Source organism: Bacillus sp. 3103sda1 (assembly GCF_024159135.1).
Classification (GTDB): Bacteria; Bacillota; Bacilli; order Bacillales; family Bacillaceae_G; genus Bacillus_A; species Bacillus_A rhizoplanae.
In genome coordinates this window covers 3,107,200-3,337,885 of record NZ_JAMYWS010000001.1, presented here as the reverse complement: position 1 = coordinate 3,337,885, position 230,686 = coordinate 3,107,200, and the positions used below count along the sequence as shown (strand labels likewise).

Sequence of the window (230,686 nt, the reverse complement as noted above, 5' to 3'; positions counted from 1 at the left end):
ACGTGATTTATTAAAAGTAATTGAGAAAGAATTAAAAAAACGAAAATGGGGCGCAGCGGTTCGTTTAGAGGTAGGAACAGATAACTTGGATGAAAGAGTATTATCTCTATTATATGAAGCGTTAGAAGTAAAAGATGAAGATGTATATATGATTGATGGCCCACTTGATTTAACATGTTTATTTGCGCTTTATAAGAAGTTAGCATCCACATATGATAATTTAATCTATCCAGCACTTATTCCACAGCCACCTCAAGATTTAGGTGATGAAGAAGATGTGTTTGAAAAAACTCTAGAACAAGATATCCTATTGCATCATCCATTTGAATCATTTCAACCTGTCATTGATTTTGTAGCAGACGCAGCAGAAGATCCTGATGTGTTAGCAATTAAACAAACATTATACCGTGTAAGTGGAGATTCACCTGTTATTAAGGCTTTAAAAACAGCAGCAGAAAATGGGAAGCAAGTGACAGTACTTGTGGAATTAAAGGCTCGTTTTGATGAAGAAAATAACGTTCACTGGGCAAAAGAATTAGAAAAAGCAGGTTGTCATGTGATTTATGGTGTTAGCCATTTGAAAACACATAGTAAAATTACGCTTGTTGTAAGACGAAAATATGGGAAGATTGAACGCTTTGTCCATTTAGGTACAGGTAATTATAATGATGCAACAGCGAAATTATATACTGATTTTGGATACATTACATCACGTAAAGATTTTGGTATTGATGCGACAAACTTTTTTAATTATTTAAGTGGGTATACAATGAAACCTCATTTTCATCAATTGTCCGTTGCCCCATTTGATATTCGTCAGCAATTTATTGAACTCATTGATGAAGAGATTCGTTATCATAAACAATATGGAAATGGTTATATTATTGCGAAAATGAATTCGTTAACAGATAAGCCGCTTATTCAAAAGCTATATGAAGCATCACAAGCTGGTGTGAAAGTTGATCTCATTGTAAGGGGAACTTGTTGTTTACGTCCAAAAATTTTAGGTGTAAGTGAAAATATTCGTGTCATTAGTGTGGTAGGCCGTTATTTAGAGCATAGTCGCATTTATTATTTTCACCATAATGGAGAAGAAAAGTTATTTTTATCGTCAGCCGACTGGATGACGCGCAATATGGAAAAACGTGTAGAAATTTCATTTCCAATTCTAGAGTTCGATATGAAAACACGAATTAAAGATATATTGCAATTGATTTTAGATGATAATGTAAAAGCACGTGAACAAAATGAGTGTGGAGAATATTACTATGTAGCAAGTGATGATGCGCAAGAAATTGAAAGTCAAATGAAACTCTTTCAAATGGCATATACAAGCACAGAGGAAGAATAAAGTGAAACTCCTATCAGTGGATGTTTCATTTTCTATCGATGGAGAGTTCTCACCAATTGGGCACATATCAGTAATTAACGCTTACCTATCTTCTTGGATTTCTTAAAATCTCGATATGGGAGTTTTACTGTCTGAACATAGCGGGATAAGAAATAGGTATACTCATTTTCTGATGTTTTACAGTTATTTATATAATATAGAGAAAAGGCCTCGATATGAGGCCTTTTTCCATAGTTGTTTCTATTTACATTAGTAAAAATAAGGTGTTGGACAAGGATAGCCGCCAAAGCCGCCAAAGCCGCCAAAGCCGCCATAGCCGTAGCAAGGATAATATGGTCTAGGGCCAAATGCCAATGCTCCGCCGATTAAACCTCCTGCAAGACCAGCTAAAAAAGGGAATCCGAAAAATGGTATAAATCGTGAGTTTCCGACTGGACCAACTAGTGCTGAGCGGAACGGAATCGGCTGGTATTGTGGATACATGTTAAAACCTCCTTCATTGAACTCATTGTTATCATATGGAAAAGATAACGTGGATGAGCGAGTACAAGAGAGAATGGTGCGGAAAATAGGCGAAATAAGTTCGTTTATTATGTCGATTGTAATGTGAAGAGTGTAATTTCTGGTTTTGCTAAAAATCGCAATGGTACACGGGTTGTTCCAAGACCTCGATTAACATACAATAATAAGTCATAGTTTTGCTTAATATGATAAAAACCTTCAATATAATGTTTTGCAAATGTAGGGGTAATAATGGCGCCAAAGAAAGGGAGTTGTACTTGTCCACCATGACTATGTCCAGAGAGTAGTAAATTGACAGGGAAATTTGCAATATGTGGTGCAATATCAGGTTCATGCACGAGAGCAATCGTATACAGATTATTTTGTGCTTGTTGCAAGGTTCCGTGTATGTCAGGTTTTCCAAGCATGATATCGTCAATACCGAAAATGGAAATTTCACTTCCATCTAATAGGCGAATGCGTTTTTCGATATTTTGTAATATCTCAAAGCCAGATTGTGTCATGATGTGACTATAGTATTCCGTCCCGTATCCACCATGATCATGATTGCCGAAAATTGCAAATTTACCAAGTGGAGCAATGATATTTTGTAAAATTGATGCAACAAGTGGAGTATCTGCGTATGTTTGATAATTATCAATTAAATCTCCAGTAAAAATCACGATGTCAGGTTTTTTTTCATTTATTTTTGTTACTACTTTAGAAAGTTGTTGAAGCGAGTAATAATATCCTAAATGTAAATCACTAAATTGAACCATTTTAACACCGTTAAATCCACGTGGGATGAGTGGAGAATGAATCGTATGATACGTAAAAGAGAGAAGGCGTGGTTCTATATATTTAGCATAATAGTAACCCGCTCCGGTCGTTATACAAGTATACAATAGTGTATGAATACCTTTTTTGATAAAGTTTCTTCTTGTTATATGATTCATATTTATATGAGCGAGATGATAGGAAATAATCATAGTAGAAGGGTGTGATTTGTTGGGATGAGTCGCTACTTATCTTCTCTCCTTTCCTTTCATTGTTAGCGATAGAATATAGTATATTTTATTAAAAGATATCAGAAAAATTAAAATTTATAAAGAATTCTGACGGATAAAGTGATAAAATGAATATGTATTCATTTTTGGGAGGGGATATTGTGAAAGAAAAAGTAGTTGTAATTACAGGTGGTTCAAGTGGAATGGGAAAAGGAATGGCAACTCGTTTTGCGAAAGAAGGAGCGCGTGTTGTTATTACAGGACGTACAATAGAACGATTAGAAGAGGCAAAGAAAGAAATTGAGCAATTTGAAGGTCAAGTATTACCTGTACAAATGGATGTGCGTAATACTGAGGATATAAAAAGAATGATTGAAAAAATCGATGAAGAATTTGGACGCATCGATGTACTTGTAAATAATGCAGCGGGAAACTTTCTTTGTCCGGCTGAAGATTTATCGCCAAATGGTTGGAATGCTGTTATTAATATTGTGTTAAATGGTACATTTTATTGTAGTCAAGCAATTGGGAAATATTGGATCGAAAAAGGAATAAAAGGAACAATTATTAATATGGTTGCAACTTACGCATGGGATGCAGGTCCTGGTGTTATTCATTCTGCATCAGCTAAAGCAGGTGTATTAGCAATGACAAGAACGCTTGCTGTTGAGTGGGGACGCAAATATGGAATTCGTGTTAATGCAATTGCTCCAGGGCCAATTGAGCGTACAGGTGGGGCTGATAAGCTGTGGATATCTGAAGAAGCAGCAAAGCGAACACTACAAAGTGTGCCGCTTGGAAGACTTGGAACACCAGAAGAAATTGCTGGTCTAGCTTTTTATTTATGCTCTGAAGAAGCTGCGTACATAAATGGAGCTTGCATCACAATGGATGGTGGCCAACATTTACATCAATATCCGTTTTAAGGGATGGGATTTTTGTGACAAATTTGTGACAGATAGAAAGAGGGCCTTTACAAGGAACTTGTTTATGGGGTATATTTAAGACCTCTTTTTTCTTCATAGTAGAATTGCTAATTCCCCTTAGCATTTTACCCCTCTAATCCCTTCAGGAAAACTGAAGGGATTTTTTTATTATTTTTTTTACATAACGTGTTATAATTTTTGAAAAGTAAAAGGAGGGAGTACTATGGTAGATGCATTAGACGTGATGAGTAATTTGGATCAAGTCCTTCCTTATTATCAAGCTATTTTTAGTGCAGATGAACATACTGTAATTGGATATGAAGTAGTAGGACGCATACAAACAGAAGAAGGAATTCACAGTCTTGCCTCATTCTTTCATGACGATTCGATTCCAGATGAGTTTCAACTTGAAGTAGATAATATCATTTTAGGAAAAGCATTGGATCGGTATTTAGAAACAGATCAATCATTTTTATTATTTTTGCATCGTAATGCAAATATACTGATGAGCGATGAAAGTGAAAGCTTACTACATTTATTATTAACGTATGAAAAGAAAGGATTACGTTTAAATCGTATCGTATTAGAAATAACAGAACATGACTTTAAAGAAGATATTGAACAATTTAATCATTTACTTATGTATTATCGTACATATGGCATTCAGGTTGCAATTAATAAAGTAGGAACAGGAACAAGTAACCTTGAAAGAATTAGTGTGCTAGCTCCGGATATTTTAAAAGTGGATTTAACAAATTTACGTCAAACGGCACTGTTACAATCGTATCAGGATATTTTATATTCATTATCACTCTTAGCGAGACGTATTGGTGCAACGTTATTGTATGAAGATATTGATGCATTCTATCAGTTGCAATACGCTTGGAAAAATGGAGGGAGATACTATCAAGGTGATCATTTGAAAGAATTTTCAGAAGATTTTTTCGATAAAGACATTTTGAAAGAACGTCTTGGTAATGAGTGTCATCAGTTTATTCAGCATGAAAAACGAAAATTACAAAAAGTGTATAAACTGACTGAAACGCTTCGAGAATATGTTGGAAATGTATTAGCAAAACAGAGAAAAATAGAAGATTTTAATAAATGGCTAGTGAATTTTAGTCAACAAGTAACATATTGTAGCTTCCGTATTTATATTTGTAACGAAGATGGCTTTCAAAAGTCAGGAAACGTCATGAAAAAAGACGGAGAATGGGTGTTAATGCCAGAATATTATATGAAGAATTGGAGCTGGCGTCCATACTTTTTAGAAAACATTATGAAGCTGCGCGTTGAACAAAAAGGAAGATTGTCTGATTTATATGGGGATCTTGAAACGGGTGAGTTGGTTCGGACATTCTCGTTTCCTATTGATGATGAGCATTATTTATTTATTGATTTGTCTTATGAATTTTTATATGAAGAAGATGTTTTATTATAATGCACGAAATATTTCGTGCATTTTTTTGTTTGTTTTTATCATAAATTGGTAATAGTGACAGCTATGATAAGAATGATGTCTATCGTTGTAAAGATTTTACGAACGAAAGGCACTCTTTCATTGTACAATCATTGCTACAATGAATATTAGAAGGACAAGCTCTTTTTACAAGGAGGGTGCGAGAATGAGAAAGTATGGGATTTGGATTGTGCTATTTCTTTTTGCTGCATTTGTAATTGGACAAAGTGTAACAACTGTTTTTGGAAAAGAAGAAACAAAAATTGATCAAAATGAAATATTTGAAACGATTCGAAAGGGATATGAAGCACAATTTTCTATTCGTGGTAAGCGACTTTCAATGGATAAAATGATTGATACATTATCCCCTTATTTCACAGATAATTTCCTTCAAGTTTTTACGGATGAAAATGGTCAGGATGTAAAACGAAGTGCTCAATATTTATTGCCTACAAATGAAGCGCCATTTACTTTTTCATCAAAAACGAAAATTGTATACAATCAAGAGCATGATTTGTTATATGTGTATGAACATGATATAACAAATGATCAATATCAAATTATCACACTGCAAAGAGATGGTAATAAGTGGAAATTGGCGGGGTATCACGAAAATAAACAGCTTTTATCTGAGATTAGACAATCCGAAAAAGAATAAAGTGAAACTCCCATTAATGCGAGCTTACTGTCCGCGAGTAACGTGGGAAAAGGCGACTCATGCAGTCGCCTTTTTATTGTTCTAGTTCTAAAAGTTGTTGTAATTTTTCAATTTGAAAGCCTGCTACAACTTCTCCATCAACGACAACAGTAGGGGTAGAATAGGAATCATAATCATATAGAAGACGATTACGAGCGGCAGCATCTTTTTTGACGTCATATTCTGTAAATGTAATATGATTATGTTTTAAAAATTCTTTTATAATTTGACATGGTGGACAATCTGGCTGTGTATATACATCTACTTTCTTCATGTAAATCCTCCTCTTTAACTCATCTCAATTATAGTCTTGTATGTAAAAAACTTCAATGAAGTGAAGTTTTCATTAACACGGATGCACTTTCTATTGAAGGCTAGAAATTCTCCTTTGTTTATCTTATCTGCTTTTGAAGAACATGAAGATAACGTTTTTTACACTGTTAAGTGCGGAAGAAGGGGCGTAGAGGTATTTATTTCGGCTTTTTATATGTTTTTTCGACAAATTTTAGTTGAGTTTCTTGCTCATAACCATTATCCTAAGGTGTGTGACATTTTTTCAGTTATGACGGATAGAATGAGTACTGCTGCAAAACCTATTCGTAGGAAGATTAGAGAAAGGGGAGATTTCATGTCTCTGCTCCAAGGAATTTTAACTCGTCTTGTTAGTCTAAAAGAACAAGCTGAAAGCGGCGAAGTAGCACAACGCTATTTTGAAGTGAACGGTGAACGCAAATGTAGCGTGAAATATTTTGATAAAAGCGATATGTACGAGCTAGAAGTGTATCAACAAGGAGAAAAACCACAAGTATATCAATTCGATAATATTGATATGGTTGCAATCGAGATTTACGATATTCTTTCTTGATACATAAAAAGAAGGTGCCTAAGAAGAAAAAGGCACCTTCTTTTTTTATGCTAAGATGAATAACATTCGTTCCTTGTCCCTACACTGATAACATATTCTATAAAGTGAAACTCCCATCAATTATTTCCCACCTATCTTCTTCAGATTCTTTACTTATGATTAGTTGAAGCAACTGGAATCTTACGGGGAGTTATTTTCCGAATATATAATCTTGAGATGGGAATTTTACTGCCCACAAATAGTGGATAAAGAGGTGAGAAAATTGGAAAGAATGCCTGTTGTTGTATGTCCAAAATGTCATAGACAATCAGAAATTACACATGTGTTAACAGCGCAATCTAATCAAAATGTTATTTTCAAATGTCCATTTTGTACATATTCGATCCGGAATATCGAAACGAGTAAAGGATAAGTAAGACATATTTTGTTATTCTGTCCCATACAATGAGAATACGAAAGTCTGTCTATGAGAAGGGACGTGACTGTATGGACGGAAAATATCAATTTTACAATTTATCAGAGCGACATATGAGCTTTGAAACTGTATTCTCACGAATTTGTTACTTTATTCAAAGTGCACCGCGTAATATGTATCGATTGTCAATTGGAACAGATTCACAAGTGCATCAAAATAATACTCGTTTTATTACAGCAATTCATCTGCATCGTGTTGGAAAGGGAGCATGGGGTTGTTTATATCATCAGACAATAAGGGGAAAGCCACCGAGTTTGCGAGAAAAAATCTACTTAGAAACACAGTTTAGCCAAGAGATTGCCTGTTTATTTACGCCTGAGCGAATACAACAGTTGTGGGGGCTTCTTTATCCGTACCGCGAAGAAGGTGCTGAATTCGTTATGGAAATTCATTTGGATATCGGGAAATACGGTTTGACGAGAGAGTTTATTTTAGATATGACAAATAAAATTACAGCGATGGGGTTAACGCCTAAAATTAAGCCAGATGCCTATGCGGCGTTTAGCTATGCAAATCGGTACACGAAATAATTGTTGTATTGAATTTTCAATCTATTAAATAGGGGAAATCTTTTATATAATAAAGAATAAGGACAGTTGAATAAGGAGAGGAGAAAATGAGTAGAGAAATTGATTTAACAAAAGAGGAACAAAACTTATTGCTAGATGTTTTGTTTCGGCAAAATTATGCGAGTGAAATACTTGCCGTTGAACTTTCTGATATCGAAACTGGGCGAAAGAAAACAGACATATCTCATTATAAACAAATCACAAACTTATTTGCTCGTCTGAAAAACGAAGGATATTAAGGCTGCCGAACGGTAGTCTTTTCTTTTGTTTCTATGGTAAAATGAACTGTGGTTATTTATTTTGTATGAGAAACAAAAGGACGAATAATAATATGTAACCGTTGTCATAAACTAAAAATAGAAGTGAGAAAATAAAGAACTACTTGAATGAATTAGTTTTTACAATTAGTTTACAATTGCTACTTGTTAGAATGGGTTAAAGTGGGGGATAACAATATGATTAGTATTCCGAAAGAAGAATTTCAGCAAGTTTTTGTAAAAGACTTAATGATTTCATCTGAAAAAGTAGCACATGTTCAAATGGGAAATAGTTTGGAGCATGCTTTACTTGTTTTGGTGAAATCTGGTTATTCTGCTATTCCAGTACTAGATCCGATGTACAAACTGCATGGATTAGTAAGTACGGCAATGATTTTGGATGGTATTTTAGGACTAGAGCGTATTGAGTTTGAAAAATTAGAGGATATGAAAGTAGAAAGTGTGATGAAAGGTGATGTTCCACGCCTGAAGTTACAAGATTCATTTGCAAAAGCATTAGAGATGACGATTGATCATCCGTTTGTATGTGTTGAAAACGAGGAAGGGTATTTTGAAGGAATTTTAACGCGTCGTGCAATCTTAAAATTACTAAATAAAACGGTAAGACGGTTTAATCGATAATGTTGAAAAAGGCGACTTCAAGTGAAAGAAGAAGTCGCTTTTATCGTTCAGTTGTAACGAAGGAAGGAGAAAACATTGCAAATTGATGATTTTCAAATGATGGTGATCTTAGCACAAGAGTTAAATATGCGAAAAGCTTCTGAGCGCTTATTTGTGTCACAACCAGCGCTTAGTCAAAGACTTCAATCGATGGAAAAACAATGGGGGATGAAATTTTTTATTCGCTCGCAAAAAGGATTAACGATTACACCAGAAGGCGAGAAAGTAGCAAATTATGCTAAAGATATGTTACAGAGAGAAGAAGCAATTAAGAGCGAATTAGCAACATTTCAGACGGAAACATATGGTACTTTAAAGATTGCTGTGGCCTCTGTTATTGGCCAATACTGGTTACCGCCAGTTTTAAAGATATTTGTACAAAGGTATCCATTTGTGAAAATTTCTCTTTTTACAGGCTGGAGTAGTGAGGTACAAAATCATTTTTACGAAGGTGATGTTCACGTTGCAATTTTGCGAGGGACGCAAGAATATAAAGGGTATAAAAAGCAATTATTTGAAGATGAGCTGTATTTAGTTGATACGGAGATTAAGGATATTTCCATGTTAAAAGACACTAATAGACCATTTATTCAATTTAAAAGTGATTCGACATATTATGGACAAATACAGAACTGGTGGTATGGTTTATTTTCTAATCCGCCTAAACGTACAATTGTTGTCGATCAAATTGAAACGTGTAAGCAGCTTGTTTTAAACGGTATTGGTTATGCACTTTTACCATCTACTGTTTTAAAAGAAGTAAAGGAAAAAACATATAAAACTCCAGTGCAACTGACGAGAGAAACATGGCTATTAACAAGTGAATCGGCTAGACAGTTAAAACAAGTGCAGGCATTTTTAGAAATTATTGAAGAAATTCAAGAGGAAAAATAAGATTATTATCTTGCGAGGAGCCTTTTCGTTTGGTAGAGTAACATTATAAATGGATTTAGGAGGCAATAAGCATGAAAATGATGGATGCAAACGAGATTATTTCGTTTATTCAAAAAAGCGAGAAGAAAACTCCTGTAAAGGTATACATAAAAGGGGATTTAAAAGAAATTACATTCCCAGAAACAGTACAAGCATTTGTAAATAAAAAATCAGGTGTATTATTTGGAGAATGGTCTGACATTAAGGCAATTCTTGATGAAAATAAAAAGCGTGTTGAAGATTATGTTGTAGAAAATGATCGTCGTAACTCTGCAATTCCAATGCTTGACTTAAAAGGTATTAAAGCACGTATTGAACCAGGTGCAATTATTCGCGATCATGTTGAAATTGGTGATAATGCAGTTATTATGATGAATGCAACAATCAACATTGGTGCTGTAATTGGTGAAGGTTCAATGATTGATATGAATGCAGTGCTTGGTGGACGTGCAACGGTAGGTAAAAACTGTCACGTTGGAGCTGGAGCAGTACTTGCAGGCGTTATCGAGCCACCTTCTGCAAAACCGGTTATTGTTGAAGACGATGTTGTAATTGGTGCAAATGTAGTTGTTTTAGAAGGCGTTACAGTAGGTAAAGGTGCAGTTGTTGCGGCGGGTGCAGTTGTAACAGAAGATGTACCGCCATACACAGTTGTTGCTGGAACACCAGCACGCGTTATTAAAGAAATTGACGAGAAAACAAAAGCGAAAACAGAAATTAAACAAGAGCTTCGTCAACTTAATCCAGAAAACTAAAAAAGAAAGCGTAAGGGCTTGCAAGCTCTTACGCTTTTTATCAATGGTGGTGAAAAAATGATGATAAATAAATTTATACAGATGCGCAGAGATTTGCATCAAATTCCAGAGCTTGGTTTTCAAGAATGGAAAACACAGCAATATATTTTAAATTATATAAGCACTCTTCCAAGTGAATATATAGAAGTAAAAACGTGGAAAACGGGTGTCATTGTAAAAGTGCATGGTCGAAATCCTGAAAAAACAATTGGCTACCGTGCTGATATTGACGGGCTTCCGATTACGGAGGAGACAGGTTATGATTTTGCTTCATTACATGAAGGTATGATGCACGCATGCGGACACGATATTCATACAACAATCGGTCTTGGATTATTAACAGCTTTTGTTACAGAGCGAATTGACGATCATCTTGTTTTTATTTTCCAACCAGCTGAGGAAGGACCGGGGGGTGCCCTTCCGTTATTACAAAGTGAAGAATTTCAAGCATGGAAACCGGATATGATTCTTGGGCTTCATATTGCACCTGAATATCCAGTCGGGTCGATTGCAACAAAAGAGGGATTGCTTTTTGCAAATACATCGGAGTTATACATTGATTTGAAAGGGAAGGGTGGGCATGCAGCATATCCACATACAGCTAACGATATGATTGTTGCGGCAAGCCACCTTGTCACACAGCTGCAATCTGTTATTAGTCGAAATGTAAATCCGTTAGATAGCGCAGTTATTACAATTGGAAAAATTACTGGTGGAACAGTACAAAATATTATTGCAGAAAAAGCTCGTTTAGAAGGGACGATTCGTACATTATCTGTTGAATCTATGAAACGAGTAAAGGAACGTATTGAAGCAATCGTTGCAGGAATTGAAGCGTCTTTTCAATGTACAGCTCATATTGATTATGGAGCGATGTATCACCAAGTATATAATCATGAAACGTTAACACAGGAATTTATGAAATTTACGGCCGAACATACAGATATGAATGTTATCACCTGCACAGAAGCAATGACAGGAGAAGATTTTGGGTACATGCTTCGCGATATTCCAGGTTTTATGTTTTGGCTCGGTGTAGAATCTGAATATGGTCTACATCATGCAAAATTACAGCCGAATGAATCGGTAATTGAAAAAGCGATTACTTTTTTAACAACATACGTAAAATGGAAAGGGAACAGAGCTTGAGGCTTGTTCCCTTTTTACATAAGAAAAATTTTATAGTCTATCGTGCATTTTTTTTGTAATTCTAGCACAATACTTTATAATGGTAGGTAGAGGAAAAAGTTATTAGTTAGTTATTTTGTAATAATTATTAAATAATATTGACTAAAAACTATTTCTTCTTATATAATACAAGAGTAGATAACATATAATTAAAAATTTAACGGAGGTTGATACATATGGCAGAACGTATGGTAGCAAAACAGGCTCCACGCTTTGAGATGGACGCTGTTATGCCAAACAAAGAATTTGGTAAAGTAAGTCTTGAAGAGGTTATGAAACAAGATAAATGGACAGTGCTTTTCTTCTATCCAATGGACTTCACTTTCGTATGTCCAACAGAAATCATCGCACTTTCTGAGCGCTATGATGAGTTTGAAGACTTAGATGCAGAAGTAATTGGTGTGTCAACTGACACAATTCATACTCATTTAGCATGGATTAACACTGATCGTACGAAAAACGGTTTAGGTGAATTGAAATACCCATTAGCTGCTGATACAAATCATGTAGTATCTCGTGACTATGGCGTATTACTTGAAGAAGAAGGTATCGCACTTCGCGGTCTATTCATCATTAGCCCAGAAGGCGAATTAATGTATCAAGTTGTACATCATAATAACATTGGACGTGAAGTTGACGAAGTAATCCGTGTTCTTCAAGCTCTTCAAACTGGTGGACTTTGCCCAGCAAACTGGAAACCAGGTCAAGCAACTTTAAACGTTTAATTTTTTGACTGAGTGAAAAAAGGTCTAACAAATCGTTGTTAGGCCTTTCTCTACATATATAAGGAGGAAATGTTATGAAGTTACGTGAACCAATGCCTTCCTTAGAAGGAGCAACAGCTGTACTAAATGGAGAAGTAGTAAGGGAAGCGCTAATTGGCGATAAACCAACATTGATTCATTTCTGGTCTGTTAGTTGTCATTTATGCAAAGAAGCGATGCCGAGCATTAACGAATTCCGCGATGACTATAAAAATAAATTAAATGTAATTGCTGTGCATATGCCGCGTTCAGAAGAAGATTTAGATCTTGAAAAAGTGAAAGAAGTGGCAGAGGAGCACGGTATTGTACAGCCGATTTTAGTAGACAATAAGCATACGATTACAGATTCCTTTGAAAATCAATATGTGCCAGCATATTATGTGTTTGATAAAAACGGTGTGCTACGTCATTTCCAAGCTGGTGGTAGTGGCATGCAAATGCTAACAAAACGAGTAAATCGTGTTCTTGATGAAGCTGAAAAAGCAGCTGAATAATGGAAAACCTCCCTCGTGATAGGGAGGTTTTTAGTTTACATTTCACATAAGAAATGTGTAAAATCAATGTGTTACATAGAGAAAAAAGGTAGGGGATAGCGTGCAAATCGGAAGTACTATACTATGTTTCTTTTTATATACATATGTAATCGTAGCTGCAATATATTTTGGTGTTAGTTTCTATACATATTGTTTAGCAAAAAAAGAAAGCTATGCGAACACATATGAGTGGGTGAGAGTGTATGTATCACCCGTTGCAGAAATTATGAATGCGTTTGTACTATTCTTATTTGTTGGGTTAATTGCTTTTTCCACGAGCTTAGTTGGAAATAAAACGACTTTATTTATCCTTGGTGCCATTATTTTTATGTTATTAGGAATTCGAATTTGTAATATGGTATTTTGGAATAACGGTCTAGTTGAGGGATATACTAGCATCGGCATTCCGGGTTTGATAGCTGCAATTGTTACAAATATAGAAAATGAGTATAATCAGCTTCATTTTTGGTTAATTATTGTTCTAACAATTGTATCGCTTTTATATATAAGTGCGACTTTTTTAACGTATTGCGCATATAAACGAGAAGACAGGCAAGCGGTATTACTTTTTCGAAAGTGGGCTTTATTTTGGAGTGTTCCGACGATGTTTGTCATAGGGGCAATTGCTATTATTGTGAACGGATATGAACTAGTAGGATGGCAAAAGATGTTTGAAATATGGTGGGTATTTATTGTTTCTTTTGTTGGTTTTTTAGGAGCTACTCATTATTTATTTCATCAGCAGCACTATCAATTTGCATTATTATTTGCTTTTATACAGTTACTATTTGCTTTTTTTGGACAAGAAACTTTAGTGTTTGTATTTCAGACGTTCAGTTCATTTGGAAACATATTTATCTTCGGTATGTTAATATGTATGCTTGCGTTCTATTTACAACAATTTTTCTATATTCAAAAACAGAAATAAGAGTGAGGAGGAATTTATTGTAATATTTATCCCGCATTAACGTGCAGTAAGCCCCCCACCTCAAGATTCAGAGAGAGGCGAGAAAGATAGGTGAGGATAACTGCTGGCATGTGCCCGATTGGTTCAACTAATCATCAGTGAGGAGTGAAAAAAACTGACTGATGGAAGTTTCAATTTACAAAATATGCTACAATGATAGTTGATCCTAATCAAAAGGCAGTAAAGCCTTTACATCCAGTTTTTGAAGAGACAAAGAATTGATAAGAGAATAACTGCTCATAAGAGCTTGATTCGTTCAACTAACCATCACTGGAGGGATGAAAAACCACTGATGGAAGTTTCGCTTTATACGATTCAATATTATTGGAGGAATTTGTGTGAGTACGAAGGAAAAAGAGTTTGCTGTTATTGGTCTCGGCCGATTTGGCGGCAGCATTTGCCGGGAATTAGCGCAGCTAGGAATGGAAGTTATGGCAATTGATATGGATGAAGATCGTGTAAATGAATTTGCAAATATTGCATCCCATGCTGTAATTGCCGATTCAACAGATGAAATGGTATTAAAAAGTCTAGGAATCCGTAATTTTGATCATGTTGTGGTAGCGATTGGGGATAATCTTAATGCAAGTATTTTAACGACTCTTATTTTAAAAGAATTAGGCGTGAAAAATATTACTGTGAAAGCGCAAAACGATTACCATGAAAAAGTTTTAACTAAAATCGGCGCTGACCATATTGTTCATCCTGAGCGTGATATGGGGAAACGAATTGCGAATAATATTGCTTCAAGTAGTGTCTTAGACTATTTAGAACTCTCAGATGAACATAGCATCGTTGAGATTATTGCGAATGAAAAGGTTGACGGCCATTCGTTAATTGAATTAGATATTCGTGCGAAGTTTGGATTAAACATTGTGGCAATTAAACGTGGAAAGGAAGTTCTCGTTTCACCACGTGCGACAGAAAATATTCAAATTGGAGATATTTTGATAGTCATTGGTCATGATAATGATGTGGATCGATTCGAAATATTTTTAGCGAAATAATAAAAAGGACAATGCCAATATAGCTGCATTGTCCTTTTTATTTAAATTTCCATAATGATTGGTAAAATCATTGGACGGCGTTTCGTTTTTTCGTATAAGAATGGAGCCAATGTATCTGTAATTTCATTCTTGATCTCAGACCATTGTGTCGTTTTGCGTTCCATTACTTTTTCTAAATGATTTGTAATTAATGTCTGTGCATCGTTGATTAAATCGCTGCTTTCGCGCATATAAACGAACCCACGAGAAATGATATCTGGTCCGGCTGCCACTTTGAATTCCTTCATATCGATGCTAACAACAACGATAACAAGTCCTTCTTCCGAAAGAATACGGCGGTCGCGAAGTACAATATTACCGATATCACCAATGCCGTTTCCATCAATATAAACAGAACCAGAAGGAATCTTTCCTGCGATTGTTGCTTCATCTTCACGAAGCGCAAGTACATCGCCGTTATCAATTATGAAGCAATTTTCTTCTGGAATGCCACAATCATTTGCTAATTTTGCATGCATACGTTGCATACGGTATTCACCGTGAATTGGCATGAAATATTTTGGTTTAATGAGACGCAGCATTAGCTTCTGTTCTTCTTGTCCACCGTGTCCGCTTGTATGAATGTCAGTCAATGGTCCGTGAATTACATCAGCACCTGCTCGATATAACATGTTAATTGTACGGCTTACACTTACTGTGTTCCCAGGTATTGGAGAAGACGAGAATACAACAGTATCACCAGGAATAATTTGAATTTGACGGTGTGTACCGTTAGCGATGCGAGATAATGCAGCCATTGGTTCACCTTGACTTCCAGTACATAAAATCACAACTCGATTTGCTGGTATGCGATTTAGTTGTGATGGTTCAATAATTGTATCTTTTGGACAGCGAATATAGCCAAGATTTTGTCCGATTTCCATTGCTGCTTCCATGCTTCGACCAAAAACAGCAATCTTTCGATTGTTTGCTACTGCAGCTTCTACAACTTGTTGCAGTCGATGAATATTAGAAGCAAATGTTGCGAATATAATGCGTCCTTCTACTTTACGGAAAATATCCTGGATGCTGTCACCTACGCGTCGTTCAGACATCGTAAAGTGAGGGACTTCGCTATTCGTGCTATCAGATAGTAAGCAAAGGACACCTTCTTTTCCGATTTCAGCCATCTTTGTTAAATTTGCCGGCTCACCAACCGGTGTGAAATCAAATTTGAAATCTCCCGTATGAACAACCTGTCCTTGTGGTGTTTTTACAACAATACCGTATGAATCAGGAATGCTGTGCGTTGTGCGGAAGAAGGAAACGGATGTTTTTTTGAATTTAATCACATCGTCTTCTTTAATTTCATACAATTGTGCTTTTCGCAGTAATCCGTGCTCTTCTAATTTGTTTTTAATTAGTCCGAGCGCTAGTTTTCCACCGTAAATTGGAATATTTACTTGGCGCAATAAATAAGGGATTCCACCGATATGATCTTCGTGACCATGCGTAATAAAGAGTCCTTTAATTTTTTCTTCGTTACGTACGAGATACGTGTAGTCAGGGATGACATAATCAATCCCAAGAAGTTCGTCTTCTGGGAATTTAATCCCAGCGTCAATAATAATAATTTCATCTTGAAATTGAACAGCATATGTATTTTTGCCGATTTCACCGAGTCCGCCAAGCGCGAAAACAGCAGTTTGATCATTTTTTAAGAATTTCATAAATTAAACGTTCTCCGCTAATTTGAAATTTGCATATTGCTTTTCATATTCAAGATGAGCACCAGTAACAGACTGGATAAACTCAATATTATATGCGAACTTGTGTAATTTTGTGCGAACTTCTCTTTCAGACTCAGCTTCTAGATATAGCACCTTAGTATTTTCACGTACAGGTACTTCTAGCATTTTTTCTTGATAAAACACTTTAAAAATCATTAAAACAATCTCTCCTTGTCTATGTTTTAGGCTATCTTTTACCTATTATAAAGCAAACGGTTATGATTTTCATGTTTTTTCGAATAAGAATGAAGAAAAAAGCCCGAAAGGGGCACGATTTAAGCAATTGTTTTTTTACGAAGCAAATCGTTCCAATATACTTTTAACTTTTTCTTCAGTTTCTTTAGCACGATTGTCCCTTCCTTTCCTAGCTCAAAACATGCAAATAATCTTATTGGGATGTGCAATAAGAATTAAGTTTCAAAAAATGAACTACTTATAAGAAAATATTTCGTTCAACTTATAGTATGAGATAGAATAGAAAAGAAAATTCATGTGTTGAACCGTAGTACTGTTTTTATTTCAGTATATGCCTAGTTAGGCAGGAAGGTTAGATGAGAAGCGCTTTATTCATCAATATGTTATACTTTTTTAGTATTTAAAAAGATATTCAGATCATAAAGCGATACGTTTGAATCGATGAAGTAGAAAGGGTTATGGAAATGAACGATAAAATTGTCTTTTTTGATATTGACGGAACATTGTTAGATCATAACAAGGAAATACCACAATCTACAAAAGAAGCTGTACGTCGCCTTCAAGAAAATGGGGTACATGTAGCAATTGCGACAGGACGTGCACCATTTATGTTTGAAGATATTCGTCAAGAGCTAAATATTCATAATTACGTAAGTTTCAATGGGCAGTATGTTGTATTTGAAGATGAAGTTATATATAAAAATCCTTTACATCCAGAGGCATTACATGCCTTCACAAAGTTTTCAGAAGAGGCAAGCTATCCTCTTGTTTATTTAGATCATAAAGATATGAAAGCAACGGTGGCATCACATCATTATGTAACAGAAAGCTTTGCTAGTCTTCGCATGAGCCATCCTGTGTTTGAACCTAGTTTTTATGAAAAGCGTGACATTTATCAAACGCTTTTATTTTGCAGGGCAGGAGAAGAAGAAAAGTTTATCAGCGACTATCCGCAATTTCATTTTATTCGCTGGCATGCGTATTCCATGGATATTATTCCAATGGGAGGATCGAAAGCGAACGGAATTGAAAAATTTATTGAAAAGCTTGGATTCACTCGAGAACAAGTTTATGCATTTGGGGACGGGTTAAATGATTTAGAAATGATTGAAACCGTAGGGACAGGAATTGCTATGGGAAATGGACATGAAGATTTGAAGAAACTTGCGAATTATGTAACGAAAGATGTTGCAGAAGATGGTATTCTGCATGGATTGCAGTGGGCAGGATTATTATAAAGGACTGGTATGAAAACTATTCCATTTAAAAATTAGTCTGTTTTCATTAACTTCAGTGAAAACAGACTAATTTTTTATCCCGCTATTAGCGGGCAGTAAAGGTCCTCACTGATAGAAGTTTCACTTTATCTTTCTAAAGGTGTTGCATTTTCTGGAATGATAAATGGATTGTCTTTATTAATATGGTCATAAAACATAACGCCGTTTAAGTGATCAATTTCATGCTGGAAAACAATTGCTGGTAAACCTTTTAAACGTAGTTTCACGTCTTCACCGTCTATTGTTGTTCCTTTTACAGTAATGCGAGTATAACGAGGCACATAACCAGGAATTTCGCGATCCACTGACAGACAACCTTCGCCACCTGGTAAGTATGTACGTTCTACAGAATGACTGATAATTTTCGGGTTAAACAAAGCGTAGCTATATAATGTCCCATCTCTATCCGTTACATGAACAGCAATCATTCTTTTAGAAACACCGATTTGAGGCGCTGCTAAACCAATTCCAGGACGTAAATTATATTTTTCAACCATTTCGGGGTTTTGACTGTTAATAACAAATTCAATCATCTTTCGTAATATATGTGCATCTTCTTTGTTTGCTGGCAAAGCTATCTCTTCAGCAACTGTTCGTAGAATAGGATCTCCTTCACGAATCACATCATTCATTGTAAGCATATGCAATCTCTCCTTTCATATTTAGTCTACCAAAGGTTATGAAAAAAGTCATGATAAAGAACAAGGCCAAACAGCCTTGTTCTTTTATGGTTGTTTCATTTTACATTAACGGATGCAAGCAGCACCGACGATAATTAAAAGAATAAACAATACAACGATTAAAGCAAAGCCGCTTCCAAATCCGCCGCAACCACCATATCCCCCATATCCATACGTAGGATATGGGCAAGCTGTTGGGTAATAACATTGAGTGTATCCGTACATGGTTTGACCTCCTTTATACATGGTTTGACCTCCTTTACCATTTCCGCGAATGCTGCGGTTAGTATAATGTATGGAAGAAAGAAGAAAAATGTTATAGTCATTTGCCTAAAAGGAGGTAGATGCTGCATATTTTTACTAGCATAGGACAAAAAATAAGAGTGAAGTAAATCGTTTACATATTATTCTATGATCAAAATATGTGTGAAAAGGGAATAATATAACAGGAGGTTTTTGTTCACTAATACAGATAGTATTTTGGAAACTTGTATTTGTTAAGAAAATCCCGTTAATTTTCGAAAAAAATTTCGAAATCAAAGTGATTGACATGGTGATTAGAATAGTTGTAAACTAAAAAACGTGATCAAGATTGTATTAATTTGTTTAAATGAAAACATTAGTACAGATTGTTAGGTGCACAAATTATTCAATAACTGATGAATGATGCGTCAGTTTTCGCGCTTATGCTTTCATTTTAGCGAAGTGCTAGTGAAAGCGTTTAAGAATATGGTTCAAGAGAGGAAGAGGTGAACGGAATGGGTACTAAAACAAAAAAGGCCCTATTTAATGTTGATGAGCAAATGAAAGCTATCGCAGCTCAATTTGAAACATTACAAATTTTAAATGAAAAAGGCGAAGTTGTGAATGAAGCAGCTATGCCAGAATTAACTGATGATCGATTAAAAGAATTAATGCGTCGTATGGTGTATACTCGCGTATTAGATCAACGTTCTATTTCTTTAAACCGTCAAGGTCGCTTAGGTTTCTATGCGCCAACAGCTGGACAAGAGGCTTCTCAATTAGCAAGTCATTTTGCTCTTGAAAAAGAAGATTTCATCTTACCGGGGTATCGTGATGTTCCACAATTAGTATGGCACGGTCTACCATTATACCAAGCATTCTTATTCTCTCGCGGACATTTCATGGGTAACCAAATGCCTGCAGATGTAAATGCACTTGCTCCACAAATTATTATCGGTGCGCAAATCATTCAAACTGCTGGTGTTGCGTTAGGTATGAAATTACGTGGTAAAAAGTCTGTTGCAATTACTTACACTGGTGACGGCGGAGCGTCTCAAGGTGACTTCTACGAAGGTATGAACTTTGCGGGTGCATTTAAAGCTCCAGCAATCTTCGTTGTTCAAAACAACCGTTATGCAATCTCTACTCCAGTAGAAAAACAATCTGCAGCAAAAACTGTAGCACAAAAAGCAGTTGCAGCAGGTATTTACGGAATTCAAGTAGACGGTATGGACCCATTAGCTGTATACGCAGCAACTGCTTTTGCTCGTGAGCGTGCAGTAAACGGTGAAGGCCCTACTTTAATCGAGACTTTAACATTCCGTTACGGTCCACATACAATGGCTGGTGATGACCCAACTCGTTACCGTACAAAAGATATCGAAAACGAATGGGAACAAAAAGATCCAATCGTACGTTTCCGTGCGTTCTTAGAAAACAAAGGCATCTGGTCTCAAGAAGAAGAAGAAAAAGTAATCGAACAGGCTAAAGAAGATATTAAAGAAGCGATTGCTAAAGCAGACCAAGCTCCAAAACAAAAAGTTACTGATTTAATGGAAATCATGTACGAAACAATGCCTTACAACTTAGCTGAACAATATGAAATTTACAAAGAAAAGGAGTCGAAGTAAGCCATGGCTCAAATGACAATGATTCAAGCAATCACTGATGCTTTACGCGTTGAAATGAAAAATGACCCTAACGTACTTGTGTTTGGTGAAGACGTTGGTGTAAACGGCGGTGTATTCCGTGCTACTGAAGGTTTGCAAGCTGAATTCGGTGAAGACCGTGTAATGGATACTCCGCTTGCAGAGTCTGGTATCGGCGGACTTGCAGTTGGTTTAGCACTTGAAGGCTTCCGTCCAGTTCCTGAAATTCAATTCTTCGGTTTCGTTTTCGAAGTAATGGATTCTATTTCTGGTCAAATGGCTCGTATGCGTTACCGTTCTGGTGGACGTTGGACTGCTCCAATTACAGTTCGTTCTCCATTCGGTGGCGGTGTTCATACGCCAGAATTACACGCTGATAGCTTAGAGGGATTAGTGGCACAACAACCAGGTTTAAAAGTTGTAATTCCATCTACTCCATACGATGCGAAAGGTCTTTTAATCTCTGCAATTCGTGATAACGATCCAGTTATTTACTTAGAGCACATGAAATTATACCGTTCTTTCCGTCAAGAAGTACCAGAAGGTGAATACACAATTGACCTTGGTAAAGCTGATGTAAAACGTGAAGGTACAGATGTATCTGTTATCGCATACGGTGCAATGGTACATGCTGCATTAAAGGCTGCTGAAGAACTAGAAAAAGAAGGTATCTCTTTAGAGGTTGTTGACTTACGTACAGTTCAACCATTAGATATCGAAACAATTATTGCTTCTGTTGAAAAAACAGGTCGCGTTGTTGTAGTTCAAGAAGCTCAAAAACAAGCTGGTATTGCAGCTAACGTTGTAGCGGAAATCAATGACCGTGCAATCTTAAACTTAGAAGCTCCAGTTGTACGTGTTGCAGCTGCTGATACAGTATTCCCATTCTCTCAAGCAGAGAGCGTATGGTTACCAAACCATAAAGATATTGTTGAAGCTGTTAATAAAGTAATGAACTTCTAATTTTAATTTTACTTTTATGTGCAAAAGAAGTCAGCACATGCTGATTTCTTTTGCGATACTTAACAATAATGATATGAATCAGGGGGCTGAATTCCGTGGCATTTGAATTTAAATTACCAGATATTGGTGAAGGTATCCACGAAGGTGAAATCGTAAAATGGTTTATTAAACCAGGCGATGAAGTAAACGAAGATGATGTACTTCTTGAAGTACAAAATGATAAAGCAGTTGTAGAAATTCCTTCTCCAGTTAAAGGTAAAGTACTTGACATTCTTGTAGAAGAAGGTACAGTAGCAGTAGTAGGAGATGTTCTTGTTAAATTTGACGCTCCTGGTTATGAAAACCTTAAGTTTAAAGGTGACGATCATGACGAAGCTCCAAAAGCTGAAGAAGTAAAAGAAGAAGCTCCAGCAGCGGCAGCTACTCCAGCAGCAACTGCAGAAGTAGTTAACGAGCGCGTAATTGCTATGCCATCTGTTCGTAAATATGCACGCGAAAAAGGTGTAGACATTCGTCTAGTAGCTGGTACTGGTAAAAACGGCCGTATTGTAACAGCTGACATCGATGCATTTGCAAACGGTGGACAAGTAGCAGCAACTGAAGCTCCAGTAGCGGCAGAAGCCCCAGCAGCAGCTGCGAAAGAAGAAGCTCCAAAAGCACAACCAATTCCAGCTGGTGAATATCCAGAAACTCGTGAGAAAATGAGCGGTATCCGTAAAGCAATTGCAAAAGCAATGGTTAACTCTAAACATACAGCTCCTCACGTAACATTAATGGACGAAGTAGATGTAACAGAGCTTGTTGCTCACCGTAAGAAGTTCAAAGCTGTTGCAGCTGAAAAAGGTATTAAATTAACTTACCTTCCATACGTTGTAAAAGCATTAACATCTGCATTACGTGAATACCCAATGATGAACACTTCTTTAGATGATGCATCTTCAGAAATCGTTCATAAACATTACTTCAACATCGGTATCGCAGCTGATACAGACAAAGGTCTATTAGTACCAGTTGTTAAAGATACAGATCGCAAATCTATCTTCACAATCTCTAACGAGATCAATGAACTTGCTGGTAAAGCCCGTGATGGTCGCTTAGCTCCAGCTGAAATGAAAGGTGCTTCTTGTACAATTACAAACATTGGTTCTGCAGGTGGACAATGGTTCACTCCAGTTATCAATCACCCAGAAGTAGCAATCCTTGGTATTGGCCGTATTGCTGAGAAACCAGTTGTGAAAAACGGTGAAATCGTTGCAGCTCCAGTATTAGCATTATCTTTAAGCTTTGACCATCGCTTAATCGACGGTGCAACTGCTCAGAAAGCATTAAACCAAATTAAACGTCTATTAAACGACCCACAATTATTAGTAATGGAGGCGTAATAAACAATGGTAGTAGGAGATTTCCCAATTGAATTAGATACAGTCGTTGTTGGTGCAGGTCCTGGTGGATATGTTGCAGCAATTCGTGCAGCACAATTAGGACAAAAAGTAGCTATTATTGAAAAAGCTAACCTTGGTGGTGTATGCTTAAACGTTGGATGTATTCCTTCTAAAGCATTAATCAATGCAGGTCATCGTTATGAGAATGCAAAACATTCTGATGACATGGGTATTACTGCAGAAAACGTAACAGTTGACTTCACAAAAGTTCAAGAATGGAAAAACGGCGTAGTTAAGAAATTAACTGGCGGTGTAGAAGGCCTTCTAAAAGGTAACAAAGTTGAAATCATTCGCGGTGAAGCTTACTTCGTAGATGCAAACACATTACGCGTAATGACTGAAGATGCAGCTCAAACGTATACGTTTAAAAATGCTGTTCTTGCAACTGGTTCTACACCAATCGAAATTCCTGGATTCAAATATTCTAAACGTGTTATCAACTCTACAGGTGCATTAAGCTTACCTGAAATTCCTAAGAAACTTGTTGTAATCGGCGGCGGTTACATCGGTATGGAATTAGGAACTGCATATGCTAACTTCGGTACAGAAGTTACTGTAGTAGAAGCTGGCGACGAAATTTTAGCTGGTTTCGAAAAAGCAATGAGCACAGTTGTAAAACGTGCGCTTCAGAAAAAAGGCAACGTAACAATCCATACAAAAGCTATGGCTAAAGGCGTTGAAGAAACTGAAAACGGCGTAACAGTTAGCTTCGAAGTAAAAGGCGAAGTACAAACAGTTGAAGCTGATTATGTATTGGTAACTGTAGGTCGTCGTCCAAATACTCAAGAAATTGGTCTTGAGCAAGTTGGAATTAAAATGACTGATCGCGGTCTAATCGAAATTGATGAGCAATGCCGTACAAGCGTATCAAATATCTATGCAATTGGTGATATCGTTCCTGGACCACCATTAGCTCACAAAGCTTCTTACGAAGGTAAAGTAGCTGTTGAAGCAATTAGCGGTCACGCAGCGGCAATCGATTACATCGGAATTCCAGCAGTATGCTTCACTGATCCAGAATTAGCATCTGTTGGTTACACTAAGAAACAAGCTGAAGAAGCTGGAATGAGCGTAGCAGTGTCTAAATTCCCATTCGCTGCAAACGGTCGTGCATTATCATTAAACAGCACAGACGGTTTCGTACAACTTGTAACACGTAAAGAAGATGGTCTTCTTGTAGGTGCACAAGTTGCAGGCGCAGGCGCTTCTGATATTATTTCTGAGATTGGTTTAGCTATCGAAGCTGGAATGACAGCTGAAGATATCGCTCAAACAATCCACGCTCACCCAACATTAGGTGAAATCACAATGGAAGCAGCTGAAGTTGCTCTTGGAATGCCAATTCACATTGTAAAATAATATAAGATAAATAAAACAACCGTCTTCTAGTATCTAGGAGGCGGTTGTTTTATTTAGAAAAATGAGTCTAAATCTAATTTCAGATGTAGGTAGTAACACTCTTTTTAATTTCCCTTTTAGCTTTTCAAAAGGGCTTTAATAAGTACTTTGTAATTGTATCATGCCTCTTTTTTGCTCAATAAATTGGATAAGAATGTAGAATTAAAGAAATTTCATTATAAAAATAAGAGGCGATTTAGAGTCCCTCTTATTTCTTATGTGTTTTATCCCGCATTAACGGGCAGTAAGACCCACCTCAAGCTTCAGAGAGAAGTGAGGAAGATAGGTGGGAGATAACTGCCTGTAAAAGCCTGATTGGTTCAACTAACCATGAGCAGAAAACGTACTGATGGAAGTTTTGTTTTATTTCAGTTCTGTATATACTGTTAGTTACATATGATAGTTAGTTTTAAAAAAGTAAACACACCTTACTTATCCTCGTTTTTAGGATAGTTAAAGTGTGTTTCTTTATATTATGTAATGATTTCTTATGACGCCCATATATTGTAATAAAATAGGACGTGCGAAAGGAGGCAATGCCATGAGAATAACATTGGTTTCATTCCTCCATTTCATCATATGGAGCGGATTTTCAATTGTGTTATTATTATCAAACCGTGATAAGCTGCATTACAAAGTGTTGCTCTTTTTTGTATTTTTTTATTTAGCTTATATTATTGCCAATATTATGTTGCACTCCAGAAAAGAGGCGTTTTTTTTCACTGTTGTAAATAGCGTGCTCTTTTTTATGAGTAAGCTATTATTTTTTACTGGTTAACGTTTATAAAAGTACATTGTTCTTCCATTAAAAAGCTGTAATTCCCCTTCTAATTTTTTTGCTAAAAATCTACAAAATTCATTAGCTTTTCCTTTATCCCCAAATGTTGCAGAAGGCGGTAATGTAATTTGCACAAAAGATTGTTCGTTTTCTATCCCTATTCCTACATAAATGGAATGATAGCGTTCATGATTAGACTTTAGATAGAGAGTTGTGTCAGATGTATCAACCATTTCGTATGGAAAGGCAGTACTTGAGTATGTAAAGCCGATTTGTTGGCCTGTTTGAGCTGTAATCGTTTTATAATAATGAAAGAGTTGTTTTACATCTTCTAATGAGATAGATTGCTGCTTTGACTTTGGGACAAGTTTAATGAATGCATCCTGCATAATAAGCCTCCTAATGACATAATATATCACTATTTTAACATTGTTATAAATTTTTTGACAATTAAAAAGGGATATAGCCTTTTTTGTTTAATATATACAATATGGAAAAAACAAGAAGAAAGGAGAGCAAGAGGCGATGTTTGAAAAATTATATGATGAACATGAAAAAGCAAAAGTCCGTTTTCTTGGTTTCATGACAAATGAGACTCGGTATGATTTTGGTGTAGTGTATACGACTATGTTTTTTGGTAAACCGCTTGTCGTTTGTATGCAAACTGGTCGATCAACTCTCCTTGGACAGGATGATATTGAGGATGTGCAACATTTACAAGCTGTCTTTAAATTAAAAACGAGTGAAGAAGCAACAGATCTTGCGCAGTTTTTTAAGTTTCTGCTACCACCTACATCCGTGCATGCTGAATATGAGGAATAATTGTTAAAAAGCAGTCGTAATTATAAAATATACGGCTGCTTTTTAATTATAAATGTTTCATACTAATAAAATTAAAAAATAATCAATGTGTCATACTTAAAAACTATTGACGAAAAAAGTATAACATATTAAAATAAAGACAGAAAGTTAAGCGGTTACAAAAAGGTCTTGGGGATTACAATAATAGGGGGAAATTTAAAATGGGAACTATCGTATGTCAAGTTTGTGAGAATACAATTGCACATTTTGAGGATGAAAAAGTAACGGTATTATACGGAAAATGTAGCTCTAATTGCGATTGTGAGCATAAAGAGCATACTAAAGCCCAATAAATAAGGAAGCGCCTGCATATGCAGGCGTTTTTTAGTGAATTGAAGTTGTATGACCAACTGTTGCAATAATGGCATCATCTCGAATTGGAATAAGTTCAAGTTGTGTTTGTATTTTCTTCTCAGAAGCAAATCGACTCATCATACGGCTATCTATACGTGTTAGAGAGTCTGTTAAGTATGCTGATAAAAAAGCGAAAGGAATACGTCGTTGATTGAGCAAATCTATAATTTGATTTTCTGTTTTTACACCGACTCCATGCCCATAAAAAAAGAAATTTCCTAAGTAAATTGCATTCTCTCCTTGCCATTCAATTGTTGCCGGGTTTACTTGTGGGTTTTTAAAATAAACAAGGTCACCAGGAACGATTTCTCCTCCGGTTTTTGTAATTAGTTTCAAATCCTTATCATAGTCCCATGTATATAAAAGCAAGTTTGCAAATAAGCGATTAAACGTTTCTTCATCGTATAGAGCTAATAGTGACTTATAGAAGATAATAATCATCGCAGTTGCACATTCTGTTCCGTATTTTTTACCATTTACAAAAATATCACGAATTGCGAAAGAGGGTAACATATTAGGGCGAAGTTGAAAGCCTCCTAAATGAGTGCGTTCCCAAAATTCAGGATTACAGTAAGATTGCCCAAATGTACGGAATTGTAATCCGCTCTGAAACAACTCTAAAGCGGAAGTAATAATATGAACACGTATATTTATATCAAAATTTAACTCTTGTAATGATTGAAAATTATATACTTCTTGATTTCCTGTCATGATTTCTAAAATTTGTTGTTTTTCCGAAAAGAAGGGGTCGTTTTCATTCTTTATATATGGATGTACAATGGAACGGCCAATTACAATCATAAGATCCCACCTATATATTTACATTCTTTTTATTTGGAATTAACGGGTAGTGAGATTTTAGCCCAAAAATTAAGAAGAAATAAAGAAGAGTGCTACTGAGACGTGTCTAATCTCTCAAACTACCACTGATGAAAGTTTTGAGAAATTCAAGAGGAAAACCTAAGATCCTGATTGGTTCAACTAATCATCAGTAAAAAACAAACTAATGGAAGTTTCACCTTATATCGTATGAATAGGCGAGTAAAGGGTGCATAAGAAAAATACTGTGAAAATAAAGAGGTGTATAATTGTAAAGAAAAAATCCCACTTCAAAGATATGAAGTGGGAAGGGCGTTATTCGCTAATTGGCTTATATTCTTTAATGACACGCAATGTTTGTAATGTCATATCTTCAGGTCCTTGCACTGGTAATCCTGCTGCTAAATTTTTTTGAATATAGTCTAAGTTTTCTTGTGTAATAATTTCACCAGGTGTAAAAATTGGAATGCCTGGTGGATAGACCATAACGAAATCTGCTATAATGCGGCCGGCCGCTTCTGCAAAAGGAACAACTTCTGTTTCAGAATAAAAGGCATCACGCGGAGATAGCGCAAGTACAGGAATTGCTGGAATTTCGACTTGTACTTGTACGCCTTTTTCTGCCATATGTTTAAATGTAGTTGACAAATCGTGTAGAGCGTGTACCAATAGATTTGTTTCTTCTTCTGTATCTCCAAGTGTAACAAGGCACAAGATATTATATAAATCAGAAAGCTCTACCTCTATATTATACTGCTCTCTTAACCATAGCTCGGCATCGTGTCCTGTAATTCCTAATTCTTTTACAGAAATGATGAGTTTTGTTGGATCATAATTAAAAGTTGCATCTGTTCCTAGTAATTCTTTACCAGGGCAATATAGATGTTCAATATCATTTACTTGTTTTCGAACTGTTTCTGCTAATTGAATTGTTTTCGTAATAATCTCTCGTCCTTCTGTTGCAAGACGTTTTCTTGCGACATCCAGCGAAGCTAGTAAAATGTAAGACGTTGAAGTTGTTGTAAGCATACTAATAATAGATTGAACATGCTTCACATTTACAAGCCCCTCTTTTACATTCAAAATGGAGCTTTGTGTTAATGAGCCGCCTAATTTATGAACACTTGTTGCGGCCATATCGGCACCAGCTTGCATTGCTGACATCGGTAGTTCATCATGAAAATGAATATGAACACCATGAGCTTCGTCCACTAAAACAGGTATATTATAGGAATGAACTAAGTCGACAATTTGTTGCAGGTCTGCTGCAAAACCAAAATATGTTGGATTAATGACAAGTAATCCTTTTGCATCAGGATGTTCTTCAAGTGCTTTTTTTACAGAAGGAATAGTAATTCCATGTGAAATTCCTAATGTTGGATCAATTTCTGGATGAATAAAAATCGGCTTTGCACCTGAAAAAATAATCGCTGACATAACAGATTTATGAACGTTACGTGGTACAAGAATTTTATCCCCAGGACCACAAACACTCATCACCATTGTCATAATTGCTCCACTTGTTCCTTGTACAGAAAAAAATGTATGATCAGCACCGAATGCTTTTGCTGCTAAATCTTGCGCTTGTTTAATCATACCTTTTGGGTGATGTAAATCATCGAGCGGTGCAATATTAATTAAATCAATTGATAATGCATTATGCCCAATAAATTCGCGGAATTCAGGATCCATTCCTTGACCTTTTTTATGGCCTGGGATATGGAATTGGATTGGATTGCGCTTGCTGTGCTCTATTAAAGCAGTAAACAATGGTGTTTCGTATTGGGACAACTTATACACCCCTTCTTCATTATTATTAATATTTATTAGTTTTGTTTTATGTTTATCCTGTTTCACTAAACAATAGTAGAGAGAAGGTCTACGCTACTAATTGAATGATCACTTTATGTTCTACAAACCAAAAGCATTATATCACCTATATTGGAAGATGTATAGAAAAATAATAATGGTAATTATCATTTTTTTTTACGCAGGAAGGTCAATGCGTAAAAAATAAGAAATAGTGTATAATGCAAAGAGTGGGACAAGTAAGATCGAAATGGAATAAATGAGGTGTTATCATGGAATATCAATATCCAATTGATTATGATTGGTCAACGGAAGAAATGGTTGCAGTAATTAAATTTTATGAAGCAATTGAGCAAGCTTATGAGAAAGGGTTGAAGAGAGAAAATCTTATGAGTTTGTATCGCCATTTTAAAGAGATTGTACCAGGGAAAGCAGAAGAAAAGAAAATCGACAAAGAATTTCAAGAAGTGAGTGGTTATTCCATTTATCGAACAATTCAAAAGGCGAAAAATTTAGAAGAAGAAGATATCGTGAAAATGTAAAAAAATTTTGAAAAATAGAACATGAAGTGTTATAATGGGATAACAACAAAAAACGGACAATACATGTATTGTCCGTTTTGCTTTATCGATTACAAATTTTATATAAAGGAAGGAGTGAGTGTAACGTCGCTTCGATTTTTTTGATAAATTGTTCATCAGTAAGATTTGTAAACTCTTCTGGAGACATATGAACTCCTACTAATAACTCTGCTTTTTTTACGGTAGATAGCCGCTCGATCATTTTCTGTAACTCTTCTAATTGAAGGGTATCATGTGATTTTACCTCAGGCTTAGTATGGTCAATGGACCAAACGAAATCATTTGGTATATTTGCTTTTAAATCATTTAAATGTTTTAAAAAGGCATGAGCCGTTTCCATTTTTTGTGGGCACTCATAAATTAAACCAAAGTATATAAAAGCATGTGTACCCCATAATCCAATTTGAAAATGTGGCAACATTTTATATCCGCGTTTATTTGTTGAAAATGCAACCCAAGTATCGTTTGGTGGATTGACTTTACGACGTGCGTGTTTTGCTACATGATAGAAAAAGGATTCACCAGTTTCTTTCGTTAAGAAATGAGCAAATTGTTCGCCGAGAGCCTCTAACTTCGGATGAATATTCATTTTAATTGCAGTCATTCTTTCTTCCAGACCATCCACAGAGAATACTGTAAAATCTTTTTCTTTGAAAATTTTTGATGTCATGGTTGTTCCCCCAACTCCTAGTTTGTTTCTATTCTAGCATAGCCTGTACAATTCATAAAAAAGATGCTTATAAAAAAATTTCAGATAAAAATACAAATTAGTTGCATAGATGATTTATCCCACATAATATAGTATAAAACAAAAAATCAGAAAATTAAGTAAATTTTCCGATTGAGGGCAAACGAATATTGGGAGGAGGCAAACGAATATGAGACAGGTAATTAATGCGTTAAAAAGAACAGATGCGGAGAAGAGAATTCCGGTGTTACGTTTAGAGTTAGATTATGAATTAGCAACTCTATATGATGCGATGATGGAAAATGATGATATGAAAAAAGAAGAATGTATGAAAAAATTAGAAGTGTTAAGACTTGAAATGATTCGGTTAGAAGCGTAATAATAGTGTATGTATAAAAATTTAGTTGGTGCGAACCTTATAAAGGGTTCGTTTTTTCTGTGAACTGTACAGATCGGAGTGTTTAAATATGCAAGAGGTGTGGAAAGAAATTGATGCGTACGCAAAACAATGGATAAAAGAGGCTGGACAGCACCTGGTTTCATCATTGAAGCAATCTCTTATTATCGAAACGAAGTCAAATGCCTCGGATTTAGTAACGAATATGGATCGGGAAATTGAACAGTTTTTTATTGGGAAAATTAAAGATACCTTTCCGGAACATTATATTCTTGGAGAAGAAGGATATGGAGATGAGTTAGCTTCATCAGATGGGATTGTGTGGTTAATTGATCCGATTGATGGTACGATGAATTTTGTTCATCAAAAGCGAAATTTTGCAATTTCAATCGGCATCTATGAGAACGGTATCGGAAAAATTGGTCTCGTATATGATCCAGTTCATGATGAGTTATATCATGCGCAAAAGGGTGCAGGAGCATTTTGTAATGATATAGAAATTCCGTTGTTACAGCCGAGTCAAGTATCCTTAGGAGTTATTGCTGTAAATGCAACGTGGCTTACTGATAATCCTCGTCTTGATATGAGAAAGATGGCACAGCTTGTAAAAGAGGCAAGAGGAACACGTTCGTATGGTTGTGCAGCACTTGAAATGGTATATGTAGCGACAGGAAGATTGGATGCGTATGTGACGCCTCGGTTATCTCCATGGGATTTCGGCGGAGGAATGATTATTGTAGAAGAGGTTGGAGGCAAAGTAACGACCTTTAATGGCGATCCACTTCGAATTATTGAGAAGAGCAGCGTTCTCGTTGCAAGACCAGGTGTATATGAAGAGGTATTGCAATATGTACAATAAGAGTATAAAATCCATAGAAAAAACAAAAAAGTAAGAGGCATAGAAAATCGCTTCTTACTTTTTGTTGTTATCGTAGTTTACGCATTTTTCGTTTTGTTATAAATCCGTATCCGATTGTAAAAATCGTACCGATAATGCAAATAATAACACCGATTGGGCTGTTCTCAGCAATCATAATTCCGATACCAATCATAAAAATAACGCCAATGATAGCTGTGAATAAAAAGCGATATTGAATCTGTTCCATATATTTCACCCTCCAATTTCATTGTACTTTCACAAAAGTGAGAATACAACTATATTTTCATCCTTGATTTTATTTTGTTTGCCATTGTATCCCTTCGCTCTTATAATAGAGAAGGATTAAAAAGACACTAGGAGTTGGACATGTTGAAAAAACGAGAAGATTTACGAAATATAGCAATTATCGCCCACGTTGACCATGGTAAAACAACACTTGTTGACCAATTATTACGTCAAGCGGGGACGTTCCGTGCAAATGAGCACGTTGAAGAACGTGCAATGGATTCAAATGATTTAGAAAGAGAACGCGGTATTACTATTTTAGCGAAAAATACAGCGATTCATTATGAAGATAAAAAAATTAACATTTTAGATACACCTGGACACGCTGACTTCGGTGGTGAAGTAGAACGTATCATGAAAATGGTAGACGGTGTTTTACTTGTTGTTGATGCATATGAAGGTTGTATGCCACAAACACGATTTGTTTTAAAGAAAGCTCTTGAGCAAAATTTAACTCCAATCGTTGTAGTAAACAAAATTGACCGTGACTTTGCTCGTCCTGATGAAGTAGTTGATGAAGTAATCGATTTATTCATTGAACTTGGTGCAAGTGAAGATCAATTAGAGTTCCCTGTTGTATTTGCTTCAGCAATGAACGGAACAGCGAGCTTAGATTCAAATCCAGCAAACCAAGAAGAGAATATGAAATCATTATTTGATACAATTATTGATCATATTCCAGCACCAATCGATAACAGTGAAGAGCCACTTCAATTCCAAGTAGCACTTCTTGATTATAATGATTATGTAGGTCGTATCGGAGTTGGTCGTGTATTCCGCGGTACAATGAAAGTAGGACAACAAGTTGCATTAATGAAGGTTGATGGAAGTGTAAAACAATTCCGTGTAACAAAATTATTTGGTTACATGGGATTAAAACGTCAAGAAATTGAAGAAGCAAAAGCTGGAGACCTAGTAGCTGTTTCTGGTATGGAAGACATTAACGTTGGTGAAACGGTATGTCCAGTTGAACATCAAGAGGCATTGCCGTTATTACGTATTGATGAGCCGACACTACAAATGACATTCCTTGTAAATAACAGCCCATTTGCAGGTCGTGAAGGTAAATATATTACATCTCGTAAAATTGAAGAGCGTCTTCGTTCACAATTAGAAACAGATGTGAGTTTACGTGTAGATAATACAGAATCTCCTGATGCATGGATTGTATCTGGACGTGGAGAGTTACACTTATCTATCTTAATTGAAAACATGCGTCGTGAAGGTTATGAACTTCAAGTATCTAAGCCTGAAGTAATTATTAAAGAGGTTGATGGCGTAAGATGTGAGCCTGTAGAGCGCGTACAAATCGATGTGCCTGAAGAATACACTGGTTCTATTATGGAATCAATGGGTGCACGTAAAGGTGAAATGTTAGACATGGTGAATAACGGAAACGGTCAAGTTCGCCTTACTTTCATGGTTCCAGCACGTGGTTTAATTGGTTACACGACAGAATTCCTAACATTAACTCGTGGTTATGGTATTTTAAACCATACATTCGATTGCTACCAACCAGTACATGCTGGACAAGTTGGTGGACGTCGCCAAGGTGTTCTTGTTTCACTTGAAACAGGAAAAGCATCACAATACGGTATTATGCAAGTTGAAGATCGCGGTGTAATCTTTGTTGAACCAGGTACAGAAGTATATGCTGGTATGATTGTTGGAGAACATACACGTGAGAATGATTTAACAGTTAACGTTGTAAAAATGAAACAACAAACTAACATTCGTTCTGCGACGAAAGATCAAACTTCAACAATGAAAAAACCACGCTTAATGACTTTAGAAGAATCATTAGAGTACTTAAACGATGATGAGTTCTGTGAAGTAACTCCAGAATCAATTCGTCTTCGTAAAAAGATTCTTGATAAGAGTGAGCGCGAAAGAGCTGCTAAGAAAAAGAAATCTGTAGAAGCTTAAGTAATATAGAGCTGCCTTTTGATAAAAGGCAGCTTTTTTATTGTGATTATTTTTTGAAAATTCGATTTTTGTTGTGGACAGTACTTTTTTTGCAGGGTACTCTTATAGTAGGTAAATTGGAAATGAAATAGAATGAGTTGTTATTCATCTGCGTGAGTAAGGGGGAAAGTGTAGTGCTTGAAAAAATGTCATTTTTTGCGAAGTTGTACAATGTAGATGTCAATCCAGAAGTGGGGATGTGGTTGCTTTACGGTACCATTATTATATTTAGCATTATTGTTTATAATTTAGGGTTTGCTAGAAAATTACCTTTATTAAAGAATGTAGTAATTTATACTGTATTAATACTTGGTTGTACTATTTTAACGTTTTTTGCTATCTTTCTACCAATAGGAGAGGGACTTGTTGTAGCGATTATTATACTTGGTATATATAAATTGCGTTTGCGTCAAGCGAAACATCAAAAAGCATGCTAAAGGGGTAATGAAGATGCGTTCTGTGCAAGATGCATTATATAATTGGTTAACGATTAAAATTGTTGCAGAAGCTCGTCCGTATGATGAGGCTGCGCAGGAAACATATATGTTCTTTCATAATATGTTACATGAAGATCATCAGTTGAAACATATTATGGTAGAAAAAAAAGAAGATATGTATTTTGTTACATATGAAAAAGAAGGGGAAAAGAAATCAACTAGGTTTCCGCTTGAACTGATCGATTGTTTTCTAGATCAGATGAACCGTGAGCCAGAAAAATATAAATAAGCTCTTATCGTATTTGATAAGGGCTTATTTGTATGTTGCACATAGTATTGCATCATATAGGAGATGGACGTCGGTCTACTATAGAGTGATGTTTGTTTTATCTCGCTATTTCAGGATAGCAAGGGCCCGGTTGGTGATGGAAGTTTCACTTTATTGCTACCATTGTTCAAGAGGAACAGAGAAAGATGGTAAGGGGAAAATCTATTTTGGAAAACGAATGGCCCTAACGATAGGAATAAAGTCTATAATAAATACCAGTATTACATTATGTGCACAATTGTTTTTAACAAAATTTCCATGGTTATTCCACTTGTAAATTCAGCATATACTTCTTGTAATAGATTACCATTCATCTTCTACTGTTTTATCACGATACAATCTAAAATGCCCTGTTGCTTTTCGTTCTAAAGTACGTTCTGTAATTCGATCTGTACATTGTTTGCACATATATGTATGAATAGGACGGTTACGAAGCCGTTTCGCCACTGGATTTTCGTCATTTAAATCTTCTTTTTTATCGCAAAGAATACATTTGACTCTCATTTCTTCACCTCAGCACAAGTTCTATCGTACTTTAGTATATCATGGGTGCTAGATATTTTTGAACTATAGAAGAAAAAATAAATATTTTCGCAATTCGAAAAATAAGTTATTATATAAAGTGAAACAACTATCAGCGAGGAGCTTGAATTTTGCTGATGGCTAGTTGAACCCTACGGGCAGAGTCTTACCTTCTTGGTTTCTTACATTCTTATAATGAGAGTCTTATTGCCTGTTAGAGCAGAATCAGTATGGATGATTATGGAGGTGGAAACATGGCAAACATAGTAGAACCAACATTAACAGCTATCTTAGTGCAAGCGTTGCGTGAAGAACGTATTGTCACAATTGCAACGACTGATTTTGAAAAAGATGTTCCAAATGTAAATGCAATTTCATGGGTATATGCAATGGATGAAAAATCTATCCGTTTTGCAGTGGATCAACGCTCGCGTATTGTAGAGAATTTACGCCATCGTGCAGGACTTGTTCTTACTGTTATGGCGAATGAATCTGTATATTCTATTAGTGGTGAAGCGATTATAAAATCAGAGCGGATGGAAGGTGTTCCGCTTAAATTAACTTTAATTGAAGTTTCTGTGCAAGAGGTGCGTGACGTAATGTTTTACGGTGCTAAGCTTGCTATTGAACCAAAATATGAAAAAACATACGATCTTCGTGCTGCGGCAAAGTTAGATAACCAAGTTTTATCGGCGATGAAGGATGTGTGAAAAAAAGGATGGGCAGCAAAGAAAGTTGTTCATCCTTTTTCTGTATCCCGTTACTTGCGGGTGATAACCCTCTTGCTTTAAGATTCTGAGAAAACCAAGAAGGTAGGTGAGGGAACTGCTGGCATACATCCGACTTGTTCAATTAACTATAAGTGGAGGATGAAAAAATCAACTTATGGAAGTTTCACTTTATATTTCAAGTGATTTCTATTCTATCTCGTTTATACCGTACATATAATTATAACAATGGTTCGTCCATAATATGGATGAAACCCTTGTTCTACAAATTTCATGGTGGAGTCAGGGGGTAACAGGTTGAATAAAATTTATGTGCTAGATACAAATGTACTTTTGCAGGATCCGTTATCTATTTTTTCTTTTGAAAATAATGATGTAGTCATTCCGGCTGTTGTGCTAGAAGAAGTAGATTCAAAGAAACGTTATATGGATGAAGTTGGAAGGAATGCACGCTACGTATCAAAACTAATAGATAAATTTCGTGAACTTGGAAAACTGCATGAAAGTATTCCTCTTGAGAATGGAGGGACGTTTCGGATTGAGCTAAATCATCGTTCATTTGTTCAATTACAAGATATTTTCGTAGAAAAAACAAATGATAATCGTATTTTAGCTGTTGCCAAAAATTTATCAGTAGAAGAGCAAGAAAAAGAAGATGGAAAATCTGTCATCCTTGTAAGTAAAGATGTACTTGTAAGAGTAAAAGCTGATGCTCTAGATTTACAAGCTGAAGATTATTTGAGTGACCGTGTTACGGAAGTAGAAAACATATATACGGGCTTTTTAGAGTATTACATACAAAAAGAGATTTTAAACCGTTTTTATGAAAAAGGAGAGCTGCCTCTTTCTGAAATTGCAAATCATCCGTTTTATCCAAATCAATTTATTGTGATGAAGGATGCTTTAGGGGGGTCAAGCTCAGCTCTCGGTATTGTTGATCATTCAGGAAAAAAAATAAAAAAGATTATTTTTCCGAATGAGCAAATTTGGGGGATTCGTCCTCGAAATGTACAGCAAATTATGGGGATGGAATTATTACTACGTGAGGATATTCCTCTTGTTACATTAACTGGAAAAGCAGGGACTGGGAAGACATTATTAGCATTAGCTGCAGGGCTTATGCAAACAGAAGATTTGGGAATGTATAAAAAGCTACTTGTAGCAAGACCGATTGTTCCAGTTGGAAAAGATATTGGGTATTTACCAGGAGAGAAAGCAGAGAAGTTAAGGCCTTGGATGCAACCTATTCATGATAATTTAGAATATTTATTCAATACAAAAAAACCTGGAGAATTAGATGCAATTTTAGCGGGAATGGGTTCTATTGAAGTGGAAGCTTTAACGTATATTCGTGGACGGAGTATCCCAGAGCAGTTTATTATTATAGATGAAGCGCAAAATTTAACAAAACATGAAGTGAAGACAATTTTAACGCGTGTTGGAGAGAGAAGTAAAATTGTTTTAATGGGAGATCCGCAACAAATTGACCATCCGTATTTAGATGAATATAATAATGGCTTAACATATGTTGTAGAAAAGTTTAAAGAACAAAAAATTAGTGGGCATGTGAAATTTGTGAAAGGTGAGCGCTCTAATTTAGCACAACTAGCAGCGGATTTATTGTAGGAGAGAGTGGTGAAAAGCCACTCTTATTTGTTTATCCCGCTATTCTCGGAAGAGGTCCTGAGAATAGCGGGATAACGGCCCGTAAAAGTCCAATTGGTGAGGAGGGCCCTACTGATGGAAGTTTCACTTTACACGATGGTAAACTTTCGAATATATCGAATTGGATCATTGATATTAGAGCTATCTCCGAAATAAAGATGAACAGGACCATCTTCTTTTAGTGGCTTTCCGTTTTTAGAAAAGCCGAGAATAGCATCCTTTGCTTTTTGTAATGAAATAGTTGTGATGCCGGTTTCTGTATGAATTTCTACATGAGTTGCATCGCTGGAAATTTCGGAATTTTGTAAAAAGGGAGCGAGCGGTATACCAAATGTCCCTGTAATGATTTTCTCTTTTTCAAATTTTGCAATGCTTTTATTGACAGGCGGGAAAATAGCTCCTTCTCTAATTTCACGATCCCAATGTTTAGATGCTTGTTTCGTATAGTGTTCTAATTCATTTGTTGTTTCTTTTGGATTTGTAAAGTATGTTGTTAAGTCAACTTTTCGATCATCAAAAATCCAGACACTTGGATCAATTGTAATTGGAAAGCGTACATTTCCGTTAATAAATAAAATTTCACTCATTATTGTTCCCCCATTTGTCTTATACTCCCACTTTTCAGTATAATAGGACTAGGGACAATTGTCACAGGAAATGTTTCTATTGCAATTTATGAAAACTATCGCTAATATTAATAGATAGGATAGGAGAGTAGGACGGAAACGGAGGGAACCAATTTGACGTCTGAGACAGTAACAAATCATCAGGAAAAGGCACTTGCCCTTCTACAAGCTGATGCAGAGAAAATTCTAAGACTTATTAAGGTGCAAATGGATAACCTTACGATGCCGCAATGTCCATTATACGAAGAGGTGCTCGACACACAAATGTTTGGCTTATCCCGTGAAGTTGATTTTGCGGTTCGTCTTGGTCTCATTGCGGAAGAGCAAGGTAGGGAAATATTAGGAGAATTAGAACGAGAGCTATCGGCACTGCATGAAGCTTCTACAAACAAACAATAATAGCTGGTTCAAATAAGGAGCTCAAACTGAATCAGTTTGAGCTTTTTTGTGCAAAAAAATGATTTTCCTGAAAAGCAGGAAGAACACAAATACATATGGAATACAACTGTTAAAAAAGAAAAGAGAAAGAGGATTTTGAATGAAAAGAGTCTGGAAGTCCATAGATTATTCTTTAGTGCTTCCTCTTGTTATCGTATGCGTGCTCGGAGTCATTATGGTGTATAGTGCCAGTTCTATCGTTGCGATTACAAAGTATTATCCAAAATATGGATGGACGAGCGATCACTTTTTTCGATCGCAGTTAAAAGCAATGTTAGTTGGGACAATCGGGTTGCTTGTTATCATGTTTATTCCTTTTCAAGTATGGAGGAAGCGCATGGTTACCGTTTTAATTGTTGTTGGTAGCATCGGTATGCTGCTAATAGTATTAAAATGGGGAACGGTTGTAAACAATGCAAAATCATGGGTATTTGGGATGCAGCCTTCAGAGTTTATCAAAGTAGGAATTATCATTGTATTAGCGCGTTTCTATGCAAAAAAGCAAACGACAGATGGACCAATTTGGCACGGTGCTGGTCGAGTAGTTGCTTTTTTAGCAATTACAATTTATTTAATTTTGAAACAGCCTGACTTAGGAACAACATTATTAATTCTTTCAACGATTGGAATCATGACGTTCTGTTCGGGCATACCGTTTCAACTTTGGATGAAACGAATTGCCCTTACATCTATTATATGGATTCCCTTGGGATATTTCATAGGGAAAAATGTTTTAACAGATGTTCAAATCGCACGTTTCACCACATTTTGGAATCCATTTGCGGATCCGCAGGGAAAAGGATTTCAATTAATTAATTCGTTTGTTGCAATCGCTTCTGGTGGTATAAGTGGTAGAGGGTTAGGAAATAGTATCCAAAAGTATGGGTATTTACCAGAGCCGCATACAGACTTTATTATGGCAATTGTATCTGAGGAATTAGGTTTCGTTGGAGTAGCGATTATTTTAATATGTTTACTAGTCATAGTCGTCCGTGCTTTTCGAGTTGCACAAAAATGTCAAGATCCTTTTGGGAGTCTACTTGCAATCGGAATAGGTAGTATGATTGGTGTGCAAGCAATTGTAAACTTAGGCGGAGTTACTGGATTTTTGCCGCTTACTGGTGTGCCTTTACCATTTGTTAGCTATGGTGGTACTTCTTTAGTAGCAAACTTACTAGCTATGGGGATTTTATTAAATGTAGCTAGCTCTGTAAAACAGAGAGAAAAAAGAGAACAACAAGGGCGGGAGCAACAGCAACAGCCTAAACAAGAGAGACACCTCGTTGTTGTAAAATAAAGAAGCTTTGTACAAGTGTACAAAGCTTCTTTTTGTGCATAATTTTAGAAAAAAGGACCTATTTTTCTGTTTTCGATTAAAAAGTATATCACATTTAATTAAATGTGTTTTACAAAAAGCTTGGTTGCGTATTGAAATTTATGCTATACTAATTTTGTGAGACAAATTGGACAGAAAGCTTATCATTTGTCTAAAAATAAGGTATGATGAATAAAAATAAAGTGCAACTTTCGGGTAGTGAATACCACTGCTAGAAGTAAGGTACTTATTCCTGCTAAAGCAGGGCAAATTTATGTTGTTATGAATGATAGAAAAATAGAGGGGGAAAATCATGAAAAAGCTGCAACGTATTCAAAAAGTATTAGTAGCTAACCGCGGTGAAATTGCGATTCGTGTGTTTCGAGCTTGTACAGAATTAGGACTACGCACAGTTGCGATTTACTCGAAAGAAGATAGCGGTTCATATCATCGATATAAAGCAGATGAAGCGTATTTGGTAGGAGAGGGTAAAAAGCCAATCGATGCATATCTTGATATTGAAGGTATTATTGAAATCGCAAAACGCAATCATGTTGATGCAATTCACCCAGGATATGGTTTTTTGTCAGAAAATATTGAATTTGCAAAACGTTGTGAAGAAGAAGGTATTATCTTTATTGGTCCAAAGAGTAAACATTTAGATATGTTTGGGGATAAAGTGAAGGCAAGAACACAAGCACAATTAGCCAATATTCCTGTCATTCCTGGTAGTGATGGTCCGATAAGTATAATTGAAGAAATAGAGAGTTTTGCTAAAACGTATGATTACCCGATTATTATTAAAGCAGCTCTTGGTGGTGGCGGTCGTGGAATGCGTGTCGTACGCAGCGAAGATGAATTAAAAGAAGCATATAACCGTGCGAAATCCGAGGCGAAAGCAGCGTTTGGTAATGATGAAGTATATGTTGAAAAGTTTGTTGAAAATCCAAAGCATATTGAAGTGCAAATATTGGCGGATGAACAAGGTAATGTCGTTCATTTATATGAGAGAGATTGCTCGGTGCAGCGCCGTCATCAAAAAGTTGTAGAAGTAGCACCAAGTGTGTCTCTTTCAGAAGAACTTCGCAATCGTATTTGTGAAGCTGCAGTTCAATTAACGAAAAATGTCAATTATGTGAACGCAGGGACAGTTGAGTTTCTTGTAAAAGAAGACAATTTCTATTTTATTGAAGTAAATCCACGTGTCCAAGTTGAACATACGATTACAGAAATGATTACAGGCATTGATATCGTTCAATCACAAATTTTGATTGCTGATGGCTATGCTTTACATAGCGAAAGAGTAAGTATTCCAAAACAAGAAGATATAATTACACACGGATTTGCGATTCAATCTCGTGTGACAACAGAAGATCCGCTTAATAACTTCATGCCAGATACAGGGAAAATTATGGCATATCGTTCTGGTGGTGGTTTTGGTGTACGTTTAGATACAGGAAACAGCTTCCAAGGTGCAGTTATTACACCGTATTATGACTCATTACTTGTAAAAGTAACAACTTGGGCGTTAACGTTTGAACAAGCAGCAGCTAAAATGGAACGTAATTTAAAGGAATTCCGTATTCGTGGTATTAAAACAAATATTCCGTTTCTAGAAAACGTTGTAAAACATAAGAACTTTTTAACAGGAGAATATGATACATCGTTTATCGATTCTTCACCGGAATTATTTGTATTTCCGAAACGAAAAGACCGCGGTACAAAAATGCTATCATACATTGGCACAGTAACAGTCAACGGATTTCCTGGAGTAGGAAAACAAGAAAAACCGATTTTTGCAGAAGCGCGCGTTCCAAATGTGAAATATACTGAACCGATTCCAACTGGTACGAAGCAAATTTTAGATGAGCGCGGAGCTGATGGATTAGTAAAATGGGTTCAAGAACAAAAACAAGTTTTATTAACGGATACTACATTCCGTGATGCGCATCAGTCATTATTAGCAACACGTATCCGTACACAAGAGTTAGAAAAAATTGCTGAACCAACAGCAAGAATGCTACCGAATTTATTTTCGGCAGAAATGTGGGGCGGAGCAACATTTGATGTCGCGTATCGTTTCTTAAAAGAAGATCCATGGGAACGTTTATTACAATTACGTGAGAGCATGCCAAATGTATTATTCCAAATGCTTCTTCGTGCATCAAATGCAGTAGGATATAAAAACTATCCAGATAACTTAATTCAAAAGTTTGTAGAGTGTTCTGCGCAAGCTGGTATTGATGTATTCCGTATTTTTGATAGTCTAAACTGGGTAGAAGGTATGCGCGTTGCGATTGATGCTGTACGTCAAAACGGTAAAATTGCAGAGGCAACAATGTGTTACACAGGTGATATCCATGATCCAATGCGCAGTAAATATGATTTGAATTACTATAAAAACTTAGCAAAAGAGTTAGAGGCATCAGGTGCTCATATTTTAGGTATTAAAGATATGGCAGGATTATTAAAACCAAATGCAGCATATGATTTAGTTTCCGCATTAAAAGAGACGGTATCGATTCCAGTTCATCTTCATACGCATGATACGAGCGGAAACGGTGTATTAACATATGCGAAAGCAATTGAAGCTGGAGTTGACATTGTAGACGTTGCGGTAAGCTCTATGGCAGGATTAACATCTCAGCCGAGCGCTAATACGTTGTACTATGCATTAGAAGGAAATGAAAGACAACCGAATGTAGATGTGAAATCTTTAGAGAAGCTCTCTCATTATTGGGAAGATGTTCGTAAATATTATTCTTCATTTGAAAGTGGAATGAATGCACCGCATACAGAAGTGTACATGCATGAAATGCCAGGTGGTCAATATAGTAATCTACAGCAACAAGCAAAAGCTGTCGGTTTAGGAGATCGTTTTGATGAAGTGAAAGTGATGTATCGCCGTGTCAACGATATGTTTGGTGATATTGTTAAAGTAACTCCATCGTCAAAAGTAGTGGGTGATATGGCTCTATTTATGGTACAAAATCATTTAACAGAGAAAGATATTTATGAGCGTGGTCACGCATTAGACTTCCCAGGATCAGTTGTAGAAATGTTCTCTGGTGATCTTGGACAACCGTACGGTGGTTTCCCGAAAGAGTTACAAGAAATTATTTTAAAAGGAAAAGAACCTTTAACAGTAAGACCAGGTGAACTGTTAGAACCAATTGATTTTGAAGGGGTAAAAGAAGAGTTATTCCATAAGCTTGGTCGTGAAGTAACGATGTTTGATATTGTAGCGTATGCGTTATATCCGAAAGTATTTATGGACTATCAAAAAGTTGCAGAGCAATATGGAAATATCTCTGTTCTTGATACACCAACATTCTTCTATGGTATGAGGCTTGGTGAGGAGCTTGGTGTGGAAATTGAACGTGGTAAAACATTAATTGTGAAATTAGTTTCGATTGGAGAACCACAATTAGATGGTACACGTGTTGTCTATTTTGAATTTAACGGACAACCTCGTGAAATTGTTGTAAAAGATGAAAGTATCAAAGCAACAGTTTCACAACGAGTGAAAGGGAATCGCGAAAACCCAAATCATATTAATGCAACAATGCCGGGAACTGTAATTAAAGTAGTAGTCAATGAAGGAGATACAGTAAAAAAAGGTGATTCCATGGCAATTACAGAAGCGATGAAAATGGAAACAACTGTACAAGCTCCATTTACTGGCACGGTGAAAAAAGTGTATGTGAAAGATGGAGAGGCAATTCAAACAGGTGATTTGTTGATTGAATTGGAACAATAAAATAAAGTGAAACTTCCGTCAGTGGGGGGTCTTCATCCTCCACTAATGGTTAGTTGAACCAACCGGGCTTTTACTACCCATTAATGCGGGATGAAACTGCTATGTGTACGATTTTTTACATGTTTTACTCATTTGGCAGTTGTAAAAGATAAAAATAAAAAAGAGCTGCTTGATGCAGCTCTTTTTGCTTTTTGAAAATAATAACTTGTCGCAATAGAAAAGTTATTATATTAGTTTCTTTTGCTGTGTAGTATGATTCATTTCTGTTTTTTGTATGTTTGAGTTACTACGTGTTGCTAGCATAACTAAATAGCATAATACAGCAAATAAGCATGATATAAAGAGTGAATGCAGAAGTGACATCGTTAAGCTTGCCCCTGTGAATACAACTAAAATACCAGAGATTGCTTGACACATCACAAGGCTAAATGCTGTGATCCACCCATAATATATAACAGCTTGTTGTTTATATTGCCGGATAGCTATAATCATTGCGTATAAAATCCAAACAAAAATTAATGTAGCGGCAAATCGATGTCCCATTTGTACCCATTCATGAAATTGCGTTGGAAATGGACTGTTTTTGCTGCATAATGGAAAAGTTGGACATGCTAAGCTTGCATGTTCATGACGTACCAATGCCCCTGTATAGACAACAATGTAACTGTAAATTGTTACACCGTAAATATGAAATTTCATCTTCTTATCAATATTAAGTGAGTGGACATCAAACTTTTTATCAATTTCAAAGATGAGGAGTGTCAATAAAATAACAGAAGCAAATGAAATAAGAGAGATACCGAAATGAATTGCTAATACAGCTGGAACTTGTCCCCATACAACTGCAGCTGCTCCCATGAGTGCTTGAGCTACTAAAAATGCGAAAGACAGAATGGCAAGGGTTTTTGTTTCCCGAACATGTCCGTAGTATTTCCAAGCTAAGACACATAGTAGTGTAACAAGAATCCCTGCAGAGCCTGAAGTAAGGCGATGACTCAGCTCAATAATTGTGTGCATTGATAGGTGCGAGGAAAGCAATTCCCCGTTACATAGCGGCCAAGATTTACCACACCCTTGTCCTGAACCAGTCTTAGTAACTAATGCTCCGCCAAGGAGAACACATAATAAATCAAAACTCGTAATGACTGCTAACCATTTTATAAAACGTTGCAATCCTGTTCACCAGCTTTCTATTCTAAAGTTATTGTGCAATATTTTAATGAAATAAATATTATAGAAACAGAAATGCACTACAGTCCTATGATATATAAAATCTTATAAAATAGCAAAGGGGGACAGGAAAGGAGAAGATAAGATGAAATAATACTAAAATCCAGAAAATAAATTGCTTATTTTAACAAAATTAGGGGATTTTATAAATAAATAAACGGAAATACATGCGGAATTTGACAAAATGGTTTATTATAAAAGGTAATTACGTGCTATTATGAAGTGAGTAGGGAAAAACTTTTTTAATCATAGACACAAAAAGTTCATGTTTTCTTCACAATTTTTTCATGAAATATGTTTTAATATATTCGAGTGAGAAGTGTATATTAATAGCAGAACCATAAAACAACATTTCTACTGTAATAATATTGTTATATAGAAGCTAAAGAGTGTTTTATTTCGAATAAAATGCTCATTGCAGAGTAATTATGATGAAAGTTTTAGAGGGGGTTGAAACGATGAGCCATGCAACAAGTCAATTGCATGAGGAATCAACCGTAACGGATGTGCCGGAAACAAGTCGTGTACAAGATTTGTTAGCGCTTGTAAAAATGGGAATTGTAAATTCAAATACATTAACGGTATTTACTGGTTTTTGGTTGGCTCTACATTTTAATGGATTAAACTTTGTGGATCAGCTGGATAAAATGTTTTTCACAATTGCTGGTTCTGCACTTATTATGGCAGGATCATGTAGTTTGAATAACTACATTGATCGTGATATTGATCATTTAATGGAACGAACAAAAAATCGTCCGACAGTAACTGGAAAAATGAAACCAAATTTTGTATTAACATTCGGTATTGTACTATTATTATTAGGTTTCGTATTCTTGCTTCTTACAACACCGATGGCTGCATTTATTGGTTTTATTGGAGCTTTCACATATGTCGTTCTTTATTCATTATGGACAAAGAGAGCATACACACTTAATACAGTAGTAGGTAGTGTATCAGGAGCAGTTCCACCTTTAATTGGTTGGGCAGCTATTGATCCAAGTTTGAATCATCCTATTGCTTGGATGTTATTCTTAATTATGTTTATTTGGCAAATCCCACATTTCCTCGCTCTTGCGATGAAACGTGTTGAAGAATATCGCAATGCAGGTATTCCAATGCTTCCTGTTGTATATGGATTTGATATTACAAAACGTCAAATTATGATTTGGACAGTATGCTTATTGCCACTGCCATTTTATATGAGTGCACTTGGAGTAACATTTATGATAATTGCAACATTGCTTAACATCGGTTGGATCGTGTTAGGGTTTTATGGCTACCGTAAGAAAGACGACATCAAATGGTCCGTGCAAATGTTTGTATACTCCTTGAATTACTTAACAATCTTATTTATTTCAATGATTGTTGTAACATTCTTCTAAGACAACGACATAAGGGGATTTCTTTACATTGAGATTTACTTTACTTACTATAAAGTACAATCTAAATTACAAAGAAAGTGGGGGTTGTTTGCATGAAGAAACAGTGGCGATTGCTTTCGCTCGTTTCACTAGTGGCTTTACTGTTAGGGGGATGCGGTAAAGCCTTTCAATCTACTTTGATTCCACAAGGTGAAGTAGCAAAAATGCAATATGATTTATTGTTATTAGCCAGTGCAATCATGGTTGGTGTCGTTCTTGTTGTTACGATTATTTTCTTATATGTAATTGTGCGTTTCCGTCAAAGAAAGGGACAGGAAAACTATATTCCGAAGCAAGTAGAAGGAAATCACAAGCTAGAAATTATATGGACAGTCATTCCAATTTTACTTTTATTGGTATTGGCTGTCCCTACTGTTACATATACGTTTAAACTTGCTGACGTTAGCGCAATGGAGAAAAAGAATATTGATAAAGATACAATCGTTGTTGATGTAACAGCGAATCTTTATTGGTGGGAATTTTCTTACAATAATGAAAAATTAGTAACTTCGCAAGATTTAGTCATCCCTACAGGTAAAAAAGTGTATTTAAATTTAAAGGGTTCTGATATTAAACATTCATTTTGGGTCCCATCTTTAGCGGGGAAAATGGATACGAATCCGGATAATACGAACAAAATGTGGATTAAAGCAGACAAATCGGGCACATATAACGGTTTTTGTGCAGAATTTTGTGGACCATCTCACGCTTTAATGCAGTTTAAAGTTAAAGCTGTTGATGAAAGCGAGTACAAAAAATGGGTTGCTAGTATGAAGGACTTAGATGGCAAGAAAGCTGTTGCTTCTACGCAAGAGCAGGAAGGTAAACAAATCTTTGAAAAGAGTTGCATCGGTTGTCATGCTGTTGGATCAAATGATAGCAGACCGCCTACTGCACGTATTGCACCGAATTTAGCCAACTTCGCAGATCGTGATATGGTTGCAGGTATTGCTGAAAATAATGAGGAAAATGTGAAGAAGTGGTTAAAAGACCCTGAAAGCATGAAACCAGGAAACAAAATGACTGGAAAATACGGTAATCTTACTGACGATCAAGTAGATGCATTAAACGCATACTTAAAAACATTAAAAGTTGAAAAGTAAAGAGAAACTATTTGCGAAGGGGAGGTTGAAAACGTGAGTTCTGTAGCAAAAAAACAGGGAGTGGGCTCTGTAATTTGGGATTATTTAACGACAGTAGACCATAAAAAAATTGCCATTCTCTATTTAATTGCAGGTGGGTTATTTTTTATCATCGGGGGAATAGAAGCATTATTTATTCGGTTTCAGTTAGCGATTCCAAACAATGCTTTTCTCGTTGGGGATATGTACAACCAAGTGTTAACAATGCACGGAACAACAATGATTTTCTTAGCGGCAATGCCACTTGTATTTGCAATGATGAATGCGGCGGTACCACTTCAAATTGGTGCACGAGACGTTGCGTTTCCATTTATTAATGCTCTTGGATTTTGGCTGTTTTTCTTTGGGGGCGTATTTTTAAACTTAAGTTGGTTTTTAGGTGGGGCGCCTGATGCAGGTTGGACATCGTATGCATCGTTATCACTCGCATCAAAGGGACACGGTATCGACTTCTATGTCCTTGGTTTGCAAATTGCGGGTATTGGAACATTAATAGGAGGAATTAACTTCCTTGTTACCATTATTAATATGCGGGCACCTGGAATGACATATATGCGGATGCCGATGTTTACATGGACAACTTTTGTAACATCTGCACTTATATTATTTGCATTCCCACCACTTACAGTAGGCCTAGCCCTGTTAATGTTAGATCGTTTATTTGGCACAAGTTTCTTTAACCCAGCTTTAGGAGGAAATACGATTATATGGGAGCATTTATTCTGGATCTTCGGTCACCCAGAAGTATACATTCTTATACTCCCTGTTTTCGGAATATTCTCAGAAATCTTCGCGACATTCTCTAAAAAACGTTTATTCGGATATTCATCTATGGTATTTGCAACGGTATTAATTGGATTTTTAGGATTCATGGTATGGGCACATCATATGTTTACAGTAGGTCTTGGTCCAGTAGCAAATGCGATCTTTTCTGTAGCTACAATGGCAATTGCTGTTCCAACAGGTATTAAAATTTTTAACTGGCTCTTTACGATGTGGGGTGGAAGCATTCGCTTTACAACACCAATGATGTGGGCTCTTGGTTTTATTCCATCATTCGTTATGGGTGGGGTGACAGGGGTTATGCTTGCATCAGCTCCTGCTGATTATCAATTTCACGATAATTACTTCGTTGTAGCTCACTTTCATTACGTAATTGTTGGTGGGGTTGTGTTCGGATTATTTGCAGGTGCTCATTATTTTTGGCCGCTTATGTTTAATAAACTCCTAGATGAGACGCTTGGTAAAATTACATTTTGGTTGTTCTTTATTGGCTTTCATTTAACGTTCTTTATTCAGCACTTCCTTGGTTTAATGGGTATGCCGCGTCGCTATTTTACGTATTTGCCAGGACAAGGATTAGAAGTTGGGAACTTAATTAGTACGGTAGGGGCAGTATTTATGGCTCTCGGAACAATCGTACTGTTAGCTAATGTTGTAAAAACATCCTTTTCTAAAAAACAAGCTGGTCGCGATCCTTGGGATGGTCGTACATTAGAATGGTCAATTCCAGCGCCGACACCTGAGTATAATTTTAAGCAATTACCGTTTGTACGTGGATTAGATCCATTCTGGATTGAAAAACGTGAAGGGAAAAACGAAATGACGCCAGCAGAACCGGTTGGGGATATTCACATGCCAAACGGATCTTTCCTACCATTTGTCATTTCCTTAGGTTTATTTACTGCAGCATTTGGAGCGATGTATATGCACGCGGGGAAAGAGAAAATGTGGCTAGTAGTAGCGATTATTGGTCTTATTATTACATTTGGAGCAATGCTCTTACGATCTGTAATTGATGATCATGGATACCATATTCATAAAGAAGATTTAGAAGATAAAGGGGGCAAGGCGTAATGCATGCAGAGGAAAAATTAACAAATGAAACCTTTCCAGCAGAGCCTGAAAAAGCAACCCTCGAAGGAAAGAATAAATTTATTGGATTTTGGTTGTTTCTAGGAGGCGAGACAGTACTATTTGCGTCCTTGTTCGGAACATATTTAGCACTGAAAAATTCAACAAATGGTGGACCGTCATCACAAGAAATGTTTCAAATGCCGCTTGTGTTCATTATGACAATGCTTCTTTTAACGAGTAGTTTAACAAGTGTTTATGCAATATATCATATGAAGAATTTTAACTTTAAGCAAATGCAGCTTTGGCTTATTATCACTGTATTGCTTGGAGTTGGATTTTTAGGCTTTGAGATTTATGAATTTAATCATTACGTTCATGAGTTTAAACATACGATGAGAAGTAGTGCATTCGGTTCTGCATTTTATGCGTTAGTTGGTACGCATGGGTTACACGTACTATTTGGATTACTTTGGATTTTAACTTTAGTAATCCGTAATGCGAAGCGTGGCTTAAATTTATACAATGCTCCAAAGTTTTACGTCGCATCAATTTATTGGCACTTTATCGACGTAGTTTGGGTGTTTATTTTCACTGTAGTATATTTGATGGGAATGGTGGGATAAACAATGGCAATAAAACAAACAAATATAAATAATCCTAAAGTTGATCTTGCATATCGCAGAAAAAAAAGTGCGGAAGAAATGAAGCATCAAGTCATTACTTTTGGATTAATGATTTTTTTGACAGTCATTGCATTTGTAGCAGTCGCATATCCAAAAACATTTAGTCCGCTTTTTTCCGTACCGCTTATTTTATTGTTAGCTGCTGTACAAGTTATTTTTCAATTGTATTATTTTATGCATATGAGTCATAAAGGGCATGAAGCCCCATCGATGTTTTTGTATTCAGGTTTACTAGTGGGGTTAATAACGATTTTAACTTTTACGACACTTATTTGGCTTTAAAAAGAAAGGGGATTGAATGTTTCATCAATCCCCTTTTACTTATGAAAGGGAGGGTGTAAAAAAGTGAGCAACTTATGGATATTTGGTTTTGAAGCACTGTGGAGCCCAATCTTTTTTCTTTTTATGTTAGCTGTTGTGATTGGTTATCTTTTAATTATTGGAAAGTATCGATATCGCTTCCCAAATGGCGAAGAAGTAAGTAAACGGAAAATCTTTTATTTTATAAGTGGTATGTTACTTTTGTATTTTGTTAAAGGAGGGCCAATTGATTTGCTTGGACATATTGTGTTTAGTGCACATATGTTTGAAATGGCAATCATGTATATGGCTGTACCTCCACTGTTATTACTTGGATTACCGAATTGGTTGTTTCAATACATAACATCATTTCGATTCATTCGTATGATGTTACATATATGGGCAAATCCTATTGTAGCTTTACTTGTTTTTAACGGACTATTTTCTATGTATCACTTGCCGGTTGTGTTCGATGCAGTAAAGCAAAGCCAAATTGGACATCCAGTTGTTCTTGCTGTATTATTTTTTGCGGCTATGATGCTGTGGTGGCCCATATTTAATCCATTACCAGAATATCAAACACTAAGTGATATTAAAAAAATCGGTTACATGTTTGCTAATGGTATGTTATTAACGCCAGCCTGTGCACTTATTATTTTTGCAAATGTGCCATTGTTTGCGACCTATACAGATCCAAGTGCATGGATGAAGGCAATGGAACTTTGTGTACCAGCTGGAACGTTATCTAGCTTAAATATTACAGGTCCTGATTTCTTACATTGGCTTCCTGTTCTAGAGGATCAGAAAACAGGAGGCATTATAATGAAGATTGTACAAGAAATTGTGTACGGAACAGTGATTGGGTATGTTTTCTTCTCATGGGCGCGTAAAGAACGAAAAAAGGATGCAGAACAGATTCAAGCATTACCCCCGTATTTGCAGTCAAAATAAAGTAAACTTTCATAAGTGGGGATTCTTCATCCCCACACTTATGGAAAGCTCTCACCAATCGAACGCATGCTAGTAGTTATTCATGACCTGTCTTCTTTGATTTCCTTGAGTCTTGAGGTGGGAGCTTCCTGTCTACGAATAGTGAGATAAATTTACAAAATAAAAAGAAGGTGTATCGTTATGTACATCTTCTTTTTGTTGTAACTGGTAGTAGGCCTTCTTTCAAGGGGGAACCTCGCTGCTTATGAGAGTATCATGGTTTGGGCAAATCATGAGTGGAGAATGCAGATCACCATTCACGGAAGTTTCATTTTATTATTCTATAATCGCTAAATCTTGCAACTCTTTTTCGATGTTTTGAAGTAATTGTTCACTTTTTTGAAGAACATTTTTTGGGAATTTTTCTTCTTCCCCGTACTCTACACCATGTGGATAATAATGTTTACCGAGAAGAGGTGTCAATAATTTAATTTGGGCATGTCGTCCTCCAACATCTCCTTCTATGGCAAAACCTTGTATACGTAAATAATACACATCTTTCAGCATTTCAAATTTATAGTCGTATGTAACTCTCTCGTAATCCCATTGTCCAGCTAGTACAAAATGATGCTTGTCCATTACCTCAGTTAGAAGTGTGAAGTCGACAACTGTACCTTCAAGTTTCGTATTTGTAAATTGCATGAAATAGCCTCCTTATAATAAATGTAAAATCCCCTTGAATTTATAATAGTACGAATAGTTAAAAAATACAATTCGTATGGAGAGAAAAGGTAGAATGTCTACTTTTATGCAAGAAATATGATATAGTGAACATAGTGTGGTACACACAAAATGGAGAAAAAACAGTTTTGTTTGTGTATACCTCAATTTCATGGGTATTCAGGAGGTATATAATTTGAAAATGTTGTTCCGTATTATAGTAATTACTATTCTTATTTTAGCGATTGATTTATACGGGAAATTACTCGTTTCTCAATATATATTACAATCCCCTCATTTAAAATCAGAGCATAAAATTGTGAAAATGAAAAAAGAAAATAAAGGTGTGCCAGAAACAATTTCACAGCTCCTAGGTAGTGACCCTGAAAATTTATTAGCGAATTGGGGCGAACCGGCGCGAATTGAACCATCTGCTTATGGTTATGAATGGTGGGTATATAATCAAGACTTATCGCACTATGTGCAGTTTGGAATTATAGATCATAAAATTGTTACGATTTATGTTGGCGGAGAGAAAGTGAATATTTCACCATTTCATATTGGTGAAAAGTATGAAGATGTTTATAAAAGGAATCCGTTTTCATATGAAATTTCACTTAAAATGGGAAAAAATAGTTATCAATTTGAATTGTCCGATGTTGAAGTAACAGAACAACCACTTGTTTCTATAGAAGGAGGGTGGGCGCAATTATATTTTGACCATTTTACACATAAGCTTGTCGGTGTTCGTTATATGGATGATGAAACATTAATAAAACAAAAGCCATATCAACTTGTTTATTCTGGAGAATTAACGAATCCACAACCATTATCACCAGAGCAAATGAAGCAGGTCGAACAAGGAAATGCACAGCAAATTTTAGATTTGACAAATATAATTCGTAGTCGTTATCACCTTCCATTATTAGTATGGGATCAACAAACGGCGGTAGTAGCATATGAACATAGTAAAGATATGAAAGATAGCAATTATTTTTCGCATGATTCGCCTTCGTTTGGAACATTAGGTGATCGTTTGCAAAAAGGAAATGTATCATTCCAACTAGCAGGAGAAAACATCGCGACGCAGTATAGTGATGGAATTGCGGCAGTGCAAGGGTGGTTAAATAGCGAGGACCATCGAAAGAATTTACTAAACGAACAATTCACTGGTTTAGGAATTGGAGTGTATGATAATTTTTATACACAAAATTTTATTCAAAAGTAAGGTGTATGAATTGCCTAAAAATAGGCGAACCATGCGCCTTTTTTTTCTTACAATATAATAGAAGATACATCTGGTGAGGTGATTGTAATGACAGTGGTAAAAGGAGATTTACATCCTTCTATTCAAAAATTCAAAGAGTTTGTGCGCCAGCATCCAAAGATGGTTCATGATGTTCGAAATGGAAAGAAATCGTGGCAACAATTTTATGAAGAGTGGTATTTACTTGGAGAACAAGATGATGTATGGAATCATTATAAGGTGAATGGAGAGGCAAATTCTTCTTCCGTACAAGAAGATCGCGAAGAAAATTCTGGAGACTTTATGGGACAAATGGTATCGTTTTTTAAAAAGTTAGATGTGGAACAGGTGCAGCAACATTTAGCGAATATGACGACTGCACTTGGAAGCGTGCAGCAAGTTATTCAACAGTTTCAAGGGAACCAGGCAACAAAACAGCAGCGTAATTCTGAAAATAATCCGTTTTTCTTTCAAAAAGATTAGGAGGAAAAGTGATGAGAAAAGAACTCATCGAATTTGTAAGGTCGAATGAAGATTTACAGAAATATATTCGGGAGCAACCGTCTTGGTATCGGAAACTTTCTAGAGATCCAAGCGAAAAAGATGCATTTGAATTGGCGGCCATGCAATATTTTAAAAAGACTATTCCAGACAAGGTAGCTAAGTTTCAAAATCAGTTATCGGTTGCTTCTATAATGATAGATATGTTTCAATATATGAAACAGCAAAACGTTAATTAGTTGGAAGTAAAAATTGTGTCCGTCATGCGAAACTTTTGTTACAATGAAAAAGAATTCTGGAAAAAGGAGTTACAGCATGACGGAAATTTGTTTAGTACGACATGGACAAACTGATTGGAATTTTCAAGAGATTATTCAAGGAAGAGAAGATATTCCTTTGAATGAAATTGGAAAACAACAAGCGGCGCAGAGTGCAGAAGCATTACGAGCTGAAACATGGGATGTAATCATTAGTAGTCCCTTAGTGAGAGCACACGAGACGGCACAAGCAATTGCTGATGCGATTGGGATAAATATAATTCAGCATGATGAACGTTTTATGGAACGAAATTTTGGTGCAGCGTCAGGGAAACCAGTTGATGAAGTAAGGCAGCTCATTGCTGATGGGAATGTCGAGGGGCTGGAAACAGAGGAAGAAATTGTAGAGCGTTGTTTTTCTGCATTAAAAGATGTTGCTTATCAGTATGATGGGAAACGAATTATTATTGTTGCGCACTCTCATGCAATTAAAGCGATTCTTCATGCGATTGTTCCAAAGGAAATTACGTTTACAACGTCTTTAAAAAATGCGTGTATGAGTTATGTAAAACAATCAAAAGGGAAATGGACCGTATTAAGATACAATATTGCAGAACACATCTCTTTATAATTTGTTTTCAAGATGGGAAGCAAAGTTAGTAGTTCCGTTATAAATGTGATATGATTAGTATTCGGAGGTGTCTCTTATGATACTAGCGACGCTTGAGAGCGTAATGATTCTAGATGAAGCCGAACAATTAGCGAAAGCAGTTGTTTGTTCAGATATAGCTGAGCGTTATCGCGAATGCCATCATGCATTGCAGAAAAATCAAGAAGCACAAACATTAATTAAACAGTTTATAGCTCTGAAGGAACGATACGAAGAAGTACAGCGCTTTGGGAAATATCATCCAGATTTCACTTCAGTTTCTGCGCAAATGCGAGAATTGAAACGGGCAGTAGATTTGCATGAAGCGATAGTTGCTTTTAAAAAAGCAGAAAATGAATTGCAAAAGCTATTAGATGAAGTCAGTACAATGATTGGAATGGAAATCTCGACTTCTATTAAAGTTCCAACAGGGAACCCGTTCTTTGACGCAGGTGGATGTGGAGGCGGTTGTGGTTCTGGTGGTAGCTGTGGGTGCAAAAAAACGGGGTGATTTGCCCCGTTTTTTAGAATATAGAAGAAAATGGATACAAAAAACACCCGCTAGTATCTTTTGATGTTTGAAAAACTGATGAATAATTGTATGTAAAGTTATAAATTTCTGTGTGCTTTTTGTAAAATAGAAAGAATGAAATTATATAAAAGGAGAAAATTATGTTTGGGCAACGACAAAGTATGATTGTCTATCTAAATTCCTTAAAACACGCTAAAATTTTAAGGAAATACGGAAACATTCATTACATATCGAAGCGGTTTAAATATGCCGTTGTGTATTGTGATATGGAGCAACTGGAATATATGATGCAAAAATTAAATAAGCTTCCGTTTGTAAAAAAGGTAGAGCCATCTTATCGCCCATTTTTAAAAACGGAGTTCGAAAATTCTAGACCAGATCGTGCAAAAGAATATGATTATAATAAGATTGATTAAAAACCCACCAAAACTTTGGTGGGTTTTTCTTGTATTATTTGCATGTAGAACCAGTAAGATTTCCTAAATGGAAGTTTCACCTTACCTCGCTTTAACAGTCGGTAAGCTAATTTTTTCTAGGATGTTACATCAAACCGACTGTTAAAGTCCGATTGGTTCAACTAACCATCAGTAAGAAAAGCGTTCCCAGAAGGAAGTTTCACTTTATCCCGCATTAACGGGCAGTAAGCCCCCATCTTAAGATTGAACGAGAATCGCTGTCCAGCTCTAGCGGCTAGAATCGCAGGACGTTTTTCTACAGAAGATAGGTGGTGGATAAACTGCCCGTAAAAGCCCGATTGGTTCAACTAACCTTCTGGGAAAAAAACGTTCCCAGAAGGAAGTTTCACTTTATTGCATTGGCGGAATGAAATGGTTCATTCGTAAAATACCAATGAGATGGTTGAAATATAATTCTTTCTCTGGAAACATTGTCGATGGTTTGACTGTGAAAGAAACGACTTGTTTACCAATTTCTGAAGCGGTATTTTCAAACAAGGCAATGCGTTTGCTTTGTTTATCTTCTTCCACAGGAATTCCTTCTAGACATATGTATAATGGCTGGAAATTGCCTACTGCTGTTGGATGTAGAACAACAGCAAGGGAACAAACAGATTTATTATTTTTTAATGTGTGAAATTGTAACATATGAGATACACGGTGTTGGTTTGCCTTTGCGATTTCTAGTAACTCATATAAATCGGAGTAACCTTCACCTAGCTGAATAAAACGTTGAATCACGACTTTCCCCTCCTTCTTCTTCTTTTACTGTATCATTTCATTTTTGAAATGAAAAGAAGGTAAAGAAAAAACCCTGCCGAAGCAGGGCCCCTCTTACACTAGTATGACTAGCAAGAAGGCAAAGGGAGAGGAGAAACCGGAGGAAGAACTTATGGGGAAACGTAAGTCTTCTCCGCGGTTGGCAACAACATCGAAGGTGATGTTGTTATCCTTATTTATGTCCAAACTATATAAAGATATACATTGTAAAATTAAAATTTCTCTTTTGCTTTTTATTTTTCTTTCGGGTGTTTTATGATAGGATAAAAAAGATGAATATACATAAAGTGAAACTTCTATCAGTGGAAGTCTTACTGTCCGTAAGTAGTAAGTAAGATTGAGCTTACACAAGAATGATTTACATGAACATCTGTTAGAAAGAGATAAAGGTAGTGACAAATTATGAGAGTAGTTTCAGGGAAGTGTAAAGGTCATCCTTTAAAAGCTGTACCAGGTAACACAACGCGTCCAACAACAGACAAGGTGAAAGAAGCCATTTTTAATATTATCGGTCCTTATTTTGACGGTGGTTTAGCTCTTGATTTGTTTGGAGGAAGCGGTGGTCTTGGTATTGAGGCTCTTAGTAGAGGGATAGATAAAGCTATTTTTGTTGATCGTGATGGAAAAGCTATAAAGGTTATCCATCAAAATTTAGAAAGCTGCAGGTTAGAAGCGCAAGCTGAAGTATATAGAAATGATGCAGAACGTGCTGTAAAGGCGCTTATGAAACGTGAGATATCATTCGACCTTGTACTATTAGATCCACCGTATAAAGATCAAAAGATTGTTTCTTTAATTAGTATAATGGATCAACACGGTCTATTGAAAGAAAACGGAATCGTTATGTCAGAGCATGGGGTAGATGTAGAATTACCTGAAACAATTGGAAGACTTGTGAAGGTAAGAGCTGAAAACTATGGTATTACAGCGATTTCGATTTATAAGTATGAAGGTGAGGGGACCGAATGGCAAGCATAGCAATTTCTTCGGGAAGTTTTGATCCGATTACGCTTGGACATTTAGACATTATTAAGAGGGGCGCAAAAGTCTTTAACGAAGTATATGTTGTTGTTTTAAACAATTCATCAAAGAAACCGCTTTTTACAGTAGAAGAGCGTTTAGAATTAATTCGCGAGGCGACAAAAGATATTCCGAATGTAAAGGTTGATTCACACAGTGGCTTATTAGTAGAGTATGCGAGGATGCGTAATGCAAATGCGATTTTACGCGGTTTGCGCGCCGTATCTGATTTTGAATATGAAATGCAAATTACATCCATGAATCGTAAATTAGAAGAGAATGTAGAAACATTTTTTATTATGACAAATAATCAATATTCCTTTTTAAGTTCAAGTATTGTAAAAGAAGTAGCGCGTTATGGTGGTAATGTTGCTGGGCTTGTCCCGCCAATTGTAGAACGTGCTTTAAAAGAGAAATTTCAAACCCCGTTATGATGAACGGGGTTTTTTGCTATTGATAAGACGTAAGAATAGTAACATAACATATAAATATAAACAAAACAGTGTAAAGGTCGGACCATATGTAACTAGTGCGGCCCATCCTTTTGCCAACAGGGTAGATTGCTTAGATAAAAAGACTGGAATATCATATTGGGTAGGTGAAAAAGAATGTAATCTTTCATAAAGTGGTCCCCAAAATATATATGTATAGATTGGAGCAAGGATACTTTGAATAATTCGTGCGATAAAATATGGTTTAAAACGAATGTCGGTTTCTGCTAAAATACTGGCAACTTGAGCTTGAATTGAAAGACCGCTAAATGCTAAAACGAAACTTGTCATCATGGCTTGTTGTAAAATAGAAGTATGCTCTGTTTGACTAATCATTTGGCTCCCGAGTGTCATTTCAAAAAGACCGGATAAAATGGGAAAACTAAAGTAAGGCGAAAGTTGAAATGCAACTAATATTTGTTTCATAATAAGGGCAAGGAAAGTTGTAATATGAAAAACAGTTAGCATTTTATTGAAAACAGAGAATAAAATAATAAACCCGCCAATCATAAGTAATGTTTGAATTGAAGAAGTGATAGCGTCACCGATTAATTTGCCAATGGGTCGTTTTTCTTGTAATCGAGTTTTATGAAGAACGGAAAAGGCGTGTCGTAATGGAATGGGCGTTGAATGTTTCTTCGTTTCTGTTTGCGTGTGTCTATCTTGGTAAAAACGCATGAGTAGTCCAACTGTGAAGTTACTGACATAATGGGCAGCTGCTAAAATTAGTCCTAGTTTTGGATTGTCAAAGAAACCAATCGCTACAGCGCCGAAAATAAATAATGGATTAGAAGAGTTTGTGAAAGACACAAGGCGCTCTGCTTCAATTTGTGTAAGTTGATTTTCTTGGCGTAATCGAGCGCTTAATTTTGCACCTGCAGGGAAACCAGAGGCCATCCCCATTGCCCATACAAATCCTCCGATACCAGGTACACGAAAGAGTGGACGCATAAGGGGTTCTAATAACACACCAATGAACTTTACAATCCCAAGTCCAATTAGAAGTTCTGCAATAATAAAAAAAGGTAGCAGCGAAGGAAAGACAACTTCCCACCATATATTTAAGCCTCGAATAGATGATTGCAGTGCCGCTTGGGGGTGGAGTACGAGAGAAACTGTAAAAAAAGTGACCGATATGGTGAGAAAGCCGGTTTTCCATTTTTCGTACATTTTGTATCCCCCTTTGTCCCAAATGTTCATTTCAGTATACGAGGATACATGGTGAAATTAGACCATAAGTATAAAAAGAGAGTGAAAAAATTTTGAGGGTGAAGAAGATGAGAGAGCCAAAAATTGGATTAGCACTTGGGTCAGGCGGTGCGAAAGGGTTTGCACATGTAGGTGTTATTAAAGTGTTAAGAGAGGCGGGGATACCTATTCATATGATTGCTGGGAGCAGTATGGGGGCACTAATAGGTACGTTTTATGCTGCAGGATGTAACGTGGACCGTTTGTATCGTTTAGCAACAGTATTTAAGCGAAAATACTATTTGGACTTCACTGTACCTAAAATGGGGTTTATTGCTGGCAAACGTGTGAAGGATATGATTAAAATGTTTACATATAATAAAAAATTAGAAGAACTGGATATCCCGACAGCGGTTGTAGCAACTGATATTCTAAATGGTGAAAAGGTTGTCTTTACACAAGGCTCTATTGCAGATGCTGTCAGGGCAAGTATTTCTGTACCCGGCATATTTGTTCCAGAGAAAATAAACGGAAGGTTATTGGTTGATGGGGGAGTAATTGATCGTATTCCAGTATCGGTAGTGAAAAAATTAGGAGCTGACATTGTGATTGCCGTTGATGTATCCCCTATTAAGGTTAATGGAGAAGTTACATCTATTTATGATGTCATTATGCAAAGTATTGAGATTATGCAGCATGAACTTGTAGTAAATAGACAAATTGCATCAGATCTTATGATGCATCCAGCTGTAGAACAATTTAGTTCACGGGCCTTTACGAATATAGAAGATATCATTCGTGTTGGAGAAGAAGAGGCGCAGCAGCATATTCAAACGATTTACACCTTGATTGAACAGTGGAAGGAGAAAAAGGATGTTTAAAAAATTTCGGTATTTATACGCATTACTCATTGGAGTTATAGTTGCAATGTTAATCGTGTTTGTTCCTCTGCCATATTATATTACAAAGCCAGGTATGGCAGAGAAATTAGAGCCGTACGTACAAGTTGAGGGAGGGAATAAAGAGAAGGGCGATTTTATGCTCGTTACAGTTTCAATGGGGCGAGCGAATGTTGTTAACTTTCTTTCTGCTAAATTTAATAAGTATGAAGAAATTTTAAAAAAGGAAGAAATTTTACAAAAAGGTGAAAGTGATGAAGAGTATCAATTACGCCAAGTGTATGCAATGAAAGAATCTCAAGATGCGGCTATTTATAATGCCTATAAACGAGCAAACTATCCTGTTAAGTTTGAAAATCAAGGTGTACTCGTAGCAGGAATTGCAGATGGTATGCCGGCTGCTGAAAAATTAAAACTTGGCGATCGTATTGTTGCTGTTGATGGACAACCATTTCAAACAGCAGAGGAGTTTATTGCGTACATGAAAACAAAAAAACAAAATGATGAAGTAACTATTAAGTATGTACACGAAAAGAATGAGAAAGAAGACAAATTTGTACTAAAACCAATTCCGCAAGATAAAAGTCGTGCTGGCATCGGAGTTTCTATTATTACGGATAAGAAACTTACAGTAAGTCCTAACGTGAAAATTGATGCGCATAAAATTGGAGGGCCTTCTGCTGGGCTTATGTTTACGTTAGAGATTTATAATCAGCTTGTGAAAGAAGATATAACAAAAGGTCACGAAATAGCTGGGACTGGAACAATAAACGAAAAAGGAGAAATCGGTCCAATTGGAGGTATTTCTCAAAAAGTAGTTGCAGCTCATAATGCGGGTGCAGAAGTATTCTTTGCTCCAAATGAGAAGGGAGCAAAGAATTCAAATTATAAAGAAGCGGTGAAAACAGCTAAAGATATAAATACAAAAATGAAGATTATACCTGTGGATACGTTAGATGATGCCTTAGCATATTTGGACAAAATGTCAGAAAAAAAGTAGATCCTCTCATTTAAGAGAGGATTTTTTTATCTCGCATTAACGGGCAGTAAGACCTAACTGATGGAAGTTTCGCTTTATCCCGCTATTCGCGGGCAGTAAGACCCCCACCTAAAACAAAAAAGATAGGTGGGGGTCTTACTGCTGGCATGAGCCCGGTTAGTTGAACTTTATAAAAATACATGTTGCGTTTCGTCATATCGAATCGGATGCTGCGTTATATCTCGCTTTATCATTTCACCGCAAAGGGGCTCTTGTAAAATAGAGAAATAAACAGCGCTTGCTTTTCGATCTATATCTAGAAGGGGATGCTGTAACGTTTTTGTATGAGAAAGCAAAGGGAGAGTTATTTGCTTTTTCATACTTGATATATATGCTTGTCCTTTCTGGGACATGCCAAGTAAACGTATATATTGTGCGTGCTGTTCTATGTGAGTTTTTTGCATTTCTTCTTTCGTTGTGTTTGTTAAAATATGCGTGCAAATACGCTGTAGCCGTGTCCATGTGTAACGTTTTGTTTTTAATACTTCCATAAATCTCATGAATGAGGTCGCTTCCCGAATAGAAGATAAAATCCGATTCTCCAATCCTTCCTCTACTTCATATATATGTTGTAATTGAGATGGCGACATTGTCAGGAGTTTATATTTTAGTAAGTGAAAATAATTCTCCCAGTTATGTAATAGGTGATAGGAATGCTTGTACTGCTCCAAAAGTAGCTTTGTTATATTTGGAACAAAGGGAGCAATTGCTGAAAAAGTTTTCTGTTCATGAAATAATTGTTTGCGAATGCTCGTTGCACTGGCAATTCGTTCATCTTGAAATGTTTCATCATGATAATGTGAAGCAAAACGCTTAATTGTACTTGCTTTTATTGAACTTTTCTGCTCAATAATTGCTTCTGTGTAATGCAGTCCTAAAATATTATTTGGCTCTGAGACATCAATAGTAGCCATGTTTTTTTGTAAGGATGCAAATGCCTCAGAAGTGGCTTTTGCATAACTCATTCCGGTTTTGGTATATTGTTGTACAAGATGATTAAATAAATCCTGTTCAGTCTGGCGTATAGTAATTGTATTGTGGAAATGTTCAATATTACCATTTTCGCTTCCAAAGCAAATCTCAGAGACGCGAAGAGCATCTAATATTGAAATAGCACCGTTGGCAAATGTTTCAGCTTTTTGCGTTGCAAAGGCATAGGGAAGTTCGACGACAATATCTATTCCATTTGCTAATGCCATTTGTGTTCGCGCCCATTTTGAAACTAGTGCCGGCTCTCCTCGCTGTAAAAAGGGCCCGCTCATAACAGCGATGATTATATCGGCATTTGTTAACTTTTTGGTTTGTTGCACATGATAAGCATGACCGTTGTGAAACGGATTATATTCAACAATAATGCCGCTAGCTTTTATAATAATCTCTCCTTTCAGTGTAGCATCTTTTCCTAAAACATGATAATCTATATATTATTTCCTATAATGACTCCATTATAGTGTAAAGAAAAAATATTGACAAATATACAACGGCTAGCTATAATTTTGTTTGTTGCCTTGAGGTGATATGATATGAAATGGTCCATCCATCAATTGAACAAATATCGACATAAAGGACTAACGTTGGATGAGATGGTAGATGTAAGTGAGCTGAAAAATGTTGAGAAAGATGTTCGAGACATTACTCCTGTTCATGTGACAGGTAGAGTTGATTTTGGCTCCAATAAATTTACGTTCCATCTACATATAACAGGAAGCATGGTATTACCATGTTCTAGAACGTTAGTAGATGTAACATTACCATTTGACGTTGAAACAACTGAGGTGTTCTTAGTTTCGAAAGAAGATTACGAAACCGAAGCAGATTTTCATTACTTAGAAGGAGAAGTACTTGACTTACTCCCTGTAATTAAGGAAAATATACTATTGGAGATTCCAATGCAAATTTTCAGTGAGGATGTTTCTGAAGGAACACCGATGCAAGGTCGAGACTGGCAAGTGATTTCGGAAAAAAGCGAAGAAAAGCCTGTTGATCCAAGATTAGCAGGGCTTGCGAAGTTTTTTGACAAATAATCAGAAGACCGGTTTAGGCCTTCATATGAAAATAACTCTCTCTTTTAAGGAGGTGGGAAGAATGGCTGTACCTTTTAGAAGAACTTCTAAAACAGTAAAAAGAAAGCGTCGTACGCATTTCAAATTATCAGTACCTGGTATGGTAGAGTGCCCAAGCTGTGGTGAAGCGAAGTTAGCTCACCGTGTATGTAAAGCATGCGGTACTTACAAAGGTAAAGAAGTAATCAGCAAGTAATTGCGGAAATAAACGCAGGAGGGAAACCTTCTGCGTTTATTTTTTTAACTTTTTCTTTACATGTTATTCTTCTATCTTTTCTAGTAACTGCATATGTTTAATAAAAAATGCATAAGGAGGACTAGAGAGATGGCAACAACAAGACAAGATGCATGGACTGATGATGAAGATTTACTTCTGGCAGAAGTAGTGCTCCGGCATATTCGTGAAGGGGGAACGCAACTTTCTGCCTTCAAAGAAGTAGGAAGACATTTATCACGTACACCTGCTGCTTGTGGATTTCGCTGGAATTCTTACGTACGTAAACAATATAAAGAACTTATTGAAGAAGCAAAGCGGATAAGAAAAGCTGAAAATTATGAAGTGCAAGAACAAAAGAAAGAGAAAATAACTTCTCTTTCATTAACGTTAGAAGATGTAATTGTCTTTTTACAAAGATATAAGGAAGAAGAAGAAAAGACGGATTTATATAAAAAAATTGAAGTGTTGCAAAGGGAAAAAGAGGGGCTTTTGCAGCAGTTGTCGTTGTACGAAGAAGAGTATCGCACTTTATTTGATTATATTGACAAAAAAAGAAGTGCGATGGTATTAGAGCCTTCCGAAAAAGAGAGAAAATTGGAAAAAGGAATACTTGAAAAAACATCAAAATAAAAACAGCTGAATTACAGCTGTTTTTATTTTTAAGCAGATTCACTGTTTGTAACCGCATTCAAATTTTCGTTTGGATGCCAAATGTAAAAATCTCCATCATCAATGGTTACTTTTTCGAAGTGTAATTTTTCCCAGAAAACAGCAGATTGTACGCGAGCAATTGTTTTGATAGGAAGGTGCAATTGTTTTGCATAATTGACCAGCATCTTACCAAATCCTTGTTTTTGGAATGTTGGCAACACTTCGAGTTTAAAAAGCTCTACATAAGGGCCAGTAAACAAATTGTTAACAGACTGTTGTTTCGTATACAAACTCATGCGTGCTATAAGAGAACCACCGTAATAAATTCCATAAAAAGGGGATTCACTATCGTTTTCGATGATATTTGCTTGTAAATCTTCTAACATAGATAATTCTTCAGCACCGCAACCTTTAAACTTTTTAAACTCTTCTAATGTTTTATAATTGATGAGCAAGCGCTCAACTTTGGGAAAGTGCATGTAATCACATCCTCTTCTTGGTGTAAAAATAAAGAAAAGTATAAATATTTATAATAGTATTATAACGCATTTTTTTATTTTTATGAAGAAAAGAGATAATTCTTTCAGTATTTTTTTGAAAAGTCTGCTAAACTTATTCTATAAACTATAAAGTGAGACTTTCATGAGCGGGGTTTCTTTCCTACTGATGGAAAGCTTTCGACAATTAGGCTTTTACGGACAGTCGTCCTCAATATGTCGCCTTCGCTTCTCCTGAATCTTAAGATGCGGGGTATACTGTCTGTGAATAGCGGGATAAAAATGGAGGCCTTTGTAGAATGGAGATTGGAATTGTTGGACCGGGAGCAATCGGGCTCCTTTTTGCATTTTATTTAGAAAAAAATCAGCAGGCTGTTACACTATATACACGAACAGTAGAACAAGCGGAACGATTGAACGAGTGCGGGATTACATGCGTACACAACGGTGTGAGAGAAACTGTATATCCGCTTGTAAGTCCTTTAGAGGATATAAAAAACAAAACACATGATTATACATTTGTTGCTGTGAAGCAATATCATTTGGAAGCAATATGTCCTTATTTGCAAGAAAATCGGCTTATTTTCTTGCAAAATGGGATGGGGCATCTTCATATATTGCAACAGATGCAAAATACCAGCGTTGCGGTAGGAATTGTAGAGCATGGGGCGAAAAAAGAAAATATTAGTACCGTCCATCATACTGGAATAGGCAGTACGAAATTTGGGCTCATACATGGAGAAGAGGAACAATTTGAATCTCTATTTACTGCATTCTCTTCCAGTCTATTTCCGATAGTGATTGAAAAAGACTGGAAGCAAACAATGCTGCATAAACTTGTCGTCAATGCGTGTATTAATCCCTTAACTGCATTGTTTGGTGTACAAAATGGTGAGTTATTGACAAATCCATCGTTTTACAAAGTGATGAAGCAAGTATTTTCGGAAGTGATGGAAATTGTAGGTGATTCAAAATGTGGTGAGTATTGGGAACGTGTATGTACAGTATGTAAAAATACGGCTCATAATACTTCATCTATGTTAATGGATGTACAAAATAATAGAAAAACAGAAATTGATGCAATTGTTGGTTATTTAATTCGAGAGGCAGAACAGCAACAAAAATCAGTTCCAACGCTCTCCTTTTTGTATCATTCCATAAAAGGATTAGAAAGATAAGAGATATTCTTTGCTTTTATAACGAACATTGACTACAATTTGGTTGGTGAGAGATCAGGATATGAAAGGAAGAAGTATATGGAGATAAAAGAAATCTCTGTCCCGCTTCAAGGAATTGTTGGGGACTATTTGAAACATAAAAAAGAGATTCAAGAATGCTTTGATTATCCGATAACGGAAGAGGGCTTTGTAAGACGTATACATGATTTGCGAAATAGACAGTATCCAAGGCAAGAGTTAGTATCACATTTATTGCAATATAATCAAGAATTGAATGCGGGAGAAAAAACACTTCAAAATATCCATGCTTTGTTAGAGGAAGATACATATGTTGTTATTGGTGGACAACAAGCAGGGTTGTTAACTGGTCCTCTTTACACAATTCATAAAATCATATCTATTTTACAACTTGCAAAGGAAAAGGAAGCGGCGCTGGGGGTACGGGTTGTTCCTGTTTTTTGGATTGCTGGAGAAGATCATGACATTGATGAAATTAACCATGCGTTCGTTACGAAAAATGGAAAGGTGAAAAAGACAATTTTCCATGAACGGCATCCATATAAAGCGAGTGCTTCTGAAATGGAGATTTCTATTGAGGATTGTAAACGTTGGATAGAAGAAATCTTTAAAACATATCCAGAAACAAAATATACAAAAGACGTATTGGATTTTATAGATGAGTGTTTACAGCAATCGCGGACATATGTTGATTTCTTTGCGCATCTTATTACAAAGTTATTTACACACTCAGGTTTAATTCTTGTAGATTCTCATCATCCAATCCTTCGAAATATGGAAGTGCCTTTTTTCAAAGAAACATTAGCACGATATAAAAATGTGCAAGAAGGGCTTAACGCTCAGCAACGTGTATTACGTGAGCAAGGATATAAACCGATTATTGAAACAAAACAGAATGCTATTCATATTTTTATGAAAATCAATGGAGAGCGTCTTCTGTTAGAAGAAGAAGAAGGACGTTTTATTTGTAAAGAGGGGATGTATTCATTTTCGTATGAGGAGCTCATAGAAAGGATGGAGAGTCACCCTGAACAATTTAGTAACAATGTTGTAACAAGACCGCTTATGCAAGAATTTGTTTTCCCTACGCTCGCATTTATTGGTGGGCCAGGAGAAATTGCATATTGGAGCGAATTACAACAAGTGTTTCATGCAATGGATTTTCAAATGCCACCGGTTGTGCCGCGTTTGACAATCAGTTATTTAGCGCGCGATATTGAAACTGATTTACAAGATTTGCAGCTACAAGAGAGCGAAGTGTTTAATAAAGGTATTACTGCACTCCGAGAAAAATGGCTGTCTATGCAAGTTGAAGAGCCGATAGACAATCAATTTACTCATGCGGCGGAGCAAATCGGGGCGATTCATACATCTTTACAACAATTTGTACAAAAAGTAAATCCAGGTCTGCGAGATTTTGCAAAGAAAAATGAGTTGAAAATTATGCAACAACTTGAATTGTTAGAGCGAACACTTCGAGCGGATTTTGAGAGAAAACATGAAGTGCAGCTTAATAAATTCCGGCGAATTGAAAATTCTTTACAACCTCTATATGCGCCGCAAGAACGAGTATGGAATATTTGCTATTACTTAAATATTCACGGACTTGATTTTGTGGAAAGGGTTATGAAGCAAACTTTTAGTTGGACTGGAAAACAGCATATTATAAAATTATAAAATCTTGCTCTTAAGAGCAGGATTTTATTTTATTTTGTGGAATTAACTGTAAAATAATTTTATTTACTATGTAAATCTTAGCATGTAAAAGCTGAGAGCACTCTTTTTTTGAAGAACAGTACTTTTTTTGACAAAATGAAAGTAGGTTATTATCTTTTTCGACATGTTTTTATGTATTTTCCCGCAAAAGATGATAAAATTTAGTATATAATAAGGTGACATTACTATTAGTAGGGAGCTGTGTTCCCACTAATTGTCATCCATAACAATCAGACTCTTAGGGGCAGTTATCTCAATTCCTCATAATTTTGCGGATTGACTGTTAAAGCGGGATAAAAAGATGCGTCAAGAGGATTATTTTGCAAAAAGTAGGTGCAACAATGTTTAAACATGTAACAGTGCTTTTAAAAGAAACAGTAGATGGTTTAGAAATTAAACCAAATGGTACATATGTGGATTGTACGCTAGGAGGTGGAGGTCATAGTGCTTATTTACTATCTCAACTTTCCGAAGAAGGAAGACTAATTGCATTTGATCAAGATGAGATTGCAATTCAAAATGCAAAAGAAAAATTCTCTTCTTACAACGGCCAATTTATAACTGTAAAAAGTAACTTTCGCTATTTGAAGGAAAGATTATATGAATTAGGAATTACAGAAGTAGACGGTATTTTATTTGATTTAGGTGTTTCTTCCCCGCAATTAGATACACCAGAACGTGGATTTAGTTATCATCACGATGCTCCGCTTGACATGCGCATGGATCAAGATGCCCCATTAACAGCATATGACGTTGTAAATAGTTGGTCATATGAACAACTTGTAAGAATCTTTTTTCAATATGGTGAAGAAAAATTTTCAAAGCAAATTGCAAGGAAAATTGAAGCGTACCGTGAGAAAAAGCCAATTGAAACAACTGGAGAGTTAGTGGAATTAATTAAAGAAGGGATTCCAGCTCCGGCACGTCGAACTGGCGGACATCCTGCGAAGCGAGTATTCCAAGCAATTCGTATTGCAGTTAATGATGAATTGAAAGTGTTTGAGGAAGCGTTGGAAGCGGCGATTGACGTAACGAAAACAGGCGGACGAATTAGCGTTATTACATTCCATTCGTTAGAAGATCGCATTTGTAAAGTGACATTTAAAAAACATAGTACAACACCTCAGCTTCCACCAGGATTACCAATTATTCCTGATGAATACAAACCAAAGTTGAAGCTAATTACAAGAAAGCCAATTTTACCTTCTGATGTGGAATTAGAAGAAAATAACCGAGCGCGTTCTTCAAAGCTACGAATTGCTGAAAAATTATAAAAAGGAGAGAGAGGTATGACAAATTTAGCCGTTAAGTATAAAAAGCAGCAAGTAGAAGTACAATCTCAAGCTCCGCAGCAAGTGATACAGCCAGGTGCGAAAACAAAAATTACAAGAATTGAAAAATTATTGTATGTTGCATTTATTGGCTTTTTATTGTATGCATGTGTAGCATTTATTGGGAATAAAGCGGCGTTATATGAAGCTGATGCAAAAGTAACAAAAATGGAAAGCACACTTACAAAACAAAAAAATACAAATCAAGAATTACAGGCTGAAACTGAAAAGCTAACACGTTATGATCGCATTGCGGAAATTGCAAAAAAACATGGGCTTGAAATCAATGCGAATAATGTAAAAGGCTTAAATTAATCCAATAGGTGTGAAGAAGAGATGAATACACGTAAATTTCATACCAACAAAGGAGCGGGGTTCTTCATCAAGGTTTTTCTCCTGCTCTTTTTTCTGTTGTTAGCCCGCTTTCTTTATATTGAAGCAACAAAAACAGTGCATGGGGTAGATTTAGAGGCACTTGCGCAGCAAAAACATAATAAAAGCGGGGTACTCGAAGCAAATCGAGGAACCATTTATGATCAAAATGGTTATGTGCTTGCTCAAGATGCAAATTCATATAAGATGGTTGCTACTTTAAAAGGACAAAATCATATAGAAGACAAAGAAGATGCTGCAGAGAAACTATCGAAAGTACTTGATGTAAGTAAAGAAGAAATTTTGAAGTACTTAAATAAAGACCTTACACAAGTAGAGTTTGGATCAATTGGAAGAAATTTAACGAAAGAAAAGAAGGACGAAATTGAAAGTTTAGATATAAAAGGAATTTCTTTTGTTACAGAAAAGGCAAGGGTATATCCGAACGGTGATTTTGCTTCGTACGTACTTGGATATGCTAAGCCGAATGATGAAGGAATTGGAGAAGGACAGTTCGGACTTGAAAAAAGTTTAGATAAATATTTGCGTGCTTCTAACGGAAGCGTAACGTATACGGGTGATACGAAAGGTGTCTCGCTAGAAGAGAAAAAAAATGATGTAAAGCCTCCTAAAAATGGAGATAATGTATATTTAACAATTGACCAACGTATTCAAAGCTTTCTAGAAGATGCGATGGAAGAAGCGGAAAAACATTATGATCCATCAATGTTAATCGGAGTCGTAGCAGATCCAAAAACAGGGAAAATTTTGGCGATGTCTAGTAGGCCAAGTTATGACCCAAATAAACGAGACATTGATTATTTTTTAAATGATCCCATTGCTAATGCTTATGAACCAGGTTCGACAATGAAAATCTTTACGTTAGCGGCCGCGATTAATGAAGGTGTATACAATGGCCAAGAGTATTATCAATCTGGTACGTACAAAGTAGGGAATTCGGTAATTAAAGATCATAATAATGGTGCAGGATGGGGCTCTATTACGTTTGATGAAGGTGTTGAGCGCTCATCAAACGTTGCTTTCGCTATTCTAGGAAATGAAAAGTTGGGACCCGATCGTTTCCATCAATACATTCAAAAATTTCACTTAGATCAAAAGACAGGAATTGATTTGCCTGGAGAAGGTGAAAATACAATTTTATTTGATAAGCAAATTCAGCAGGTAACAACGGCATTTGGACAAGGTTCTACAGTAACTCCAATTCAACTTGTGCAAGCGGCTACTGCAATTGCTAACGACGGAAAAATGATGAAGCCGTATGTAGTTGATAAGATTGTAGATCCAGCGGATAATAAAGTTGTCGAGGATCACAAACCGGAAGTAGTAGAAGAACCGGTTACAAAAGAGACTGCAGAACAAGTAAGGCAATTGTTAGAACAAGTTGTAACATCACCTAAAGGAACGGGAACAGCGTATAAACTTGATAACTATTCTGTTGGTGGTAAAACCGGAACAGCACAAATTCCGGATGGAAAAGGCGGTTACATGACAGGACGAGAAAATTATATTTTCTCATTCCTTGGTATGGCACCAATAGATGATCCGCAGCTTGTTATCTATTTAGCAGTTAAGCAGCCTAAATTAAAAGATACTGAATACGGTGCACAACCGTTAGCTGAAATGTTTAAATCTGTAACGGAAAATAGTTTAGAGTATTTAAAGATTAAACCGAATGAAGTAAAAGATGTGAATAAACAAACAAAAGAGCAGCAAGCTGCTGTTCCAGATGTAACAGGCAAAACGATGGGAGAAGCAAAAGAAATATTAGAAAAGGCAAAGTTTCGACCTGTTGTATTAGGAGAGGGAAAAGTTAAACAACAAGTGCCAAAAGCGAATGAAAAAACGTTACCGGGTGATCGAGTATTTTTAGTAGGAGATCAACCGAAAATGCCGAATATTAATGGTTGGGCACTTCGGGATGTCATGAATTTAGCGGAAGTATTAAATCTAGATTTGAAACTTTCAGGTACAGGATATGTAACAGAACAGAGTGTTGCTGAAGGTACGCCGTTAAAAGAACGAACTCCGTTAGAAGTAAAACTTGTTCCGCCTCTTGAACCACAGCAAGAAGCGGAGAAGGAGCCAAGCAAAAAGGAAGGCACTTAACATAGGAAAAGTAGGCGTGTTCTAATTAAATACGTACAAGCATATATTGGAACAAGTGAAGCGTAAAGGAGGCTTGTTCCAATATGCGTGTATCGAATGTAACAGTAAGAAAACGGCTTATTTTTGTGCTTATATCTGGTATACTGATTTTTACAATTATCGATATTCGTCTTGGATATGTGCAGTTTTTTCTTGGGAATATGTTAACAGATCGTGCGAAAGATTCATGGAGCCGTAATATTACATTTGAACCTGAGAGAGGGAAAATTGTAGATCGAAATGGTGTAGAGCTCGCAACAAATAAAAGTGCACCAACTGTCTTTGTGGTACCAAGGCAAATTGAAAAACCAGCAGAGACTGCAGAGAAATTAGCTGCAGTTTTAGGTGTGTCGAAAGAAGAAATCTATCAGCGTCTTACGAAAAAAGAGTCCATAGTGAGATTAGACAAAGGCGGGCGGAAAATTTCTCACGACAAGGCAAAAGAAGTTAGGGCTTTAAGTTTAAAAGGTGTATATATCGCTGAAGATTCCATTAGATATTATCCGTTTGGAAAATATCTATCACATGTGCTTGGATTTGCTGGGAGTGATAACCAAGGACTTATGGGGCTGGAGTCATATTATGACAAAGAATTAAATGGTGACAAAGGATATGTTCGTTTTTTTGCTGATGCGAAAGGACAGCGTATGCCGAACATTGGTGATGATTATAAAGAACCTGGAGATGGCTTGGATTTAAGGCTAACAATTGATTCACGTATTCAGACGATCATGGAGAGAGAATTAAATATTGCGGATTCGACGTATCATCCAGATGGAATGATAGCAATTGCTATGAACCCAAATAATGGTGAGATTTTAGGGATGTCTAGCCGACCAAGTTTTGATCCAGCAGATTTCAGAAGTGTTTCACCGGAAGTATTTAACCGAAATCTACCTGTATGGAGTACATATGAACCAGGATCCACATTTAAAATTATTACACTTGCAGCTGCTTTAAATGAAAATTTAGTAGACTTGGAGAAAGATACGTTTTATGATGATGGAGCGGCAGAAGTTGGCGGTGCAAGATTACGTTGCTGGAAAGCAGGGGGACACGGTAGCCAAACATTTTTAGAGGTTGTTCAAAACTCTTGTAACCCAGGGTTTGTAGAGCTTGGAGAACGTCTAGGAAAAGAAAAGCTGTTTCAATATATTCGTGATTTTGGATTTGGTGAAAAAACGGGCATTGATTTACAAGGAGAAGGTAAAGGGATTTTATTTGATTTAAAAAAAGTAGGGCCTGTTGAGCAAGCGACGACAGCATTTGGGCAGGGGGTGTCTGTTACCCCTATTCAACAAGTTGCAGCAGTAGCTGCTGCTGTAAATGGAGGCATGTTATATAAGCCGTACATTGCGAAAGAGTTTATAGATCCAACTACGAATAAAGTGATTAGTAAAACAACGCCTGTTGCGAAGAGACAAGTTATTTCCAAGGAAACATCTGAAAAAGTGCGCTATGCACTTGAAAATGTTGTGGCAAAAGGTTCAGGTAAAGGTGCTTATATTGATGGTTATCCTGTCGGAGGAAAGACTGGTACAGCCCAAAAAGTAAAAGATGGGAAATATTTAGATAACAACTATATCGTGTCATTCATTGGATTTGCACCAGTAGATGATCCGCAAATTGTTGTGTATGTCGCTGTAGACAATCCAAAAGGGGTTACACAATTTGGCGGGGTTGTAGCTGCACCAATCGTTGGGAATATCCTTCGTGATGTTTTGCCGGTTATGGGAGTAGAGCCTAGAAAAGAGCAAATTGAAAAGAAATTAACTTGGGATGAGACGCCTTTAATAGAAGTTCCTAATGTAGTAGGCATGGATCGAAAGGAATTACAAAATCAACTTGTTGATTTACAATTGGATGCTAGCGGCGAAGGAGACAAAGTGGTCGAACAATCTCCAAAGCCCGGCACGAAAGTAAAAGCAGGATCAAAGGTTCGAATATACTTTAATTAAGTATGAAGTGCTTATTTACGATACAATAACATTCAACTAACTAGCAGTGAGACACTTGTTTCTCACTGCCTGTTAATTAATAAATTATGCTCTTATATATGGAGTTCTTTGAAACTATCCATTTATAAGAGATAAATAAAGAGTAGAGAGGGTTTAAAGAAATGAAGTTGCATACACTTGTATCAAGTTTGCATGATTTTCCGGTTGTTCCAAAAGAAAATCCGGAAATTACATCTATTGAAGCGGATTCGCGTAAAGTGACAAATGGAAGTTTATTTGTATGTATAAAAGGTTTCACGGTTGATAGTCATGAATTTGCCAAGCAAGCAGCCGCGCAAGGTGCGGCTGCTATTGTTGCGGAAAGACCTATTGATGTTGACGTTCCAGTTGTACTTGTTAAAGATACAGTACGTTCTTTAGCGGTGTTAGCAGATTATTTTTATGGGCAGCCAACGCAAAAGTTACATTTAATTGGAATTACAGGTACAAATGGAAAGACAACAACATCGCATATAATGAACGAAATTATGCGTGCGCATGGACATAAAACAGGATTAATTGGAACAATTAATATGAAAATAGGTGACGAAACGTTTGAAGTGAAAAACACAACACCAGATGCATTAACATTACAAAAGACGTTCCATAAAATGATTGAACAAAATGTAAATAGTGCTGTTATGGAAGTATCTTCACATGCATTGCACCTTGGAAGAGTACATGGATGTGACTACGATGTAGCAGTGTTTACGAATTTAACGCAAGATCATTTAGATTATCATAAAACAATGGAAGAGTACAAACATGCAAAGGGCTTATTATTTGCACAGCTTGGTAATAGCTATTCTCATAACCGTGTAAAATATGCTGTATTAAATAATGACGATGCCGCAGCAATAGATTATATGAAAAGTACGGCAGCGACGGTAATTACGTATGGTATTGATACGAAAAGTGATGTAATGGCGAAAAATATTGAGATGACAAATGCTGGTACGGCTTTTACACTGGTAACTCCGAATGAAAGCATCGAGATTACGATGAAGTTAATTGGGAAATTTAATGTCTATAATGTACTAGCTGCAACTGCAGCATGTCTCGTTTCTGGTGTAGCTTTACAAACGATTATTGATGTTGTGAAAGAATTAAAAGGTGTACCTGGGCGTTTTGAAGTTGTTGATAGAGGTCAAGATTTTACAGTCATTGTTGACTATGCGCATACACCGGATAGTTTAGAAAACGTATTGATGACAACAAAACAATTTGCAAAAGGAAATGTGTATTGTATCGTTGGTTGTGGTGGGGATCGAGATCGTACGAAACGACCAATTATGGCGAATGTCGCATCTCAGTACGCAACGCACGCAATTTATACATCAGACAACCCGCGCAGCGAACAGCCCAAAGCAATTCTTGATGATATGATAGAAGGTGTAAAAGGGAATAATTATGAAGTGGTTGTTGATCGAAAAGAAGCGATATCTCGTGCTGTTGCTGAGGCAAAAGCTGGAGATATTATTATAATTGCTGGTAAAGGTCATGAAACATATCAAATTATCGGTACAGAAGTACATCATTTTGACGATCGTGAAGTTGCTGGGGAGGCAATTGCACAACGTTTAAGCATGAAAGAATAACAACAAGAGAGGGGGACTAAATATGCTTGAACAAGGATTATTAATTACAGTTGGGGTGGCATTTTTAATTTCTGTTGCGTTGTCACCAATTTTTATTCCATTTTTACGCCGTTTAAAGTTTGGACAGAGCATTCGTGATGAAGGTCCGAAGTCACATCAAAAGAAATCGGGAACACCGACTATGGGCGGAATTGTTATTTTTATTTCAATTATGATTACGTCTATTATTATGATGTTTAAGTTTCAAAAGAGCGCTGAGACATATTTATTGCTTCTAGTTACATTTGGTTATGGTTTAATCGGATTTCTTGATGATTACATTAAAGTTGTTAAAAAAAGAAATCTTGGTTTGACATCAAAACAAAAATTAATAGGGCAGTTTGTTATTGCGGTAGCTTTCTTTATCATTGCAAAGGGCCAAGGATTTGATACACATTTAAGTATTCCAGGAACAGAAATTAAATTTGACTTACACTGGGCATACTTTATTCTTGTTCTCTTTATGTTGATAGGAGCTTCAAACGCAGTTAACTTAACTGATGGGCTAGATGGATTATTAGCAGGAACAGCTGCCATTGCATTTGGTGCGTATAGTATTATTGCTTTTGCTCATGAGCAGTACACAATTGCTATTTTTTGTATGGCAGTTGTTGGAGCTGTATTAGGGTTTTTAGTATTTAATGCTCATCCTGCAAAAGTATTTATGGGAGATACAGGATCTTTAGCACTTGGTGGTGCTTTAGCTGCTGTTTCAATTTTAACGAAAACAGAGTTATTATTAGTTATCATTGGTGGGATGTTTGTTATTGAAACGCTTTCTGTTATTATTCAAGTCGTTTCGTTTAAAACACGAGGAAAGCGTGTATTCAAAATGAGTCCGCTTCATCACCACTATGAATTATGCGGTTGGTCAGAATGGCGCGTAGTTGTAACGTTCTGGTCAGTAGGGCTTTTATTTGCAGTGTTAGGAATTTATATCGGGGTGTGGATGTAATTGAAAACGATAACTGACTATCAAAATAAAAATATTCTTGTATTAGGTATGGCAAAAAGCGGTTATGCTGCAGCTGTTTTATTAAAGAAGCTTGGAGCAAATGTAGTTGTAAATGATAGCAAGCCGCTAGCTGAAAATCCGTTAGCGATAGAGTTGCAAGGTCAAGGCGTGGAAGTTGTATGTGGTGGTCATCCCTTAGAATTATTAGAGAAAAATATTTCTCTTGTTGTGAAAAATCCAGGGATTCCGTATTCTAATCCGTTACTTGTCGCGGCAAAAGAAAAAAATATTCCAATGGTAACAGAAGTAGAATTAGCATATCGCATTTCGAAAGCACCATTTATTGGGATTACAGGGTCTAATGGAAAAACAACGACAACAACATTAACATTTGAAATGTTAAAAGAAGGAGAAAAACATCCTGTTATTGCTGGAAATATCGGTACGGTAGCATGTGAAGTTGCACAAGATGTAACTGAACAAGAAGTGGTTGTAACAGAACTTTCTTCATTTCAATTAATGGGTATTGAAACGTTTCAACCGAAGATTGCAGTGCTTTTAAACTTATTTGAAGCACACTTAGATTATCACGGTACGAAGAAAGAGTACGGTTTAGCAAAAGCGAATATCTTTAGAAATCAAACTAAAAATGACTATAGCATCATTAATGCTGACGATGAAGATGTAATGATGTTGTCTGAGCAAAGTAAAGGACAAAAAGTGTACTTTTCTACGACGAAAATTATTGAAGACGGCGCTTGTGTAAAAGATGATGCTCTTTACTTTAAAGGTGAAAAAGTTATTGATATTCACGATATTGTATTACCGGGTAAACATAATTTAGAAAATATACTAGCTGCTATGAGTATTGCAAAGCTTATGGGCGTTGCTAATGAAGCGATTATAGCAGTCTTAAAACGTTTTACAGGTGTAAAGCATCGTTTAGAGTATGTAACGACGATTGGAAACCGTAAGTTTTATAATGATTCAAAAGCAACAAATATGCTGGCGACAGAAAAAGCATTGTCTGCATTTACGCAACCAGTAATTTTATTAGCGGGTGGGCTAGATCGTGGTAATGAATTTGATGATTTAATCCCATACTTTGGGCATGTGAAGGCACTGCTTACATTTGGACAAACTGCACCTAAGCTTGTGAAAGCTGCAGAAAAGGCTGGAATGAAAGTTATTAAATGTGTCGATAATGTGGAACAAGCGGTACAAGAAGCATATGCTCTTTCAGAAGAGGGAGACGTGATTCTTTTATCTCCTGCATGTGCAAGCTGGGACCAATTTAAAACATTTGAAGAAAGAGGAGACATGTTTATACAAGCTGTGCATAAGCTAGTATAAAGTGAAAGAATCATCAGTGGATTGTTCCTACTGATGATTCTTTTATAGGTAGATAAAATGAAACTCCTATTGGCGGGATTTTTCTTCGTATTCCACTGATGAAAGGCTTTCACCAATGGGGTTCTTACAGGGAGTTATCTCACACCTATCTTCTTTGATTTCTTGCAATCTTGAGGTGGGAGTCATACTGCCTGCAAGTAGCCAGAGATAAATGATGCTTCGTTTGTGAAAAAGTAGGGCTAACGAAAAGCTGCTTTCAAAGAGGTGATGCTCATTGCCAACAAAGAAGACTCCTGATTTTATTCTTATTATTGTGACATTGTTACTTTTGACGATAGGAATGGTGATGGTATACAGTGCTAGCGCTGTATGGGCTTCGTATAAAATGGGAGATTCATTCTTTTTTGCAAAACGTCAATTGTTATTTGCTGGTCTTGGTGTCGTTGCTATGTTTTTTATCATGAAGATTGATTATTGGGTGTGGCGTACATACTCCAAGGTGATTTTACTTATCTGTTTCGTTCTTCTTATTCTAGTTTTAATTCCTGGAATTGGACTGGTGCGAGGCGGAGCTCGAAGTTGGATTGGTGTAGGTGCATTCTCTATTCAGCCTTCTGAGTTTATGAAGTTTGCGATGATTATTTTTTTAGCGAAATTTTTATCGGAAAAACAAAAAATGATTACGTCTTTCAAACGAGGATTACTTCCTGCGCTTAGTTTCGTGTTTGTTGCATTTGGTATGATTATGTTACAACCCGATTTGGGGACAGGAACGGTAATGGTTGGAACCTGTGTTGTTATGATTTTTGTTTCGGGAGCACGTATTTTTCATTTTGCAATGTTAGGGTTGATAGGAGTTGCAGGATTTGTTGGACTTATTGCATCAGCACCGTATCGAATAAAGCGTATTACATCATATTTAGATCCATGGTCAGATCCGCTAGGAAGTGGATTTCAGATTATTCAATCGTTACTTGCAATCGGACCGGGGGGGTTATTTGGGCTCGGTCTTGGACAAAGTAGACAAAAATTTTTTTACTTACCAGAGCCGCAAACAGACTTTATTTTTGCGATACTATCCGAAGAATTAGGTTTTATTGGTGGTTCGTTTGTGTTATTATTATTTAGTCTGTTGTTATGGCGTGGGATTCGTGTAGCGTTAGGAGCGCCAGACCTATACGGTACTTTTTTAGCAGTCGGGATTGTGGCGATGATTGCGATTCAAGTGATGATTAACATCGGTGTTGTAACTGGATTAATGCCGGTTACAGGAATTACCTTGCCATTTTTAAGCTATGGTGGGTCTAGCTTGACCCTTATGTTGATGGCGATTGGAGTGTTACTAAATATAAGTCGTCATTCTCGCTACTAAACCCTGTTTTTATGACAGGGTTTTTCGTATGTGAAAACGGAAATAAAGCGATTGATATACGAATGGCATACATAAAATGAAACTTCTATCAGTAAGGTTTAGTTGAATTAATTAGACTTTTATTGCCCGTGAGCAGCGGGATAATAGAAAAAAGAAGCGGAGGAACAAGCAGTGCGAGTATTAGTCAGCGGTGGTGGAACAGGCGGGCATATTTATCCAGCTCTTGCGTTAATTCGAGAAATCAAAAAAATACATCCTGAAGCAAGATTTTTATACATTGGTACGGAAAATGGTTTGGAAAGTAAAATTGTTCGAAAAGCCGGCATTCCATTTCAATCCATTGTTATTAGCGGGTTTAAACGGAAATTATCAATTGATAATGTGAAAACGGTGATGCGTTTTGTAAAAGGTGTACAAGATAGTAAACGTTATATTCACCGTTTTAATCCGGATGTTGTAATTGGAACAGGTGGTTATGTATGTGGTCCAGTTGTATATGCAGCTGCCAAACTTGGTATTCCAGCAATTGTACATGAACAAAATAGTGTACCTGGTGTAACAAATAAATTTTTGAGTCGCTACGTGAATAAAGTAGCGGTTTGTTTTGATGCGGCAACAGAACATTTCCCGCAAAATAAAGTTGTGATGACAGGAAATCCTCGTGCTTCGGAAGTAATGAACCAAAATGGTATGAAAGGCAAGCGTTCTGTGGGATTATCTCTTTCAAAAAAATCAGTATTAATTTTTGGAGGAAGCCGAGGCGCTAGACCGATTAACGATGCGTTTTTAGAAGCAATTGAACAATTTGGTAATAAAAATTATGAAGTATTGTACGTTACAGGTGAAGTACATTATGATAAAGTAATGGAAGCTGTGAAACAAAAAGGGAATCCGCAAAATGTTATTATTAAGCCGTTTATTGATAATATGCCAGAAGTACTTACTGGGGTAGACCTTGTTGTTTCGCGTGCAGGTGCTACAACGTTAGCTGAGTTGACAGCTTTAGGGAAACCCAGTGTCTTAATTCCGAGTCCGTATGTAACAAACAATCACCAAGAGAAAAATGCTCTTTCTGTTGTTGATAAAGGAGCAGCAAAAATGCTTCTTGAAAAAGATTTAACAGGTGAAACGCTTATTGGTGATATTGATGAAATTTTACTAGATGTACAAAAATTACAAAATATGAAACTAGCTGCAAAGCAGTTAGGAATGCCAAATGCAGCAAACAAGTTGTTTGAAGTTATGAAAAAACTTGTAGAAAATAACGTTAGGTGAATGCCCTGCATACTACTGTAGTACGGAGACTTAATATGGGGGAGAGCATCATGAAACAATTAGCAAAGGAACTTATGGAAGCACAGGTAGGAAAAGTACTAGAAAACGAACCATTAGCTCGCTATACAACTATGAAAATAGGTGGTCCAGCGGATATTTTAGTGGTTCCAAGTAGTGTTGAAGGTGTGGAAAAATCGTTAAAGCTTGTGAAAAAGCATGGGACAAAATGGACTGCAATTGGTCGCGGTTCGAACCTTCTTGTATCGGATAAAGGTATTGAAGGAGTTGTGATTCGATTAGGAGAAGGACTAGATCATTTAGAAGTAGATGGTGTTACTGTACGAGTAGGTGGAGGGTATTCTCTCGTTAAACTGTCAACTTTATTGAGCCGCCAAGGATTAGCAGGATTAGAGTTTGCTAGTGGTATTCCTGGAAGCGTAGGCGGAGCTGTTTATATGAATGCAGGTGCTCATAAATCGGATATGTCTGAAATTTTGACGAGAGCTCGTGTTATGTTTGAAGATGGAACGATTGAATGGCTAACGAAAGAAGAGCTAGAATTTTCTTATCGCACATCTGTTTTACAAAAGAAGCGTCCTGGCATTGTATTAGAAGCAGAGTTACAATTAAAAGCAGGTAATCGTGAAGACATTATTGCGATTATGCAAAAGAATAAAGATTATCGCCGTGATACACAACCTTGGAATCACCCATGTGCAGGAAGTATTTTTAGGAATCCACTACCAAATTATGCTGGTAATTTAGTTGAAAAGGCTGGACTACGTGGTTATCAAATTGGCGGTGCAAAAATTTCGGAAATGCATGGGAACTTTATTGTTAATACAGGAACAGCTTCTGCGCAAGATGTTCTTGATTTAATTGCTTTTGTGAAGAAAACGATTAAAGAACAATTTGATGTTAATATGCATACAGAAGTAGAGATAATTGGAAGATAATAGTTGTTTGTCCCACCCATTGTCATTTATGATATAATAGAAAGAGAAGAACGGCATGCATAACATGCCGTTCTTTATGTTACATAGGGGGATCGTACATGAAGAATAGTAAAGTTATTAAACTACAAGATCGTGTACCAAAATTAAAAAATCAAAAGAAGAAGAAACAGGTAAACAAACGATTAATTTTATATGTATCGATTTTATTTTTACTGGTGCTTTTTTTAATTTATTTTCGATCTCCGCTTAGCAATATAAAGAAAATTACGGTTCACGGCAATCACTATATGACAGATGAACAAATAATGGAGCAAGCAGGCATTACACATAAAACAAGCTATTTTCGTGTAGCGACACAGCAAGCAGAAACAAATTTAAAGAAGCAAAAAGAGATTAAAGAGGCTCATGTAAAGAAAAAATTTCCAAATCAAATTGTTATCGATGTTGAGGAATATGTGACAATTGGCTACATTAATAAAGAAGGAAAACTGTATCCGCTTTTAGAAAATGGAAAGTCACTAGATGCTCTCCCGAATGGAAAATTGCCAATTGCTGCCCCGATTTTCGTTCCATTTGAAGAAAAGAAAATGAAAGAATTGATTGCTGAATTAGAAAAATTAACACCAACTGTTCTTCGGTCTATTTCTGAAATTCATTACAAGCCAACAGATTTGTACGCAGATCATCTTACATTATATATGAATGAGGGATATGAAGTAAGTACAGTAATTCAAGATTTTGCAAAACGAATGGAAGCTTATCCTCTTATTATTAAAAACCTATCACCAGATAAAAAGGCAATTATTCATTTAGAAGTAGGGGCATATACGGAATATGTGAATTAATCAATAAGGGATTAATAAAGCAGATATTTTAACTGTAAAATTGTTTTTTCAAAGAGATATAGGAATTTACTCTTAGAAAATATGTGATTAAGTCATATTTTTCTCTGTTTTCTTTTTTAATATAATCTTAGCCGCAAGTTTAGCTTTTCTAGGAGTACATCTTGGTGTAGACTTATACTTGGCAGCAATCTTTGTAGTCGGATAAGGTTGTTTCAAAATATAGCAGTGATTTGCATCTTACTGTTGGAAAAATGAAAGAATGCCAAATAAAAATAAGAAAAATATAGTGTTAAAAAAGGGAAACACATAAATACGTTGAATATTTTTCTTATAACATAGTAAAACAACGATTGTTGTTCCATATATTGAATTTTGTGGTATAAATAAAGAAGGAGGTGCCAAAGAATGAACAGCAATGAAATATACGTTAGTCTTGACATCGGTACATCCAATGTTAAAGTTATTATTGGCGAGATGGTCAATGACGCTTTAAACATTATTGGTGTTGGAAATGTAAAGTCAAATGGTTTAAAAAAAGGCTCCATTGTTGACATAGATGAGACTGTGCAATCGATTAAAAAGGCGATTGAACAAGCTGAACGCATGGTGGGGATACACATTGAACGCGTTGTTGTGGGTGTAAACGCAAATCAAGTACAGCTTCTTCCTTGTCATGGAGTAGTCGCTGTTTCAAATGAAGATCGTGAAATCGGAAACGAAGATGTGCTTCGTGTACTTGATGCGGCGCAAGTTGTGTCAATTGCACCGGAGCGTGAATTTATTGATGTGGTACCTCGACAGTTTATCGTAGACGGTCTCGATGAAATTAATGATCCGCGCGGAATGATTGGTGTACGTTTAGAAATGGAAGGCACATTAATTACAGGCTCGAGAACATTGTTACATAATTTACTTCGATGTGTAGAAAAAGCGGGTCTTGAAATAATTGATATTTGCCTTCAACCATTAGCAGCATCAACAGTTGCTTTGTCAAGTGATGAGAAAAATCGAGGTGTTGCTCTCGTTGACATCGGTGGAGGTTCAACAACGTTATCAATTTTCCAAGATGGAGAATTACAAACAGCAAGCATATTACCGATTGGCGGAGATCATATTACAAAAGATATAGCCATTGGATTGAAAACATCAACGGAAAATGCCGACCAAATTAAACTAAAATATGGACATGCTTTTTATGATACAGCATCTGAGGAAGAGTTATTTACTGTTTCAATTATGGGCAGTGATCAAACAGAGCAATATTCTCAAGTAGAGTTAGCAGATATCATTGAAGCTCGTGTAGAGGAAATTCTTATGTTTGTACAAGATGAGGTGCAAAAACTTGGTTTGAAACAGTTACCGGCTGGTTATGTACTTACTGGTGGAGTTGTTTCTATGTCAGGTATTCTTGATCTTGCCTACGATATTCTACATGAAAATGTTCGTATTGCAACGCCAGATTATATAGGTGTACGTGAACCGCAATATACGATTGGTGTTGGACTTATTAAAAATGCCTATCAAAAAGCTAAGTTACGAGGAAAAAGTGTTCAGGAGAAGCAAGAAAGTTATGAATTACAACATGCACCAGTACCTGCTGCAGTGCAACAACCTGTAAAACAAAAGCCGCGTAATAACAATAACAATAACAATAACAATAACAATAATAATGAACGAATGATGTCAAAAGTGAAGCGTGTATTCCGATATTTATGGGAATAGATTTGAGCGCGAAAAATGAGGTTCTAGGGGGATTTCGACATGTTAGAGTTTGATACTACTCAAGATCAAATGGCAAATATAAAAGTTATCGGTGTTGGCGGTGGCGGAAACAATGCTGTCAATCGTATGATTGAGCATGGTGTACAAGGTGTAGACTTTATTGCAGTAAACACAGATGCACAAGCTTTAAATTTATCAAAAGCTGAAACAAGAATGCAAATCGGTGGCAAATTAACGCGCGGGCTTGGTGCTGGTGCAAACCCTGAGGTAGGGAAAAAAGCCGCTGAAGAAAGTAAAGAACAAATCCAAGAAGCACTTCGCGGAGCGGATATGGTTTTCGTAACAGCTGGTATGGGCGGAGGAACTGGGACTGGTGCAGCTCCAGTTATCGCACAAGTTGCAAAGGAGTTAGGAGCACTAACAGTTGGTGTTGTAACACGTCCATTTACATTTGAAGGCCGTAAGCGTGCAACGCAAGCTGCATCTGGTATCGCAGCGTTTAAAGAAAATGTAGATACATTAATCGTAATACCAAATGATCGTTTGTTAGAAATCGTTGATAAAAATACACCGATGCTTGAAGCATTCCGTGAAGCGGATAACGTATTGCGTCAAGGTGTTCAAGGTATTTCTGATTTAATTGCTACACCAGGTCTCATTAACTTAGACTTTGCAGATGTAAAAACAATTATGTCTAACAAAGGTTCTGCATTAATGGGTATTGGTGTGGGAACTGGTGAAAGCCGCGCTGCGGAAGCTGCAAAACGTGCAATTTCTAGTCCATTGCTAGAAACATCTATTGATGGTGCACAAGGTGTTATTATGAACATTACAGGTGGCACAAACTTAAGTTTATATGAAGTACAAGAAGCAGCAGATATTGTAGCTTCAGCTTCAGACCAAGAAGTAAATATGATCTTTGGTTCTGTAATTAATGAGAGCTTAAAAGATGAAATTGTTGTAACTGTAATTGCAACAGGTTTTGATGATAGCATTTCAATGCAACCACCAAAGCCAATTATTCGTCCTACAGCGACTACAAAAAATGTGCAACAGCCAGTACAACCAGTCAAACAACGTGAAATAAAGCGTGAAGTGAAACGCGAAGAGCCGGTTGTAAATGAGCGTAGTGCAGACGTAGACGACATTGACATTCCAGCATTTTTACGTAACCGTCGCAGACGATAATTGAATTGAAATTTTACCGCGACTAATAGTCAGTTAAATATCTTGATTTTAAATAAAAAAAGAAGGCCTTTTTAGGCCTTCTTTTTTTATTTCTATATGTTCTCTCTATCCCGCATTAACGGGCAGTAAGCCCCCATTTCAAGATGCAGAGAATGGCGGATAGGTAGGGGAAGCTGCTCGTAAAAGCCCGATTGGTTCAACTAACCATCAGTGAGAACCCCACTGATGGAAGGTTCACCTTATCCTAGCTAGAAGGACTATTTGGTAGTTTTTAAACATGACAAATTATGCCTGAAAGCTTCAAAATAACAAAAAATCCCTTCCGTGAATTGACACACTTTTCCATAGGATATGCATTATACTAGTCTAAACTTTATAAAAAAGAGGTGAACCGTTTGGTCGTTTACGCCGATATTATTTGGTTATTAAACGTCTGCATTGATTTCCTTTTACTTTTATTAACAGCAATTGTTTTAAAGCGAAAAGTAAAAAGATGGAGACTTGCACTTGGCGCATGTATCGGTTCAACAATTGTTATTTTTGTATTCACACCGTTAGCATCTGTGATGACGCATCCTGTAATGAAATTATTATATTCATTCCTCATTGTGTATACTGCATTTGGTTTTATTCGTTTTCGGACATTTCTACAGACCGTTTTAACGTTTTATTTTGTGACATTTATGGTGGGAGGCGGCCTTGTTGGAACACATTTTTTTCTTCAAACAAATGACATGGTGAATGGACTTATTTCTACAAAATCCATTTCATATGGTGATCCTGTAAGTTGGGTGTTTGTTATGATTGGCTTTCCGATTATGTACTATTTTTCTAAAAAGAGAATTGCAGATGTGGAAGTGACAAAAATCCATTATGAGCAAATTGTGAAAGTAGATATCAAAATTGATATAAATGATATTCAACTAGATGGATTGATTGATAGTGGAAATCAATTGTATGACCCGCTTACAAAAACACCAGTTATGATTATACATGTTTCTTCTTTAGAACATGTGCTTCCAAAGTGGTTAATAGAACAAGTTCAAATGAAAACAACAATTCCATATATACCAGATGAAGAATCACAGTGGGCAACACGTTTGAGGTTAATTCCTTATCGTGCTGTAGGTGTTAATCAACAATTTTTGTGGGCAATTAAACCTGACATTGTACGAGTTTATCATGAAGGTACTACTGTTACCGTAAATAAAGTATTAATTGGTTTAAATACACAGCAACTATCAGCAAATGGTGAGTATCAATGTATTTTACATCCAAAAATGTTATTGTCTCAAAAAGTGACAATTGCTTAATGAAAAAAGGAGGGATTTTATGTTGAAATTAAAATTTCGTTTAACTTATCTTTGGTATAAATTATTACTAAAACTTGGAATTAAGACCGATGAAATTTATTATATCGGTGGAAGTGAAGCGTTACCACCCCCATTAACGAAAGAAGAAGAAGAAATATTGCTGCAAAAACTGCCAAAGGGAGATGAAACAGCGCGATCGCTTTTAATTGAACGCAATTTACGTCTTGTTGTATACATTGCTAGGAAATTTGAAAATACAGGAATTAATATTGAAGACCTGATTAGTATTGGAACCATTGGTTTAATTAAAGCGGTTAATACATTTAATCCGGAAAAGAAAATTAAACTTGCAACATATGCTTCAAGGTGTATTGAAAATGAAATTTTGATGCATTTACGACGAAATAATAAAAATCGTTCAGAAGTATCATTTGATGAGCCTCTTAATATTGATTGGGATGGAAATGAACTATTGCTATCAGACGTCCTTGGAACGGATGAAGATATTATTACAAAAGATTTGGAAGCAACTGTTGACCGCCATTTACTTATGAAAGCATTACATCAATTAAATGATCGAGAGAAGCAAATTATGGAACTTCGTTTTGGATTAGATGGCGGAGAAGAAAAAACGCAAAAGGATGTTGCGGATATGCTTGGTATCTCACAGTCTTATATTTCGCGTTTAGAAAAACGGATTATTAAAAGGCTTCGTAAAGAGTTTAACAAAATGGTATGAGGTTAAGCATTCTCTAACGAATATTTTTTACTTGGGGTGCTTGGTCGATTGCTTTTTTATAAGTAATTTAATTTTCATTTTAGAAAAAAGCGTTTCATTTAGTAATGCGGGATAAATGAATATATGCATAAAATTCCCTCCAAAGGAGATACTTTACACTGTACAGCAACTCCCGATAGGAGGGAACACTTTGACGAGAAACAAAGTAGAAATTTGCGGTGTTGATACATCTAAACTTCCAGTATTAAAAAATGAAGAAATGCGACAGCTATTTCGAGAAATGCAAAGCGGTGATATAAGCGCAAGGGAGAAACTAGTAAACGGAAACTTACGTCTTGTACTGAGCGTCATCCAAAGATTTAACAACAGAGGGGAGTTTGTTGATGATTTATTTCAAGTTGGCTGCATTGGACTTATGAAATCCATTGATAACTTTGACTTAAGCCAAAATGTTAAATTTTCAACATATGCTGTACCCATGATTATTGGAGAAATCCGAAGATATTTGCGTGATAATAACCCAATACGCGTCTCGCGTTCATTGCGTGATATTGCGTATAAAGCATTGCAAGTACGAGAAAAGCTTATTGCTGAAAATTCGAAAGAGCCAACAGCGATGGATATAGCAAAAGTACTTGATGTGACGCACGAAGAAATTGTGTTTGCGCTTGATGCGATTCAAGATCCAGTTTCATTATTTGAGCCAATATACAATGATGGTGGAGATCCAATTTTTGTGATGGATCAGCTAAGTGATGATAAACAAAGGGACGAGCAATGGGTCGAAGAATTAGCATTAAAAGAGGGAATGAAGCGATTAAATGAACGAGAAAAGATGATTATTCGCAAGCGTTTCTTTCAAGGAAAAACACAAATGGAAGTAGCGGAGGAAATTGGGATTTCTCAAGCGCAAGTGTCACGTCTTGAAAAATCAGCAATTAAACAAATGAATAAAACAATTCAAGGCTAAGGTCTCATCATTTATGATGAGACCTTTTAAAGTTTTGAAGAGAGATTCTGCTCATAGGAAGAATGGTGGGTTCATATAATGGCTATAAAGAAAAGATTTTGTACGTGAAGGGTGTATCCCTTACTGCTGGAAGTTTCACTTTATGCATTGAGGTGGAATTATGATTGTCAGTTAAGTATGAAACAAAGGAGAGGATGGCAATGATACGTATTTCAGAATTTCAAATGAAGGATGTTGTCGATGTGTCAGACGGAAAGAAACTTGGAAATATTGGAGATATTGATATTGATATGAAGACGGGGAAAATTCAAGCAGTTATTATTACAAAACAAGGGAAAATGCTAGGTTTATTTGGAAAAGAAGAAGAATTTGTAATTCCTTGGAAACAAATTGTGAAAATAGGAGAAGATGTTATCTTAGTTCGAGCGGATCATATTAATAAAATAACAGAAACAATACAAACACCGACAATTTCTTAAAGAATATTACAAATTCCTTTTTTTTTTATGTTGTCATTATGGAAAAATAAAAGTATGGTAAAATAGACAAGAAGTACCATACTTTTTATGTTATTTTATTATAAGGAGCCTTTTTATGAGAGAACCATTTACATATAAGGACGGTATGTTACATTTACATGTTTGGGAAAAACTTGGACCCATCATAGCTGGATTTACTACAAAAGAAGGTGGAGTGAGCACCGGACCGTTTCATACAATGAATCTAGGGCTACACGTCCATGACAAAGTGGAAGATGTTCATGAAAATCGGCGTCTTTTAGCAGAAAAGTTACATGTTTCATTAGAAAAGTGGATTTGTTCTGAACAGGTTCATGACTATCATGTTGCAAAAGTAGGAAAGCAAGAGAAGGGAAAAGGAGTCTTTTCCTATAAAGATGGTATCCCGAATACAGATGGCATATATACGACAGATACGGACGTGTTATTAACATCTTGTTATGCGGATTGTGTTCCATTATATTTTTATTCGCCATCTTATAAAATGCTTGGACTTGCACATGCCGGCTGGAAAGGAACCGTAAAAGGAATTGCAAGTGAAATGATTAGAAAGTGGAAAGACGAAGGGATACCGCTTGATGATATACATGTTGCCATTGGTCCGTCTATTGGTGCGTGTTGTTACGTGGTGGATGAACGTGTGTTATCTGCGGCTAAACAAGTGATTCATAGTTCTGTTCCATATGAAATGATTTCTGATGGACAGTATGCAATTGATTTAAAAGAAATAAATCGTTTGCTCTGTTTGCAAGCTGGGATTAAGGAAGAGCATATCGCCATGTCCTCTCTTTGTACAAGCTGTGAAACGCAATTATTTTTCTCACATCGCCGCGATCATGGAAAGACGGGAAGAATGCTTAGCTTTATCGGTTTTAAGGAGGAGTGAAAGCAGTGACAGTACAAGGAAATTTAACATATGTTCAACAAGAAGTTGAACAAGCATGCCAACGAGTGAATAGATCTTTAGATGAAATTACACTTGTGGCTGTTACTAAAACGGTAGGTATTGAAAAAACAAATGAAGTAGTACAAGCTGGGCTTGTGCACCTTGGTGAAAATCGTAATGAAGGCTTTTTACAGAAATATGAGTATTTCGGAAACAAAGCGACGTGGCATTTTATCGGTTCATTGCAATCTAGAAAAGTAAAAGAGATTATAAATGAGATTGATTATTTACATTCACTTGATCGTCTTTCACTTGCAAAAGAAATTCAAAAACGAGCAACTAAATTAATTCGCTGCTTTGTACAAGTGAAAACTTCAGAGGAAGAGTCCAAACAAGGGATAGCTATAGATGAAACGATTCAGTTTATTCGCGATTTACAGCAATTTGATAAAATTGAAGTTGTTGGACTTATGACAATGGCACCTTACACGGATGATGAAATGCAAATTCGTAGTTATTTTCAAATGTTGCGTAAACTGCAAAAGCAAGTACAAGATTTAAACTTATCACATGCTCCGTGTACGGAGTTATCGATGGGAATGTCAAATGATTATACAATTGCAATTGAAGAAGGCGCTACATTTATTCGTTTGGGGACGATTTTAGTAGGAAAAGAATAGAGGGAAGGAGAATTTTATTATGAGTTGGTCAAAAGTAAAGTATTTCTTTTTTGACACACCAGAAGAGCGAGAAGCGCATTATGCTTATGAAAAGGAGCAAAATGAAATGAAAAAACAGCAGGAACCAGAGCAGGATATTCCGCTTACAAAAGTACAACCGAAACAAAACGTGGTAAGTATTGAAACAGCAAAACACCCTTCAAAAGTTGTTTTATTAGAGCCGCGTACGTATTCAGAGGCACAGGGTATTGCTGATCATTTAAAAGGTCGCCGTGCAGTTGTGGTTAATTTACAGCGCATGTCTACAGATCAAGCATTACGTATCATTGACTTTCTAAGTGGCACTGTATATGCAATCGGCGGGGACATTCAAAAATTAGGTCCAAAAACATTTATATGTACGCCGGATAATGTAGACATTGTTGGAGCAATTTCTGAATTGTTCGGTGAAGAGGAAGATACAAATATAAAGAGGTGGTAGTGCGCTATGCTGATGATTTTACAAATTTTGCTCTATGTAATAAAAATTTATTCTTGGGCGCTTATTATCTATATCCTACTATCTTGGTTTCCGGGAGCAAGAGAATCGACATTCGGAGAATTTTTAGCACGCATTTGCGAGCCGTATTTGGAACCGTTTCGCCGTTTTATCCCGCCAATTGGAATGATTGATATTTCACCAATTGTAGCAATTATTGTACTAAATTTAGCTAGTTCAGGATTGATACGCGTATTTGAATTTTTTGTGAGGTAAGAGGATATATACATGAGCATCTATGAACATTTTAGATCTGAAGAAACAGTTTTCGTTGATAAATTGTTAGAATGGAAGCAAGCGGCAGAGGAATATCATCAAGTGAAACTTACTGATTTTCTTGACCCACGTGAACAGCAAATTGTTTCTATGATTGTTGGGCATCAAGGAGATGCTGCGTTTCAGTTCTATGGAGCTACTCCGAGTGCAGAAAGAAAGCGGGCATTAATTTATCCAAATTATCTTATGCCGAATGAGGAAGAGTTTCAAGTAGAAGTATTAGAAATTGACTATCCTTCTAAATTTTATACACTGGAACATCGTCAAATATTAGGAGCATTTATGTCTCTTGGATTAAAGAGAGAAAAATGCGGAGATATTTGGCTCCAGCAAAATCGTGCCCAAATAGTAGTTGCAAAAGAAGTTGTTTCGTACATAGAAATGAATTTACAATCAATTGGAAGAACAAAAGTGTCTTTAGCGCCTGTGTCATCTGATCATGTGTTACATATGCAAGAACAGTGGGATGAAAAATCGGGGACAGTTTCGGCGCTTCGATTAGATGTACTAATAGCGGAAATGTTTCATATATCTCGTCAAAAAGCACAGCCGTTTATTAAAAATGGTCTTGTAAAAGTGAATTGGAAAGTAGTTGAGCAATCTGCGTATGATTGTTTTCCAGGAGATGTATTTTCTGTCAGAGGTTATGGCAGGGGGAAATTACTCACTGTTGATGGAAAAACAAAACGCGATAAATGGAGAATTTTGTATGGAATCTTAAAATGATTTCTTTTTTTAGAAGGAAAATCTCCCATTTTGTCGAAGAAAAGATATAATTAAAAAAAGGAAATTTTAGATAACCTACTTGGAGGTGGCGTTTGTGCCGTTAACACCGTTAGATATTCATAATAAAGAATTTAGTCGTGGCTTTCGCGGCTATGATGAGGATCAAGTAAATGAATTTCTTGATCAAGTCATTAAAGATTATGAATTAGTGATTCGTGAGAAGAAAGCGTTAGAAGAAAAAGTCGCACAACTAGAAGGGAAATTAGAGCATTTCTCCAATATTGAAGATACATTAAATAAATCTATTGTTGTAGCGCAAGAAGCAGCAGAAGAAGTAAAACGTAATGCACAAAAAGAAGCAAAGTTAATTGTTCGTGAGGCAGAGAAAAATGCGGACCGTATTATTAACGAAGCGTTAGTAAAATCAAGAAAAGTGGCATTTGACATTGAAGAATTGAAAAAGCAAGCGAAAGTGTTCCGTACACGTTTCCGTATGCTAATAGAAGCACAGCTTGAAATGTTAAACAATGATGATTGGGACAAGCTAATTGAGTTAGAAGAAGAAGTAGATGAACTTCTTAAGAAAGAAGAAACAGTGTAAGCTTGACGTTTTTCTCATTATTACATATAATTCTATACAACATAATTTTTTAGAAAAACGAAGATAGGGATAAGTACTTTTTTCATACCTTATATAGCGAACTGAGGACGGTGGAAGCTCAGAATAAGGAGAGAATGGGAATATCACCCTGGAGTTCCTCGCTGAATAATAAAGTAAGCGCAGGCGTGTATTCGCGTTAAGAATATAAAGAGGATTGCTATATGTAGTAGTCTACTAGGGTGGTACCGCGGGAGACCTTCTCGTCCCTTTTTTGGGGGATGAGAAGGTCTCTTTTTTATTCCATTTATTTAGAAAAAATGCCTTTCTTTTATATATTTAAGGAGGAGTTAAGCATGGAGTACAAAGATACATTATTAATGCCAAAAACAGAATTTCCAATGCGTGGAAATTTACCGAAACGTGAGCCTGTAATGCAAGAAAAATGGGCTGAAATGAACATTTATGAAAAAGTACAAGAACGTACAAAGGGGCGTCCGCTATTTGTACTACATGACGGACCTCCATATGCGAATGGTGACATTCATATGGGACATGCGTTAAATAAAGTGTTAAAAGACTTTATTGTTCGTTACAAATCAATGACTGGATACTGTGCACCATATGTACCGGGATGGGATACACATGGTTTACCAATTGAACAAGCTTTAACAAATAAAGGCGTTAAGCGTAAAGAAATGACAGTTGCTGAGTTCCGTAAACTTTGTGAAGAATACGCATATGAGCAAGTAAGCCGTCAGCGTGAGCAATTTAAACGTTTAGGTGTACGTGGTGATTGGGATAATCCATACATTACATTAAAGCCAGCGTACGAAGCACAGCAAATTAAAGTATTTGGTGAAATGGCGAAAAAGGGCTACATCTATAAAGGACAAAAACCTGTTTACTGGTCTCCGACAAGTGAATCTGCATTAGCAGAAGCGGAAATAGAATATAAAGATAAAAAATCTGCATCTATTTACGTAGCATTCCCTGTTAAAGATGGAAAAAATGTTTTAGAAGGCGACGAGAAGTTCATTATTTGGACAACAACACCTTGGACATTGCCAGCTAACTTAGGTATTTCTGTTCATCCAGAACTTGAATATAGCATTGTAAAAGTAGATGGTGCAAAATATATCATTGCTTCTGAGCTATTTGAAGCAGTTTCAAAAACATTAGAGTGGGAAAACACAGAAGTTATTAAAACAGTAAAGGGTAGCGAACTTGAGTATACAGTGGCTAAGCATCCATTTTATGACCGTGATTCTCTTGTTATGCTTGGTGAGCACGTTACAACAGATGCTGGTACAGGTTGTGTACATACAGCACCAGGACACGGGGAAGATGACTTCCTTGTTGGGAAACAATATGGCTTAGAAGTTCTTTGTCCAGTTGATGATAAAGGTGTATTAACAAGTGAAGCGCCTGGATTTGAAGGGTTATTCTACGATAAAGCAAATAAACCAATCACGGAAAAATTAGAAGAGGTTGGTGCGTTATTAAAATTAACATTTATTACGCATTCTTATCCACACGACTGGAGAACGAAACAGCCAATTATTTTCCGTGCAACTGCACAATGGTTTGCATCTATTGAAGCGTTCCGCACTGAATTATTACAAGCTGTAGAGGAAACAAAATGGGTACCAGCATGGGGTGAAACACGCCTTCATAACATGGTTCGTGACCGCGGTGACTGGTGTATTTCTCGACAACGTGCGTGGGGTGTTCCGATTCCTGTATTCTATGCAGAAAACGGTGATCCAATTATTACAGATGAAACGATTAATCATGTAGCAGAGTTATTCCGTGAACATGGTTCGAACGTATGGTTCGAACGTGAAGCGAAAGACTTATTACCAGAAGACTTTACACATCCATCTAGCCCAAATGGCGAATTCCGTAAAGAAACAGACATTATGGATGTATGGTTTGATTCTGGTTCTTCTCATCAAGCTGTATTAGAAGAGCGTGATGACCTGCAGCGTCCAGCTGATTTATATTTAGAAGGATCTGACCAATATCGCGGTTGGTTTAACTCTTCATTATCAACAGCAGTTGCGGTAACAGGTAAAGCACCGTATAAAGGTGTCTTAAGTCACGGCTTCGTACTTGATGGTGAAGGTCGTAAAATGAGTAAGTCTATCGGGAACATTGTTGTACCGAAGAAGATTATGGATCAACTAGGCGGCGATATTTTACGTTTATGGGTATCTTCAGTTGATTATCAATCTGATGTACGTATTTCTGATGATATCTTAAAACAAGTAGCAGAAGTATATCGTAAAATTCGTAATACATTCCGTTTCTTATTAGGAAACTTAGCTGACTTTAATCCAAGTAAAGATGTGGTACCGGCTGCAGAACTTCGCGAAGTAGACCGCTACATGTTAGTGAAATTAAATGACTTAATTACAAAAGTAAAAAATGCTTATGAAACGTATGAATTTGCAGCTGTATATCATGCGATTCATAACTTCTGTACAATTGATTTAAGTTCATTCTATTTAGATTTTGCAAAAGATATTTTATATATCGAAGCAGAAAATAATCATGATCGCCGTGCAATTCAAACGGTATTATATGATGTTCTTGTTGCATTAACAAAACTTGTAACGCCAATTTTACCTCATACAGCAGATGAAGTATGGCCATATGTTCCTGGTGTAGTAGAAGAAAGCGTCCAGTTAACTGATATGCCGGAAGCTATGGAAGTAGAGGGTGCGGAAGAGTTAAAAGTAAAATGGGATGCATTTATGACACTTCGCGATGATGTATTAAAAGCGTTAGAAGTGGCACGTAATGAGAAAGTAATTGGTAAATCGTTAAATGCGAGCATTACCCTATTCCCAACTGCAGAAATGAAACAAATGTTAGAGTCTATTAGCGAAGATTTAAAACAGTTGTTTATTGTTTCTGAGTATAAACTTGGTGGAACAATGGAAGAAGCACCAGCTGATGCACCGAAATATGAACATACAGCTGTTGTTGTAGCACAAGCAACTGGTGAAACGTGTGAACGTTGCTGGGTTGTATCTGAAACAATAGGAAGTAATGCAGACCATCCAACGTTATGTGAACGCTGCGGAGAAGTTGTAAAAGAACATTATGTAAAATAATGAAACGAAAAAAATCGACTGCCTTGTAGGCAGTCGATTTTTTTCTTCCTTGGAAGGAAAAATGTGTGTGCGGTAATCGTGTGCTTTTCGGATAAACTAACGATACATTCCAGCCGGGAGGGACGCGCTTGTGACTGACACATACATGGAGATTCAAGAAGAGCTACAATTAATGCAACGAGAGCTACAGGAGCGATTAGCAAAAGAAGAGACGTATGCGTATGATGTAGAATTTGGAGAGGAATTGCTAGGTATAGCCAAAATAGATGTGAAAAATAAATTATTATTGCATGATATGAGAGAAGATTTAAAAGATGTAGAGCGAGCACTTTTGAAAATGGAAATAGGCATGTATGGAATTTGTGAAGAAACCGGACAAAGAATGACACTTAGACAATTAAAAGGTATGCCAACAGCACGTACAGTTCATGAATGTTTCTATGAAAAAGTAAAAACAATTTAAAGACAACAATATTATATTACCTAATTCATTTTATTTTATGCTCCTTTACGATGCTTCATTGTGAAAACATAGCAGCTATGCTAAAATTTTGAGGTACACTGTCATTGTGGGGGAAACGAAAATGATATATTATTTAATAGCATTATTTGTGATTGTCATTGATCAAGTATCAAAATGGATTATCGTAAAGGAAATGGATTTAGGTGAGAGTATTCCGATTATTGATAATGTACTGTACATAACGTCTCACCGCAATACCGGAGCTGCATGGGGCATTTTAGAAAATAGAATGTGGTTCTTTTATGTTATCACAGTCATCTTTGTTATTTTTATTGTGATTTATATGCAAAAATTTGCAAAGACAGACAAGCTTCTCGGCATTTCGCTTGGACTTATTCTAGGCGGAGCAATTGGTAATTTTATTGATCGTGTATTCCGAAAAGAAGTTGTTGATTTTATTCATACGTATATTTTCTCATACAACTTCCCGGTATTTAACGTTGCAGATTCGGCATTATGTGTTGGTGTTACGTTAATTATTATTCAAACATTACTAGAAGGAAAGAAAACAAAGGAGTAAATAATGAGCGAAGTAGTACAAGTAACAGTTACAGAAGAGCAAAAAAACGAACGGATTGATAAATTTGTTGCAGGGGTGAACAATGAATGGTCTCGTTCACAAGTGCAACAATGGATTAAAGATGGTGTTGTAACCGTAAACGGAAAAGACATCAAAGGGAACTATAAAGTAAAAACAAATGATGAAATTACAGTTACTATTCCAGAACCAGAGTCATTAGATATTCTTCCAGAAGATATGAATTTAGAAATTTATTATGAGGATAGTGATGTACTTGTCGTAAACAAGCCGCGTGGCATGGTTGTACACCCTGCGCCAGGGCATACGAGCGGTACGTTAGTAAATGGTTTAATGTATCACTGTAAAGATTTATCGGGTATTAACGGTGTAATGCGCCCAGGAATTGTGCATCGCATTGATAAAGATACGTCTGGATTATTGATGGTGGCAAAAAATGATATGGCACATGAAGCGCTTGTAAATCAGCTTGTGGCAAAAACAGTAACAAGACGCTATCAAGCGATTGTTCATGGTGTTATTCCGCATGATAAAGGAACAGTTGATGCGCCGATTGGACGTGATAAACAAGATCGTCAAAGTATGACTGTTGAGGAAAATGGAAAACATGCTGTAACTCATTTCCGTGTATTAGAGCGTTTTAATAATTTCACTCATGTGGAGTGTCAACTAGAAACAGGTCGTACGCATCAAATTCGTGTACATATGAAATATATTGGGTACCCACTTGCAGGTGACCCGAAATATGGTCCAAAGAAAACGTTTGATATAAATGGTCAAGCATTACATGCAGGTATTTTAGGTTTCGTTCACCCGCGTACAGGTGAATATTTAGAATTTGAAGCACCAGTTCCACAAATTTTTGTAGATCTTTTGGATGAGTTGCGAAAATAATATTGACAATCGTTATAAAAACTGCCATAATAACAGCAGTTGAATAAGTCCTTTAACACAGCCCCGTGAGGTTGAGAAGGTAACGGTTTGAAATACGTAGGGTACGTATACCCTTTTTCAAAAAAATCCTCTCGCACACGACGAGAGGATTTTTTTATACCATTCCTCTCACGCAAGAAAAAAGCTTGGAGGTGAAGAGCATGAAAGAAAAAGCAGTGGTACTAGATGATCAAATGATTCGCCGTGCTTTAACACGCATTAGTCATGAAATTGTAGAACGCAATAAGGGTGTTGAAAATTGTGTTCTAGTTGGGATTAAAACACGCGGTATTTTTATCGCACAGCGTTTAGCAGAACGAATTAATCAAATTGAAGGAAAAGAGATGGCAGTTGGTGAATTAGACATTACATTGTATCGTGATGACTTAACACTGCAATCTAAAAATAAAGAACCGCTTGTAAAAGGTTCGGATATTCCAGTTGATATTACGAATAAAAAAGTTATCCTTGTTGATGATGTATTATATACAGGAAGAACTGTGCGAGCTGCAATGGATGCTCTAATGGATATTGGAAGACCATCGCAAATTCAGTTAGCTGTTCTTGTAGATAGAGGTCACCGTGAACTACCAATTCGCGCTGATTATGTAGGAAAAAACATTCCAACATCAAGCGAAGAACGTATTGAAGTAGGACTTCAAGAAACAGACAAACAAGATCGAGTAAGCATATACGAAAAATAAAGCCCTTTTAAATGTAGTCCTGTGAGGTTGCCAAAGGGTCTTGGCTTTCATATGTCTAATTTGACATACGAAAGTATAGGACTCTTTGTGCATAGGGCGCAAAGAGTTTTTTTATTGCAAGTTTTCAACATTGGAGGAGGATATAATAATGGAACAAAAGCCAGTGTTAGACATTCATGAAGTACCGAAACCAGGAAAATGGTTACTGTTAAGTATACAGCATCTATTCGCTATGTTTGGAGCGACAGTGCTTGTTCCATTTTTAACAGGATTAAGCCCAGCAGTTGCTTTAATCTCGAGCGGACTAGGAACGCTAGCATTCCTGCTAATCACGAAAGGGCAAGTTCCAGCTTACCTCGGATCATCATTTGCATTCATTGCACCGATTATTACAGCAAAAGCAGCAGGCGGCCCAGGAGCAGCAATGCTTGGCGGAATGATGGCAGGACTTGTCTATATGTTGATTGCACTTGCGATTAAAAAATCTGGATCTAATTGGATTATGAATCTCTTGCCCCCAATCGTAGTTGGTCCAGTTGTTATGGTAATTGGACTTGGGCTTGCACATACAGCAGTAGATATGGCAATGAATAATGCAGATGGAAAATATAGCTTTACACACTTTTCAGTTGCACTTGTCACATTAGCAATTACAATCATCTGCTCAATCTTTGGAAGAGGATTCTTAAGCATCATACCAGTTTTAATAGGAATCATAGGCGGTTACATCTTTGCTTACTTCCAAGGCTTAGTCGATTTGAAACCAGTAATTGAAGCGAAATGGTTTGATGTACCGGATTTCGTAGTGCCATTTGTCACATATACACCAGAATTTTCGTGGAAAATAGTATTAGTAATGGTACCTGTTGCAATCGTTACAGTTTCAGAACATATTGGACATCAAATTGTACTTGGAAATGTCATAAATAAAGACTTAATTGAAAAGCCAGGCTTACACCGCTCTATTATGGGAGATGGAATTGCAACATTCATTGCTTCAGCAATTGGGGGACCGCCAAATACGACGTACGGTGAAAATATTGGAGTGCTTGCAATTACAAGAGCATACAGCGTATATTTATTCGTTGGATCAGCAATATTGGCAATCATGTTCGGATTTATTGGTAAAATTTCAGCTCTTATCCATTCGATCCCAACACCGGTTATGGGCGGAGTTTCAATCTTACTATTCGGTGTTATCGCATCAAGCGGTTTACGCATGATGGTAGATGAGAAAACAGATTTCGGGGATAAACGAAATTTAGTAATAGCATCAGTCATACTTGTAATTGGCATCGGTGGTGCAGTGCTTCATATCGGTCAATCATTCCAAGTAGAAGGCATGGCTCTTGCAGCAATTGTAGGGGTAATCCTAAACTTAGTACTACCTGAACTGAAACAAAAACAACAACAATCAAAGAACATTGCTTCATAAAAACAACCTTTTAATTCAGTCCTGTGAGACCGAAAAGGGTGTGTAATTTGTTACACCCTAGTCTCGCACGGCTAGGGTATTTTTATGCAGTTATTGTTATATAAATACAAAGATGCTATGATAAAAATCAGAAAGATGAGGGATGACAATGAACCATTTGTTAACGATGAGTGAATTATCGGAGCAGGAGATTTCAGAAATCCTAAAAGATGCAGAAGATTTCGCAAGTGGAAAAGGAATAAGAACGAAAGAGCAAACGTTTGTTGCAAACTTATTCTTTGAAAACAGTACGAGAACACGTTTTAGCTTTGAAGTAGCAGAGAAGCGATTAGGGCTCGATGTTCTGAACTTCTCGGCAGAGTCTTCTAGCGTACAAAAAGGAGAAACACTTTACGATACGATAAGAACACTTGAATCAATCGGAACAAAAGCAGTGGTCATCCGCCATCAACAAGATCGCTACTTTGATGAGCTAAAGGATCAAGTAAACATTCCAATCTTGAATGCTGGCGATGGATGTGGAAATCATCCAACGCAATGTCTTCTAGATCTTCTAACAATTAAACAAGAGTTTGGAGGATTTGAAGGATTAAAGATTGCGATTGTTGGAGATATTCGCCATAGCCGAGTAGCACGTTCTAACGCTGAAGCTTTAACAAAACTAGGAGCAACGATTTACTTTGCTAGCCCTGAAGAGTGGAAAGATGAAACGAACACATTTGGAACATACAAAAGTTTAGATGAACTTGTTCCAGAAGTTGATGTGATGATGTTACTTCGTGTGCAACATGAGCGTCATGATCATTATGAAACAGATATCATGAAAGAGTATCATGAGCAGCACGGACTAACAATTGAACGAGAAAAGCGTATGAAACAAGGAAGCATTATTATGCATCCAGCTCCTGTAAACCGTGATGTGGAAATTGCAAGTGAACTCGTCGAGTGTGAGCGTTCACGCATATTCAAACAGATGGAAAATGGAGTTTACGTAAGAATGGCTGTACTAAAACGCGCATTACCAAATGTATTAGGAGGAATAAAACATGAACTATTTATTTAAAAATGGACGTTATTTGAATGAAGAAGGAAAAATCGTAGCAACAGATCTTCTCGTACAAGACGGTAAAATTGCGAAAGTAGCAGAAAATATTACGGCAGATAATGCTGAAGTAATCGATGTAAACGGAAAATTAATTACACCTGGATTAGTAGATGTACACGTTCATCTTCGCGAACCAGGTGGTGAACATAAAGAAACAATTGAAACAGGTACACTTGCAGCAGCAAAAGGTGGATTTACAACAATTTGCGCAATGCCAAATACACGTCCAGTACCAGACAGCAGAGAACATATGGAAGACTTGCAAAAACGAATTAAAGAAAAAGCACATGTAAATGTACTGCCATATGGAGCGATTACAGTACGCCAAGCAGGTTCTGAAATGACAGACTTTGAAACATTAAAAGAACTTGGAGCATTCGCGTTTACTGATGATGGAGTAGGCGTACAGGATGCAAGCATGATGCTGGCAGCGATGAAGCGTGCAGCAAAATTAAATATGGCAGTTGTTGCACACTGCGAAGAAAATACGCTAATCAATAAAGGGTGTGTACATGAAGGCAAGTTTTCTGAGAAACACGGCTTAAACGGTATCCCATCAGTATGTGAGTCCGTACATATTGCCCGGGACATATTACTTGCAGAAGCAGCAGGGTGTCACTATCACGTATGTCACGTAAGTACAAAAGGATCTGTACGTGTGATTCGTGATGCAAAGCGTGCTGGAATTAAAGTAACCGCAGAAGTAACACCGCATCACTTAGTATTATGTGAAGATGATATCCCAGGTATGGATCCAAACTTTAAAATGAATCCACCGCTTCGCGGAAAAGAAGATCATGAGGCTTTAATTGAAGGATTATTAGATGGAACAATCGACATAATTGCAACAGATCATGCACCGCATACAGCAGAAGAAAAAGCACAAGGTATTGAAAGAGCGCCATTTGGAATTACTGGTTTTGAAACAGCATTCCCACTACTATATACAAACCTTGTGAAAAAGGGAATTATCACATTAGAACAGTTAATTCAATTCTTAACAAAAAAACCAGCTGACACATTTGGTTTAGAAGCAGGCCGCTTACAAGAAGGAAGAGCCGCTGATATTACAATAATCGATTTAGATAATGAAGAAGAGATTGATCCAACAACATTCTTATCAAAAGGAAAAAATACGCCATTCGCAGGCTGGAAATGTCAAGGCTGGCCGGTTATGACAATCGTTGGCGGTAAGATCGCATGGCAAAAGGAGAGTGCATTAGTATGAAAAGACAACTTATCTTAGAAGATGGAACAGTATTAATTGGAAAAGGTTTCGGAGGAGAAATCGAAAAGTCAGGTGAGGTTGTATTTACAACTGGAATGACTGGGTATCAAGAAACATTATCTGACCCATCATACTGCGGTCAAATTGTAACATTTACGTACCCATTAATCGGAAACTACGGCATTAACCGTGATGATTTCGAATCAATTCATCCATCTGTAAATGGTTTAATAGTAAACGAAATTTGTGATCACCCATCTAACTTCCGTAATGAAATTTCGTTAGATGATTATTTAAAAGAAAGAAATATTCCAGGATTAGCAGGAATTGATACAAGAAAATTAACACGAAAAATTCGTCAATATGGAACATTACGCGGACGTCTTTGCAACATGGATGCGGATGTAGAGTACATCGTTAGCCAATTAAAAGCGACAGTCTTTACAGATCATGTGAAACGCGTATCAACAAAAGATCCATATCCAAGTCCAGGCCGTGGCCATCGCGTTGTACTTGTAGACTTCGGTATGAAGCATGGTATTTTACGAGAACTAAATAAACGTGACTGTGATGTAATTGTTGTACCTTACAATACAACGGCTGAAGAGATTTTACGCCTTAGCCCAGATGGAATTATGCTAAGTAACGGACCTGGGGATCCAAAAGATGTACCAGAAGCAATCGAAATGTTACAAGGTATCATTGGGAAAGTACCGTTATTCGGAATTTGCCTTGGGCATCAATTGTTTGCCTTAGCATCTGGTGCGAATACAATCAAGCTCAAATTTGGTCACCGTGGCTTAAACCATCCAGTAAAACATATTGAAACAGGAAAAGTAGCAATTACTTCTCAAAACCATGGCTATGCAGTAGAAGAAGAATCAGTTAAAAGTACAGATCTTGAAATTACACATGTTGCTTTAAACGATGGTACAGTAGAAGGTCTTCGTCATACGAAGTTCCCAGCATTTACAGTGCAATATCATCCAGAAGCATCAGCAGGACCAGAAGATGCAAATGACTTATTTGAAGATTTCTTAGCAATGATTGCAAACTTTAAGAAAGAAGGGGAAGAGTTATGCCAAAACGCCTAGACATTAACACAATTTTAGTAATCGGATCAGGACCAATTGTAATCGGGCAAGCAGCGGAGTTTGATTACTCTGGAACACAAGCTTGTCAATCTCTTAAAGAAGAAGGTTACAAAGTAATCCTTGTCAACTCTAACCCAGCGACAATTATGACAGATACTGCAACGGCAGATAAAGTATATATTGAACCATTAACATTAGAATTTGTAAGCCGTATTATTCGTAAGGAACGTCCAGATGCAATCTTACCAACACTTGGCGGACAAACAGGATTAAACATGGCTGTTGAACTTGCAAAATCAGGCGTACTAGAAGAGTGCGGAGTTGAAATTTTAGGAACAAAATTATCAGCAATTGAGCAAGCGGAAGATCGTGACCTATTCCGTACATTAATGCAAGAATTAAATGAACCAACACCACCAAGTGAAATCATTCATACGCTTGATGAAGCATATGACTTTGTAAAAGAAATTGGTTATCCAGTAATCGTTCGTCCAGCGTTCACATTAGGAGGAACTGGCGGCGGTATTTGTCATAACGAAGAAGAATTAATTGAAACCGTAACAAGTGGTTTAAAACATAGCCCAGTAACACAATGTTTATTAGAAAAAAGTATTGCTGGTTGCAAGGAAATTGAATATGAAGTAATGCGTGATTCCAATGATAATGCCATCGTAGTATGTAATATGGAAAACATTGATCCAGTTGGTGTGCATACAGGGGATTCTATCGTTGTTGCACCAAGCCAAACGTTAAGTGATCGTGAATATCAAATGTTACGTAACACTTCATTAAGAATTATTCGTGCACTAGGAATTGAAGGTGGATGTAACGTTCAGCTTGCGCTTGATCCATATAGCTTCCAGTACTATGTAATCGAAGTAAATCCACGTGTAAGTCGTTCATCTGCATTAGCATCAAAAGCAACAGGATATCCAATTGCAAAATTAGCAGCGAAAATTGCAGTCGGTTTAACATTAGATGAAATTGTAAACCCAGTTACACAGAAAACATATGCGTGTTTCGAACCAGCATTAGACTATGTTGTTTCTAAGATTCCACGTTGGCCATTTGACAAGTTTGAATCAGCAAACAGAACGCTTGGAACACAGATGAAGGCAACGGGTGAAGTTATGTCTATCGGGCGTAACTTAGAAGAATCATTATTAAAAGCTGTTCGTTCTTTAGAGCTTGGTATTTATCACCTAGAGTTAGATCACTTAAAAGAACTTGATAAAGAGACGATGAAAAAACGTATTGTGAAAGCAGATGATGAGCGTCTGTTCGTTGTAGCAGAAGCAATTCGTCAAGGTGTAACAAAAGAAGAAATCAACTCATGGTGTGAAATGGACTTCTTCTTCTTACAAAAAGTTGAAAACATCGTAAACATGGAACGCGAAGTAAAAGCGAATGTAGGAAATATGGAAGTATTACAATCTGCGAAAAAAATGGGCTTCAGTGATCACTACATTGCAGCTGCTTGGAATAAAACAGAGCGTGAAATTTACGATATGCGTAAAGAAAATAATATGACACCAGTGTTTAAAATGGTAGATACTTGTGCGGCAGAGTTCGAATCTGCAACACCATATTACTACAGCACATACGGTGACGAGAACGAATCAATTGTGACAGATCGTAAGAGTGTAGTCGTACTAGGATCTGGTCCAATCCGTATTGGTCAAGGTGTTGAGTTTGACTATGCAACAGTTCACTCTGTATGGGCAATTAAAGAAGCTGGATATGAAGCAATTATTATTAACAATAACCCAGAAACAGTTTCAACAGACTTCAGTATTTCTGACAAATTATACTTTGAACCATTAACAATCGAAGATGTAATGCACATCATTGATTTAGAGAAGCCAGAAGGTGTTATCGTTCAGTTCGGTGGACAAACGGCAATTAACTTAGCTGCTAAATTAGAAGAACACGGTGTGAAGATTTTAGGAACATCACTTGAAGATTTAGACCGTGCAGAAGATCGTGATAAGTTTGAAGCAGCTTTAACACAGCTTGGTATCCCACAGCCAGTTGGTAAAACAGCAACGACTGTAGAACAAGCGGTAGCAATCGCTGAAGAAATTGGTTACCCAGTATTAGTAAGACCATCTTACGTACTAGGTGGGCGTGCAATGGAAATTGTATATCGTCAAGAAGAACTACTGCACTACATGAAAAACGCAGTAAAAGTTCATGCAGATCATCCAGTATTAATTGACCGTTACATGGTTGGTAAAGAAATTGAAGTAGATGCAATTTCAGACGGTGAAAATGTATTCATTCCAGGTATTATGGAACATATTGAACGCGCTGGAGTTCACTCTGGTGACTCAATTGGAGTATACCCACCGCAAAGCTTATCTGCAAAACTGAAAGAACAAATTATCGAAAATACAATTGCACTTGGAAGAGGATTAAACATTGTTGGATTACTGAATATCCAGTTTGTAGTATTCAAAGACGAAGTGTATGTAATTGAAGTAAACCCACGTGCGAGCCGTACAGTACCATTCTTAAGTAAAATTACAGGTGTACCGATGGCGAATATCGCAACAAAAGTTATTTTAGGTCAAAATCTTGTAGAACAAGGATATGAAACTGGGTATCGCCCAGAAGAGAATGAAGTGTATGTAAAAGCTCCAGTATTCTCATTTGCGAAACTACGTTCAGTTGATACAACATTAGGACCTGAAATGAAATCAACAGGGGAAGTAATGGGTAAAGACTTAACGCTTGAAAAAGCACTATATAAAGGACTTGTTGCTTCAGGAATTAACATTCCAACGCACGGATCAGTAATCATTACTGTGGCGGATAAAGATAAAGAAGAAGCGATGGAAATTGCAAAACGCTTCCATGAAATTGGCTATAACTTATTAGCAACAGCAGGAACAGCACAATCGTTAACAGAGCAAAACATTCCGGTGCAAGTTGTAAACAAAATTGATTCTGAAGACTACAACTTACTTGATATCATTCGTCAAGGAAAAGCACAGTTTGTTATTAACACACTAACAAAAGGAAAACAACCAGCGCGTGATGGATTCCGTATTCGCCGAGAGTCTGTAGAGAATGGTGTAGCTTGCTTAACATCACTTGATACAACAAGAGCAATCTTGCGTGTACTAGAATCCATGACATTTTCAGCTCACGCAATGAAAGAAATTGCGCCAACCGAGCGTTACGAGGTGGTACGTGCATGATGCAAAAGCAAAATATGATCGTCGTTAACCAAAAAGAAATCGCAAAAAATATTTATGAACTAGTGCTTCAAGGTGATCTTGTACAGCAAATGAACGAACCAGGGCAGTTTGTACACATTAAAGTAGCAGAAGGCATTACGCCTCTGCTGCGCCGCCCAATTAGTATTTGTAATGTTGATCAAGAAAATAACGAATTTACAATGCTATATCGTGCGGAAGGACAAGGAACAAAAACATTAGCAAAGAAAAAACAAGGTGAACTTGTAGACGTATTAGGACCATTAGGCCATGGATTTCCTGTAGAAGAAGCGGAAGCAGGGCAAACTGCTCTTTTAGTAGGAGGCGGAATTGGTGTGCCACCACTTTATGAGTTATCACAACGCCTTGTTGCAAAAGGAGTACGTGTCATTCACATCTTAGGTTTCCAAACAAAAGATGTTGTTTTCTATGAAGAGAAATTTGCAGAGCTTGGTGATACGTATGTCGCAACAGTCGATGGTACACATGGTACAAAAGGATTTGTAACAGATGTGATCGATGCGTATGGAATTGACTTTGACATTTTATACTCATGTGGACCTTTAGCAATGCTTCGTGCATTAGAAGGCCGCTATAAAGAGAAAAAAGCCTACATTTCATTAGAAGAACGTATGGGCTGTGGGATTGGAGCGTGTTTCGCATGTGTATGCCACTTGCAAGAAGATCCAAGTGGACATTCTTACAAGAAGGTGTGCAGCGACGGGCCAGTATTTCCAATCGGGGAGGTTGTACTATGAACAGATTGCAAGTTGAATTACCAGGATTATCATTAAAGAATCCAATTATCCCGGCATCTGGTTGTTTCGGGTTTGGTCGTGAGTACGCACAGTTCTACGATTTAAGTGTACTTGGATCAATCATGATTAAAGCAACAACAGAACAACCTCGTTATGGAAATCCAACTCCTCGTGTTGCAGAAACACCAGGCGGAATGCTAAATGCAATCGGGCTTCAAAACCCAGGGTTAGAAAAGGTAATGACGTCTGAATTACCATGGCTAGAGCAATTTGATCTTCCGATTATTGCGAACGTTGCGGGCTCACAAGCTGAGGATTATGTAGCCGTAGCAAAGGAAATTTCGAAAGCGCCAAATGTTCATGCGCTAGAGTTAAATATTTCTTGTCCAAACGTAAAAACGGGTGGTATCGCTTTTGGTACAGTTCCAGAAATTGCTGCTGATTTAACGAAGCGAGTAAAAGAGGTTTCTGAAGTACCGGTATATGTGAAATTGTCACCGAACGTGGCAAACATTGTGGAGATTGCAAAGGCAATCGAAAATGCAGGTGCGGACGGATTAACGATGATTAATACATTGCTTGGCATGCGTTTAGATTTAAAAACAGCAAAACCAATTTTAGCAAACCGTACAGGGGGGCTATCTGGACCAGCGATTAAGCCGGTGGCAATTCGTATGGTGCACGAAGTGAGTCAGGCTGTTAACATTCCAATTATCGGAATGGGCGGTATTGAATCAGCAGAAGATGTAATTGAGTTCTTCTACGCTGGTGCAAGTGCAGTAGCAGTTGGAACAGCAAACTTTGTTGATCCGTTTGTATGTCCAACAATTATTGAAGAATTACCAGCACTTTTAGATGAATTAGGATTTGAACACATTTCGGAATGTCAGGGAAGGAGCTGGAAGCAAACATGTCACAATCTTTAATTGTTGCACTGGATTTTCCAGGTAAAGCAGAGGTAGAACAGTTTTTAAGTCACTTTGAAGGGGAACAATTATTTGTCAAAGTTGGTATGGAGCTGTTTTACAAAGAGGGACCTGCTATTATTACGTACCTAAAAGAAAAAGGACATCAAATCTTTTTAGATTTGAAGCTTCATGATATTCCGAACACAGTGAAAAGCGCAATGCGCAATTTAGCTAGTTTAGAAGTGGATATGGTAAACGTTCATGCTGCTGGGGGAAGCAGTATGATGAAAGCGGCGCTTGAGGGATTAGAGGAAGGTAAGAAAGAAGGAAAAGAGAGACCGATTTGTATTGCAGTTACACAACTAACAAGTACATCGGAAGAAGTAATGAAAAAAGAGATCGGCATTGAGAAAACGTTAGAAGAAGCGGTTGCTCATTATGCGAAATTAACGAAAGAAAGCGGTCTGGATGGTGTTGTTTGTTCAACGCTGGAAGTACCAAAATTGCGTGAAGTATGCGGAGATGCTTTCGTAACAGTAACACCGGGGATTCGTCTTGCAAGCGATGATGTAAATGACCAAGTTCGCGTAGCAACGCCAAAACGTGCGCGTGAACTAGGCTCTAGTTATATCGTAGTAGGACGTAGTATTACAAAAGCAGAAAATCCACGCGCAGCGTATCAAATTGTAAAAGAACAGTGGGAGGGTGTAACAGTATGAAAAAACAAATCGCATCTCATTTATTAGATATCGGAGCAGTATTCTTACAACCAAATGATCCATTTACATGGTCTTCTGGAATGAAATCACCAATTTATTGTGATAATCGTTTAACATTATCATATCCAGAAGTACGTCAAGCGATTGCGGCAGGATTAGAAAAATTAATTCAAACACACTTCCCAACTGTAGAGGTTATTGCAGGAACAGCAACAGCAGGGATTGCACATGCTGCTTGGGTAAGTGATCGTATGAACTTACCAATGTGTTATGTACGAAGCAAGGCAAAAGGTCATGGTAAAGGAAACCAAATCGAAGGTAAAGCAGAGAAAGGCCAAAAAGTTGTCGTAGTAGAAGATTTAATCTCAACTGGCGGCAGTGCAATTACTTGTGTAGAGGCACTTCGCGAAGCTGGCTGTGAAGTATTAGGAATCGTATCAATCTTCACATACGAACTTGAAGCAGGAAAAGAAAAATTAGCAGCAGCAAACGTTGCATCATACTCTTTAAGCGACTACAGTGCACTTACAGAAGTAGCAGCAGAAAAAGGTATGATCGGCGAAGCAGAAACGAAGAAACTACAAGAATGGCGCAAAAATCCATCTAATGAGGCTTGGATTACAGCATAATAATAAAAGAAACACGACCGTGGGGGGAAACATGGTCGTGTTTTTTTATGCGATTGTATAGTTATTGCTTTTTATCTACTTCTTTGTTTTCTTTTACAAATAATAACGTCATATAAGAAACAAGAAACGAAAAAATACTATACATCCCTACCCAAAAGAAAAATGATCGATTAAATATCGCTACTGCTACAATTAGAAGAATCGCAAACGTAAGAATAGGCATTATATAATACGTCTTTGTAATTCGTGTACCAATAACAGAAAAAATAAAGACAAGTAATGGACAAACAAATAATACGAATATAAATTCACTCATGCGCTGTCCTCTTTTCTATAAATTTATTATTTTCCTGTTAAACGTTTTTCTGCACTCGTTTCTTTTCCTCCTAATCGCTTTGTAAATGTATTTCGCCAGCTTTCTGACAAGGAATTAACTGCTAATATACGGTGCAGTCCTTCTATATTATGTTTATCGTGGTGCATCATTTCATTTGCGAAGGCAATTGTTATGTGATGTTTATTTTGTTCTATTTATCTAATTTCATCAGAAGGGCAAACAGTTCCTCCTTCTAATACGCGTATGTAAAAACCAGTAAATCCTGTACTTTTTAAGATGATGTTTCGTAAAGGATATGGGTATAGTTAACAGAAAATTACAGGAATAAAAAATATTGATTTTTTATTGTATTTATTATAGGATACTTTATAAGTAAATAAGATAAGCGATGAATGGAATAGAGTAGTGTATGTTCTCCCTGTTAAAGAGAGCTGACGGTTGGTGTAAGTCAGTACATAGAACAGCATGAATTACAATCCAGGAGCATCTTCTTCGAGCGAATTGTAAGGGGAAGACGGTGAAGAGCCGTTATGGAGAATGAAGAGATTGACATATAAAGTTTGTCAATAATTAGGGTGGTACCGCGAATAAAATCGTCCCTACTGATTAATTTCAGTAGGGATTTTTTGTATTTTCATAACAACTAAATAATAGATAAGCGATGAATGGAATAAAGTAGTGTATGTTCTCCCTGTTAAAGAGAGCTGACGGTTGGTGTAAGTCAGTACAAAGAACAGCATGAATTACAATCCAGGAGCATCTTCTTCGAGCGAATTGTAAGGGGAAGACGGTGGAGAGCCGTTATAGAGAATGAAGAGATTGACATATAGAGTTTGTCAATAATTAGGGTGGTACCGCGAATAAAATCGTCCCTACTGATTAATTTCAGTAGGGATTTTTTATTTGTTTTTAAAAGTAAAAGTACCTAAACGTATGAATGATGATTATGTTTTTAGGAGGTTTCATTGTGGATGAGGCCTACAGGCCTTTATTCTTAAAAAAATGAATTTTGATCATATAAATCAATTCATTCACCAAGTAAAAATAGTGATGTAAAGGAGGTGAATAGCCATGGAAGATGGCTATTATTATTTAAAATTACTTGCAAAACAATTAAAAAAATTAGGAACAGAAAGAGGAAAAAAGAATGAAGAAAGATGGCTTAAAGAAAGAGTTATTACCTAGACATGTTCAATTTTTAGCGTTAGCGGGAATGATTGGTACGGGTATTTTCAAAGGGAGTGGAGATACTTTAGGGATTGCCGGGCCTGGCGTAATTGTTTCGTACTTACTTGGTGGATTATTAATGATGATTGTTATGGTGGCTTTAGCTGAAATGGCTGTTGTTTATCCAAATCATAATGTTCAACATTTAGTTCATAAGGCTTTTGGATTTCATGTATCATTTGTAGTTGGATGGCTATACTGGATTAACTGGACGCTTGTTACAATTGTAGAAATATTAGCTGCAGGCTCTTTTTTACAATTTTGGTTTTCGAATGTACCTCTTTGGTTACTAAGTGGTATTTGTGCGCTTTTAGTTGTGGGAATTAACAGTTTTCAGGTGAAATTTTATGGCGAAATGGAATTTTGGTTTGCTAGTATAAAAATTCTGGCACTTGTATTATTCATCCTTTTAGGTGGAGCAGTCTTATTCGGACTAACGAGTTTTGCTCCATCGACACCAACGGAACATTTACTTGGGCATGGGGGATTCTTTCCAAATGGTATTAAAGGGGTATTTAGTGCTTGTTTTATTGTCATGTTTTCATTCGGAGGATCTGAGTTAATAGGGGTAGCAATTTCTGAGACAAAAGACGCTGAAAAGGTTTTACCTAAAGTGATAAAGGGTGTTGTTTGGCGCGTAATCATATTTTATATCTTACCTATTACAATTATTGCGGGATTAATACCTTGGAATGAAGTTGCAGGAAAAGAAAGTCCATTTATACAAGTAATGAATGCCATTGGTATCCCAGGTGTTGCACACATTATGAATTTTGTTTTATTAACTGCAGTTCTTTCAGCTGCGAATTCAGGAGTTTTTGCTACTTCCAGAACAATGGTTGCGTTAGCTGAAAAAGGAGAAGCGCCAAAAATATTGAAACATACTGCGAAATCAGGTGCACCAATCATTGCAATTTCTTTAAATGGCTTATTATTATTGATAGGTGCAGGACTAGCATTCTTTGCTCCAGATAGTATTATCGGAACAATGATGACAATTCCGGGATTTACAATGTTACTGCTTTGGTTAAGTATTTGCTTTGCACAACTTAAATTACGTCCTACTTATCCAACGATGCCCAATTTTAAAATGAAGTTATTTCCAACTACGACTATTATTGGAATCGTGGGATTATGTATTATTTTCATAGGCTCAACATTTAGTAATGGAATTTCAGTCGGAACAGTGGTTTGTTTTACAACTTTAGTACTTTTAATTGGTCTTGCTTTACTTAAAGGACGGAGTAGAAAGAAAGAAGACACACAACTAAAACATATAAGTTAAATTTATGATGGGAATAAATTTAGCATATGAATCCGATAATCATCAGAGCACGCTCCTATTGAATAGGCGTGCTCTGTCGTGTTTTAAGATAAAGAGTGTGAGTCTGGGATAAAAGAAAGTATATAATTTCATTTACTGAAATAAGAGTGTCTTTTACCTTAATAAAATAAATCAAAATCATAACAAAAAGCTGTACTACTTCACATATACAGTAATACAGCTTTTTGTATATTATTTTACGGAATGAGCTTGTTGCATCTTTTTAATGATGCGAATTTGCCCACGATGACTTAGTTCATCCTCAAATACATGAAACCATTTGAAATAATTGTTTGCCGGCTTGTCTTCCCAAAAAGGAGTTGTTTTAAATAACCATTCGTTTGGAAGTGATTGAAATGTAGCGATTGTTTTATCACGCACTTCTTGTAATGTGTTTATGTAGAATTCTAGAGGCTGGTTTTTAATTTTCTGGCGTCCGAGATTGCCTAGTTCAACACCTGGTAACCAGCGTTCTAGTTCTTCCTCTGTTGGTTCTCTGTCTTCAAATGTATGAATTTGATAATAAAATTCGACAGCTGCCATGTGATACAGAAGCATACCGATTGAATTTGCATTTTCATCATATAAATAGTCTAATTCTTCAATTGTTAAATCTTGAACAGCACGTAAAGTTGAGAGGCGTGCATAGTTCATCATCGAAACAAGTTTAGAAAAATCGTCGCTTAATCCGTCAATCTTATCAATTAAAAATAAATTCTCCATAGAAATCCCCCTGTTATGAAATACAGACCTGTATTTAATTTCTCTAAATAGGAGGAGATTCCTGTTTTATTGCGTAAAACAAAATGAAAGCAGCTCTATAATTCATATTTTTAGTATGAATTATAGAGCTGCTTTTTTGTGTATTTAAGTTCACTTTAGACGAAACAAGTGTTAGTTGGTGTCCTATCTATATATAATTGGATACTTTTTGCACGATGTATTGTATCGTTGATTTCATTTTTTCATCATCTACATTATTTCTATATTCATGGTGGATGACTTGATGCTTTTTAAGCATGTAATAATCAAAGAGTGCCTGATATAAAGTCATATTGTTTTGAATTAAGATTGTAGGTTCAAAGAGCTTTCGTAGTAGCACATCGTCTTGGATAAGGATAAGTACTGGATTTACAGCATTGAACACTTCTTTTTCTATATGCTCCTCATAGAATTTTTTTAATTGATTATTTCGTTCGTTTTGAGCTTGTATGATTTGTTCATATAGTACTGGAGCATTATGTTTTAAATCTGATAGAAAGGCATCAGATATGTAAAAAGAAATGAGTAATGATTGTTCAAATGTTTTTTGAAATCTTTCTCCAAACGGAACTGTTTCTTCAAAAATCGTTTGATCAATACTAGTAATATATTCGGCATAAATGTTGACGATGTATTGGATAATCTCTTCTTTTGATGAGAAGTATTTGTACATCGTTGCTTTACTAATATCCATATAACGAGCAATATCATCTGTTCGTAATGGGCTTATTCCTTGTTTTTTTACGATCGGTAATAATTTGAAAATGAGCTTTTTTCTCATTGCTACTTGATTATCAATATTTTTATTTAACATAACAACCCTCCTTGCAATCCATTTATTATAAATAAATTTATGCATTTATACAAATTAAACTAATTGAACTAAAAAAGTAAAAATAGTTTACTTGTTTTCAGATGTATGCTATTCTCTTTTTACAGTATCTTTTCGAAAGAAGGCGAACTTATGAAAAAGAAGAAGTTAGGTTCACAAGGATTAGAAGTATCGGAAATGGGATTAGGTTGTATGGGAATGTCTGAATTTTATGGTCAGACAGATGAGATAGAGGCGACAAAAACAATTCATCATGCTCTTGAACTTGGAATTACAATGTTTGATACAGCGGATATTTATGGATATGATGAAGAGGGAATGGGAACAAATGAAAAACTAGTAGGGAAAGCGTTACAGGGATTTCGGCATGATGTGAAAATTGCAACGAAGTTTGGAGCACTGCGAAATGCAACAAAAGCGTTAGGATACAACGGTTCCCCTCAATATGTGAAGGAAGCATGTGAAGCAAGTTTAAGAAGATTAGGGACAGACTACATCGACTTATATTATTTACATCGTGTTGATCCAAATACACCAATTGAAGAAACTGTAGGTGCGATGGCAGAGTTAGTGCAAGAAGGAAAAGTACGTTATATCGGACTGTCTGAAGTAACAGGTGAGCAATTAAAAACAGCTCATGCAATTCATCCAATTTCAGCTGTTCAAACAGAATACTCTCTTTGGTCTCGCGATCCAGAGAAAGATATTTTAGGGGTTTGTCGTGAATTAGGCGTTGGATTTGTTCCATATAGTCCACTTGGCCGAGGATTTTTAACGGGTAATTTAACAAGCCGTGATCAATTAACACCTGATGATTGGAGATACTATAATCCACGTTTTTCAGAAGAGGCATTTGCTTCTAATATGAAAATTGTTGAAGGAATTAAACAGCTTGCATTAGAGAAAGAATGTACGCCTGCACAATTAGCGCTTGCCTGGGTCGTTGCACAAGGTGAGGGAATCGTACCAATTCCAGGTACAAAGCGAGTGAAGTATTTAGAGCAAAACATAGCGGCTCTTGAAATAACTTTAACAAAAGAAGAACTAGCATACTTAAATACGATTGCACCTATTGGTGATACGTTTGGTAATCGATATTAAGATTGGTAATCTATAAAAAATCAATTGAAAAGGAAAAGGATGGGATGATGTGCAAACAGAAAGCAAGCATTTGCTGAATGAATCATTTGCTAGAACGTTAGTAAAATCGTTACAAGGAGAACGCGGGCATATTCCAATTAAAAATGCAATTGCAGATATTGATTGGGAACTATCAGGAAAACAAGTAGAAAACATTCCGTATTCCATCTACCAACTAGTGATGCATATGAAATATTGGCAAGATTTTCTCTTACTTGGTTTACATGGAGAAAAACCACAACTTCCAGCGCACGTGAAGGAGAGTTGGCCAGTTGAACATATAGCGAAAAATCAAGAAGAATGGGCGGAGATTATAAGACAATTTCTAGCGGGAATCGATACTGCTTGTACAATTGCTCAAACTACAAAACTTGATGAGCCTTTAGCGCGTTATCCAGATATAACAAGGGCCGATACGTTACGTAATATTGCTTCACATAATAGTTATCATTTGGGAGAAATTGTATTGCTGCGTCGTTTATTTGAGGCGTGGCCTCCACCGAGTGGCGGTTATCCAGCTTGAGGAAATAACTTTTCTCACTAAGCCGTAGTTAAAGAAAATGGATTCTGATTACTTGTTGGTGAAATAAAAAAACAGGCTTCTTCATATTGAAAGAAGCCTGCTATGTTTTATTAATTCTTTCCCTCACCATTCATCCATTACCTCAAAGTTATGTCAAAAACAAAAAAGTTAGGTGAGGATAAACGATCCGTAAAAGTTCGACTGGTCAGATTTAATGAACAGTAGGGCTAAAGAAAACTCTCGATTTTCAAAGCTCCATTTTAACCTAGAACAATAAGTTCTCTATTAGCGTGTGTAATCACTTCATGCCCGGTTTTTGTAATGACAATATCATCTTCAATTCTGCAACCGCCCCAATTTGGGATATAAATACCTGGTTCTACGGTTACAACCATTCCTTCTAGCAGTGTGTCTGTACTATCTTTTGATAATCTAAGAGGTTCATGAAGTTCTAAGCCAACTCCATGGCCGGTTGAATGACCGAAGTATTCACCGTAGCCATGTTCAGTAATGTAATTTCTTGTAATATCATCGATTGTTTTTGCCGATTCACCTGGGCGAATTGCCTCAGTGCCGCGCTTTAAAGCTTCAAGTACAATGTTGTATATCTTTACAAATTCCTCAGAACAGCTACCGATTGCAACAGTGCGCGTTAAATCAGAGCAATAACCGTTATAAAGTGCACCAAAATCTAATGTAACAATATCCCCGTCTTCAATGATTTTACTTGTAGCTACCCCATGCGGGAGAGAAGAGCGAGTGCCAGAGGCTACGATAATGTCAAATGATGAAGAGGAAGCCCCTTGTTTTCGCATGAAAAATTCTAATTCATCTCTTACATCCCATTCAGATACACCAGGTTTAAGGAAGCTTGTAATATGTTGAAAGGCATCATCTGCGATGCGAGCTGCAATTTTAATCATTTCGATTTCAGCCTCTTCCTTCACGGTACGAATCGTCTCTATTATTTCATTTACATGAACAAGTTCGATATTTATATAATTTTGTAACGCTGTATATTGTTTCAGCGTCATATTATTTTCTTCTATACCTAATTTGTTTATTTGTAATCGGTTTACTTGCGCGGCAATTTCTTGTTCTATGTTCCCTTTATGCATAACAATTTCTGCTTCGTGTACTTGTGCTTTCGCTTGATCTGTATAACGGAAATCTGTAATAAATACTGCATTTGTAGGAGAGAGTAAGACAACTCCAGCAGTACCTGTAAATCCAGATGCATATCGGCGGTTTTCTTTTTTGGTAATCAGTAATCCGTCTATTCCGTATTGATGTAGCTGTTCTTGTATTTTTTTGATTCTTGAAGTCATGTTAATTCCTCCCTTTCATCTCCTTATATAAAGCAATAATAGTGCCAATCTTTTTTTATAAGAGAGAAAATCTTTTAACCCGCATTAACGGGCAGTAAGACCCCCACCTCAAGATTCAGAGAAAAGCGAAGAAGATAGGGGGGGAACTGCCTGTAAAAGCCCGATTGGTTCAACTAACCATGAGTGGGGGTGAAGAAAACCCCCACTCATGGAAGTTTCACTTTATCCCGCATGAGTAGGGAGTAAAGCTCTGCGAAGAAAAGAGTTTTTTATATCTATGTCAAATAATATAGACACAAAAGCTTATTTTGTGTCTATATTATTTGACATCACAAATGATTGTGTAAAAAATGAAAGACAAAGAGACGATTACAATATTGTAATCATCTCTTTGTTTTTAAGCTTTCAACTTCATAACAGTATCCACATCAGGTGTTACATACACCGTTTGCTGGTTATCATACGTAACAAATCCAAGCTTCGCTCCGCTTGGCTTTTTCACATGACGAATTTTTGTATAATCGACTGGAACTGAGCTCGATTCCTTTGCTTTACTAAAGTAAGCAGCGAGCTTTGCCGCTTCAATTAATGTTTCTTCGCTTGGCTCTAATGAACGAATGACAACGTGTGAGCCTGGAATGTCTTTCGTATGAAGCCAAAATTCATCACGGCGTGCAAGTTTATTTGTTAAATAGTCATTTTGTTTGTTATTTTTTCCGACTAAAATCTCTGTTCCATCACTTGCAATATATGTGTCTAATACAGGCTTTGCTGGTTTCTTTTTTGCGTTTTTTGACTTGCGATTACGCATATATCCTTCTTCGGCTAGTTCTTCACGAATTTCTTCAATATCTTTAGAAGAAGCAGCCTCCATTTGCTGTAGTAAACTATCAAAGTAAAATATTTCTTCATTTGTTTTTTCAATTTGCTCTTCAACGATTACTACAGAATTTTTTGCTTTTTGATATTTTTGGAAATAACGCTGTGCATTTTCTGACGGTGTGCGTAATGGATCTAAGGCGATCTTTACAGTTCCGCTATTTTCATCATAGTAATTGATAACCTCAACTTCTTTGTCGCCTTTTTTCACTGCATACATATTGGCTGTAAGCAATTCACCAAATAGTTGATATTTATCTGCTTTACTTGCGTCTTCTAAAGTTTTTTGCAATTTAATTAATTTTTTTTCGTTTTTTGCTTTTTCATTTTGCATAAAACGTTCTAAATCATGGGCTTGTTGCTTTACGCGGTCACGCTCTGCTTTCCCAAAGAAGAAACGATCTAGTAATTCGCTTACAGATGAGAATGCTTTCTCTTCACCTTTTAAGTGTGAAAGTGGGAATAAATAAAAGAATTCTTTCCCCTTAGCTATGATCATCGAAGGAGTATACTGATGTTTTAGTAATAGTTTTTGTAATGTAAAAAATACTTCGGATAATGCATTTTCATTCACCATTCCAGCTTTTGCAACTACTTCTTTTGCAAATAGGGGAGAAATCCCCATAAAAGCTCCTACGAGTTGTTTATCCATATTTCCTGCTAAAAAGTCTAGCGGTCGAATAAATTCTTCTTGCGTTTCAATTTGCAATGGATTGATTTTCTGTTGTGCAGGCGGTGCAATATATTCAGCTCCAGCATATACAGTGCGGTGACGGTTTACCGCTAAGGAAACGTGTTTTAGGCTATCCAAAATTATATTTGTTTTGGAGTCTACTAAAATGATATTGCTATGACGCCCCATTATTTCAATAATTAATGTTTTTAATGATTCATCACCAATTTCATTGCGACTACGAATAGTAATTTGGATGATTCGTTCTAAATCAATTTGTTCAATTTTCTCAATAAATCCACCTTCTAAATGTTTACGAAGAAGCATGCAAAACATTGGCGGCAATGCAGGAGAATCGTAATTTTGTGTTGTAAGGTGCATGCGTGCGTACGTTGGGTGTGCGGAAAGAAGTAGTTTTTGATTTTTTCCGTTTGCCCGAATATGTAACAAAATTTCATATTTTGACGGTTGATATATTTTTGAAATTCTTCCTGTTTGAAGAGAATTTGCAATTTCGTGTGTGATTGCTCTTGTAAATAATCCATCGAATGCCACGTTGAACACTCCTTTCTTACTAAAAGTTAATTATAGCATTTTTTCGGACGAGGCTGAATAAGCTTTCATTAGAGCATGTCTGCAATCAGGAGGTAGATGGCGAGATGAATTGGTATGAACTGCGTGCACATGAAGTTGAAGAGCGAACGAATACAAATGTAAAGACAGGGTTGACAGAGCAAGAGGTGCAAGGTCGACTAAAAAAACTTGGCCCAAATGAACTCCAAGAAGCAAAACGGCCTTCTGCACTTGTCGTGTTCTTAGCACAATTTAAAGATTTTATGGTACTTGTTTTGTTTGGAGCAACGATTATTTCCGCTTTTTTAGGAGAATATGTTGATGCAATTGCTATTGTTGCAATTGTTATTATCAATGGAATCCTCGGTTTCTTTCAAGAGAGAAAAGCAGAGAAATCGTTGGAAGCATTAAAAGAGCTTGCCGCCCCGCAAGTAACTGTACTTCGAAATGGAAAGTGGATGAAAATTCCTTCGAAAGGCCTTGTGCTTGGGGATATTATTAAATTTTCAAGCGGGGATCGTATCGGTGCTGATGTGCGCCTCATTGAAGCTTCGAGTCTATATATTGAAGAATCAGCATTAACAGGAGAATCCGTGCCAGTGCAAAAGAAAATTGATGTTTTGCATGGTTCGGATGTTTCAATTGGTGATCAAACAAATATGGCATTTATGGGTACTATGATTACAAGAGGATCCGGCATTGGAGTTGTTATTGGCACAGGAATGAATACAGCAATGGGGCAAATTGCAAATATGCTGCAAAATGCGGAGCAAAATGAAACGCCGCTGCAGAGAAGACTTGAGCAGCTGGGGAAAATTTTAATTATCGTCGCATTAATTTTAACGGCACTTGTTGTATTAGTTGGTGTTTATCAAGGTAATGAAATGTACCATATGTTTTTAGCGGGTGTTTCGCTTGCTGTTGCAGCGATTCCGGAAGGATTGCCTGCGATTGTGACAGTAGCACTTTCACTTGGCGTTCAGCGTATGATTAAGAAAAAAGCAATTGTAAGAAAGCTTCCAGCGGTTGAAACGTTGGGATGTGCATCTGTCATTTGTTCAGACAAAACAGGGACAATGACGCAAAATAAAATGATGGTTACACATGTCTGGTCGAGTGGTGAAATCTGGAATGTAACGGGGCAGGGCTATGAACCAAAAGGTGAATTTATAAAAGATGAAAAGAAAGTAAACCCAACAGCGGCCCGTTCCTTATATCAACTCCTCACATTCGGATGCTTATGTAACAACGCAAATATTGTGAAAAAGAAAAAAACGTATGTATTAGACGGTGACCCGACAGAAGGGGCACTCGTTGTAGCAGCGATGAAGGCTGGCATTTCAAGAGAAGGTATAAAGGATCAATTTGAAATTATTCACGAGTTTCCATTCGACTCAACGCGGAAAATGATGAGTGTAATTGTTCGTGACAAAACAGGGAAAAAATTTGTGATAACAAAGGGAGCACCTGATGTTTTATTAAAAATGAGTCAAACTATTTTATGGGGAAATAAACAGCAGCCATTAACAGAATTGTACAGAAACGAAGTGCAAACGGCGATTTATCATTTAGGAAGTCAAGCACTTCGTACAATTGCAATTGCTTTTAAACCATTAAAAACAACTGATCACATTCAAAGTGAACAAGAAGCAGAACAAGATTTAATGTTTATTGGATTGCAAGGAATGATTGATCCGCCAAGATCGGAAGTGAAGCAAGCGGTGCAAGAATGTAAAGATGCGGGTATTAAAACGATTATGATTACAGGAGACCATAAAGTAACAGCGATGGCAATCGCTGAGCAGCTTGGAATTTTACCATCTGGTGGCCGCGTTGTGGAAGGAATTGAACTCGCAAACATGTCGGTTGAAGAATTAGAAGATATTGTGGATGAAACGTATGTCTTTGCACGTGTTTCTCCGGAACATAAATTGAAAATTGTGAAGGCGCTGCAAAATAAAGATCATATTGTGGCGATGACCGGTGATGGTGTGAATGATGCCCCTGCTATAAAAGCAGCTGATATTGGGGTAGCGATGGGGGTTACGGGGACAGATGTCGCAAAAGAGGCATCATCTCTTGTGTTATTAGACGATAACTTCGCTACTATAAAAGCAGCAATTAAAGAGGGAAGAAATATTTACGAAAACATTCGGAAGTTTATTCGTTATTTATTAGCATCAAATGTTGGAGAAATTTTAGTTATGTTATTTGCGATGATACTTGCATTACCATTGCCGCTCGTACCAATTCAAATATTATGGGTGAATTTAGTAACAGATGGTTTACCAGCAATGGCACTCGGGCTTGATGCACCAGAAGGTGATGTTATGCGTAGGAAACCGCGTCATCCAAAAGAAGGAGTATTTGCGAGAGGACTTGCATGGAAAATTGTTAGCCGCGGTTTTTTAATCGGTGCTATGACACTCTTAGCGTTTATTATTGCACACAATCAAAATCCAAATGAATTAAAGTATGCACAAACAGTTGCTTTTGCAACACTTGTTTTAGCACAGCTTATTCATGTGTTTGATTGCCGCAGTGAGCATTCTGTATTTCACCGTAATCCATTTGGAAATATGTACTTAGTAGGAGCAGTGCTTATTTCGATTTTACTAATGTTAGTAGTGATTTATTATCCACCATTGCAACCGATCTTTAGTACCATGCCAATTAAAGCGAGAGATTGGCTCTTGATTGTTGGTCTTTCTTCTATTCCAACATTCTTATTAGTGGGATCTTTACTAACCGGGAAGCCTGAAAAGAAGAAACCAATTGTATATAAAAGAGGTGTAAACTTGAAATAGTAAATGGGATAAAAGTATGATATAATTTCAAAAGGTAGTAGAGTAGTGTCTCTATTACCTTTTTCATTGAGTAAGATCATGGCTTGGATGTGATAAAATGATTTCGAGTATGACAGGGTTTGGACGCGCAAAGGTAGAAAGTGATGCGTTTCAAATTACAGTAGAAATGAAGTCGGTCAATCATCGCTTTTTAGAGATGAATATTCGTCTTCCGAAGCAAATGATGGTGTTCGAGGATAAAATCCGTAAATTAATTGCAGAACAAGTTGGCCGCGGACGTATTGAAGTATCGATTATTGTTGAAGGGGAAGGGCTCGTTGAACGGAAATTACGCGTGGACTGGTCCCTTTTAGAGCAATATAAGCTCATTATGGAAGAAGCGAAGGAGAAATTTCAATTACAGGATTCGATTACATTACAGCAGCTTATTGCTATGCCAGAAGTGACAGCAATTGAAGAAGTTGAGAATGTAAATGAAACGTTTGAACATAGTTTGTATGAAGCGGTTCGCCGCGCAGCTAGTATGTTAAAAACGATGCGTGATGGTGAAGGAGAACGACTGCATAAAGATTTGGAGCATCGTTTGCAAGAAATTCACACGTGCGTGCATGCCATTGTTCCCTATGCGCCGTCAGTCATTCAAAAATATCGTGAGCGTTTGGAGAACCGTTTGAAAGAATTACATAATCAAGAATTAGAGGAACAACGATTACTTACAGAGATAGCGGTGTTTACAGACCGCTGTGATATTCATGAAGAGTTAGTTCGACTGCAAAGTCATTTAGAACAATTTCAAGAGGCGCTGCAAAGTACAGAACCGGTTGGAAGAAAGATGGACTTTATTGTACAAGAGATGCATCGTGAAATAAATACAATTGGTTCGAAAGCAAATGACTTAACAATTTCAAAATATGTTGTTGAAATGAAAAATAATCTTGAAAAAATTCGTGAACAAGTACAAAATATTGAGTAGCTGTCAATTGTATACGGAAGTTATACGAGAGAGAGAAATCGGATAGACTTACTAGGAGGCGCAAACTATGGCTATGCGGTTTTTAAATATTGGATATGGAAATATCGTATCTGCACATCGAATTATTTCCATTGTAAGTCCGGAATCAGCACCGATTAAAAGGTTAGTACAGGAAGCTCGCGAACAAAATGTGCTGCTTGATGCTACTTATGGTCGAAAAACACGAGCAGTTATTGTTATGGATGATGGACATATTGTATTAAGTCCAATACAACCGGAGACAATTGCTCATCGATTAAATAATAAAGAAGATTTAAGTGACGAAGGGTAGGTTTAACATATATATGAGAAGTAGAAGAGGGTTGCTCATTGTTCTTTCAGGGCCTTCTGGGGTTGGAAAAGGAACGGTTCGAAAGGAATTGTTCAGTCAAGAAGATACAAATTTACAGTACTCTATTTCTGTAACAACACGTAAACCACGTGAAGGAGAAGTAGATGGTGTTGATTATTTCTTTAAAACGAGAGAAGAATTTGAAGAGATGATTCGTAACAATAAACTGCTTGAATGGGCGGAGTTTGTTGGAAACTATTACGGAACACCAATTGATTATGTAGAGCAGACATTGCAGCAAGGGAAAGATGTTTTCTTAGAAATCGAAGTGCAAGGCGCGATTCAAGTAAAGAAAGCTTTTCCAGAAGGAGTATTTATCTTTTTAGCTCCTCCGAGTTTATCGGAACTAAAAAACCGTATTGTTGGTCGTGGTACAGAAACAGAAGAAGTAATTCAAAATCGTTTAACAGTAGCAAAAGAAGAAATCGAAATGATGGATGCTTATGACTACGTAGTAGAAAATGATGAAGTGGAACTTGCTTGCGAACGTATTAATGCAATTGTGATAGGTGAACATTGTCGCCGTGAGCGAGTGGCAAAATACTATAAAGAAATGACGGAGGAAATATAATATGTTAAACCCATCTATTGATTCATTGTTACAAAAAATTGATTCTAAATATACGCTAGTAACAGTAGCTGCAAAGCGTGCTCGTGAAATGCAAGAGCATAACGATTGTGGTGTTGAACAACCAGTATCTCATAAGTTTGTAGGAAAAGCATTAGAAGAGATTAATGCACATTTATTAAACTACGAACCAAGTGAAGATAATAATCAGAAATAAAGCTTTCTTTTCGACAAATAGAGGCATAGATACTATACTTTTCTATGTAACAGTAACAACCTATTTACAAGTAGGTTGTTATTTTTTTACGATATAGATAAATCAACATTAAAAAACGACATGGAAGCTTTCTTTTTAGGTGGGCGAGAGCATCTGGCCATGCATAGAAGCGGTCAGGGCCTTTATCCCCACTGATGGTTAGTTGAACCAATCGGGCTTTTACGGGCAGTTATCCCCCATCTATCTTTTTTGCTTCTCACTCAATCTTGGGGTGGGGGTCTTACTGCCCGTTAATGCGGGACAAAGAGAGAAAGCGAGTGCAGGTTCTTCTCCATAGCAGCAATCTATATGTCGAAAAATCAAAATGATTTCATATAGGATGGAGAATAACGGCAGCTTGTATTTTATGTTGTGATGGTGAATGATTTGAATTTCGAGTAGGACTAAGTTTCATGAAAGAAAGAGGACGAGACCTATGCTAAACGGGAAAAAAATACTTTTATGTGTTACAGGAGGCATTGCTGTATTTAAAGCAGCTGCGTTAACAAGTAAATTAACACAGGCAGGTGCGCTTGTGAAAGTAATAATGAGTGAGTCGGCAATGAAGTTTGTTGCACCGCTTACATTTCAAGCGCTTTCTCGCCATGATGTATATACAGATACATTCGATGAAAAAGATTCAGCAGTGATTGCTCATATTGATTTAGCAGACTGGGCTGATGTTGTTCTTGTTGCACCAGCGACAGCAAACATTATTGGTAAATTAGCAAATGGTCTTGCAGATGATATGATTTCAACGACGCTTCTTGCAACTACAGCTCCAGTGTGGATTGCACCTGCCATGAATGTTCATATGTACGAAAATCCAGTTGTTCAAAAAAACATGCAAACATTAAAAAAATTAGGTTATACATTTATTGAGCCTGGTGAAGGATTTTTAGCTTGTGGATATGTTGCTAAAGGTCGATTAGAAGAACCGGAAAACATTGTAGCAATGTTAGAAGTACATTTTTCACAAGGGAAGCCACTTCAAGGAAAACGGATATTAGTGACGGCGGGACCAACGCGTGAGAAGATTGATCCAGTTCGCTTTATGACAAATTTCTCATCTGGCAAAATGGGTTATGCACTTGCGGAAGTTGCGGCAAGTCTTGGAGCAGAAGTCATTCTTGTTTCTGGTCCAACGGCACTAACGCCACCTGCGAGTGTAACAACAATACAAGTACAATCAGCGCAAGATATGTTAGAGGCGGTTTTACATCATTATTCCAATATGGATGTTGTGATCAAAACAGCTGCCGTTGCAGATTATCGACCGAAAATCGTTTATGATGAAAAAATGAAAAAGAAAAATGGCGATACGGTTATTGAACTTGAACGCACGATAGATATTCTTAAAACATTAGGTGAACGAAAAGAACATCAATTACTCATTGGTTTTGCAGCAGAAACAACAAATGTTGAAGAGTATGCGACGAAAAAATTACGTGAGAAAAATGCTGACATGATTGTTGCTAATGATGTAAAAGCAGAAGGTGCAGGGTTTGGTACGGATACAAATATTGTTACGATGTATAAACGAAATGGCGCTATGATTAAATTGCCACTGCTAACAAAGCAGGAGGTAGCTAGAGAAATTTTACTACAAGTTGAAAAAATGCTGGAAGAGGATCCCGCATGAAATTTGCAAGCGTAATTGTTGATGTTCCAGCAAGGCAAACGGATAGGCCATTCGATTATATAATTCCTAAGCGCTGGGAAGATCTTGTCCAAACAGGCATGCGAGTTGTTGTTCCATTTGGACCACGAAAATTACAAGGATTCGTTATTGACATAAAAGATACAGTAGATGTAGATGTAAATAAGTTGAAAACATTGCATGAATTGTTAGACGTAACACCTGTATTGAATGCAGAATTGTTGCAACTTGGAAATTGGCTTACGGAAGAAACACTTTGTTTCACAATTTCAGCGTTCCAAGTTATGCTGCCAGCAGCGATTAAAGCGACATATAAAAAGCGGTTGCATCTCCATCGTTCTGAAGATATAGCTGAGAATGTAAAATTTCTCTTTCAAGGAAAAGAAAGTATCGATTGGAGTGTGCTCGATGAACAACCACATTTGTACCGTGCAGTCCAAACAGAAATTGCTAAAGGAACAGTGGAAGTTGTCTATGAAGTAAAAGATAAGGCGCAAAAGAAAAAACAAAAAATGATCCAACCTGTGTTGTCTTATGAAGAATTAGAGGAAGCGGCCTTTAACTTAAAAAGTAAAAAACAGCAAGATATATTGTATTACTTTATGGAACATTATCGGTCCATACCGTTAAAAATAATAACGGAAGAATTGCAAATTACAGATGCTCCGATAAAATCTCTTGTGAAAAAGGGTCTGTTAGCTGAAAAATATGTGGAGATATATCGAAATCCGTATGATGACGATGCTTTTGAGCGCACAAAACCATTCCCGCTTACAGAAGAACAACAACAAGTTATTGCACCGATCTTAACTTCTATTACAAAAGAGAAACATGAGACATTTTTACTGTACGGTATAACTGGGAGCGGAAAAACGGAAGTGTATTTACAGTCAATTGAAGAAGTGTTGCGAAAAGGAAAAGAAGCTATTGTACTTGTACCGGAAATTTCGTTAACTCCCCAAATGGTTGATCGCTTTAAAGGGCGCTTTGGTTCGCAAGTTGCAGTTCTTCATAGTGCGCTATCTGTTGGGGAAAAATATGATGAATGGCGTAAAATCCTGCGAAAAGAAGTAAAAGTAGTTGTAGGGGCACGTTCAGCAATTTTTGCACCATTTGAGAATTTAGGAATCATTATTATTGATGAAGAACATGAATCAAGTTACAAACAAGAGGATAATCCGCGTTATCATGCACGTTCTGTTGCAATTTGGCGGGGAAAATATCACAATTGTCCTGTTGTACTAGGAAGTGCCACACCTACACTAGAATCGTTTGCTCGTGCAAAAAAAGGTGTATATGAGCTGCTTACAATGACAAAGCGTATGAATGAAAGGGATTTGCCGACAGTTGAGATTATTGATATGAGAGAAGAACTTCGGGAGGGAAATCGTTCTATGTTTTCTCAGCTTCTTCATGAGAAAATAGCGGATCGGTTAGAGAAAAAGGAACAAATGGTGCTCTTTTTAAACAGAAGAGGTCATTCGACATTTGTCATGTGCCGTGATTGCGGTTATGTAGTACAATGTCCGCACTGTGATATTTCACTTACATATCACAGGATGAATAATCGCTTGAAATGTCATTATTGTAGTTATGAGGAAAATTTGCCAAATGCTTGTCCTGCTTGTAATAGTTCCTATATCCGCTTCTTTGGGACAGGAACACAAAAGGTTGAAGAAGAAATTACAAAACTGTTTCCCGAAGCGCGCGTCATTCGAATGGATGTTGATACGACAAGTCGCAAAGGGATGCATGAAAAGCTCCTGAAGTCCTTTGGTGCAGGAGAGGCAGATATTTTACTTGGAACACAAATGATTGCTAAAGGTCTGGATTTTCCGAATGTGACGCTTGTAGGTGTATTAACAGCAGATACGATGCTGCATTTGCCGGATTTTAGAGCGAGCGAAAAAACATATCAGCTTTTAACGCAAGTGAGCGGCCGAGCCGGACGTCACGAACTTCCAGGTGAAGTCGTTATTCAAACGTATACACCCGAGCATTATAGTGTACAATTAGCGAAACAGCAGCAGTATGATATGTTCTTTGAACGCGAGATGTATATGAGGAAAATTCGGCAATATCCACCATATTATTATGTGGCATTAGTTACAGTATCTCATCCAGAATTATTAAAAGCAGTGCAGGTAACAGAGAAGATCGTTGGTTTTTTACGGCAACATTGTGCCCAGCAAACGGTGATTTTAGGTCCGGTTGCTTCGGCAATTCCTCGTATAAAAGATAGATATCGCTACCAATGCGTGATAAAATACAAACGGGAACCAAACTTAAAGTACGTGCTCAAAATGGTAAATGAACATTATCAGGCAGAAATGCAGAAAGACTTGCAAATCTCAATTGATTTTAATCCAACTATGTTAATGTAGCGGAGGAAAAAATGGCAACGTTAGAAATTGTAAAACATCCAAATGAAGTATTAGAAACGCCGTGTGAACGTGTTATAAATTTTGATAAAAAGTTAGTGAAGCTTTTAAAAGATATGCACGAAACAATGCTGATTGCAGATGGTGTTGGTTTAGCAGCACCACAAGTTGGCGTAAGTCTGCAAGTTGCTGTTGTAGACATTGATGATGATAACGGAAAAATTGAGTTGATTAATCCTGTTATTTTAGAACAACGTGGTGAACAAGTAGGTCCCGAAGGCTGCTTAAGTTTTCCGGGGCTTTTTGGTGATGTAACACGTGCCGAGTACATTAAAGTACGTGCCCAAAATCGCCGTGGAAAAGTATTTTTACTAGAAGCAGACGGGTTTTTAGCTCGTGCAATTCAACATGAAATCGATCATTTACACGGTGTATTATTTACATCTAAAGTAACGCGATATTATGAGGAAAATGAATTAGAAGAGATGTAAAAGGAGAGTTTTTTGAATGGTGAAAGTTGTATTTATGGGTACACCGGACTTTTCAGTGCCGGTGCTTTGTCGTCTTATTGAAGATGGATATGATGTGATTGGTGTTGTGACACAGCCGGATCGTCCAGTAGGCAGAAAAAAGGTTATGACACCAACACCTGTTAAAGTGGAAGCAGAAAAACATAGTATTCCGGTGTTACAACCTTTAAAAATTCGTGAAAAAGATGAATATGAAAAGGTGTTGGCATTAGAGCCTGATTTAATTGTGACAGCTGCGTTCGGGCAAATTGTACCAAACGAAATTTTAGAAGCACCGAAGTACGGATGTATTAATGTCCATGCTTCATTACTTCCAGAGCTTCGCGGCGGTGCACCTATTCATTATTCCATCATGCAAGGAAAAGAAAAAACAGGCATTACCATTATGTATATGGCTGAAAAATTAGATGCAGGTGATATTTTAACGCAAGTAGAAGTAGAAATTGGAGAACGTGAAACAACAGGCTTGTTATTTGATAAATTAAGTGAGGCTGGAGCTGACTTACTATCAAAAACTGTTCCGCTGTTAATACAAGGGAAGTTGGAACCAATTAAACAAAATGAGGACGAAGCAACATTTGCTTACAATATTAAACGTGAGCAAGAAAAGATTGATTGGATGAAAACAGGTGAAGAGGTTTACAATCATATTCGTGGTTTAAACCCATGGCCAGTTGCTTATACGACTTTAGCGGAACAAGTTGTAAAAGTATGGTGGGGAGAAAAGGTTTCTGTAAAAGAGCAAGCCGAAGCTGGAACAATTATAGCGTTTGAAGAAGATGGTTTTGTTGTGGCAACAGGAAATAAAACAGCAATTAAAATTACCGAGTTGCAACCATCTGGTAAAAAGCGCATGAGCTGTTCACAATTTTTGCGTGGAACAAAGCCTGAAATTGGTACGAAGTTAGGAGTAGACGCATGACACAAAACGTTCGTGAATTAGCTCTTGACGGTTTATTACAAGTTGAAAAAAGCGGTGCATACAGTAATTTGCTTTTGAACAATCTTATTGAAAAAAGCAACATTGATAAAAAAGATGTTGGATTGTTAACAGAAGTTGTATATGGAACAATTCAAAGACGTGATACACTTGATTATTATTTACAGCCGTTTTTGCGAAAAAAGATTGAACTGTGGGTGAAAGTGCTACTTCGCTTATCTTTATATCAAATGTTATATTTAGATCGTGTTCCAGAGCGAGCAGCAATTCATGAAGCGGTTGAAATTGCAAAACGCCGTGGTCATAAAGGAATTGCAGGGCTTGTTAACGGAGTACTCCGTTCCATTCAGCGTGAAGGCGTTCCATCATTAGATGAGATTAAAAGTTCTGAACAGCGACTTGCAATTGCAACAAGCCATCCAGAATGGCTTGTAAAAGAATGGATAGAAGCATATGGAATTGAAACGGTACAAAAAATGTGTGAAGTAAACCTACTTCCACCAGTTCCAACCGCTCGAGTTAATGTGGCGAAAGCGTCTATAGAAGAGGCGCTTAAAGCACTAGAAACAGAAGGAATTCAAGCAAAATATGGTGATTTGTCAGAAGATGCAATTCAAATTGAAAAAGGAAATGTAGCTCATACAAAAGCATTTCAAGAAGGATTGCTATCTATTCAAGATGAAAGTTCTATGCTTGTGGCTCGTGCGCTTAATCCGGAAGCGGGAGATATTATCCTTGATAGTTGCGCTGCTCCTGGTGGGAAAACAACGCATATTGCAGAACGCTTACAAGGAACAGGGAAAGTCATTTCTCTTGATTTACATCCACACAAAGTGCGTTTAATTCAGCAGCAAGCAAAGCGTCTTCAATTAGAAAATGTAGAAGCGAAAACGCTCGATGCACGGAAAGTACAAGAGCATTTTGAACAAGAGAGTTTTGATAAAGTATTGGTAGATGCTCCGTGCTCTGGATTTGGTGTAATTCGCCGTAAACCAGATATTAAAATTGGAAAGCAAAAAGAAGATAGTAAAAGACTTGCAAATATTCAGCTATCCATTTTAGAAAAGGTAGCTCCTTTGTTGAAAAAGGGAGGACGCCTTGTTTATAGTACGTGTACAATTGAAAAAGTAGAAAATGAACAAGTAGTAGAGCTGTTTTTACAATCACACCCTGAATTTGAATGGGATACAACAATAAAAGAACGATTGCCAAAAGCCGTGCATCCGTATGTAGTAGAAGGCGGAGTACAAATTTTACCGCATTACTTTGCGACGGATGGATTTTATATTGCTTGTTTAAGAAAGAAGGTGTAGCATCATGGAAACAACTGTGAAAAAACAAAAAAAAGAATTAGAAACAAACAAACCGTCTATTTATTCCCTGCAGCTTCATGATATGGAACAATGGTTAAAAGAGCAAGGAGAACCTAAATTCCGTGCTGGTCAAATTTTTGATTGGCTTTATAAAAAACGTGTAATAACTTTTGAGGATATGTTAAACCTTTCTAAAGGATTGCGTGAAAAATTGTCGAATTCCTTTGATATTACAACTTTAAAAACATTAGTAAAGCAAACATCTGCAGATGGAACAATTAAATTCTTATTCCAACTGCATGATGGCTATTCTATTGAAACAGTATTAATGCGCCATGATTACGGAAATTCAATTTGTGTAACAACACAGGTTGGTTGCCGAATTGGCTGTACGTTTTGCGCATCAACACTTGGCGGCTTGAAACGTAATTTAGAAGCTGGTGAGATTGTTGCACAAGTTGTCGAAGTACAACGTGAGCTAGATACTACAGATGAGCGTGTAAGCTCTCTTGTTGTTATGGGAATCGGAGAACCGTTTGATAATTATGACAGCTTAATGGCGTTTTTACGTATCGTGAATCATGAAAAAGGACTTCACATTGGAGCGCGTCATATGACGGTATCAACAAGTGGAATTATCCCGAAAATTTATAAGTTTGCTGAAGAAAATATACAAATTAACTTTGCGGTTTCCTTACATGCTCCAAATACAGAACTGCGATCAAAATTAATGCCAATTAACCGGGCATACAAGCTACCAGATTTAATGGAAGCTATCAAATATTACATCGAGAAAACAGGGCGCCGTGTTTCATTTGAATATGGTTTATTTGGAGGAGAAAACGACCAAGTCGAACATGCTGTGGAATTAGCTCAGCTGTTAAAAGGTGTGAAATGTCATGTTAACTTAATTCCAGTTAACTATGTACCAGAACGCGATTATGTGAGAACACCGCGCGAACAAATTTTCTTGTTTGAAAAAACATTAAAAGATCGTGGTGTTAACGTAACGATTCGTCGTGAACAAGGTCATGATATTGATGCAGCCTGCGGTCAATTGCGTGCAAAGGAGCGCAAAGAAGAGACGAGGTGAGATAATGAAAACCGTGTTTCTATCAGATAAAGGAAAAGTTCGTCAACATAATGAAGATAGTGCAGGAGTATTTCATAATCTAGATGGAGATGTTTTAGCTGTTGTAGCAGATGGAATGGGAGGTCATCGAGCAGGCGATGTTGCCAGCTCGATGGCAATCCAACTGTTCCATGACTATTGGAAACAAACGTACAATATGGATACGCCTAAAAAAGCAGAGCAATGGTTACATAATCATGCTCAAATTATTAATGAACGAGTATATAAATATTCTGGAGAACATCCAGAATGTAGTGGAATGGGAACGACAATCGTTGCTGCTATATGCACAGCTGCTTTTGTTACAATTGGCCATATTGGAGATAGTCGCTGCTATATGTTATCGGACGATTATATGTCACTTGTAACCGAAGATCATTCCCTTGTAAATGAACTCGTTCGACATGGAGAAATTTCAAAAGAAGATGCTGAATATCATCCAAGGAAAAATGTTTTACTAAGAGCGCTTGGTACGGAAGAAACCGTTATATTAGATGTGAAAACTTTAGTATTAGAAGAGGGAGATCTATTGTTACTCTGTTCTGATGGATTATCTAATAAAGTTGCAATGAGTCGTATGAAAGAGATTTTACAATCTGATGAGCTTTTGCAAACAAAAAGCGAACAACTTGTGCAGCTTGCAAATGACCTTGGCGGGGAAGATAACATTACTCTTGTCATTATTGATTATGCGGATTCGGCGAACGAAAGTAGGTGAATTACAACGTGATGATTGGAAGACGCCTAAATGACCGTTACAAGCTGCTTAAAATGATTGGTGGCGGGGGAATGGCCAATGTATATTTGGCGCATGATGACATACTTGATCGCGATGTAGCTGTAAAGATGTTACGGCTTGATTATTCAAATAACGAGGAATTTATTAAGCGTTTCCATCGAGAAGCGCAATCGGTTACAACGTTGTCGCATCCAAATATTGTTAATATGTATGATGTCGGAGAAGAAGACGGAATTTATTATCTTGTTATGGAATATGTGCCTGGTCAAACGTTAAAACAATACATACAACAGCGAGGGCTTCTTCCTGTAGGAGAAGCGCTTGATATTATGGAACAATTAACTGCTGCGATGGCTCATGCGCATCATTTTGAAATTGTTCACCGTGATATTAAGCCTCATAATATTTTAATTCGAAGTGACGGCGTTGTGAAGGTTACAGATTTTGGTATTGCAACAGCGACAAGCGCAACGACGATCACACATACAAATTCTGTTCTTGGTTCTGTTCATTATTTATCTCCTGAACAGGCAAGAGGCGGTGTTGCCAATAAGCAATCAGATATTTATTCACTTGGAATTGTGATGTTTGAACTATTAACAGGAAGGCCGCCGTTTTCCGGAGAATCTGCTGTTTCTATTGCTCTTAAACATTTGCAAAATGAGACACCATCTCCGAAAAGGTGGAATCCTGATATTCCACAAAGTGTAGAAAATATTATTTTAAAAGCAACAACGAAAGACCCATTTCATCGCTATCAATCTGCAAATGCAATGAAACGTGATATTGAAACAGCATTATATCCAGAGCGAATAAATGAACAACCTTTCCATATACCTGAAGATATGGAAGCAACAAAAGCAATTCCTATCATTCAGCAGGAGCAATTGATAAATACGAATAGTGAAGAAACAATTATTTTATCTGGAAGTTCGAAAGAAGAAAAGCAGCAGAATGAACTAAAACAAGAAGAACAACAAAAAAAGAAAAGCAATCGATGGCTCAAGATTTTACTTACGACTTTCATATTTTTAGTTGTGTGTGGAATATTGGCAGTGACAGTTATTCCAGGTTTCTTTATTCCAAAAGAAGTTAAAGTGCCTGATGTATCTGATATGACATATGAAAAAGCTGTCAATACACTTGTTGATAAAGGATTCGAATTGACGGGACCGCAAGTTATATATACAGATGAAGTCGAAGAAGGTAAGGTCATTAAAACAAATCCAGCTGCAGGAAGAGTTGTGAGAGAGAATACAAAAATTACGATTTTTCAATCAGGTGGAAAACAAAAGAAAAAAATGCCTAATTTAATTGGGAAAGAATATAGTCAGATAAAAGATGAATTGACTCAATATAAGGGTGTTGTTCCTTATTATATTGAAAGCGAAAAGCCGAAGGATGAAATTGTAGAACAAATTCCTGAAGCAGGACAATCTATTGTAGAGGAAGAGCAAGAAATAAAAGTGTGGATTAGTAAGGGGCCGAAACAAATTCGACTCGTTGATTTTTCTGGTTGGACAGAAAATAGTGTGAACAGCTATTTGAACGAGAAAAAGCTTGTGCCAGAAATAAGGAGAGAGTATTCAAATACAGTTGATAAAGGGCTTGTTATTTCACAATCACCAAAGCCAGATACGAATTTAAAAGAAGGGGCAAAAGTAACAATTGTTGTCTCTGAAGGACCGAAAGAAAGGCCGATGAAAACTGTAAAAGTCGACAATATTCCAATTGAGTACCAAGCACCGGCAACTGGAGAGAAAAAACCACAAACAATTGAAATATATAAAGAAGATATGCAGAATACTATGGATAAGCCGTTTGAAACGAGAACGATAACGGAGTCTACGACAATTTCTCTTGATTTTGTTATTCAAGAAGGAACAAAAGGACGTTATAAAATTGTTCGTGACGGAACGACGTTAATTGAAAAAGATGTTCTGTATCCAACAGAATAAAGTGAAACTCCCGTTAGGAATGCTTACAAATGGTGAGTTGAACGAATCTCGTTCTAAAGTTCAGTATGAATATCTATGAAAAGAAGTTGGCTTTTTATGTTCTTTAGAACAAGATAAATGAAGGAGAGAATGTATGCCAGAAGGGAAAATTATAAAAGCTTTAAGTGGATTCTACTATGTGGAGCATGAAGAGGGGGTAACGCAGTGCCGCGGACGTGGTGTATTTCGTAAACATAAAATTACACCGCTTGTTGGCGATCAAGTCGTATTCCAAGCTGAAAATCCGAGTGAAGGATACGTTCTAGAAATATTAGAGCGAAAAAATGAACTTGTGCGCCCACCGATTGCCAACGTTGATCAAGCGCTGCTTGTGTTTTCTGCAGTAGAACCAGAGTTTAATCCATTGTTATTAGACCGTTTTTTAGTTTTAATTGAGTTTCATAATATTAAACCAATTATTTGTATTAGTAAGATGGATTTAATAGATGAGAAAACACGTGAAACAATTGAAGCGTATGCGCGGGATTACAGTGCAATTGGTTATGATGTGGTATTTACTTCAACGACAACTTCAGAGAGTATAGAAGTGTTAAAGCCATTTTTACAAGGTTGTGTTTCTGTTGTAGCGGGTCAATCTGGTGTAGGGAAATCTTCTCTTTTAAACGTGCTACGTCCAGATTTAGCGTTAAAAACGAGTGGAATTTCAGCTCATTTAGGCCGGGGTAAGCATACGACAAGGCATGTGGAATTAATTGAAGTAGGGAGCGGCCTTGTTGCGGATACACCTGGGTTTAGTTCACTGGATTTTATCGATATGGAAGTAGAAGATCTCACATATTGTTTTCCGGAGTTGAAAGAACAGAGTCAATACTGTAAATTTAGAGGTTGTACACATCTTTCTGAACCGAAGTGTGCGGTGAAAGATGCTGTAGAAGAAGGTAGCATTACACGCTATCGTTATGAGCACTATATGCAATTCGTTGAAGAAATTAGAGATAGAAAGCCGAGGTATTAATGATGATTAAAATTGCACCATCGATTTTATCAGCAGACTTTTCGAGATTGGGAGAAGAAATTAAAGATGTAGAAAAAGGTGGAGCAGATTACATACATGTCGATGTAATGGATGGGCATTTTGTTCCAAATATTACGATTGGTCCGTTGATTGTAGAAGCAATTCGTCCAATTACTTCTTTACCACTAGATGTTCATCTTATGATTGAAAATCCGGATCAGTACATTCCTGCTTTTGCGAAAGCGGGAGCGGATATTATTACAGTACATGTAGAAGCGTGTTCGCACTTACATCGTACGATTCAATTAATTAAGTCGCAGGGTATTAAAGCGGGTGTTGTTTTAAATCCACATACACCAGTTTCGATGATTGAGCATGTATTAGAAGATGCAGATATGGTGCTATTTATGACGGTAAACCCAGGCTTTGGTGGTCAAAAGTTCATTCATTCTGTATTGCCAAAAATTAAACAAGTTGCTGACATGGTTCGTGAACGCGATTTACAAGTAGAGATTGAAGTTGATGGCGGCGTTAATGTAGAAACAGCGAAATTATGTGTAGAAGCAGGAGCGAATGTTCTTGTTGCAGGATCTGCTGTATACAATCAAAAAGATCGCGGGGCAGCAATTGCAGCTATTCGCGGATAAAGTGAAACTTCCATCAGTGGGGGTCTTACTGCCCGTTAATGCGAGATAAAAATGAATTTGTAGGTAAATTGGTTAAAGAAACAAGGTAATCTAGCTATTGGTAGATTGCCTTTTTTCTATAGAAGGAGAGAGAACATGATTATTCATATTTTAGCTGGAGGTCCAGTAGAGTGTTGTGCAGATTTTTCAAAATATGAGAGTGAAGAGGTTGTATGGGCAGCGGTTGATCGAGGAGTATATCGTTTGTTGCAGCTTGGAATAATACCACAAGTAGCTTTTGGTGATTATGATTCTGTTACAGAAGAAGAGTTAGTATGGATGCAAAAACAGAAACGAGATTTGCATATTGTGCCGAAAGAAAAGGATCAAACGGATTTGGAGATTGCAATTAATTGGGCTTTAGAACAAGAGCCAGAACAAATTCGGATTTTTGGTGCAACAGGTGGAAGGATGGATCATAGTTTAGCCAACATTCAAATGTTACTAAAAGGTTTACAAGCAAATGTAAACATGAGCATTGTAGATTATAAAAATGAAATTTCTGTTAAAGAATCGGGTACATATACAATGGAAGAAAATTCATTATTCTCTTACATATCTTTTGTTCCTGTTACAGAAATAGTAACTGGAATTACACTTCGCGGTTTTAAATATCCTCTTACAGATAAAACGATAAAATGGGGATCGACACTTTGTATTAGTAATGAACTCGTTGCGGAAAAAGGTACTTTTTCATTTACTTCTGGCATATTAATGGTGATAAGAAGCACTGATTGAAGAACTACTTTTGTTGCTACGTCATATAGTAAACAAGTGGAGTAATGGGGATTAGGAGGGAAACCATGAGATTTTATACAATTAAGTTGCCGAAATTTCTTGGTGGAATTGTTCGCGCGGTGTTAAATACCTTTAAAAAGGAATAAAAAAAGCACCTGTTACCGGTGCTTTTTTCATGAGGATAATAAAAACAGAGCCAATAGGCTCTCTTTTTTATTATTAAACACGTTCGATTTTGCCAGATTTTAATGCTCTAGCAGAAACGTAAACACGTTGAACTTTACCGTCAATGCGTACGCGAACTTTTTGAAGGTTAGCGCCCCATTTACGTTTTGTAGCGTTCATTGCGTGAGAACGAGAGTTACCAGAACGAGCTTTTCTTCCAGTAATAGCACAAACACGAGCCATCTATATTTCCCTCCCTTAACTACCGTAACCTAAGTAATTTTCAATGTTAGTCTTTTATGCGATGCTAAAAACACTTCTATAATTTAACACAACTAAAAAGAGAATGCAACAGTGTATAAGAAAGAAATCAAGAAAAATTACTTGACACTATATGTAAGAAAAGCGGAAATCAAGAAAAAATACTTGACATATCATAGGGATATGTGTTGTATAATAACAATGGACTATTTTGCTCATCATAAAAAGAAGTGCTATATTATTCTATAAGTACGAGAGCGAAAGTAAAGAACGTTGGAATTTTTTTTGAAAAGATTATATGATAGTAATTAAAGTAGTCTAGCTCACTTTCACCATTTCTAAAGGGGGAAAAGAGATGTCAATTGAAATCAAAACAAAGTACGGTCAAATTGATATTAGTACAGAAGTAATTGCAACAATTGCAGGGGGCGCTGCAGTAGATTGCTACGGCATCGTTGGTATGGCGTCAAAAAATCAATTAAAAGATGGATTAACAGAAATCTTACGAAAAGAAAATTTCACAAGAGGCGTTATTGTTCGTAAAGAGAACGATGAAGTACATATTGACATGTATATTATCGTGAGCTATGGTACAAAAATTTCAGAGGTAGCACACAATGTTCAAACGAAAGTGAAGTATACATTAGATCAAACAGTAGGACTAGCTGTAGATTCTGTGAACATCTACGTACAAGGAGTTAAAGTAACAAACTTGTAATGTGCATTAAGGAGGAAAATCTGTGTCAATTCAAAAAATTGATGGGAAGCGTTTAGCCCAAATGATTCTGCAAGGGGCAAATAATTTAACAAATAACGTCAAGCTAGTTGATGCTTTAAACGTTTTTCCAGTTCCAGATGGCGATACCGGTACAAACATGAATTTATCGATGACTTCAGGAGCGCGAGAAGTAAAGAAAAATCCTTCTGAGCATGCTGGGAAAGTCGGAGTGAGCTTAGCAAAAGGATTATTAATGGGAGCACGTGGAAATTCTGGCGTAATTTTATCTCAGCTTTTCCGTGGTTTCTCAAAATCTATTGAGCAAAAAGAAATGTTAACAACAGTTGACTTTGCTGATGCTTTAGAAGCTGGTGTAGGAACTGCATATAAAGCAGTTATGAAACCGATTGAAGGAACGATTTTAACTGTTGCAAGAGAAACGAGTGAATATGCAGTCACAGTTGCGAAAAAACAACGCGACTTTGTTTTGTTTATGGAAGAAGTTGTGAAAGAGGCGAACGCATCTTTAAATCGTACGCCGGATTTATTACCTGTATTAAAGCAAGTTGGTGTTGTAGATAGCGGTGGTAAAGGCCTTGTTGTTGTGTATGAAGGATTTTTAGCTGATTTAAAAGGTGAAACAATTACTTCTAATGAGCCAGTGCAACCATCTATGAATGAAATGGTACGTGCAGAACATCACCGTAGTGTACAAAGCCAATTGAGTACAGAAGATATCACATATGGCTACTGTACAGAATTTATGGTCAAGCTAGACGAAGAGAAGATGAAAGAACATAACTTCTCTGAGCAAAAATTCCGTGAAGATATTAGTGCATATGGTGATTCATTGCTAGTTGTAGCAGATGATGAAATCGTGAAAATTCATATTCATGCAGAGCATCCTGGAGATGCAATGAATTACGGACAACGTTATGGTAGCTTAATTAATATTAAAGTAGAAAATATGCGTGAACAACATACCGCTTTGTTAGATGAGCCTGCAATGATGCAGGTAGAAGCGAAACAACCTGCAGAAAAACAGACTTATGGAATTGTAACGGTGGCGATGGGGTCTGGTATTAAAGAATTGTTTGAAAGTATCGGTGCGACGGTAGTTATTGAAGGCGGTCAAACGATGAACCCAAGTACAGAGGATATTGTAAAAGCGATTGAAGAAGCTAATGCAGAAAAAATTATTATTTTACCGAACAACGGTAACATTGTAATGGCTGCAGAACAAGCTGCTTCTATAGTGAACCAAGAAGTAATCGTTGTTCGTTCGAAAACAGTTCCGCAAGGTATGGCGGCGATGCTTGCTTTCAATCCAGCAGGAACGCTTGAAGAAAATGAAGCGAATATGAACGAAGCGCTTGCACATGTGAAGACAGGTCAAATTACGTATGCGGTTCGTGATACAGAGATTGATGGCGTGACAATTCACAAAGATGATTTTATGTGCATTGCAGACGGGAAAATTGTATCAACAGATACAGAAAAATTGAACGCTGCGAAAAAGCTGTTAGAAAATATGCTTGATGAAGATGCAGAAATCTTAACGATTTTACAAGGTGAGGATGCATCGGAAGAAGAAGTAGCTGCATTAGTAGCATTTGTAGCAGAAAACTTTGAAGATGTAGAGGTAGAAGTTCATAATGGAAATCAGCCTATATATTCTTTCATTTTTTCTGTAGAATAAGGTGAAACTTCATCCCTGTTGATGGTTAGTTCCACCAATCTAGATTTGCAGGTAGCGTATCTTTATTGAAAAATGGGATTACTCTCTGTATTAGGGTGAGACAATATAAATGATGAGAGGGCCTTACTAGCTAATACAGTGAGGCTCTCTTTCTTATTTATCCCGCTATTCGCGGGCAGTAAGACCCTCACCTCAAGATTGAGAGAGAAGCAAGGAAGATAGGTGGGGGATAACTGTCCGAAAAAGCTCTATTGGTGAGAGTTTGCCACAAGAAGCGAGATGAAAAACCCTACTTGTAGAAGTTTCACTTTATAATAAGTGTTGTGATTAAGAAAATAGTAGGAAAATAGAAAAAGCTATTTAGCTGAAATTTGAATTGATATATATGGGTAGATAAAGGTGAAACGACTACTACGCTCTACTAATGCTATGGTAGAATAGGAGAGGTAGCGACTGTATATTCGAAATGAAAATGAGGATATGTAATTATTATGATATAACGTGTGAAGAAAGAAGATATGTGTTAGTGCATGTGAATGGTTAGGAATAAGATTTGACGGGGCGTGAAGATCTTGAGTGAAGTTGTGCAAGTTCCTATTACGGATGTGAAAGGGATTGGAGAAGAAACAGCTGTATTATTAAATGAGATGGGGATTTTTACGGTTTCTGATTTGTTAGAACATTTTCCGTATCGTTACGAAGACTATGCAATGAAAGATTTAGCTGAAGTTAAGCATGAAGAACGTGTAACGGTGGAAGGGAAAGTACATAGTGCCCCTCTTTTGCAGTATTATGGAAAAAAGAAATCACGTCTCACTGTTCGTGTTCTCGTTGGGCGTTATTTAATTACAGCGGTATGCTTTAACAGACCGTACTATAAGCAAAAATTAAATATTGATGAAACAGTCACAATAACTGGAAAGTGGGATCAACATCGTCAAACGATTTCAGTGTCGGAACTTCACTTTGGACCAGTTGTTCGTCAGCAAGAAGTAGAACCGGTATATTCAGTTAAAGGAAAATTGACGGTAAAACAGATGCGTCGTTTTATTGCACAAGCTTTTAAAGAATATGGTTCTTTTGTGAAAGAAGTACTGCCAGATGGGCTGTTGTCCCGCTACAAATTATTATCTCGTTATGAGGCGCTGTATGCCCTGCATTTTCCTAGCGGACAAGAAGATATGAAACAGGCGCGCCGTCGTTTTGTATATGAAGAATTTTTCTTGTTTCAATTAAAGATGCAGGCACTTCGCAAAATGGAACGAGAAAGCTCAAAGGGTGTAACAAAAAGTGTCTCTCTTGAGCAGTTAGAAGAGTTTATAGAAGCGCTGCCCTTTCCGTTAACAAATGCGCAGTATCGCGTTGTTTCGGAAATTATGAAAGATTTGCAGTCGCCGTATCGAATGAATCGTTTATTACAAGGGGATGTAGGTTCTGGGAAAACGATAGTTGCCGCAATTGCTTTATATGCTGCGAAATTAGCTGGATATCAAGGGGCATTAATGGTACCGACAGAAATTTTAGCGGAGCAGCATTATCAATCACTCGTATCTATATTTTCTTATTTTAATATGAACATTGAATTATTAACAAGCTCTGTAAAGGGAGCGCGTCGCCGTGAAGTATTAGCTAGGCTAGAACAAGGAGAAATTGATATTCTCGTTGGAACGCATGCTCTAATTCAAGATGAAGTTATATTTCACAGACTTGGGCTCGTTATTACGGATGAACAACATCGTTTTGGTGTAGCGCAGCGTCGCGTTTTAAGAGAAAAAGGTGAAAGTCCAGATGTTTTATTTATGACAGCGACACCAATTCCTCGTACATTAGCAATTACTGCGTTTGGTGAAATGGATGTATCAATCATTGATGAGATGCCAGCAGGTCGTAAAGTGATTGAAACGTACTGGGCGAAACATGATATGTTTGAACGTGTTCTTGGATTTGTCGAGAAAGAAGTGAACAAAGGACGACAAGCATATGTCATTTGTCCACTAATTGAAGAATCAGAGAAACTAGACGTACAAAATGCAATTGATTTGCATAGTATGCTGACCCATCATTATCAAGGGAAATTTCAAGTTGGTTTGATGCATGGGCGCCTTTCTTCTCAGGAGAAAGACGAAGTAATGCATCAATTTAGCGAAAATAAAGTGCAAATTCTCATTTCGACAACAGTTGTAGAAGTTGGTGTGAACGTGCCAAATGCAACAATGATGGTTATCTATGATGCAGAACGTTTTGGATTATCGCAACTTCACCAACTTCGTGGGCGTGTGGGGCGTGGAAGTGAACAATCTTACTGTATTTTAATTGCTGATCCGAAATCAGAAACAGGAAAAGAACGTATGCGCATCATGACAGAGACGAATGATGGTTTTGTGTTATCAGAAAAAGATTTAGAATTGCGTGGTCCTGGAGATTTCTTTGGAAGTAAGCAAAGTGGTTTACCTGAATTTAAAGTAGCTGATATGGTACATGATTATCGAGCATTAGAAACAGCTAGGCAAGATGCTGCTTTACTTGTTGATTCAACTGCATTTTGGCAAAGTGAGCAGTATGAAATGCTGCGAAGTTATTTGGAAAAATCAGGAGTTTTCCAAGGGGAAAAGCTTGATTAAAACGGAAGAAACAAAAAAATGTTGCATTCTGTATTTAATGCTTATATACTACTGTTAGTACCTAGTCATAAAAATGGATGGTGCGGAATGAAAAAAAGAAGGAAAAAAGAAAGACAAGAGTTGTTACAACAAACAATAGAAGCAAATCCGTTTATTACGGATGAAGAATTAGCTGAACAATTTCAAGTGAGTATTCAAACAATTCGTCTTGATCGCATGGAATTATCAATTCCAGAATTAAGGGAACGGATTAAACATGTGGCAACGAAACAACATGAAGAAGATGTAAAATCCTTGCCCCTTGATGAAGTGGTAGGAGAAATTATTGATATAGAATTAGATAGACATGCGATTTCGATTTTTGAAGTGAAAGAGGAACATGTCTTTAAACGTAATCAAATTGCTCGTGGGCATCACTTATTTGCGCAAGCGAACTCATTAGCTGTTGCAGTTATTGATGAAGAATTAGCTTTAACTGCGAAGTCTACCATTCGATATATTCGTCCTGTAAAATTAGGAGAGCGTGTTGTTGCAAAAGCGCGTGTTGAAGATGTGGAGAATGATAAAGGACGGACGGTTGTCAAAGTGCAAAGTTTTGTTGGAGATGAACTTGTTTTTAAAGGCACTTTTGAAATGTATCGATCTAGTAATTATAGTGAGGAAGGTAACAACTTATGAGAATCGCAATAGATGCAATGGGTGGCGATCATGCGCCAAAATCTGTCGTGCTCGGAGCAATGAAAGCAATTAAACAATATTCAGATTTACATATTACACTAGTAGGAAAAGAAGACGAAATCCGCAAGTATTTAACAAGTGAAGAACGTATTACTGTATTGCATACAGATGAAGTAATTGAAGGAACGGATGAGCCGGTACGAGCGGTACGTCGCAAAAAACAAGCTTCGATGGTACTTGCTGCGCAGCAAGTAAAAGAAGGTGCAGCTGATGCTTGTATTTCCGCAGGGAATACGGGGGCTCTTATGGCAGCTGGATTATTTGTAATTGGACGTATAGAAGGGATTGAGCGCCCAGCTCTTTCGCCTACTATGCCAACAGTAGATGGTAAAGGCTTTGTTATGTTAGATGTTGGAGCAAACGTCGATGCAAAAGCAATTCATTTATACCAATATGCTGTAATGGGGTCTGTATATGCAGAGAAAGTGAGAGGAATTGCTAATCCTCGCGTAGGTCTTTTAAATGTTGGAACTGAGGATGGAAAAGGAAACGAGCTTTCTAAGCAAGTTTTTGCAATGCTAAAAGATGCACCGATTAACTTTGTTGGAAATGTAGAATCACGAGACTTATTACAAGGTGTAGCTGATGTGGTTGTTTGTGATGGATTTACCGGAAATGTTGCCCTTAAAACGTTAGAGGGTACTGCACTTGCATTATTCTCGATGCTAAAAGAGCAATTAATGAGTTCGTTTACAAGTAAACTAGCGGCGGCGGTATTAAAACCAAAGCTTATGGTGTTGAAAGATAAAATGGATTATTCAGAGTATGGAGGAGCTGCTTTATTTGGATTGAAAGCTCCTGTCATCAAAGCGCATGGTTCTTCCAATGATCAATCGATTTTTAGCGCGATTCGTCAAACTAGAGAAATGGTAGCGAAGGAAGTTATTCCTACTATTACGAGTGTAATAGAGGAGGAGCCGCTTCAATAATGAGGAGGGTTTGAAATGGGAAAACTAGCATTTCTTTTTCCAGGACAAGGTTCACAGGCAGTTGGAATGGGAAAACAATTAGCAGAAAGTCATGAAGAGGTTGCGAAAGTATTTCATCAGGCTGATGAAATTTTAAAAGATTCTCTTTCATCACTTATTTTTGAGGGACCTCAAGAAACGTTGACGTTAACAACAAATGCACAACCAGCATTGTTAACGACAAGTATTGCAATTTTAAAGGCATTGGAGCAGTATGAGATTAAACCTGACTATGTTGCAGGACATAGTTTAGGTGAGTATAGTGCACTAGTAGCAGCGGGTGCTATGTCATTTGAAGATGGTGTATACGCTGTAAGAAAACGCGGTGAGTACATGGAAGAAGCTGTGCCAAATGGCGAAGGTGCAATGGCAGCTATTCTAGGAGCGGATCCGGATATGTTAAAGCAGGTGACTGAAGAGGTGACGCAGGAAGGATATGCTGTTCAAGTTGCGAATATGAATAGCACGAAGCAAATTGTCATTTCTGGTACAAAGCAGGGTGTGGAATTGGCTTCAGAAAGAGCGAAAGAAAATGGTGCGAAACGTGCAATTCCACTGCGCGTTAGCGGTCCGTTTCATTCATCGCTTATGAAACCAGCTGCTGAGAAGTTTCGTGGTGTATTAAATGAAATTTCAATTCACGATGTGAAGATTCCCGTTGTTGCAAATGTAACAGCAGATTGCATTACTCGTAAAGAGGATATTCAAGAAAAATTAATTGAACAACTCTATTCCCCTGTATTATGGTACCCATCCATTGAACGGATGGTAGAGCTCGGTGTGGATACATTTATTGAAATTGGGCCTGGGAAAGTTTTAGCTGGTCTTATGAAATCAATCGCTCCATCTGCGAAAGTATATGCAATATATGATGAAGAGACGATGAAGGATACCATTTCAAAACTGAGAGGAGAAGGCTAATGTTATTAAAAGATAAAGTCGTATTAGTAACGGGAGCATCTCGCGGAATCGGCCGTGCAATTGCATTAGATTTAGCAAAACAAGGTGCGAAAGTAGTTGTAAACTACGCAGGAAACGAATTAAAAGCAAATGAAGTTGTAGATGAGATTAAAAAATTAGGTTCAGAAGCAATTGCAGTAAAAGCAAATGTTGCTAGTAGCGAAGAAGTGACTGATATGGTAAAACAAACTGTGGATACATTTGGTCAAATTGATATTCTTGTCAATAACGCTGGTATCACAAAAGACAATTTATTAATGCGCATGAAAGAAGAAGAATGGGATGCTGTTATTAATACAAACTTAAAAGGTGTCTTTTTATGTACAAAAGCTGTATCTCGCTATATGATGCGTCAACGTCACGGTCGTATTATTAATATCGCCTCTGTTGTTGGTGTTACTGGAAACCCAGGACAAGCAAACTACGTTGCAGCAAAAGCGGGTGTAATTGGATTAACAAAAACTTCAGCAAAAGAGCTAGCAAGTCGTAATATCACAGTAAATGCAATTGCTCCTGGATTTATCGTAACAGATATGACAGATGTATTGGCGGAAGATGTGAAGAATGAAATGCTAAAATTAATCCCAATTGCAAAATTTGGAGAAGCAGAAGATATTTCAAATGCGGTTGCATTTTTAGCATCAGATGCGAGCCGTTATATCACTGGGCAAACACTTCATGTTGACGGCGGCATGGTGATGTAAAAGGAAAAACTACAGAAATAGGTTGATTTCATCTAGCTTTTCTGTACAATATTAAATATAATGGCTTGAGAAGATCGGAAAAATAGTGATCTAATTTATAGATAAATTTAAAAAAGTAATTGTTTGTCAATACTTTTAAAGGAGGTGAATGAATATGGCAGACGTTTTAGAGCGTGTAACGAAAATTATCGTAGATCGTCTAGGAGTAGACGAAACAGAGGTAACAACAGCTGCAAACTTTAAAGAAGATTTAGGTGCTGATTCTCTAGATGTAGTAGAACTTGTAATGCAACTAGAAGATGAGTTTGAAATGGAAATTTCTGATGAGGAAGCAGAAAAGATTGCTACTGTTGGCGATGCTGTGACTTACATAGAGAGTCATCTATAATGCTTGATGAAGTCCCGTTTATATACGGGGCTTTCTCAGCATATATATCTGGAGGGACCTATGCCGTACAGAAAGTATAGAGATAAGAAGTATGAAGCGAAATATCGCGAGGCTTTTAAAAAGTTTCAAGCGAAAATAGGTATTACATTTACAAATGAAAAATTGTTGATACAAGCATTTACGCATTCATCGTATGTGAATGAGCATCGGAAAAAGCCACATGAAGATAATGAGCGTCTTGAATTTCTTGGTGATGCGGTACTAGAACTGACGGTTTCGCAATATTTGTTTCAAAAATATCCGACAATGAGCGAGGGAGAATTAACAAAACTTCGCGCGGCTATTGTATGTGAACCTTCTCTCGTTCGTTTTGCGAATGAGCTGGCATTTGGTAATCTTGTCCTTTTAGGAAAAGGGGAAGAAATGACAGGAGGTCGCGAACGTCCAGCGTTATTAGCGGATGTCTTTGAAGCGTTTATTGGTGCACTTTACTTGGACCAAGGTTTAGACAAGGTATGGGGATTTTTAAAAACAGTTGTTTATCCGAAAATTAATGAAGGTGCTTTTTCTCATGTGATGGATTTTAAAAGTCAACTACAAGAATTAATTCAGCGTGATGGTAGCGGTAATATAGAATATCAAATTTTGCAAGAAAAAGGACCAGCCCATAATCGAGAGTTTGTATCGCGTGTTACATTAAACGGCGAAGCATTAGGGCTTGGAAGTGGAAAGTCTAAGAAAGAGGCAGAACAGCATGCTGCCCAAGAAGCGTTAGAAAAATTAAAAGAGCATTCATAGAGCATTAATAGAGAATCCCCCTTATACTTAGGGGGATTCCTTGTGCATAAAGGGGGAAGGCCTTTCGTGTTTTTAAAACGGTTAGAGATAGCAGGATTTAAATCTTTTGCAGAACGCGTATCGATTGACTTTGTACCAGGTGTAACGTCTGTAGTAGGTCCAAATGGAAGCGGAAAAAGTAACATTACAGATGCCATTCGTTGGGTACTTGGTGAGCAATCCGTAAAGTCGCTGCGCGGTGCGAAAATGGAAGATATTATTTTTTCGGGTAGTGATACACGTAAAGCGTTGAATGTTGCTGAGGTAACATTAACATTAAATAATGAGGATCAGCGTCTGCCGATTGAATATAACGAAGTAAGTGTAACAAGACGAGTATATCGTTCAGGAGATAGTGATTTTCTTATTAATAAACAACCTTGTCGTTTAAAAGATATTGTAGATTTATTCATGGACTCAGGTATGGGACGTGAAGCATTTTCTATTATCAGTCAGGGAAAAGTAGAAGAGATTTTAAGTAGTAAAGCGGAAGATCGCCGTAGTATTTTTGAAGAAGCGGCTGGTGTACTGAAATATAAAATCCGTAAAAAGAAAGCGGAAGGAAAATTAGCGGAGACGCAGGATAATTTAAATCGTGTAGAAGATATTATTCATGAATTGAGTGATCAAGTTGAACCTCTCGAAAGACAAGCTTCTATTGCAAAAGACTATCTTGAGAAAAAAGAAGAATTAGAAAAAGTTGAAGCGGCATTAATTGTGTATGAAATTGAAGAGTTACATGAAAAATGGGAAGCGCTTCGCGAGCAATTTAAACATAACAAAGATGAAGAAGTGAAATTATCAGCACATCTTCAAAAAAATGAAGCGGATTTAGAAGAAGTGCGTGGAAATGTACAAGCCATTGATGAATCTGTTCAATCTTTGCAAGAGGTTCTTCTTCTTTCTAGTAAAGAACTTGAAAAATTAGAAGGACAACGCGAGCTGCTGAAAGAAAGAAAGCACAATGCCACAACACATTGTGCACAGTTAGAAGCACTCATTCATGAATTAACAGATAAAGTTTCTGCATATGAAGGCAGTGTTGCGCAAGGAACAGACGAATTAATGAAATTGGCAAATCATGTGAAAGAGTTAGAACAGAAACTGCATGATAATGAAAGATTGTTGTCTACATATGTACAAAATTTAGATGAGCAAATTGAGTATTTAAAAGGTGATTATATTGAACTTTTAAATCAACAGGCAAGTTATCGAAATGAACTTTCTATGTTAGAGGAACAATTTAAACAAAGAGATTTCAAAAACCAGCGTCTTGACGAAGAAAATGAAAAATATGTGCAGATGGGCATAGAAATTGCACAGAAAAAATCAACGTTCGTTGAAAAATATGAACATATAAAAGAGCAAATTACAAATCTGCTGTCAAATATGAAGCAAACGGACATTGCACTTGGAAAATGTAAAGAACAATATAGTGAAAATGAGAGCAAATTGTATCAAGCATATCAATACGTTCAGCAAGCTCGTTCTCGTAAAGAAATGCTTGAGGAAATGCAAGAGGATTATTCAGGATTTTATCAAGGAGTCCGTGAAGTATTAAAGGCACGTGATAGCCAGTTGCATGGTATTGAAGGTGCAGTTGCAGAACTTCTTACTGTACCGAAAAAGTATGAAGTGGCAATGGAAATTGCGCTTGGAGCAGCAATGCAGCATGTTGTTGTACAAACAGAAGAACATGCGCGCCGAGCAATTGCATTTTTAAAGCAAAATCGTCATGGACGTGCGACCTTTTTACCGCAAAGTGTAATTAAAGGGAGAGCACTTAGGACAGAGCAGCTTCGGATTGTAAACCAGCACTCATCATTTATAGGAGTAGCTTCAGAGCTTGTGCAGTACAATAATAAATATGAAAATGTTATTACAAATTTATTAGGTACGGTAATTGTCGCTCATGATTTAAAAGGAGCGAATGAATTAGCAAAGCAGCTACAATATCGTTATCGTATTGTTACATTAGAAGGCGACCTTGTAAATCCAGGGGGTTCAATGACGGGTGGTGCTGTGAAGCAAACGAATTCATCTTTATTAGGACGCCAACGTGAGTTAGAAGAGTGGAACGAAAAGTTGACAGATATGGAAGAAAAGACGGCGAAGCTAGAAAGCTATGTCAAAGAGCTAAAACAAGAAATACAAGAAAAAGAAGTGCAGATGAAAGAACTTCGACAAAGCGTCGATGAAAAGCGTGTAGATGAACAAGCATGTAAAGAAGAGATTAATCAGTTAGAACTAGAAGAGCATCGCATTAATGAACGCTTATCTATTTATGATTTAGAGCTAGAAGGATTTTTGCAAGATCAAGTGAAGATACAAGGGCGGAAAACAGAGCTAGAAAAAACGCTTACAGAGCTGCAAGAAAAAATTATGCAGCTTGATACAACAATTAAAGAATTAACAAAGCAAAAGAGTGAGCAACATTCTTCGAAAGAAAAAGTGCAGATAGAAATTACGGAGTTAAAAGTGCAAGTAGCTGAAAAGCAACAACGATTATCAAATCAAAAAGAGACAGTAGACCGCCTCACAAAAGAACAAGATGAGACGAAAAAGAATCTTATAAAGACAAAAGAAGATTTAGCATTCTTGAAACAAGAAATGACATCGAATTCCAGTGGTGAAGAGCAAATTACAAGTATGATTCAAAAGAAAACCCACGATCGAAATCAAACTGTTGAATTAATTAGCTCACGCCGTGAACAACGTCTGGATTTACAAGGGCGACTAGAATATTTAGATTTAGAAGTAAAAGAAGCGAAACGTCAGCATAAATATTTGCTTGATGTATTAAAAGATGAAGAAGTAAAAATAAATCGTTTAGACGTGGAGCTAGAAAACCGCTTGCAGCACTTACAAGAAACGTATACCATTTCTTTTGAAGCGGCGAAACAAAAGTATACGATGACAATGTCTGGTGATGAAGCTCGTAAAAAAGTGAAATTAATTAAATTATCCATTGAAGAACTTGGGACAGTAAACTTAGGTTCAATTGATGAATACGAGCGCGTATCTGAGCGTCATACGTTCTTATTAGAGCAGCGTGATGATTTGGAAGAGGCGAAAACAACACTGCATCAAGTAATTGACGAGATGGATGAGGAAATGAAAAAACGCTTTTCTTATACATTCCAAGCAATTCGTACAGAATTCCAGTTTGTGTTTAGTGAATTATTTGGCGGAGGGCGTGCGGATTTAGTTATGACAAACCCGCAAGATTTATTAAATACAGGAATTGATATTGTTGCACAGCCACCAGGAAAGAAATTGCAAAATTTAGGTCTTCTTTCTGGAGGAGAACGAGCATTAACAGCAATTGCATTGCTGTTTAGTATTTTAAAAGTTCGTCCTGTACCGTTTTGTGTACTTGATGAGGTTGAAGCAGCGCTGGATGAAGCGAACGTTGCTCGTTTTGCGCAGTACTTGAGAAAGTTTAGTGATGAAACACAATTTATAGTTATTACACACCGAAAAGGAACAATGGAAGAATCAGATGTACTATATGGTATAACGATGCAGGAATCTGGTGTTTCCAAGCTTGTATCCGTTCGTTTAGATGACGGAGCAGAAGTTGTGACAAGTGAATAGAAAGGATGGGAAAGAATGAGCTTTTTTAAAAAATTAAAAGAAAAAATTTCAAAACAAACAGATACGGTATCAGAGAAGTTTAAACAAGGTTTAGAGAAAACGAGAAATTCTTTTGCTGAAAAGGTAAATGACTTAGTATATCGTTATCGTAAAGTTGACGAAGATTTCTTCGAAGAGTTAGAAGAAATTTTAATTGGTGCGGATGTGGGTGTGTCCACAGTAATGGAATTAATTGACCAATTAAGAGATGAAGTGAAACGTCGTAATATCCAGGACCCAAGAGAAGTACAAGCTGTTATCTCTGAAAAACTAATTGAGATTTACAAAGGAGACGGTAACTTTAATAATGAGTTAAATGTACAAGATAACGCCTTGACGGTTATTTTATTTGTTGGGGTAAACGGTGTTGGGAAAACAACGACGATTGGAAAAATGGCACATAAATTTAAATCGGACGGCAAGTCTGTATTATTGGCAGCTGGCGATACATTCCGTGCTGGTGCGATTGAACAGCTAGAAGTATGGGGAGAACGTGTTGGTGTAGATGTAATTAAACAAGGATCAGGTTCGGATCCAGCAGCTGTTATGTACGATGCCATTCAGGCTGCAAAATCACGAAAAGTTGATGTATTGTTATGCGATACAGCAGGCCGTTTGCAAAATAAAGTTAATTTAATGAAAGAGTTAGAAAAAGTAAAACGTGTAATCGAACGTGAAGTTCCTGGAGCTCCTCATGAAGTATTACTTGTCATTGATGCAACAACAGGACAAAATGGTTTAAGTCAAGCGAAGACATTCCGCGAGGCGACAAATGTAACAGGCATTGTCCTAACGAAATTAGACGGAACTGCTAAAGGTGGAATTGTATTAGCAATTCGTAATGAGATGGATGTACCGGTGAAATTTGTCGGCCTTGGAGAACAAATGGATGATTTACAAGCATTTGATCCAGAACAATATGTATATGGACTATTTGCAGACTTTGTAGAAACAGAAGTGGAATAAAGCAAGGTTTTTATTAGTGATAGACTTTATCTGCTACTAATAGTTTGCTGAATTTACGTATATCTAAGTAGAAAATGTTTTTGGTAAAAAATAAGAGGCGGTGCTTGCCGCTTCTTATTTTTGAATTTAAATAAGATGTTAAGAAAAAAACTTGACACACTTTTGCTCTCCATGTAAACTAATTCATGTAAAGGTAATTCACTTAACAAAGGGTGATTCAACATGCTCGAAAAAACAACGAGAATGAATTATTTATTTGATTTTTATCATTCGTTGTTAACGCCAAAACAAAGAAGTTATATGTCACTTTACTATCTTGATGATCTATCGCTTGGTGAAATTGCAGAAGAATTTGAAGTGAGCCGCCAAGCAGTGTATGATAACATTAAACGGACAGAAGCGATGCTTGAAGAATATGAAGAAAAGTTATTGTTACTTCAAAAGTTTCAAGAAAGGCAGCAACTTGTTGCAAAGTTAAAGCAGCTAATCAGCGAAGAAGAGCATGTAGATGAACAAGTGAAACAAGTTGTTGAAGCTATCGAAAATTTAGATTAGGAGGGCGGCAATATGGCATTTGAAGGATTAGCCGACCGACTTCAACAGACAATGCAAAAAATTCGCGGCAAAGGGAAAGTAACTGAAGCCGACGTAAAAGAAATGATGAGAGAAGTTCGTCTTGCTCTTTTAGAGGCAGACGTTAACTTTAAAGTAGTAAAAGATTTTGTTAAGCGTGTGTCTGAACGTTCTGTCGGACAAGATGTAATGAAAAGTTTAACACCTGGACAGCAAGTTATTAAAGTAGTACAGGAAGAACTTACAGAATTAATGGGTGGAGAGCAGAGTAAAATTGCTGTCTCTAACCGTCCGCCAACTGTTATTATGATGGTTGGTTTGCAAGGTGCAGGTAAAACGACGACAACAGGTAAGCTTGCGAATTTGCTTCGTAAAAAGCATAATCGTAAACCGATGTTGGTCGCGGCTGATATTTATCGCCCAGCAGCAATTAAACAGCTTGAAACACTCGGTAAGCAATTGGATATGCCGGTTTTCTCTTTAGGCGACAAGGTAAGTCCTGTTGAAATTGCCAAGCAAGCGATTGCGAAAGCTAAAGAAGATCACCATGATTATGTTCTTATTGATACAGCAGGCCGTCTGCATATTGATGAGGAGCTCATGGATGAATTAGCACAAGTTAAAGAAGTAGCCAATCCGGATGAAATTTTCCTTGTTGTTGATGCAATGACAGGACAAGATGCGGTTAATGTGGCTCAAAGTTTCCATGAACAGCTTGGTTTAACGGGTGTCGTATTAACAAAATTAGATGGTGATACGCGCGGAGGTGCAGCACTATCTATTAAAGCTGTTACAAACACACCAATTAAATTTGCTGGTATGGGTGAGAAATTAGATGCATTAGAGGTATTTCATCCAGAACGTATGGCATCGCGTATTTTAGGTATGGGTGATGTTCTGACGTTAATTGAAAAGGCGCAGGCGACAGTTGATGAAGAAAAAGCAAGAGAACTTGAGCAAAAAATGCGTACACTTTCCTTTACGTTGGATGATTTTCTAGAGCAATTAGGACAAGTGCGTCAATTGGGACCGCTTGATGAACTTCTTAATATGCTTCCTGGTGCCGGGAAAATTAAAGGATTAAAAAATGTTCAAGTTGATGAAAAGCAAATTGGGCACATTGAAGCGATTATTCGCTCAATGACGAAATTAGAGCGTGAACAACCGGAAATGATTAACGCCAGTCGTAAGAAACGTATCGCTAAAGGTAGCGGTACAACTGTACAAGAGATCAATCGTCTTTTGAAACAATTTGAAGATATGAAAAAGATGATGAAAACGATGTCTGGTATGCAAAAAGGTAAGAAAAAAGGACTAGGTGGCATGAAGTTTCCATTTATGTAAGGAAAAAAAGATGGCTCTGTTAAGAAATTTTACTTTACAAAGGGTCACTCTTTTTGCTAATATTATTATCTGTGTGAAATATATTCGGAGGTGCTTTATAAATGGCAGTTAAAATTCGTTTAAAACGTATGGGAGCTAAAAAATCTCCTTTCTATCGTGTAGTTGTTGCAGATTCTCGTTCTCCTCGTGACGGACGTTTCATCGAGGAAATCGGAACTTACAATCCAGTTGCTCAACCAGCTGAAGTTAAAATCAACGAAGAAGCAGCATTAAAATGGTTAGGAAACGGTGCGAAACCATCTGATACAGTTCGTAACCTGTTCTCTAAACAAGGTATCATGGAGAAATTCCATTTATCTAAACAAGGTAAGTAATTCGAACAATGGCTATGGTAGGGTTAATCGAAACAATTGTTAAACCCCTTGTGGATCATCCTGAAGATGTAAAGGTTACACAGGAACTGTACAACGGAGAGATGAAGTATCGATTAACCGTACATCCTGAGGATGTGGGTAAAGTCATTGGGAAACAAGGGCGAGTTGCAAAAGCAATTCGAACGATCTTATATGCAGCGGGACATCATCAAAATGAGAAAGTAACGCTGGAAATTCAATAAGCATAAAAAGGGCGAGGATCTGTTCCTCACCCTTTTTTAACATTTTAAGATAAATCGCATCTTCAGCATAGAGAATGGAGATGCTAACGACATATAACAAACAGGGGTGACGTGCTGTTTATGACAAAATGGTTTAATGTAGGGAAAATTGTAAATACTCACGGTGTTAGAGGAGAATTGCGTGTAATTTCACGTACAGATTTTCCGGAAGAGCGTTATAAAGTAGGAAACACATTATACATATGGCAAGAGAAAGGGACTGAGCCACTGGTTGTAAAGGTAACTTCTCATCGTCAGCATAAATCTTTTGATTTACTGACTTTTGAAGGTTATAACAATGTAAATGAAGTAGAGCAATTGAAAGGCTCTTTATTAAAAGTTCCAGAGGAGCAGCTTGGAGACTTGGCTGAAGGAGAGTATTATTATCACGAAATTATTGGTTGTACCGTTGTAACAGAAGACGGAGAAACAATTGGTACGATTAAAGAAATTCTTTCTCCTGGCGCAAACGATGTTTGGGTTATCAAACAACCAAAAGGCCAAGATGTTTTAATCCCATATATCGAGGAAGTTGTCTTACAAGTAAACATTGATGAAAAGCTTGTAACAATTCAAGTAATGGAAGGATTACTGTAATGAAAATCGATATTTTAACCTTGTTTCCAGAAATGTTCACAGGTGTTTTTGGTTCTTCTATATTAAAAAAAGCACAAGAAAAAGAAGCTGTGCAACTAAGAGTTGTGAACTTCCGTGATTATTCAACCAATAAACATAATAGTGTCGATGACTACCCGTATGGCGGGGGAGCGGGGATGGTGTTAACACCACAGCCGATTTTTGATGCGGTAGAACAGTTAACGAAGGAAACAGAGCGTAAACCACGTATTGTGTTAATGTGTCCGCAAGGAGAGCGTTTTACGCAAAAGAAAGCTGAAGAGTTAGCGCAAGAAGAACATATAATTTTTGTGTGTGGTCATTATGAAGGGTATGATGAGCGTGTTCGTGAGCACCTTGTAACAGATGAAATTTCAATAGGAGATTATGTATTAACAGGCGGAGAGTTGGCATCTATGGTTATTACAGACAGTGTTGTACGTCTATTGCCTGATGTCCTAGGAAATCAACAATCACAAATAGAAGATTCATTTAGTACAGGTTTACTCGAACACCCGCATTATACAAGACCAATGGATTTTCGTGGAATGAAAGTACCAGATGTACTTATGTCTGGTAATCATAAAAATATTGAAGAGTGGCGTCATAAAGAATCACTTCGTCGTACGTATATGCGCCGCCCTGATTTATTAGAGGAACGTAGTTTATCAAAACAAGAAGAAAAATGGTTGGCGGAATTTAAAGAAGAGAAGTAAAAAAATGCTATTGCAACAGAACGAGCAATATGCTATTATAACACTTGTGCTACTTATAGAGAGTAGCCGTTAACAACGGTGTTCCGCTGTAATTTATGAAATGACTTTGCAAGAGCATCTGTTTGGAAGGAGAGAATTGAATATGCAACAATTAATCGCAGAAATTACAAAAAATCAATTAAAAACTGATTTACCTTCATTCCGTCCTGGTGACACTTTACGCGTACACGTAAAAGTTGTAGAGGGTACTCGTGAGAGAATTCAGATTTTTGAAGGTGTTGTAATTAAACGTCGTGGTGGCGGAATTAGCGAAACATTCACAGTTCGTAAGATTTCTTACGGTGTAGGTGTTGAACGTACATTCCCAGTTCACACGCCAAGAATCGCGAAAATCGAAGTACTTCGCCGTGGTAAAGTACGTCGTGCTAAGTTATACTACTTACGCAACCTTCGCGGTAAAAAAGCACGTATTAAAGAAATTCGATAAGACATGTATGGGAGCTTGTATTTGCAAGCTCCCTTTTTCCAATCTAGCTTTATTTTCGCTCGTATACAAACAGCTTACATAATTGTGGAGGGGAACCGCATGACGAAACAAAAAAGTACGCTTTGGGAATGGATAAAAGCCATTTTAATCGCTGTTGTCTTAGCTTGGATTATTAGACAGTTTTTCTTTGCTCCGATTCTTGTAGATGGTGTATCTATGTCACCAACTCTTCATGATCGTGATCGAATGATTGTCAACAAAATTGGATACCACATTAGCGAACCAAAACGCTTTGATATTATTGTGTTTCAAGCAACGGAAGATAAAGATTACATTAAACGTGTCATTGGTTTGCCGGGTGATCAGGTAGAATATCGAAACGACACACTCTATATTAACGGAAAGCCGTATGAAGAGCCGTATTTAGATGAGGAAAAAAAGCAGCTTTCTGAAGGCCCGCTAACATATGATTTTAAGCTTGAAGAAATTACAGGGAAGACAACGGTTCCTGAAGGAGAATTATTTGTATTAGGAGACAATCGCCGTTTTAGTAAAGATAGTCGTACAATTGGAACAATTTCAATAGACCAAGTGATTGGGAAAGCTAATATGTTATATTGGCCATTAAAAGATGCTCGTATTGTAAAATGAACGTAGAAAAGAAGGTGGAAATATGGTAATTCAATGGTTTCCAGGTCATATGGCCAAAGCAAGGCGGCAGGTAACAGAAAAGTTAAAATTAATCGATGTTGTAATTGAACTTGTTGATGCAAGATTGCCATTATCATCACGAAATCCGATGATTGATGAAATTATTACGCATAAGCCAAGGCTTGTCGTTTTAAATAAAGCGGATATGGCAGATGATCGTGTAACAAAGGAATGGATTGCGTATTTTGAGGGAAAAGGTCATAAAGCAATTTCTATTAACGCGCAAGCTGGACAAGGTATGAAAGAAATTACAGCAGCATGTAAGGAACTGGTGAAAGAAAAGTTTGATAAGATGATTGCTAAAGGTATTAAACCGCGAGCAATTCGCGCTTTAATTGTGGGTATTCCGAACGTTGGAAAATCAACATTAATTAATAAATTAGCAAAGAAAAATATCGCGAAAACAGGCGATCGTCCAGGTGTAACAACGGCCCAGCAGTGGATTAAAGTAGGAAAAGAAATGGAATTACTAGATACGCCGGGTATTTTGTGGCCGAAATTTGAAGATGAAATGGTTGGGCTTCGTCTTGCGACGACTGGTGCGATTAAAGATTCTATTTTAAATTTACAAGATGTGGCTGTATATGCACTTCGGTTTATGGAGAAACAGTATCCAGAACGTTTGAAAGAGCGTTATAAGTTAAATGACATCCCAGAAGATATTGTGGAACTATTTGATGCAATTGGAAAGAATAGAGGCTGTTTAATGGGTGGAGGACTTGTTGATTATGACAAGACATCAGAACTTGTTCTTCGTGAGCTTCGTGGTGGTAAACTTGGAAAAATGACATTTGAAACACCAGAAGAAATAATTGAAGAAGCATAAAGTGAAATTTTCATCAGGGGGGATTTTCTTTATCTCCCCCTGATGAAAAGCTCTCACCAATTGGGCTTATATCCCCCGCTTATCTTCTTCGCTACTCTCTGAATTTTGCGGGGGATATTACTGCCCGTTAGTGCGGGATAAAGCTAGATTTCTAGTTTGTTCGTTTCATTCATTTAATTTTTACTGGTAGTTATTTTAAACCCGGTGTCTTTCGTTCTTCTGAATACAGAGATAATATTAAACGGGAAAGAAAAGGCGCGCTTTTGCACGCCTTTTCTTATTTGGAGGAGGAACTGTGTATGTCTAAAAAACAAACAATTCAAGAAATAGAAGAGCTATTGCAAGAAATTGTACAAGAAGACGACGAACGTTTTGCTATGTTATTAGCAGATGAACGAAAAGGTGTGCAAAGACTCATTACAAAATGGAAAAAACAACAAGGGGATAAAGAAAAAGAAAAACAAAAATTTATTGAGATGTCAATTTATGAAGGTGCGCTCCGGCAAAGAGGGATAGTATCTATTGCTGGTATTGATGAAGTAGGAAGAGGACCGTTAGCGGGGCCTGTTGTTGCTGCTGCTGTTGTGCTTCCAGAAGATTTCTATATACCAGGTTTAAATGATTCGAAAAAGCTGAGTGAGGCGAAGCGTGAGCGGTTTTATGGTGAAATTCAAGAGAAGGCATTAGCAATCGGGATTGGGATTATACCACCTAATGTAATCGATGAAATAAATATTTACCAAGCGACGAAACAAGCGATGCTGGATGCTGTTGCAAATTTATCTTGTACACCAGAGCATTTGTTAATTGATGCGATGGAACTTCCGACTTCAATCCTTCAAACGTCTATTATTAAAGGAGATGCGAAAAGCATTTCTATTTCGGCTGCATCTGTAATTGCGAAAGTAACGCGTGATCGTATGATGAAGGAGCTTGGAAAACGATATCCGCAGTATGGATTCGAGCAACATATGGGTTATGGAACGAAACAGCATTTACAAGCGATTGAAACTTATGGTGTGTTAGATGAGCATCGGAAAACGTTTGCTCCAATTAAAGATATGAATAAAAAATAAGCTGTAATCTACAGCTTATTTTTTATTTTTGTATATTAACATTACTATTTTCAAAAAAAGAATAAAGCGATTTCAGTTTTCTGACACTTTATTGTAGACAGCGTGGCAATCATTTTATACAATGGCAATGTAGTGTTTAAAAACATTAAAAAACTTTTCGAGTAAAACAGGAAGATAGGGGAGGATGGGACCATGAATATCCACGAGTATCAGGGGAAAGAAGTCCTTAGAAACTATGGGGTAAGCGTTCCGAACGGGAAGGTTGCCTTTACAGTAGAAGAAGCTGTAGAAGCAGCGAAAGAATTAGGAACGAGTGTATGTGTAGTAAAAGCACAAATTCATGCTGGCGGACGCGGCAAAGCCGGCGGTGTAAAAGTAGCAAAGAACTTAGATGAAGTTCGTACATATGCAGAGGAAATTCTAGGGAAAACGCTTGTAACTCATCAAACAGGTCCTGAAGGTAAAGAAGTAAAGCGCTTACTTATCGAAGAAGGATGCGACATTAAAAAAGAATATTATGTTGGTCTTGTATTAGATCGTGCAACTTCTCAAGTTGTGTTAATGGCGTCTGAAGAAGGCGGCACAGAAATTGAAGAAGTAGCAGAGAAAACACCAGAAAAAATCTTTAAAGAATATATTGATCCTGCGGTAGGTTTGCAAGGCTTCCAAGCACGTCGTATTGCATTTAATATCAATATTCCAAATGAGCTTGTTGGACAAGCTGTGAAGTTTATGATGGGCTTATACCGTGCGTTTATTGAAAAAGATTGCTCTATTGCAGAAATTAACCCGCTTGTTACAACAGGTGACGGTAAAGTTATGGCATTAGATGCAAAATTAAACTTCGATTCTAATGCTTTATATCGTCATAAAGATATTTTAGAACTTCGTGATCTTGATGAGGAAGATCCAAAAGAAGTGGAAGCTTCTAAATATGACTTAAACTATATTTCATTAGATGGAAATATTGGTTGTATGGTAAATGGTGCAGGACTTGCGATGGCAACGATGGATATTATTAAACATTATAGCGGCGATCCAGCTAACTTCTTAGATGTTGGTGGCGGTGCTACAGCTGAAAAAGTTACAGAAGCTTTCAAAATTATTCTTTCTGACAAAAATGTAAAAGGTATTTTTGTTAACATTTTCGGTGGAATTATGAAATGTGATGTAATTGCGGAAGGTGTTATCGAGGCAACAAAACAAGTGGGCCTTGAATTACCACTTGTTGTTCGTCTTGAAGGTACTAATGTAGAGTTAGGAAAGAAAATTTTAAATGAATCTGGTTTAAATATTGTTGCAGCAGAATCTATGGCAGACGGTGCACAAAAAATTGTTTCACTAGTAGGCTAATAGAAAGCGGGGGAGAAGAAATGAGCGTATTAGTTAATAAAGATACAAAAGTTATTGTACAAGGTATTACAGGTTCTCAAGGTTTATTCCACACAAAGCAAATGATTGAATATGGTACAAAAATCGTCGGTGGTGTAACGCCTGGTAAAGGTGGTACTGAAATCGAAGGTGTACCAGTATTTAATACAGTAGAAGACGCTGTAAAAGCAACAGGTGCAAACGCTTCTGTTGTATACGTTCCACCTGCTTTTGCTGCGGATGCAATTATGGAAGCTGTTGATGCAGAGCTTGATTTAGTAGTATGTATCACAGAAGGTATCCCTGTATTGGATATGGTAAATGTTAAGAAATACATGCAAGGTAAGAAAACACGTCTCCTTGGACCAAACTGCCCAGGTGTTATTACGCCAGATGAGTGTAAGATTGGTATTATGCCAGGATACATTCATAAAAAAGGTCATGTAGGTATCGTATCTCGTTCAGGTACGTTAACATATGAAGCTGTACATCAATTAACACAAGAAGGAATCGGCCAGTCAACTGCAGTAGGTATCGGTGGTGACCCTGTAAATGGTACAAACTTCATCGATGCATTAAAAGCATTCAATGAAGATGAAGAGACACATGCTGTTATTATGATTGGTGAAATTGGTGGAACAGCGGAAGAAGAAGCTGCTGAGTGGGTAAAAGCGAACATGACGAAACCTGTTGTTGGCTTTATTGGCGGTCAAACAGCACCTCCAGGAAAACGCATGGGCCATGCTGGTGCGATTATTTCTGGCGGTAAAGGTACAGCTGCTGAAAAGATTAAAACGATGGAAGCTTGCGGTATTAAAGTTGCTGAAACACCAGCTGTTATGGGTGAAACTTTAATTTCTGTTTTAAAAGAAAAAGGTTTATTTGAAACTTGTAAAAATTATTAATAGTTTAGAAAGACACCTTCTGTAAAAGAGGGTGTCTTTTATACCTTCGATTGTTTACATAATATTAATTATGGGTAAGGAGAATGAATATGAAACGTGAAAGATTGTTACATCTTCATTACTATTTGGCGGATCAGTGGAAAGTACTCCGGCGTTTACTAGCTATCGATCCTCAGTTAACCGATATTTATTCCTTTCAAGCTCCTCAAATTGAAAAACATCTTGGGCTGCCTATGCAAAAAGCCTCTGCACTTGTTTCGTATCTTCAAAAAACGTCTCCTTCTTTCTATATTCAAAAATTACAAGATGAACACATTTTTTATATAACGATATGGGATGATGACTATCCGAGTTTATTGCGCGAAATTCCTGATCCTCCGTTTGTTTTATATGGAAAGGGAAGAAAAGAATTGCTACAATGGACAAAAAAATTAGCCGTTGTGGGAACGAGAAATCCGTCTTTATACGGAAAAGGAAGCATACAATCTATTTTACAACCGCTTATGAAAAATGAATGGTTAATTGTGAGTGGGCTTGCAAGTGGTATCGATTCAATTGCGCATGAAATTGCAGTAGAGCACCGCTTTGCGACAATTGCAGTATTAGGACACGGCTTACAATATATGTATCCAAAAAAGAATCAATCTTTTTATGAAAAATGGAAAGAACAAATCGTACTTGTAACGGAGTATCCCCCGCATTATGCACCGCAAAAATGGTATTTTCCAAGGCGAAACCGTATTATAAGTGGACTTTGTCAAGGTGTTCTCGTGGTAGAGGCGAATGCTCGGAGTGGTTCTCTTATTACAGCGGACTTTGCTTTAGAACAAAATAGAGAAGTATTTGCCTTACCAGGTCCTAACTATATTGAGAGTGCTGTGGGAACGAATCAGCTCATCCAACAAGGAGCGAAATTAGTTCAATGTGCAAAAGATGTGATAGAAGAACTTTCAAATTGCTAGTATATTTTATATTTTTATTAAACAATTATTGACAAATAGTAGATTGTCACTGTATGTTATATTCATTGTTGATTGACAAAAACGAGAGAAATCAATAATATTAGTCAATAATCCATCCAAAAAAGTTTTCAGAGCTTTGAGGAAGGAGCATTTGTGTGAATAAAGATGAAGACCTGAATCCACCTCTTAAGGAGGCACTAGCATGTCAGATTACCTTGTAATCGTGGAGTCGCCTTCTAAGGCGAAAACCATTGAAAAATATTTAGGGAAAAAATACAAAGTAATTGCGTCTATGGGCCATGTTCGCGATTTACCTAAAAGCCAAATGGGAATAGAAGTGAAAAACAATTTTACCCCAAAATATATTACCATTCGTGGTAAAGGGCCTGTTTTAAAAGATTTGAAGACAGCAGCAAAAAAAGCAAAAAAAGTCTATCTCGCAGCCGATCCAGATCGTGAGGGAGAAGCGATTGCTTGGCATTTAGCAAATACGCTGAATGTAGATATAGAGTCAGATTGCCGTGTTGTATTCAATGAAATTACAAAAGATGCCATTAAAGAATCCTTTAAACATCCTCGTGCGATTAATATGGATTTAGTGGATGCACAGCAAGCAAGACGCGTGCTTGACCGACTTGTTGGTTATAATATTAGTCCTTTACTATGGAAGAAAGTAAAAAAAGGATTAAGTGCAGGGCGTGTGCAGTCTGTTGCAGTACGCTTAATTATAGATCGCGAAAAAGAAATTCAAGCGTTTATACCAGAAGAATTCTGGACGATTAAAACTGAATTTGTAAAAGGGAAAGAGACGTTTGAAGCATCCTTCTATGGAATAAATGGGGAAAAAGTAGAATTAACAAATGAACAACAAGTAAATGAAATCATTGAAAAAATGCAAGAAAATGCATTTTCGGTTGAAAGTGTAACGAGAAAAGAACGAAAACGTAATCCTGCATTACCATTTACGACATCTTCTCTGCAACAAGAAGCTGCGAGAAAATTAAATATGCGAGCAAAGAAAACGATGATGCTTGCACAGCAGCTTTATGAAGGTATGGATATTGGAAAGCAAGGAACGGTCGGATTAATTACATATATGAGAACAGATTCAACGAGAATTTCAGAAACAGCGCAACAAGAAGCACGTTCTTATATTGAAGAAGCGTTTGGGGCAGACTACATAGGGACACAAAAAAAGAAAGAGTCGAAAAATGCAAATGCACAAGATGCACATGAAGCGATTCGACCTTCATCTGTCTTACGTAAACCAGACGAATTAAAAAGCTATTTGAGCCGTGACCAATATCGTTTATATAAGCTGATTTGGGAGCGATTTGTTGCAAGTCAGATGGCATCTGCTATAATGGATACCGTTACAGCTACATTGATAAACAATTCTGTTCAATTTCGCGCGAATGGATCTGTTGTGAAATTCCCGGGATTTATGAAAGTATACGTGGAAACAAAAGATGATGGAGCAGAAGAGAAGGATAGAATGTTACCTAAGTTAGACATAGGAGAAACGGTCTTTTCTAAAGATGTCGAACCGAAACAACATTTCACTCAGCCGCCGCCGCGTTATACAGAGGCACGTTTAGTAAAAACGTTAGAGGAACTTGGAATTGGTAGACCATCTACATATGTACCGACGCTAGAAACGATTCAAAAACGCGGATATGTAGGGTTAGACAATAAGAGATTTATTCCGACTGAGCTTGGCGAAATTGTAATTGAACTTATTTTAGAGTTTTTCCCGGAAATTATTAATATCGAGTTTACAGCTAATATGGAGCAAAATCTTGATGAAGTAGAAGAGGGAAATGCAAATTGGGTACAAATTGTTGATGATTTCTACAAAGAGTTTGAACCGCGTTTAGAGAAAGCGGAGAAAGAAATGCGCGAAGTAGAAATTAAAGATGAGCCTGCTGGAGAAGATTGTGAGTTGTGCGGTAACCCAATGGTTTTCAAAATGGGTAAATTCGGAAAGTTTATGGCTTGTTCTAATTTCCCAGATTGCCGAAATACAAAACCGATTGTTAAAGAAATTGGTGTTACATGTCCAAAGTGTAACGAAGGACAAATTATTGAACGACGAAGTAATAAAAAGAAACGTCTTTTTTACGGCTGCGGTACATATCCAGAGTGCGACTTCGTTTCTTGGGATAAGCCGATTGGTCGGAAATGTCCTAAGTGTGAAGGGATGCTTGTTGAGAAGAAGTTGAAAAAAGGTGTTCAAGTACAGTGTATTTCTTGTGATTATGAAGAAGAACAACAAATGTGAGCCTACCAGCTCACATTTTTTTCGGGACATGAAAAAAGAAAGGTGAGACAAATGACAACACAAGTAGTAAACGTAATTGGTGCAGGTCTTGCAGGAAGCGAAGCAGCTTATCAAATCGCAAAGCGCGGGGTTCAAGTAAGATTATATGAAATGAGACCAGTAAAACAAACACCAGCTCATCATACAGATAAATTTGCTGAGCTTGTATGTAGTAACTCGCTTCGTGCAAATACATTAACAAATGCGGTTGGTGTAATTAAAGAAGAGATGCGCCGTATGGATTCTGTTATTATTCGTGCAGCAGATGAGTGTTCTGTACCAGCGGGTGGTGCTTTAGCTGTAGACCGTCATGAATTTGCGGCGAAGGTAACGGAATATGTGAAAAATCATCCGAACGTAACGGTAATGAATGAGGAAATTACAGAAATTCCAGAAGGACCTACTGTAATTGCAACAGGACCGCTTACTTCACCAGCGCTATCAGCACAACTAAAAGAGCTAACGGGTGAGGATTATTTTTATTTCTATGATGCAGCAGCACCGATTGTGGAAAAAGAAAGCATTGATATGGAGAAAGTATATTTAAAATCTCGTTATGATAAAGGTGAAGCAGCATATTTAAACTGTCCTATGACAGAAGAAGAATTCAACCGTTTTTATGATGCGTTAATTGCTGCGGAAACAGTGCCATTAAAAGAATTCGAGAAGGAAGTTTTCTTTGAAGGGTGTATGCCTGTAGAAGTAATGGCAAGCCGCGGTCGACAAACATTACTATTTGGACCGATGAAACCAGTTGGATTAGAAGATCCGAAAACAGGGAAAACACCGTATGCGGTTGTTCAATTACGTCAAGATGATGCGGCAGGAACATTATACAATATTGTTGGTTTCCAAACACACTTAAAGTGGGGGCCACAAAAAGAAGTGTTACAATTAATTCCTGGACTAGAAAATGCAGAGATTGTACGTTATGGTGTGATGCATCGTAATACATTTATTAATTCGCCAAAATTACTTCGTCCGACATACCAATATAAAAATCGGAATGATTTATTCTTTGCTGGACAAATGACTGGAGTAGAGGGATATGTAGAATCAGCCGCTTCAGGCTTATTGGCAGGTATAAATGCAGCTCGCCTTGTGAAAGGTGAAGAGCCGGTTGTTTTACCTCCAGTAACAGCAATGGGGAGTATGGCAAATTACATTACAACGACGAATGTGAAAAACTTCCAACCGATGAACGCGAATTTCGGGTTGTTTGCACCCCTAGAAAAGAAAATCAAGAAGAAGCAAGAACGCAACGAAGCGTATGCAAATCGCGCATTAGAAACAATTCAAAATTTTGTAAATATTTAGTCAAATTTCTTGCAAAGGCTACTAAATTGTGATACGATTTAGTAGCCTTTATTGAGGTGAAGAGTATGGATGAACATGTGAATAAAATGTTACAATTATTCGTCGGATATTTACAAATTGAAAGAAATTATTCAAAATATACAGTTGAAAGTTATCAGAATGATTTAGAACATTTTGTACAATTTATGAAGCGAGAAGATATTTCCTCTTTTGCGGATATTACGTATGTTGATGTTCGTTTATATTTAACAACTTTGCATAATGAAAAGTTAGCAAGGAAATCTGTAGCGCGCAAAATCTCGAGTTTACGAAGTTTGTACCGTTTTTTGATGCGTGAAGGATATCGGGAAGATAATCCATTTGCACTTGCGTCACTCCCTAAAAAAGAGTGGTCAATCCCAAAGTTTTTGTACGTTGAAGAATTAGAGCAGTTATTTGAAGTTTCTGATACTGATAAGCCGTTAGGACAGCGAGATCAGGCTTTATTGGAGCTCATGTATGCGACGGGTATTCGTGTCAGTGAATGTGTGAAGCTTCAACTTACCGATATTGATTTTTCAATTGGGACGATTTTGGTGATGGGGAAAGGGAAGAAACAGCGCTATGTTCCCTTTGGGAGTTATGCACAAGATGCTTTACTAACTTACATAGAAAATGGGAGAAAACGATTAGAGAAAAAATCGGAGAAACACTCCCAAATGGTGTTTTTAAATGCGAAAGGGACACCGTTAACAGATCGTGGCGTTCGATATATTTTAAATGAACTAATAAAAAAAACTTCCCTTACAATGCATATAAGCCCTCATATGTTAAGACATACATTTGCGACTCATATGTTAAATGAAGGGGCAGACTTACGAACTGTACAAGAACTATTAGGGCATGAAAATTTATCGGCAACACAAATTTATACGCATGTCTCAAAGGAAAGGTTGCGTTCTGTTTACATGATGCATCATCCTCGCGCATAAATTGCTTTTAAAAGCTATAAAAACAAATAAAGGAGTTTTTTTCTATGGGAAATTTCCATGCTACAACGATATTTGCAATTCACCATAATGGAGAATGTGCAATGGCTGGTGACGGGCAAGTTACGCTTGGAAATGCTGTTGTTATGAAGCATACAGCTCGTAAAGTGCGAAAGTTATTTCACGGTAAAGTGTTAGCTGGTTTTGCGGGTTCTGTCGCAGATGCTTTTACGCTTTTTGAGATGTTCGAAGGGAAGCTTGAAGAATACAACGGTAATTTGCAGCGAGCTGCTGTAGAAATGGCAAAGCAGTGGCGGGGAGATAAAATGCTTCGCCAATTAGAGGCAATGTTAATCGTTATGGATAAAAATACGTTATTACTTGTTTCGGGAACAGGTGAAGTGATTGAACCTGATGATGGCATTTTAGCGATTGGATCTGGTGGGCATTATGCACTTGCAGCAGGGCGTGCTTTAAAACAGCATGCAGGTGCTCATTTTACAGCAAGAGAAATTGCGAAAGCAAGTTTAGAAATCGCTAGTAATATTTGTGTATATACGAACGAAAATATTATTGTGGAAGAATTGTAGAACTGTAAGGGAGGCATTTTATATGCATTTACATTTTACTCCGCGACAAATTGTAGAGAAGCTAGATCAATATATTATTGGTCAAAAAGATGCGAAGAAAGCGGTTGCGGTAGCGCTCCGAAATCGTTATCGCCGCAGTAAATTAGCAGAAGAACTTCGCGATGAAATTGCACCCAAAAACATTTTAATGATTGGGCCGACTGGGGTCGGGAAAACAGAAGTGGCGAGACGAATTGCAAAGCTTGTCGGTGCTCCTTTTATTAAAGTAGAGGCGACAAAATTTACAGAAGTAGGCTATGTTGGTCGTGATGTTGAATCTATGATTCGCGATCTTGTGGAAACTTCTGTTCGAATTGTGAAAGAAGAGAAAATGGTTCATGTTAAGGATAAAGCGGAAGAGCAAGCGAATCAGCGAATTGTTGAAAATTTAGTACCGTATAAACAAAAAGAATCAGGATTTAAAAATCCGTTAGAAATGTTATTTGGTGGGTATCAAAATCAAAATACAACTTCAGTGTCGGAACAGCAGGATGAGCGGGAAATTGAACAGAAACGAAAAGAAGTAGAAAAACAGCTTGCTGCAGGTTTACTAGAAGATGAAGCGATTACAATCGAAGTGACAGAACAACAATCATCTATGTTTGATATGCTTCAAGGTACAGGGATGGAACAAATGGGCATGAATTTTCAAGATGCGCTTGGAAGTTTTATGCCGAAAAAAACGAAGAAACGTAAACTTTCTGTAAAAGAAGCGAGAAAAGTCTTGACAAATGAAGAGGCACAGCGCTTAATTGATATGGATGAAGTTACACAAGAGGCTGTTTATCGTGCTGAACAGCTTGGAATTATTTTTATTGATGAGATTGACAAAATTGCTGGTAAACAATCGAATAGCGTTGATGTATCACGTGAAGGCGTGCAACGGGATATCTTACCGATTGTGGAAGGATCGACTGTTGTGACAAAGTATGGACCGATAAGAACGGATTACGTTTTATTTATTGCAGCGGGCGCTTTCCATATGTCAAAGCCGTCAGATTTAATTCCAGAACTACAAGGAAGATTCCCGATTCGAGTAGAGTTAACGAAATTGTCAGCAGATGATTTTGTGAAAATCCTTGTAGAGCCAGATAATGCTTTAGTAAAACAATATATGGCATTATTGGAAACGGAAGGTATAGAAATTGAATTTTCTGACGAAGCTATTCTTAAGATTGCCGAGATTGCCTATCAAGTCAATCAAGATACAGATAATATTGGAGCAAGAAGGCTTCATACCATTATGGAAAAACTTCTTGAAGATTTATCGTTTGAAGCATCTGAAATTACGTTAGAAAAGGTAACGATAACACCTCAGTATGTAGAGGAAAAGTTAGCGACGATTGCTAAAAATAAAGATGTGAGCCAGTTTATTTTGTAATAGTATCATCAGGTGACTCGCCCTAGTTTCCAAGAGAGTAAAAGTATGTGAATAATATGTAGGAGGAAATTTTGAAATGGAATTATTAGCAAAAACAAGAAAGCTGAATGCGTTATTACAGAGCGCAGCAGGAAAACCAGTAAACTTTAGAGAAATGGCTGACACAATGTGTGAAGTAATTGAAGCGAACGTATTTATTGTAAGTCGTCGTGGAAAATTATTAGGATATGCAATTCACCAACAAATCGAAAATGAGCGCATGAAACAAATGCTTGCTGAGCGTCAATTCCCAGAAGAGTATACAAAGAACTTATTCAATGTAACTGAAACGTCTCCAAACCTAGAAGTAAACAGTGAGTATACAGCGTTCCCTGTAGAAAACAGAGAGTTATTTGGTCAAGGTTTAACAACTATCGTACCAATCGTTGGCGGTGGTGAGCGTCTAGGTACATTAGTATTAGCGCGTCTTGGTCAAGAATTTTTAGATGATGATTTAATTCTTGCTGAATATAGTTCTACTGTAGTAGGTATGGAAATTCTACGTGAAAAAGCAGAAGAAATTGAAGAAGAAGCACGTAGTAAAGCGGTTGTACAAATGGCAATTAGCTCATTATCATACAGTGAATTAGAAGCAATTGAGCATATTTTCGAAGAATTAAATGGAACAGAAGGCTTACTTGTTGCAAGTAAAATTGCTGATCGTGTAGGTATTACGCGTTCTGTAATCGTAAACGCACTTCGTAAGTTAGAAAGTGCTGGTGTAATCGAATCTCGTTCTTTAGGTATGAAAGGAACATACATTAAAGTATTAAATGATAAATTTTTACATGAACTTGCGAAATTAAAAACAAACTAATTTCAAAAGACTAAGAGCTCTTCTGTATAGTGCAGAAGAGCTCTTTTTTAGTGTTCTCAGCAGAAAAAATTTCTAATGAGGGGGACGCTTTATCATTAAAATAGCTTAGAAATAAGGGAGAATGGCAATACTGTAATATGATTCGATAGTAAAAATAAGTAACTGAAAAGAAAGTTTCATAATGTCTGTATTTTCGACTTGATTGTGATATTTTGTTGTGATATAGTTGTCAGTGGTGTCAGTACAAAGTACACACGTTCATTGATTTAAGTGTTGGTGCTACGCTTGTAGTTTCGCTTAAAGATGAAGTGAACGGAGGATATCAAAAACCATTTAGGAGGAACTAAATTATGTCAGTAATTTCTATGAAGCAATTGCTTGAAGCTGGTGTTCACTTCGGACATCAAACTCGTCGTTGGAACCCAAAAATGAAACGTTACATTTTCACAGAGCGTAACGGTATCTACATCATCGACTTACAAAAAACTGTGAAAAAAGTTGAAGAAGCATTCAACGTAATGAGAGACATCGCTGCTAACGGCGGTAACGTATTATTCGTAGGTACAAAAAAACAAGCACAAGATGCTATTAAAGAAGAAGCAACTCGCGCTGGTATGTACTTCGTTAACCAACGTTGGTTAGGTGGTACGTTAACAAACTTCCAAACAATTCAAAAGCGTATTAAACGCCTTAAAGACATCGAAAGAATGCAAGAAGATGGCACTTTCGAAGTACTTCCTAAGAAAGAAGTTGTACAACTTAAGAAAGAATTAGAGCGTCTTGAAAAATTCTTAGGCGGCATTAAAGATATGAAAGGTCTTCCAGATGCATTATTCGTAGTAGACCCTCGTAAAGAGCGTATCGCAGTTGCTGAAGCACGCAAATTAAACATTCCAATCATCGGTATCGTTGATACAAACTGTGATCCAGACGAAATCGATCACGTAATTCCAGCAAACGATGATGCAATTCGTGCTGTAAAACTTCTTACATCTAAAATGGCAGACGCGATCCTTGAAGCAAAACAAGGTGAAGAAACTGTTACTGCGTAACAAATTTGGAAAGGTGATAAGGGGTTCGGCCTTTTATCACCTTTTTTAAGGTATAAACACCTTTTTAAAAGGTATAAATACATATTTTAGGAGGATGAAAAGTATGGCAATCACTGCACAAATGGTAAAAGAACTTCGTGAAAAAACTGGCGCAGGTATGATGGACTGCAAAAAAGCTTTAACAGAAACTAACGGCGACATGGAGAAAGCAATTGATTTCTTACGTGAAAAAGGTATTGCAAAAGCTGCTAAAAAAGCAGACCGCATCGCTGCTGAAGGTTTAACTTTCATCGAAACAAACGGTAACGACGGTTTAATCTTAGAATTAAACTCTGAAACTGATTTCGTTGCGAAAAACGAAGGTTTCCAAACATTAATTAAAGAATTAGCTGCTCACTTATTAGCTAACAAACCTGCTAACATTGAAGAAGCTATGGCTCAAACAATTGCAAACGGCAAAACAGTAGAAGAGCACATCAACGAAGCAATCGCTAAAATTGGTGAAAAACTTACACTTCGTCGTTTTGAAATCGTATCAAAAACTGATGCAGATGCATTCGGTGCTTACCTACACATGGGTGGACGCATTGGTGTATTAACAGTTCTTGAAGGTTCTGCAGATGAAGCAGCTGCTAAAGATGTAGCAATGCACATTGCAGCAGTTAACCCTAAATACATCGACCGCGATGCTGTAACAGCTGAAGAAGTTGAGCATGAGCGTCAAGTATTAACACAACAAGCTTTAAACGAAGGCAAGCCAGAAAAAATCGTTGCGAAAATGGTTGAAGGTCGTCTTGGCAAATTCTTCGAAGAGATTTGCTTACTTGACCAAGCATTCGTTAAAAATCCTGATATGAAAGTTCGTCAGTTCGTTGAGTCTAAAGGCGGCACATTAAAAGGATTCGTTCGCTACGCTGTTGGTGAAGGTATTGAAAAGCGTCAAGACAACTTTGCTGAAGAAGTAATGAACCAAGTAAAAGGCAGCAACTAATAAAGATTGGGGGACACATTGTGTTCCCTTTTTTAAAATAAAGATGTAGGCAATGGAGGTTCATTATGAGTAAGCCAAAATATAATCGTGTAGTATTAAAGCTGAGCGGGGAAGCTTTAGCTGGAGATAAAGGATTTGGAATTAATCCGTCTGTTATTAAGTCGGTTGCTGAGCAAGTGAAAGAAATTGCTGAGTTAGACGTAGAAGTAGCAGTTGTTGTTGGCGGTGGTAACATTTGGCGCGGTAAGATTGGTAGCGAAATGGGAATGGATCGTGCAACGGCTGATTATATGGGAATGTTAGCAACGGTAATGAACTCTTTAGCTCTTCAAGACAGCTTAGAGAATTTAGGAGTTCAAACACGTGTACAAACTTCTATTGAAATGCGTCAAGTGGCGGAACCTTATATTCGCCGTAAAGCAAATCGTCATTTAGAGAAAAAACGTGTTGTTATTTTTGCTGCAGGTACAGGAAACCCTTACTTCTCTACTGATACAACAGCAGCACTACGTGCAGCTGAGATTGAGGCAGATGTTATTTTAATGGCGAAAAATAATGTAGATGGCGTATATAGTGCAGATCCAACTGTTGATGAAACAGCAACAAAATACGAATCACTTACATATTTAGATGTCTTGAAAGAAGGCTTGGGTGTAATGGATTCTACAGCTTCTTCTTTATGTATGGATAATGATATTCCGTTAATTGTATTCTCCATTATGGAAGAAGGCAACATTAAACGCGCTGTTCTGGGCGAAAATATTGGAACAATTGTGAGGGGGAAATAATAATGGGACAACAAGTTTTAAGCAATACAAAAGAAAAAATGGAAAAAGCAACCGCTGCATATTCTCGTGAACTTTCAACAGTTCGTGCAGGACGCGCAAGTGCTTCTGTATTAGATAAAGTACAAGTAGATTACTACGGTGCACCAACACCTGTTGTACAATTAGCAAATATTACAGTGCCAGAAGCACGTTTACTAGTTATTCAGCCATACGATAAGACATCTATCGGTGATATTGAAAAAGCAATTTTAAAAGCTGACTTAGGATTAAATCCTTCTAATGATGGTTCTGTCATTCGTATTGCATTCCCTGCATTAACGGAAGAACGTCGTCGTGAACTTGTGAAAGTTGTGAAAAAATATTCTGAAGATGCAAAAGTAGCTGTTCGTAACGTTCGCCGTGATGCAAATGATGAGTTGAAAAAACTTGAGAAAAACGGTGAAATTACAGAAGATGATTTAAGAGGGTACACAGAAGATATCCAAAAAGAAACGGATAAATATATCGCAAAAGTTGACGATATTACAAAAAACAAAGAAAAAGAAATTATGGAAGTGTAATCGCGAAGCTTTCGCAAATATGACCCTCTTCTTAAGGGGGTCTTTTTACACTTTTAGGCATATGTCTGCTCGTTGGAGGGTTTGAATGATGTTTAAAAAACTTCCTTTTTTTAAAGGCAATAAGATCGCGTCGTTTGATCATCTCGTAGAAGAAGCAAAAAAAGGAGAAATTCCAGCGCATATTGCAATCATTATGGATGGTAATGGAAGATGGGCGAAAAGAAGGGCGATGCCTCGTATTGCAGGTCATCATGAAGGAATGCAAGTCGTAAAGAAAATTACGAAATTTGCTAGTAAGCTCGGTGTTAAAGTACTGACCCTTTACGCCTTTTCTACAGAGAACTGGAAAAGACCGAAATTAGAAGTGGATTATTTAATGAAACTTCCTGAAGAATTTTTAGGTACATTTTTGCCAGAGCTCATTGAAGAAAATGTACAAGTACGTGTGATAGGACAAAAGGATCGTCTTCCAACTCACACGCGCAGGGCGCTGGAAAAAGCGATTGAAGATACGAAAGATAACACGGGTTTAATCTTAAATTTTGCGTTAAACTATGGAAGTCGTGATGAAATTGTGTCTGCTGTGCAAAATATGGTTAGGGATAGTGAAGAAGGAAAACTTCGTTCTGCAGAAATAACAGAAGATACTATTTCTTCGTATTTAATGACAAGAACATTGCCTGATCCTGATTTACTAATCCGAACAAGCGGTGAAATCCGTATTAGTAATTTTATGCTATGGCAAATTGCTTATACAGAACTTTGGTTTACCGATGTAAATTGGCCGGATTTTACAGAAGAACATTTATTACAGTCTATTACTGACTTCCAAAATAGAGGTCGCAGATTTGGAGGCGTGTAGAAAGAGAGGGTTTGGTAGTGAAACAGAGAATAATTACTGGAGTGATTGCTGCCGCGCTATTCATTCCCATCGTATTTTACGGTGGCGTGCCTTTTACAATTTTAGTGTATGCATTAGCTTCTGTTGGATTATATGAATTAATTCGAATGAATAAGCTAACGATTATTTCTGTGCCAACAGTTTTAGCAGCATTATTGCTGTGGACTATTTTAGTTCCAAGTAATGTAACGGGCGTATTTGAAACAATTGGTTTAACGAAAGGGGACATTACATTTGTAATTGTCTTATTGCTTTTATCATATACTGTCCTTTCTAAGAATACATTTACTTTTGACAATGCTGCATTTTTATTGATGGCAACAACTTATGTTGCAATGGGGTTCCTTTATTTGAATGAAACTCGTATTGCAGGAATTCAATATGTATTTTATGCATTGTTTGTGATTTGGGCAACGGATTCTGGTGCTTACTTTATTGGAAAAGCAATCGGGAAACGCAAACTTTGGCCAGAAATTAGTCCAAATAAAACGATAGAAGGTTCTATCGGCGGTATTTTATGTGGAATTGTTGTTGCTCTTGTGTATAATGTATTTTTACCGGTTCATTCAAATATAAGTGTCCTTATTGCAGTTACAACTGCAATATCGGTATTTGGCCAAATTGGAGACTTAGTAGAATCGGCATTTAAACGTCATTATGGTGTGAAAGATTCAGGTACAATTTTACCAGGACACGGTGGTATTCTCGATCGAACTGACAGCTGGTTATTTGTATTACCGTTATTACATTTCTTACATTTCATTTAATGAACGAACGAGGAGTTGGAGTAATGAAAACCATTAGTTTATTAGGTGCAAGTGGATCAATTGGAACGCAAACATTAGATGTATTGCGCTCGCACCAAGACCAATTCCGTCTCGTTGCTTTTTCTGTTGGGAGAAACATTGAGTTTGCTCAGCAAATGATTCAAGAGTTTTCTCCTGAGATTGTGTCTGTACAACAAAAGGAAGATGCTTGGCGATTACAAACAGTTTGTGGAAATACGAAAATTGTATATGGAGATGAAGGGCTGCTTGAAGTTGCACTTCATCCAGATGCAGAAATACTTGTAAACGCTGTTGTTGGTAGTGTCGGATTACTACCGACATTACGAGCAATTGAGGCGAAAAAAACGATTGCAATTGCAAATAAAGAAACATTAGTAACAGCAGGGCATTTAGTTATGGAAGCTGCAAAAAAGCATAACGTACCTTTACTTCCTGTAGATAGTGAGCACTCTGCTATTTTTCAATGCTTAAACGGAGAAAATGAGAAGCGTATTTCTCGATTAATTTTGACAGCATCAGGTGGAAGTTTTCGAGATAAAACGAGGAATGAACTTCAGCATGTGACAGTAGAAGATGCACTTCGTCATCCAAACTGGTCTATGGGTTCGAAAATTACAATTGATTCTGCTACAATGATGAATAAGGGACTAGAGGTTATCGAAGCGCATTGGCTTTTTAATATCCCTTATGAGCAAATCGATGTTGTACTACATAAAGAAAGTATCATTCACTCAATGGTTGAGTTTGAAGATCGCAGTGTAATGGCGCAGCTTGGTACACCAGATATGCGTGTTCCAATTCAATATGCACTTACTTACCCTGATCGTTTTTCACTTCCAAACGCTAAACAGCTGAATTTATGGGAAATTGGAACATTACATTTTCAAACAATGGATATGGAACGTTTCCGTTGCCTTCGATTTGCATATGAAGCTGGGAAAACGGGAGGAAGTATGCCAACTGTGATGAATGCAGCTAATGAAGCCGCTGTAGAAGCTTTTCTGCAAAAGAAAATCAGTTTCTTAACAGTAGAAGACCTCATTGAAAAAGCAATGCACCATCACAATGTCATTGCGCGTCCAAGCTTAGAAGAAATTCAGGAAATCGATGCTGCCACAAGACGATTTGTGATGGAACAAATTTAGCAAAGGTGGTTATGGAACTTGAATACAGCGATTACCTTTATTTTAATTTTCGGTGCACTCGTGTTTTTCCATGAACTTGGACATTTGTACTTTGCCAAACGTGCTGGCATTTTGTGTCGTGAATTTGCCATTGGTTTTGGTCCAAAATTGTTCTCGTTTGAAAAAAATGAAACAGTTTATACAGTTCGTTTACTTCCACTTGGTGGTTATGTACGAATGGCTGGAGAGGATCCAGAAACAATTGAACTAAAACCGGGTACAAAAGTTGGACTTGTGTTAAACGAAAAAGAAGAGGTTACGAAAATTGTTTTGGATAATCGTGAAAAATATCCAAATGTTCGTGTTGTTGAAGTGGAACAAGCTGACTTGGAACATAAGCTAATCATATCTGGGTATGAAGAGTATGAAGAAGATTTACAAACATTTCGGGTTCACGAGAAAGCTCGTTACGTTTCAGCAGGAGAGGAGACACAGATTGCGCCGTTTAATAGGCAATTTGGCTCAAAAACGTTAGGACAACGAGCGCTTGCTATTGTTGCTGGTCCAGCAATGAACTTTGTTCTTGCTTTCGTTTTATTTATTATCATTGGTTTTGTACAAGGAATTCCTGTAGATAAACCAATGATTGGAAAAGTGGTATCTGGTAGCGTGGCGCAGAAAGCTGGATTACATGAAGATGACATCGTTACGTCCATTAATAATGAACCAACAAATAGTTGGAAAGATGTAGTGAATATCGTTCGTGAAAATCCTGGAAAAGAAATTACGATGAATGTAACACGTGATAGTCAAAAAGTAACGATACAAGTTACTCCTGCTGCTGAAAAAGAAGGGGACGTTACAGTTGGTAGAATTGGAGTGCAATCGCCTGTTGAGAAGTCTCTATTTGGTTCAATTAAAGCAGGATTTGATGAAACATATAAATGGACAAAACTCATTTTTGGTTCCCTTATGCAGCTAATTACAGGACATTTCTCTATTAATGATTTATCTGGCCCAGTGGGGATTTATAATTTAACAGGTCAAGTTGTAGAGTATGGTACTATTCGTGTTCTTAGTTTAACAGCTGTTTTAAGTATAAATCTTGGTTTGTTCAACTTATTACCTATTCCTGCACTAGACGGGGGACGCCTTTTCTTCTTCTTAATTGAAGCGCTCCGCGGAAAACCGATTGACCGTCAAAAAGAAGGAATGGTTCACTTTATTGGTTTTGCTTTATTAATGTTACTGATGTTAGTCGTAACATGGAATGATATACGGAAGTTTTTCTTATAAAAGAGGTGCTATGAAATGAAACAAAGTATGATATTTAGTCCTACATTGCGTGAAGTACCAGCTGATGCGGAAATTAAAAGCCATCAGCTTCTATTACGCGCAGGATTTATGCGTCAAAATGCTTCGGGTATATATAGCTTTTTACCGCTTGGTCTGAAAGTTTTGCATAAAGTAGAGCATATTGTTCGCGAAGAAATGGAGAAAGCTGGTGCTGTAGAATTATTAATGCCAGCTCTTCAAGCAGCTGAATTATGGCAAGAATCTGGACGCTGGTATTCATATGGTTCAGAATTAATGCGTATGAACGATCGAAATAATCGTGAGTTTGCTCTTGGAGCAACGCATGAAGAAGTTATTACGGATCTTGTGCGTGACGAGATTAAGTCATATAAAAAATTACCTTTAACACTTTATCAAATTCAAACAAAATTCCGTGATGAACAGCGACCTCGTTTTGGTTTGCTACGCGGAAGAGAGTTTTTAATGAAGGATGCATATTCCTTCCACGCGACGCAAGAGAGTTTAGATGAAGTATATAACCGTCTTTTCCAAGCGTACTCTAGCATTTTCACACGTTGTGGTTTAAATTTCCGTGCTGTTATCGCTGACTCTGGAGCAATGGGTGGAAAGGATACACATGAATTTATGGTGTTATCAGATGTAGGAGAAGATACAATTGCATATTCTGATACATCTGATTATGCTGCAAATATTGAGATGGCACCTGTTATTGCTTCTTGTGAAAAGAGCGATGAAGTAGAAAAAGAGCTTGAAAAAGTAGCAACGCCAGATCAAAAATCAATTGAAGAAGTATCTGCGTTCTTAAATATTGAGGCATCAAATTGTATTAAGTCTATGGTCTTTAAAGTAGATGAGAAATTTATTGTTGCTCTTGTTCGCGGAGACCATGAAGTAAACGATGTTAAGGTGAAAAACCTATTCGGTGCTTCTGTTGTCGAACTTGCATCTCATGAAGAAGTAAAAGAATTATTAAACTGTGAAGTTGGCTCTTTAGGTCCAATTGGTGTAACAGGAGTAGAAGTAATTGCTGATCATGCTGTACAAACTATCGTAAATGGATGTTGCGGAGCAAATGAAGAAGGTTTCCATTACATGAATGTAAACCCAGAACGTGACTTTAAAGTAAGCCAATACACAGATTTACGTTTCATCCAAGAAGGAGACCTTTCCCCAGACGGCAAGGGAACAATTCGCTTTGCTCGCGGTATTGAAGTGGGACATGTATTTAAACTTGGTACACGCTATAGTGAATCTATGAATGCGACATTCTTAGATGAAAACGGTAAAACACAACCAATTATTATGGGTTGCTACGGAATTGGTGTATCTCGTACAGTTGCTGCGATCGCTGAGCAATTTAATGATGAGAATGGCTTAGTTTGGCCAAAGGCAGTTGCACCATTCCATGTACATGTGATTCCAGTAAATATGAAATCAGATGTACAGCGTGAAGTCGGTGAAAATATCTACAATTCATTAAAAGAGCAGGGATATGAAGTATTATTAGATGATCGTGCGGAACGTGCAGGCGTAAAATTTGCTGATGCAGACTTATTTGGTCTTCCAGTTCGAGTAACAGTTGGTAAAAAAGCTGATGAAGGCATTGTCGAAGTAAAAGTACGTGCAACAAATGAATCTGCAGAAGTGAAAGTAGAAGAACTTCACACATACATTGCAAATATTTTAAAATAAGAAGAGGTACCTCCAGGTGAGGTACCTTCTCTTTCTTTGTGGAACGTTTCAATTTATAATAGCAGAGGGAAGGAGGTTGCTTATGTCATTAACAAACGAACAACAAGAGCGATTTCAAATTTTGCTCCAACAGTTACACATGCCTGAAGACCTTATCAATCAATATTTACAAGGTGGTGGCATTCAAAGGTTAGTTGTTGATAGAGCAAATAAGAGTTGGCATTTTGATTTACAAGTACCACGTATTTTACCAACGGAATTATATGAATTGCTTGAAACACAGCTTAAGCAGTCATTTTCTCATATTGCAAAAACGTCATTTTCACTAGAAACAGAGAATAAGCAATTTACGGAAGAAGAGGTCAAGGCGTATTGGCCGCTCTGTACAGATCGAATTACTTTCTCGCCTATGTTTGCGTATTTAAAAAAGCAACTTCCACATGTAAACGGAGTGAAGTTGTTACTTGATGTGAATAATGATTTAGAATCTACTGCTCTAAAGAAAAATCTTGCGAAGTCAGTCGGAGACCAATATGAAGTTTTTGGATTTCCTCGTTTTCAGCTAGAAACAAATATAAAACAAAATGAAGAGGAAGTTCAAAAGTTTCGTGAACAAACACAGCAAGAGGATCGACAGCGTGTTATACAAGCCATGGAAGAAATGGCCAAGAAACAAGCGGAAGAAAGTGATGTTGTACATGAGGGGCCGATTGTACTCGGTTATCTCATTAAGCCTGATGAAGAAATTACACCACTTCGTGAAATTCAAGATGAGGAAAGAAGAAAAACAGTACAAGGTTATGTATTTGATGTTGAAACGAAAGAACTGCGAAGCGGGCGTACGTTATTGACATTAAAGATAACTGATTATACCGATTCCATTATGATTAAAATGTTCTCACGCGATAAAGAAGATATTCCGCTTTTGCAATCATTGAAAAAAGGAATGTGGGTAAAAGCGCGTGGATCCGTTCAAAACGATACGTTTGTTCGAGACTTGGTCATGATTGCAAACGATATTAACGAAATAACAGGGCCGTCTCGGAAAGATAAAGCACCTGAGGGAGAAAAAAGGGTAGAGCTTCATATGCATACACCGATGAGCCAAATGGATGCTGTAACATCTGTATCTACACTTGTGAGTCAGGCGGCAAAATGGGGACATGAAGCAGTAGCTGTGACTGATCATGCTGTTGCACAAGCTTTTCCTGAGGCGTATTCTGCTGGGAAAAAAGCGGGAATTAAAGTGATTTTTGGTGTAGAAGCGAACCTTGTTAATGATGGTGTACCAATTGCGTATAATGAAGAACATCGACTACTTGCTGATGAGACATATGTTGTATTCGACGTTGAGACGACAGGGTTATCAGCCGTATATGATACGGTTATTGAGCTTGCTGCTGTGAAAATAAAAGGCGGAGAAATTATCGATCGTTTTGAATCCTTTGCAAATCCACATCAACCTTTATCAGCAACAATCATCGAATTAACAGGCATTACAGACGATATGTTAACGGATGCACCAGAAGTAGAAGAAGTGTTTAAAAAGTTTGAACAGTGGATTGGTAATCATACACTTGTCGCTCATAATGCAAGCTTTGATATGGGGTTCTTAAATGTTGGATTTAAGAAAAGTGGTCTAGAAAAAACGAAAAACCCAGTTATCGATACGTTAGAGTTGGCGCGTTTCTTATTTCCAGAGATGAAAAATCATCGTTTAAATACGTTATGTAAAAAGCTTGATATTGAATTAACACAACATCACCGTGCCATTTATGATACAGAAGCAACTGGTTATTTGCTTGTGAAAATGCTAAAAAGTGTAATCGAAAAGGGATTTGAATATCACGATCAGCTAAATGACAGTATGGGACAAGGTGATGCGTATAAACGTGGACGTCCAAGTCATGTGACGCTGCTTGCAACATCGGATGAAGGGCTGAAGAACTTATATAAACTTGTTTCTTACGCGCATCTTCAATACTTCTACCGTGTACCGCGTATTCCGCGCTCTTTATTAAAGAAATATCGCGAAGGTATATTAGTTGGTACAGCTTGTGATAAAGGCGAAGTATTTGAAGCAATGATGCAAAAGGCACCAGAAGAAGTAGAGGAAGTTGCACAGTTTTATGACTACATCGAGGTTATGCCTCCAGAAGTGTTACGACATTTGGTGGAGCTTGAGCTCGTTCGTGATGAAGGTCAATTAAAAACAATTATTTCCAACTTAGTAAAGTTAGGTGAGACATTAGACAAGCCTGTTGTTGCAACAGGAAATGTACACTATCTAAATCCTGAAGATGCAATGTATCGTAAAATTTTAGTAAGTTCGCAAGGCGGAGCAAACCCATTAAATCGTCATTCATTGCCACCTGTATATTTCAGAACAACAGATGAAATGTTGGATTGCTTCTCCTTCTTAGGGGAAGAGAAAGCAAAAGAAATTGTTGTAACAAATACGAAAAAAGTCGCATCGATGATTGGTGAAGTGAAGCCTGTAAAAGATGACCTTTACACTCCAAAAATTGAGGGTGCAGACGATGAAACGCGGGATATGAGTTACGAAATGGCGCGGAGTATTTACGGGGATGAACTTCCAGAAATTGTAGAAGCCCGTTTAGAAAAAGAATTGAAAAGTATTATTGGACATGGATTTGCTGTTATTTATTTGATTTCACATAAGTTAGTAAAGAAATCTCTTGTTGATGGCTATCTTGTTGGTTCACGTGGTTCGGTTGGTTCGTCATTTGTTGCGACAATGATGGAGATTACAGAGGTAAATCCTTTGCCGCCGCATTATGTTTGTCCAAATTGTAAACATTCACAGTTTTTTAATGATGGTTCGGTCGGTTCTGGATTTGATTTACCTGATAAAAATTGTCCAAACTGCGGAACTGCATATAAAAAAGATGGACATGATATTCCGTTCGAAACGTTCCTAGGCTTTAAAGGAGATAAGGTTCCGGATATTGATTTAAACTTCTCGGGAGAATATCAACCTCGCGCTCATAACTATACGAAGGTGCTGTTTGGTGAAGATAATGTATATCGTGCCGGAACAATTGGTACAGTTGCTGAAAAAACGGCGTATGGTTATGTGAAAGGCTATGCATCAGATCATAATTTAACGATACGAGGAGCAGAAGTGGATCGTCTTGTAGCGGGTTGTACAGGTGTTAAGCGAACGACGGGACAGCATCCAGGTGGTATTATCGTAGTCCCAGATTACATGGATGTCTTCGATTTTACACCTATTCAATTTCCAGCAGATTCTTTAGATGCCGAATGGAGAACAACACATTTTGATTTCCATTCTATTCATGATAATTTATTAAAACTTGATATACTTGGACACGACGATCCGACAGTTATTCGTATGTTGCAGGATTTGAGTGGAGTTGATCCAAAGACAATTCCGACTGATGATCCAGAAGTAATGAAAATTTTCTCAGGTACAGAATCGCTTGGCGTAACAGAAGAGCAAATTAACTGTAAAACAGGTACGCTTGGTATACCGGAATTTGGTACAAAATTCGTTCGTCAAATGTTAGAAGAAACGAAGCCAACCACATTCTCCGAGCTTGTCCAAATTTCGGGGTTATCTCACGGCACAGATGTATGGCTCGGAAACGCAAATGAGTTAATCTATGATGGTACATGTACACTGAGTGAAGTAATCGGTTGTCGTGATGATATTATGGTATATTTAATTTACCAAGGTTTAGAACCATCTTTAGCGTTTAAAATTATGGAATCTGTACGTAAGGGGAAAGGTGTGCCTCCAGAGTGGGAAGAGGAAATGCGTAATAATAATGTGCCAGGATGGTATATTGATTCATGTAAAAAGATTAAGTACATGTTCCCAAAAGCCCATGCGGCAGCGTATGTATTAATGGCTGTGCGTATTGCATATTTCAAAGTTCATTTTGCACTCTTGTTCTATGCAGCATATTTCACAGTTCGTGCAGACGATTTTGATTTAGATGCGATGGTAAAAGGTTCAGCGTCCATCCGCGCTAAAATTGATGAAATTACGCAAAAAGGATTAGATGCATCGCCGAAAGAGAAAAGTTTACTAACAGTATTAGAGATGACACTTGAAATGTGTGAACGTGGTTATTCATTCCAAAAAGTTGATTTATATCGCTCGAGTGCAACTGATTTTATTATTGATGGAAATACATTGATTCCACCATTTAATGCAATACCTGGTCTTGGTACAAATGCTGCACTGAATATTGTAGCAGCACGTGAAAATGGCGAGTTCTTATCGAAAGAGGATTTACAGCAGCGCAGTAAGATTTCAAAAACAATTATTGAGTATTTAGACAGTCAAGGTTGTTTAGGAGAACTACCGGATCAAAACCAGCTATCTCTATTCTAATAGGCAGGAAAAGTCTTTGCAAAACCATGGTTGCTATGATATACTAGTAAGCGAGATAACCATGTCATGTATATTTTTTTTAAAAAAAGAGTGGGGAAACCCACTCTTTCGTGTTACTATCTATGTTTCTGCGCCGAGATGATAGATGAGGCGCTGCTGTCGTATATACATATTTTGTTACAAGTTTTACTTCTTAAATTTGGTAATACTAAGACAGATATTCCCTGCTTATTGGCAGGGGCTTTTGTTAGCTAACGAGAAAGAATATATAAGCTGCGTTGGTTAACTATACGCAGAGTGAAATCTTTCAGACGGCACATGGCGGCAGAAAGGAGGCTGTTTATGGATAAGAAAGTTACAGAAATTGTTGAAGCACTTGCGCAGCCAATTGTCGAAGAGCTTGGTCTTGAGCTTGTAGATGTAGAGTATGTGAAAGAAGGAAAAGATTGGTTTTTACGCGTATCCATTGACTCTGATACAGGAGTAGATATTGAGGAATGCGGCGCGGTAAGTGAGCAATTAAGTGAAGCTTTAGATAAAGAGGATCCAATTCCTCATCTTTACTTTTTAGATGTATCCTCTCCAGGAGCGGAGCGTCCATTAAAGAAAGAAAAAGATTTCCAGCAAGCAGTAGGAAAACAAGTTGCGATTAAAACATATGAGCCAATCGATGGTGAGAAAATGTTTGAAGGAAAACTACTCGCGTACGATGGAACAACAATCACATTACTATTAACAATTAAAACACGTAAAAAAGAAATCCAAATTCCAATGGATAAAGTTGCCAATGCGCGACTTGCAGTTACGTTTTAGTAAGAAGGGGGATCCTCATGAGCACTGAGTTGTTAGATGCTTTGCTCGTATTAGAACAAGAAAAAGGTATAAGCAAAGATATTATTATTGATGCTATTGAAGCAGCTTTAATCTCTGCTTATAAACGAAATTTTAACCAAGCGCAAAATGTTCGCGTTAGCTTCAACCCTGAAGTTGGAACTATTCAAGTATTAGCGCGTAAAGATGTAGTGGAAAATGTATTTGATCCACGTCTTGAAATTTCTGTTGAAAAAGCAAGACAAATTAATCCGAACTATCAAGAAGGCGACGTATTAGAAATTGAAGTTACGCCAAAAGATTTCGGACGTATTGCAGCGCAAACAGCAAAACAAGTTGTGACGCAACGTGTACGCGAGGCAGAGCGTGGCGTTATTTATTCTGAGTTTAGCGATCGTGAAGAAGACATTATGGTTGGTATTGTACAACGTCAAGATGCTCGCTTTATTTATGTAAGTTTAGGAAAAGTAGAAGCGCTTTTACCTGTAAGTGAGCAAATGCCAAACGAACAATATAAACCGCATGATCGCATTCGTGTTTTCATTACAAAAGTAGAGAAAACAACAAAAGGGCCACAAATTTATGTATCTCGTACACATCCAGGTCTTTTAAAGCGTCTGTTTGAAATTGAAGTGCCAGAGATTTATGATGGAACTGTAGAAATTCGTTCTGTAGCACGTGAAGCTGGAGATCGTTCTAAAATCTCTGTGTACTCTGAAAACATAGATGTAGATCCAGTAGGTTCTTGTGTAGGGCCGAAAGGACAACGTGTACAACGCATTGTAGATGAGCTAAAAGGTGAAAAAATTGATATTGTTCGCTGGTCAAATGATCCAGTTGAATATGTAGCAAATGCACTGAGTCCATCACAAGTTGTAAAAGTGCTTGTAAACGAAGAAGAAAAAGCAACCACTGTAATTGTTCCAGATCATCAGCTTTCTTTAGCGATTGGTAAGCGTGGTCAAAATGCACGACTTGCCGCGAAGTTAACTGCCTGGAAAATTGATATTAAAAGTGAGTCTGATGCGAAACAACTAGGACTTTTAACAGAAGAAGATATGATGATCGCATTCGATTCTGCTGAAGACGAAATCGAATAGAGGTGATGAACGTGAGCAATCGAAAAGTTCCGTTACGAAAATGTGTTGTAACACAAGAGATGAAATCAAAACGCGAGCTCATTCGCATTGTTCGTTCCAAAGAGGGAGTCGTGTCTATTGATTTAACAGGCAAACAATCAGGACGCGGTGCATACTTGTCAAAAGATAAAGAATGCATTTCTCAGGCGAAAAAAAAGAATGTCTTGGAACATCACCTAAAAGCGAAAATTGATGACTCTCTTTATGAAGAGCTAATCGAGCTTGTTGAGAAGGAGTCGAAGTAAGTGTCCAATTGGAAATCGTTTTTAGGGCTAGCTAATCGGGCCCGAAAGATTATATCGGGTGAAGAGCTTGTTTTAAAAGAAGTTCGAGGCGGTAAAGCAAAGCTCGTATTGCTTTCTGAAGATGCGTCAGCAAATACAACAAAGCGTATTACGGACAAAACAACGTTCTACAACGTACCAATGAGAAAAGTCGAAAATCGACAAGAGTTAGGGCATGCGATTGGGAGAGAAGAACGAGTCGTTGTAGCGGTGTTAGATGACGGCTTTGCTAAGAAGCTGCTTAGCATGCTCGATACAACTTACCGGGGGTGAAGGTATGAGTAAAATTCGAGTATATGAATATGCAAAAAAACACAATATCTCAAGTAAAGATATTATTACAAAACTAAAAGAAATGAATATTGAGGTATCGAATCATATGGCGATGTTAGATGATGAAGTAGTAAACAAGTTAGATAATCAATATAATGATGGAGCAGAAAAACCTTCTGTTGCAGATGAGTTTGAAGTAGAGGAAAAAGTTGTTCGTAGCAAAAAGAATAGCAATAAGAATAAGAAAAAAGGTAAAGGGAATCAAGACAAACGTCAAGAAAACTTTGCTGGAAGACAACAAACGCAAACGGTAGAAACGCCAGATAAAATCACTTTCTCTGGTACGCTTGCTGTAGGCGAATTGGCAAAAAAATTAAGCAAAGAGCCGTCTGAAATTATTAAAAAGCTCTTTATGCTTGGAATCATGGCAACAATTAACCAAGATTTAGACAAAGATACAATTGAGCTAATTGCTGGTGATTACGGTATTGAAGTAGAAGAAGAAGTAATTGTTAGTGAAACAGAATTTGAAACATTTATGGACGAGCAAGATGATGAAGAAAACTTAAAAGAACGTCCGGCTGTTGTTACAATTATGGGACACGTTGACCATGGTAAAACAACATTACTTGACTCTATTCGTAATTCAAAAGTAACTGCTGGTGAAGCGGGCGGAATTACACAGCATATTGGTGCATACCAAGTTGAAGTAAACGACAAAAAAATTACGTTCCTAGATACACCAGGTCACGCAGCATTTACAACAATGCGTGCACGCGGTGCGCAAGTTACGGATATTACAATTCTAGTTGTAGCAGCTGATGACGGTGTTATGCCACAAACAGTTGAAGCGATTAACCACGCAAAAGCAGCTGGAGTACCAATTATCGTTGCTGTGAATAAAATGGATAAACCATCAGCAAATCCAGATCGCGTAATGCAAGAGTTAACTGAATATGAGTTAGTTCCAGAAGCTTGGGGCGGCGATACAATTTTCGTACCGATTGCTGCGATTAAAGGCGAAGGAATTGACAACTTATTAGAAATGATTCTTCTTGTAAGTGAAGTAGAAGAATATAAGGCAAATCCAAATCGCTATGCAACTGGTACAGTAATCGAAGCACAGCTTGATAAAGGTAAAGGAACAATCGCGACATTACTTGTTCAAAACGGTACACTTCGAGTAGGAGACCCAATCGTTGTTGGTACATCATTCGGCCGTGTTCGTGCGATGGTAAATGATATTGGTCGTCGTGTAAAAGTTGCTGGTCCGTCTACTCCTGTTGAAATTACAGGCTTAAACGAAGTACCACAAGCTGGCGATCGCTTTATGGCATTTGCTGACGAGAAGAAAGCACGTCAAATCGGTGAATCACGTGCACAACAAGCATTGCTTGCACAGCGCGGTGAAAAATCTAAACTAAGCCTTGAAGATTTATTCCAACAAATTCAAGAAGGCGATGTAAAAGAAATTAACCTAATTGTGAAGGCAGACGTACAAGGTTCTGTAGAAGCAATGGCAGCATCACTTCGTAAAATTGATGTTGAAGGCGTAAAAGTGAAAATCATCCATACTGGCGTAGGTGCAATTACAGAATCTGATATTATTTTAGCTTCTGCATCAAATGCAATCGTAATCGGATTTAACGTACGTCCTGATGTAAACGCGAAACGTACAGCTGAATTAGAAAATGTTGATATTCGTTTACACCGTATTATTTACAAAGTAATCGAAGAAATTGAAGCAGCAATGCAAGGTATGCTAGATCCTGAATTCGTAGAAAAAGTAATCGGTCAAGCAGAAGTTCGTCAAACATTCAAAGTAACGAAAGTTGGAACAATTGCAGGATGTTACGTAACTGATGGTAAAATCACACGTGATAGCGGCGTACGTATCATTCGTGATGGCGTAGTTATTTTCGAAGGACAGCTTGATACGTTAAAACGTTTCAAAGATGACGTAAAAGAAGTTGCACAAAACTATGAGTGTGGTATTACAATTGAAAGATATAATGATCTTAAAGAAGGGGACATCATTGAGGCGTACATTATGGAAGAAGTGAAGCGATGATTATCGCTTCGCTCTCATTCGAATGTATGATTTATGATGTGCATTCTTTAAAAGAGAAACGAGCAATTTTACAGCGTATTTTAACTCGTGTGAAACAGCGTTACAATGTATCTGTTTCAGAAGTTGGACACCAGGATGTATGGCAACGTACAGAAATTGCAATCGTTTCCGTATCCTCAAATCGTGTTGTCTGCGAAAAAGAAATGAATCGTGTACTTGAATATATTGACTCATTTCCTGAGATTGAACGTACGATAACACAATTGGAATGGTATTGAATGAGGTGATTAGTTATGAAGCTACGTGCAAATCGCGTGGGCGAGCAAATGAAGAAAGAATTAGGCGAAATTATCAGTCGCAAAATTAAAGATCCACGTATCGGTTTTGTGACGGTAACAGATGTGCAAGTAAGTGGGGATTTACAGATTGCCAAAGTATATATTTCTGTTTTAGGAGACGAAGAGCAGAAGGAAAATACGTTAAAAGGCTTAGCAAAGGCGAAAGGCTTTATTCGTTCCGAAATTGGACAACGTATTCGTCTTCGTAAAACACCTGAAATCTCCTTTGAATTTGATGAATCGATTGGATATGGTCATCGAATTGATACGCTTTTACACGAAATTAATAAAGACGGTAAACGTGAAGAATAATGGATAGACACTTGTCTATCCATTTTTTTCAATCTGAAGTAAATTTGACATACAAAAGTATAACAATGAGGTGAACATATGGAAGGTGTAGTGTTATTACATAAACCAAAAGGAATGACATCGCATGATTGCGTATTTAAGTTAAGAAAAATATTAAGAGAGAAACGCATAGGACATACAGGAACTTTAGACCCGGATGTAACAGGTGTATTACCGATTTGTGTAGGACGTGCTACAAAAATTGCACAGTTTTTAACGAGTGAAACAAAAACATATGAAGGTGAAGTCACGCTAGGCTTTTCGACAACTACAGAAGATGCTTCAGGTGAAATTGTTGAGAAACAGGCTGTAAATCGTATTATTACACGTAAAGAAGTAGAATCTGTATTAGCAGAGTTAACGGGAACACTTGAACAAGTACCACCGATGTACTCAGCTGTAAAAGTGAATGGAAAGAAATTATATGAATATGCAAGAGCGGGAATAGAAGTAGAGCGTCCAGTTCGTACAATTACAATTCATGACTTTACTTTACTTGATGACCGTGAGATGTTTGAGGGTGCAACAGTTTCCTTCCGTTTTCGAGTGACTTGTAGCAAAGGAACATACGTGAGAACATTAGCTGTGATGATTGGGGAAAAGCTTGGATTTCCAGCGCATATGTCAGATCTTGTACGAACAGCATCAGGAGAGTTTCACTTAGAAGATTGCATATCATTTGAAGAAATTGAGCAAAACGTGCACAATGGAACAGTGGAATCTATCTTTATTTCCATTGATGAAGCATTACATAAGTTTCCAAAAATAGTTGTTAATGAAGAACAAGCAGAAAAAGTAAAGAATGGTATGTTCTTACCAAATAAAGAGCAATTGATCGCGCCATTTATTACAGTCTTTGATGAAAATAAACGCTGTTTAGCGATTTATGAGCATCATCCAAAACGTCCAGGGATGTTGAAACCAATGAAAGTACTTGTGAATAATCAAGAATTACAGCTATAATGAATAATTAGAAGGATTATTATAGAAAAAGGTGAATTCAAGCGTGAAACTCATTCATTTAACTCATCCTCATGCTTTAAATAAAGCGGAAATAGAGTCTACTGTAATGGCATTAGGGTATTTTGATGGTATTCACTTAGGTCATCAACGTGTCATTCATACTGCAAAAAAGGTGGCGGAAGAACGAGGATTTAAAAGTGCTGTTATGACTTTTCATCCACATCCGTCTGTTGTATTAGGGAAAAAGGAAGCGCATGTAGAGTATATTACGCCTTTACGAAGTAAAGAAAAAGTAATTGCAAGTTTAGGAATTGATATTTTATATGTTGTGAAATTTGACGAAGCATTTGCAAATCTATTGCCACAACAATTTGTAGATGATTATATCATTGGGCTGAATGTACAGCATGTTGTAGCAGGCTTTGATTATTCATATGGACGTTTAGGAAAAGGGACGATGGAAACTTTGCCATTTCATGCAAGAGGGGAGTTTACACAAACCGTGATTGAAAAAGTAGAATTTCAAGAAGAAAAAGTAAGTTCCACATTATTGCGAAAACATATTCGCAATGGAGAAATGGAACAAATACCATCTATTTTAGGCAGACCATATACTGTTGAAGGAACAGTTGTTCATGGAGATAAGCGCGGACGCCAAATTGGTTTTCCGACAGCAAATATTGCTCTAAATGATGAATATCTTTTACCGCCTGTTGGTGTATACGCCGTTCGAATGAAAGTAAATGATGAGTGGCATGAAGGTGTATGTAATATCGGATATAAACCGACTTTTAAGGAAAGTGAAAAGCAGCTTTCTATTGAAGTGCATCTTTTTGAATTTCAGCGTGATATATATGATGAGTCTGTTGTTGTAGAGTGGCATATGCGAATTCGCGAAGAAAAGAAATTTAATGGTATTAATGAGTTAGTTGCACAAATTGCAAAAGATAAAAAAGTAGCAGAAGATTATTTTAACCGTGCAAATAATATACTTGCTTTTTCGAATGAAAAGTAGTATTCTATCTTATGTACTTTAAAATAACCATTGCTTGGCATTACGACTCACCGACGTTTGCTAGGTAATTGGGGATTTATTACTTAGGAGGTGAAATAGGATGGCTTTAACACAAGAGCGTAAAAATGAAATCATTGCACAATTTAGAACTCATGAGACTGATACTGGTTCTCCAGAAGTTCAAGTTGCTGTCCTAACGGAGCAAATTAACACTCTAAATGAGCACTTACGTACTCACAAGAAAGATCATCATTCACGTCGCGGTCTTTTAAAGATGGTTGGTAAACGTCGTAACTTACTTACTTACCTTCGTAACAACGACATCACTCGCTACCGTGAACTAATCACAAAGCTTGGATTACGTCGATAGTCAAAAAAGCGGGAATATTCCCGCTTTTTTGTTAGGTAAAAATATATCTTCGACTCTTGATAGCTTACTGAATTTTCGGTAATACTAGAGGAAGAATATTGTGATATATTATTCATTTACATAGAAGAACTGAATACTTTAAATTGAGAGGGGTACTTAAATGAGTCACGAAAAGCAAGTCTTCTCGATAGATTTGGCTGGTCGTCAGCTAACAATTGAAACAGGTCAGCTTGCAAAGCAAGCAAATGGAGCAGTATTAGTGAGATATGGCGACACAGCGGTTCTATCTACAGCAACTGCATCAAAAGAGGCAAAAAATGTAGATTTTTTTCCACTAACAGTAAACTATGAAGAGCGTTTATATGCAGTAGGGAAAATTCCAGGCGGTTTTATTAAACGTGAAGGTCGTCCAAGTGAAAAAGCGATCTTAGCAAGCCGTTTAATTGATCGTCCAATTCGTCCTCTTTTTGCTGATGGCTTCCGTAATGAAGTGCAAGTTGTCAGCATCGTTATGAGTGTGGATCAAGATTGCTCTTCAGAAATGGCAGCTATGCTTGGTTCTTCATTAGCGTTATCGATTTCAGATGTTCCGTTTGAAGGTCCGATCGCTGGTGCGACAGTTGGCCGTATTGATGGAGAGTTTATTATTAATCCAACAGTTGAACAACAAGAGAAAAGTGATATTCACCTTGTTGTTGCTGGAACAAAAGATGCTATTAACATGGTAGAAGCAGGTGCAGATCAAGTACCTGAAGAAACAATGTTAGAAGCAATTATGTTCGGTCATGATGAGATTAAACGCTTAATCGCTTTCCAAGAAGAGATTGTACAAGCAGTTGGTAAAGAGAAGACAGAAGTTAAACTGTATGAAGTTGACGCTACAATCAACCAAGATGTACGTGAAATGGCAGAAAAAGATATGCTTGCTGCTATCCAAGTTCATGAGAAACATGCACGTGAAGATGCAATTAATGAAGTGAAAAAACGTGTAATTGAGCATTATGAAGCGAATGAAGCTGATGCAGAAACATTAGGACAAGTAAGTGAGATTTTATATAAAATTGTAAAAGAAGAAGTACGTCGTCTTATTACAGTTGAAAAAGTGCGTCCGGATGGTCGTAAAGCTGATGAAATTCGTCCTTTAGCATCAGAGGTAGGAATTTTATCTCGTACGCATGGTTCTGGTTTATTTACACGTGGACAAACGCAAGCACTAAGTATTTGTACGTTAGGTGCATTAGGCGATGTACAAATTTTAGATGGTCTTGGTGTAGAAGAATCAAAACGTTTTATGCATCATTATAACTTCCCGTCCTTTAGTGTCGGAGAAACAAGACCAATGCGTGGTCCAGGTCGTCGTGAAATCGGTCATGGTGCATTAGGTGAGCGTGCTCTTGAGCCAGTTATTCCATCTGAAAAAGACTTCCCGTATACAGTTCGTCTCGTATCAGAAGTATTAGAATCAAATGGTTCTACTTCGCAAGCAAGTATTTGCGGAAGTACATTAGCGATGATGGATGCAGGTGTTCCACTTAAAGCACCAGTTGCTGGTATTGCAATGGGACTTGTGAAGTCTGGTGAACACTACACAATTTTAACAGATATCCAAGGTATGGAAGATCACTTAGGTGATATGGACTTTAAAGTAGCTGGTACAGCTAAAGGTGTAACAGCACTTCAAATGGATATTAAAATTGAAGGTTTATCTCGTGAAATTTTAGAAGAAGCATTGCAACAAGCAAAAGTTGGACGCATGCACATTTTGGATCACATGTTATCTGTTATTGCTGAGCCTCGTACAGAGTTATCTCAATATGCTCCTAAGATTGTTACAATGACAATCAATCCGGATAAAATCCGTGATGTTATTGGGCCAAGTGGAAAACAAATTAACAAGATTATTGAAGAAACAGGCGTGAAAATTGATATTGAACAAGATGGTACAGTCTTTATTTCATCTATTGATCAAGAAATGAATGAAAAAGCGAAGAAAATTATCGAAGATATCGTTCGTGAAGTACAAGTAGGTGAAATTTACTTAGGAAAAGTAAAACGAATTGAAAAATTCGGTGCTTTCGTTGAATTATTCAGTGGGAAAGACGGTCTTGTTCATATCTCTGAACTAGCACTTGAGCGTGTAGGCAAAGTAGAAGATGTTGTGAAAATCGGTGATGAGATTTCAGTAAAAGTTATCGAGATTGACAAACAAGGTCGTGTAAACTTGTCTAGAAAAGTATTGCTTAAAGAAGAGCAAGAAAAAGAAGCAGCAAAACAAGAAGCAGCAAAGCAAGAACAAGAATAAGCTAAAAGCCAAGGAATTCCTTGGCTTTTTTATTATGTATAAAACCTTGGGATATATCTCGAGGTTTTTTTGTATATAACAGAGTATAGTTTTAACGAGAACGTTTAAATTAACAATGATAAGAAAAGGAGATTTTTACTATTCTGCTTTAACGAGCTGTAAATCCAGTCTTAGCATTTAGGGAAAGAAGAGAAGTGAGATTGGACTAAACAGCACGCCTAATGATAGAAGTTTCATTTTACTGGAGGGTACTTTTATGAAAACTCGCATCATTTTACTTATAGTTATTTTATTGTTCTCAGCTCAGCATTTTTCGCATATATCATATGCAAAAGACCATTTGTACGAAGAGATTGAAGAAAAAGCGAAAGTATATACGATTCCAGCACAAAATGCATGTATTGATAAAGTATGGAAAGCAACGCCAGGTTACAATGGAAAAGCAGTAGATATAAGAGCTTCCTATGATAACATGAAGAGGAAGGGTAGCTTTGATGAGAAACAGTTGGTATATCGAGAGGTATCGCCTCAAGTGCATTTAGAAGATTTATCTCCCGCTCCTATTTATAGAGGGAATCCAAGTAAAAAAATGGTTGCGCTTACTATTAATGTTGCCTGGGGGAACGAATATCTTTCTCGGATGTTAGAAGTACTGCAAAAACATCAGGTTACAGCAACTTTTTTTCTAGAAGGAAGATGGGTAAAAGAAAATTTACGTTTTGCAAAAATGATTGCAGATGCAAATCAGGAAGTGGGAAATCATTCGTATACGCATCCTGATATGAGCACTTTGTCGGTTGATGCAATTTATGAACAATTGCAAAAAACGAATCAAGTCATTGAAGCAGCGACGAATCAAAAGGTACGCTGGTTTGCACCGCCAAGTGGTAGTTTTCGTGATGATGTTGTCCATACTGCTGCAAAACTAAAAATGGGAACGATTATGTGGACGGTAGATACAATTGATTGGAAACGACCAGAACCGCATGTGTTGCTACAGCGAGTGTTAAGTAAAGTACATCCCGGTGCCATTATTTTAATGCATCCTACTTCTTCTTCAGCAGAATCACTCGATACATTGATTTCAAAGCTAAAAGAGAGAGGGTATACGGTAGGGAATATATCAGCTTTAGTAGACGAAAAGCGTATTGATTAAACACATTTGCATGACATTCGCTGTTAAACTTGTTATGATTATATAATAGAAACTTTTTACAGAGAATTTGTCAATAGGAGGAAGGCATTTGATCAAAAAATATACGTGTAAAAATGGAGTAAGAATCGTAATGGAGAATATTCCAACAGTACGTTCTGTTGCAATTGGAGTATGGATTCATGCGGGATCACGAAATGAAAATGAAAAGAATAATGGGATTTCTCACTTTTTAGAACACATGTTTTTTAAAGGAACGAAAACACGTAGTGCTAGAGAAATTGCAGAATCCTTCGACAGCATTGGCGGACAAGTTAATGCGTTTACATCAAAGGAATACACATGTTACTATGCAAAAGTATTAGATGAGCATGCGAAATACGCACTTGATATTTTAGCGGACATGTTCTTTAATTCAACGTTTGTTGAAGAAGAATTGAAAAAAGAAAAGAACGTTGTGTTCGAAGAAATTAAAATGTATGAAGATACACCAGATGATATTGTTCACGATATGTTAACGAAGGCGACGTATGAAACGCATCCGCTAGCATATCCGATTTTAGGAACAGAGCAAACCCTTGACACATTTACAGGTGATACGCTTCGTCAATATATAAAAGATCATTATACGCCAGAAAATGTCGTTGTTTCCGTCGCTGGTAATATTGACGAATCCTTTGTTCAAATCGTCGAACAATATTTTGGAAATTATGAAGGAACGACAAATCGCGAACAAGTACATAAGCCTGTTTTTCACCCGAATAAAGTAGCGCGCAAAAAAGAAACAGAACAAGCCCATTTATGTTTAGGATTTAATGGATTACAGATGGGTGACGAAAATATTCATAATTTAATTGTATTAAATAATATTTTAGGTGGCAGCATGAGTAGCCGTCTGTTCCAAGAAGTGCGTGAGCAACGTGGATTAGCATACTCTGTATTTTCTTATCATTCTTCTTATGAAGATACAGGGATGTTAACAATTTACGGAGGAACGGGTAGTCAGCAGCTAGATACGCTGTACGAAACTATTCAGCAAACACTAGATATACTAAAAGATAAAGGAATTACAGAAAAAGAATTACTTAACAGTAAAGAGCAACTAAAAGGAAATCTTATGTTAAGTTTAGAAAGTACAAATAGTCGTATGAGCCGCAATGGTAAAAATGAGTTGCTGCTGAAAAAACACCGCTCTTTAGATGAAATTATTGAAAGTGTAAACAGTGTTACAAAAGCGGATGTAGATACGCTGATTCGTAATATGTTTACAGACGAGTTTTCTGCAGCGCTTATTAGTCCAAATGGAGAGCTTCCAAAAGGAATAAGTAAAAAATAAATATGTTTATGAAACCGTTTCTTATTAAGGAGAAACGGTTTTTTTATATACATGGGGGCAAAACTGGTAGGCATTTTTTTTACAAGACTAGAATAGGTACTTAATATAAAGTGAAACTTCCCCCACTGAGGGTTAGTTGAACTAAGCGGGCATTTACGGGCAGTTATACCCGACCTATCTTCTTTGCTTCTCTCTCAATCTTGAGGTGGGGGTTTTACTGCCTGTTAATGCGGGATAAAAGAAATCTTCAAATTAGAACGTTTTATAAGGAGAGGATGGAATGCGATTAAGTGAATTGAGCGGGAAAGAAATTGTTGATTTACAGCGTGCGGAGAGAATGGGAGTACTTGGGCATGCGGACTTAGAGATTGATGAGAGAGATGGTAAAGTTCAAGCGCTCATTATTCCTGTTGGGAAATGGGGAGGGTTCAAACGAGGGCAACAAGAAGTGCGTGTGGAGTGGGGCAGAATTAAAAAAGTAGGGCAGGATATGATTATTTTTGATCTTGCTAATTATTCAGATCCTGTTTAAAAGATGACCATTGTGGTTGTCTTTTTTTATTGTGGAAATCCATAGATGCAAATCATCCTTACTTTTGGTTTTTCAATCACCTTATACTCGTATATTACATATGATGTGGAGGAAAACGAAAAAAGTAGGCGCTTTTCTTATAATGAGAGAAAAAGAAGGTGAAGTAAAGGATGTTGACTGATATCCATATTGCTGTCATAGGAGGAGATGCACGACAGCTTGAAGTTATTCGTAAGCTAGTTGAGCTTGATGCAAAACTCTCATTAGTAGGCTTTGATCAACTTGATCATGGATTTACAGGAGCAGCAAAAGAGAGTATGCAGAATCTTGATTTTACTTCTTTAGATGCCATCATTTTGCCGGTAGCTGGAACTGATGCAAACGGACAAATCGATACAATTTTTTCTAATAAAAAAGTGATAATTACGAAAGAGCAAATTGAAAACACACCAGCACATTTTACGATATATTCAGGTATTAGTAACACTTACTTAGATACAATTGCTTCTTCTACGAATCGAAAACTTATCAAATTGTTTGATCGTGATGATGTGGCAATTTATAATTCAATTCCAACGGTTGAAGGGACCATCATGATGGTTATTCAACATACAGATTATACAATTCATGGCTCTAAAGTAATGGTATTGGGGTTTGGGAGAACTGGAATGAGTGTAGCGAGAGCATTTCAGTCGCTAGGAGCAAAAGTGAAGGTAGGTGCTCGGCGCTCTGAGCATATTGCTCGTATCACAGAGATGACATTTACGCCATTTCAAATGCGAGATATAGAGCAAGAGGTGCAAGATGCCGATATTGTAATTAATACAATTCCGTATCTTGTTGTAACAGCAAGTGTAATTTCAAAAATGCCAGCTCACACATTGATTATCGATTTAGCTTCTAAACCAGGCGGAACAGATTTCCGGTATGCGGAAAAGCGAGGCATTAAAGCATTGTTAGCACCTGGACTGCCAGGAATTGTTGCACCAAAAACAGCAGGGCAAATTCTTGCGAACGTTCTTTCTAATTTATTAATGGCAGATATAGAAGTGAGAAAGGAGAAGAAAAAATGAGTGTAAAAGGCAAACGAATTGGTTTTGGATTAACAGGTTCGCATTGTACGTATGCAGAAGTCATGCCGTATTTAGAGAAGCTTGTTGCAGATGGAGCCGAAGTGTTACCTATCATATCGTACACATTGCAAACGACAAATACGAGGTTTGGTGAAGGGGCAGAGTGGGTTGAAAAGATAGAAACTATTACAGGTCATAAAGTAATTGACTCTATCGTAAAAGCAGAGCCGCTTGGTCCGAAAATTCCGCTAGACTGTATGGTTATAGCTCCGTTAACAGGGAATACGATGAGTAAGTTTGCAAATGCAATGACAGATTCTCCTGTATTAATGGCAGCGAAAGCGACACTAAGAAATGGTAAACCTGTTGTATTAGCTGTTTCAACAAATGATGCTCTCGGATTAAACGGAGTGAATATGATGCGTTTGATGGCAACGAAAAATATTTATTTTGTACCGTTTGGGCAAGATGCACCGCATAATAAACCGAATTCTATGGTAGCGCGTATGGAATTGTTGCAAGATACAATGGTTGAAGCGATGGAAGGGAAACAACTGCAACCTGTAGTTGTAGAAAAATTCAGATACATGAATTAAAAAACAAAAAACAGACAATTTTTTTCATGAAACCATCATTCTTCTCGCAGAATATGATAAAATTAATTCTATTAAGAATTAGAAGGAGTATTTGTTACTCCTTTTTATTCTAAGTATAGAAGGATTGGTACCTAGAAAGGGGCATGGTGATGGAAAAGAAAAAATCTTTTCATGTCGCTGTAGTTGGAGCAACCGGCGCAGTTGGTGAACAAATGTTAAATACTTTAGAGCAACGTGATTTTCCAATTGGAAAATTAACGTTACTTTCATCTAAACGTTCTGCAGGCAAAACGCTTTTATTTAAAGGAGAAGAAGTAACAGTACAAGAAGCTACTCCTGAAAGCTTTGAAGGAGTGGATATTGCACTCTTTAGTGCGGGTGGATCTGTATCAAAACAATTAGCACCAGAAGCAGCAAAGCGCGGTGCAATCGTTGTTGATAATACTAGTGCGTTCCGCATGACAGAAAATGTTCCGCTTGTTGTACCAGAAGTAAACGAAAAAGACTTATTAGAACATAACGGAATCATTGCAAATCCAAACTGTTCTACAATTCAAATGGTAGTTGCTCTCGAACCAGTTCGTCAGCACTTTGGTTTAAAACGAGTAATCGTTTCCACATATCAAGCTGTATCAGGTGCAGGGGCTGCTGCAATTGAAGAGCTTCATGAACAATCACAAGCCATTTTAAACGGCGAAGAAGTAAAAGCAAATGTTTTACCTGTAAAAGGTGATGAAAAACATTATCAAATTGCATTCAATGCGATTCCACAAATTGATAAGTTCGAAGATAATGGCTTTACATTTGAAGAAATGAAAATGATTAATGAAACGAAGAAAATTATGCATATGCCAGAGCTTGAAGTAGCGGCAACATGCGTACGCTTACCAGTTGTATCAGGTCACTCTGAATCTGTTTACATTGAAGTGGAAAAAGAAGGTGTAACAGTAGAAGAACTACGTAATCTGTTAGCGAACGCAGAAGGAATTGTACTGCAAGATAATCCAGCAGAACAAGTATACCCAATGCCGGCAACTGCAGTTGGTAAAAACGAAGTATTCGTTGGTCGTATCCGTAAAGATTTAAACAATGATAAAGGATTCCATCTTTGGGTCGTATCTGATAACTTATTAAAAGGTGCTGCATGGAACTCTGTTCAAATTGCAGAACGATTAGTGAAATTACAATTAGTGTAAACGGCTAAAAGAAGGTGCAAAAATGAAAATTATTGTCCAAAAATTCGGTGGAACATCTGTGCGTGATGAAAACGGTCGAAAGCATGCTCTTCATCACATTCAAAAATCATTGAAAGAAGGCTATAAAACTGTAGTTGTTGTATCTGCGATGGGCCGTGTAGGTGAGCCTTATGCAACGGATACATTATTAAACCTTGTAAATGAGAAGCAATCGTTTATTTCAAAACGCGAGCAAGATTTATTGTTGTCTTGCGGTGAGCTAATTTCGGCGATTGTGTTTTCAAATATGCTAAATGAAAATGGTGTGAAGGCTGCAGCGTTTAACGGTGCACAAGCTGGATTCATTACAAATGATGACTTTACCAATGCAAAGATTATTGAGATGGATTGTGAGCGCATTTTGAAGGAATTAGAAGAAGTTGATGTAGTCGTCGTAACGGGATTCCAAGGCCGAACGAAAGAAGGCGATACGACAACACTTGGACGCGGAGGTAGTGATACATCAGCATCAGCGTTGGGTGTTGCACTTCATGCTGAGTATATTGATATTTTTACAGATGTAGAAGGTGTAATGACTGCTGATCCACGTATTGTAAAAGATGCGCGTCACCTTGAAAATGTAACATATAATGAAATTTGTAATATGGCATATCAAGGTGCAAAAGTCGTTCATCCGCGTGCAGTTGAAATTGCGATGCATGCAAAAGTGCCACTGCGTGTGCGTTCAACATATTCTGATAGCGAAGGAACTCTGATTGCAGCGTATGATGGTGCGACAAAAGGTCGCGATGTACAAGAGCGTCCTGTAACTGGTATTGCTCATGTTTCTAATGTAACGCAAATTAAAGTGTTGGCCAAGGACGGGGCATACGATTTACAAACAGAAGTGTTCAAAGAAATGGCAAATGAAAAGATTAGCGTAGATTTAATTAATATTTCTCCTACTGGTGTAGCATACACAGTTAGTGATGAGGTTACAGGCCGAGCTGTCGAAGTACTGCATAAACTTGGATATAATCCAATTGTAACTGAGCACTGCGCGAAAGTATCCATTGTTGGAGCTGGTATCGCAGGTGTTCCGGGTGTTACTGCAAAAATTGTAACAGCATTAGCTGAAAATGGTGTTCAAATATTACAATCTGCAGATAGCCATACAACAATATGGGTGCTTGTTAAGGAAGAGAAACTAGTAGATGCTGTAAATGCGCTTCATCGTGCATTTGAGCTTTCAAAAGAAAAGCAACTGGAATTATAAGGAGTGAGACCATGATAGATTTTGGGACAATTGCAACGGCGATGGTCACACCATTTGATAAGAATGGAAATATCGACTTTGTAAAGACAACAAAATTGGTAAATTATTTAATTGATAACGGTACAACCGCAATCGTTGTAGGGGGAACAACAGGTGAGTCTCCTACATTAACATCTGAAGAAAAAGTAGCGTTATATCGCCATGTTGTATCTGTTGTCGATAAAAGAGTGCCTGTAATTGCTGGAACTGGTAGCAATAATACACATGCTTCTACGGAGCTTACGCAAAAAGCAGAAGAAGTAGGTGTAGATGCGATTATGCTAGTTGCACCGTATTATAATAAACCAAGTCAAGAAGGTATGTATCAGCACTTTAAAACAATTGCTGAAAGTACAAAACTGCCGGTTATGTTATATAACGTTCCAGGCCGATCTATTGTACAAATTTCTGTTGATACAGTTGTTCGTTTATCACAAATTCCAAACATTGTTGCAATCAAGGATGCAGGCGGCGATGTATTAACAATGACAGAAATCATTGAAAAAACAGATGATAATTTTGCTGTATACAGCGGTGATGATGGCTTAACATTGCCAGCGATGGCAATTGGAGCGAAAGGTATTGTATCTGTTGCTTCTCATGTTATTGGTAACGAAATGCAAGACATGATCGCAGCATTCCAAACTGGCGATATGAAAACAGCACAAACGCTTCATCAATTGTTAGTAAGAGTGACGAATGCACTATTTATGGCACCGAGTCCAACTCCTGTCAAAACAGCACTGCAAATCGTAGGGTTAGATGTTGGTTCTGTTCGTTTACCTCTTCTACCATTAACTGAGGCAGAAAGAACGCAATTACTTGAAGTTATACAATCTATTCCTCGTTAATAGAAAAGAAAAGTGGCTTAGTGTTGTACTAAGTCACTTTTTTGTGTTTCGTACTGTATCCCGCATTAACGGGCAGTAAGACCCCCACCTCAAGATGGAGAGAGAAGCAAAGAAAATAGGTGGGGGATAACTGCCCGTAAAAACCCGATTGGTTCTAACCATCAGTGGGGGATGAAGAGAATCCCCACTGATGGAAGTTTCACTTTATCTCACTATTTTGGGGTAGTAAGCCCCCTATCTACAAAGAAAATCCCCACGGGTGGAAGTTTCACTTTATTGCTTAGATGAAGTGGTGAAATGAATCCAGTTTATCATCGTGTACACATTCTTCTCTTTTCTTTCTTATAATTTAACTTGTGTTCTATTTCTTGTATCAGTTATAATATGGCTAAGTAGCTTAGTACGGGTATGCTTAGCAAAAATGGGAAAACTTTACGGATTATCGGATTTTGTATGAAATTACATAAAACATTTGATTTATATAATGAAAGAGAGGTGGAACCTGGTTTAAAAACGAAAAAACGTGATATCGCATAGCGATAAGACCTTCGTTTTAGATGCTGAAAAATGATGGTGGAGTTTCCCCTGGTTTCTCTACAATGTTAGTGGGATCAGTTTTTACAACATTTTTAAACCAGGCAACAACATGAAGAAAAAAGAGATAGATACTGTAAAAGTATTCGCTCTCGGTGGAGTGGGCGAAATTGGAAAAAATATGTACTGCGTTGAAATTGACTCTGAAATTTTTATTGTAGATGCGGGACTTATGTTTCCGGAAGAAGAGATGTTTGGAATAGATATTGTTATTCCGGACATCACATATTTAGTGGAAAATAAAGAGCGAGTAAAAGGACTATTTTTAACACATGGCCATGAAGATCATATTGGTGGTATTGTCTATGTGTTAAGAAAATTAGATATTCCGGTTTATGGAACAAAGCTGACGAATGGTCTCGTGAAAGAAAAATTAGGGGAAGCGGGTATGTTAGGTCGCGTTGATTTAAAAACGATTGATTCTAATGCTACGGTAGAATTCGATACAACAACTGTTTCCTTCTTTAAAACAACACACAGTATTCCAGATGCAGTAGGGGTTTGCTTCCATACTTCACAAGGTGCAATTGTATATACTGGTGATTTTAAATTTGACCAAACTCCTGTTGGGAATAATGGTTCAGATATTGGAAAAATGGCGCAAATTGGAAATGAAGGTGTGCTTTGTTTACTATCTGATAGTACGAATGCAGAGCGCCCTGGCTATACAGGATCTGAGAGAGAAGTCGGTTTGGAGATTTCTAAAGTATTTTATAATTCAGAAGGTCGTATTATTGTGGCTTCATTTGCTTCTAACGTTCATCGTATTCAACAAGTTTTTGATGCAGCGTATGAAACTGGGCGTAAGGTAGCGGTAGTTGGACGAAGTATGGTAAAAGTTGTTGATATTGCGTATAATCTAGGGTATTTAAATATTCCAGACGGTATGTTAATTTCACTTCAGGATGTTGATAATTATCCTGAGAAAAAGGTGACGATTTTAACGACTGGTAGCCAAGGTGAGCCAATGGCTGCTCTTTCTAGAATGGCAAGACAAGCCCATAAACAAATTTCAATTCGTAAAGGTGATACAGTCATTATTGCTGCATCCCCAATTCCAGGGAATGAAACATCTGTTTCAAGAACAATTGATTTACTGTTTAGAGCAGGTGCGGATGTCGTATATTACGGAGAAAAGAAAGTCCATGTTTCCGGGCATGGTAGTCAAGAAGAATTGAAACTAATGTTAAACTTAATGAGACCGAAATATTTTCTGCCTGTACATGGTGAATTCCGTATGCAAAAGGCGCATGCCCGTTTAGCTCAAGGTGTTGGCGTTCACTCAGATCGTATTTTTATCACGGAAAAAGGTGAAGTGATTTCCTTCACAGATGGAGAGGCAAAACCTGCTGGTAAGGTTCCTGCAGGAAATGTATTGATTGATGGATTAGGCGTTGGTGATGTTGGAAATATCGTTTTGCGTGATCGTAAAATGTTATCACAAGATGGTATTTTAGTCGTTGTTGTAACGCTTGGAAAAGATGAGAAAAAGATTATTTCTGGACCAGAAATTATTTCGCGAGGATTTGTTTATGTTCGTGAATCAGAGGCGTTAATTGAAAAATCAACTGATATTGTACGTACAATTGTAGAACAATCTATCAAAGAATATTCTATTGAATGGTCAACGTTAAAACAAAATATTCGTGAGCTACTTGGACAATTTTTATTTGAAAAAACAAAGAGAAAACCGATGATTTTACCAATTATCATGGAAGTATAAGAGATGGCTGCCTATTTGTAGGCGGCTTTTTCTTTTGTCCTCTGTCGAATGAAATTTACAACTTAACAAATAATAGTTATATACGTGAGAAAGGGGATTCGATATGGTAGAGCGTGATGAAATGAAAAATGAAGAAAAAGAGGCCGAGACAAAAGAAGAAACGAAAGAAGCTTCTGTGCTAGAGAAAATTCAGCAACTTGGACAGACGAATGTCCCGCAATTAAATGAATCGCGTATTCATTGTTTAACGATTGTAGGGCAAATTGAAGGGCATGTACAATTACCGCCGCAAAATAAAACAACGAAATATGAACATGTTATTCCTCAAATTGTAGCAATTGAACAAAATCCTAAAATTGAAGGGCTATTAATTTTGTTAAATACAGTTGGAGGAGATGTAGAAGCTGGGCTTGCAATTTCTGAAATGATTGCTTCGCTTTCGAAACCAACAGTATCGATTGTTCTTGGTGGAGGTCATTCAATTGGTGTGCCGATTGCTGTGTCAACAGATTATTCATTCATTGCAGAAACAGCAACAATGACGATCCATCCTATTCGTCTTACAGGTCTTGTGATAGGTGTTCCACAAACATTTGAGTATTTAGATAAGATGCAAGAGCGTGTCATTCGTTTTGTCACAAAGCATTCAAAAGTAACAGAAGATCGTTTTAAGGAGCTAATGTTTGCGAAAGGGAATTTAACACGAGATATTGGTACGAATGTTGTAGGTGGAGATGCGGTGAAATATGGTTTAATTGATGATGTTGGAGGGATTGGCCAAGCGGTCAAAAAATTAAATGAATTAATTGACGCAAAAGCATCATCTGAACAAAGCGGGGCGTTATTACAATGATTTTATATACCATTATGCCAGAGCAACTCGTGTATCCAATGGATCATACAGAATTTGCAAGGCAGAAAATTGTACATGTAGATGGTATTGATATGGTTGTTGAAATGGGGAATGAAAATGATTATTCTGTTGTACGAGTATTAAGTACAAATCCCCAGCATTTTTTACAATATGAACCGGGGCAGAAAATATCCTTTTCGTAAAAGCAGGATTTTGTTTATGAGCTATGGTATAATATAAAAAACAAGAAGGTGGAGCAGCCGTGTATAGGCTGCTTTCTTCAATTTATCCCGCTATTCGCGGGAAATTATCACCTGCTTCAAGATTTTAAGAAAATAAAGAAGATAGGAGCGGGATAATTTCCCGTAAAATCTCGATTGGTCGGGCTAACGATGTGAGGGATGAAAACCCTGCATTCATGGAGGTTTTACTTTATTAGTATTCGGCTTTAAATTATCCACTGATAAGATAATGTGAAGAAAATTCACTGCCATTAGAGCGGGATTGAAACTACACTTGTTTTACAAAAGTTATATTTTGAATTGGAATTTGAGGTGAAGAAATGGCAAAACAAAAGCAAAGAGGGACGAAAACAAAAGCAAGACGTACCATAAAGCCAACTTTGTACTACGAAATCGTCGGTTTGGCTCTTTTTGCGCTCTCCATCATTACAATTATGCAGCTAGGTGTTGTCGGAAAAGCATTCGTGCTATTTTTTCGCTTTTTCTTTGGGGAATGGTACATACTTGGAGTACTTGGAGTTATTGCTCTTTCTATAGCGTTTGTTATAAAACGAGAGTGGCCAAATTTATTGCACAAACGATTGATTGGTATATATTTAATCACATTAGCTGTGCTCATGTTTAGTCATATTACATTAGTCAACCTTCTAACAAAAGATGGGGCGGTACAAAGTTCATCTGTTATTGTGACTACGAAAGATTTGTTTTTTCATGAAATGAAAAAAGGAGTCGACACGGTTCATTTAGGCGGAGGGATGTTTGGGGCTATTATGTTTGCGACATGTTACTTTTTATTTGATGAAGTTGGCGCATACATAATTGGAATGATTCTCATTTTACTTGGTGTACTATGTATTACAAATAAACATATAGGCGAGGTGCTTGCACCGATTGGGCGAATACTCAGAGGGCAATTTGAATCGATGCAAGGTGATTACAAAGAGTGGCAAACAAAACGTGCTGCTGAGAAAACGGAAAAGAAAAAGACCGTTCGTACGCGAAGTGAACGTCATGTGCAAGAAGTGCCGGAGTTAGAAGAGAGTGTAAAAGAGAGTGTAGAAGAGGTTGAAGTAGTACCGCCGATTATATCAAACTTTACTGAAAACTATACAACACCAGATCCAATAAGAAATGAATCGCTTACTTCTGAAACAAATCTAGAAGAATCTCTGCCTATGCAAGAGGAGCAGCCGAAGCGGCAGAAAGGTGGGAAAATTGTTGAATCTCTTTCTGGAGAGACAGCGGCGCCACCAATGCATTTTTCAGATGTTGAAAATAAAGATTATAAGTTGCCTTCTTTAGAACTATTAAAGTTTCCAAAGAATAAGCAAGTGACCAATGAAAATGAAACGATTTATGAAAATGCACGTAAGTTGGAACGAACATTCCAAAGCTTCGGTGTGAAAGCGAAAGTAACAAAGGTCCATAGAGGACCAGCCGTTACAAAATATGAAGTGTATCCTGATATGGGAGTTAAAGTAAGTAAAATTGTTAGTTTAAGTGATGATTTGGCATTAGCTTTAGCGGCAAAAGATATTCGAATTGAAGCCCCAATTCCTGGGAAATCAGCTATTGGGATTGAAGTGCCAAATTCAGAAGTTGCAATCGTTACGTTAAGAGAAGTGTTAGATTCGAAAGCGAATAATCATCCAGAAGAAAAGTTATTAATTGGACTTGGGCGTGACATTACAGGAGAAGCTGTATTAGCCCGTCTGAATAAAATGCCTCATTTACTTGTAGCAGGAGCAACTGGTAGCGGAAAGAGTGTATGTATAAACGGAATTATCACAAGTATCTTAATGCGCGCTAAGCCGCACGAGGTGAAACTCATGATGATTGATCCGAAAATGGTAGAGTTAAATGTATACAATGGTGTTCCGCATTTATTAACGCCTGTTGTAACAGATCCGAAGAAAGCATCGCAGGCGCTAAAAAAAGTTGTCAATGAAATGGAGCGTCGCTATGAATTGTTTGCTCATAGTGGAACGCGTAATATTGAAGGGTATAACGAGTATATAAAGCAACATAACGAACATTCTGAAGCGAAGCAACCCGAACTTCCTTATATTGTTGTTATAGTGGACGAGTTGGCAGATTTAATGATGGTTGCTTCTTCCGATGTAGAGGATGCGATTATGCGTCTTGCACAAATGGCACGTGCAGCTGGTATTCATTTAATTATTGCAACGCAGCGTCCATCTGTGGATGTTATTACGGGTGTTATTAAAGCGAATATTCCATCGCGAATTGCCTTTGCAGTTTCTTCTCAAATTGATTCAAGAACTATTCTTGATACAGGGGGAGCAGAGAAATTATTAGGACGCGGTGATATGCTGTTTGTACCAATTGGTGCTTCTAAACCAGTTCGTGTGCAAGGAGCATTTCTATCAGATGAGGAAGTAGAGAAAGTAGTAGAATATGTTGTTACGCAGCAAAAAGCACAGTATCAAGAGGATATGATCCCGCAAGATGTACCAGAAACAACGAAAGAAGTAGAGGATAGTTTATATGATGAAGCAGTTCAGCTTGTTGTCGATATGCAGACAGCGTCAGTTTCTATGTTACAGCGGAGGTTCCGTGTTGGGTATACGCGGGCGGCACGTTTAATTGACGCGATGGAAATGAATGGTATCGTGGGACCGTATGAAGGAAGTAAGCCCCGTGAAGTATTAGTAAAAGATATTCAAGAGAAAAGTTCGTAATAAAGTGAAACTTCCATCAGCCGGGGAGGCTTTATTCCCCGCTGATGGAAAGCCCGCCCAATCGGGCTCTTATGGGCAGTTATTCCCCATCTATCTTCTTAGCTTTCTCTAAATCTTGAGGTGGGGCTTACTGCCCGTTAGTGCGGGATAAAGTGAAACTTCCATGTGTCTGTTCATGTGAGATAAAGAAGCCGATTAGAAACACTTCTAGTCGGTTTCTTTATTAAATAAAAATGACAACGCTTACTAATGTTGTGTTTCGATGAGAATACGAATGGTTATATATTTTTTTATTTCAACGTTCGATTTTTTTTGTTGGATTGTATTGACAGTAATCATATCAAGTGGTACGATTACTTCGAAATCAAAATAAACCTCATATAATCTTGGAAATAAGGTCCATAAGTTTCTACCTAGCAACCATAAATTAGCTAGACTATGAGGAAAAAGTGTAAATACAAGGTGTATCATAACTTTGTCCCTGACTTTTTCAGCATATGAGAAATGTAGGTGTACAAAGTTTTTTTTATGGGTTAAAGAAAGAAAATTTAACCTAAAAAAATTATTAGCATTTATTCGACAAATTGCAATTTTCTTATTTTTTATTCAGGGGCATCCATGGTATATTAATTGTGGAAAAAAGAGAAAAGAGGTCTTACATCAGAGGTCGAATAAGTGAAGTGCGAGGGGAGTCTTATGTCAGTAAAGTCAGATAGTCGACATTTGTATTTACGAGTGATTGACCACATTAAAGAAAAGATTAAAAACGGGGTGTATAAAGAGAAACAAAAGCTACCATCCGAATTTGATCTAGCAAAAGAGTTAGGCGTCAGTAGAGCGACATTACGAGAAGCACTTCGAATCTTAGAAGAAGAAAACGTTGTTATTCGCAGGCACGGTGTAGGGACGTTTGTAAATGCAAAACCTTTGTTTTCTTCAGGAATTGAACAATTATCTAGTATTACAGATATGATTGCTAGTGCAGGGAAAACGCCAGGTACAGTGTTTTTATCATCATCAATAGGCAATTTAACAGAAGAAGAAAAAGAGAAGTTTCATAGTGAAGATGATTTTGAAACACTTATGATTGAACGCGTTCGTACAGCAGACGGGGAACCTGTTGTATATTGTGTTGATAAGTTGCCAAAAGAAGTTCTTCCTGATTTGTCAGAATACAAAGAAGAATCATTACTTACTGTCATCCATAAAAACACAAATAAACGCATTACGTATGCTGTTGCTCATATTGAACCGCTCGGTTATCATCCGAAGATATCGCCGATTCTAGAGTGTGAGCCAGAAACAGCACTACTTGTATTAAAGCAAATGCATTATGATCAAAATGATGAACCAATTTTATATTCTATTAACTATTTTCGAGCAGATAAATTTAGCTTTCACGTGTTAAGAAAACGGATGTAAAATGTCCCCTTTTTAGGGGGGTGACAGCAAGAAAACGGGGACATGGTCATATAGGTAGAATGATACATATTTTAGGAGGGGTTTCTAGTATGAAGAAAAAAGCGGGGATTTTATTATCATTAACGTTAGCAGCAAGCGCGATTTTAGGAGCTTGCGGTAACACTAATAAGGAAAGTGACAAAAAAGAGGGAAAAGGAAATAATAACTTTAAGGTTGGTATGGTTACAGACGTTGGTGGAGTAGATGATAAATCATTTAACCAATCTGCTTGGGAAGGTTTAACTGCATTTGGTAAAGAGAATAAGTTAAAAGAAAACGAAGAATATCGTTATCTGCAATCTTCTAAAGAATCAGACTATGTTCCTAACTTAACAAAGTTTGGGGAAACAAATTACGACTTGACATTCGGAATTGGATTCTTAATGCAAAAATCAATTGAAAAAGTAGCGGGTCAATTCCCAAAAAATCAATTCGCGATTGTTGATGCTGTAGTAAATAAACCGAACGTAACAAGTATTACATTTAAAGACCATGAAGGTTCTTTCCTTGTTGGTGTAGTGGCAGCAATGACAACGAAATCAAACAAAGTTGGCTTTATCGGTGGTGTAAAGAGTCCATTAATTGAAAAATTTGAATCTGGTTTTAAAGCTGGGGTAAAAGCAGTAAATCCGAACATTGAAATTGTATCTCAATATGCTGAAGCATTTGATAAGCCGGAAAAAGGTTCTGTATTAGCTTCTGCTATGTACGGCCAAGGCGTTGACGTAATTTATCATGCATCTGGTGCAACGGGTAACGGTGTGTTTACAGAAGCGAAAAACCGTAAGAAAAAAGGTGAAAATGTTTGGGTAATCGGTGTTGACCGTGATCAAACACAAGAAGGTATGCCAGAGAATGTAACATTAACTTCAATGGTAAAACGTGTTGATGTTGCAGTGGAAAAAGTTTCACAAGAAGCAAAAGATGGTAAATTACAAGGTGGTAAAACAGAAGAGTTTGGCTTAAAAGATGATGGTATCGGGATTGCAAAAACAACTGATAACGTGAAAAAAGTAAATCCAGAGATTTTAACAAAAGTAGAAGATTATAAAAAGAAAATCATAAACGGTGAAATTAAAGTGCCATCTACTCCAGATGAGTACAAAACATATGAGGCTTCTCTTAAAAAATAATGTTAGAGAAATAGCAAAGGTTAGTTCTTAGAACTAACCTTTGTATATATAAAGAACTTTGTCCTGTCAAGGAGGAATAACATGGAATACGTAATTGAGATGAACAATATTACGAAAGTATTCCCGGGGATTGTAGCGAATGATAATATTACGCTGCAAGTGAAACAGGGAGAAATTCATGCTTTACTTGGAGAAAACGGTGCTGGAAAATCAACACTTATGAATGTTTTGTTTGGATTGTATCAACCAGAACAAGGAGAAATTAAAATTGAAGGGCAGCCTGTGAAAATTACGAATCCGAATGTAGCGAATGATCTTGGAATTGGTATGGTGCATCAGCACTTTATGCTTGTTCATAATTTTACAGTCACGGAAAATATTATTCTAGGAAATGAACCGAAGAAAAACGGTAAAATTGCTATTGATGAAGCAGCGGAAAAAATTAAAAAATTATCTGAGCAATACGGACTAGCAGTAGACCCATATGCGAAAATAGAAGATATTTCTGTTGGAATGCAACAACGTGTAGAAATTTTGAAAACGCTCTATCGCGGGGCGGAGATTTTGATTTTTGATGAACCTACAGCTGTATTAACACCGCAGGAGATTCAAGAGCTTATTCATATTATGAAAAAGCTTGTACAAGAAGGGAAATCTATTATTCTTATTACACATAAGTTGAAAGAAATTATGGAAGTATGTAATCGTTGTACAATTATTCGTAAAGGAAAAGGAATTGGTACGGTAGACGTTGCAAATACAGATGAAAACAAGCTTGCAGAATTAATGGTCGGACGTCAAGTGAATTTTAAAACTGAAAAGTCAGACGCCAAACCACGTGAAAATGTACTTACGATTTCTAATCTTGTTGTGCACGATGCACGTCAGTTACCTACCGTAAAAGGACTTGACTTAACTGTTCGTGGAGGAGAGATTGTTGGTATTGCAGGAATCGATGGAAATGGACAAAGTGAATTAATAGAAGCGATTACTGGTTTACGAAAAGTTGAGTCAGGCTCTATTACGTTAAGAGAGAAGGACGTGACGAATTGGCCAGTTAGACGCATTACAGAAGAAGGCGTTGGACATATTCCAGAAGATCGTCATAAACATGGGCTCGTTCTTGATTTTTCTATTGGAGATAATATGGTACTTCAAACATATTATAAAAATCCGTATTCCAAAAAAGGTATTTTGAATTTTTCGAAAGTATATGAAAAAGCAAAGTCGTTAATTCAACAGTTTGATGTTCGTACACCGAGTGAGCATACACCAGCACGGGCGTTATCTGGGGGAAACCAGCAAAAGGCAATTATTGCTCGTGAAGTGGACCGTGATCCGGATTTATTGATTGCTGCACAGCCAACACGCGGTTTAGATGTCGGGGCAATTGAATTTATTCATAAAAAGCTAATTGAACAGCGTGATAAAGGAAAAGCAGTTTTACTACTTTCGCTAGAGCTTGACGAAATTTTAAATGTAAGTGACCGTATCGCTGTTATTTATGAAGGGAAAATTGTGGACATTGTGAATGCAAAAGAAACAAATGAACAACAACTAGGTCTGTTAATGGCTGGGGGAAAGAAGAAAGAGAAGGTGAATACAAATGGCTAAAAAGTTTTTAACGGAGCGAACAATTAATATGGTAGTACCTGTATTATCCGTTATTTTTGGTTTACTTGTTGGAGCCATTATTATGATTACGAGCGGATACGATCCAATCGCCGGCTATGCTGCATTATGGGATGGAATGGTTGGAAATCCACGTGCGATAGGGGAAACACTTCGAACGATGATTCCACTTGCTCTTGCGGGTTTATCGGTAGCATTTGCGTTCCGTACAGGTTTGTTTAATATCGGGGTAGAAGGACAATTATTAGTTGGATGGCTCGCTGCTGTTTGGTTCGGTTATGCTGTTTCTCTACCAGCCTTTCTCCATATTCCATTATCGATATTAGTTGCAGCCCTTGCTGGCGGACTGTGGGGATTTATTCCTGGATATTTAAAAGGGAAATTCAAGGTAAACGAAGTTATCGTTACAATTATGATGAACTATATCGCGCTTTACGTAACTTATGATATTATTAAACGTTTTTTACATGAAGGAAATGAAAAATCGTATGATATACAAGCAAGCGCGTCTCTAGCTTCTTCTTGGTTATCATCTTTAACAGGAGGCTCTCGCCTGCACTGGGGAATTATTGTAGCAATTATTATGGCGATTATTATGTGGTTTTTATTAGAACGAACAACATTAGGTTACGAGCTCAAATCAGTTGGATTTAATCAACATGCCTCCAAATATGCAGGGATGAAAGTGTCGCGTAATATTATATTGTCAATGACAATTGCTGGTGCGTTTGCTGGAATTGGCGGTGCGATGGAAGGGCTTGGAACGTTCCAAAGTATGACAGCGATGTCTTCTTTTACAGGAATAGGATTTGATGGTATCGCTGTTGCTCTTCTTGGTGCAAATAATGCATTTGGTATTTTATTAGCAGCACTTTTATTTGGCGGTCTGAAAAGTGCTGCGCCGCAAATGAACTTTGAAGCGAATGTTCCATCTGAACTAATTAATGTCATTGTTGCTTGTATTATTTTCTTTGTAGCATGCAGCTATGTTTTACGATGGGCACTTTCTCGTTTTAGCAAGGAGGGGAAATAAATGAGTTTCCTAGATATTGTAGCCATTCTTGTCACAGGTACGTTATATACAGCAGCACCGCTTATTTTTACAGCACTTGGAGGCGTATTTAGTGAACGTTCTGGTGTTGTTAACATTGCATTAGAAGGTTTAATGTTGTTTGGTGCGTTTGTTGGAGTTGTTACAACTTTATTAATGGGGGATACATGGGGAGCAATGACGCCGTGGATTGCGCTTATTTTTGCAGCGATTGGCGGGGGATTATTTGCACTTCTTCATGCGGTTGCATCAATTACATTCCGCGCTGATCAAGTTGTCAGCGGAGTAGCGATTAACTTTTTAGCGTTAGGATTAACAGTGTTTGCGATTAAAAAGATTTTTGGAAAAGGTCAAACTGATTTTATCCAATATCGTATTGAAAAAATTGATATTCCTGGCCTTTCTGATATTCCTGTTATTGGAAAAGTGTTTTTCTCTGATGTACCATTAACCTCTTATATTGCAATCATTTTAGCATTTGTAGTTTGGTATGTGATTTATAAAACACCATTTGGCTTACGATTACGTGCTGTTGGGGAACATCCGATGGCAGCTGATACAATGGGTATTAATGTTTATAAAATGCGCTATATTGCTGTTTGCTTATCAGGTATGTTTGCAGGTGTCGGCGGTGCTGTATTTTCAACATCTATCTCAAATAACTTTTCTGGCGCTACAATTACAGGCCAAGGGTTTTTAGCGTTAGCAGCAATGATTTTTGGAAAATGGCATCCAATTGGGGCTCTAGGTGCAGCGTTATTTTTTGGATTTGCACAGTCACTAGGCGTTGCAGGTGGTACAATTCCTGTTTTAAATCAAATTCCAAGTGTCTTTTTAACGATATTACCATATGTATTAACAATTTTTGCACTTGTCGGTTTTGTTGGGCGTTCCGAAGCTCCGAAAGCGCTTGGAACACCATATGAAAAAGGAAAACGCTAAAAGCTAAAAAGCTCGCACATTAGTGCGAGTTTTTTTACATACAATAACGTTAATACATGAGAAAAGTTGCAATTTCTTTTGTGAAAACTGTATATTGAAGAAGAAAATTCCTTTTTAGAGGAGGTTTACCAATGGAGCTTATAAAACAAGAAACACATGAATTAGGTGGATTACGCCTACATATTATTCCAACGGAAAAATATAAAACGAATACATTTGTATTGCGCCTGAAGGCACCGTTATGTGAAGAAACAGTAACAGAACGGGCATTACTTCCTTATGTATTACAAAGTGCTACAGAAACACATCCATCTGTTATTCGTATTCGTCAATATTTAGAGGAGTTATATGGCTCTTCATTAGCTGTAGATGTAAGTAAAAAAGGTGAAGATCATATTATTTCTATTTATATAGATGTTGCTAATGAAACGTATTTACAAGAAGCGCCTCCGCTCTTTGAAAAAGCGCTTGCTATGCTTGCTGATATTTTACTAAGACCAGCAACAGAAGGTAATGGTTTTTTACAAACGGTTGTGGAAAGTGAGAAACGTGCGCTTGTGCAGCGTATCGAATCTACGTTTGATGATAAAATGCGTTATGCTAATGAACGCCTCATCGAAGAAATGTGTAAAGTAGAGCCATATCGCTTAAGTGCAAATGGTCAAAAAGAGCGTGTTTCTGCTATTACAAGCGAGACGCTGTATCAATACTATAAAAAAGTCTTAGAAGAAGATGAAATGGATTTATATATTATAGGTGATATTGAAGCGGGGGCTCTTGACCTTGTGAAACAATATTTCTCTGTTTCTAAACGTGAGGTGAAAGAAAGAAATGTAATGTTGCATAAGAAAAATGAAGAAGAGCAAGAAGTTGTAGAAAAACAAGAATTAAAACAAAGTAAATTAAATGTTGGATACCGCACATATATTACGTATCGTGACGAAGACTATTTTGCTTTGCAGTTATTTAATGGTTTGTTTGGTGGTTTTTCACATTCAAAATTATTTGTTAATGTACGTGAGAAAAACAGTTTGGCATACTATGCTGCTTCTCGTTATGAAAGTCACAAAGGACTTCTGTTCGTGATGTCTGGAATTGAGGGCAAAAATTATGAAAAAGCTGTTACGATTATTAAAGAACAAATGACAGCGATGCAAAATGGTGATTTTACTGATGAGGAAATCGTACAAACAAAAAGTGTAATTAAAAATCAAATCTTAGAAACAATTGATACGCCGCGCGGTCTTGTAGAACTTCTGTATCATGAAATAATTGCAAATTATAATCGCCCTGTAGGAGAATGGTTAACAGGGATTGAACGGGTAACGAAAGATGCAATCGTGAACGTGGCTAATAATATCCAGCTAGATACAATTTATTTCTTACACGGGACGGAGGGTGTTTAAGATGGAAAGAATCGTGTACGAACAATTAAAAGAAACGCTATATTATGAGAAACTTTCGAATGGTTTAGAAGTATATATTCTTCCGAAGCAAGGCTTTAATAAAACGTATGCAACATTTACGACAAAGTATGGTTCGATTGATAATGCGTTTATGCCGCTTGGAAAAGATGAGATGCTCCGTGTACCAGATGGGATTGCACACTTTTTAGAGCATAAATTATTTGAAAAAGAGGATCATGATGCGTTTCAATTATTTAGTAAACAAGGAGCTTCTTCAAATGCATTTACATCTTTTACAAGAACTGCATATTTATTTTCTTGCACATCAAACGTTGAAACAAACTTAGAAACATTGTTGGATTTCGTGCAAGAGCCGTACTTTTCTGAACAAACGGTTGAGAAAGAGAAGGGAATTATCGGTCAAGAAATTCAAATGTACCAAGATAATGCTGATTGGCGTTTATATTTTGGATTAATTGATAGCTTATATAGGAAACATCCTGTAAAGATTGATATCGCTGGAACAATTGATTCTATTAGCAAAATTACGAAAGATTTACTGTATGAATGCTATCATACATTTTATCACCCAAGCAATATGTTATTATTTATTGTTGGCTCTATTGACCCAGAGACGACAATGAATTTAGTACGTGAAAATCAAGCGAAGAAAAATTATACCGCCCAATCTGAAATTGTTCGGTCTTTTGATGAAGAACCAGAACAAGTAAACGAGAAAAAAATGGTTATTACAATGCCAGTACAAACACCAAAATGTTTAGTTGGTGTGAAAACACAGGACTTAAAGAAAGAAGGAAAAGACCTGCTAAAACAAGAAATTGCCTTAACCCTTCTGTTAGATTATTTATTTGGAAAAGGTTCTACTCATTATGAGACGTTATATAATGAAGGTTTAATTGATGATACGTTTTCGTACGATTATACAGAAGAAAGCAGTTTCGGTTTTGCAATGATTGGCGGAGATACGAAACAGCCGGATAAGCTAGCGAAGCAAATAACTGATATTTTATTGCAAACAAATTATGATGAGTTATGCGGTGAAACATTAGAGCGTGTGAAGAAGAAGAAAATAGGTGGTTTTTTACGTTCGTTAAATTCATCAGAATATATTGCGAATCAATTCACACGATATGCATTTAACGGTTCTAGTTTGTTTGATGCATTATCTGTTTTGGAAAGTTTATCAATTGAAGATTTACAAACAGTCGCGAAGAGCTTTTTAAAAGAAGAAAGAGTAAGTGTTTGTCAAGTTCTTCCAAAGAAATAATGTAGTAGAGAGAGGAACAGGATGAAGAAATATGCGTTAGTTACCGGGGGAAGTGGAGGAATCGGTTCTGCCGTTGTAAAGCGGCTAGTGAAAGATGGGTATACGGTATATGTCCATTATAACCGAAGTGAAAAGAAAGTTTTGGAGTTACAGCTTGAACTAGAAGGTATTATTCCAGTTCAAGCTAATTTATCAGAAGTGGATAGTGCTGAGCGTCTATGGTCTCAAATTCATCATCCAATTGATACTGTAGTATATGCAGCTGGAAAAAGTATCTTTGGATTAACGACAGATATTACCGATAAACAATTAAATGAGATGGTGGAGCTGCAAGTAAAAAATGTATATAAACTTATTTCATTTGTACTTCCTTCAATGATTCGAAATCGAAGTGGAAATATTGTCATTATCTCCTCCATATGGGGACAAATAGGTGCTTCATGTGAAGTGTTATATTCTATGGTAAAAGGAGCACAAAATTCGTACGTAAAAGCTCTGGCAAAAGAAGTTGCATTAAGTGGTGTACGAGTGAATGCTGTTGCTCCCGGTGCAATTGAAACAGAGATGCTACGTGTATTTTCAGATGAAGAAAAACAAGATATTGCAGAAGAAATTCCACTTGGACGATTAGGAATGGCAGAGGAAGTTGCAAACACAGTTGCATTTATAGTTTCTCCTCAAGCATCTTATATAACAGGTCAAATCATTGGGGTTAATGGGGGCTGGCATTGTTAAGCGCTTAAAGTAAGAAACATTGTATTTTGTTTTCTGTTCATACATAAAAAAGGACATAATAGCAAATAGTAAACATGACTCCATTACTTTATAGTGAGGTGCTTAACAATGACAGTGTTAGAAAACTTTGAACAATGGAAAGGCTTTTTAGGAGAACGTTTAGAGCAAGCGCAAGGAAAAGGGTTAGATGGCGGTGCAATTTCTGATATGGCTTATCGCATTGGTGATTATTTAGCAAATGAAGTAGAAGCGCGTAATGACCAAGAAAAATTATTGATGGAGCTGTGGAAAGTTGCAGATGAACAAGAGCAACACACAATCGCAAACTTAATGGTGAAAATGGTAAAACACTAAGTAAGAAAAAGGGAGGAGGAATCCTCTCTTTTTTGTTGATGTTGAAAATCTCTAGATTAAATCGAGTTCTATTATACATTTCGCTTTCCTATTAGGGAAAAATCATATAATATAGTACATAGGTGTAAAGTAAGCAAGGGGAGTGTCATCAAATGATTGAATGGTATTTTGAATATGAAATACATAAAAACCGACCTGGCTTGCTTGGCGACGTTTCTTCGTTGATCGGTATGCTTGGTATCAATATCGTAACAATTAATGGGGTAGATAATGCTCGACGTGGACTATTGTTAATGTGTGATAATCAAGAACAAATTTCTAGACTTGAATCAATTCTAAATACGATGGATAATATAACCGTAACGAAATATCGTTCACCGAAGCTTCGTGATCGGTTAGCAGTTCGACATGGAAGGTACATACAGCGAGATGCGGATGATAAGAAAACATTTCGTTTCGTTCGTGATGAATTAGGCTTGCTTGTGGACTTTATGGCGGAACTCATGAAAAAAGAAGGCCATAAATTAATTGGAATTCGCGGAATGCCGCGCGTTGGAAAAACAGAGTCTATCGTTGCGGCGAGTGTTTGTGCAAATAAACGGTGGCTTTTTGTATCATCGACTCTCATTAAACAGACGGTTCGTAGTCAATTAATTGAAGATGAATATAATGATAATAATATCTTTATTTTAGATGGAATTGTTTCAACGAAGCGCGCAAATGAACGACATTGGCAGCTTGTTCGCGAAATTATGAGATTGCCATCAACAAAAGTTGTAGAGCATCCAGATATATTTGTGAGTCAGTCAGAATATACACTTGATGATTTTGATTACATTATTGAGTTACGAAATGATTACGATGAAGAAATTCAATACAGCCTAGTAGATGAAATTGAACAAGGAAATCAGAATAATTTTTCCATGTTTGACTTTTAAAGAAATATTGAGGTGTTAGCATTGACGGAATTAGGACAAAAGCTGAAAGAAGCAAGAGAACTGAAGGGTTTTTCCATCGATCAGCTGCAAGAAGTTACGAAAATTCAAAAACGTTATTTGATTAGTATCGAAGAAGGAAATTTCAGCATATTGCCTGGGGATTTTTACGCACGTGCCTTTATAAAGCAATATGCAGAAGCGGTTGGTCTAAATGGAGAGGCAGTGTTAGAAGAGTATAAACATGAGTTACCGCAGTCAGTTTCTCAAGATGTTCCGCAAATTTCAAGAGGACAAAAAACGCAGGAAACTGTACAAAGAGCAACTTCATCACCGATTGCAGATCATATGCCTAAAATTTTAATTACAGTGCTTATTATTGCGATTGGTGTTGCAATTTGGTTTGTTTTTCAATTTGTGCTTGGGAAAGATGACGGCCATGTAAAGCAAACAGAAAGTGCACAAACAGAAGTAGAGAAAGCGAAAAATTCACCTCTTGATCAAAAGAAAGAAGAAAAGAAAGAAGATAAAAAAGAAGAAGCACCTCAACAACCTCAGTCACAACCAACTGCATCTCAAGAAGATGTTAAATTTGTTGAGACAAATAAGAATGTATCTACATTGGAAATTCACAATAACAAAGAGTTCAAATTAGAAGTTATTGCAAAAGGTACAAGTTATGTAGATATTAAAGACGAAAATAATAATGTACTCTATACGGGTACTTTAACGGAAGGGCAAACACAACAACAGGATTTAGGGTCAAAAAATGTTGTGCGGTTAAACATTGGTAGTGCGCCAAATGTTGAAATTAAAATTAATGGGCAAACTGTTGCTTTCCCAGTTAATCCAGAAGAAATGTATCATCAAATTTGGGTGATTAAAAACTTAGGAGAACAACCTGCGCAATAATAGTCATCGTTCCGATGACTTTTTTCAATGCACAAACCGTTTTTGACATGATGGAGGAATAGCTGTGAATTTACCAAATAAAATTACTGTATCAAGAATTTTCTTAATTCCTATATTTTTAATTATTATGCTTGTTCCATTTGATTGGGGAGCATACACAATTGGAAATGTAGAATTACCGATTCAGCACTTAGCTGGAGCTATCGTTTTTATTATTGCTTCTGCTACAGATTGGATTGATGGCCATTATGCAAGAAAACATAATCTTGTAACAAATCTAGGGAAATTTTTAGATCCTTTGGCGGATAAATTATTGGTATCTGCAGCATTAATTACGCTTGTAGATTTACATTTTGTATCAACTTGGATAGCTGTTGTTATTATTAGCCGAGAATTCGCCGTTACAGGCTTGCGTCTTGTATTAGCTGGTACAGGGGAAGTAGCGGCTGCAAAGATGCCTGGGAAAATTAAAATGTGGATGCAAGTTATTGCAATTTCTGCGTACTTATTGCATGATGTTCCATTTAATTTAATTCATATTCCAATTGCGGAAATTTCAATATGGATTGCGCTTATTTTTACGATTATTTCAGGATGGGATTATTTCTGGAAAAATAGAGAGGTTTTTGTCAATTCGAAATAACGGCTTATGGGGGAATGGAAGATGAATGCAGAGATTATCGCAGTTGGTACAGAGTTATTACTTGGACAAATTGCGAATACGAATGCCAAATTTTTATCAGAAAAGCTGGCATCTATTGGAATCGATGTATATTATCATACTGTTGTAGGAGATAACAATAATCGCTTGCGTCAAGCAATTGAAATTGCTCAAAAACGTGCAGATATGTTAATTTTTACAGGTGGATTAGGACCGACAAAAGACGATTTAACGAAAGAAACAATTGCTTCTTCTCTGCAGGAAGAGCTTGTATATGATGAAGTAGCGCTCGCTTCAATCGCTGACTATTATAAACGAACGGGAAGAGAGTTTACGGAAAATAATAAAAAACAAGCTCTTGTTTTAAAGGGGGCAACTGTGTTCGCCAATGATCATGGTATGGCTCCAGGGATGGGGGTATGTAAAGATAACAAGGTGTATATTTTACTTCCAGGACCACCTAAAGAAATGAATCCAATGTATACAAGTTATGTAGAGAATTGGCTACTCCCTTTTACATCGGGTGAGAATTTATATTCTCGTACTCTTCGATTCTTTGGAATTGGAGAATCACAATTAGAGACAACGATTCAAGACTTAATAGATGCTCAAACGAACCCAACGATTGCTCCTCTTGCTTCTGAAGGAGAAGTAACGCTTCGTTTGACTGCAAAGCATCATGATGCAAAAGAGGCGGAAACGCTAATAAATGATATAGAAGAATTGATTTTACAAAGAGTAGGACAATTTTTTTACGGATATAATCAAGATCTTCTTCATAATAAAGCAATTGCCTTGTTAAAACAAAAATGTTTGACGATTGCATGTGCTGAAAGTTTAACAGGCGGATTATTTGGTGATCGTATTACCGAAGTAGCTGGTGCGTCTTCTGTGTTTACAGGCGGCATAATTTGTTATAGCAATGATGTAAAGCAACATATTTTACATGTTCCAGAAGAGATTTTACAAACGGATGGAGCTGTTAGTGAAGTCTGTGCTCGCTATCTTGCAGAAAATGTGAAAAAACTTATGCAAGCCAATATCGGAATTAGTTTTACTGGAGTAGCTGGTCCAGATGCCTCTGAAGGGAAAGAACCAGGGACAGTATTTATTGGATTAGCAATGGATGAACAGCCGACGATTGTTATTCCGCTTGCATTAAGTGGAAGTCGCCAGCAAATTCGTGAACGAACTGTCAAATATGGATTTTATCATCTGTATAAGAAGCTAGAAGAGATATAAGTCTCCTCTAGCTTCTGCTATTTTATCCCGCTATTTGTGGATAGTAAGACCCCACCTCAAGATTCAGAGAAAGCGAAGAAGATAGTTGTGGAATAACTGTCCGTAAAAGCCCGATTGGGCAGGCTTTCCATCAGTGGGAGATGAAGAAAAACTCCACTGATGGAAGTTTCACATTATATAGAAAAATAAAGGTTTTCATCTACTGGAAAATAAAAAAACGAATAAACGTTCGATTTTTGTTGGCATAATGGAAAGAAACTATTATAATAAAATTAGCATTTAAGTTAAGGAGGAATTTTTGAATGAGTGATCGTCAAGCGGCTTTAGATATGGCGTTAAAACAAATAGAAAAACAATTCGGTAAAGGCTCTATTATGAAACTAGGAGAGCAAGCGGAACGAAAGATTTCTACTATATCAAGTGGTTCGTTAGCACTTGATGTTGCCCTTGGAGTTGGTGGTTATCCACGTGGCCGTGTTATTGAAATTTACGGACCTGAAAGTTCAGGTAAAACAACGGTTTCCTTACATGCGATTGCAGAAGTACAACGTCAAGGCGGACAAGCGGCGTTTATTGATGCAGAACATGCAATGGATCCTGTATATGCCCAAAAATTAGGTGTTAACATTGATGAATTACTATTATCTCAGCCAGACACAGGAGAACAAGGATTAGAAATTGCAGAGGCATTAGTACGAAGCGGTGCAATTGATATTATTGTTATTGACTCTGTAGCAGCACTTGTTCCAAAAGCAGAGATTGAAGGAGAAATGGGTGACTCTCACGTCGGTTTACAAGCACGTTTAATGTCACAAGCTCTTCGTAAATTATCTGGTGCAATTAATAAGTCAAAAACAATCGCAATCTTTATTAACCAAATTCGTGAAAAAGTTGGGGTTATGTTTGGAAATCCAGAAACAACTCCAGGTGGTCGTGCGTTGAAATTCTATTCAACAGTACGTCTTGAAGTGCGTCGTGCTGAGCAGTTAAAGCAAGGTAACGATATTGTTGGTAATAAAACAAAAGTGAAGGTAGTAAAAAATAAAGTAGCACCTCCTTTCCGCGTTGCAGAAGTTGATATTATGTACGGAGAAGGGATTTCAAGAGAAGGCGAAATTTTAGATATGGCTTCTGAACTTGATATCGTTCAAAAGAGCGGAGCTTGGTATTCTTATAATGAAGAACGCTTAGGACAAGGGCGTGAAAATGCGAAGCAATTCCTAAAAGAAAATCCAGAAGTTACAGATGAAATTGCATTCTTTATTCGTGAGCATCATGGCATTGGTGAAGAAGCGGCATCTGGAAGTGGAGAAGATATGAATCTTCTTGATGATTAAAAGACACGGTTTCGTGTCTTTTATTTTTCATCAGGGGTAAAGGAAGTAAAAGTAGACAAAGCTTGACAATGAAAATAGCGGTAGATACAATGATAATGTATATTTTTTCTTATATTATATACGATACACTCTTCTCAAGAAGAGAAGTAACATTCGGATAGGACTGATACTTTCCGAAATAAGCATATGTCTATTTTAATTGTGAAATGAAGAAAGTCCCTTAAAAAGGCGGGACGACAGTCATTGCTGTACGTTGCAAGCGCAAACAATGTACATCCATGCAGTCTTTTTTCATTCATAGCAAGAGGAGGTGAAATTATGAGTAATGTAGTTTGGCTACTCATCTCCATTTTGCTGGCCATCGTCAGTGCAGTTGTTGGATTTTTTGTTCGAAAGTCCATTGCAGAAGCGAAGATTAACGGTGCGGCCAATGAAGCGAAGCGTATTGTAGAAGATGCAAATCGTCAAGCAGAAGCACTGAAAAAAGAAGCGCTGTTAGAAGCAAAGGATGAAATTCATACACTTCGTACAGAAGCAGAATTAGAAATTCGTGACCGAAGAAGCGAGTTACAAAAACAAGAAAATCGTTTAATGCAAAAAGAAGAGAACCTTGATCGAAAAGACGAATCGCTTGAGAAAAGTCAGCAATTGTTAGAGAAGAAAGAGGAATCTCTTGTAGTAAGACAACAGCAGATTGAAGATTTGGAAAGCAAAGTGGGAGAGTTAGTACAAAAACAGCAAGATGAATTAGAGCGTATTTCTAGCCTAACGCGTGAGCAAGCAAGAGCCATTATCCTAGAAAAAGTTGAAAATGAAGTTTCGCATGAAATCGCTGTTATGGTAAAAGAAACTGAAATACGTGCAAAAGAAGAAGCAGATAAGAAAGCGAAAGAGATTTTATCTTTAGCTATGCAAAGATGTGCTGCTGATCACGTTGCTGAAACTACGGTTTCAGTTGTAAATCTTCCAAATGACGAGATGAAGGGACGTATTATCGGACGTGAAGGTCGTAATATTCGTACACTAGAAACGTTAACAGGTATTGATCTAATCATCGATGATACACCAGAAGCAGTAATCTTATCAGGCTTTGACCCAATTCGTCGTGAAACTGCTCGTATTGCTCTTGATAAACTTGTACAAGACGGCCGTATTCACCCAGCACGTATTGAAGAAATGGTTGAAAAATCAAGACGTGAAGTGGATGAGTATATTCGTGAAGTTGGAGAACAAACGACTTTTGAAGTGGGCGTACACGGGTTACATCCAGATTTAATTAAGATTTTAGGTCGTTTGAAATTTAGAACAAGCTACGGTCAAAATGTCTTAAAGCACTCTATGGAAGTTGCTTATTTAGCTGGACTAATGGCAGCTGAACTTGGTGAAGACGAAAAGCTTGCTCGTCGTGCTGGCTTATTACATGACATCGGAAAAGCGATCGATCATGAGGTTGAAGGCAGCCACGTTGAAATTGGTGTTGAGCTGGCGACAAAATATAAAGAGCATCCTGTTGTTATCAATAGTATTGCATCTCACCATGGCGATACTGAACCGACTTCTATCATCGCAGTTCTTGTGGCAGCGGCAGATGCACTGTCAGCAGCAAGACCTGGAGCACGAAGTGAGACGCTTGAAAATTATATTCGTCGTCTTGAAAAGCTTGAAGAGATTTCTGAGTCTTATGAAGGTGTTGAGAAATCCTATGCAATTCAAGCTGGACGTGAAGTTCGTATCTTAGTGAAACCAGATACAATTGATGATTTAGAGGCTCATCGTTTAGCGCGTGATATTCGAAAACGTATTGAAAATGAACTTGATTATCCAGGTCATATTAAAGTTACTGTTATTCGTGAAACACGTGCAGTTGAATACGCAAAATAAAGTGGTGGTGTTACACCACTTTATTTTTTTGTGTCGGGAATGGACACAATATAGAAAAGTATGTAGAATCGGAAACGATTCATGAGATAGAATAATGTAAGTAAATTCGTATTTTTCATAAGTAGAGATTGCTACTTATAAAACTAAACTACGAGGAAAGTATAGATGGAAAGGGTAAACACAATGAGAATTTTATTTGTTGGGGATGTAGTAGGCTCGCCAGGAAGAAGTATGATTCAAGATTACGTGCCTGCATTAAAGAAAAAATATACACCTACAGTTACGATTATTAATGGAGAAAATGCTGCAGGTGGACGTGGAATTACAGAGAAAATTTATCGTAACTTCTTAGAGTGCGGTGCACAGGCAGTTACACTTGGAAACCATGCATGGGATAACCGCGAAATTTTTGAATTTATCGATGATGCAAAGTACCTTGCAAGACCAGCAAATTTCCCGGAAGGAACACCAGGAAAAGGGCTTATTTTTGTGAATTGTAATGGTATAGAAGTTGCAGTGATTAATTTACAAGGTCGCACATTCCTTCCACCAATTGATTGTCCATTCCGTAAAGTGGATGAATTGATTAAGATTGCGAAAAAGCGTACGAATATTATTTTTATTGATTTTCATGCTGAAACAACGAGTGAAAAGCAAGCGCTTGGCTGGTATGTAGATGGACGCGCTACAGCGGTTGTTGGAACGCATACGCATGTTCCAACTGCGGATAATCGTATTTTACCAAAGGGAACAGCTTATATTACGGATGTTGGTATGACAGGTCCATATGATGGGATTTTAGGGATGGATCGCGAAGCGGTATTGAAGAAGTTTTTAACAAATCTTCCAGTACGATTTGAAGTAACGAATGGAAGAACACAGTTAAGTGCTGTGTTAATTGATGTGGATCCAAATACAGGAAAAGCTAAGAAAATTGATCGTATTTTAATTAATGATGACCAGCCATTTTTTGAATAAGAAACACAAAAGTTAGAAAATAAAATATATTTTAATTTTTAGAAAAATTACAGAATTTTAGCAGGAATATGAATCATTGCTCGTGAATATAAGTTAAAAGTGAATTCAATCGCTAATACTTTTTTTAAGAAACGAGGAGGAAACGAGCAATGGAAATATTAAAAGTTAAAGCAACTTCGGTACCTAACTCTGTAGCTGGTGCACTTGCTGGAGTTATTCGTGAGCGCGGTTCAGCAGAAATGCAAGCAATCGGTGCTGGTGCATTGAATCAAGCCGTGAAGGCAGTAGCAATTGCGAGAGGATTTGTAGCGCCGAGTGGTGTGGACTTGATTTGTATCCCAGCTTTCACAGATATTATGATTGATGGTGAAGAACGCACAGCGATTAAATTAATTGTAGAACCTCGTTAAATTGGATGACCTGTTTGCATTTGCAAACAGGTCATTTTTATCCCACATTAACGGGCAGTAAGACGCCCACCTCAAGATTCAGAGAAAATCGAAGAAGATAGATGGGGGATAACTGCTGGCATGCGCCCGATTGGTTTAACTAATAATCAGTGGGGGCTGAAAAAATCCTCACTGATTAAAGTTTCACTTTATCATTTTCTGTAAGAAGAGCTTCGCTTCAAATTGAATAGTAAATGAGGCTGGTTCTAGAAGAAGGGATGAAGAACATTGGAAATTTTTGATGCGCATTGTGATGTATTATGGCAGTTATGGATGGGAAAAGGAAAAAAATCTTTTCAAAATGATTCATCTTTACATATTACATACGATCAGTTAAAACAAAATGGCGGCAGTGTTCAATGTTTTGCGATTTATGTGCCGGAAGAAGTGCCATATGGACAACGATTTGCAGTTGCATTAGAGATGACAAATATATTTCACGAACAAATCTTGGCACTGCCGAATATAAAATGGATCAGGACAAAAGAAGATATTCAGCAATTAGGAAAAGATGAAATTGGAGCGCTTTTAACTTTAGAAGGATGCGATGCAATTGGAAATGAATTAGAGAAGCTGAAAACGTTGTATTATCTTGGGGTTCGTTCTGTTGGACTTACTTGGAACTATGCGAATTTAGTTGCTGACGGAGCATTAGAGTCCCGAGGCGGTGGTCTAACACTGTTTGGAAAAAAAGCAGTGGACGAGTTAAACCGTTACAAAGTATGGACAGATGTTTCACATCTGTCAGAGAAAGGATTTTGGGATGTGATAGAACTTGCAAATCATCTCATTGCTTCTCATTCGAATAGCTACGAGTTATGTCAGCATCCAAGAAACTTAACGAATGAACAAATAAAAGCATTAATCCAAAAAGATGGGATGATTGGGATAACATTTGTACCGATGTTTTTAGCTGCAAATAAGTCTGTTTGTATGGATGATATATTGCGCCATGTTGAGCATGTATGTATGCTTGGTGGAGAAAAGAATGTTGGATTTGGATCAGATTTTGATGGAATAACAGAAACAGTGGTACATGTGGAACGGTATGAACATTATGAATATGTCATAAATGAACTATTAAAACGATATAAAGAAGAACAAGTAAACAATTTCACATATCGTAATTTTATACACCACATTTCATTCTAAATTACCCTTATACAAGAGGTTATAGAGGAAAATTAAATATTAGAAAATTTGAAAAATATTCGATAAAATTGTATCAAATTCTTGCATTTTTACAGTGGTAGAGCTAGAATTGTAAACGAATTAAGATTATGCAAAACATTTACTGAAATCAGAAGAGGTATAATTTGTGTCCATTGTAGTTTCTTGGCTCAAAAAGTGCTAAACTAGTACTGTAAAAAAATACACTACAATGTATGAAGCTAAAGGGGTGTAGGAGATGATTAGTCAACTTTCATGGAAAGTTGGAGGGCAACAAGGTGAAGGAATTGAAAGTACAGGAGAAATCTTTTGTATTGCATTAAACCGATTAGGTTATTATCTATATGGTTATCGCCACTTTTCATCACGAATTAAAGGTGGTCATACAAACAATAAAATTCGCGTAAGTACAACAGAAGTACGCGCAATATCAGATGATTTAGATATCTTAATTGCGTTTGATCAAGAAACAATTGACTTTAACTTCCACGAACTACGTCCAGGTGGGATTGTTGTTGCAGATGCAAAATTCAATCCAAGCATTCCAGAGGGAGCAGATGCAACATTATATGCGATTCCGTTTACGGATATTGCTTCTGAACTTGGTACATCTTTAATGAAAAACATGGTTGCGGTAGGAGCGTCTAGTGCTGTATTAGGATTAGACGAAAATGTATATTTAGAAGTTGTTGATGAGATTTTTGGTCGTAAAGGAGAGCAAGTTGTTGAGAAAAACATGGAAGCAATTAAACGCGGCTCTCAATATATGAAAGAATTGCTAGGCGAAAAAGTAAATATGATGCAACTTGAAAAAGCAGATGGAAAACAACGCATGTTTATGATTGGAAACGATGCAATCGCATTTGGCGCAGTAGCTGGTGGTGCTCGTTTTATGTCTGCTTATCCAATTACGCCTGCTTCTGAGATTATGGAATACTTAATTAAGAAGCTTCCAAAAGTAGGAGGAACTGTTATTCAAACTGAAGATGAAATCGCTGCTTGTACGATGGCAATCGGTGCAAACTATGCTGGTGTACGTACATTAACAGCGTCAGCAGGTCCTGGTTTATCTCTAATGATGGAAGCAATTGGTTTAGCTGGGATTACAGAAACACCTCTTGTTATCATTGATACACAACGTGGTGGGCCAAGTACTGGTTTGCCAACAAAACAAGAACAATCTGATTTAATGGCAATGATTTACGGTACGCATGGCGAGATTCCGAAAATCGTCATGGCACCAAGTACTGCTGAAGAAGCGTTCTATGATATTGTAGAAGCATTTAACTTAGCGGAAGAATATCAAGTTCCTGTAATCTTTTTAACAGATTTACAACTTTCTTTAGGCAAACAAACAGTAGAACCACTTCAATTAGAAAAGGTTGAAATTCGCCGTGGTAAACTTGATTTACATGCGGAGTTACCAGAGCGTGAAAATAAAGCATACTTCAAACGTTATGAAGTAACAGAAGATGGCATTTCACCACGTGTTGTACCTGGTATGAAAAATGGTATTCACCATGTAACAGGCGTAGAGCACGATGAAACAGGTAAACCATCAGAGTCAGCACTTAATCGCAATGCACAAATGGATAAACGTTTCCGAAAAATGGAAAACATTAAATTTAATACCCCTGTATATAAAAATGCTAAATATGATGACGCTGATGTATTATTAGTAGGCTTTAACTCAACTCGTGGTGCAATTGAAGAAGCGATGGAACGTTTAGAGCAAGAAGGGTTAAAAGTAAACCATGCTCATGTTCGTCTAATTCATCCGTTCCCAACAGCTGAAATGCTGCCACTTGTGAAGAGTGCAAAACGTGTTGTCGTTGTAGAAAACAATGCAACTGGACAGCTTGCTAATATTATGAAGATGAATCTTGGCCACGGTGAGAAAATTTCTAACCTATTGAAATATGACGGAAATCCATTCTTACCGAAAGAAATTTACAACGAATGCAAAAAAGGGGTTGTTTTAAATGGCAACATTTAAGGACTTTCGTAATAGTGTAAAGCCAAACTGGTGTCCTGGTTGTGGGGACTTCTCAGTGCAAGCGGCAATTCAACGTGCGGCTGCAAATGTAGGCTTGAATCCTGATGAATTAGCGGTTATTTCTGGTATCGGATGTTCCGGTCGTATCTCTGGTTATATTAACTCTTACGGTGTTCATAGTATTCATGGACGTGCCCTTCCAATTGCACAAGGTGTAAAAATGGCAAATCGTGATTTAACAGTTATTGCCTCTGGTGGTGACGGTGACGGTTTTGCAATCGGTATGGGACATACAATTCATTCTATTCGTCGTAATATTGATATTACGTACATTGTTATGGATAACCAAATTTACGGTTTAACAAAAGGCCAAACTTCTCCTCGTAGTGAAGCGGGCTTTAAGACAAAAAGTACGCCGCAAGGGTCGATTGAGCCAGCACTATCTGTAATGGAAATGGCATTAACTGCTGGAGCAACGTTCGTAGCACAAAGTTTCTCTAGTGACTTAAAAGAATTAACACAGCTAATTGAAGCTGGTATTCAACATAAAGGGTTCTCACTTATTAACGTATTTAGCCCATGTGTAACTTATAACAAGGTAAATACGTATGATTGGTTTAAAGAGAATTTAACAAAGCTTAGCGAAGTAGAAGGATATGATCCATCTAATCGTATGGTTGCTATGCAAACATTAATGGAAAACAAAGGTTTAGTAACAGGTTTAATTTATCAAAATACAGAGCAACCTTCTTACCAAGAGCTTGTAAAAGGATATAGTGAAAAACCATTAGTTCATGCTGATTTGCAAATGGACCAAAAAATGTTTGATGAACTTGTAGCAGAATTTATGTAATATATGAAGGCTATCGAAATTTCGATAGCCTTTTCTAATGCAAAGTTATGATAAAGTATCTTTGTGATGGGGTATACTTCCTTTACTAAGAAAATTCAGAATGATAGAATAATAAATAAGAGTTACATTATATACGAGCTCTTCACCTCCCTTTAGTATCAGGTAAAATCGTTCATGAATGCAAGGCCTCTCTATTGTTTAATTTGACTGAACGCTTTATACTATAATAATGTGTATAGGAATGAAGCGATAGGCTTTTTATAAAGACAAAATAAACAACAACTAAAAGTCAAAACTGTGTATATGTAAGGTTGAAAGGAGATTATTCATGAACGAAGAGCAACGATTAGCAGGTCAACAAGCAACTTCAACTACTAAAAAAGCAGAAAAAGATTACAGTAAATATTTTGAAAGTGTATATCAGCCACCTTCTTTAAAGGATGCGAAAACACGCGGAAAAGAAGAAATTAAAATTGAGCGTGATTTTGGCTTACCTGAAGAGTTTCGCAATTTTGGTACAGGAAGAAAGTTCTATATCCGTACTTATGGATGTCAAATGAATGAGCATGATACGGAAGTAATGGCCGGTATCTTTACAACTCTTGGATATGAACCAACATTCTCTACAGAAGATGCAGATGTGATTTTATTAAATACATGTGCAATTCGTGAAAACGCTGAAAATAAAGTATTCGGGGAACTTGGACATTTAAAATCTTTAAAACAAAGAAATCCTGATCTTTTAGTCGGTGTTTGCGGTTGTATGTCACAAGAAGAATCTGTCGTAAACAAAATTATGCAAAAACATCAGCATGTAGATATGGTATTCGGTACACATAACATTCACCGTTTACCATACATTTTAAAAGATGCTATGTTCTCGAAAGCGACAGTTGTTGAAGTATGGTCAAAAGAAGGAGATGTCATTGAGAATCTTCCGAAAGTACGCCGTGGGGATATTAAAGCGTGGGTAAACATTATGTACGGATGTGACAAATTCTGCACATATTGTATTGTACCGTATACTCGTGGTAAAGAGCGTAGCCGTCGTCCAGAGGACATTATTAAAGAAGTACGTCACTTAGCGGCAAATGGTTATAAAGAAATTACACTACTTGGTCAAAACGTAAATGCATACGGAAAAGACTTTGAAGATATGGAATATGGTTTAGGAGATCTTATGGATGAACTTCGTAAGATTGACGTAGCACGTATTCGTTTTACAACAAGCCATCCGCGCGACTTTGATGATCGTTTAATTGAAGTACTTGGAAAAGGCGGCAATTTAGTTGAACACATTCACTTACCAGTACAATCTGGAAGTACGGATATGTTGAAAATTATGGCACGTAAATACTCACGTGAGCATTATTTAGAACTTGTACGTAAAATTAAAGAAGCGATTCCAAATGTAGTACTAACGACTGATATTATCGTCGGTTTCCCAAATGAAACAGATGAACAATTTGAAGAAACGATGTCGTTATATCGCGAAGTAGGTTTCGATAGTGCATATACATTTATTTATTCACCACGTGAAGGCACACCAGCTGCTAAAATGCAGGATAATGTACCGATGGAAGTGAAAAAAGAACGCTTGCAACGTTTAAATGCGTTAGTAAATGAATTTTCTGCGAAGAAGAATAAAGCGTATGAAGGACAAATTGTTGAAGTGCTTGTTGATGGAGAGAGTAAAA

222 protein-coding genes, 4 pseudogenes, 1 riboswitch and 3 other annotated features (2 of these 230 running past the window's edge) are annotated in these 230,686 nt (G+C 37.1%); of the genes and pseudogenes, 199 read left to right on the top strand and 27 right to left on the bottom strand.

Annotated elements, in window-relative coordinates; translation table 11 throughout:
• A protein-coding gene (locus tag NKR74_RS16605) for an RNA degradosome polyphosphate kinase (protein WP_253630286.1) crosses the window boundary here: on the top strand, positions 1–1,351 show its 3' portion. Its footprint begins 758 nt before the window's first position; 1,351 of the gene's 2,109 nt are visible here — the last part of the coding sequence; the start codon falls outside the window, past its left edge; the stop codon is at positions 1,349–1,351.
• 249 nt (positions 1,352–1,600) lie between these two features.
• Here the strand turns inward: NKR74_RS16605 and NKR74_RS16600 are convergent, their stop codons facing one another.
• Together NKR74_RS16600 and NKR74_RS16595 are read right to left on the bottom strand one after the other, a co-directional pair.
• Positions 1,601–1,834: a hypothetical protein gene (locus tag NKR74_RS16600; RefSeq protein ID WP_253630285.1), complete on the bottom strand. Its 234-nt coding sequence runs from the start codon at positions 1,832–1,834 to the stop codon at positions 1,601–1,603.
• A gap of 107 nt (positions 1,835–1,941) precedes the next feature.
• A complete protein-coding gene (locus NKR74_RS16595) occupies positions 1,942–2,808 on the bottom strand; it encodes a metallophosphoesterase (protein WP_098305797.1) in 867 nt (288 codons plus the stop codon).
• Positions 2,809–3,020: 212 nt separating this feature from the next.
• Between NKR74_RS16595 and fadH the strand changes: the two genes are divergently transcribed.
• The 3 genes from fadH to NKR74_RS16580 all read left to right on the top strand — a co-directional run bounded on the left by fadH (position 3,021) and on the right by NKR74_RS16580 (position 5,902).
• Complete coding sequence (gene fadH / locus NKR74_RS16590) at positions 3,021–3,785, top strand: 2,4-dienoyl-CoA reductase (protein ID WP_098305717.1); 765 nt, start codon at positions 3,021–3,023, stop codon at positions 3,783–3,785.
• A 223-nt stretch (positions 3,786–4,008) separates the two neighbouring features.
• Positions 4,009–5,226, top strand: coding sequence for an EAL domain-containing protein (locus NKR74_RS16585; RefSeq protein ID WP_253630284.1), 1,218 nt, complete (start codon positions 4,009–4,011; stop codon positions 5,224–5,226).
• Between the two features lie 184 nt (positions 5,227–5,410).
• The gene (locus NKR74_RS16580) at positions 5,411–5,902 is read left to right on the top strand and encodes a DUF3993 domain-containing protein (protein WP_253630283.1); all 492 of its coding nucleotides are present in this window, start codon (positions 5,411–5,413) and stop codon (positions 5,900–5,902) included.
• Positions 5,903–5,975: 73 nt separating this feature from the next.
• Here the strand turns inward: NKR74_RS16580 and NKR74_RS16575 are convergent, their stop codons facing one another.
• Complete coding sequence (locus NKR74_RS16575; RefSeq protein ID WP_098305711.1) at positions 5,976–6,215, bottom strand: glutaredoxin domain-containing protein; 240 nt, start codon at positions 6,213–6,215, stop codon at positions 5,976–5,978.
• 354 nt (positions 6,216–6,569) lie between these two features.
• Here NKR74_RS16575 and NKR74_RS16570 point away from each other — a divergent pair, with 354 nt between their 5' ends.
• From NKR74_RS16570 to NKR74_RS16515, 12 genes are all read left to right on the top strand, one after another.
• Positions 6,570–6,806, top strand: coding sequence for a YkuJ family protein (locus tag NKR74_RS16570; protein ID WP_020059327.1), 237 nt, complete (start codon positions 6,570–6,572; stop codon positions 6,804–6,806).
• A gap of 262 nt (positions 6,807–7,068) precedes the next feature.
• Positions 7,069–7,218, top strand: a complete 150-nt coding sequence (locus tag NKR74_RS16565; RefSeq protein WP_253630282.1) for a hypothetical protein — start codon at positions 7,069–7,071, stop codon at positions 7,216–7,218.
• 74 nt (positions 7,219–7,292) lie between these two features.
• Positions 7,293–7,811: a ribonuclease H-like YkuK family protein gene (locus tag NKR74_RS16560; protein ID WP_253630281.1), complete on the top strand. Its 519-nt coding sequence runs from the start codon at positions 7,293–7,295 to the stop codon at positions 7,809–7,811.
• Between the two features lie 86 nt (positions 7,812–7,897).
• Positions 7,898–8,089: an antirepressor AbbA gene (abbA, locus tag NKR74_RS16555; RefSeq protein ID WP_154710660.1), complete on the top strand. Its 192-nt coding sequence runs from the start codon at positions 7,898–7,900 to the stop codon at positions 8,087–8,089.
• A 216-nt stretch (positions 8,090–8,305) separates the two neighbouring features.
• Entirely contained in the window at positions 8,306–8,749 is a 444-nt protein-coding gene (gene cbpB / locus NKR74_RS16550; protein ID WP_253630280.1) for a cyclic-di-AMP-binding protein CbpB, read from the top strand.
• Between the two features lie 75 nt (positions 8,750–8,824).
• The gene (locus tag NKR74_RS16545) at positions 8,825–9,682 is read left to right on the top strand and encodes a transcriptional regulator CcpC (protein ID WP_253630279.1); all 858 of its coding nucleotides are present in this window, start codon (positions 8,825–8,827) and stop codon (positions 9,680–9,682) included.
• Between the two features lie 71 nt (positions 9,683–9,753).
• Positions 9,754–10,476, top strand: a complete 723-nt coding sequence (dapD, locus tag NKR74_RS16540) for a 2,3,4,5-tetrahydropyridine-2,6-dicarboxylate N-acetyltransferase (RefSeq protein ID WP_253630278.1) — start codon at positions 9,754–9,756, stop codon at positions 10,474–10,476.
• 57 nt (positions 10,477–10,533) lie between these two features.
• On the top strand, positions 10,534–11,664 hold the full coding sequence (locus NKR74_RS16535; RefSeq protein WP_253630277.1) for an N-acetyldiaminopimelate deacetylase: 1,131 nt from the start codon (positions 10,534–10,536) through the stop codon (positions 11,662–11,664).
• A gap of 215 nt (positions 11,665–11,879) precedes the next feature.
• Positions 11,880–12,428: a peroxiredoxin gene (locus NKR74_RS16530; protein ID WP_098305695.1), complete on the top strand. Its 549-nt coding sequence runs from the start codon at positions 11,880–11,882 to the stop codon at positions 12,426–12,428.
• A 74-nt stretch (positions 12,429–12,502) separates the two neighbouring features.
• On the top strand, positions 12,503–12,961 hold the full coding sequence (locus NKR74_RS16525) for a TlpA disulfide reductase family protein (RefSeq protein WP_098305693.1): 459 nt from the start codon (positions 12,503–12,505) through the stop codon (positions 12,959–12,961).
• Positions 12,962–13,061: 100 nt separating this feature from the next.
• The gene (locus tag NKR74_RS16520) at positions 13,062–13,928 is read left to right on the top strand and encodes a cytochrome C oxidase assembly protein (RefSeq protein ID WP_098305691.1); all 867 of its coding nucleotides are present in this window, start codon (positions 13,062–13,064) and stop codon (positions 13,926–13,928) included.
• A gap of 377 nt (positions 13,929–14,305) precedes the next feature.
• On the top strand, positions 14,306–14,974 hold the full coding sequence (locus NKR74_RS16515; protein ID WP_253630276.1) for a potassium channel family protein: 669 nt from the start codon (positions 14,306–14,308) through the stop codon (positions 14,972–14,974).
• A 41-nt stretch (positions 14,975–15,015) separates the two neighbouring features.
• Here the strand turns inward: NKR74_RS16515 and rnjA are convergent, their stop codons facing one another.
• Both rnjA and NKR74_RS16505 read right to left on the bottom strand, forming a co-directional pair.
• Positions 15,016–16,683, bottom strand: a complete 1,668-nt coding sequence (rnjA, locus tag NKR74_RS16510; RefSeq protein ID WP_098305687.1) for a ribonuclease J1 — start codon at positions 16,681–16,683, stop codon at positions 15,016–15,018.
• Positions 16,684–16,686: 3 nt separating this feature from the next.
• Complete coding sequence (locus NKR74_RS16505) at positions 16,687–16,899, bottom strand: DNA-dependent RNA polymerase subunit epsilon (RefSeq protein ID WP_098305685.1); 213 nt, start codon at positions 16,897–16,899, stop codon at positions 16,687–16,689.
• 503 nt (positions 16,900–17,402) lie between these two features.
• On the opposite strand from NKR74_RS16505, the gene NKR74_RS16500 reads away from it, so the two are divergent.
• Complete coding sequence (locus tag NKR74_RS16500; RefSeq protein ID WP_098305683.1) at positions 17,403–18,176, top strand: Cof-type HAD-IIB family hydrolase; 774 nt, start codon at positions 17,403–17,405, stop codon at positions 18,174–18,176.
• A gap of 125 nt (positions 18,177–18,301) precedes the next feature.
• On the opposite strand, the gene def (NKR74_RS16495) is transcribed toward NKR74_RS16500, so the two are convergent.
• Entirely contained in the window at positions 18,302–18,856 is a 555-nt protein-coding gene (def, locus tag NKR74_RS16495; RefSeq protein WP_253630275.1) for a peptide deformylase, read from the bottom strand.
• A gap of 105 nt (positions 18,857–18,961) precedes the next feature.
• Positions 18,962–19,066 (bottom strand): annotated as a pseudogene (locus NKR74_RS16490) (YjcZ family sporulation protein); the annotation flags it as partial.
• A gap of 587 nt (positions 19,067–19,653) precedes the next feature.
• Here NKR74_RS16490 and pdhA point away from each other — a divergent pair.
• The 5 genes from pdhA to NKR74_RS16465 all read left to right on the top strand — a co-directional run bounded on the left by pdhA (position 19,654) and on the right by NKR74_RS16465 (position 25,368).
• On the top strand, positions 19,654–20,769 hold the full coding sequence (gene pdhA, locus NKR74_RS16485) for a pyruvate dehydrogenase E1 component subunit alpha (protein ID WP_253630274.1): 1,116 nt from the start codon (positions 19,654–19,656) through the stop codon (positions 20,767–20,769).
• Between the two features lie 3 nt (positions 20,770–20,772).
• Positions 20,773–21,750, top strand: coding sequence for a pyruvate dehydrogenase complex E1 component subunit beta (gene pdhB / locus NKR74_RS16480; RefSeq protein WP_253630273.1), 978 nt, complete (start codon positions 20,773–20,775; stop codon positions 21,748–21,750).
• A gap of 95 nt (positions 21,751–21,845) precedes the next feature.
• Positions 21,846–23,132, top strand: coding sequence for a dihydrolipoamide acetyltransferase family protein (locus tag NKR74_RS16475; RefSeq protein WP_253630272.1), 1,287 nt, complete (start codon positions 21,846–21,848; stop codon positions 23,130–23,132).
• 6 nt (positions 23,133–23,138) lie between these two features.
• A complete protein-coding gene (gene lpdA / locus NKR74_RS16470; RefSeq protein WP_253630271.1) occupies positions 23,139–24,551 on the top strand; it encodes a dihydrolipoyl dehydrogenase in 1,413 nt (470 codons plus the stop codon).
• A 580-nt stretch (positions 24,552–25,131) separates the two neighbouring features.
• Positions 25,132–25,368 carry a hypothetical protein gene (locus tag NKR74_RS16465; protein WP_253630270.1) on the top strand — a complete coding sequence of 79 codons (237 nt, stop codon included), beginning with the start codon at positions 25,132–25,134 and terminating at the stop codon, positions 25,366–25,368.
• Here NKR74_RS16465 and NKR74_RS16460 read toward each other — a convergent pair.
• Positions 25,365–25,757: a DUF1885 family protein gene (locus NKR74_RS16460; protein ID WP_253630269.1), complete on the bottom strand. Its 393-nt coding sequence runs from the start codon at positions 25,755–25,757 to the stop codon at positions 25,365–25,367. The two genes, NKR74_RS16465 and NKR74_RS16460, sit on opposite strands and share 4 nt — an antisense overlap.
• Before the next feature lie 136 nt (positions 25,758–25,893).
• Between NKR74_RS16460 and NKR74_RS16455 the strand changes: the two genes are divergently transcribed.
• Both NKR74_RS16455 and NKR74_RS16450 read left to right on the top strand, forming a co-directional pair.
• A complete protein-coding gene (locus NKR74_RS16455) occupies positions 25,894–26,190 on the top strand; it encodes a DUF3055 domain-containing protein (protein WP_253630268.1) in 297 nt (98 codons plus the stop codon).
• 200 nt (positions 26,191–26,390) lie between these two features.
• Positions 26,391–26,522 (top strand): GapA-binding peptide SR1P, encoded by a 132-nt coding sequence (locus NKR74_RS16450; protein WP_253630267.1) that lies wholly within the window; start codon positions 26,391–26,393, stop codon positions 26,520–26,522.
• A 31-nt stretch (positions 26,523–26,553) separates the two neighbouring features.
• On the opposite strand, the gene NKR74_RS16445 is transcribed toward NKR74_RS16450, so the two are convergent.
• Entirely contained in the window at positions 26,554–27,384 is an 831-nt protein-coding gene (locus NKR74_RS16445; RefSeq protein WP_098305663.1) for a protein-glutamine gamma-glutamyltransferase, read from the bottom strand.
• A 333-nt stretch (positions 27,385–27,717) separates the two neighbouring features.
• Positions 27,718–29,193: an aminotransferase class I/II-fold pyridoxal phosphate-dependent enzyme gene (locus NKR74_RS16440; RefSeq protein ID WP_301287713.1), complete on the bottom strand. Its 1,476-nt coding sequence runs from the start codon at positions 29,191–29,193 to the stop codon at positions 27,718–27,720.
• 290 nt (positions 29,194–29,483) lie between these two features.
• On the opposite strand from NKR74_RS16440, the gene NKR74_RS16435 reads away from it, so the two are divergent.
• Positions 29,484–29,753: a UPF0223 family protein gene (locus tag NKR74_RS16435; RefSeq protein WP_098305659.1), complete on the top strand. Its 270-nt coding sequence runs from the start codon at positions 29,484–29,486 to the stop codon at positions 29,751–29,753.
• Between the two features lie 82 nt (positions 29,754–29,835).
• On the opposite strand, the gene NKR74_RS16430 is transcribed toward NKR74_RS16435, so the two are convergent.
• Positions 29,836–30,462, bottom strand: a complete 627-nt coding sequence (locus tag NKR74_RS16430; RefSeq protein ID WP_253630266.1) for a YktB family protein — start codon at positions 30,460–30,462, stop codon at positions 29,836–29,838.
• Between the two features lie 208 nt (positions 30,463–30,670).
• On the opposite strand from NKR74_RS16430, the gene NKR74_RS16425 reads away from it, so the two are divergent.
• Complete coding sequence (locus NKR74_RS16425) at positions 30,671–30,859, top strand: hypothetical protein (RefSeq protein WP_035429204.1); 189 nt, start codon at positions 30,671–30,673, stop codon at positions 30,857–30,859.
• Between the two features lie 88 nt (positions 30,860–30,947).
• Positions 30,948–31,736 carry an inositol monophosphatase family protein gene (locus NKR74_RS16420; RefSeq protein WP_098305655.1) on the top strand — a complete coding sequence of 263 codons (789 nt, stop codon included), beginning with the start codon at positions 30,948–30,950 and terminating at the stop codon, positions 31,734–31,736.
• A 67-nt stretch (positions 31,737–31,803) separates the two neighbouring features.
• Here NKR74_RS16420 and NKR74_RS16415 read toward each other — a convergent pair whose 3' ends face one another.
• Positions 31,804–31,983, bottom strand: a complete 180-nt coding sequence (locus NKR74_RS16415; protein WP_098305653.1) for a DUF5325 family protein — start codon at positions 31,981–31,983, stop codon at positions 31,804–31,806.
• 140 nt (positions 31,984–32,123) lie between these two features.
• On the opposite strand from NKR74_RS16415, the gene typA reads away from it, so the two are divergent.
• The 3 genes from typA (at position 32,124) to NKR74_RS16400 (ending at position 34,733) form a co-directional block, all read left to right on the top strand.
• Positions 32,124–33,968 carry a translational GTPase TypA gene (gene typA, locus NKR74_RS16410; RefSeq protein WP_098305651.1) on the top strand — a complete coding sequence of 615 codons (1,845 nt, stop codon included), beginning with the start codon at positions 32,124–32,126 and terminating at the stop codon, positions 33,966–33,968.
• Between the two features lie 173 nt (positions 33,969–34,141).
• Positions 34,142–34,444 (top strand): YlaH-like family protein, encoded by a 303-nt coding sequence (locus NKR74_RS16405; protein WP_253630265.1) that lies wholly within the window; start codon positions 34,142–34,144, stop codon positions 34,442–34,444.
• A 13-nt stretch (positions 34,445–34,457) separates the two neighbouring features.
• Positions 34,458–34,733, top strand: a complete 276-nt coding sequence (locus NKR74_RS16400; protein WP_253630264.1) for a hypothetical protein — start codon at positions 34,458–34,460, stop codon at positions 34,731–34,733.
• Positions 34,734–35,075: 342 nt separating this feature from the next.
• Here the strand turns inward: NKR74_RS16400 and NKR74_RS16395 are convergent, their stop codons facing one another.
• Complete coding sequence (locus NKR74_RS16395) at positions 35,076–35,276, bottom strand: YlaI family protein (RefSeq protein ID WP_141524951.1); 201 nt, start codon at positions 35,274–35,276, stop codon at positions 35,076–35,078.
• Between the two features lie 272 nt (positions 35,277–35,548).
• On the opposite strand from NKR74_RS16395, the gene NKR74_RS16390 reads away from it, so the two are divergent.
• Both NKR74_RS16390 and NKR74_RS16385 read left to right on the top strand, forming a co-directional pair.
• Positions 35,549–36,004 carry a pyridoxamine 5'-phosphate oxidase family protein gene (locus NKR74_RS16390; RefSeq protein WP_098305645.1) on the top strand — a complete coding sequence of 152 codons (456 nt, stop codon included), beginning with the start codon at positions 35,549–35,551 and terminating at the stop codon, positions 36,002–36,004.
• A gap of 315 nt (positions 36,005–36,319) precedes the next feature.
• Complete coding sequence (locus NKR74_RS16385; RefSeq protein WP_098305643.1) at positions 36,320–37,648, top strand: PhoH family protein; 1,329 nt, start codon at positions 36,320–36,322, stop codon at positions 37,646–37,648.
• A 128-nt stretch (positions 37,649–37,776) separates the two neighbouring features.
• Here NKR74_RS16385 and NKR74_RS16380 read toward each other — a convergent pair whose 3' ends face one another.
• The gene (locus NKR74_RS16380; RefSeq protein ID WP_098305641.1) at positions 37,777–38,274 is read right to left on the bottom strand and encodes a molybdopterin-binding protein; all 498 of its coding nucleotides are present in this window, start codon (positions 38,272–38,274) and stop codon (positions 37,777–37,779) included.
• Positions 38,275–38,427: 153 nt separating this feature from the next.
• On the opposite strand from NKR74_RS16380, the gene NKR74_RS16375 reads away from it, so the two are divergent.
• From NKR74_RS16375 to pyc, 3 genes are all read left to right on the top strand, one after another.
• Entirely contained in the window at positions 38,428–38,712 is a 285-nt protein-coding gene (locus NKR74_RS16375; protein WP_098305639.1) for an Fpa/YlaN family protein, read from the top strand.
• A 139-nt stretch (positions 38,713–38,851) separates the two neighbouring features.
• On the top strand, positions 38,852–40,048 hold the full coding sequence (locus NKR74_RS16370; RefSeq protein WP_253630263.1) for an FtsW/RodA/SpoVE family cell cycle protein: 1,197 nt from the start codon (positions 38,852–38,854) through the stop codon (positions 40,046–40,048).
• 331 nt (positions 40,049–40,379) lie between these two features.
• The gene (gene pyc, locus NKR74_RS16365; protein ID WP_253630262.1) at positions 40,380–43,826 is read left to right on the top strand and encodes a pyruvate carboxylase; all 3,447 of its coding nucleotides are present in this window, start codon (positions 40,380–40,382) and stop codon (positions 43,824–43,826) included.
• 225 nt (positions 43,827–44,051) lie between these two features.
• On the opposite strand, the gene NKR74_RS16360 is transcribed toward pyc, so the two are convergent.
• Positions 44,052–44,999, bottom strand: a complete 948-nt coding sequence (locus NKR74_RS16360) for a COX15/CtaA family protein (protein WP_253630261.1) — start codon at positions 44,997–44,999, stop codon at positions 44,052–44,054.
• Between the two features lie 515 nt (positions 45,000–45,514).
• Between NKR74_RS16360 and cyoE the strand changes: the two genes are divergently transcribed.
• The 6 genes from cyoE (at position 45,515) to ctaG (ending at position 51,410) form a co-directional block, all read left to right on the top strand.
• The gene (cyoE, locus tag NKR74_RS16355) at positions 45,515–46,438 is read left to right on the top strand and encodes a heme o synthase (protein WP_098305631.1); all 924 of its coding nucleotides are present in this window, start codon (positions 45,515–45,517) and stop codon (positions 46,436–46,438) included.
• 92 nt (positions 46,439–46,530) lie between these two features.
• Positions 46,531–47,580, top strand: coding sequence for a cytochrome c oxidase subunit II (gene coxB / locus NKR74_RS16350; RefSeq protein ID WP_098305629.1), 1,050 nt, complete (start codon positions 46,531–46,533; stop codon positions 47,578–47,580).
• Positions 47,581–47,613: 33 nt separating this feature from the next.
• On the top strand, positions 47,614–49,476 hold the full coding sequence (gene ctaD, locus NKR74_RS16345) for a cytochrome c oxidase subunit I (RefSeq protein WP_098305626.1): 1,863 nt from the start codon (positions 47,614–47,616) through the stop codon (positions 49,474–49,476).
• The gene (locus NKR74_RS16340) at positions 49,476–50,099 is read left to right on the top strand and encodes a cytochrome (ubi)quinol oxidase subunit III (RefSeq protein ID WP_098305624.1); all 624 of its coding nucleotides are present in this window, start codon (positions 49,476–49,478) and stop codon (positions 50,097–50,099) included. Before ctaD ends, NKR74_RS16340 begins: the two co-directional genes overlap by 1 nt.
• A 3-nt stretch (positions 50,100–50,102) precedes the next feature.
• Positions 50,103–50,441 carry a cytochrome c oxidase subunit IVB gene (ctaF, locus tag NKR74_RS16335; RefSeq protein WP_098305622.1) on the top strand — a complete coding sequence of 113 codons (339 nt, stop codon included), beginning with the start codon at positions 50,103–50,105 and terminating at the stop codon, positions 50,439–50,441.
• 63 nt (positions 50,442–50,504) lie between these two features.
• Positions 50,505–51,410: a cytochrome c oxidase assembly factor CtaG gene (gene ctaG, locus NKR74_RS16330; RefSeq protein WP_253630260.1), complete on the top strand. Its 906-nt coding sequence runs from the start codon at positions 50,505–50,507 to the stop codon at positions 51,408–51,410.
• A gap of 315 nt (positions 51,411–51,725) precedes the next feature.
• On the opposite strand, the gene NKR74_RS16325 is transcribed toward ctaG, so the two are convergent.
• Complete coding sequence (locus tag NKR74_RS16325) at positions 51,726–52,091, bottom strand: YugN family protein (RefSeq protein ID WP_098305618.1); 366 nt, start codon at positions 52,089–52,091, stop codon at positions 51,726–51,728.
• 214 nt (positions 52,092–52,305) lie between these two features.
• On the opposite strand from NKR74_RS16325, the gene NKR74_RS16320 reads away from it, so the two are divergent.
• From NKR74_RS16320 to NKR74_RS16295, 6 genes are all read left to right on the top strand, one after another.
• Positions 52,306–53,337: a CAP domain-containing protein gene (locus NKR74_RS16320; protein ID WP_098305616.1), complete on the top strand. Its 1,032-nt coding sequence runs from the start codon at positions 52,306–52,308 to the stop codon at positions 53,335–53,337.
• 87 nt (positions 53,338–53,424) lie between these two features.
• Positions 53,425–53,838, top strand: coding sequence for a YlbD family protein (locus tag NKR74_RS16315; RefSeq protein ID WP_253630259.1), 414 nt, complete (start codon positions 53,425–53,427; stop codon positions 53,836–53,838).
• 11 nt (positions 53,839–53,849) lie between these two features.
• Positions 53,850–54,095: a YlbE-like family protein gene (locus tag NKR74_RS16310; RefSeq protein WP_098305612.1), complete on the top strand. Its 246-nt coding sequence runs from the start codon at positions 53,850–53,852 to the stop codon at positions 54,093–54,095.
• A gap of 76 nt (positions 54,096–54,171) precedes the next feature.
• Entirely contained in the window at positions 54,172–54,744 is a 573-nt protein-coding gene (locus tag NKR74_RS16305; protein WP_098305610.1) for a histidine phosphatase family protein, read from the top strand.
• A 76-nt stretch (positions 54,745–54,820) separates the two neighbouring features.
• Positions 54,821–55,273, top strand: a complete 453-nt coding sequence (locus NKR74_RS16300; protein WP_098305608.1) for a YlbF/YmcA family competence regulator — start codon at positions 54,821–54,823, stop codon at positions 55,271–55,273.
• Positions 55,274–55,434: 161 nt separating this feature from the next.
• Positions 55,435–55,710 carry a YlbG family protein gene (locus NKR74_RS16295; protein ID WP_098305606.1) on the top strand — a complete coding sequence of 92 codons (276 nt, stop codon included), beginning with the start codon at positions 55,435–55,437 and terminating at the stop codon, positions 55,708–55,710.
• A 390-nt stretch (positions 55,711–56,100) separates the two neighbouring features.
• On the opposite strand, the gene NKR74_RS16290 is transcribed toward NKR74_RS16295, so the two are convergent.
• The gene (locus tag NKR74_RS16290; protein WP_098305602.1) at positions 56,101–56,490 is read right to left on the bottom strand and encodes a DUF7147 family protein; all 390 of its coding nucleotides are present in this window, start codon (positions 56,488–56,490) and stop codon (positions 56,101–56,103) included.
• A gap of 441 nt (positions 56,491–56,931) precedes the next feature.
• Here NKR74_RS16290 and rsmD point away from each other — a divergent pair, with 441 nt between their 5' ends.
• Together rsmD and coaD are read left to right on the top strand one after the other, a co-directional pair.
• On the top strand, positions 56,932–57,507 hold the full coding sequence (gene rsmD, locus NKR74_RS16285; RefSeq protein WP_098305600.1) for a 16S rRNA (guanine(966)-N(2))-methyltransferase RsmD: 576 nt from the start codon (positions 56,932–56,934) through the stop codon (positions 57,505–57,507).
• Entirely contained in the window at positions 57,495–57,983 is a 489-nt protein-coding gene (gene coaD, locus NKR74_RS16280) for a pantetheine-phosphate adenylyltransferase (protein ID WP_098305598.1), read from the top strand. The genes rsmD and coaD overlap by 13 nt, the downstream gene beginning before the upstream one ends.
• On the opposite strand, the gene ylbJ is transcribed toward coaD, so the two are convergent.
• Positions 57,978–59,210 carry a sporulation integral membrane protein YlbJ gene (gene ylbJ / locus NKR74_RS16275; protein ID WP_098305596.1) on the bottom strand — a complete coding sequence of 411 codons (1,233 nt, stop codon included), beginning with the start codon at positions 59,208–59,210 and terminating at the stop codon, positions 57,978–57,980. The two genes, coaD and ylbJ, sit on opposite strands and share 6 nt — an antisense overlap.
• A 107-nt stretch (positions 59,211–59,317) precedes the next feature.
• On the opposite strand from ylbJ, the gene NKR74_RS16270 reads away from it, so the two are divergent.
• Both NKR74_RS16270 and NKR74_RS16265 read left to right on the top strand, forming a co-directional pair.
• Positions 59,318–60,109 (top strand): patatin-like phospholipase family protein, encoded by a 792-nt coding sequence (locus NKR74_RS16270; protein ID WP_141524950.1) that lies wholly within the window; start codon positions 59,318–59,320, stop codon positions 60,107–60,109.
• Positions 60,102–61,127, top strand: a complete 1,026-nt coding sequence (locus NKR74_RS16265) for a SepM family pheromone-processing serine protease (protein WP_098305594.1) — start codon at positions 60,102–60,104, stop codon at positions 61,125–61,127. The genes NKR74_RS16270 and NKR74_RS16265 overlap by 8 nt, the downstream gene beginning before the upstream one ends.
• Before the next feature lie 167 nt (positions 61,128–61,294).
• Here the strand turns inward: NKR74_RS16265 and NKR74_RS16260 are convergent, their stop codons facing one another.
• Positions 61,295–62,536 (bottom strand): nucleotidyltransferase, encoded by a 1,242-nt coding sequence (locus NKR74_RS16260; protein ID WP_309247657.1) that lies wholly within the window; start codon positions 62,534–62,536, stop codon positions 61,295–61,297.
• A gap of 153 nt (positions 62,537–62,689) precedes the next feature.
• Between NKR74_RS16260 and NKR74_RS16255 the strand changes: the two genes are divergently transcribed.
• The 3 genes from NKR74_RS16255 (at position 62,690) to NKR74_RS16245 (ending at position 64,076) form a co-directional block, all read left to right on the top strand.
• Positions 62,690–63,190 (top strand): YceD family protein, encoded by a 501-nt coding sequence (locus NKR74_RS16255; protein WP_098305590.1) that lies wholly within the window; start codon positions 62,690–62,692, stop codon positions 63,188–63,190.
• Between the two features lie 61 nt (positions 63,191–63,251).
• Positions 63,252–63,425 (top strand): 50S ribosomal protein L32, encoded by a 174-nt coding sequence (rpmF, locus tag NKR74_RS16250; protein ID WP_001984764.1) that lies wholly within the window; start codon positions 63,252–63,254, stop codon positions 63,423–63,425.
• A gap of 129 nt (positions 63,426–63,554) precedes the next feature.
• The gene (locus tag NKR74_RS16245; protein ID WP_098305588.1) at positions 63,555–64,076 is read left to right on the top strand and encodes an RsfA family transcriptional regulator; all 522 of its coding nucleotides are present in this window, start codon (positions 63,555–63,557) and stop codon (positions 64,074–64,076) included.
• 29 nt (positions 64,077–64,105) lie between these two features.
• On the opposite strand, the gene NKR74_RS16240 is transcribed toward NKR74_RS16245, so the two are convergent.
• Complete coding sequence (locus NKR74_RS16240; RefSeq protein ID WP_253630257.1) at positions 64,106–64,576, bottom strand: N-acetyltransferase; 471 nt, start codon at positions 64,574–64,576, stop codon at positions 64,106–64,108.
• A 317-nt stretch (positions 64,577–64,893) separates the two neighbouring features.
• Here NKR74_RS16240 and NKR74_RS16235 point away from each other — a divergent pair, with 317 nt between their 5' ends.
• The 40 genes and pseudogenes from NKR74_RS16235 to pyrE all read left to right on the top strand — a co-directional run bounded on the left by NKR74_RS16235 (position 64,894) and on the right by pyrE (position 108,836).
• On the top strand, positions 64,894–65,772 hold the full coding sequence (locus NKR74_RS16235) for a 2-dehydropantoate 2-reductase (protein WP_253630256.1): 879 nt from the start codon (positions 64,894–64,896) through the stop codon (positions 65,770–65,772).
• Positions 65,773–65,850: 78 nt separating this feature from the next.
• The gene (gene bshC, locus NKR74_RS16230; protein WP_253630255.1) at positions 65,851–67,467 is read left to right on the top strand and encodes a bacillithiol biosynthesis cysteine-adding enzyme BshC; all 1,617 of its coding nucleotides are present in this window, start codon (positions 65,851–65,853) and stop codon (positions 67,465–67,467) included.
• A gap of 380 nt (positions 67,468–67,847) precedes the next feature.
• Positions 67,848–68,780 carry a 16S rRNA (cytosine(1402)-N(4))-methyltransferase RsmH gene (rsmH, locus tag NKR74_RS16225; RefSeq protein ID WP_098305789.1) on the top strand — a complete coding sequence of 311 codons (933 nt, stop codon included), beginning with the start codon at positions 67,848–67,850 and terminating at the stop codon, positions 68,778–68,780.
• Positions 68,781–68,795: 15 nt separating this feature from the next.
• The gene (ftsL, locus tag NKR74_RS16220; protein WP_253630254.1) at positions 68,796–69,152 is read left to right on the top strand and encodes a cell division protein FtsL; all 357 of its coding nucleotides are present in this window, start codon (positions 68,796–68,798) and stop codon (positions 69,150–69,152) included.
• A gap of 21 nt (positions 69,153–69,173) precedes the next feature.
• A complete protein-coding gene (locus NKR74_RS16215; RefSeq protein ID WP_098305578.1) occupies positions 69,174–71,336 on the top strand; it encodes a penicillin-binding protein in 2,163 nt (720 codons plus the stop codon).
• Between the two features lie 83 nt (positions 71,337–71,419).
• Positions 71,420–73,333, top strand: a complete 1,914-nt coding sequence (locus NKR74_RS16210) for a stage V sporulation protein D (protein WP_253630253.1) — start codon at positions 71,420–71,422, stop codon at positions 73,331–73,333.
• A gap of 161 nt (positions 73,334–73,494) precedes the next feature.
• Positions 73,495–74,970: a UDP-N-acetylmuramoyl-L-alanyl-D-glutamate--2,6-diaminopimelate ligase gene (locus NKR74_RS16205; protein ID WP_098305574.1), complete on the top strand. Its 1,476-nt coding sequence runs from the start codon at positions 73,495–73,497 to the stop codon at positions 74,968–74,970.
• A gap of 22 nt (positions 74,971–74,992) precedes the next feature.
• Positions 74,993–75,964, top strand: a complete 972-nt coding sequence (gene mraY, locus NKR74_RS16200; RefSeq protein ID WP_098305572.1) for a phospho-N-acetylmuramoyl-pentapeptide-transferase — start codon at positions 74,993–74,995, stop codon at positions 75,962–75,964.
• Positions 75,965–77,317: a UDP-N-acetylmuramoyl-L-alanine--D-glutamate ligase gene (murD, locus tag NKR74_RS16195; protein WP_253630252.1), complete on the top strand. Its 1,353-nt coding sequence runs from the start codon at positions 75,965–75,967 to the stop codon at positions 77,315–77,317. It abuts the gene before it with no gap.
• 274 nt (positions 77,318–77,591) lie between these two features.
• A complete protein-coding gene (gene spoVE / locus NKR74_RS16190) occupies positions 77,592–78,689 on the top strand; it encodes a stage V sporulation protein E (RefSeq protein ID WP_253630251.1) in 1,098 nt (365 codons plus the stop codon).
• 171 nt (positions 78,690–78,860) lie between these two features.
• The gene (murG, locus tag NKR74_RS16185) at positions 78,861–79,964 is read left to right on the top strand and encodes an undecaprenyldiphospho-muramoylpentapeptide beta-N-acetylglucosaminyltransferase (protein WP_098305566.1); all 1,104 of its coding nucleotides are present in this window, start codon (positions 78,861–78,863) and stop codon (positions 79,962–79,964) included.
• Between the two features lie 50 nt (positions 79,965–80,014).
• Entirely contained in the window at positions 80,015–80,920 is a 906-nt protein-coding gene (gene murB / locus NKR74_RS16180) for a UDP-N-acetylmuramate dehydrogenase (RefSeq protein WP_098305564.1), read from the top strand.
• 98 nt (positions 80,921–81,018) lie between these two features.
• Positions 81,019–81,765 carry a cell division protein FtsQ/DivIB gene (locus NKR74_RS16175; RefSeq protein WP_253630250.1) on the top strand — a complete coding sequence of 249 codons (747 nt, stop codon included), beginning with the start codon at positions 81,019–81,021 and terminating at the stop codon, positions 81,763–81,765.
• Between the two features lie 103 nt (positions 81,766–81,868).
• Positions 81,869–82,020: pseudogene (locus tag NKR74_RS16170) on the top strand (DUF1290 domain-containing protein); the annotation flags it as partial.
• Between the two features lie 150 nt (positions 82,021–82,170).
• Complete coding sequence (gene ftsA / locus NKR74_RS16165) at positions 82,171–83,487, top strand: cell division protein FtsA (protein ID WP_253630249.1); 1,317 nt, start codon at positions 82,171–82,173, stop codon at positions 83,485–83,487.
• A 39-nt stretch (positions 83,488–83,526) separates the two neighbouring features.
• Positions 83,527–84,675, top strand: a complete 1,149-nt coding sequence (gene ftsZ / locus NKR74_RS16160; protein WP_253630248.1) for a cell division protein FtsZ — start codon at positions 83,527–83,529, stop codon at positions 84,673–84,675.
• A gap of 395 nt (positions 84,676–85,070) precedes the next feature.
• A complete protein-coding gene (gene spoIIGA / locus NKR74_RS16155; protein ID WP_253630247.1) occupies positions 85,071–85,988 on the top strand; it encodes a sigma-E processing peptidase SpoIIGA in 918 nt (305 codons plus the stop codon).
• A gap of 19 nt (positions 85,989–86,007) precedes the next feature.
• Positions 86,008–86,727 (top strand): RNA polymerase sporulation sigma factor SigE, encoded by a 720-nt coding sequence (sigE, locus tag NKR74_RS16150; protein ID WP_098305552.1) that lies wholly within the window; start codon positions 86,008–86,010, stop codon positions 86,725–86,727.
• A gap of 190 nt (positions 86,728–86,917) precedes the next feature.
• On the top strand, positions 86,918–87,697 hold the full coding sequence (gene sigG, locus NKR74_RS16145; protein WP_098305550.1) for an RNA polymerase sporulation sigma factor SigG: 780 nt from the start codon (positions 86,918–86,920) through the stop codon (positions 87,695–87,697).
• Positions 87,698–87,897: 200 nt separating this feature from the next.
• Positions 87,898–88,176: a YlmC/YmxH family sporulation protein gene (locus tag NKR74_RS16140; protein WP_098305548.1), complete on the top strand. Its 279-nt coding sequence runs from the start codon at positions 87,898–87,900 to the stop codon at positions 88,174–88,176.
• A 115-nt stretch (positions 88,177–88,291) separates the two neighbouring features.
• Positions 88,292–89,101, top strand: coding sequence for a peptidoglycan editing factor PgeF (gene pgeF, locus NKR74_RS16135; protein WP_098305546.1), 810 nt, complete (start codon positions 88,292–88,294; stop codon positions 89,099–89,101).
• Between the two features lie 5 nt (positions 89,102–89,106).
• Positions 89,107–89,781, top strand: coding sequence for a YggS family pyridoxal phosphate-dependent enzyme (locus tag NKR74_RS16130; protein WP_098305544.1), 675 nt, complete (start codon positions 89,107–89,109; stop codon positions 89,779–89,781).
• A gap of 19 nt (positions 89,782–89,800) precedes the next feature.
• On the top strand, positions 89,801–90,262 hold the full coding sequence (locus NKR74_RS16125) for a cell division protein SepF (protein ID WP_098305542.1): 462 nt from the start codon (positions 89,801–89,803) through the stop codon (positions 90,260–90,262).
• 6 nt (positions 90,263–90,268) lie between these two features.
• Positions 90,269–90,535 (top strand): YggT family protein, encoded by a 267-nt coding sequence (locus NKR74_RS16120; protein WP_098305540.1) that lies wholly within the window; start codon positions 90,269–90,271, stop codon positions 90,533–90,535.
• 12 nt (positions 90,536–90,547) lie between these two features.
• On the top strand, positions 90,548–91,321 hold the full coding sequence (locus tag NKR74_RS16115) for a YlmH family RNA-binding protein (protein WP_253630246.1): 774 nt from the start codon (positions 90,548–90,550) through the stop codon (positions 91,319–91,321).
• A gap of 94 nt (positions 91,322–91,415) precedes the next feature.
• On the top strand, positions 91,416–91,922 hold the full coding sequence (gene divIVA / locus NKR74_RS16110) for a septum site-determining protein DivIVA (RefSeq protein ID WP_098305536.1): 507 nt from the start codon (positions 91,416–91,418) through the stop codon (positions 91,920–91,922).
• Between the two features lie 51 nt (positions 91,923–91,973).
• Positions 91,974–92,193 (top strand) — a binding site (T-box leader).
• 82 nt (positions 92,194–92,275) lie between these two features.
• Positions 92,276–95,041 (top strand): isoleucine--tRNA ligase, encoded by a 2,766-nt coding sequence (ileS, locus tag NKR74_RS16105; protein ID WP_253630245.1) that lies wholly within the window; start codon positions 92,276–92,278, stop codon positions 95,039–95,041.
• 130 nt (positions 95,042–95,171) lie between these two features.
• Positions 95,172–95,504, top strand: a complete 333-nt coding sequence (locus NKR74_RS16100) for a TraR/DksA C4-type zinc finger protein (protein WP_098305532.1) — start codon at positions 95,172–95,174, stop codon at positions 95,502–95,504.
• Positions 95,505–95,625: 121 nt separating this feature from the next.
• The gene (gene lspA / locus NKR74_RS16095) at positions 95,626–96,084 is read left to right on the top strand and encodes a signal peptidase II (protein ID WP_098305530.1); all 459 of its coding nucleotides are present in this window, start codon (positions 95,626–95,628) and stop codon (positions 96,082–96,084) included.
• Between the two features lie 3 nt (positions 96,085–96,087).
• Complete coding sequence (locus tag NKR74_RS16090) at positions 96,088–96,996, top strand: RluA family pseudouridine synthase (RefSeq protein ID WP_098305528.1); 909 nt, start codon at positions 96,088–96,090, stop codon at positions 96,994–96,996.
• Positions 96,997–97,196: 200 nt separating this feature from the next.
• Complete coding sequence (pyrR, locus tag NKR74_RS16085; RefSeq protein ID WP_253630244.1) at positions 97,197–97,739, top strand: bifunctional pyrimidine operon transcriptional regulator/uracil phosphoribosyltransferase; 543 nt, start codon at positions 97,197–97,199, stop codon at positions 97,737–97,739.
• A gap of 148 nt (positions 97,740–97,887) precedes the next feature.
• On the top strand, positions 97,888–99,174 hold the full coding sequence (locus NKR74_RS16080; protein WP_098305524.1) for a solute carrier family 23 protein: 1,287 nt from the start codon (positions 97,888–97,890) through the stop codon (positions 99,172–99,174).
• A gap of 148 nt (positions 99,175–99,322) precedes the next feature.
• Positions 99,323–100,237 carry an aspartate carbamoyltransferase catalytic subunit gene (locus tag NKR74_RS16075; protein ID WP_253630243.1) on the top strand — a complete coding sequence of 305 codons (915 nt, stop codon included), beginning with the start codon at positions 99,323–99,325 and terminating at the stop codon, positions 100,235–100,237.
• A complete protein-coding gene (gene pyrC / locus NKR74_RS16070; RefSeq protein WP_253630242.1) occupies positions 100,221–101,507 on the top strand; it encodes a dihydroorotase in 1,287 nt (428 codons plus the stop codon). Before NKR74_RS16075 ends, pyrC begins: the two co-directional genes overlap by 17 nt.
• Positions 101,504–102,601, top strand: a complete 1,098-nt coding sequence (locus tag NKR74_RS16065) for a carbamoyl phosphate synthase small subunit (protein WP_253630241.1) — start codon at positions 101,504–101,506, stop codon at positions 102,599–102,601. Before pyrC ends, NKR74_RS16065 begins: the two co-directional genes overlap by 4 nt.
• Positions 102,586–105,804 carry a carbamoyl-phosphate synthase large subunit gene (gene carB, locus NKR74_RS16060; RefSeq protein WP_253630240.1) on the top strand — a complete coding sequence of 1,073 codons (3,219 nt, stop codon included), beginning with the start codon at positions 102,586–102,588 and terminating at the stop codon, positions 105,802–105,804. The genes NKR74_RS16065 and carB overlap by 16 nt, the downstream gene beginning before the upstream one ends.
• A complete protein-coding gene (gene pyrK / locus NKR74_RS16055) occupies positions 105,801–106,580 on the top strand; it encodes a dihydroorotate oxidase B electron transfer subunit (RefSeq protein ID WP_154710752.1) in 780 nt (259 codons plus the stop codon). The genes carB and pyrK overlap by 4 nt, the downstream gene beginning before the upstream one ends.
• On the top strand, positions 106,577–107,506 hold the full coding sequence (gene pyrD / locus NKR74_RS16050) for a dihydroorotate oxidase B catalytic subunit (protein WP_098305512.1): 930 nt from the start codon (positions 106,577–106,579) through the stop codon (positions 107,504–107,506). Before pyrK ends, pyrD begins: the two co-directional genes overlap by 4 nt.
• The gene (pyrF, locus tag NKR74_RS16045) at positions 107,491–108,207 is read left to right on the top strand and encodes an orotidine-5'-phosphate decarboxylase (protein WP_098305510.1); all 717 of its coding nucleotides are present in this window, start codon (positions 107,491–107,493) and stop codon (positions 108,205–108,207) included. The genes pyrD and pyrF overlap by 16 nt, the downstream gene beginning before the upstream one ends.
• A complete protein-coding gene (pyrE, locus tag NKR74_RS16040; RefSeq protein ID WP_253630239.1) occupies positions 108,204–108,836 on the top strand; it encodes an orotate phosphoribosyltransferase in 633 nt (210 codons plus the stop codon). Before pyrF ends, pyrE begins: the two co-directional genes overlap by 4 nt.
• A 61-nt stretch (positions 108,837–108,897) precedes the next feature.
• Here the strand turns inward: pyrE and NKR74_RS16035 are convergent, their stop codons facing one another.
• The gene (locus tag NKR74_RS16035; RefSeq protein WP_253630238.1) at positions 108,898–109,152 is read right to left on the bottom strand and encodes a YbeF family protein; all 255 of its coding nucleotides are present in this window, start codon (positions 109,150–109,152) and stop codon (positions 108,898–108,900) included.
• A gap of 26 nt (positions 109,153–109,178) precedes the next feature.
• A complete protein-coding gene (locus tag NKR74_RS24175; RefSeq protein WP_375337707.1) occupies positions 109,179–109,340 on the bottom strand; it encodes a 3-alpha domain-containing protein in 162 nt (53 codons plus the stop codon).
• 212 nt (positions 109,341–109,552) lie between these two features.
• Positions 109,553–109,777 (top strand) — a binding site (T-box leader).
• 48 nt (positions 109,778–109,825) lie between these two features.
• Positions 109,826–110,050, top strand: a binding site (T-box leader).
• A 270-nt stretch (positions 110,051–110,320) separates the two neighbouring features.
• On the opposite strand from NKR74_RS24175, the gene NKR74_RS16030 reads away from it, so the two are divergent.
• Positions 110,321–111,685 (top strand): amino acid permease, encoded by a 1,365-nt coding sequence (locus tag NKR74_RS16030; protein WP_253630237.1) that lies wholly within the window; start codon positions 110,321–110,323, stop codon positions 111,683–111,685.
• Between the two features lie 231 nt (positions 111,686–111,916).
• Here NKR74_RS16030 and NKR74_RS16025 read toward each other — a convergent pair whose 3' ends face one another.
• Positions 111,917–112,447, bottom strand: a complete 531-nt coding sequence (locus NKR74_RS16025; RefSeq protein WP_098305502.1) for a DinB family protein — start codon at positions 112,445–112,447, stop codon at positions 111,917–111,919.
• 187 nt (positions 112,448–112,634) lie between these two features.
• Entirely contained in the window at positions 112,635–113,300 is a 666-nt protein-coding gene (locus tag NKR74_RS16020) for a TetR/AcrR family transcriptional regulator (RefSeq protein ID WP_253630236.1), read from the bottom strand.
• Positions 113,301–113,450: 150 nt separating this feature from the next.
• On the opposite strand from NKR74_RS16020, the gene NKR74_RS16015 reads away from it, so the two are divergent.
• Both NKR74_RS16015 and NKR74_RS16010 read left to right on the top strand, forming a co-directional pair.
• Positions 113,451–114,419: an aldo/keto reductase gene (locus NKR74_RS16015; protein WP_098311135.1), complete on the top strand. Its 969-nt coding sequence runs from the start codon at positions 113,451–113,453 to the stop codon at positions 114,417–114,419.
• A 49-nt stretch (positions 114,420–114,468) separates the two neighbouring features.
• Positions 114,469–114,981: a DinB family protein gene (locus tag NKR74_RS16010; protein ID WP_253630235.1), complete on the top strand. Its 513-nt coding sequence runs from the start codon at positions 114,469–114,471 to the stop codon at positions 114,979–114,981.
• A gap of 260 nt (positions 114,982–115,241) precedes the next feature.
• Here NKR74_RS16010 and NKR74_RS16005 read toward each other — a convergent pair whose 3' ends face one another.
• Entirely contained in the window at positions 115,242–116,309 is a 1,068-nt protein-coding gene (locus tag NKR74_RS16005) for a M24 family metallopeptidase (protein WP_253630234.1), read from the bottom strand.
• 397 nt (positions 116,310–116,706) lie between these two features.
• On the bottom strand, positions 116,707–118,416 hold the full coding sequence (locus NKR74_RS16000; protein ID WP_253630233.1) for an Rqc2 family fibronectin-binding protein: 1,710 nt from the start codon (positions 118,414–118,416) through the stop codon (positions 116,707–116,709).
• Between the two features lie 104 nt (positions 118,417–118,520).
• On the opposite strand from NKR74_RS16000, the gene NKR74_RS15995 reads away from it, so the two are divergent.
• The 17 genes from NKR74_RS15995 to spoVM all read left to right on the top strand — a co-directional run bounded on the left by NKR74_RS15995 (position 118,521) and on the right by spoVM (position 136,667).
• Positions 118,521–121,241, top strand: coding sequence for a calcium-translocating P-type ATPase, SERCA-type (locus NKR74_RS15995; protein WP_253630232.1), 2,721 nt, complete (start codon positions 118,521–118,523; stop codon positions 121,239–121,241).
• A gap of 97 nt (positions 121,242–121,338) precedes the next feature.
• Entirely contained in the window at positions 121,339–122,214 is an 876-nt protein-coding gene (locus NKR74_RS15990) for a YicC/YloC family endoribonuclease (RefSeq protein WP_098311139.1), read from the top strand.
• Between the two features lie 67 nt (positions 122,215–122,281).
• Entirely contained in the window at positions 122,282–122,545 is a 264-nt protein-coding gene (gene remA, locus NKR74_RS15985) for an extracellular matrix/biofilm regulator RemA (RefSeq protein ID WP_020059206.1), read from the top strand.
• A gap of 13 nt (positions 122,546–122,558) precedes the next feature.
• Complete coding sequence (gene gmk / locus NKR74_RS15980; protein WP_253630231.1) at positions 122,559–123,176, top strand: guanylate kinase; 618 nt, start codon at positions 122,559–122,561, stop codon at positions 123,174–123,176.
• Position 123,177: 1 nt separating this feature from the next.
• Positions 123,178–123,390: a DNA-directed RNA polymerase subunit omega gene (gene rpoZ / locus NKR74_RS15975; RefSeq protein WP_253630230.1), complete on the top strand. Its 213-nt coding sequence runs from the start codon at positions 123,178–123,180 to the stop codon at positions 123,388–123,390.
• A 475-nt stretch (positions 123,391–123,865) separates the two neighbouring features.
• Positions 123,866–125,071 carry a bifunctional phosphopantothenoylcysteine decarboxylase/phosphopantothenate--cysteine ligase CoaBC gene (coaBC, locus tag NKR74_RS15970; protein ID WP_253630229.1) on the top strand — a complete coding sequence of 402 codons (1,206 nt, stop codon included), beginning with the start codon at positions 123,866–123,868 and terminating at the stop codon, positions 125,069–125,071.
• Positions 125,068–127,473 (top strand): primosomal protein N', encoded by a 2,406-nt coding sequence (gene priA, locus NKR74_RS15965; RefSeq protein WP_253630228.1) that lies wholly within the window; start codon positions 125,068–125,070, stop codon positions 127,471–127,473. The genes coaBC and priA overlap by 4 nt, the downstream gene beginning before the upstream one ends.
• An 11-nt stretch (positions 127,474–127,484) precedes the next feature.
• Positions 127,485–127,961: a peptide deformylase gene (gene def / locus NKR74_RS15960; RefSeq protein ID WP_090912690.1), complete on the top strand. Its 477-nt coding sequence runs from the start codon at positions 127,485–127,487 to the stop codon at positions 127,959–127,961.
• 16 nt (positions 127,962–127,977) lie between these two features.
• Positions 127,978–128,922, top strand: a complete 945-nt coding sequence (gene fmt, locus NKR74_RS15955) for a methionyl-tRNA formyltransferase (RefSeq protein WP_253630227.1) — start codon at positions 127,978–127,980, stop codon at positions 128,920–128,922.
• Positions 128,919–130,253 (top strand): 16S rRNA (cytosine(967)-C(5))-methyltransferase RsmB, encoded by a 1,335-nt coding sequence (rsmB, locus tag NKR74_RS15950; protein WP_253630226.1) that lies wholly within the window; start codon positions 128,919–128,921, stop codon positions 130,251–130,253. The genes fmt and rsmB overlap by 4 nt, the downstream gene beginning before the upstream one ends.
• A 4-nt stretch (positions 130,254–130,257) precedes the next feature.
• Positions 130,258–131,346 (top strand): dual-specificity RNA methyltransferase RlmN, encoded by a 1,089-nt coding sequence (rlmN, locus tag NKR74_RS15945; RefSeq protein WP_253630225.1) that lies wholly within the window; start codon positions 130,258–130,260, stop codon positions 131,344–131,346.
• 4 nt (positions 131,347–131,350) lie between these two features.
• Positions 131,351–132,103: a Stp1/IreP family PP2C-type Ser/Thr phosphatase gene (locus NKR74_RS15940; RefSeq protein WP_253630224.1), complete on the top strand. Its 753-nt coding sequence runs from the start codon at positions 131,351–131,353 to the stop codon at positions 132,101–132,103.
• Between the two features lie 8 nt (positions 132,104–132,111).
• The gene (gene pknB / locus NKR74_RS15935) at positions 132,112–134,082 is read left to right on the top strand and encodes a Stk1 family PASTA domain-containing Ser/Thr kinase (RefSeq protein ID WP_253630223.1); all 1,971 of its coding nucleotides are present in this window, start codon (positions 132,112–132,114) and stop codon (positions 134,080–134,082) included.
• Between the two features lie 133 nt (positions 134,083–134,215).
• Entirely contained in the window at positions 134,216–135,097 is an 882-nt protein-coding gene (gene rsgA / locus NKR74_RS15930; protein WP_253630222.1) for a ribosome small subunit-dependent GTPase A, read from the top strand.
• Between the two features lie 2 nt (positions 135,098–135,099).
• Positions 135,100–135,744: a ribulose-phosphate 3-epimerase gene (gene rpe, locus NKR74_RS15925; protein WP_253630221.1), complete on the top strand. Its 645-nt coding sequence runs from the start codon at positions 135,100–135,102 to the stop codon at positions 135,742–135,744.
• 135 nt (positions 135,745–135,879) lie between these two features.
• Positions 135,880–136,521: a thiamine diphosphokinase gene (locus NKR74_RS15920; protein ID WP_253630220.1), complete on the top strand. Its 642-nt coding sequence runs from the start codon at positions 135,880–135,882 to the stop codon at positions 136,519–136,521.
• Between the two features lie 65 nt (positions 136,522–136,586).
• Complete coding sequence (gene spoVM, locus NKR74_RS15915; RefSeq protein WP_098309662.1) at positions 136,587–136,667, top strand: stage V sporulation protein SpoVM; 81 nt, start codon at positions 136,587–136,589, stop codon at positions 136,665–136,667.
• Positions 136,668–136,740: 73 nt separating this feature from the next.
• On the opposite strand, the gene rpmB is transcribed toward spoVM, so the two are convergent.
• Positions 136,741–136,929: a 50S ribosomal protein L28 gene (gene rpmB, locus NKR74_RS15910; protein ID WP_000124776.1), complete on the bottom strand. Its 189-nt coding sequence runs from the start codon at positions 136,927–136,929 to the stop codon at positions 136,741–136,743.
• A 373-nt stretch (positions 136,930–137,302) separates the two neighbouring features.
• Here rpmB and NKR74_RS15905 point away from each other — a divergent pair, with 373 nt between their 5' ends.
• The 85 genes and pseudogenes from NKR74_RS15905 to miaB form a co-directional block, all read left to right on the top strand.
• The gene (locus NKR74_RS15905) at positions 137,303–137,665 is read left to right on the top strand and encodes an Asp23/Gls24 family envelope stress response protein (RefSeq protein ID WP_098309663.1); all 363 of its coding nucleotides are present in this window, start codon (positions 137,303–137,305) and stop codon (positions 137,663–137,665) included.
• Between the two features lie 22 nt (positions 137,666–137,687).
• Positions 137,688–139,364, top strand: a complete 1,677-nt coding sequence (locus tag NKR74_RS15900; protein WP_253630219.1) for a DAK2 domain-containing protein — start codon at positions 137,688–137,690, stop codon at positions 139,362–139,364.
• 572 nt (positions 139,365–139,936) lie between these two features.
• Positions 139,937–141,985 carry an ATP-dependent DNA helicase RecG gene (recG, locus tag NKR74_RS15895; RefSeq protein ID WP_253630218.1) on the top strand — a complete coding sequence of 683 codons (2,049 nt, stop codon included), beginning with the start codon at positions 139,937–139,939 and terminating at the stop codon, positions 141,983–141,985.
• 87 nt (positions 141,986–142,072) lie between these two features.
• The gene (gene fapR, locus NKR74_RS15890) at positions 142,073–142,663 is read left to right on the top strand and encodes a transcription factor FapR (protein WP_098309771.1); all 591 of its coding nucleotides are present in this window, start codon (positions 142,073–142,075) and stop codon (positions 142,661–142,663) included.
• Positions 142,660–143,652: a phosphate acyltransferase PlsX gene (gene plsX / locus NKR74_RS15885; RefSeq protein WP_253630217.1), complete on the top strand. Its 993-nt coding sequence runs from the start codon at positions 142,660–142,662 to the stop codon at positions 143,650–143,652. The genes fapR and plsX overlap by 4 nt, the downstream gene beginning before the upstream one ends.
• Before the next feature lie 15 nt (positions 143,653–143,667).
• Positions 143,668–144,612, top strand: a complete 945-nt coding sequence (gene fabD / locus NKR74_RS15880) for an ACP S-malonyltransferase (RefSeq protein ID WP_253630216.1) — start codon at positions 143,668–143,670, stop codon at positions 144,610–144,612.
• A complete protein-coding gene (fabG, locus tag NKR74_RS15875) occupies positions 144,612–145,355 on the top strand; it encodes a 3-oxoacyl-[acyl-carrier-protein] reductase (protein WP_098309668.1) in 744 nt (247 codons plus the stop codon). Before fabD ends, fabG begins: the two co-directional genes overlap by 1 nt.
• Before the next feature lie 154 nt (positions 145,356–145,509).
• Positions 145,510–145,743, top strand: a complete 234-nt coding sequence (gene acpP / locus NKR74_RS15870) for an acyl carrier protein (RefSeq protein ID WP_098309669.1) — start codon at positions 145,510–145,512, stop codon at positions 145,741–145,743.
• Between the two features lie 60 nt (positions 145,744–145,803).
• The gene (rnc, locus tag NKR74_RS15865; protein WP_253630215.1) at positions 145,804–146,541 is read left to right on the top strand and encodes a ribonuclease III; all 738 of its coding nucleotides are present in this window, start codon (positions 145,804–145,806) and stop codon (positions 146,539–146,541) included.
• A 66-nt stretch (positions 146,542–146,607) separates the two neighbouring features.
• Positions 146,608–150,177, top strand: coding sequence for a chromosome segregation protein SMC (gene smc, locus NKR74_RS15860; protein ID WP_253630214.1), 3,570 nt, complete (start codon positions 146,608–146,610; stop codon positions 150,175–150,177).
• A gap of 15 nt (positions 150,178–150,192) precedes the next feature.
• Entirely contained in the window at positions 150,193–151,182 is a 990-nt protein-coding gene (gene ftsY / locus NKR74_RS15855) for a signal recognition particle-docking protein FtsY (RefSeq protein WP_253630213.1), read from the top strand.
• A gap of 222 nt (positions 151,183–151,404) precedes the next feature.
• Positions 151,405–151,737 (top strand): putative DNA-binding protein, encoded by a 333-nt coding sequence (locus NKR74_RS15850; protein WP_098309672.1) that lies wholly within the window; start codon positions 151,405–151,407, stop codon positions 151,735–151,737.
• Positions 151,738–151,749: 12 nt separating this feature from the next.
• Entirely contained in the window at positions 151,750–153,099 is a 1,350-nt protein-coding gene (gene ffh / locus NKR74_RS15845) for a signal recognition particle protein (protein WP_098309673.1), read from the top strand.
• 101 nt (positions 153,100–153,200) lie between these two features.
• Positions 153,201–153,473 (top strand): 30S ribosomal protein S16, encoded by a 273-nt coding sequence (gene rpsP / locus NKR74_RS15840; protein ID WP_090912726.1) that lies wholly within the window; start codon positions 153,201–153,203, stop codon positions 153,471–153,473.
• Between the two features lie 14 nt (positions 153,474–153,487).
• Positions 153,488–153,715, top strand: coding sequence for a KH domain-containing protein (locus NKR74_RS15835; protein ID WP_253631169.1), 228 nt, complete (start codon positions 153,488–153,490; stop codon positions 153,713–153,715).
• 120 nt (positions 153,716–153,835) lie between these two features.
• Positions 153,836–154,351 (top strand): ribosome maturation factor RimM, encoded by a 516-nt coding sequence (gene rimM / locus NKR74_RS15830; RefSeq protein WP_253630212.1) that lies wholly within the window; start codon positions 153,836–153,838, stop codon positions 154,349–154,351.
• The gene (gene trmD, locus NKR74_RS15825; protein ID WP_253630211.1) at positions 154,351–155,085 is read left to right on the top strand and encodes a tRNA (guanosine(37)-N1)-methyltransferase TrmD; all 735 of its coding nucleotides are present in this window, start codon (positions 154,351–154,353) and stop codon (positions 155,083–155,085) included. The genes rimM and trmD overlap by 1 nt, the downstream gene beginning before the upstream one ends.
• A 142-nt stretch (positions 155,086–155,227) precedes the next feature.
• A complete protein-coding gene (gene rplS, locus NKR74_RS15820) occupies positions 155,228–155,572 on the top strand; it encodes a 50S ribosomal protein L19 (RefSeq protein WP_035428999.1) in 345 nt (114 codons plus the stop codon).
• A gap of 99 nt (positions 155,573–155,671) precedes the next feature.
• A complete protein-coding gene (lepB, locus tag NKR74_RS15815; RefSeq protein ID WP_230573476.1) occupies positions 155,672–156,223 on the top strand; it encodes a signal peptidase I in 552 nt (183 codons plus the stop codon).
• 22 nt (positions 156,224–156,245) lie between these two features.
• Entirely contained in the window at positions 156,246–157,109 is an 864-nt protein-coding gene (gene ylqF / locus NKR74_RS15810; protein ID WP_154711794.1) for a ribosome biogenesis GTPase YlqF, read from the top strand.
• A gap of 299 nt (positions 157,110–157,408) precedes the next feature.
• A complete protein-coding gene (locus NKR74_RS15805; RefSeq protein WP_253630210.1) occupies positions 157,409–158,185 on the top strand; it encodes a ribonuclease HII in 777 nt (258 codons plus the stop codon).
• A gap of 192 nt (positions 158,186–158,377) precedes the next feature.
• Positions 158,378–159,538 carry an ADP-forming succinate--CoA ligase subunit beta gene (sucC, locus tag NKR74_RS15800; RefSeq protein WP_253630209.1) on the top strand — a complete coding sequence of 387 codons (1,161 nt, stop codon included), beginning with the start codon at positions 158,378–158,380 and terminating at the stop codon, positions 159,536–159,538.
• Positions 159,539–159,558: 20 nt separating this feature from the next.
• A complete protein-coding gene (sucD, locus tag NKR74_RS15795; protein ID WP_098309681.1) occupies positions 159,559–160,461 on the top strand; it encodes a succinate--CoA ligase subunit alpha in 903 nt (300 codons plus the stop codon).
• An 89-nt stretch (positions 160,462–160,550) separates the two neighbouring features.
• A complete protein-coding gene (gene dprA, locus NKR74_RS15790; protein ID WP_253630208.1) occupies positions 160,551–161,423 on the top strand; it encodes a DNA-processing protein DprA in 873 nt (290 codons plus the stop codon).
• Between the two features lie 202 nt (positions 161,424–161,625).
• Positions 161,626–163,704, top strand: coding sequence for a type I DNA topoisomerase (gene topA, locus NKR74_RS15785; RefSeq protein WP_253630207.1), 2,079 nt, complete (start codon positions 161,626–161,628; stop codon positions 163,702–163,704).
• A 51-nt stretch (positions 163,705–163,755) separates the two neighbouring features.
• Positions 163,756–165,060 carry an FADH(2)-oxidizing methylenetetrahydrofolate--tRNA-(uracil(54)-C(5))-methyltransferase TrmFO gene (trmFO, locus tag NKR74_RS15780; RefSeq protein WP_253630206.1) on the top strand — a complete coding sequence of 435 codons (1,305 nt, stop codon included), beginning with the start codon at positions 163,756–163,758 and terminating at the stop codon, positions 165,058–165,060.
• A gap of 65 nt (positions 165,061–165,125) precedes the next feature.
• On the top strand, positions 165,126–166,031 hold the full coding sequence (gene xerC / locus NKR74_RS15775; RefSeq protein WP_253630205.1) for a tyrosine recombinase XerC: 906 nt from the start codon (positions 165,126–165,128) through the stop codon (positions 166,029–166,031).
• A gap of 44 nt (positions 166,032–166,075) precedes the next feature.
• Positions 166,076–166,618 carry an ATP-dependent protease subunit HslV gene (gene hslV, locus NKR74_RS15770; RefSeq protein ID WP_253630204.1) on the top strand — a complete coding sequence of 181 codons (543 nt, stop codon included), beginning with the start codon at positions 166,076–166,078 and terminating at the stop codon, positions 166,616–166,618.
• Between the two features lie 22 nt (positions 166,619–166,640).
• Positions 166,641–168,038: an ATP-dependent protease ATPase subunit HslU gene (hslU, locus tag NKR74_RS15765; protein ID WP_253630203.1), complete on the top strand. Its 1,398-nt coding sequence runs from the start codon at positions 166,641–166,643 to the stop codon at positions 168,036–168,038.
• Positions 168,039–168,114: 76 nt separating this feature from the next.
• On the top strand, positions 168,115–168,894 hold the full coding sequence (gene codY, locus NKR74_RS15760) for a GTP-sensing pleiotropic transcriptional regulator CodY (protein WP_020059163.1): 780 nt from the start codon (positions 168,115–168,117) through the stop codon (positions 168,892–168,894).
• Positions 168,895–169,244: 350 nt separating this feature from the next.
• Positions 169,245–169,946 (top strand): 30S ribosomal protein S2, encoded by a 702-nt coding sequence (rpsB, locus tag NKR74_RS15755; protein ID WP_090912758.1) that lies wholly within the window; start codon positions 169,245–169,247, stop codon positions 169,944–169,946.
• Positions 169,947–170,049: 103 nt separating this feature from the next.
• Complete coding sequence (tsf, locus tag NKR74_RS15750; RefSeq protein ID WP_098309688.1) at positions 170,050–170,937, top strand: translation elongation factor Ts; 888 nt, start codon at positions 170,050–170,052, stop codon at positions 170,935–170,937.
• Positions 170,938–171,002: 65 nt separating this feature from the next.
• Positions 171,003–171,725, top strand: coding sequence for a UMP kinase (gene pyrH / locus NKR74_RS15745; protein WP_098309689.1), 723 nt, complete (start codon positions 171,003–171,005; stop codon positions 171,723–171,725).
• A 2-nt stretch (positions 171,726–171,727) separates the two neighbouring features.
• Positions 171,728–172,285: a ribosome recycling factor gene (frr, locus tag NKR74_RS15740; protein ID WP_098309690.1), complete on the top strand. Its 558-nt coding sequence runs from the start codon at positions 171,728–171,730 to the stop codon at positions 172,283–172,285.
• Between the two features lie 85 nt (positions 172,286–172,370).
• Entirely contained in the window at positions 172,371–173,147 is a 777-nt protein-coding gene (locus NKR74_RS15735) for an undecaprenyl pyrophosphate synthase (RefSeq protein WP_253630202.1), read from the top strand.
• 17 nt (positions 173,148–173,164) lie between these two features.
• A complete protein-coding gene (locus NKR74_RS15730; RefSeq protein WP_098309692.1) occupies positions 173,165–173,953 on the top strand; it encodes a phosphatidate cytidylyltransferase in 789 nt (262 codons plus the stop codon).
• A gap of 23 nt (positions 173,954–173,976) precedes the next feature.
• Positions 173,977–175,119 carry a 1-deoxy-D-xylulose-5-phosphate reductoisomerase gene (dxr, locus tag NKR74_RS15725; protein WP_230573489.1) on the top strand — a complete coding sequence of 381 codons (1,143 nt, stop codon included), beginning with the start codon at positions 173,977–173,979 and terminating at the stop codon, positions 175,117–175,119.
• An 18-nt stretch (positions 175,120–175,137) separates the two neighbouring features.
• Positions 175,138–176,394 (top strand): RIP metalloprotease RseP, encoded by a 1,257-nt coding sequence (gene rseP / locus NKR74_RS15720; protein ID WP_098309694.1) that lies wholly within the window; start codon positions 175,138–175,140, stop codon positions 176,392–176,394.
• A gap of 15 nt (positions 176,395–176,409) precedes the next feature.
• Positions 176,410–178,107 carry a proline--tRNA ligase gene (locus NKR74_RS15715; RefSeq protein ID WP_253630201.1) on the top strand — a complete coding sequence of 566 codons (1,698 nt, stop codon included), beginning with the start codon at positions 176,410–176,412 and terminating at the stop codon, positions 178,105–178,107.
• An 82-nt stretch (positions 178,108–178,189) separates the two neighbouring features.
• Positions 178,190–182,491 carry a PolC-type DNA polymerase III gene (locus NKR74_RS15710; RefSeq protein ID WP_253630200.1) on the top strand — a complete coding sequence of 1,434 codons (4,302 nt, stop codon included), beginning with the start codon at positions 178,190–178,192 and terminating at the stop codon, positions 182,489–182,491.
• Positions 182,492–182,833: 342 nt separating this feature from the next.
• Entirely contained in the window at positions 182,834–183,304 is a 471-nt protein-coding gene (gene rimP / locus NKR74_RS15705; RefSeq protein WP_154711812.1) for a ribosome maturation factor RimP, read from the top strand.
• Between the two features lie 17 nt (positions 183,305–183,321).
• The gene (gene nusA / locus NKR74_RS15700; protein WP_098309698.1) at positions 183,322–184,422 is read left to right on the top strand and encodes a transcription termination factor NusA; all 1,101 of its coding nucleotides are present in this window, start codon (positions 183,322–183,324) and stop codon (positions 184,420–184,422) included.
• An 11-nt stretch (positions 184,423–184,433) separates the two neighbouring features.
• A complete protein-coding gene (rnpM, locus tag NKR74_RS15695) occupies positions 184,434–184,706 on the top strand; it encodes an RNase P modulator RnpM (protein WP_020059150.1) in 273 nt (90 codons plus the stop codon).
• Positions 184,707–185,018, top strand: a complete 312-nt coding sequence (locus NKR74_RS15690; RefSeq protein WP_020059149.1) for a YlxQ family RNA-binding protein — start codon at positions 184,707–184,709, stop codon at positions 185,016–185,018. It begins immediately after the preceding gene.
• 4 nt (positions 185,019–185,022) lie between these two features.
• The gene (infB, locus tag NKR74_RS15685) at positions 185,023–187,089 is read left to right on the top strand and encodes a translation initiation factor IF-2 (RefSeq protein ID WP_253630199.1); all 2,067 of its coding nucleotides are present in this window, start codon (positions 185,023–185,025) and stop codon (positions 187,087–187,089) included.
• Entirely contained in the window at positions 187,086–187,367 is a 282-nt protein-coding gene (locus NKR74_RS15680) for a DUF503 domain-containing protein (RefSeq protein ID WP_098309700.1), read from the top strand. The genes infB and NKR74_RS15680 overlap by 4 nt, the downstream gene beginning before the upstream one ends.
• Positions 187,368–187,382: 15 nt before the next feature.
• On the top strand, positions 187,383–187,739 hold the full coding sequence (gene rbfA, locus NKR74_RS15675) for a 30S ribosome-binding factor RbfA (RefSeq protein WP_035428960.1): 357 nt from the start codon (positions 187,383–187,385) through the stop codon (positions 187,737–187,739).
• Between the two features lie 78 nt (positions 187,740–187,817).
• Entirely contained in the window at positions 187,818–188,741 is a 924-nt protein-coding gene (truB, locus tag NKR74_RS15670) for a tRNA pseudouridine(55) synthase TruB (RefSeq protein ID WP_253630198.1), read from the top strand.
• A 43-nt stretch (positions 188,742–188,784) separates the two neighbouring features.
• The gene (gene ribF / locus NKR74_RS15665) at positions 188,785–189,756 is read left to right on the top strand and encodes a bifunctional riboflavin kinase/FAD synthetase (RefSeq protein ID WP_253630197.1); all 972 of its coding nucleotides are present in this window, start codon (positions 188,785–188,787) and stop codon (positions 189,754–189,756) included.
• Positions 189,757–189,856: 100 nt separating this feature from the next.
• Positions 189,857–190,126 (top strand): 30S ribosomal protein S15, encoded by a 270-nt coding sequence (gene rpsO, locus NKR74_RS15660; protein ID WP_020059143.1) that lies wholly within the window; start codon positions 189,857–189,859, stop codon positions 190,124–190,126.
• A 160-nt stretch (positions 190,127–190,286) separates the two neighbouring features.
• Positions 190,287–192,428 (top strand): polyribonucleotide nucleotidyltransferase, encoded by a 2,142-nt coding sequence (gene pnp / locus NKR74_RS15655; RefSeq protein ID WP_098309703.1) that lies wholly within the window; start codon positions 190,287–190,289, stop codon positions 192,426–192,428.
• A 256-nt stretch (positions 192,429–192,684) separates the two neighbouring features.
• Positions 192,685–193,584: a polysaccharide deacetylase family protein gene (locus tag NKR74_RS15650; RefSeq protein WP_253630196.1), complete on the top strand. Its 900-nt coding sequence runs from the start codon at positions 192,685–192,687 to the stop codon at positions 193,582–193,584.
• An 88-nt stretch (positions 193,585–193,672) separates the two neighbouring features.
• Complete coding sequence (locus tag NKR74_RS15645; RefSeq protein WP_098309705.1) at positions 193,673–194,917, top strand: M16 family metallopeptidase; 1,245 nt, start codon at positions 193,673–193,675, stop codon at positions 194,915–194,917.
• Between the two features lie 280 nt (positions 194,918–195,197).
• Positions 195,198–195,449: a YlmC/YmxH family sporulation protein gene (locus NKR74_RS15640; protein WP_098309706.1), complete on the top strand. Its 252-nt coding sequence runs from the start codon at positions 195,198–195,200 to the stop codon at positions 195,447–195,449.
• A gap of 170 nt (positions 195,450–195,619) precedes the next feature.
• Entirely contained in the window at positions 195,620–196,522 is a 903-nt protein-coding gene (dpaA, locus tag NKR74_RS15635) for a dipicolinic acid synthetase subunit A (protein ID WP_098309707.1), read from the top strand.
• Positions 196,519–197,118, top strand: a complete 600-nt coding sequence (locus tag NKR74_RS15630; RefSeq protein ID WP_098309708.1) for a dipicolinate synthase subunit B — start codon at positions 196,519–196,521, stop codon at positions 197,116–197,118. Before dpaA ends, NKR74_RS15630 begins: the two co-directional genes overlap by 4 nt.
• Positions 197,119–197,267: 149 nt before the next feature.
• A complete protein-coding gene (gene asd, locus NKR74_RS15625) occupies positions 197,268–198,314 on the top strand; it encodes an aspartate-semialdehyde dehydrogenase (protein WP_098309709.1) in 1,047 nt (348 codons plus the stop codon).
• 22 nt (positions 198,315–198,336) lie between these two features.
• Positions 198,337–199,569: an aspartate kinase gene (dapG, locus tag NKR74_RS15620; RefSeq protein ID WP_098309710.1), complete on the top strand. Its 1,233-nt coding sequence runs from the start codon at positions 198,337–198,339 to the stop codon at positions 199,567–199,569.
• A gap of 11 nt (positions 199,570–199,580) precedes the next feature.
• Entirely contained in the window at positions 199,581–200,459 is an 879-nt protein-coding gene (gene dapA, locus NKR74_RS15615) for a 4-hydroxy-tetrahydrodipicolinate synthase (protein WP_098309711.1), read from the top strand.
• Positions 200,460–201,105: 646 nt separating this feature from the next.
• Positions 201,106–202,776: a ribonuclease J gene (locus NKR74_RS15610; protein ID WP_098309712.1), complete on the top strand. Its 1,671-nt coding sequence runs from the start codon at positions 201,106–201,108 to the stop codon at positions 202,774–202,776.
• Between the two features lie 103 nt (positions 202,777–202,879).
• Positions 202,880–203,629: a ClpP family protease gene (locus NKR74_RS15605; protein ID WP_098309713.1), complete on the top strand. Its 750-nt coding sequence runs from the start codon at positions 202,880–202,882 to the stop codon at positions 203,627–203,629.
• A complete protein-coding gene (locus NKR74_RS15600) occupies positions 203,626–203,832 on the top strand; it encodes a YlzJ-like family protein (RefSeq protein ID WP_098309714.1) in 207 nt (68 codons plus the stop codon). Before NKR74_RS15605 ends, NKR74_RS15600 begins: the two co-directional genes overlap by 4 nt.
• A 359-nt stretch (positions 203,833–204,191) precedes the next feature.
• Positions 204,192–204,980: pseudogene (locus NKR74_RS24170) on the top strand (cell division protein FtsK); the annotation flags it as partial.
• A gap of 96 nt (positions 204,981–205,076) precedes the next feature.
• Positions 205,077–206,573: pseudogene (locus NKR74_RS24165) on the top strand (DNA translocase FtsK); the annotation flags it as partial.
• 356 nt (positions 206,574–206,929) lie between these two features.
• Positions 206,930–207,032, top strand: a riboswitch (purine riboswitch).
• Between the two features lie 237 nt (positions 207,033–207,269).
• Positions 207,270–207,995: a GntR family transcriptional regulator gene (locus NKR74_RS15590; RefSeq protein ID WP_230573512.1), complete on the top strand. Its 726-nt coding sequence runs from the start codon at positions 207,270–207,272 to the stop codon at positions 207,993–207,995.
• An 89-nt stretch (positions 207,996–208,084) separates the two neighbouring features.
• Positions 208,085–209,167 carry a BMP family lipoprotein gene (locus tag NKR74_RS15585; protein WP_253630194.1) on the top strand — a complete coding sequence of 361 codons (1,083 nt, stop codon included), beginning with the start codon at positions 208,085–208,087 and terminating at the stop codon, positions 209,165–209,167.
• Positions 209,168–209,248: 81 nt separating this feature from the next.
• A complete protein-coding gene (locus tag NKR74_RS15580; protein ID WP_253630193.1) occupies positions 209,249–210,781 on the top strand; it encodes an ABC transporter ATP-binding protein in 1,533 nt (510 codons plus the stop codon).
• Positions 210,774–211,832, top strand: a complete 1,059-nt coding sequence (locus tag NKR74_RS15575; protein ID WP_098309719.1) for an ABC transporter permease — start codon at positions 210,774–210,776, stop codon at positions 211,830–211,832. The genes NKR74_RS15580 and NKR74_RS15575 overlap by 8 nt, the downstream gene beginning before the upstream one ends.
• A complete protein-coding gene (locus tag NKR74_RS15570) occupies positions 211,833–212,792 on the top strand; it encodes an ABC transporter permease (protein WP_253630192.1) in 960 nt (319 codons plus the stop codon).
• Between the two features lie 131 nt (positions 212,793–212,923).
• Positions 212,924–214,198 carry an EF-P 5-aminopentanol modification-associated protein YfmF gene (gene yfmF, locus NKR74_RS15565; protein WP_098309721.1) on the top strand — a complete coding sequence of 425 codons (1,275 nt, stop codon included), beginning with the start codon at positions 212,924–212,926 and terminating at the stop codon, positions 214,196–214,198.
• 1 nt (position 214,199) lies between these two features.
• A complete protein-coding gene (gene yfmH, locus NKR74_RS15560) occupies positions 214,200–215,486 on the top strand; it encodes an EF-P 5-aminopentanol modification-associated protein YfmH (RefSeq protein WP_253630191.1) in 1,287 nt (428 codons plus the stop codon).
• Between the two features lie 21 nt (positions 215,487–215,507).
• Positions 215,508–216,221, top strand: a complete 714-nt coding sequence (gene ymfI / locus NKR74_RS15555) for an elongation factor P 5-aminopentanone reductase (RefSeq protein WP_253630190.1) — start codon at positions 215,508–215,510, stop codon at positions 216,219–216,221.
• Positions 216,222–216,329: 108 nt separating this feature from the next.
• Positions 216,330–216,575, top strand: coding sequence for a DUF3243 domain-containing protein (locus NKR74_RS15550; protein WP_098309724.1), 246 nt, complete (start codon positions 216,330–216,332; stop codon positions 216,573–216,575).
• Between the two features lie 152 nt (positions 216,576–216,727).
• Complete coding sequence (locus NKR74_RS15545) at positions 216,728–217,513, top strand: DUF3388 domain-containing protein (RefSeq protein WP_253630189.1); 786 nt, start codon at positions 216,728–216,730, stop codon at positions 217,511–217,513.
• Positions 217,514–217,534: 21 nt separating this feature from the next.
• The gene (locus tag NKR74_RS15540; protein WP_253630188.1) at positions 217,535–218,422 is read left to right on the top strand and encodes a helix-turn-helix domain-containing protein; all 888 of its coding nucleotides are present in this window, start codon (positions 217,535–217,537) and stop codon (positions 218,420–218,422) included.
• Between the two features lie 64 nt (positions 218,423–218,486).
• Positions 218,487–219,065, top strand: coding sequence for a CDP-diacylglycerol--glycerol-3-phosphate 3-phosphatidyltransferase (pgsA, locus tag NKR74_RS15535; RefSeq protein WP_098309727.1), 579 nt, complete (start codon positions 218,487–218,489; stop codon positions 219,063–219,065).
• Positions 219,066–219,086: 21 nt separating this feature from the next.
• Positions 219,087–220,325: a competence/damage-inducible protein A gene (locus NKR74_RS15530; protein ID WP_253630187.1), complete on the top strand. Its 1,239-nt coding sequence runs from the start codon at positions 219,087–219,089 to the stop codon at positions 220,323–220,325.
• A gap of 302 nt (positions 220,326–220,627) precedes the next feature.
• Positions 220,628–221,662, top strand: a complete 1,035-nt coding sequence (gene recA / locus NKR74_RS15525) for a recombinase RecA (RefSeq protein ID WP_098309729.1) — start codon at positions 220,628–220,630, stop codon at positions 221,660–221,662.
• A 318-nt stretch (positions 221,663–221,980) separates the two neighbouring features.
• Complete coding sequence (gene rny, locus NKR74_RS15520; protein ID WP_098309730.1) at positions 221,981–223,543, top strand: ribonuclease Y; 1,563 nt, start codon at positions 221,981–221,983, stop codon at positions 223,541–223,543.
• A gap of 183 nt (positions 223,544–223,726) precedes the next feature.
• On the top strand, positions 223,727–224,521 hold the full coding sequence (locus NKR74_RS15515) for a TIGR00282 family metallophosphoesterase (RefSeq protein ID WP_098309774.1): 795 nt from the start codon (positions 223,727–223,729) through the stop codon (positions 224,519–224,521).
• Between the two features lie 149 nt (positions 224,522–224,670).
• A complete protein-coding gene (gene spoVS / locus NKR74_RS15510) occupies positions 224,671–224,931 on the top strand; it encodes a stage V sporulation protein SpoVS (protein ID WP_020059065.1) in 261 nt (86 codons plus the stop codon).
• 267 nt (positions 224,932–225,198) lie between these two features.
• The gene (locus NKR74_RS15505; RefSeq protein ID WP_098309731.1) at positions 225,199–226,122 is read left to right on the top strand and encodes a dipeptidase; all 924 of its coding nucleotides are present in this window, start codon (positions 225,199–225,201) and stop codon (positions 226,120–226,122) included.
• A 256-nt stretch (positions 226,123–226,378) separates the two neighbouring features.
• On the top strand, positions 226,379–228,136 hold the full coding sequence (locus tag NKR74_RS15500) for a 2-oxoacid:acceptor oxidoreductase subunit alpha (RefSeq protein WP_098309732.1): 1,758 nt from the start codon (positions 226,379–226,381) through the stop codon (positions 228,134–228,136).
• Positions 228,123–228,989, top strand: coding sequence for a 2-oxoacid:ferredoxin oxidoreductase subunit beta (locus NKR74_RS15495; RefSeq protein ID WP_253630186.1), 867 nt, complete (start codon positions 228,123–228,125; stop codon positions 228,987–228,989). Before NKR74_RS15500 ends, NKR74_RS15495 begins: the two co-directional genes overlap by 14 nt.
• 328 nt (positions 228,990–229,317) lie before the next feature.
• On the top strand, positions 229,318–230,686 hold the 5' portion of the coding sequence (gene miaB / locus NKR74_RS15490; RefSeq protein ID WP_253630185.1) for a tRNA (N6-isopentenyl adenosine(37)-C2)-methylthiotransferase MiaB. It continues 161 nt past the right edge of the window; 1,369 of the gene's 1,530 nt are visible here — the first part of the coding sequence; its start codon is at positions 229,318–229,320; its stop codon lies beyond the right edge, outside the window.

Excerpts from the sequence above, each read along its gene's own strand:
- NKR74_RS16600 (WP_253630285.1), bottom strand. The coding sequence starts at position 1,834 with ATGTATCCACAATACCAGCCGATTCCGTTCCGCTCAGCACTAGTTGGT.
- NKR74_RS16595 (WP_098305797.1), bottom strand. The coding sequence starts at position 2,808 with ATGAATCATATAACAAGAAGAAACTTTATCAAAAAAGGTATTCATACA.
- NKR74_RS16585 (WP_253630284.1), top strand. The coding sequence starts at position 4,009 with ATGGTAGATGCATTAGACGTGATGAGTAATTTGGATCAAGTCCTTCCT.
- NKR74_RS16580 (WP_253630283.1), top strand. The coding sequence starts at position 5,411 with ATGAGAAAGTATGGGATTTGGATTGTGCTATTTCTTTTTGCTGCATTT.
- NKR74_RS16575 (WP_098305711.1), bottom strand. The coding sequence starts at position 6,215 with ATGAAGAAAGTAGATGTATATACACAGCCAGATTGTCCACCATGTCAA.
- NKR74_RS16570 (WP_020059327.1), top strand. The coding sequence starts at position 6,570 with ATGTCTCTGCTCCAAGGAATTTTAACTCGTCTTGTTAGTCTAAAAGAA.
- NKR74_RS16560 (WP_253630281.1), top strand. The coding sequence starts at position 7,293 with ATGGACGGAAAATATCAATTTTACAATTTATCAGAGCGACATATGAGC.
- abbA (WP_154710660.1), top strand. The coding sequence starts at position 7,898 with ATGAGTAGAGAAATTGATTTAACAAAAGAGGAACAAAACTTATTGCTA.
- cbpB (WP_253630280.1), top strand. The coding sequence starts at position 8,306 with ATGATTAGTATTCCGAAAGAAGAATTTCAGCAAGTTTTTGTAAAAGAC.
- dapD (WP_253630278.1), top strand. The coding sequence starts at position 9,754 with ATGAAAATGATGGATGCAAACGAGATTATTTCGTTTATTCAAAAAAGC.
- NKR74_RS16535 (WP_253630277.1), top strand. The coding sequence starts at position 10,534 with ATGATGATAAATAAATTTATACAGATGCGCAGAGATTTGCATCAAATT.
- NKR74_RS16530 (WP_098305695.1), top strand. The coding sequence starts at position 11,880 with ATGGCAGAACGTATGGTAGCAAAACAGGCTCCACGCTTTGAGATGGAC.
- NKR74_RS16525 (WP_098305693.1), top strand. The coding sequence starts at position 12,503 with ATGAAGTTACGTGAACCAATGCCTTCCTTAGAAGGAGCAACAGCTGTA.
- rnjA (WP_098305687.1), bottom strand. The coding sequence starts at position 16,683 with ATGAAATTCTTAAAAAATGATCAAACTGCTGTTTTCGCGCTTGGCGGA.
- NKR74_RS16505 (WP_098305685.1), bottom strand. The coding sequence starts at position 16,899 with ATGATTTTTAAAGTGTTTTATCAAGAAAAAATGCTAGAAGTACCTGTA.
- NKR74_RS16500 (WP_098305683.1), top strand. The coding sequence starts at position 17,403 with ATGAACGATAAAATTGTCTTTTTTGATATTGACGGAACATTGTTAGAT.
- def (WP_253630275.1), bottom strand. The coding sequence starts at position 18,856 with ATGCTTACAATGAATGATGTGATTCGTGAAGGAGATCCTATTCTACGA.
- pdhA (WP_253630274.1), top strand. The coding sequence starts at position 19,654 with ATGGGTACTAAAACAAAAAAGGCCCTATTTAATGTTGATGAGCAAATG.
- pdhB (WP_253630273.1), top strand. The coding sequence starts at position 20,773 with ATGGCTCAAATGACAATGATTCAAGCAATCACTGATGCTTTACGCGTT.
- lpdA (WP_253630271.1), top strand. The coding sequence starts at position 23,139 with ATGGTAGTAGGAGATTTCCCAATTGAATTAGATACAGTCGTTGTTGGT.
- NKR74_RS16465 (WP_253630270.1), top strand. The coding sequence starts at position 25,132 with ATGAGAATAACATTGGTTTCATTCCTCCATTTCATCATATGGAGCGGA.
- NKR74_RS16460 (WP_253630269.1), bottom strand. The coding sequence starts at position 25,757 with ATGCAGGATGCATTCATTAAACTTGTCCCAAAGTCAAAGCAGCAATCT.
- NKR74_RS16455 (WP_253630268.1), top strand. The coding sequence starts at position 25,894 with ATGTTTGAAAAATTATATGATGAACATGAAAAAGCAAAAGTCCGTTTT.
- NKR74_RS16450 (WP_253630267.1), top strand. The coding sequence starts at position 26,391 with ATGGGAACTATCGTATGTCAAGTTTGTGAGAATACAATTGCACATTTT.
- NKR74_RS16445 (WP_098305663.1), bottom strand. The coding sequence starts at position 27,384 with ATGATTGTAATTGGCCGTTCCATTGTACATCCATATATAAAGAATGAA.
- NKR74_RS16435 (WP_098305659.1), top strand. The coding sequence starts at position 29,484 with ATGGAATATCAATATCCAATTGATTATGATTGGTCAACGGAAGAAATG.
- NKR74_RS16430 (WP_253630266.1), bottom strand. The coding sequence starts at position 30,462 with ATGACATCAAAAATTTTCAAAGAAAAAGATTTTACAGTATTCTCTGTG.
- NKR74_RS16425 (WP_035429204.1), top strand. The coding sequence starts at position 30,671 with ATGAGACAGGTAATTAATGCGTTAAAAAGAACAGATGCGGAGAAGAGA.
- NKR74_RS16420 (WP_098305655.1), top strand. The coding sequence starts at position 30,948 with ATGCAAGAGGTGTGGAAAGAAATTGATGCGTACGCAAAACAATGGATA.
- NKR74_RS16415 (WP_098305653.1), bottom strand. The coding sequence starts at position 31,983 with ATGGAACAGATTCAATATCGCTTTTTATTCACAGCTATCATTGGCGTT.
- typA (WP_098305651.1), top strand. The coding sequence starts at position 32,124 with ATGTTGAAAAAACGAGAAGATTTACGAAATATAGCAATTATCGCCCAC.
- NKR74_RS16400 (WP_253630264.1), top strand. The coding sequence starts at position 34,458 with ATGCGTTCTGTGCAAGATGCATTATATAATTGGTTAACGATTAAAATT.
- NKR74_RS16395 (WP_141524951.1), bottom strand. The coding sequence starts at position 35,276 with ATGAGAGTCAAATGTATTCTTTGCGATAAAAAAGAAGATTTAAATGAC.
- NKR74_RS16390 (WP_098305645.1), top strand. The coding sequence starts at position 35,549 with ATGGCAAACATAGTAGAACCAACATTAACAGCTATCTTAGTGCAAGCG.
- NKR74_RS16380 (WP_098305641.1), bottom strand. The coding sequence starts at position 38,274 with ATGAGTGAAATTTTATTTATTAACGGAAATGTACGCTTTCCAATTACA.
- NKR74_RS16370 (WP_253630263.1), top strand. The coding sequence starts at position 38,852 with ATGAAAAGAGTCTGGAAGTCCATAGATTATTCTTTAGTGCTTCCTCTT.
- pyc (WP_253630262.1), top strand. The coding sequence starts at position 40,380 with ATGAAAAAGCTGCAACGTATTCAAAAAGTATTAGTAGCTAACCGCGGT.
- cyoE (WP_098305631.1), top strand. The coding sequence starts at position 45,515 with ATGAGCCATGCAACAAGTCAATTGCATGAGGAATCAACCGTAACGGAT.
- coxB (WP_098305629.1), top strand. The coding sequence starts at position 46,531 with ATGAAGAAACAGTGGCGATTGCTTTCGCTCGTTTCACTAGTGGCTTTA.
- NKR74_RS16340 (WP_098305624.1), top strand. The coding sequence starts at position 49,476 with ATGCATGCAGAGGAAAAATTAACAAATGAAACCTTTCCAGCAGAGCCT.
- ctaF (WP_098305622.1), top strand. The coding sequence starts at position 50,103 with ATGGCAATAAAACAAACAAATATAAATAATCCTAAAGTTGATCTTGCA.
- NKR74_RS16325 (WP_098305618.1), bottom strand. The coding sequence starts at position 52,091 with ATGCAATTTACAAATACGAAACTTGAAGGTACAGTTGTCGACTTCACA.
- NKR74_RS16315 (WP_253630259.1), top strand. The coding sequence starts at position 53,425 with ATGACAGTGGTAAAAGGAGATTTACATCCTTCTATTCAAAAATTCAAA.
- NKR74_RS16310 (WP_098305612.1), top strand. The coding sequence starts at position 53,850 with ATGAGAAAAGAACTCATCGAATTTGTAAGGTCGAATGAAGATTTACAG.
- NKR74_RS16305 (WP_098305610.1), top strand. The coding sequence starts at position 54,172 with ATGACGGAAATTTGTTTAGTACGACATGGACAAACTGATTGGAATTTT.
- NKR74_RS16300 (WP_098305608.1), top strand. The coding sequence starts at position 54,821 with ATGATACTAGCGACGCTTGAGAGCGTAATGATTCTAGATGAAGCCGAA.
- NKR74_RS16295 (WP_098305606.1), top strand. The coding sequence starts at position 55,435 with ATGTTTGGGCAACGACAAAGTATGATTGTCTATCTAAATTCCTTAAAA.
- rsmD (WP_098305600.1), top strand. The coding sequence starts at position 56,932 with ATGAGAGTAGTTTCAGGGAAGTGTAAAGGTCATCCTTTAAAAGCTGTA.
- coaD (WP_098305598.1), top strand. The coding sequence starts at position 57,495 with ATGGCAAGCATAGCAATTTCTTCGGGAAGTTTTGATCCGATTACGCTT.
- ylbJ (WP_098305596.1), bottom strand. The coding sequence starts at position 59,210 with ATGTACGAAAAATGGAAAACCGGCTTTCTCACCATATCGGTCACTTTT.
- NKR74_RS16270 (WP_141524950.1), top strand. The coding sequence starts at position 59,318 with ATGAGAGAGCCAAAAATTGGATTAGCACTTGGGTCAGGCGGTGCGAAA.
- NKR74_RS16265 (WP_098305594.1), top strand. The coding sequence starts at position 60,102 with ATGTTTAAAAAATTTCGGTATTTATACGCATTACTCATTGGAGTTATA.
- NKR74_RS16255 (WP_098305590.1), top strand. The coding sequence starts at position 62,690 with ATGAAATGGTCCATCCATCAATTGAACAAATATCGACATAAAGGACTA.
- rpmF (WP_001984764.1), top strand. The coding sequence starts at position 63,252 with ATGGCTGTACCTTTTAGAAGAACTTCTAAAACAGTAAAAAGAAAGCGT.
- NKR74_RS16245 (WP_098305588.1), top strand. The coding sequence starts at position 63,555 with ATGGCAACAACAAGACAAGATGCATGGACTGATGATGAAGATTTACTT.
- NKR74_RS16240 (WP_253630257.1), bottom strand. The coding sequence starts at position 64,576 with ATGCACTTTCCCAAAGTTGAGCGCTTGCTCATCAATTATAAAACATTA.
- NKR74_RS16235 (WP_253630256.1), top strand. The coding sequence starts at position 64,894 with ATGGAGATTGGAATTGTTGGACCGGGAGCAATCGGGCTCCTTTTTGCA.
- bshC (WP_253630255.1), top strand. The coding sequence starts at position 65,851 with ATGGAGATAAAAGAAATCTCTGTCCCGCTTCAAGGAATTGTTGGGGAC.
- rsmH (WP_098305789.1), top strand. The coding sequence starts at position 67,848 with ATGTTTAAACATGTAACAGTGCTTTTAAAAGAAACAGTAGATGGTTTA.
- ftsL (WP_253630254.1), top strand. The coding sequence starts at position 68,796 with ATGACAAATTTAGCCGTTAAGTATAAAAAGCAGCAAGTAGAAGTACAA.
- NKR74_RS16215 (WP_098305578.1), top strand. The coding sequence starts at position 69,174 with ATGAATACACGTAAATTTCATACCAACAAAGGAGCGGGGTTCTTCATC.
- NKR74_RS16210 (WP_253630253.1), top strand. The coding sequence starts at position 71,420 with ATGCGTGTATCGAATGTAACAGTAAGAAAACGGCTTATTTTTGTGCTT.
- NKR74_RS16205 (WP_098305574.1), top strand. The coding sequence starts at position 73,495 with ATGAAGTTGCATACACTTGTATCAAGTTTGCATGATTTTCCGGTTGTT.
- mraY (WP_098305572.1), top strand. The coding sequence starts at position 74,993 with ATGCTTGAACAAGGATTATTAATTACAGTTGGGGTGGCATTTTTAATT.
- murB (WP_098305564.1), top strand. The coding sequence starts at position 80,015 with ATGAAACAATTAGCAAAGGAACTTATGGAAGCACAGGTAGGAAAAGTA.
- NKR74_RS16175 (WP_253630250.1), top strand. The coding sequence starts at position 81,019 with ATGAAGAATAGTAAAGTTATTAAACTACAAGATCGTGTACCAAAATTA.
- ftsA (WP_253630249.1), top strand. The coding sequence starts at position 82,171 with ATGAACAGCAATGAAATATACGTTAGTCTTGACATCGGTACATCCAAT.
- ftsZ (WP_253630248.1), top strand. The coding sequence starts at position 83,527 with ATGTTAGAGTTTGATACTACTCAAGATCAAATGGCAAATATAAAAGTT.
- sigE (WP_098305552.1), top strand. The coding sequence starts at position 86,008 with ATGTTGAAATTAAAATTTCGTTTAACTTATCTTTGGTATAAATTATTA.
- NKR74_RS16140 (WP_098305548.1), top strand. The coding sequence starts at position 87,898 with ATGATACGTATTTCAGAATTTCAAATGAAGGATGTTGTCGATGTGTCA.
- pgeF (WP_098305546.1), top strand. The coding sequence starts at position 88,292 with ATGAGAGAACCATTTACATATAAGGACGGTATGTTACATTTACATGTT.
- NKR74_RS16125 (WP_098305542.1), top strand. The coding sequence starts at position 89,801 with ATGAGTTGGTCAAAAGTAAAGTATTTCTTTTTTGACACACCAGAAGAG.
- NKR74_RS16120 (WP_098305540.1), top strand. The coding sequence starts at position 90,269 with ATGCTGATGATTTTACAAATTTTGCTCTATGTAATAAAAATTTATTCT.
- NKR74_RS16115 (WP_253630246.1), top strand. The coding sequence starts at position 90,548 with ATGAGCATCTATGAACATTTTAGATCTGAAGAAACAGTTTTCGTTGAT.
- ileS (WP_253630245.1), top strand. The coding sequence starts at position 92,276 with ATGGAGTACAAAGATACATTATTAATGCCAAAAACAGAATTTCCAATG.
- lspA (WP_098305530.1), top strand. The coding sequence starts at position 95,626 with ATGATATATTATTTAATAGCATTATTTGTGATTGTCATTGATCAAGTA.
- NKR74_RS16090 (WP_098305528.1), top strand. The coding sequence starts at position 96,088 with ATGAGCGAAGTAGTACAAGTAACAGTTACAGAAGAGCAAAAAAACGAA.
- pyrR (WP_253630244.1), top strand. The coding sequence starts at position 97,197 with ATGAAAGAAAAAGCAGTGGTACTAGATGATCAAATGATTCGCCGTGCT.
- NKR74_RS16080 (WP_098305524.1), top strand. The coding sequence starts at position 97,888 with ATGGAACAAAAGCCAGTGTTAGACATTCATGAAGTACCGAAACCAGGA.
- NKR74_RS16075 (WP_253630243.1), top strand. The coding sequence starts at position 99,323 with ATGAACCATTTGTTAACGATGAGTGAATTATCGGAGCAGGAGATTTCA.
- pyrC (WP_253630242.1), top strand. The coding sequence starts at position 100,221 with ATGAACTATTTATTTAAAAATGGACGTTATTTGAATGAAGAAGGAAAA.
- NKR74_RS16065 (WP_253630241.1), top strand. The coding sequence starts at position 101,504 with ATGAAAAGACAACTTATCTTAGAAGATGGAACAGTATTAATTGGAAAA.
- carB (WP_253630240.1), top strand. The coding sequence starts at position 102,586 with ATGCCAAAACGCCTAGACATTAACACAATTTTAGTAATCGGATCAGGA.
- pyrK (WP_154710752.1), top strand. The coding sequence starts at position 105,801 with ATGATGCAAAAGCAAAATATGATCGTCGTTAACCAAAAAGAAATCGCA.
- pyrD (WP_098305512.1), top strand. The coding sequence starts at position 106,577 with ATGAACAGATTGCAAGTTGAATTACCAGGATTATCATTAAAGAATCCA.
- pyrF (WP_098305510.1), top strand. The coding sequence starts at position 107,491 with ATGTCACAATCTTTAATTGTTGCACTGGATTTTCCAGGTAAAGCAGAG.
- pyrE (WP_253630239.1), top strand. The coding sequence starts at position 108,204 with ATGAAAAAACAAATCGCATCTCATTTATTAGATATCGGAGCAGTATTC.
- NKR74_RS16035 (WP_253630238.1), bottom strand. The coding sequence starts at position 109,152 with ATGAGTGAATTTATATTCGTATTATTTGTTTGTCCATTACTTGTCTTT.
- NKR74_RS16030 (WP_253630237.1), top strand. The coding sequence starts at position 110,321 with ATGAAGAAAGATGGCTTAAAGAAAGAGTTATTACCTAGACATGTTCAA.
- NKR74_RS16025 (WP_098305502.1), bottom strand. The coding sequence starts at position 112,447 with ATGGAGAATTTATTTTTAATTGATAAGATTGACGGATTAAGCGACGAT.
- NKR74_RS16020 (WP_253630236.1), bottom strand. The coding sequence starts at position 113,300 with ATGTTAAATAAAAATATTGATAATCAAGTAGCAATGAGAAAAAAGCTC.
- NKR74_RS16015 (WP_098311135.1), top strand. The coding sequence starts at position 113,451 with ATGAAAAAGAAGAAGTTAGGTTCACAAGGATTAGAAGTATCGGAAATG.
- NKR74_RS16005 (WP_253630234.1), bottom strand. The coding sequence starts at position 116,309 with ATGACTTCAAGAATCAAAAAAATACAAGAACAGCTACATCAATACGGA.
- NKR74_RS15995 (WP_253630232.1), top strand. The coding sequence starts at position 118,521 with ATGAATTGGTATGAACTGCGTGCACATGAAGTTGAAGAGCGAACGAAT.
- NKR74_RS15990 (WP_098311139.1), top strand. The coding sequence starts at position 121,339 with ATGATTTCGAGTATGACAGGGTTTGGACGCGCAAAGGTAGAAAGTGAT.
- remA (WP_020059206.1), top strand. The coding sequence starts at position 122,282 with ATGGCTATGCGGTTTTTAAATATTGGATATGGAAATATCGTATCTGCA.
- gmk (WP_253630231.1), top strand. The coding sequence starts at position 122,559 with ATGAGAAGTAGAAGAGGGTTGCTCATTGTTCTTTCAGGGCCTTCTGGG.
- rpoZ (WP_253630230.1), top strand. The coding sequence starts at position 123,178 with ATGTTAAACCCATCTATTGATTCATTGTTACAAAAAATTGATTCTAAA.
- coaBC (WP_253630229.1), top strand. The coding sequence starts at position 123,866 with ATGCTAAACGGGAAAAAAATACTTTTATGTGTTACAGGAGGCATTGCT.
- priA (WP_253630228.1), top strand. The coding sequence starts at position 125,068 with ATGAAATTTGCAAGCGTAATTGTTGATGTTCCAGCAAGGCAAACGGAT.
- def (WP_090912690.1), top strand. The coding sequence starts at position 127,485 with ATGGCAACGTTAGAAATTGTAAAACATCCAAATGAAGTATTAGAAACG.
- fmt (WP_253630227.1), top strand. The coding sequence starts at position 127,978 with ATGGTGAAAGTTGTATTTATGGGTACACCGGACTTTTCAGTGCCGGTG.
- rsmB (WP_253630226.1), top strand. The coding sequence starts at position 128,919 with ATGACACAAAACGTTCGTGAATTAGCTCTTGACGGTTTATTACAAGTT.
- rlmN (WP_253630225.1), top strand. The coding sequence starts at position 130,258 with ATGGAAACAACTGTGAAAAAACAAAAAAAAGAATTAGAAACAAACAAA.
- NKR74_RS15940 (WP_253630224.1), top strand. The coding sequence starts at position 131,351 with ATGAAAACCGTGTTTCTATCAGATAAAGGAAAAGTTCGTCAACATAAT.
- rsgA (WP_253630222.1), top strand. The coding sequence starts at position 134,216 with ATGCCAGAAGGGAAAATTATAAAAGCTTTAAGTGGATTCTACTATGTG.
- rpe (WP_253630221.1), top strand. The coding sequence starts at position 135,100 with ATGATTAAAATTGCACCATCGATTTTATCAGCAGACTTTTCGAGATTG.
- NKR74_RS15920 (WP_253630220.1), top strand. The coding sequence starts at position 135,880 with ATGATTATTCATATTTTAGCTGGAGGTCCAGTAGAGTGTTGTGCAGAT.
- spoVM (WP_098309662.1), top strand. The coding sequence starts at position 136,587 with ATGAGATTTTATACAATTAAGTTGCCGAAATTTCTTGGTGGAATTGTT.
- rpmB (WP_000124776.1), bottom strand. The coding sequence starts at position 136,929 with ATGGCTCGTGTTTGTGCTATTACTGGAAGAAAAGCTCGTTCTGGTAAC.
- NKR74_RS15905 (WP_098309663.1), top strand. The coding sequence starts at position 137,303 with ATGTCAATTGAAATCAAAACAAAGTACGGTCAAATTGATATTAGTACA.
- fapR (WP_098309771.1), top strand. The coding sequence starts at position 142,073 with ATGAAAAAAAGAAGGAAAAAAGAAAGACAAGAGTTGTTACAACAAACA.
- plsX (WP_253630217.1), top strand. The coding sequence starts at position 142,660 with ATGAGAATCGCAATAGATGCAATGGGTGGCGATCATGCGCCAAAATCT.
- fabD (WP_253630216.1), top strand. The coding sequence starts at position 143,668 with ATGGGAAAACTAGCATTTCTTTTTCCAGGACAAGGTTCACAGGCAGTT.
- fabG (WP_098309668.1), top strand. The coding sequence starts at position 144,612 with ATGTTATTAAAAGATAAAGTCGTATTAGTAACGGGAGCATCTCGCGGA.
- acpP (WP_098309669.1), top strand. The coding sequence starts at position 145,510 with ATGGCAGACGTTTTAGAGCGTGTAACGAAAATTATCGTAGATCGTCTA.
- rnc (WP_253630215.1), top strand. The coding sequence starts at position 145,804 with ATGCCGTACAGAAAGTATAGAGATAAGAAGTATGAAGCGAAATATCGC.
- ftsY (WP_253630213.1), top strand. The coding sequence starts at position 150,193 with ATGAGCTTTTTTAAAAAATTAAAAGAAAAAATTTCAAAACAAACAGAT.
- NKR74_RS15850 (WP_098309672.1), top strand. The coding sequence starts at position 151,405 with ATGCTCGAAAAAACAACGAGAATGAATTATTTATTTGATTTTTATCAT.
- ffh (WP_098309673.1), top strand. The coding sequence starts at position 151,750 with ATGGCATTTGAAGGATTAGCCGACCGACTTCAACAGACAATGCAAAAA.
- rpsP (WP_090912726.1), top strand. The coding sequence starts at position 153,201 with ATGGCAGTTAAAATTCGTTTAAAACGTATGGGAGCTAAAAAATCTCCT.
- NKR74_RS15835 (WP_253631169.1), top strand. The coding sequence starts at position 153,488 with ATGGTAGGGTTAATCGAAACAATTGTTAAACCCCTTGTGGATCATCCT.
- rimM (WP_253630212.1), top strand. The coding sequence starts at position 153,836 with ATGACAAAATGGTTTAATGTAGGGAAAATTGTAAATACTCACGGTGTT.
- trmD (WP_253630211.1), top strand. The coding sequence starts at position 154,351 with ATGAAAATCGATATTTTAACCTTGTTTCCAGAAATGTTCACAGGTGTT.
- rplS (WP_035428999.1), top strand. The coding sequence starts at position 155,228 with ATGCAACAATTAATCGCAGAAATTACAAAAAATCAATTAAAAACTGAT.
- lepB (WP_230573476.1), top strand. The coding sequence starts at position 155,672 with ATGACGAAACAAAAAAGTACGCTTTGGGAATGGATAAAAGCCATTTTA.
- ylqF (WP_154711794.1), top strand. The coding sequence starts at position 156,246 with ATGGTAATTCAATGGTTTCCAGGTCATATGGCCAAAGCAAGGCGGCAG.
- NKR74_RS15805 (WP_253630210.1), top strand. The coding sequence starts at position 157,409 with ATGTCTAAAAAACAAACAATTCAAGAAATAGAAGAGCTATTGCAAGAA.
- sucC (WP_253630209.1), top strand. The coding sequence starts at position 158,378 with ATGAATATCCACGAGTATCAGGGGAAAGAAGTCCTTAGAAACTATGGG.
- sucD (WP_098309681.1), top strand. The coding sequence starts at position 159,559 with ATGAGCGTATTAGTTAATAAAGATACAAAAGTTATTGTACAAGGTATT.
- dprA (WP_253630208.1), top strand. The coding sequence starts at position 160,551 with ATGAAACGTGAAAGATTGTTACATCTTCATTACTATTTGGCGGATCAG.
- topA (WP_253630207.1), top strand. The coding sequence starts at position 161,626 with ATGTCAGATTACCTTGTAATCGTGGAGTCGCCTTCTAAGGCGAAAACC.
- trmFO (WP_253630206.1), top strand. The coding sequence starts at position 163,756 with ATGACAACACAAGTAGTAAACGTAATTGGTGCAGGTCTTGCAGGAAGC.
- xerC (WP_253630205.1), top strand. The coding sequence starts at position 165,126 with ATGGATGAACATGTGAATAAAATGTTACAATTATTCGTCGGATATTTA.
- hslV (WP_253630204.1), top strand. The coding sequence starts at position 166,076 with ATGGGAAATTTCCATGCTACAACGATATTTGCAATTCACCATAATGGA.
- hslU (WP_253630203.1), top strand. The coding sequence starts at position 166,641 with ATGCATTTACATTTTACTCCGCGACAAATTGTAGAGAAGCTAGATCAA.
- codY (WP_020059163.1), top strand. The coding sequence starts at position 168,115 with ATGGAATTATTAGCAAAAACAAGAAAGCTGAATGCGTTATTACAGAGC.
- rpsB (WP_090912758.1), top strand. The coding sequence starts at position 169,245 with ATGTCAGTAATTTCTATGAAGCAATTGCTTGAAGCTGGTGTTCACTTC.
- tsf (WP_098309688.1), top strand. The coding sequence starts at position 170,050 with ATGGCAATCACTGCACAAATGGTAAAAGAACTTCGTGAAAAAACTGGC.
- pyrH (WP_098309689.1), top strand. The coding sequence starts at position 171,003 with ATGAGTAAGCCAAAATATAATCGTGTAGTATTAAAGCTGAGCGGGGAA.
- frr (WP_098309690.1), top strand. The coding sequence starts at position 171,728 with ATGGGACAACAAGTTTTAAGCAATACAAAAGAAAAAATGGAAAAAGCA.
- NKR74_RS15735 (WP_253630202.1), top strand. The coding sequence starts at position 172,371 with ATGATGTTTAAAAAACTTCCTTTTTTTAAAGGCAATAAGATCGCGTCG.
- dxr (WP_230573489.1), top strand. The coding sequence starts at position 173,977 with ATGAAAACCATTAGTTTATTAGGTGCAAGTGGATCAATTGGAACGCAA.
- NKR74_RS15715 (WP_253630201.1), top strand. The coding sequence starts at position 176,410 with ATGAAACAAAGTATGATATTTAGTCCTACATTGCGTGAAGTACCAGCT.
- NKR74_RS15710 (WP_253630200.1), top strand. The coding sequence starts at position 178,190 with ATGTCATTAACAAACGAACAACAAGAGCGATTTCAAATTTTGCTCCAA.
- rimP (WP_154711812.1), top strand. The coding sequence starts at position 182,834 with ATGGATAAGAAAGTTACAGAAATTGTTGAAGCACTTGCGCAGCCAATT.
- nusA (WP_098309698.1), top strand. The coding sequence starts at position 183,322 with ATGAGCACTGAGTTGTTAGATGCTTTGCTCGTATTAGAACAAGAAAAA.
- infB (WP_253630199.1), top strand. The coding sequence starts at position 185,023 with ATGAGTAAAATTCGAGTATATGAATATGCAAAAAAACACAATATCTCA.
- NKR74_RS15680 (WP_098309700.1), top strand. The coding sequence starts at position 187,086 with ATGATTATCGCTTCGCTCTCATTCGAATGTATGATTTATGATGTGCAT.
- rbfA (WP_035428960.1), top strand. The coding sequence starts at position 187,383 with ATGAAGCTACGTGCAAATCGCGTGGGCGAGCAAATGAAGAAAGAATTA.
- truB (WP_253630198.1), top strand. The coding sequence starts at position 187,818 with ATGGAAGGTGTAGTGTTATTACATAAACCAAAAGGAATGACATCGCAT.
- rpsO (WP_020059143.1), top strand. The coding sequence starts at position 189,857 with ATGGCTTTAACACAAGAGCGTAAAAATGAAATCATTGCACAATTTAGA.
- pnp (WP_098309703.1), top strand. The coding sequence starts at position 190,287 with ATGAGTCACGAAAAGCAAGTCTTCTCGATAGATTTGGCTGGTCGTCAG.
- NKR74_RS15650 (WP_253630196.1), top strand. The coding sequence starts at position 192,685 with ATGAAAACTCGCATCATTTTACTTATAGTTATTTTATTGTTCTCAGCT.
- NKR74_RS15640 (WP_098309706.1), top strand. The coding sequence starts at position 195,198 with ATGCGATTAAGTGAATTGAGCGGGAAAGAAATTGTTGATTTACAGCGT.
- dpaA (WP_098309707.1), top strand. The coding sequence starts at position 195,620 with ATGTTGACTGATATCCATATTGCTGTCATAGGAGGAGATGCACGACAG.
- NKR74_RS15630 (WP_098309708.1), top strand. The coding sequence starts at position 196,519 with ATGAGTGTAAAAGGCAAACGAATTGGTTTTGGATTAACAGGTTCGCAT.
- asd (WP_098309709.1), top strand. The coding sequence starts at position 197,268 with ATGGAAAAGAAAAAATCTTTTCATGTCGCTGTAGTTGGAGCAACCGGC.
- dapG (WP_098309710.1), top strand. The coding sequence starts at position 198,337 with ATGAAAATTATTGTCCAAAAATTCGGTGGAACATCTGTGCGTGATGAA.
- dapA (WP_098309711.1), top strand. The coding sequence starts at position 199,581 with ATGATAGATTTTGGGACAATTGCAACGGCGATGGTCACACCATTTGAT.
- NKR74_RS15610 (WP_098309712.1), top strand. The coding sequence starts at position 201,106 with ATGAAGAAAAAAGAGATAGATACTGTAAAAGTATTCGCTCTCGGTGGA.
- NKR74_RS15605 (WP_098309713.1), top strand. The coding sequence starts at position 202,880 with ATGGTAGAGCGTGATGAAATGAAAAATGAAGAAAAAGAGGCCGAGACA.
- NKR74_RS15600 (WP_098309714.1), top strand. The coding sequence starts at position 203,626 with ATGATTTTATATACCATTATGCCAGAGCAACTCGTGTATCCAATGGAT.
- NKR74_RS15590 (WP_230573512.1), top strand. The coding sequence starts at position 207,270 with ATGTCAGTAAAGTCAGATAGTCGACATTTGTATTTACGAGTGATTGAC.
- NKR74_RS15585 (WP_253630194.1), top strand. The coding sequence starts at position 208,085 with ATGAAGAAAAAAGCGGGGATTTTATTATCATTAACGTTAGCAGCAAGC.
- NKR74_RS15580 (WP_253630193.1), top strand. The coding sequence starts at position 209,249 with ATGGAATACGTAATTGAGATGAACAATATTACGAAAGTATTCCCGGGG.
- NKR74_RS15575 (WP_098309719.1), top strand. The coding sequence starts at position 210,774 with ATGGCTAAAAAGTTTTTAACGGAGCGAACAATTAATATGGTAGTACCT.
- NKR74_RS15570 (WP_253630192.1), top strand. The coding sequence starts at position 211,833 with ATGAGTTTCCTAGATATTGTAGCCATTCTTGTCACAGGTACGTTATAT.
- yfmF (WP_098309721.1), top strand. The coding sequence starts at position 212,924 with ATGGAGCTTATAAAACAAGAAACACATGAATTAGGTGGATTACGCCTA.
- yfmH (WP_253630191.1), top strand. The coding sequence starts at position 214,200 with ATGGAAAGAATCGTGTACGAACAATTAAAAGAAACGCTATATTATGAG.
- ymfI (WP_253630190.1), top strand. The coding sequence starts at position 215,508 with ATGAAGAAATATGCGTTAGTTACCGGGGGAAGTGGAGGAATCGGTTCT.
- NKR74_RS15550 (WP_098309724.1), top strand. The coding sequence starts at position 216,330 with ATGACAGTGTTAGAAAACTTTGAACAATGGAAAGGCTTTTTAGGAGAA.
- NKR74_RS15545 (WP_253630189.1), top strand. The coding sequence starts at position 216,728 with ATGATTGAATGGTATTTTGAATATGAAATACATAAAAACCGACCTGGC.
- NKR74_RS15530 (WP_253630187.1), top strand. The coding sequence starts at position 219,087 with ATGAATGCAGAGATTATCGCAGTTGGTACAGAGTTATTACTTGGACAA.
- recA (WP_098309729.1), top strand. The coding sequence starts at position 220,628 with ATGAGTGATCGTCAAGCGGCTTTAGATATGGCGTTAAAACAAATAGAA.
- rny (WP_098309730.1), top strand. The coding sequence starts at position 221,981 with ATGAGTAATGTAGTTTGGCTACTCATCTCCATTTTGCTGGCCATCGTC.
- NKR74_RS15515 (WP_098309774.1), top strand. The coding sequence starts at position 223,727 with ATGAGAATTTTATTTGTTGGGGATGTAGTAGGCTCGCCAGGAAGAAGT.
- spoVS (WP_020059065.1), top strand. The coding sequence starts at position 224,671 with ATGGAAATATTAAAAGTTAAAGCAACTTCGGTACCTAACTCTGTAGCT.
- NKR74_RS15500 (WP_098309732.1), top strand. The coding sequence starts at position 226,379 with ATGATTAGTCAACTTTCATGGAAAGTTGGAGGGCAACAAGGTGAAGGA.
- NKR74_RS15495 (WP_253630186.1), top strand. The coding sequence starts at position 228,123 with ATGGCAACATTTAAGGACTTTCGTAATAGTGTAAAGCCAAACTGGTGT.